The sequence below is a fragment of the Streptomyces sp. NBC_01622 genome, assembly GCF_045209635.1.
In the GTDB taxonomy this organism is placed as follows: Bacteria; Actinomycetota; Actinomycetes; order Streptomycetales; family Streptomycetaceae; genus Streptomyces.
On the sequence record NZ_CP109293.1, the window covers coordinates 3,261,383 to 3,492,068 of the forward strand.

Here is a 230,686-nt window from a genome sequence, read left to right on the forward strand (position 1 = left end):
GGTCCGGGGCCTCGAAGCTGCGGTACAGGCTCTCCAGGAAGCCGCCGACCCGGTCGTAGACGTCGGCGCCGGACTCGCCCTGGGCGAAGCGGTAGAAGAAGTGCCCGTAGGCGTCCCGGTACGCCTTCTGGAGGCGTACGTCGTCCCGGTCCTGCCAGTTCCCCCAGTCCTGTTCGCGGAGCCGGGGTTCCTCGCGTACGCGTACGAGGTCGGGGTCGAGATGGAAGGCACGGAAGGTCTCGTGGGTGCGGCGGTACGGGGAGACGTACACGCTGACGCGCTCGCGGCCGAACACCTCCCGCAGCCGCTTGCCGGTCTCCTCGGCCTGACGCCATCCCTGGTCGGTCAGCGCCAGGGCATGGTCGGGTTCACGCTCGTACACGGTGTCATCAACATTGCCCGTTGACTCGCCGTGCCGGACAAGGACGATGCGCCGTGGTCGTGCCATGCCAAAACCCTAGATCCAGTGGTGGCATATCGAGCACTCGTACGGGCTCCATACGGCGTAGGTCACACGAATTGGGCCCGATGAGCCACATAGGGGCGCACGATTCACCCACCGGGACGTCAGTGACGGCACTCCCGTCAGTTCGGAATTCAAACCGTCCAGCTCGGTTCCAGCTGCACGATGTCCCCCGTGAGGGACGCCACGTCCGCCTCGATCTGGGCCCTCAGGGCGAGCCGTTCCACTCGCTCTGTGCGGTATTTGCCGTGTTCGGCGGCCGAGTGCCACATCGAGAGCACCATGAACTCGTGTCCCGGGGCCTCGCCGAACAGCCCGCGGAGCATGCCCGGGGAGCCGGCCATCGCGGGGTTCCACACCTTCTCCTGCATCAGCGTGAAGTGCTCGGCGCGCTCCTCGTGGACACGGCACAGGGCCACCCTCACCAGATCGGCGTCGGTGAAGCGCGGCTCGAAGCCGGTCTTCACATCGAAACGATGGTCGAACAGCTTGACCTGCGAGTCCTTGAAGGTGCCCACCTGAGCCGACGCCAGCCGGTCGTGGGATCGAGCCATGAAGGAGTCGTAGAAGGCACGGCTTTCCCAGAACGCGAAAATGTGTGCCACTCCTGGCCGCGCTCTGCTCCAGCCTCCCCCCTGTCCCCGAAATCCCGGCTCCCCCAGAAGCCCCGCCCACTTTCGCTGCCCGCGCTCGAAGCCGCGACGGTCCATCACGGTGCAGCGAATCCACTTGACCAGCACCGCGCCATCGTAAGGCCACGGAGCGTGGCGCCGGTCACGCTCCGGCGGAGATCGTCCGCGCATACGCCCCCGCGCGCGTGGCACGATGGACAACGAACGCTGATCGCCCGGCAGTTGGGGCGCGCGATCGAGGCGCACGGGGAAGGGGAACTGTGGTGAACGGCCTCAACAAGGGGATCCGCAAGGCGGAAGTCGGTCTCCAGTGGGATCCGAGTCCCACCGGGCAACCGCCTGTCGATCTGGACATCGTCGCCACCACGTATGTGGCGAGTGATCTCTACGGCACTCCCGCGTACGCGGTGCACTTCGACAGCCGGTCCCCCGACGGCACCATCTATCTCAACCGGGACAGCAAGGACGGCAAGGGCTTCGGCTGGGACGAGGTCATGACGCTGGAGCTCGACCGGCTCGCTGACCGGTACGCGCGCGTGGTGGTCGGTGTCGTCATCCAGCAGCGGGTGGCCCACCGCACGTTCGTGAACGTCCTCAACCCGAAGCTTCGTATCCGCGAGGGGTACAGCGTCCTCACCGAGGAGGACTTCGGTGACGTCCTCGGTGCGACGGCGGCGACGGTCGGGGAGTTCACCCGGGACGAGTCCGGAAGCTGGGACTTCCATCCCGGCATCCAGGGCTTCGAGGACGACCCGGCGACCTTCACCAGGACGATGGGCAGAGCACAGCAGTCCTGAGCCCTGCCCCCTGGCGGCTCGTCAGCCGGCGGTCCAGCCCGGGACCGTCGGCAGCACCTCCTCGGCGATGCGGAACAGCGCCTCGTCGTCGGGCGGCACGTCGTCCTGGCGCCAGATGGATATCTCCAAGGAGTCGCCGCCGTCCTTGGCGCTCGTGGAGACCAGCAGGCTGCGGGCGATGCCTCCGGGGCCCGTACTGGCCTTGCCGCCGCCGAGGTTGAAGCTGATGGCGACGGTCCGGTCCGAGTAGAGGACGGCCGGGTGCCCCAGGACCTTCTTCACCTGCGAGGTGGAGTCCACGTAGCGGGCCGCCTGGGCGACGGGGATATCGTCGTAGGACGCCGACAGCCGCACGGAGTACGTCCTCAGGTCGACGTCCGCCTCAGGGCTGGCGATCTTGGTTCCTCCTGCCAGGGTCATCCAGCCCGCGCTGCCCGAGGCGGTCTCCGCGTGTTCGTCCGGAGTCCCCAGGAGCACCGGAAGGTCCGTACGGTTCAGCGCCGTGCAGAGCGCTGTCGGTGAGACGTACTTCGCCGGCAGGGTGTCGTCCGTACTCGCCGAGCAGATCGCCGGCTTGGTGTCCTGCGTCGTCTTCGGCAGGACTCCCCCGAGCCCCCACAGACCACCCACGACACCGCCGACCACCACTACCGCCGCGACTGCCTGGGCCCCCGCCCGCATACCCTTTTCGGGCTCGACGAAATCGTCGGCCATGTCCCCCCACCCTCCCCTGTGCGCACGCTATGCGCGCTGGGGGAGATTAACTGCTGATCGTTCTGCTGGGAAACCGGATTCTCCCCGGGGCGGAAAACGCCGAGGGCGGCGAAGCCGGAATACCGACTCCACCGCCCTGACCGGCTAGTTCACTTCAAGCAGATGCCCTGGCTCAGCTGCACCCGCTGGTCGAACCGCACCCCTCGCAGATGTAGCAGGAACCGGCCCGCTGCATCTTCGTGCCGCAGGAGAAGCAGAGCGGGGCGTCGGCCTGGATGCCCAGCTGCATTTCCACCAGTTCGGCGCTGGTGTGGGCCTGCTGCGGGGCGGGCTTGGCCGCCTCGACGACGGCCTTCGGCGTGGCCACGGCCTTCAACTCCTGGGCGCGCGGCGCCGACTGGGCCAGGCCCTCCACGTCGACCTCGTCCTCCGTCGGCTCGTACGAACCGGTCTCCAGGTGACGCTGGCGCTCCTCGGCGGAGTGGATGCCGAGCGCGGACCGCGTCTCGAAGGGGAGGAAGTCGAGCGCCAGGCGGCGGAAGATGTAGTCGACGATCGACTGCGCCATCCGCACGTCCGGGTCGTCCGTCATGCCGGCCGGCTCGAAGCGCATGTTGGTGAACTTCGAGACGTACGTCTCCAGGGGGACGCCGTACTGCAGGCCCACGGAGACGGCGATCGAGAAGGCGTCCATCATGCCCGCGAGGGTCGAGCCCTGCTTGGACATCTTCAGGAAGACCTCGCCGAGACCGTCGTCCGGGTAGGAGTTGGCGGTCATGTAGCCCTCGGCGCCGCCCACTGTGAAGGACGTCGTGATGCCGGGACGGCCCTTGGGGAGGCGCTTGCGGACGGGGCGGTACTCGACGACCTTCTCGACCGCGGTGCGGATGGTCTCCTCGGCCTTGGCGGTGACCTCGGCCTTCTCCTTGTCCTTGGTCTTGGCGGACAGGGGCTGGCCGACCTTGCAGTTGTCGCGGTAGATCGCGAGCGCCTTGACGCCCAGCTTCCAGGCCTCGAAGTAGACCTCCTCGACGTCCTCGACGGTCGCCGTCTCCGGCAGGTTGACCGTCTTGGAGAGCGCGCCGGAGATCCAGGGCTGGATGGCGGCCATCATGCGGACGTGGCCCATCGCGGAGATGGAGCGCTCGCCCATGGCGCAGTCGAACACCTCGTAGTGCTCGTGCTTGAGGCCCGGGGCGTCGATCACATTGCCGTTGTCGGCGATGTGGGCGACGATCGCCTCGATCTGCTCCTCCTGGTAGCCCATGCGACGCAGGGCCTGCGGGACGGTGCCGTTGACGATCTGCATCGAGCCGCCGCCGACCAGCTTCTTGAACTTGACCAGGGCGAGGTCGGGCTCAAGTCCGGTGGTGTCGCAGGACATCGCGAGACCGATGGTGCCGGTCGGGGCGATGACGGACGCCTGCGAGTTACGGAAACCGTTCTTCTCGCCGAGGCGCAGCACGTCCTGCCAGGACTCCGTGGCCGCGGCCCAGATGGGCGTGTCCAGGTCGTCCGCACGCGGGGCCACGGCGTTGGCGTCGGCGTGCTGCTTCATGACGCGCAGGTGCGGCTGCTCGTTGCGAGCGTAGCCGTCGTACGGGCCGACGACCGCGGCGAGTTCGGCGGAACGCTTGTACGACGTGCCGGTCATCAGGGAGGTGATGGCACCGGCGAGGGCGCGGCCGCCGTCGGAGTCGTACGCGTGACCGGTCGCCATCAGCAGGGCGCCGAGGTTGGCGTAGCCGATGCCGAGCTGGCGGAACGCGCGCGTGTTCTCGCCGATCTTCTGCGTCGGGAAGTCCGCGAAGCAGATGGAGATGTCCATCGCGGTGATGACGAGCTCGACGACCTTGGCGAAGCGCTCGACCTCGAAGGACTGGCTGCCCTTGCCGTCGTCCTTGAGGAACTTCATCAGGTTCAGCGAGGCGAGGTTGCAGGACGTGTTGTCCAGGTGCATGTACTCGCTGCACGGGTTCGAGCCGTTGATACGGCCGGACTCCGGGCACGTGTGCCACTGGTTGATGGTGTCGTCGTACTGGATGCCCGGGTCGGCGCAGGCCCAGGCGGCCTCGGCCATCTTGCGGAACAGCTCCTTGGCGTCGACCTCCTCGATGACCTCGCCGGTCATGCGGGACGTCAGGCCGAACTTGTCGCCGTTCTCGACGGCCTTCATGAACGTGTCGTTCACGCGGACCGAGTTGTTGGCGTTCTGGTACTGCACCGACGTGATGTCGTCGCCGCCCAGGTCCATGTCGAAGCCCGCGTCACGCAGCGCGCGGATCTTCTCTTCTTCCTTGACCTTGGTCTGGATGAAGTCCTCGATGTCGGGGTGGTCGACGTCCAGGATGACCATCTTGGCCGCGCGGCGGGTGGCGCCACCGGACTTGATGGTGCCCGCAGAGGCGTCGGCACCGCGCATGAAGGAGACCGGTCCCGAGGCGTTGCCGCCCGAGGAGAGCAGTTCCTTGGAGGAGCGGATGCGGGACAGGTTCAGGCCGGCGCCGGAACCGCCCTTGAAGATCATGCCCTCTTCCTTGTACCAGTCGAGGATCGACTCCATGGAGTCGTCGACGGCCAGGATGAAGCAGGCCGAGACCTGCTGGGGCTGCGGGGTGCCCACGTTGAACCACACGGGGCTGTTGAAGCTGAAGACCTGGTGCAGGAGGGCGTACGCCAGCTCGTGCTCGAAGATCTCGGCGTCGGCGGGCGAGGCGAAGTACTTGTGGTCCTCGCCGGCCTTCCGGTACGTCTTCACGATGCGGTCGATGAGCTGCTTGAGGCTCACCTCGCGCTGCGGGGTGCCCACGGCACCGCGGAAGTACTTGCTGGTGACGATGTTGACCGCGTTCACCGCCCATTCGGCGGGGAACTCGACGCCACGCTGCTCGAAATTGACCGAGCCGTCGCGCCAGTTGGTCATGACGACGTCACGACGCTCCCACTCCACCTCGTCGTACGGATGCACGCCGGGGGTGGTGTGAATACGCTCGATGCGCAGTCCCTTGGTGACCTTGGTGCCCTTCGTGCGGGAACCTCGTGCCGGACCGCTCGCCGTCTCTGTCATGCCGCCTCCCTGTACAGGCAAAAACGCCCTGAAATGCCACGATGTTCCCGTGGCAGAGTGTTTGTCTGGTGTCACGGCAGCCCACACGCTCATGGCTCCGCGACAAGTCCTGGTCCGCCGCCGTCCGGCCGGATCCGGGGTCTCCGCCCGGTTCCGGCCCGCCGGTCAGTCGGCGGAGTGGGCGGGCACCGGGACCTGAACAGTCCCTCCTGGCCCGCCGTCGTCTTCCTGGCTTCCCGATCCCGCGTCTTCGTCGTCCGCGGCGGGGCCTGGCGTCGCTTCCCGGAGTTCCACGATCGCGGCCTCGAAATCGTCCAACGAGTCGAACGCCCGGTAGACGGAGGCGAATCGCAGATAGGCGACGAGGTCGAGTTCCTGCAATGGGCCGAGTATGGCCAGCCCGACGTCATGGGTGGTCAGTTCGGCACTTCCGGTGGCCCGCACCGCTTCTTCGACCCGCTGGCCGAGCTGGGCGAGTGCGTCCTCGGTGACAGGCCGTCCCTGGCATGCCTTGCGCACACCGTTGATGACCTTGGTACGGCTGAAAGGCTCGGTGACTCCGGACCGCTTGACCACCATGAGCGAGCACGTCTCCACGGTCGTGAAACGACGGGAGCAGTCAGGGCACTGGCGGCGCCGGCGGATCGACGTGCCGTCGTCCGTTGTACGGCTGTCGACGACACGGCTGTCGGGGTGCCTGCAGAAGGGGCAGTGCATGATCTCCAACCCTCCCTCACAGCAGACTCAATAGCCTCGCAAGACCCCTTGGGCCTCTCGAAGCAGCCCCAAGCATAGGCGATGGCCGAGACGATGGAGACCCGGGGGACCACAACTTCTGGGCTGCTGCCGCAATCCAACCACTAGATGTGGTGATTGGCTCACACAAGCACGCCGTTCGCGCGTGTCGCGCCCGTATTGGCATGTGCCACACGGCCATACCGTCGCCCCGAACACGCGGGCGCACACCCGTACCGCCAGGGCACTTACGGAGATACCGTGAACGCGGCACGGAGAAGACGTGGGGCTCCGGCACAGACCCGGACCGGCCCCCGGCCGCCGGGGCACCGGGTGGCAGACTGGGGCGACAACCCGCAAGGTCACCACCCGTGCGGCGAAGAGCCCGACAATGGGCCCCTTTGTCCGCCAGGTGATATATCGGCCATACACCCAGACACGTGATCGCGGCAGGCTATCCACGTTTTTTCACTCGAACGTGTGTTTGGCGCAACCTTTCGAAAGCAACTACCGTTGTCCAGCAGGGAGAACATCGAGAGGGGCCGACGTGACCACCACCGCAGACAGTGCCACCATCACTGCCCAGGATCGCTCCCAGGGCCGACTCGAGCCGGTGCATGCAATGAACGAAGCCGCGAATCCCGAGGGACACAAGCGCTCCCTGCCGGGCCGACCTCCCGGCATCCGGGCGGACAGCTCGGGGCTCACGGACCGGCAGCGCCGGGTGATCGAGGTCATCAGGGACTCGGTGCAGCGACGGGGCTACCCGCCGTCGATGCGCGAGATCGGGCAGGCAGTCGGCCTGTCCAGCACATCCTCGGTCGCACACCAGCTGATGGCACTGGAGCGCAAGGGCTTCCTGCGCCGCGACCCGCACCGCCCGCGCGCGTACGAGGTCCGCGGCTCCGACCAGTCCTCGTCGGTGCAGCCCACGGACACCGCGGGCAAGCCGGCCGCGTCGTACGTCCCGCTGGTGGGCCGGATCGCCGCCGGTGGCCCGATCCTCGCCGAGGAGTCGGTCGAGGACGTCTTCCCGCTCCCCCGCCAACTGGTCGGTGACGGGGAGCTGTTCGTCCTCAAGGTTGTCGGTGACTCGATGATCGAGGCCGCGATCTGCGACGGCGACTGGGTCACCGTACGCCGCCAGCCGGTCGCGGAGAACGGCGACATCGTCGCCGCCATGCTGGAGGGCGAGGCCACCGTCAAGCGCTTCAAGCGCGAGGACGGCCATGTCTGGCTGCTCCCGCACAACTCCGCGTACGAGCCGATCCCCGGCGACGACGCGACGATCCTCGGCAAGGTGGTGGCGGTGCTGCGGCGCGTGTGACGGCCGCGGCGGGCGGGGCCATACCGGCCCGACCCCCTGACCGGACCCCGGGACCCCTGCGCCGGTTCCGGGGTCCTGTGCTGCGCGGACCCCGGAGAGGACCGGTCGGCCGCGCGGACCCCGGTGGCGGCCGGTCGTCGATCCGGTGTCGGCCCGGCGCTCCGGACCGACACCGCCCCGGATCAGTCCGATTCGGCCTCGGCTTCCTCCTGCTTCGCCTTCGCGTCGATCGCGGCCAGCGACTTCCGGGTCTGGTTACGGTCCGTTGTGTACCAGAAGTCGGGCAGTGACGCCTTGAGATAGCTGCCGTAGCGAGCGGTGGCCAGCCGCTGGTCCAGTACGGCGACCACGCCCCGGTCCCCCGACGCCCGGACGAGACGGCCGGCGCCCTGGGCCATGAGCAGCGCGGCGTGCGTCGCGGCCACCGCCATGAAGCCGTTGCCCCCCGCATCCTCGACCGCCTTCTGGCGGGCGCTCATCAGTGGGTCGTCGGGACGCGGGAACGGGATCTTGTCCATGACGACCAACTGGCAGCTGGGGCCGGGGACATCGACGCCCTGCCAGAGCGACAGCGTGCCGAAGAGACAGGTCTTCGGGTCGGCCGCGAAGTTCTTGATCAGCTCGCCGAGCGTCTCCTCGCCCTGGAGCAGGATCGGGTACTCGGGGATGCGGGAGCGCAGCTCCTCGGCGGCGAGTTGGGCACCCCGCATCGAGGAGAAGAGGCCCAGGGTGCGACCGCCCGCGGCCTGGATCAACTCGGTCAACTCGTCCAGCATGTCGGCGCGATCGCCGTCCCGCGCGGGGCGCGCGAGATGTTTGGCGACGTACAGGATGCCCTGCTTCGGGTAGTCGAAGGGCGAGCCCACGTCGATGCCCTTCCACTGCGGGAGGTCCTCGCCCGCCGTGCCTTCGGGGGGAAGGCCCAGGGAGGCTCCTACGCCGTTGAAGTCGCCGCCGAGCTTCAGCGTCGCGGAGGTCAGGGTGACCGAGCGGTCCGCGAAGAGCTTCTCCCGCAGCAGGCCCGACACGGACATGGGGGCGACGCGCAGGGAGGCACCGAAGCGGTCGTGGCGTTCGTACCAGACGACGTCCCACTCGGAGCCGTTGCTGATGCGCTCCGACACGTCGTGCACGGACTCCACGGAGGCCAGCGCCTGCTTGCGGACCGCGTCCTCGTCCTGCACGGACTTGTCGCGGGTGGCGCCGATCGCGGAGATCACCGCACGGCAGGCGTCGCGCAGCGCCATGAGGGCGTAGCCGAGGTCTTCCGGGATCTCTTCCAGGCGGCCCGGCAGGGCGAGCTCCATGAGCCGCTCAAAGCCCTCGGCGGCGGTCTGGAGCTGGTCGGCGACCTTCTCGTTGACCAGCTTCGCGGCCCGGCGCACAGCGCGGTTGACCTGGCCCGGGGTGAGCTCGCCGGTGGCCACTCCGGTGACCCGCGAGACCAGTTCATGGGCCTCGTCGACGATCACCACCTCGTGCTGCGGGAGGACGGGGGCGCCTTCGATCGCGTCGATCGCGAGCAGCGCGTGGTTGGTGACGACGACGTCGGCGAGCTTGGCGCGCTCGCGGGCCGCTTCGGCGAAACACTCCGCTCCGTAGGCGCACTTCTGGGCGCCCAGGCACTCGCGGGAGGACACCGACACCTGCGCCCACGCGCGGTCGGAGACTCCGGGCGTGAGGTCGTCGCGGTCGCCGGTCTCGGTCCCGTCCGTCCAGTCGCGCAGCCGCAGCAGGTCCTGGCCCAGCTTGCTGGTGGGCGCCGCGGCCTCGAACTGGTCGAAGAGGCCCTCCTCCTCGTCCTGCGGCACACCCTCGTGGAGTCGGTGCAGGCACAGGTAGTTCGACCTGCCCTTGAGCATCGCGAACTGGGGGCGGCGGCGCAGCAGGGGATGCAGTGCGTCGACCGTGCGCGGCAGGTCGCGCTCCACCAGCTGGCGCTGGAGCGCGAGGGTGGCGGTCGCCACGACCACGCGCTCCCCGTGCGCGAGCGCCGGCACCAGGTAGCCGAGCGACTTTCCGGTACCGGTGCCGGCCTGGACCAGCAGATGGGAGCCGTCGTCGATCGCCTCCGCGACGGCTTCGGCCATGGTCACCTGGCCGGGGCGCTCCGAACCGCCGACGGCAGTGACGGCAGCATGCAGGAGTTCGGGGAGTGAGGGCTTCGTCATAGCGCGACCACCCTACGGGGCGCGACTGACAACCGGGCGATCACGGCTGAGGGAAGGGCTGGGTCAGGACTGGTGGGCTTTCGGATGGGGACGGATTTCGTTCGCGTGGAGATCGGGTCGGATCGCACGGGGATTGTTTCGGTCGAGGTGGAACCGGATCGGTCCGGGCGGTGTACCGAAAGTGATGGCGCTGCCATGCGGCGCTACAGCAGATCGCGCACGGCACGGTCCCGGACCATGACGGCGGCCCGCTTGGTCGGCAGGTCGACCTCCGCGGAGAACCGGAAACCGGCGCTCAGGAAAGCGGCTACGGAGGGGGTGTTGCGAAGGTCCGGTTCGGCGACGACGCGGGCGCAGGCGGGGCGCTTGTCGAGTACGAGGTCGGCGACGGCCCGGACGAGAGTGCTGCCCACCCCTCGTCCTCGGACGGCGGCGTCACCGATGAGCAGATGGATGCCGGTGTCGTGCGGTCGGACAGGGTAGTGGCGGGCCAGGGGGTCGAGGTCCGCCCGGTAGATCTCCCAGTAGCTCATCGGGGTGCCGTCCAGTACGCCGAGACACGGGACGCTGCGTCCGTCGCCGGCGAGCTGGGCGCACAGGTGGTCCTCGGTCAGCGTCAGAGGGCCGGCCAGTTCCCAGAATTCCGCGACCGCAGGGTCGTTCATCCAGCCGCTGATGAGGGGGAGGTCGCGCTCGCAGCGGACCGGAATGAGGTGGAAGGCGCCTGCGGAGGTACGGGTCCGCCCCCAGTCGCCGACACGGTCGAGGAGATCGTCGCGGTCGGCCGCGTCCGCCTCGGCGCAGAGTGCGAGGAACTCCTCGGGCAGGCGGAGGTCGAGGGTGTCCTCGGCGTCCGGGCCGGAACTCCGGCCGATACCGGTGCCCGGGGTGGAACCGGGGACTGTCGCGGTGTCGGCGCTCGCATGGGTGGGACGCACGGTGACGCTCCTCTCAGGAGACGGGGTGGGTCATGTTCCTCAAGGGACGAAGGGAGTTGACGGCGATCAGGAGTGAAGGGGGTTGGCGATGGTGACGTAGACGGACTGGGTGTCGACCGGGCCGACGAGTTCATCGAGGCACTGCAGTCGGGTCAGGAGGTTGGCCTTGCAGCGCAGGACGGGTGAGTCGAGCAGGCGGGCCGGCAGGGAGGTGCGCAGCCGGGCGGGAGCGGAGGCCACGTCGCGGAGGAAGCGGCGGAAGGCGGAGAGCAAGAGCCGTTCGTCGGCGAGACCTTGCGAGCCGAACGCTCCGATGAGACCGAGCACGTTGTTGATCGCGAGGTAGTACGCGAAGCGTTCGTCGGTGACCTCGTCGGAGACGAAGGTGTCGCTGTGTTCGCCGATGCCGGGCAGGCGGGCCTCGAGTTCCGCGCGCCGGGACGCGCGGAAGTAGTAGCCCTGGTTGTCGCGGTAGCGGCCACCTGCGGGCCAGCCCGCTCCGTCCAGCAGGAGCAGCGTGTTCTGTTGGTGTGCCTCCAGGGCGATGCCTGCCTCGCCGTCCAGCCACAGCACGGGACGGACGACCTGCTCCAGGTAGCGCAGGAACCACTCGGCGGCGACTGCTTCACGGGGCCGGCCGGTCCGCTCGGCGAGGCCGGTGACGACCTCGGCCAGCCGGGACCGCAGCGGAGGCGCACCGGACGCGGAGTGGCCGGAGTGCGAAGTCGCCTGCGGTCCGCCGGCGGTGACGTTCCGCCCGGCGTACGGCCGGGGTGAGACGAGCCCGGCGACACAGGAGACGTCGTCGGACGGGCTGAACGGGTTGTGCCGGATCACCACGTCAATTCCGGCCAAGGGCGCACGGATACCCCCCGTGCCCTCATGGCCGCGGTCGGCACCGCACCCGTCCGCCGGCGCGTCGACGGCCAGCCACGCCGGGTCGCGGACGATGTCGAAGCCCGGGTGGACGGCCTGCCACTGCTGGGCCAGGCCGCCGCGCAGCAGGCGGTGCACTTCTACGCCGCGGTGGAGCTCTTTGCGCAGGTTCTCACGACGGGAGTTGGTGATGCGGAGGCCCAGGGAGAGCTTGAGCATGGCGGGGGCGCCGGACTGGTGGACGGTCCGGACGGAGGACGTGGGGTGCCACGGGGTGCCGTAAGGGCCGAGGTCCTGGATCAACCCGGCGTCGAGCAGGGCCGCGATGTCGGCACGCTGTCGGATCTCGCGCCACTGCCAGGGGTGCAGGGGCAGTGCCGCGTGTCCGTCCGGCAACGGCAGCCCGGTTCCGGCGAGTCGGGCCGTGAGCCGGGCGGCGGAGACAGGCCGGCCGCGTTCCGTCCAGGCCGAGTCGGTGGCGAGCACGGAGGGGGCGACAGCGAGCCAGTGCAGTGCGAAGGAGCCCCGCAACTCCGGTGAGTACAGGCAGACTTCGGCCTCGGAGAGACCCTCGCGACTCTTCGGGGTCGGGTGGAGCGGGTGTCCGAGGAGCAGTGCCTGTTCGGCCGAGAGGAAGAGATCGGGGCCGTCGGCCGGGTGTGCGCGACGGTCGGTGATGAAGGTGACGGTACGTCGGAGGGAGTCGGCGACGCGGGCCACCAGATCAGTGCCGGTGTCGGGTGTGGTCGCAGCTGCCGCCGCCGCTTCCCGTGCGGAGTCGCCGTCGCGCGCGGCCGTCTCCCTGGCGAGCAGCGCCGCGACCGTCACCGCGTCCGCCGGTGGCGCGCTGTGGGGAGCGTTGGACAAGTACGGAAGGCCGAAGCGGTGCCAGCCCGTCGGGGACCAGTAGTGGACCTGGGCGTGCAGGGCCGTGCCGCTGGCGGGGAGGGGGATGCGGAGGGTGCCGTCATCGGGGGCGGGGAGGTTCGTTTCGCGCACCCAGCAGCGCAGCAGGTTCTCAACGGCCGTGGCCTGGGCGGCAGTTCCGGGGTCCGGATGCTCCAGGAGGTCGGTGCCCGTGCCCCGGCGCCGGCTCGCTTCCGGGCCGCGCGGCTGCTGCCGGGGAACGGACTCGGTCGACGCCGTGGCCAGGGTGTGCTCGTGGGAGTGGCTGTCAGGGGTGGATGTGGGGTTCAAGGCTCGTTCCTCGGGAGGTGTTTCGGAGCGGGCGTCGGGTGGCGACGAACCCGGTGGCTTCGGCAGGCGTTGGTCCTGGGCCGTCCGCAACTGGTGCTGCGAGTCAGGCGAGTTGAGATCTCGCGTCGCCACGGGCACAACGGACCACGCACCGACGGCAGACCCCCTCCGCCCCCGTCGCTGCCAACCCCGGTACCGCCCAACGGGTTACGGGTTGCTTCAAGATCCTTGCCGTAGCGAAACCGTTGCCGTTCCGTCGGAAGTCCCCCACAGCGAGCGCATAGTGTGTGATGCCGTTCCCGAAGGTCGTGAGTTCGGCGTGAACTCACCATGAGTTCCGGCTGAGATCACAACCGTGGCGCACCATCCGTTCACTCCAGGGGGAGTCAAGACCATGCGATCGATACGGCCGTCCTTCACCGCCCGGCGTGGGAGGGGTGCGCGTCGCGGAACCGCCCCCGTGCTGGCCGCCGTTGCCCTCGCCTCGGCGCTCGCGCTCACCGCGACGGCCTGCGGCTCCGGTGACACCAAGGCGGACGGCCAGTCCACCGCGTCGGCGACCAGCGGTGACACCGGCGACGGCAAGATCAAGATCCCGGACGACATCAAGAACAAGCTCAAAGAGCACGGGATCGACATCGACAAGTGGAAGAGCGGCGCCTGGAAGAACTGGGACAAGGACGACTGGCTGCGCGAGGCCAACGACTACATCAACCCGATCATCGACGGGCTGTGGAGTTCTGGCCGGATGCGGGACGCCAACGACCCGGACAAGGGTGTCGACACCAAGGACATCTCCGGTGACCAGGGCGTGACCGACCCGACGCCCGCGGTGGTGGACGCGAAGGCCGTGTCGCCTGCGTACCACGCCAACGCGGCGACGGCGGGCAAGGTGTTCTTCGACTCCCCCGAAGGCACGATGGTCTGCTCGGCGACGGTCGTGGAGGACCCGGCGCACCCGGGCAAGTCCAACCTGGTGTGGACGGCGGGCCATTGCGTGCACGCCGGCAAGAAGGGCGGCTGGTACCGCAACCTCGCGTTCGTGCCGTCGTACAACAACTCGGGTATGACGACAGCCCAGTTGGAGACGGCCACCCGGGACCAGGTCGCTCCGTACGGTGTCTGGTGGGCCGACTGGGCGCAGACCTCGCAGCAGTGGATCGACCAGGGCGGCGAGACGGGCGGGCAGGGTTCGTCGTACGACTACGCCGTGATCCATGTGACGCCCGAGAAGGGCAGCGGGGGCAAGTCCCTTGAGGAGACGGTCGGTTCGGCGCTGCCGGTGAACTTCAACGCGCCCGCCGTGCCGAAGGTGTCCAGCATCACGGCGACCGGCTACCCCGCGGCGAAGCCGTACGACGGTTCGACGCTGTACCAGTGCGCGGACAAGCCGGGGCGGCTGTCGATCAGCGCCTCGGACCCGACGATGTACCGCATCGGCTGCAGCATGACCGGTGGTTCGTCCGGCGGCGGCTGGGTGGAGACGGGCTCCGACGGCAAGCCGGCGCTGGTGTCCAACACCTCGATCGGCCCGGTGACTTCGGGCTGGCTGGCGGGTCCGCGGCTGGGCGATGTGGCCAAGGGCGTGTACGACTCGGTCAGCAAGAAGTTCGCCGGGCAGTAGACACGGCCGAGGCTCGCCCCAGGTGATCCGGGGCGAGCCTCAGGACGTGCTGTGCTACGGCCGTCAGGCCAGCGGTGCCGGGACGTACGGCGCGAGCTCCGCCGCCAGTTCCTCGTGCACCCGCACCTTGAGCTGGGTGCCCTCCGGGGTGTGCTCCTCGGAGATCACCTCGCCCTCGGAGTGGGCGCGGGCGACCAGCTTGCCGTGCGTGTACGGCACGAGCGCCTCGATCTCGACCGAGGGGCGCGGCAGTTCGGCGTCGATGAGCGCGAGCAGTTCGTCGATGCCCTGGCCGGTGCGGGCCGAGACGGCGATGGACCGCTTCTCGTTCCGCATCAGTCGCTGGAGCGTCAGCGGGTCCGCCGCGTCCGCCTTGTTGATCACGACGATCTCGGGCACCTTGGTGGCGCCGACATCCCGGATCACCTCGCGTACGGCGGCCAGCTGCTCCTCCGGGACCGGGTGCGAACCGTCCACCACGTGCAGGATCAGATCGGCGTCGCCGACCTCCTCCATCGTGGAACGGAAGGCCTCGACCAGGTGGTGCGGCAGGTGCCGGACGAATCCGACGGTGTCGACGAGCGTGTAGAGCCGTCCGCCCGGTGTCTCGGCCCGGCGCACGGTCGGGTCGAGGGTCGCGAACAGGGCGTTCTCGACAAGGACGCCCGCGCCGGTCAGCCGGTTCAGCAGCGACGACTTGCCGGCGTTGGTGTAACCGGCGATCGCGACCGAGGGCACCTTGTGGCGACGGCGCTCCTGGCGCTTGATGTCACGGCCGGTCTTCATGTCCGCGATCTCCCGGCGCATCTTCGCCATCTTCTCGCGGATACGACGCCGGTCCGTCTCGATCTTGGTCTCACCGGGACCACGGGTGGCGAGGCCGCCGCCCGAGCCGCCGCCCATCTGGCGGGACAGCGACTGACCCCAGCCGCGGAGCCTCGGCAGCATGTACTGCATCTGCGCGAGCGCGACCTGCGCCTTGCCCTCCCGGGACTTGGCGTGCTGGGCGAAGATGTCGAGGATCAGGGCCGTACGGTCGATGACCTTGACCTTGACGACGTCTTCGAGGTGGATCAGCTGGCCGGGGCTCAGCTCACCGTCGCAGATGACGGTGTCGGCGCCGGTCTCCAGGACGATGTCCCGCAGTTCGTTGGCCTTGCCGGAACCGATGTACGTGGCCGCGTCCGGCTTGTCGCGGCGCTGCACGACACCGTCGAGCACGAGCGCGCCCGCGGTCTCCGCGAGGGCGGCCAGCTCGGCGAGGGAGTTGTCCGCGTCCTGTGCCGTTCCCGTGGTCCAGACGCCGACGAGTACGACGCGCTCCAGGCGGAGCTGTCGGTACTCGACCTCGGTGACGTCCTCGAGCTCGGTGGAGAGGCCCGCGACGCGGCGCAGGGCCGCGCGCTCGGAGCGGTCGAACTGGTCGCCGTCCCGGTCTCCGTCGATCTCGTGGCTCCAGGTGACGTCCTCTTCCATCAGGGCATCGGCCCGAAGACCTTCGGGGTAGGTGTGCGCGAAGCGCTCAGTGTCCTGGGAAGGGGAAGAAGAGGAGGTCATTGGGTCCTTACGTCGATGGGAGTGCTTCAAAGGTTCCAACGTGCGAGTGCTCCCGGAGATTCCCGGTGACCGGAGATTCCGGGCGATCCGCGCCGCCGACCCGACGATGGTCGCACGGCGCGGATCGCCCCGTCACGGCCTTATTTCACAGGTGCCTGCGACGTCCAGTCCGGGTGACCGGGCATCGGCGGGGTCTTCGCGCCGTAGAGCCAGGCCTTGAAGAAGTCGCTCAGGTCGCGGCCGGAGATCGCGGAGGCGAGGTCCTTGAAGTCGGCGGTGGTGGCCGTGCCGTCCCGGTGGACGCGCACCCAGGTGCGCTCCAGGCGCTCGAAGGCGGGGCGGCCGATCTCCTGGCGCAGGGCGTAGAGGACCAGGGCGGCGCCGTCGTAGACGTTGGGGCGGAAGATGCTGATCTTCTGGCCGGGCGCGGGCGCCTTGGGCAGTGCGGGCGGTCCGCCGGCGGCGCGCCAGCCGTCGGAGGCGCCGTAGGCGGCCTTCATCCGCGTCTCCATGGGCCTGTCGGCCTTCTCCTCCGCGTACAACTCCTCGTACCAGGTGGCGTGCCCCTCGTTGAGCCACAGGTCGGACCAGGTGCGGGGGCTGACGCTGTCGCCGAACCACTGGTGGGACAGCTCGTGCACCATGACCGACTCGACGTACCACTTGGGGTAGGCGGGCTCGGTGAAGAGATCTCTCTCGAAGAGAGAGATCGTCTGGGTCTCGAGTTCGAAGCCGGTGGATGCCTGAGCCATGAGCAGGCCGTACGTCTCGAAGGGGTACCGGCCGACCTTGCTCTCCATCCAGGCGATCTGGTCGGGGGTCTTCTTGAGCCACGGTTCGAGTTGCTTGACGTCCGCGGCGGGCACGACGTCGCGCATCGGCAGGTCGTGCGGTCCGGTGCGGTGCAGTACGGCGGAACGGCCGATGGACACCTGGGCGAGTTCGGTGGCCATGGGGTGCTGGGTGCGGTACGTCCAGGTGGTGTTCGCGCCGGCCTTGTCGACGCCGGCCGGCAGTCCGTTGGCGACAGCCGTGTAGGCGTTGGGCGCGGTGACCCGGATGGTGAACATCGCCTTGTCGGAGGGATGGTCGTTGCACGGGAACACCAGATGCGCGGCATCGGCCTGGTTGGCCATCGCGAGCCCGTCCTTGGTGCGCACCCAGCCGCCGTCCTGGCCCTTGGCGGAGACGGGGTCGCTGGTGTGCCGCACGGTGATCCGCGTCCAACTGCCCTGGGACAGCGGCTCCTCGGGCGTCACCACCAGGTCCTCGCCGACACTGGCGAAGGCGGCCGGCCGCCCGTCGACCTCGACCGAGTCCACGGTGCCGTGCGCGAAGTCGAGGTTGATCCGGTCCAGGGACTCCGTGGTCCACGCGTCGATGGTGGTGACGGTCTTGAGGGGCTTGCTGTTGGTGCCGGGATAGGTGAAGGAGAGGTCGTACGACGCCACGTGGTAGCCCGGGTTGCCCAGGTCCGGGAAGAGGCGGTCGCCGACGCCCAGGGGCGTGGGCGGGGCGCTCGCGGCGACGAGGCAGACGGACACGGCGGATGCGAGCAGGACCGCCTTCAACCGTCGGGGAGCCCTGGTACCGGCCCCAGGGGTGGCGGTGCGGGGGGTGAGCAGCATGGACCACCGCTACCAGCGCGCGCGTACCGCACGCCGACGACTCGCGCCCGGCCCACTCGAACGAGGTCTTCCGGGGGCCCACTGGGCTCCCGACCCGCCGGAGCGCGCAAGCGGGCGTGTGCCCCGAGGGGACGCGGGCGCGCAGCCCTGAGCCGGGCTCAGAAGGCCGTCGTGTGGTGCTGCGCCCGGCTCACGTCGTAGACGCCCGGCACATTGCGCATCGCCCGCATGAGGGCCGGGAGGTGGGCCGCGTCCGGGAGTTGGAGCGTGTAGGTGTGCCGCACGCGCTGCTGGCTCGGGGGTTCGACCGTCGCCGAGACGATCTCGGCGCCCTCCAGGGCCATGGCCTCGGTGAGGTCGGCCAGCAGATGGGGGCGGCCGAACGATTCGGCTACCAGCGTGACCCGGCACTCGGTTGTGTCGCCCCAGCGCACACCGACCTCCGCGCGCCCCACGCTCTTCATGTGCGCCACCGCGGTGCACTCGACGCGGTGGACCGTCACGACCCCGCCGCGCACCGAGAATCCGGTGACCTCGTCGGGCGGTACGGGCGTGCAGCAGCCGGCGAGCCGTACGGTCGCGCCGGGCTGGTCGACGACGGGCGTGGCGGGGTTGCTGGTGGGGGCGTCCTCGGCGGCGGGGGGCGCCGATCGCACGGTCTGCGTGCCCTGGTCCGCCGCGTCCGCCTCGGCGCCCTCTCCGTCCCCGCTGCCCGGGTGCGCCGCGAGCCAACGCTGGATGGCGATCCGGGCGGCGGGCGTGTGCGCGTGCTCCAGCCACTCCCTGGAGGGCTCGGAGGCCGGGTCCTGGCCCATGAGGGGCTGGACTGTGTCGCCGTCCCTCAGAACCGTGCTGAGGGTCGCCAGGCGGCCGTTGACGCGGGCGCCGATGCAGGCGTGGGCGTCCTCGCCGTACTGCGCGTACGCGGCGTCCACACAGGTCGCGCCGTCGGGCAGGCCCAGCGTGCCGCCGTCGGGCCGGAACACGGTGATCTCGCGGTCCTGGGCGAGGTCTTCGCGCAGCGTCGACCAGAAGGTGTCGGGGTCGGGCGCGCCCTCCTGCCAGTCGAGGAGGCGGGAGAGCCAGCCGGGCCGGGTGGGGTCGGCGCGCTCCCCGTCGCCCGTGGCCTGCTGCTCCTCCGAAGGAGGAGCGTAGGGATTGCCGAGCGCGATGACGCCGGCCTCGGCGACCTTGTGCATCTGGTGGGTGCGGATGAGGACTTCGACGACCTGGCCGTCCGTGTGGGCGACGGCGGTGTGCAGCGACTGGTACAGGTTGAACTTCGGTACGGCGATGAAGTCCTTGAACTCCGAGACGACGGGCTTCAGGCAGGTGTGCAGTTCGCCGAGGACGCCGTAACAGTCCGCGTCCTCGTTGACGAGCACCAGGAGGCGGCCGAAGTCGGCGCCGCGCAGCCTGCCGCGCTTGCGGGCCACGCGGTGCACGGAGACGAAGTGCCGTGGCCGGATGAGGACTTCGGCCTGGATGTCGGCGTCGCGCAGGACGGTGCGCACCTCGTCGGTGACCTCGGCGAGCGGGTCGTCCGCGCGGGAGGCGTTGTCGACGATCAACTCGCGTGTGTGGTCGTACTCCTCGGGGTGCAGGATCGCGAAGACGAGGTCTTCCAGTTCGGTCTTGAGCGCCTGGACGCCGAGCCGTTCGGCGAGCGGGATGAGGACGTCCCGGGTGACCTTGGCGATACGGGCCTGCTTCTCGGGGCGCATCACGCCCAGGGTGCGCATGTTGTGCAGCCGGTCGGCGAGTTTGATCGACATCACGCGGACGTCGCTGCCGGTGGCGACGAGCATCTTGCGGAAGGTCTCGGGCTCGGCCGCGGCGCCGTAGTCGACCTTCTCCAACTTCGTCACGCCGTCGACGAGATAGCGCACCTCGGCGCCGAACTCCTCACCGACCTGATCGAGTGTCACCTCCGTGTCCTCGACGGTGTCGTGGAGCAGAGAGGCCGTCAACGTCGTGGTCTCGGCGCCGAGTTCGGCGAGGATCAGGGTCACGGCGAGGGGGTGTGTGATGTACGGCTCGCCGCTCTTGCGCATCTGGCCGCGGTGCGAGGACTCGGCCAGGACCCAGGCGCGGCGCAGCGGTTCGAGGTCGGCGTCGGGGTGGTGGGCGCGATGCGCCTCGGCGACATGGCCGATGGCGTCGGGCAGCCGGTCGCGGGCGGCGGGACCGAGCAGGGCGGCCCGGCCGAGCCTGCGCAGGTCGATCCGGGGGCGGGCCTTCCTGCGGGGCGCTGTGTTGGTCACAGGGCCTGGGCTCGCAGGGTTCGTGGCCTCCGCACTCATGGGCACCTCCGGCTGCTTGACCGGCGGACGGGTGCCCCATGGCGTACTCGGCTCAGGGGATCTTCGATCCCCCGTCCGGGCCGGTGCTTGATGCTACCGAGCCCACCACGTGCGACTGACCGCCTCTCGCCGAGCGTGAAACGGATCACCCATTCGAGCGAAGGTCGGGAGGTTTACGGTTTTGCGCCACACTCTCTCGGGTCGGCCGTGCTTTCCGGCCGACCCGACTGCCGGAGACTTGGGATCAGGGTCTCCGGGGCGGCCGGGACTGCGAATCATCCGTTCAGCGGATGGCGTTTTCCAGCCACTCGGCATCGATCTCGCCCTCGGCGACGATCACCGCGGGACCGGTCATCTCGATCCGGCCGTCGGGCCACTCGGTGATCACCAGCGTTCCCCCGGGTACGTCGACGGTGTAAGTCGCCCGCGTTCCGGTGACGGCGGGGTCGGCGCCGTCGCGCCGGACGGCGGCCACGGCGACCGCGCACGCGCCCGTGCCGCACGAACGGGTCTCGCCCGCACCGCGCTCATGCACGCGCATGGCCACATGGCGGGGGCCCCGGTCGACCACGAACTCGACGTTCACACCCTGCGGGTAGGCGCCGGCCGGACTGAAGGGCGGCGGGGAGTACAGGTCGCCGGCGTGCGCTAGGTCGTCGACGAAGGCGACCGCGTGCGGGTTGCCCATGTTCACGTTCCGCGCGGGCCAGCTGCGCTCGCCGACGCTCACCGTGACGTCCCCTTCGGGGAGGAGCGCCTTGCCCATGCCGACCGTGACGTCACCGTCCTTGGCGAGGTGGACGGTCTTGACTCCCCCGCGCGTGGCTACCGCGATGTCCCCTGCGGCCACATGTCCGGCGCGCTGGAGATAGCGCGCGAACACACGCACTCCGTTGCCGCACATCTCGGAGACCGAGCCGTCCCCGTTGCGGTAGTCCATGAACCACTCCGCCTCGGCCGCCATGTCCCGCGCCTCGGGGTGCGCGGCGGACCGCACGACATGCAGCAGTCCGTCGCCGCCGATGCCCGCGCGGCGGTCGCACAGGGCGGCCACGGCGGCCGGGGGGAGGTCGATGACGTTCTCGGGGTCCGGGACGATCACGAAGTCGTTCTCGGTGCCGTGCCCCTTGAGAAAGGCGATCCGCGTGCTCATGCGTCGATCGTACGGGGTGGCTACGACATCCCAGCGGTCAGTTGCGACCGGCTTCTACGACCGCTGCGACCGATCTGGGCAGCTAGCGGAGCCTGGCGACACGCCAGACGGCGAGCACCACGACCACGGCCACCACCAGGGCGTAGGCGATGACGACCCGCCAGTCCGGGCGGCGCCCGGAGCCGCGCTGCGGGAAGCCGGGCCAGGTGTGGCCGACGCGGCGGGCCGCGGTCATGCCCCAGCCGGCCGCACAGGAGCAGATGAGCAGGCCCAGCATGGCGACCACGGCCCCGCTGTCGCCGAAGTCGAAGGCGAGCGGGAAGGCGAACATCAGGGAGCCGACGGCGGCCAGGGCCACGATGGGGGCGAGCTGCCAAATGCGCAGGCGACGCTGCGGGCGCAGCTCGACCTCGACCTCGGGGCCCACGAACATCTCGTCGGGCCCGGGGCCGTCGGCGGTCACACCGCCCTGGATCTCGTCCGGGCCGTCAGGGCTCAGTCGGCCGTCGGCCTCTTCCGGTTCACCACGGTCCGCGGTGACCTGCTCAGCGCCTTCTGCGGTGTCGCGAGGGCCGGCCTCCATCGCCACGCGCCCTCCCAACTCGGACTCCACTTGGTCGATCGAAGCTCGATGATGGCACGCCCCCGGAGGCCGCAACGGCGGCCGGAGCGTCCCGATGCCATGACGTGATCAGGCTGTGACCGGTCGTTCGACCAACGCCAGTGCCAGGTGCGGAAGTTCTGTGAGATCGGCCGCAGCCCCACTCAACCAGTGCACCCGGGGATCGCGTCTGAACCACGAATCCTGGCGGCGCGCGAAGCGCTTGGTGGCCCGCACGGTCTCCGCGCGCGCCTCCTGTTCCGTGCACTCCCCCGCGAGCGCCGCGAGCACCTGCTGATAGCCGAGCGCACGGGACGCGGTGACGCCCTCGCGCAGGCCCCGCGCCTCCAGCTCCCGCACCTCGTCGACGAGCCCCGCGCTCCACATCCGGTCGACCCGGCGCGCGATGCGCTCGTCGAGTTCGGGGCGGGCCACGTCGACGCCGATCTGGACGGTGTCGTAGACCGAGTCGTGGCCGGGAAGGTTGGCGGTGAAGGGCTTGCCGGTGATCTCGATGACCTCCAGGGCGCGGACGATACGGCGGCCGTTGCTGGGCAGGATCGCGTGCGCGGCCTCGGGGTCGGCGGCGGCCAGGCGGGCGTGCAGGGCGCCGGAGCCGCGCAGTGCCAGCTCCTCCTCCAGGCGGGCCCGGACCTCGGGGTCGGTGCCGGGGAACTCCAGGTTGTCGACGGCCCCGCGCACGTACAGCCCGGAGCCGCCGACCAGGATCGGCCAGCGGCCTTCGGCGAGCAGGGCGTCGATGTGCTCGCGGGCGAGGCGCTGGTACTCGGCGACGGACGCCGTGACGGTCACGTCCCAGATGTCCAGGAGGTGGTGCGGGATGCCGCCGCGCTCCTCGGGCGTCAGCTTGGCGGTGCCGATGTCCATCCCTCGGTAGAGCTGCATGGAGTCGGCGTTGACGACCTCGCCGCCTAGACGCTGGGCCAGGAAGACGCCCAGATCGGACTTTCCGGCCGCGGTCGGTCCGACGACGGCGATGACTCGGGGGGCGGGGGGTGCGCTGCTCACGTTCACAGTCTCCCAAACGCCGGACCCCGCCTCGAACGAGTTACGTGACGGCACACCTGTGGGGTCGTTGCCCGTTGCGAGATGTCCCGCCGCCGGTTTTGGAGGCGGCGCCCCGGGTGACGCAAACGGACGCACCGGGCTACGCGGGATTTCGCCCGCACGAGTAACGTATGGAGTGGATATGGGCGTTTTTGACCGACTTCTTCGGAGGTCGAAGGCTACGGAGGAGGCGTCTACCGCCGAAGCGCAGGCCGACACGGAGACTGCCGAGAACCTCACGGCCGAAGCGGCGGACGAGGTGTCGGAGACGGAGACCGAAGCGGGGGCAGGCGCTCAGGAAGCGGCGGAGACGACGGCGACGGAGGCCGTCGAGGCCGCGGACGGCGTCGAGATCCCCAAGCAGCAGTCCGCCGAAGAAGCCGCCGACAACGGGGCCGGCGAAGGCGCCCGCACGTAAGCACCCCGCGTGGAAGGTGAACCATGGGTCTGATGGACAGTTTGAAGGCCAAACTCGCCCCGGCGAAGGACAAGGTCTCGGGCCTCGCTCAGCAGCACGGAGGCAAGATCGAGAGCGGCCTCGACAAGGCCGCGAAGATGGTCGACGAGAAGACCAAGGGCAAGTACAGCGACAAGATCCAGACGGGCACGGGCAAGGCCAAGGACGCCATGGACCGACTCGCGCACAAGGACGACACGGGGAGCGCGCGAAGCACGGGGACGGAGCGCGGCGGCACGACCACACCGCCGGACTCGCCCCCGCCTGCCACCTGACGGGCACCCGAACATCGATCGGCGGACAGCCGCGGAGCACTCGGCTCCCCGGCCGTCCGCCGTTTCGCGGCTACATCACGTTCACGGCCGCACCGCGCCTACGACCAGGTCGCGACCACGTATCCGACGCCGTACGGCGCGTCCTCGTACAGCAGCGCGCCGCCGAGGTCCGCGCCTTCCGCCGCGCCCGCGAGGACCTGCCAGGGGGCCCGGCCGGAGGCCTTCAGCTCGTACGCCAGCTCGGCGTCCAGCGCCTTGAGGGCGGCCACGTCCACCGCCCCCAGCGCACGCGCGACCTCAGCGTCGAAGGGTGCCGCGCGCTCGTCGAGATAGCCCGGTGCCTTCAGCGTCCGGCACGCGCTGGCGTCGCCCATCACCAGCAGGGCCACCCGCTCCGCCTGCGCGACGATGTCCCTCCCGACTTCGATGCACCGCTCGGACGCGAGAGGTTCCCCCACACCGAGTCCCTCGATCGGGGCGTCGGACCAGCCGGTCCGCTCCAGCAGCCACGCGGCGACGGCGAGCGAGAGGGGAAGCGACCGCTCCGACACGGCGGCCCTGTCCCTCCCGAGCCGTACGTCGAGTTCCACTCCGAAGCCGCGGAACGAACCGCGGGTGCCTTCGGGATGCGGCCCGCGCCCGCTCTGCTCGGCGGGCCCGACGACCACCAGACGGTCGGGCCGGGCGGCGGCGAGCACCCCGAGCGCGTCGGTGCACGCGGCACGCGCGGCGTCCATCTCGGAGGCGGCACCGGCGGCGACGTCGGGGACGAGAAGCGGAGGGCAGGGGCAGACGGCGGCGGCTACGAGCATGGCCGGAACACTAACAAGGAGCGCCGACAACGCACCTGGCCATGCCCTCGGGCACGGGGACGCGAGTTCCACCCGCACGTCTCAGCCCTCCCTGGCCCGGCACCGCCGACACGCAGCCGCACCCCGTCAGTCGCAGCCGCAGCCGCTCCCCATGGCGACCGGCAGCGGTGCGGGGGCGCCGATCTTCGGGAGGCCCAGCATCACGCCGGCCGGCTTGGCGGCCTCGGTCGCGTTCCGCTTCTCCCAGGCGTCGCCCGCGCGCGTGGGGCGCACGTTCAGGGTGGGGCCCTCGGCGAGGAGGTGGTGCGGGGCGGCGTAGGTGATCTCGACCGTCACCACGTCACCGGGGCGGACCTCCTGGTCCGGCTTGGTGAAGTGGACGAGGCGGTTGTCGGGGGCGCGTCCGGAGAGGCGGTGGGTGGCGCCGTCCTTGCGGCCCTCGCCCTCGGCGACCATCAGCTCCAGGGTGCGGCCGACCTGCTTCTTGTTCTCGTCCCAGGAGATCTCCTCCTGGAGGGCGACGAGACGCATGTAGCGCTCCTGGACGACCTCCTTGGGGATCTGGTTCTCCATGGTCGCGGCCGGAGTGCCGGGCCGCTTGGAGTACTGGAACGTAAACGCTTGCGCGAAGCGTGCCTCGCGGACCGCGTGCATCGTCTGCTCGAAGTCCTCCTCCGTCTCCCCGGGGAAACCCACGATGATGTCAGTGGTGATGGCGGCGTGCGGGATGGCCGCGCGGACCTTCTCGATGATCCCGAGGTACCGCTCCTGGCGGTAGGACCGGCGCATGGCCTTCAGGATCGGGTCGGAACCGGACTGCATCGGCATGTGCAGCTGCGGCATCACGTTCGGCGTCTCGGCCATCGCGGCGATGACGTCGTCGGTGAAGTCACGCGGGTGCGGGGACGTGAAGCGGACCCGCTCCAGGCCGTCGACGGTCCCGCAGGCACGCAGCAGCTTGCTGAAGGCCTCGCGGTCGCCGATGTCGGAGCCGTACGCGTTGACGTTCTGGCCGAGCAGGGTGATCTCGGAGACGCCCTCGCCGACCAGGGCCTCGATCTCGGCGAGGATGTCGCCGGTGCGGCGGTCCTTCTCCTTGCCGCGCAGCGCCGGGACGATGCAGAAGGTGCAGGTGTTGTTGCAGCCGACGGAGATCGACACCCAGGCCGCGTAGGCGCTCTCGCGCCGGGTCGGCAGCGTCGAGGGGAAGGCCTCCAGGGACTCCGCGATCTCGACCTGCGCCTCTTCCTGGACGCGCGCGCGTTCCAGCAGGACGGGCAGCTTGCCGATGTTGTGCGTGCCGAAGACGACGTCCACCCAGGGCGCCTTCTTCACGATGGTGTCGCGGTCCTTCTGGGCGAGGCAGCCGCCGACGGCGATCTGCATCCCGGGGCGCTTGGTCTTCATCGGGGCGAGGCGGCCGAGGTTGCCGTAGAGCCGGTTGTCGGCGTTCTCGCGCACGGCGCAGGTGTTGAAGACGACGACGTCCGCGTCACCGTCCGACCCTTCGGGCGCGCGCACGTAACCGGCGCCCTCCAAGAGCCCCGAGAGCCGCTCGGAATCGTGGACGTTCATCTGGCACCCGTAGGTGCGCACTTCGTACGTTTTGACGTCCACTGCCTCGCTCCGGTCACCGCTGCTCATGCGACAAGGGTAGGCGGTGCCGGGAGTGACTCCTTCTGCGGCTGAGAACCGCAGTGGCTCACGTCACTCGGAGCTACGGCCGGAATCCGGAGTTCCGGCGCGCCGACCACCGCTCCACCCCTGCTTGCGCAGCACCCCATGCACATCCGGCGTCTCGTAGTGCTCGCCCTTGAGGACCTTGCCGTCGGTCCGGCGGGCGATCTCGCCGTCCGGGCCGATCTTGGTCATGTTGGAGCGGTGGACCTCGGCGATCACCGCGTCGAGGTCTATGCCGTGGACGAGGGCCGTGCCGTACGCGACGTAGACGACGTCGGCCAGCTCGTGCGCCAGTCGGTCGAGGGGGCCGCTCACCGATACCTCGGCGACCTCCGCGGCCTCCTCGGCGAGCAGCTCGCCGCGGTGGGCGGCGAGGCCGGGGGCGACCTCGGTGGGTGTGCTGCGGGCGTCGAGCCCGAAGGCGAGGTGGAATTCGCGGACCAGGTCGGCGGGCGAAGAACTCATGCCACGACCTTAACGGCCGCCACTGACACCACCGGCCCGGAAGCCCGACCCTGGTCAGCACCGCTCAAGGGCTGGCAGGATCGCGCGCATGCTCAAGGTGTTCTCCCGTATCAGCAGGCGCCGGGCGCTGCAGGGCGCGGCGGCCGGCTTCGTCGTGTTCGGACTGCTGCTGTGGTGGCTGCTGCCCCTGGGCGACGAGCCGCCGACCGGAACGATCACCTTCAGCACCGGGACACCGCTCGGGGTCTACCAGGAGTACGGCAAGCTGCTGCAGGCCGAGCTCGACAAGGACATGCCGGGCCTCAAGGTGAAGCTGGTGAACAGCGCCGGGTCGCAGGAGAACGTCGCGCGCGTGGCGACCGGCCACGCCGACTTCACCATCGCCGCGGCCGACGCGGTGGAGACGTACGAGGCGGACGGCAAGCCCGGTGCGGCCGGGCTGCGCGGGATCGCGCGGCTGTACGACGACTACGTCCAGCTCATCGTCCCGCGCGACTCGGACATCAACTCGGTCGCCGATCTGCGGAACAAGCGGGTGGCCATAGGGCCGGACCGCTCGGGTGTGCGACTGATCGCGAACCGGGTGCTCACGGCGGCCGGCATCGACCCGAAGAAGGGCGTCAAGCCGGTGGCGGCCGGCATCGACACCGGACCGGACCTGCTCAAGCGGGGCAAGCTCGACGCCTTCTTCTGGTCCGGCGGGCTGCCGACGGACGGCCTGAAGGACCTGGCCGCCCACTACGCGTTCCGGTTCGTGCCGATAGAGGCCACCCTCGTGGCGAAGATGCACGAGCAGGGCGAGGCCACCCGCTACTACCGCGCCACCAACATGCCGGAGTCGGCCTACCCCGACATCCAGCGGGGGTCCACGGTGCCCACCATCGCCGTCTCCAACCTGCTGATGACGCGTAAGGACCTGAACCCCAGGCTCACCGAGTGGATCACCAGGACCGTGATCAAGAGCCGGGACGGCATCGGCGCGCATGTCCACTCCGCGCAGCTCGTGGACCTGCGCACGGCGATCTACACCGACCCCCTGGTCCTGCACGAGGGCGCCCGGCGCTACTACCGCTCCGTCAAACCGTAGGCGCACAGGGGCCGTTGGCGCCCGCTCAGGCCGTCGGCCCGCTCCTGGGCACCGACACGGTCACCTTGAGCCCGTGCGGCTCGTGGTGGTCGTACGTCAGGGAGCCGCCGCCCGCGGCCAGCAGGACCTGGGAGATGGACAGGCCGAGACCGGAGCCCTGGATGTTCTGGTGCCGGCCGCTGCGCCAGAAGCGGTCGCCCACGCGGACGAGTTCCTCCTCGGTGAGGCCCGGGCCGCGGTCCGTGACGACGACCGTGGAGGTCTCGCCGTTCGACGCGACCGTCACCTCGACGCACTGGTCCTCCGGCGTGAACTTCACCGCGTTGTCGATCACCGCGTCCAGGGCGCTGGAGAGCGTGACCGGGTCGGCCCAGGCGGTGGTGGGCGGACAACTGCCCACCAGGCGCACGCCCTTGGCCTCGGCGGTCGGAGACCAGGCGGCGACGCGCTCGGCGGTCAGCGCCCCGATGTCGGTGATCCTGAGGTCCGCTTCCGCGTGTTCGGCCAGGGCCAGGTCGAGCAGGTCGTCCAGGACCTGGGTCAGGCGTTTGCCCTCGGTGCGGACCGAGGCGATCTCGTCATTGTCCTCCGGCAGTTCGAGCGCGAGCAGATCGATGCGCAGCAGCAGCGCCGAGAGCGGGTTGCGCAACTGGTGCGAGGCGTCGGCGACGAAGGCGCGCTGCTGCTCCAGCACGTCCTCGACGTTGTCCGCCATCTCGTTGAACGAACGGGCCAGGCGCTGGAGTTCCGGCGGCCCGCCGGCCGCGGCGACCCGGGACTTGAGGCGTCCGGTGGCGATGTCGTGGGTGGTGGCGTCGAGCACGCGTACGGGTCGCAGGACCCAGCCGGTCAGCCGTAGGGCGGCACCGACGGCCAGCAGCATGGCTCCGATCTCGCCCGCGCCGATCGTCAGCCAGCCGCGCAGGGTCCGTGAACGCATCGGCCCGGTGGGCGAGTCGGTGACCACGACCGCGATGACGTCGCCGTCCCGGATGACCGGCGAGGCGACGACCAGGCGGTGGCGCTGCCAGGGCCAGACCTGTTCCGGGTCGTGGCTGCGGCGGCTGAGGAGGGCCTCGTCGAAGGCGTCGCGGACCTCGCCGGTCTTGGGGAGCAGGAAGTCGTCCGGCGCGTTCGCCATGGAGGTGTCGGTGCGGTAGAAGACGCCCGCGCGGATGCCGTAGACCTCGTAGTAGCTGGCGAGTTCGCGGTCGAGGGTCTGCTGGCGTTCGTCCGGGACCGTGTCGGCGGGACGCGTGCCCGTGGGCGCGTCGGTGACGAACTGGGCGAGCGCCGCGAACCGCGCGGTGTCGTCGATGCGGTCGACGATCACCTTCTGCTGCTGGGCCGCGGCGACGCTGATGGCGAGCGGGACGCCGAGGGCAAGCAGAACGGCCGCCATCAGGACGATGAGCAGCGGGAGGAGACGTGTGCGCACCCGTGCCCGCTACGCGGCCGGGGCGACGAGCCGGTAGCCGACGCCTCGTACGGTCTCGATCAGCGCGGGCATCCGCAGTTTGGCGCGCAGGGACGCGACATGCACCTCCAGGGTGCGTCCCGTGCCCTCCCAACTGGTGCGCCACACCTCGCTGATGATCTGCTCCCGCCGGAAGACCACCCCGGGACGCTGTGCCAGCAGCGCCAGCAGGTCGAACTCCTTGCGGGTCAGTTGGACGACCGAACCGTCCACGCTGACCTGGCGGGTGGGCAGTTCGATGCGCACCGGGCCGAGCCGCAGCGCGGTGTCGCCGCCCCCGGTCGCGTCCTCGTGGACGCTGCGCCGGCTGACGGCGTGGATGCGGGCCAGCAGCTCCCCGGTGTCGTACGGCTTCACCACGTAGTCGTCGGCTCCGAGGTTGAGGCCGTGGATGCGGGAGCGCACGTCGGAGCGCGCGGTCACCATGATCACCGGGGTGCTGGTGCGCTTGCGGATCTTGCCGCAGACCTCGTAGCCGTCCTGGTCGGGCAGGCCGAGGTCGAGGAGGACGACTCCGAAGACATCGCCCTCGGGGACGAGCGCCTGGAGGGCCTCCTCGCCGCTGCGGGCATGGGTGACGTCGAAGCCGTGCCGCGCCAGGACCGCGGACAGAGCGGCGGCGACATGGTTGTCGTCCTCGACGAGGAGCAGTCTCATCCCGGCCCCCTCCGGTTCATCGTTCGTATGGTCTCGGCCTGTACGAAAGCACGTCTCACGCGCGCGTGCACCCAGGCAGTCACGCTGATGGACGAAGACGCCGTCAAGGGGGTTCCGGTTGCGGGCGGTTTCCGTTACGCAGCCGGTACGCGTGATCGCGACAAGTGCTACGACACGTGTCCGATTGCTATCCGATCGTGATGCTCAGATCTCGCTCAGATGTGATGACGCTGGTCGTAAGGCCTCACTACTGTCCTCCGCAACCGACGAGGACGGAGCCAGCAAGCGATGACCAAGGTATCGGTGGCCAAGGAAGACGCGGTCCCGACGGGCGAACTGGTCGTCCTGAAGAGCGTCAACAAACACTTCGGCGCGTTGCACGTACTCCAGGACATCGATCTGTCGATCGCCCGCGGTGAGGTCGTCGTGGTGATCGGCCCCTCCGGGTCCGGAAAGTCCACGCTGTGCCGCACCATCAACCGCCTGGAGACGATCGATTCGGGTGCCATCGCAATCGACGGCAAGCCCTTGCCCCAGGAGGGCAGGGAGCTGGCCCGGCTGCGTGCCGACGTCGGGATGGTCTTCCAGTCCTTCAACCTCTTCGCGCACAAGACAGTGCTCGAGAACGTGATGCTGGGCCAGGTCAAGGTCCGCAGGGCCGACAAGAAGCAGGCCGAGGAGAAGGCCCGGGCCCTCCTCGACAGGGTCGGCGTCGCCACCCAGGCGGACAAGTACCCGGCGCAGCTGTCCGGCGGTCAGCAACAGCGTGTCGCCATCGCGCGGGCGCTGGCCATGGACCCCAAGGTGATGCTCTTCGACGAGCCCACCTCGGCGCTCGACCCGGAGATGATCAACGAGGTCCTCGAGGTCATGCAGCAGCTGGCCCGGGACGGGATGACGATGATCGTCGTCACCCATGAGATGGGCTTCGCGCGTTCGGCGGCCAACCGCGTGGTGTTCATGGCCGACGGCCGCATAGTCGAAGAGGCCGTGCCCGACCAGTTCTTCAGCAACCCGCGCAGCGACCGGGCCAAGGACTTCCTGTCGAAGATCCTGCACCACTGACGATCACCCGAGAACGCCCAAGAGCCCCGAAGAACAACGGCAGAACCCAAGAGCATCGAAGAACGGCGACAGCCGGCCGCTGACGGCCCGTCGACGACGGGCGGCCGCCGACTGCCGCTGTGGATCCCGCACGCCGTCAGAGCCGCCGCCACGCGCCCCTGACGGGCCCTCATCTCCCTACCATCCAAAGGATGTTCATCATGAAGCTTCGCAAGGTCACCGCCGTCGCAGCCACCGCGCTCGTCCTCTCGCTCGCCGCGACGGCCTGCGGGAGCAGCGACAAGGACGGCTCCGGTTCGGGTTCCGGGGGCGGCAAGATCAAGGTCGGCATCAAGTTCGATCAGCCGGGCCTCGGACTGAAGCAGCCGGACGGGAGCTTCGCCGGCTTCGACGTGGACGTGGCGACCTATGTGGCCGGGCAGCTCGGCTACAAGCCCGCCCAGATCGAGTGGGTCGAGACCAAGAGCGCCGACCGCGAGAACGCGCTGGCGCGCGGTGACGTCAAGTTCATCGCGGCCTCGTACTCCATCAACGACGAGCGCAAGCAGAAGGTCGACTTCGCCGGCCCCTACCTGCTGGCCCACCAGGACCTGCTGGTCAAGAAGGCCTCGACGATCGCCAAGGGCACGGACCTCAACGGCAAGAAGCTGTGTTCCGTGACCGGCTCGACCTCGGCGCAGAACATCCACGACTCGATCGCCCCGAAGGCCAACCTCCGTGAGTACAGCGGCTACTCGGAGTGCATCGCGGGCCTGCAGAGCGGCGCCGTGGACGCGGTGACCACCGACGACTCGATCCTCGCGGGCTTCGCCTCGCAGGACAAGTACAAGGGTCAGTTCAAGCTCGCCGGCCTCAAGCTCAGCAACGAGAACTACGGCATCGGCGTCAAGAAGGGCGACTCCGCGACCGTCACCAAGATCAACACCGCGCTGGAGAAGATGGTCAGCAGCGGTGCCTGGCAGACGGCGGTCACCAAGAACTTCGGCCCGGCCGGGTACAAGAACGAGCCCGCCCCGAAGATCGGCGACATCGTCAAGTAACCCCGGAAATCGCCCGTAAGGCAGGCCCCATACCCGGAAGCGCGGGAGATCGTGTTCGACTTTCTTCAAGGTTATGACGTCCTAGGGGCGTTCTGGATGACGGTGAAACTCACCGTCATCTCCGCCCTCGGCTCCCTGGTCTGGGGCACCCTGCTGGCCGGAATGCGGGTCAGCCCCGTCCCCCTGATGCGTGGCTTCGCCACCTTCTACGTCAACACCGTCCGGAACATCCCCCTGACGGTCATCATCGTCTTCACCTCGCTCGGCCTCGCCGACATCTTCGGCGTGACGATGGGCGCGTCCGACGACTTCAAGGTGCAGGGTTTCCGACTCGCACTGCTGGGTCTCACCGCCTACCACGCGGCCTTCGTCTGCGAGGCGGTGCGCTCCGGCATCAACACCGTGCCCGTCGGACAGGCCGAGGCGGCCCGCGCCGTCGGACTGAGCTTCAGTCAGGTACTGCGGATCATCATCCTTCCGCAGGCGTTCCGCGCGGTCATCACACCACTGGCCAACGTACTGATCGCCCTCACCAAGAACACGACCGTGGCGGCGGCGATCGGTGTCGCCGAGGCGGCCGCCCTGATGAAGACGATGATCGAGAACGAGGCCCAGACGGTCGCCATCGGTGCGGTCTTCGCGTTCGGCTTCGTGGTACTGACCCTGCCCACCGGCCTCTTCCTCGGCTGGCTGGGCAAGCGAATGGCGGTGAAGCGATGACCTCCGTCCTCTACGACGCGCCCGGCCCCCGCGCCAAGCGGCGCAATGTCCTCCTGACCGTCGTCTTCGTTGTCCTGCTCGCCGCGTTCTTGTGGTGGATCTGGCGGACGATGGACGACAAGGGGCAGCTGAAGTGGGCCCTGTGGCAGCCGTTCACCACGTCGGACGCCTGGACGACGTATCTGCTGCCCGGCCTGGGCACCACCCTGAAGGCCGCCGCGCTCTCCATGCTGATCGCCCTCCCCCTGGGCGCGCTGTTCGGCATCGCCCGGATGTCCGACCACCGGTGGGTTCGCATCCCGGCCGGCGTGGTGGTCGAGTTCTTCCGGTCGATCCCGGTCCTGCTGATGATGCTGTTCGCGAACGAGTTCTATGTCCGCTCCACGAACATCGGCAGCGAGGATCGGCCCCTGTACGCCGTCGTCACCGGCCTGGTGCTCTACAACGCCTCGGTGCTCGCCGAGATCGTCCGGGCGGGCATCCTGTCCCTCCCCAAGGGGCAGACGGAGGCCGCGTACGCGGTCGGGCTGCGCAAGGGCCAGACGATGACGAGCATCCTGCTCCCGCAGTCCGTCACCGTCATGCTGCCGGCGATCGTCAGCCAGCTCGTGGTGATCGTGAAGGACACCGCTCTGGGCGGCGTGATGCTGGGCCTCACCGAGCTGCTCAACTCGCGCAGCACCCTCGCGGCCAACTACGCCAACGTGGTGGCGAGTTTCATCGTCGTCGGGATCATCTACATCCTGCTGAACCTCGTTCTCACCACCTTCGCGAGCTGGCTGGAGCGCAGGCTGCGGCGCAGCAAGAAGAGCACGGGCGCGACCGTCGCCCTCGAAGACGCCACCGGGCTCAACCCGGCGCAGGTGCTGGGCGGCTTCGGGACCGGCGCAGGCGGCACGATCTGATGATCGGTCATATGGCATGAACCACGGAGGCAGTGGCGTGATCGCCACTGCCTCCGTCACTTGACGCAAGCACCGGCAATGGGTTGCATACGTTCTGTGATCGTGCACCCTGCTCCAACTTCCTGTTCACATGCGTCCCTGAGGACACCGTCACGGGCAGGGGGCGCCGCACCGTGGACCCGGTGATCATCGTCGGAGCGGGGCCCGTGGGGCTCACGCTCGCCCTGGCTCTGGCGCGGCAGGAGGTGCCCTCCGTCGTCCTCGACGAGGGCCCGGGCAAGGACGAACCGCGCCCCGCGCGGACCGTCGTCCTGCGCGAGGACACCGCGGCGCTGCTGGAGCGGCTGGCCGGTGTTCCGCTCACCAAGGCCGGTTCGCACTGGGCCGGATGGCGGTCGATGCGACGCAAGCAGGTGATGCGCGAGATCACGTTCGACGACACCGAGCCCGCCCCCCTGCACATCGCCCAGCATGTGCTGACCGGCGCCCTGCGCCAGGCCCTCGCGGGCGAACGGCTGGTGAAGCTCGCCGTGGACAACCGCCTCGACGCGGTCGAACAGGAACCCTCGGGCGTCACCGCCCACACCCGCGGGCCCAAGGGCACCTGGTGGCGCGGCAGTTACCTGGTCGGCTGCGACGGCCCGCGCTCCACCGTGCGCAAACTCCTGGACATCCGCTTCCCCGGCCGTACGGCGGTGGAGCGACACGCCGTGGCCGCGCTGCGCACGGAACTTCCGTGGCCCGACCAGGCGTTGTTGCACCGGGCGCCGCCGTGGCGGACGTCCGGACCCTCGGCCGGGGAGGTCACCGGACGCCCCCTCCCGGACGGCGTGTGGCGCCTGGACTGGCTGCTGCCGCCGGGCAAGGACCTGGTCACGCCCGAGCTGCTGCTCACCCGTATCCGGGAGACCCTCGCGGGCTGGACCGAGGGGCCGACACCGCCGTACGAACTGCTCGACACCGGTGTGCACACCGTGCACCACCGGCTCGCGCGCCGGTGGCGGGTGGGGCGGGTGTTCCTCGCCGGGGACGCGGCGCATCTGCTGGGGGCGCTCGGTACGCAGGGGCTGGACGAGGGGCTGCGGGACGCCGACAACCTCGCCTGGAAGCTGGCGTCGGCCTGGCACCACGGGCCGCACGAGGCGCTGCTCGACAGCTATCAGGCGGAGCGGCGGGCGGTCGTCGCGGCCCGGCTGCGCGCCGCCGACCAGGCGCTGCCCTTGGTGCGCGGCGGCGCCGGGCTGCGCGCGGTCGTGCCCGGCTCGGCCCGCGGTCACGACTCGCTGCTCACGGACGGTCACTTGGGGCGCGGCGTGCTCGGTGCGCCGGGGGCGTACGCCGACTCGCCGCTCGCGCCCCGGCACATCGAGAGCGAGGTCGACGTCGACACCTCGCCCGGTGCGCCCGTCACCGATGTCCGGGTCACCGCGGAGGACGGCTCCTCCGTACGGCTGCGGGACCGCCTCGGGCGCGGTGCCCTGCTGGTCGTACTGGTCGCACCGGGCACGGGCGTCTGGGAGCGCAAACACTGGGTGACCGCCGGGGTCATGCCACGCCTGGCAGCGGCGGTGACCGCGCTGCCGCACCCGGCCGAGCTGCTGGTCGCCGAGAGCTACCCGGGCGCCGCCGCCCACACAGTCCTGCTCGTACGGCCCGACGGACACCTGGTCACCGCGCTGAGCGGGGTGCGGCCGGCTGATCTGTACGCGGCGGCCGAGGCGACCCTGGGCGGCCCGGCGAAGACGGAGGCCACGGCCGGCTCACGCTGAGGCCTCCATACGCTAACTGTCCACATAGTGACGCTGAGTTGACCCGCAGGCACCCTCGTGCTCTACTCCGGATCATGACCGACACCTCTGTCCACCTCTGGCGGAAGGTCCATCTGGACCTCGTCCGCTACGTGGGCTGCGTCTGTCACGTCTCCTGCTGAATTCGCATCTCTCACTCGCGCGCGCCCTTTCTGTGGGCCCGCGCGCCCTCGCGAACACTCATCAGGACGGTGCACGTGTCTGTATCCCCCTCTGCCTCGGTGTCCCCCGCCGCGCCCGCCCAGGCTCCGACGCAGGCGGACCTGCTCGACTTCGTACGGCGTACGGCCGCCGACGCCGAACTCATCGCCTCGCTCCCCCTCGACCCCGAGGGCCGTACCTGGGTGCGGCTCGAAGGGCCCGGCGGCAGCGAGGCCTGGCTGATCGGCTGGCCGCCCGGCAGCGGCACGGGCTGGCACGACCACGCCGACTCGGTGGGCGCCTTCCTCACCGCCGCCGGCGAACTCAAGGAGAACTCGCTCGCCGCCCGGCTCCCGAGCCACGGCTGGAAGACCCTCGAGCTGGAGGAGGGCGTGGACCGCGAGCGGCGGCTGCCGACCGGCAAGGGCCGCGCCTTCGGTCACCACCACGTCCACGAGGTGCTCAACGAGTCCACCGAAGAGCACGCGATCTCCGTCCACGCCTACTACCCGCCGCTGCCGCAGATCCGCCGCTACAGCCGCACCGGCCCGGTGCTGCGCCTGGAGCAGGTAGAGCGCCCGGAGGACTGGCAGTGAGTGCCGTACGCGAACAGCCGCCCGGCATAGACGAGTTGCTGGAGCGGGTCCGCGCGGACTACCGGCGGATCGAGGCCAGGGAGGCATACGACGCCGCCCGCGACGGTACGGCCCTCCTGGTCGACATCCGCTACGCGGCCCTGCGTGACCGCGACGGTCTCATCCCCGGCGCCCTGGTCGTCGAGCGCAACGAACTGGAGTGGCGCCTCGACCCCCGGGGCAGCCACCGCGTCCCCGAGGCCACCGGCCACGACCTGCGCGTCGTGGTGATCTGCAACGAGGGCTACGCCTCCAGCCTGGCAGCCGCGTCCCTGCACCGACTGGGCCTGCACCGCGCGACGGACCTGGTCGGCGGCTTCCAGGCCTGGAAGGCGGCGGGACTTCCTGTCACGTCGTAGACACCGTGTCTACGACGTGACAGTCCGGCCCCGTCTCCGCTCACCCTCCGTCGGAGGGGCAGTAGAGCGGGGCGGTGTCCGCGTTGGCCTTCGTGACCAGACGGGCCGGGGTCGTGGCGATCTTCTCCACCTTCTCCTTACGGAGAAGGCTGATGGCGTTGGTGACGGCCAGTTCGCCGGTGTCCTTGGCCGAGTTGGAGACGGTGGCGGCGAAGCGGCCGTCCTTGAGGGCGGCGAGGGCCGCGTCGGTGCCGTTGACCGTCACGATCTTGACGTCCTTGCCGTCGGCCGCGTCGAACGCCTTGCGGACGGCGAACGCCATCTCCTCGTTGGCGACGAAGGCGTAGTCCAGACCGGGATGCGCCTTGATCATGCCCTCAGCGACGATCTTCGCCTTCGCAGCGACGAACATGGCGGGCTGGTTCGCGACCACCTTCGCGTTCGCCGGCAGTCCCTTGGTGAATCCGCCGACCAGCAGGTCGGAGGCGGCGCCCGGCGCACCCGCGATGACGGCCACCTGCACCTCGCGACCGGCGGCGTCGTCCTCGATCCAGTCGGCGTCGAGCTTGCCCACCGCCTTCAGGTCGACGACGACGGCTCCGAGGATGTCGGACGGGTCGGCACTGACCGAGGTCAGGAAGATCGGAATGTGCGCCTTCTTGGCCTTGGCGATGTCGCTCTTGAGCGCGTCGGTGTTGACGGTCTGCACGATGATCGCGTCGACATGGCGCGCGATCATGGACTGGATGTTGGAGAGTTCCTGCGCGGCGTCCTGATGCGAGTTGGCCGTGCCCAGTCTCGCGAAGTTGCTCTTGGCCGTGTTCGCGATCGACTCCTGCAGGCAGGTGTGGAACTCGGTACTGCCGCCGTTGACGAACCCGAGCGTGATCGGCCCGTCGTCTGCGGGCGCGGCGCTCGATTCGAGTCCGCAGCCACCCAGTAAGAGGCCGACACCGACCAGGGAGGCCACCAGCGATCTTCGGTGGTGCGCGGGCGGGAACAAGGGGGCCGCCTTTCATGACATGCGAAGGATCGGCCGATGGAACGGCCTGAAGACGCTCAGGCGGGCCTGACTGCGGCTCAGCAGGCGGGAGGGCCGGGGAGTGACGGCAGCAGAAGCTACTCCCGCACCAAACATGCGAACCCTTCACGGAACGCACACTAAGCGTGCGGATTGCGCACCCTCGGCGAATCGGGAAGCGGTGCGTCACTCCCCATTGGCTACTCCCTCGCCGTCACCACCGTCACCGCCCGCACTCGGAGCGCCGCCCGTCCCGGCAGGGCCGTGGCGACGAGCGCGAGCGCCGCGCCTACCGCCACCACCGTGACGTACACGAGAGGGGTGACCGACGGTGCGGCCCGGCCGGTCATCCCGATGCTGAACGCGGTCAGGACGGCGAGGGCGATACCGCTGCCGAGCGCCGTGGCGAGCAGCACCACCGACAGCGCCTCGATCCGCAGCATCCGCAGCACCTGACGGCGGGTGGCCCCCGCGAACCGCAGCAGCGCGAACTCCCGGACCCGCTCGGCGACCGACATGGCGAGCGTGTTGACCACGGCGATGGCCGTGAAGGCCAGGCCGAGTCCCATGGCCAGGTAGTTGACCTCGGCGTTCGCCTGCTGCCACCGCGCCTGGAGCGAGTCGGCGGCGGTCGGCGCGAGAACACGGACGCCCGGGAACTCACGGAGGGTAGTCGCGAGTTGTGTCTGTGTACGGGGCGTGCTGACGAGGACGGAGGAGGCGAGCGGGTTGTCGACATGCCGGGCGACGAGATCATGCGCGAGGGTGAGATCGCCGAAGCCGAGACCTTTGGCGTAGACGGCGACGACGGTGAGCGTGGCGGGCGTGCCGTCGCCGAGCGTGAGTTTCAGGGTGCCACCGGGTTTCAAGTGCAGCTGGTCCGCGGCCAGTTCGCTCACCGCCGCGGTGTGCTCGGTGAGCCCGTCGAGCGATCCGGCGGTGACGTCGGGGTCCCAGGTACGGGTGAGTCCGGCGAGTGTGACGCCTTGCGCCGCGTACTTGTCGAGGCCCACACGGACGGTCGTACGGACGACCTCGGTGACGGTGTCGTGCCGCGCGCGGAGTTGCCGTGCCGCCTCGGCCGGGACACCGGGTCCCTGGGAGGCGACGACCCAGTCGGCACGGACACCTTCACGGGCCTGGGCACGGGCGGCGTCGCCGAGGGTGGGTTGGACGAACAGGACGGTGCAGGTCATGCCGATCAGCAGGGTGAGGGGGGTGACGACGGAGGCCATACGAACGGCGTTGCCCCGGAGGTTGGCGGTGGCCAGCCGACCGGTCGGGCCGCTGCGCCGGAGCGGACCACGCAGGGCGAGGACGGCTGCCTTCACGAGGAGCGGCCCGAGGAGGGCGACGGAGGTGGACAGGACCACAACGGCCAGGAAGGTCACGGGTGTTGAGGCGGGTTCGGTGCGCAGCTTGCTGAGCACGGCGACCAGCACGACACCGCCGGCGAGGAGGACGAGCCCGGCGAGGAGACGGCCTCTTCCGAGTCCGGCACGTGTGGTGAGGCGGGTGCGCGTGGACTTGGGCTCGGTTTCGGTTCCTGCTTCGGCTCCTGCTCCCGCTTCGGCCTCGGCGAGTGCCTGGGCCGGGCGGATCCGGGAGATACGGCGGGAGGCGACCCTGGCGGCGGTCCAGGCACCGAGGGCGGTCGCTACGAGGGCGGCCAGCGGCGGGACGACACCGGTGGTGTGCTGGAGGGTTGCCGGGACGGCGCCCAGGGCGACGAACCTGTCGTAGAGCCAACCGCCCAGCGGAAGCCCGAGCAGAGCGCCCGCGACGCCGGCGACCGTGCCGACGATCAGGGCCTCGCGGCCGAGGAGCCGGCGGATCTGGCCGGAGGTGGCGGCCACGGCACGGAGCAGGGCGAGTTCGCGGTGCCGCTGCTGGACGGAGAGCACGAAGGTGCCGACAACCACGAGAACTGCCACCAGCAGTGAAGTACCGCCCATCGCACCGCCGATGCTGACCAGCCTGGTCCTGGCCGTGGCGGCGTCCAGGAACTCGACGGGGCCGCGGGCGTCGCCGGTGGTGACCTGAGCGGTGGAGCCGAGTGGGCTGGTGGGGCTGAGCGAGGTGGCGGTGCCGGGGCGCGCTGTGCTGCTCTGCTCAGGGAGCGCGGTGGGCTGGTGGAGGGCTGCGGTGATGGCCTGCCGTAGCCGATCCGTGCTTGTGCCCTTGGCCGGGAGCACTCCGAACGCGGTGACCTGCCCAGGGTGCGCGGCCAGACGGCGGGCCTCGCCTGCGGAGAAGAACAGCGACGTCTGATGGCGTACAGGCGTGGCGGGAGCGGCGATTCCGGTGATCCGGTAGACGCGCGGGGCTTGCGTGGACTGGACGGTGAGCCGGTCGCCGGGCCGGAGTTGGGCCCGCAAGGCGAAGTCGCGGTCTATGACGAGATCGGTGGCGGCTCGCGGAGCGCTGCCGGTGACGAGCCGGTACGGCGTCAACGCGGCGGAGTCCCAGGAGTGCCCGTAGGCGGTCCGGCCGCCAGTGCCGAGGGGGGTCAACGGCTGGGCGAGGAAGGTCAGTTCGGGGATGACACGGGCGACGCCCGGGGTCCGTGCGAGCGTGGTTTCCAGGCTCTCGGGGAGCCAGGCGCGCTCGGCGATCGGTTTCGCCTTGTGCTTGACCTTGGTCTTGCCCTTCTTGTGTTTGACGGTGGTCCGGTGGACGTACTGGTCGGCGGAGACCACGACAGGGCTCGCCGCGTAGCGCTCGGTGCGGATGGTGCCGCGCAGACCGGTGCCGAGGAGAGTGCCGCAGGCCGTGATGAGGGCAGCCGCGCACATCAGGGAGAGAAAGGCGCCGAGGAAACCGGCCTTGCGGGCGCGGACGGACCGGAGGGCGTAGCGCAGCATCATGAGGACTCGGTCTCTTTTCCGCTGCACGCCGGGTCGGCTTCGGCCTCGGGCTCGGCGAGGGGTGTCGGGAAGGCGAGGAATCGGGTGAGTACGGTGCGGGCGCCGTCCGGCGTCTTGGCTTCGGGGCGCTTGTAGCGGTTGAGGAGGGCGATGTACTCCTCGAAGAACGCGCCGAGTTCGGGCTGCGTCAGCCGGATGGTGCCGCGCGAGTACAGGAAGGCGTCCGCCCACGGCCCGGTCTCGGCGGCGTCCCGCTGGAACTGCTCGAAGAGCTCCAGATCGGCGGCGTACGCATGGTGGTTGAGCTCGTCCATGACGTGCCGCATCTCGGCGCTCTGGCGACTGCGCGGCGGGAAGCGACGGTCACCGGGAACGGCCCGCCACCAGCGCTCGCGACCGTGGCCGTGGTCGGGTGCACTCCCCGCCTCCGTCTCCTCGACGAAGCCGTAGCGGGCGAGTTCACGCAGGTGGTAGCTGGTGGAGCCGGTGTTCAGGCCCAGTGCGCGGGCGAGTGTGGCCGAGGTCGCCGGGCCGTGCAGGGTGAGGTGCTGGAGCATGCGCTGTCGGCGGGGCTGTGCGAGCACCTTCAGCGTGGCGAGGTCGGAGAGTTCGACCGGCGCGGGTGTCGCCGAGGTGTGTTGGGTGGGCGTCTCCGCCCCGGGTGGGCAGGGTTCCTGTGCCATGCGTACACAGTGGTTTGTGCACAGGTGTCTGTGCAGTGTGGCAATCCGGCGTCTTCAACAGGGGGTTAGCCCTACCTGAAGGATCGGCCGGTGCTCGCCTGAACGCGGTCGGCGCCCCCGCGCGTCCACCGTGTTCAGGCCGTGTGCACCACCGAGAAGCCGGGACCGGACAGGAACCGGGTGAGACCCCGGACAGGAACCCGGATCAGTACCCCTCGTCCCCGAGGAACTCCGTGTCCTCGCCCTCTTCTTCCAGTGCCTGCCGGACCACTCTGAGGGCCATGCCCTGGGAGTAGCCCTTGCGGGCCAGCATGCCCGCGAGGCGCCGTAGCCTCTTGTCGCGGTCGAGGCCCTGAGTGGACCGCAGCTTACGGTTCACCAGTTCGCGTGCCGTCGCCTCTTCCTGCTCGGAGTCGAGCTGGGAGACGGCCTCGTCGATCAGCGTGGAGTCGACGCCCTTGGTGCGCAGTTCCTGGGCGAGCGCGCGTCGCGCCAGTCCCCGGCCGTGGTGCCGGGACTCCACCCAGGCGTCCGCGAACGCACCGTCGTTGATCAGCCCGACCTCCTCGAACCGCGACAGCACCTCGTCCGCCACCTCGTCCGGGATCTCCCGCTTGCGCAGGGCGTCCGCGAGTTGCTTGCGGGTGCGCGGGTTCCCGGTGAGCAGGCGCAGACAGATGCCCCGCGCCCGCTCAGCCGGGTCCGCCGGCGGCTCCTCCTTCTCGGCCCTCGACGAGGAGAAGTCACCCCCGTCCTCTCCGGACGACTCTCCGAAGCCGCGACCACGGCGCCCACGCCTACCGCGTGCGCCGTCACCACGCGCCGTACCCCCGCGTGAGCCACCCTCCCGTGAGCCGCCTTCCCATGAACCGCCCCCGCCACGCGCTCCGCGGCTGCGGCGCGAGCCGCGGCCGGGTGCGTCGTCGGTCGATCCCCCGTCGGGCGAAGTGCCGTCTGGCGCCGAGCTCCTGAAAGGCCGTCCGCTGCCCGCCGAACCATCGCCGGGCTCCGGACCGCCGAACGGCGGACCGGACTCACCGGCGAAGCCGAAGCCACCGGGCGACCACTCGCCGCCGTACGGCCCGTCCATGCCGTACGGCTCCCCGGGTACGCCGTCCGCACCGTAGGCCAGGCCGTCGCCGCCTCCCCCGCGCCCCTGCGGGGCGCCGGGATACGCGTACTCGGCCCAGTCCGTTCGTCGTGTCACGGGTCAGCTCTTGGCTGCCGTGGCCTTGGCCTTGGTGGTCTTGGCCGCAGTTGCCGGAGCGGGCACCGCCTTGGCGGCGTCGTCCGTGGCGGTGGTGACCGCCGCGTCCGCGGCCGGTTCGGCGGTGGGCTTCTCCTTCTCCGGACGGACGCCCACGCCCAGCTTCTCCAGGATCTTCTTCTCGATCTCGTTGGCCAGGTCGGGGTTGTCCTTCAGGAAGTTGCGCGCGTTCTCCTTGCCCTGGCCGAGTTGGTCGCCCTCGTACGTGTACCAGGCGCCGGCCTTGCGGACGAAGCCGTTCTCCACGCCCATGTCGATCAGGCCGCCCTCGCGGCTGATGCCGTGGCCGTACAGGATGTCGAACTCGGCCTGCTTGAAGGGCGGCGCGACCTTGTTCTTGACGACCTTGACGCGGGTGCGGTTGCCGACCGCGTCGGTGCCGTCCTTCAGGGTCTCGATACGGCGGATGTCGAGTCGCACCGAGGCGTAGAACTTCAGCGCGCGGCCACCGGTCGTGGTCTCCGGGGAGCCGAACATCACGCCGATCTTCTCGCGGAGCTGGTTGATGAAGATGGCGGTGGTCTTGGACTGGTTGAGCGCGCTGGTGATCTTCCGCAGGGCCTGGCTCATCAGACGGGCCTGCAGACCGACGTGGCTGTCACCCATCTCGCCCTCGATCTCCGCGCGCGGGACGAGCGCCGCGACGGAGTCGATGACGATGAGGTCGAGGGCGCCGGAGCGGACCAGCATGTCCACGATCTCCAGGGCCTGCTCTCCGTTGTCCGGCTGGGACAGGATCAGGTTGTCGATGTCGACGCCGAGCTTCTTCGCGTACTCGGGGTCGAGGGCGTGCTCCGCGTCCACGAACGCGACCTGGCCGCCGGCCCGCTGGGCGTTCGCCACCGCGTGCAGGGTCAAGGTCGTCTTTCCGGAGGACTCCGGGCCGTAGACCTCCACCACTCGGCCGCGCGGCAGGCCGCCGACACCGAGGGCGACGTCCAGTGCGGTCGACCCGGTGGGGATGACCTCGATGGGCTCGTTCGGCCGCTCGCCCAAGCGCATCACCGCGCCCTTGCCGAATTGCCGTTCAATCTGTGCGAGCGCGGCGTCCAACGCCTTCTCGCGGTCGGTTCCTGCCATGGGTTCCACCCGATTTGCTTGAGTCGATCGCTTCACGTCAAAGACGCTAACGCCTGCCACTGACAATGCGTCCCGACGCCCGTCCGGCCTGTGGATAACTCGGGCACTTCACCATCAAAAGCCTGCCGAAATACCCGCCATGGCCTCGCCAGAGCTTCCATAAGAATGGATGTTCGATTTTCGTGTCAAGCGCACCACTCGGCACTCACGTCATCTACGCCGTCCGGTGACACCGAGCCTCGGGACCGCCGGCAGTCGGGGTTGACCTTGCCTCAGGGGCAGGCCCGACCCTTCCGGCCATGAGCAGTGATGACGATGTCCTCCTCACGGAGCAGCTGGCCTACTACCGCGCGGCGGCGGCCGAGTACGACCGCCCCTATGCGGAACGGGAGGAGCTACGGCGGCTGCCTGCCGTGGTCGACGATCTTCCGGTCGGCGAAGACGTGCTGGAGCTGGCCTGCGGAACGGGGCAATGGACCGTGGGACTCGCCGCCCGCGCCCGGTCGGTGACGGCCGTCGACGCGGCGGCCGAGGTGCTGGCCATCGCTCGTGCGCGCGTTCCCTTCCCCAACGTCCGGTTCCTTCAGGCCGACCTGTTCACGTGGCGGCCGTCGCGGCGCTACGACACGGTGTTCTTCGCCTTCTGGCTCTCCCACGTTCCGCCGACGCGGTTGTCCGAGTTCTGGAGCACCGTCGCCGCGATGCTCGCACCGGGCGGCAAAGCGATCTTCGTCGACGACGGACCGGCCGCTGCCGCCGGTGAGGACGGCGTCACGGACGGGCCAGTCCCCACGGTGCTGCGCCGACTCGACGACGGCCGTCAGTACCGCGTCGTGAAGGTGTTCCATGACGCCCGGACCCTCGCGGAAGACCTCACAGCCCTGGGCTGGACGGTCCGCGTCCGGTCCCTGGAGGGAAGCATCGTCGGCATCGCGGAACCACCGGCCGACCCCATCTGACCCGGCGTATTCCTCAGGGAACCCTACTTCCGTCGGCGTACGGCTGGTGTCTTCGGTCGTACGACGACTGCGCGGCGAGTTACCGCGAGGCTCGGGCCATGACTCGGGCCCTGAAGAACCACGTTCGCCCCGCCGAGCGTCTCTGCCATGCGACCGGTGCCTTGCTGATCCTCTCCGGATTGGTGCACCTGGTGGTGTTCGCGGTGGACGGCGGCCCCTGGTACGGGCCCGTCTCCTGGCGCAAGCCCGTCACGTTCGGGCTCTCTTTCGGGGCGACGCTGATCGCGGTCACCTGGGTGACGTCGTATCTGCGTGTCGGTGCCCGGCTGCGCACCGTCCTGCTCGTCGTGTTCGCCGCCGACTGTGTGGTGGAGGTCGGCGGCATCACCCTTCAGGCGTGGCGCCGGGTGCCGTCGCACCTGGACATGGAGACGCCCTTCGACACGGCGGTGTCCATGACGCTCGCGGTGGGCGGCGGTGTCCTCGTGGTGCTGCTCACCGTGTTCGCGGTGGCGTCCTTCCGGCACCGGCCGACGGGTCCCACGGGGATGGCGCTCGCGGTGCGTTCCGGGTTCGCGATCCTGCTCGTCGCGCTGGCCTCGGGCGCCGCGATGATCGCGCGCGGGGTGGTCCTCGCCCGGACCGGTCACCAGGAGGCGGCGTACCACTCGACGGCCCCGCTCAAGCCGTTGCACGGGGTGAGCCTGCATGCCGTCCTGGTTCTGCCGGCCCTGGCCTGGCTGCTGTCCCGCACGTCCTGGAGCGAGGCAGCGCGGCTGCGGACCGTGGCGGTGGCCGTCGGCTGCTACGCCGTCGCGGTGGCCGGGGCGGGAGTATGGGCGGTGTTCACGTACTGACCGCGACGCCCCGGTGTTCTCGCCGGATCATCCCTCAGGAGGAGCCGTCTCCGGAGTCTCTCGGTTCGGAATCGGTAGACCTGGAGTTCCTTCGGCCGAGTCGGTCGACCCGGAATCAGTCGGTCCGGAGTCGGTGGCCTCGGAATCGGCTGCCCCGGCAGAGCCGGCAACCGTGTGCTCCGTGGTCCCCGACCGCCGCTCCCACAATCCCCGCGCGCGAGTCAGCAGACCGGGCCCATCGGACCCTCGGGTGGTCCGGTGCCCGTGCACCCGTGGGTCGTCCGTGACGGCGTACCGCTTCACGTACGCCCCGAGGAACGCCTGCAGCGTGGCCACGGCCGGAATGGAGATCAGCGCGCCCACGGCACCCAGGAGCGCGGTGCCCGCGATGACCGAGCCGAAGGCGACCGCGGGGTGGATGTCGACGGTCTTCGCGGTCAGCTTGGGCTGCAGCATGTAGTTCTCGAACTGCTGGTAGACCACGACGAAGATCAGTACCCACAGGGCGTACCAGGGGTCCACGGTGAAGGCGATCAGCATGGGGAGGGCGCCCGCGAGATACGTGCCGATGGTCGGGATGAACTGGGAGACCAGGCCCACCCAGACAGCGAGCACGGGCGCGTACGGGATGCCCAGCGCCTGCAGCAGGATGTAGTGCGCCACTCCGGAGACCAGCGCCATCAGACCGCGGGAGTATATGTAGCCGCCGGTCTTGTCGACGGCGATCTCCCACGCGCGCAGCACCTCGACCTGCCGGGCGGGCGGCAGCACAGAGCACAGCGCGCGTCGCAGGCGCGGTCCGTCGGCGGCGAAGTAGAACGAGAACAGGCCGATCGTCAGCAGCTGGAAGAGACCGCCGAGGACCTGGGTGGACACGTCCAGCACGCCGGTGGCGCTGTTCTGCACGTACTTGCGCAGCCAGTCGGAGTGGAGCAGCCCCTCCTGGATGTCGACCCGTCTCAGGTCGGTGTGGAAGTGCCCGTTGACCCAGTTGATGACGGAGTCGAGGTAGTCAGGGAAGTCCTCGATCATCTTGATGATCTGGCCGGCGAGCATCGAGCCGAGCAGGGTGACGAACCCGGCACTCACGATCAGCAGACCGAGGAAGACCAGGAAGGTGGCCAGCCCCCGGCGCATGCCGTACGCGGCCATCCGGCTCACCGCGGGCTCGATGGCGAGGGCCAGGAAGAACGCGATGAGGATGTTGATCAGCAGCCCGATGAGCTGGTGGAAGGCCCAACTGCCCAACTGGAACACGGCGATGAGGGCGAGCGCCAGCACCATGGCGCGCGGCAGCCAGCGCGGCATGCCGGTGCCCGGCGCGGCGCCGTCGGCCGGGGGCCCGGTCGGCGGCGTCGTACCGAACGGGGATGCCTCCGGGGCGTCGTGCCCGGTCTCGTCAGTGGATGCCACGGAGCAAGTCTCGCCTACGCCACCGACAACCGGTCACCGCCGTCGATCTTCGTGACCGATCAGCGACTTTCCTGCGGAACGTTCATGACCGCGCAGACCACGCGCCACACGTCCTTGGCCTCCCAGCCCGCGCCCAGCGCCTCGTGCACCGTCCGCCCGCCGAGCTCCGTCATCACATGATCGCGCGCGAAGCTCTCGGCGTATCCCGCCCCGAAGTGCTCCGTCATCCGCTGCCAGAAGACCGTCAACCGCATGACACCAGTATCCCGCCCCTGAGAGTGGGCCCGGTCCGGGACCGCCTGCCGAGACCGCTTTCCGTCCTACGGTCTGACGCATGGCCGAAACAGGAGCATCCCCACTCCCCCCGACGCCGCCGGCGCACTCCCCGCTCTTCCGCGCCGAGGGCTTCGTCTGGCTCACCGCGCGCGTGCTGGAGCAGCGCCTCTTCGCGTACCACTTCCTCAACGGCGAAGCCGATCCCGTGGAAACAGCGCTGGACGCGTACCGCAACGAGGACGGCGGGTACGGGCACGCGCTGGAGCCCGATCTGCGCGGCCCGGTGAGCCAGCCGCTGCACACCGGTCACGCTCTTCGCGTCCTGGACTCCATCGGGCGCTGCGGCGGGCAGCGGGTGGAACGCGTGTGCCGCTATCTGACCTCGGTCTCCGCGGCCGACGGCGCCCTGCCGGCGATCCTTCCCGGCCAGCGCGGCTATCCGACGGCGCCGTTCGTGCCGATCGTGGACGACCCGCCCAGTGAACTCCTCGCCACCGGGCCGGTGGTGGGCCTCCTGCACCGCAACGAGGTGTGGCACGCCTGGCTGTTCCGGGCCACCGACTTCTGCTGGCAGTCCGTCGACTCCCTGGAGAAGTCGCACCCCTACGAGATCGAGGCCGCCGTCGCCTTCCTGGACTCGGCGCCCGACCGCCCGCGCGCGGAGGCCGCCGCCGACCGGCTCGGCCGCCTGGTGCGCGAACACCGGCTCGCCGCCCTGGACCCGGAGCACCTGGAGGCCTACCCGGTCGCCCCCGGGTACGCGCCGGGCGAACACCACTTCCCGTACGACTACGCAAAGACGCCGAGTTCCCTAGCGCGCGCGTGGTTCACGGACGACGAGATGGCCCGCTCCCTGGACCATCTGTCGGCCGGCCAGCGGGAGGACGGCGGCTGGCCGATCCGCTGGCGCCAGTGGGCGCCGGGCATCGCCCTGGAGGCACGCCCCATGGTGACGATCCAGGCACTGCGCACCCTGAAGGCGTACGGCCGCTCCATCGGCTGACTCCGGGGCCGCCTCAGCCGCCCATGGCCCGCACACCCGCCGTCACCAGCACGGCCGCCGCGACGACGAGCAGGAAGGGTGCCCGCAGCACCAGCGCCACGCCGGCCGCCGCGAGCCCCGCGGCCCGCGCGTCGAGCACGAGCGCGTGCCCGTCGGCGAAGGTCTGCTGCGCCGTGAGCGCGGCGAGAAGGGCGACCGGCAGCAGGGCGGCGAGCCGCCTCACCAGCGGTCGCTCGAGCGCGCCCGCGGGCACGAGCAGACCGGCGAGCTTGACGACGTAACAGCCGAGCGCGGTCGCCGCGATCGCGATCCAGACGGTCAACGGTCTTCCTCCTGTGCGTCGTTACGTGTGCCGGTCTGCCGACGGCCCGCTATGTAGAGGGCGATCGGCGCCGCGAGAGCAGCCGCAAGGACCGGCACACCGGCCGGCAGCACGGGCAGCAGACCCAGTCCCAGCAGAACCGCGAGCGCGCCGACGGCCCGCTCGATGGTGGTCCTGAGCATGGGCGCGAGCAGCGCCAGGAAGACGGCGGGCCCGGCCGCGTCGAGACCCCAGGCGTCCGTGTCCCCGATGGCCTTGGCGCCGAGCGCGCCGAGCAGCGTGGTGAGGTTCCACAGCAGGTACAGGGTGAGCCCGGTGACGGTGAACCCGATCCGCGCGGCACGGCGCGTGGGCTGCGCGAGGGTGACGGCCGTCGTCTCGTCGATGACCCACTGGGCGGCGAAAGGACGCACCGCGCGCGGGAGGGCCAGCAACTGCGAGAGGCGTAGCCCGTAGAAGGTGTTGCGCACCCCCAGGAAGAAGGCTCCCGCCGCCGCGGTGAGCGGATTGCCGCCGGCCGCGAGTGCTCCCACGAGCGCGAACTGGGAGGCACCGGTGAACACCAGGAGGCTGAGGGCGCAGGTCTGCAGCAGGGTGAGCCCGCCACCGGCCGAGGTCACCCCGAAGGCGAACCCCGACAGCCCTACGGCGACCCCGACTCCGAGGGCGTCCCGTACGACGGCGGAGTCCGGTTTTCCCCCGGCGTCGGAGTGCGGTTCTCCTCCCGTTCCGGCGCGTATGTCTTCTGAAGCGATCTGTTCTGCCACGTGTCGGACGGTAGGAGCAGTCGCGGCCCCGCGTCTTGTACGTTCTTGCGCTCCCGCTGGTACGCGCCCGGGGGCACGCCGACGATCCGGGCGAAGTGCCGGTTGAGGTGCGGCTGGTCCGTGAACCCGACGGCGACGGCGGCCTCCGCGGGCGCCGTGCCCGCGTCCAGGAGCCGCCGTGCCCGGCGTACCCGGGCGTCGGTCAGCCAGGTGTGGGGCGGCATCCCATAGGCATTCCGGAACGCGCGCAGCAGCGCGAACGGACTGGTTTCCAGATCCCCGGCGAGCTGATCCAGGGTGGGCGGATCCACCATCCGGTCCTCCAGCACGGCACGCGCGCGTGCGGCCACCCGGCCGCTCGCCGTGGGCACGACGCGCTGGGGCAGCGATCCGCCGTTCAGCCGGAGCAGCCTGGTGACGGCGACCCGCAGCAGGGTGTCGGCGGCGAGGGCGTTGCCCTCGTCGGCCGCGCGCAGCACCTGGTGGACGAGCCCGACGGTGTAGGGGTCGTCGAGCACGGGACTGACGAACCCGGGCGTGCCGCGGATCGAGGTGGTCTCGGCGGCTATCGCGGCCACCACCTCGGGCGAGGGGTAGACCGCGCCGTACCGCCAGCCCTCGGGAACGCCCGCCCTGCCGGTGTGCGGGGTGTCCGGGTTCACCAGCGCGAGCGCTCCGGCCCCGGCGTAGACATCGCTCCCACCGTGATGGAAAACCTCGGCGCCGTCCGCGATGGCGGCGATGACGAAGTTCTCGTGCGTGTGCCGTACGAACGTCTTGCGGATGTACCGGGCCCGAAGCAGGTCGACCCCGGGCAGCTCCGTGTACCGCCAGTGCCTCGCCCGCTCGCCCGAACCCGCCATACGGCCATTCTCCGCCACAGCGGCCCGTGGGCGCGGAACCGGTCATCCGGGCCATCGCCGGAGAATTCCCGCAGGTCAGACCCATTGTCAGTGGTCGGGTGCAGGATGGACGCATGGTCAGCTCCGCACATCGAGCCCTCGACGGCTTCTCCCCCGCGACCCGCGGCTGGTTCACGGGGGCGTTCTCCGCACCCACCGCGGCCCAGGCGGGCGCGTGGCGAGCCATCGGCGAGGGCGCGGACGTGCTGGTGGTCGCCCCGACCGGTTCCGGCAAGACCCTGGCCGCCTTCCTCGCCGCCCTGGACCAGCTCGCCGCGACACCCCCGCCCGCCGACCCGAAGAAGCGCTGCCGCGTCCTGTACGTGTCTCCGCTCAAGGCCCTCGCGGTCGACGTGGAGCGCAACCTCCGCAGCCCGCTCACCGGCATCCGCCAGGAATCCGTCCGCCTGGGGCTGCCGGAGCCCGAGATCAAGGTCGGCATCCGCTCCGGCGACACCCCGCCCGCCGAGCGCCGCGCCCTGTCCACGCGCCCGCCGGACATCCTGATCACCACCCCGGAGTCCCTGTTCCTGATGCTGACGTCGGCCACGCGCGACGCGCTGACCGGCATCGAGACGGTGATCCTGGACGAGGTGCACGCGGTCGCGGGCACCAAGCGGGGCGCACATCTTGCACTGTCCCTGGAGCGGCTGGACGAGCTGCTGCCGAGGCCGGCCCGCCGGATCGGCCTGTCGGCGACGGTCCGTCCGGTCGACGAGGTCGCCCGCTATCTCTCCCCGCGCCGCAAGGTGGAGATCGTCCAGCCGAAGTCGGGCAAGGAGTTCGACCTCTCCGTGGTCGTCCCGGTCGAGGATCTGGGCGAGTTGGGCGGCTCCCCGGTGGCCGACGGCAGCGAGGGCGCGGAGAAGCCGTCGATCTGGCCGCACGTCGAGGAGCGCATCACCGACCTCGTCCAGGCCCATCGTTCAACGATCGTGTTCGCCAACTCCCGCCGCCTGGCGGAGCGTCTGTGCAATCGGCTCAACGAGATCGCCTACGAGCGGGCGACTGGCGAGCCCCTGGACGAACACCACGCACCGGCCGAGCTGATGGGCGGCTCCGGCGCGGCCCAGGGTGCGCCCCCGGTCATCGCGCGCGCCCACCACGGCTCGGTCTCCAAGGAGCAACGCGCCCAGGTCGAGGAGGACCTCAAGGCGGGCCGACTGCCTGCCGTGGTCGCCACGTCCAGTCTGGAGCTGGGCATCGACATGGGCGCCGTCGATCTCGTCATCCAGGTGGAGTCCCCGCCGTCCGTGGCCTCGGGCCTCCAGCGCGTGGGCCGCGCGGGACACCAGGTCGGCGCGGTCTCCACGGGCGTGGTCTTCCCGAAGTACCGGGGCGACCTCGTCCAGGCCGCCGTGGTCACCGAGCGGATGCGCACCGGATCCATCGAGTCCCTGAGGGTCCCCGCCAATCCCCTGGACGTCCTCGCCCAGCAGCTCGTGGCGATGACGGCGCTGGACACCTGGCAGGTAGACGACCTGCTCGCCACGGTCCGCCGCGCCGCGCCCTTCGCCTCGCTCCCGGAGTCGGCGTTCACGGCCGTGCTGGACATGCTCGCGGGCCGCTATCCGTCCGACGCCTTCGCGGAGTTGCGCCCGCGCGTGGTGTGGGACCGCATCGCCGGCACGATCACCGGCCGCCCCGGCGCGCAGCGCCTCGCCGTCACCTCCGGGGGCACGATCCCCGATCGCGGTCTCTTCGGAGTCTTCCTCGCGGGCGCCGACCCCAAGAAGGGCGGCGGCCGGGTCGGCGAACTGGACGAGGAGATGGTCTACGAATCCCGGGTGGGGGACGTCTTCACCCTCGGCACCAGCTCCTGGCGGATCGAGGACATCACCCGCGACCGCGTCCTGGTCTCCCCCGCGCCGGGCGTCCCGGGCCGGCTCCCCTTCTGGAAGGGCGACCAGCTGGGCCGCCCGCTCGAACTGGGCCGCGCGGTGGGCGCGTTCCTCCGCGAGGTCGGCTCCCAGCGCAAGGAGGACGCGCGTCTGCGCCTCCTCGCCGCGGGCCTCGACGCCTGGGCCGCGGAGAACGTGCTGTCGTACCTGGCGGAACAGCGCGAGGCCTGCGGCCACATCCCGGACGACCGCACGATCGTCGTGGAGCGCTTCCGCGACGAGCTCGGCGACTGGCGCGTGGTCATCCACTCCCCCTTCGGCGCCCAGGTCCACGCCCCCTGGGCCCTCGCCCTCGGCGCCCGCCTCTCCGAGCGCTACGGCATGGACGCCCAGGTGATGCACGCCGACGACGGCATCGTCCTGAGGCTGCCCGACGCCGACCTGATGGGCCTGGACCTGCTCGACCAGGAACCCATGAAGGCCGGCACGGAGTATGACGCCGATCAGGCCCCCGTGGGCGCGGCGGACGTCGCCTTCGACAAGGGCGAGGTCGATCAGATCGTCACCGACCAGGTCGGCGGCTCGGCCCTGTTCGCGGCCCGCTTCCGCGAGTGCGCCGCCCGCGCGCTGCTACTGCCGCGCCGGAACCCCGGCAAGCGCACCCCGTTGTGGCAGCAGCGCCAGCGGGCGGCCCAACTGCTCCAGGTGGCAAGCGAGTTCGGCTCGTTCCCGATCGTCCTGGAGGCGGTCCGCGAATGCCTCCAGGACGTCTTCGACGTCCCTGGCCTCACCGAGCTGATGGGCGACCTGGAGTCCCGCAAGGTGCGCCTCGTCGAGGTCACCACCCCCGAGCCGTCCCCCTTCGCCCGCTCCCTCCTCTTCGGATACGTCGCCCAGTTCCTGTACGAGGGGGACTCACCGCTCGCCGAGCGCCGCGCCGCCGCCCTGTCCCTGGACTCCCGGCTGCTGGCCGAACTGCTCGGCCAGGCGGAGCTGCGCGAACTCCTCGACGCCGAAGTACTCACCGAGCTGGAGCACGAGCTCCAGTGGCTCACCGAGGACCGCCGCATCAAGGACGCCGAGGGCGTCGCCGACCTACTGCGGATGCTCGGCCCGCTCACCGACGCCGAGTTGGCCGAGCGGGGCGCCGAACCGCAGTGGGCCCACGATCTCGCCTCCGCGCGGCGCGCGATCCGGGTCCGTATCGGCGGCGCCGACCACTGGGCGGCGATCGAGGACGCGGGCCGACTCCGCGACGCGCTCGGCACGGCGTTGCCGGTCGGCGTCCCGGAGGCCTTCACCGAACCGGTCAAGGACCCGCTCGGCGACCTCCTCGCGCGCCACGCCCGTACCCACGGCCCGTTCACGTCGGCCACGGCCGCCGCCCGCTTCGGGCTCGGCGTGGCCGTCACCGAGGGCGCCTTGCAGCGGCTCGCGGCCAACGGCCGTGTCGTACAAGGGGAGTTCCACCCTGCCGGCATCGGTCAGGAGTGGTGCGACGCGACGGTGTTGCGGCGCCTGCGCCGCCGCTCCCTGGCCGCGCTGCGGCACGAGTTGGAGCCGGTGCCGCCGGCCGCGCTCGCGCAGTTCCTCCCGCAGTGGCAGCACATCGGCAAGGGCCATGGACTGCGCGGCATCGACGGACTGGTGCGCGCCGTAGAGCAGTTGCAGGGCGCCTCCGTGCCCGCGTCCGCCCTGGAGAAGCTCGTCCTGCCGTCCCGCGTGGCGAACTACGCGCCAGCCATGCTCGACGAACTCACCGCATCCGGCGAGTTGGTGTGGGCAGGCGCAGGCTCCCTCCCCGGCAAGGACGGCTGGATCTCCCTCTACCTGGCGGACGCGGCCCCCCTACTCCTCCCGCCCCCGCACCCGCTCGAACTCACTGCACTGCACCAGTCCGCCCTGGACACCCTCTCCGGCGGCTACGGCCTCTTCTTCCGCCAGATCGCCGACCAGGTCCGCGCGACGACCCATCCCGACGTCACCGATCCCCAACTGGCCGACGCCCTCTGGGACCTGGCCTGGTCCGGCCGGCTCACGAACGACACACTCACCCCCATGCGCTCCCTGCTGGGCTCCGGCCGTACGGCGGGTTCCACGGCCCACCGCGCGAAACGCACGGTCCCGCGCGGGCGCTACGGCTCACTCACCGCCGCCGCCCGCACCGCCTCCCGCACCGGTCCGCCGACCGTCGCCGGCCGCTGGTCCCTGCTCCCCGCCCATGAACCGGACCCCACCGTGCGCGCCCACGCCCTGGCCCGCACCCTGCTCGACCGGCACGGCGTGGTCACCCGGGGCGCGGTCGCCGCCGAGGGCGTGGAGGGCGGGTTCTCGGCGACGTACCGCATCCTGTCCGTCTTCGAGGAGAGCGGTCAGGCGCGGCGCGGCTATGTCGTGGAGGGGCTCGGCGCCGCCCAGTTCGCGATGGACGGCGCGGTGGACCGCCTCCGCGCGGTCGCCAACGCCCGCGACCGGGGCGACGACCTGCCCACACCGGATGCCACGGACACCGACCCTTACGGCTTCGGGACCCTCAGTGGCTCCAGCGCATCGCCCTCCCGTTCCGTCGACCGCTTCGCGACCCCGACCACCTACGACTCCCCCGACCTCCAGGACCGACACGACACATCTGGCTCCCCCGGAGTCCACGACTTCGCCGACGCCTTCGGCCCGTTCACCGACTTCGACGACCTCGACGACACGGACACACCGGCCGGACCCGCCTCACGACTCCACGGCTCCCCCGCCTCCCACCCCTCGTCCCCGGGCGACTACATCTCGCCCCGCGACTTCCCCGCCCCGGCACCCCGGACCAACAGCACGTCCTCCTACCGCCGCCCCTCCCTCGCCACCCGAGCCGTGGTCCTGGCCGCCGCCGACCCGGCGAACGCGTACGGCGCCGCCCTCCCCTGGCCCGAGCCGCCGACCGGCGCCGGGCACAAGCCGGGGCGGAAGGCCGGCTCGCTCGTCGTACTCGTCGACGGTGAGCTGACGCTGTACATGGAGCGCGGCGGCAAAACCCTGCTCGCCTGGCCCTCCGCACCGGACACCACGGCCATCGAGGACCCGCGTCTCCAAGGGGCCGCCGAAGCCCTCGCGGCAGCGGCCCGAGCCGGTTCGCTCGGCACGGTCACGGTGGAGCGCGTCAACGGCGCCTCGGCCCTGACCTCCCCCATCGGCACTCTTCTGGAAGGAGCGGGCTTCATCGCGACACCGCGCGGCCTGCGTCTGCGCGCATGAACCGAACCGACCCCCGCCACCGCATGCCACCCTTGACCCATGCCTGAAGGCGACACCGTCTGGCAGACCGCGAAGCGCCTCCACGCGGCCCTCGCGGGCAAGGTGCTGACCCGCAGCGACCTCAGGGTGCCCAAGTACGCCACGGCGGACCTCACCGGCCGCACCGTCCTGGACGTCACGCCCCGGGGCAAGCACCTGCTGACCCGTATCGAGGGCAACCTCACCCTCCACTCGCACCTGCGCATGGACGGCACCTGGCGGGTGTACGCCAACGGTCAGCGCTGGAGCGGTGGCGGCCCCGCCCACCAGATCCGCGCGATCCTCGGCACCGCCGACCGTACGGCCGTCGGCTACCGCCTCCCCGTCCTGGAACTCCTCCGCACCACCGACGAACACCGCGCCGTCGGCCACCTCGGCCCCGACCTCCTCGGCCCCGACTGGAACCCCGAGCAGGCGTTGGCCAACCTCCTCACGGACCCCACCCGCCCTCTCGGCGAGGCCCTGCTCGACCAGCGGAACCTGGCCGGCATCGGCAACATCTACAAAAGCGAACTCTGCTTCCTCCTGGGCGCCACCCCCTGGCTCCCCATCGGCGCCCTCCCGGCCGACCGCGCCGCGAAACTCCCCGCCATCGCCAAGCGCCTCCTGGAAACCAACCGCGACCGCCCGGTCCGCAACACCACAAGCAACATCACGAACGGTTCCGCGAACCGCACCTCAGGCGGCCCCCACACCCCCGACCTGTTCGTCTACGGCCGCGCACCCCGCCCCTGTCTGCGCTGCGGCACCCCGATCCGCACGGCCGACCAGGGCGACGGCTCGCGCGAGCGCCCCGCCTACTGGTGCCCGACCTGCCAGGTGGGACCGGCGCCGGGCACCTCCCCACCTCGCGGAACTCAGCACCGTACGACTAATTGACGACCCGTCAGAAACCCTCGTACCGTCGCTCCATGCCCGTCAAGGCGTACGACCTCACCGGACGCACCGCTTTCGTCACCGGCGCCGCCAGCGGTATCGGCCGCGCGTCGGCCGCGCTGCTTGCCGAGGCTGGAGCCACCGTGCACTGCGCCGACCGTGACACGCAGGGCCTGCACGAGACGGCGACCCTGATCAAGGACAAGGGCGGCACCGCCCGCACCCACCACCTCGACGTCACCGATCGCACGCAGGTCAGGCAGGCCGTCGCGTCCTGCGAGGAACTGCATGTGATGGCCGCGGTCGCCGGGATCATGCACAGCAGCACGGTGCTGGAGACCCGGGACGAGGATCTCGACCGGGTGCTCAACGTCAACTTCAAGGGGGTGCTGTACGCCTGCCAGGAGGCGGCCCGGCTGATGCTCGACCGCGGCACCAGGGGCAGCATCGTCACCATGGCCTCGGGCGCGATCGACACCGGAGGTTCCGGGCTGCTCTGCTACAGCGCCGCGAAGGCGGCCGTCGTCCAGCTGACGAAGACGCTGGCGACGGAGGTCGGGCGGCACGACATCCGCGTCAACGCCGTCGCACCGGGCTGGATACGCACACCCATGACCGATCACCACGAGGGCGAGGCGCAGGCCCGTACCGAGGCGCTGATGGCCCGGCTGTCGCCGCTGGGCCGGGTAGGTGAGCCGGAGGACATCGCCCACGCCGTGCTGTATCTGGCGTCCGACGCGTCGTCGTTCACGACGGGTCAGATCCTCCGTCCGAACGGGGGCGTGACGATGCCGTGGTGACGGACACCGTCCCGGCGGCCGGCGTCCGCCATGCTTCTCTCCACCGCCCCGTGGCCACGGCTCCCGCCGCCCGCGCCTTGGGCATGCAATGCACCGGGAGCAGACTCAGCCCCCACCCCCAGGCCGCGACCGCCCCCTCCAGCGCATCCGCGTGCGGCGTCAGGGCGAGCCGCAGCACGGCCCACCACCACAGCGCCCCGAGTCCCAGCGCAGCCCCCCGGCGCGCTATCCGCCCCGCCATGGCCACCACCTCCAGCCGGACGCTAGACCGCCGCGGTCATCCGCGAGAGGGCGCATCGACGGCACACGGACGCACCACCCGCCTCAACCATGACCGCAGCGGACCACACCGGCAAACGGACCGCTCCGGCCGCAGAAGGCGCCGTAACGCGAAAAACCCCGACCGTTCCTCCCCAGGTCTCCCCGGAGAAGCCCCGGTCGGGGCTCGCACACATTCTCGACGCCGGTCGGCGTCCCATCGGTCTACACCAGCGTGAGCCTCACGCGGCGACCACGTCCACCGCCTCGGCGGGGGCCTTGATGGTCACCCGTTCCGGTGGCACACCGGTCACCGACACGGAACCCAGCATCGGGCGTACCGACGTGGGCACGGAATCGGTGGCCGCAGCAGACTGGGCCAACTCGGCGAGAGCGAGCTCGTCGCTCACTTCCCGCATGAGCTCGGACATCCGTACGTCCAACGCGTCGCAGATGGCGGAGAGCAGTTCAGAGGAAGCCTCCTTCTGCCCCCGCTCCACCTCGGAGAGATAGCCGAGTGAGACTCGGGCGGACGAGGAGACTTCGCGCAGAGTACGGCCCTGGCGCTGGCGCTGCCGACGCAGCACGTCACCCAGCAGGCGACGGAGCAGAATCATCGGTGGCTCCCTCCTCGGACCGCGTAGCCGCATCCTTCTCGCCCCACCGTACCGCCTTGCGCCGCGGCCGTGCGGGGAGCGATGTCGTGTTCACTCAGGGCTGCAAACATCAAAACCCCCCGTTCTGTTCCGTATCCTGTGCCCGCTCATTCCCGGTCTGTTCGCTCACGAGCCGCTCCAGAAGCAGCGCGAGTACGCTCCGTACACTCTCCATACGAATTTCCGCCCGGCCGCCGTTCAACCGCAGTGCGGCCACTTTCCCGCCACCGGCGGCATCCGAATCCGGACCAAAGGGCCCGTCCACGGCCACGAAAACGGTGCCCACGGGCTGCCCGTCCTGCGGCTCCGGGCCCGCCACGCCGGTCGTCGCAATGCCCCAGTCGGCGCCCAACGCCTTCCGTACGCCGACCGCCATCTGGGCCGCGACCTGCGCGTCTACGGCCCCGTGCTCGGCCAGCAGGGCGGCGTCGACACCGAGCAGTTGGTGCTTCAGCTCGGTGGCGTAGGCGGTGACCGAACCGCGGAAGGCCTTGGAGGCTCCGGGCACCGATGTGATCTCCGCCGCAACCAGACCACCGGTGAGCGACTCGGCGACAGCGAGCGTCGCACCGCTCACGTTCAGTAGTCGCACCACTTCAGTGGCCGTGGAACTCACGCTTCCGTCTCCTCCGACGCCGCCATGCGCTCGGCGATTCCCTGCCTGCGCAGCACAATGGCCTGTCTCACATAGTCGAGTCCGGTCAGCACGGTCAGAACGACCGCCGCGGCCATCACCCAGAACCTCAGGGTGGCCAGCCATCCCGTGAGCGCCAGCACATACATGCCTACGGCCACGCCCTGCGTAAGCGTCTTCAGCTTGCCGCCGCGCGACGCGGGGATGACGCCATACCGGATGACAAGAAAACGCAGCAGCGTGATCCCGAGTTCCCTGCCGAGGATGACGACGGTCACCCACCACGGCAGATCACCGAGCGAGGACAGACAGATCAGCGCCGCGCCCATGATCGCCTTGTCGGCGATGGGGTCGGCGATCTTCCCGAAGTCGGTGACGAGGTCGTACGTGCGCGCCAGATGGCCGTCGAACAGGTCGGTGATCATGGCGATCGCGAACGCCGCCCAGGCGAACGACCGCATCGCCGGGTCATATCCGCCGTCGGCCAGCATCAGCGCGACGAAGCCGGGGACGAGCAGCAGCCGGAGCATGGTCAGGAAGTTGGCGATGTTCCAGACGCTCGCCTGGTTGACGGCGGCGGCGACGACCTTCGCGCCACGCGCCGGCTTGGGGCCACCGGGCACACCGGAGGCGCTGGACGCGGTATCAGCAGAATCACTGCCCGACATCGCGCCGGAAGGGGCGCCACCGGAGGCCGCACCGGAACCCGCGCTCGCGGGCGCGCCGTTCGCGCTGGAGGTGCCGCCCGCCGCCGATGCCGGGACTCCGGTCATCTGCCCGCCTCCTCACTACACGCGAGCGAGCCCAGGAGCGGCTCGGCCACCAGGTCGACACCTTCCGTACCGACCACCTTCGCCTCGACCATACGGCCGACGCTCAGGCCTTCGCCGCTCGTGAGGAGCACCTGGCCGTCCGTCTCCGGCGCCTGGTGCTCGCCGCGGCCGTAGGCGCCGTCCTCGGAGTCCACCGACTCCACCAGCACGTGCACGGTCTCGCCGACACGCTCCTCGGCGCGCTGCGAGACGAGTTCCTCGGCCAGCCGCGAGATGTGCGCGAGCCGCGCGTCCACGACGTCCTGGTCGAGCTTCTTGTCGTACGTCGCCGCCTCCGTGCCCTCCTCGTCGGAGTAGCCGAAGACGCCGATGGCGTCCAGGCGGGCGCCGTTCAGGAAGCGCTCCAGCTCGGCGAGGTCGGCCTCGGTCTCGCCGGGGAAGCCGACGATGAAGTTCGAGCGCACGCCGGCCTGGGGGGCCTTGGAGCGGATGGTGTCGAGCAGTTCGAGGAAGCGGTCGGTGTCGCCGAAGCGGCGCATGGCGCGCAGCACGTCGGGCGCGGAGTGCTGGAAGGACAGGTCGAAGTAGGGCGCGATCTTCGGTGTCGAGGTCAGCACGTCGATGAGCCCGGGGCGCATCTCGGCCGGCTGGAGGTAGCTGACGCGCACTCGCTCCAGGCCCTCGATGTCCGCCAGTTCGGGCAGCAGCGACTCCAGGAGGCGGATGTCGCCCAGGTCCTTGCCGTAGGACGTGTTGTTCTCGGAGACCAGCATGATCTCCTTGACGCCCTGCTCGGCCAGCCAGCGCGTCTCGTTGAGCACGTCGCTGGGGCGGCGGGAGATGAAGGAGCCGCGGAAGGACGGGATGGCGCAGAAGGAGCAGCGCCGGTCGCAGCCGGAGGCCAGCTTCACGGAGGCGACCGGGGAGCCGTCCAGGCGGCGGCGCAGGGGCGCGCGCGGGCCCGAGGCGGGCGCGAGGCCGTCCGGGAGGTCGACCGGGCCGTGGCCGGGCAGCGCGACGTCGGCGGCGGACTCCTGCCGCTCGGCGGGGCTGATCGGCAGCAGCTTGCGGCGGTCGCGCGGGGTGTGCGAGGCGTGGATGCCGCCGTTCAGGATGGTCTGCAGGCGGTCGGAGATGTCGGCGTAGTCGTCGAAGCCGAGCACTCCATCGGCTTCGGGGAGCACCTCGGCGAGTTCCTTGCCGTACCGCTCGGCCATGCAGCCCACCGCCACGACGGCCTGCGTTCTGCCATGCCCCTTGAGGTCGTTGGCTTCCAGGAGGGCGTCGACGGAGTCCTTCTTGGCGGCCTCGACGAAGCCACAGGTGTTGACGACGGCGACGTCCGCGTCCTCGGCGTCCTCCACGAGTTGCCAGCCGTCCGCCTCCAAGCGGCCTGCGAGCTCCTCCGAGTCCACCTCGTTACGGGCGCAGCCAAGAGTGACGAGTGCGACGGTACGGCGTTCAGGCATGGGCTCAAGACTACTTCGTCCCACTGACACCCCACGTCGAAGGGGTTGGCCGATCTTGGCCAACCCCTTGAACAGTCACCCCGTGGGACCGATTGCCGGTCCGCTCATCCGACCTCGGGGTCGCCCTTCGTGTAGGTGAGGCGCTCCACCGCTCCGGGCTGGAAGTCGTCCTCGATCTTCTTGCCGTTGACGTAGAGCTGGATCGCACCGGCGTCGCCGAGGATCAGGTTGACCTTCGAGCTGTCCTGGAAGGTCTTGGACTCGCCCTTCTTGAGGAGTCCGTCGAAGAGCATCCGGCCGTTGTGGTCCTTGGCGGAGATCCAGCTGCGGCCGTCGACCGCGGTCACCTGGACCGTCACCTTGTCCTGCGGAGCGGCGGCGATAGCGCTGTCGGAGGGGTCGGACTTGGGGGTGGCGGAGTCGGTGTTCGAGGGTGTCGGCTTGGCGGGTTTGCTGGCGCTGGGCGAGGCTCCCTGGGCGACCTGCGACTTGGCGTCGCTGTCGCTGTCGCCGCCCTTGAAGGCGGTGAATCCGACGAAGCCGACCACCGCGACGATCGCGGCGACCATGGCGGCGGTCCAGTTGGGCCCGCGCCGCTCCGGACGGATACGTTCCGCCTCGAAGAGAGGTGCCGCCGGCGTCGGGGCCGGACGTCCGCCGTGATCGTCGTCGTAGCGCGCGAGGAGCGGGGCGGGATCGATGTGGACGGCCTTGGCGAGGGTCCGGATGTGCCCGCGCGCGTAGACGTCACCGCCGCAGGGCGTGAAGTCGTCGGCCTCGATGGCGTGCACGATGGCGATGCGGACCCGGGTGACACTGCTGACGTCGTCGACGGTCAGCCCGGCGGCGATACGTGCCTGTTGCAGGGCTCGGCCGACGGAAGGGCGGGCTGCTTCCTCATGACCGTCTTCGGAGCGACCGTCTTCGAACGGAGGCTCGTCTTGAGGGGAGTTGCCGATGGACACGGGGGCGCCTTTCGAGCGTGTAGCCGCCTGTGCTGGAGGTTCAGTCTAGGGGGGGTATGAAAGGGTGGGGCAACCGGGCGGTGGGACTTTGTACGCCATCGGTATGGCCGGACAGGCCGATGGCGGGCCAGACACGGACCCCATGGTGGGAACCCCATCTGTCCTCTCGCTCAGCTTGACGTACGGCAAAGGGAAACGGTTGCCCGACCATCTCTAACGGGTGAGTCACGGCCGGTCGCACCCCTTCGGGAACCGCCTACCCGCTCCTAGCCTTCAGACTCCCCGCGGATCACCGCGAGCACGCCGTCCAGCTCGTCACCCTTCACAAGAACGTCACGCGCCTTGGACCCCTCGCTGGGCCCGACTATGCCCCGGGACTCCATGAGGTCCATGAGCCGCCCGGCCTTGGCGAAGCCGACGCGCAGCTTGCGCTGGAGCATCGAGGTGGACCCGAACTGCGTGGACACGACCAGCTCGGCCGCCTGGCACAGCAGGTCGAGGTCGTCGCCGATGTCCTCGTCGATCTCCTTCTTCTGCTTGGTGCCGACGGTGACGTCCTCCCGGAAGACGGGGGTCATCTGGTCCTTGCAGTGCTGCACGACGGCGTGGATCTCGTCCTCGGTGACGAAGGCGCCCTGCATACGGGTGGGCTTGTTCTGACCCATCGGCAGGTAAAGCCCGTCGCCCTTGCCGATCAGCTTCTCCGCGCCGGGCTGGTCGAGGATGACCCGGGAGTCGGCGAGCGAGGAGGTGGCGAACGCGAGCCTGGAGGGCACGTTCGCCTTGATCAGACCGGTGACGACGTCCACGGAGGGGCGCTGCGTCGCGAGCACCAGGTGGATGCCGGCCGCGCGCGCGAGCTGCGTGATGCGCACGATCGAGTCCTCGACGTCCCTCGGGGCGACCATCATCAGGTCGGCCAGCTCGTCGACGATCACTAGGAGGTACGGATAGGTCTTGAGCTCCCGCTCGCTGCCCTCCGGGGTCTTCAGTTTGCCGTCGCGGATCGCCTGGTTGAAGTCGTCGATGTGCCGGTACCCGAAGGCCGCGAGGTCGTCATACCTGAGGTCCATCTCGCGTACGACCCACTGGAGCGCCTCGGCGGCCCGCTTCGGGTTGGTGATGATAGGCGTGATCAGGTGCGGGATGCCCTCGTAGGCGGTCAGTTCGACGCGCTTGGGGTCGACGAGGACCATGCGGACGTCCTCGGGGGTCGCGCGGCACATGATCGACGTGATCAGACAGTTGATGCAGGACGACTTGCCGGAGCCGGTGGCGCCGGCCACCAGGATGTGCGGCATCTTCGCCATGTTGGCCATGACGTAGCCGCCCTCGACGTCCTTGCCGAGCGCCACGAGCATCGGGTGATCGTCCTCGGCCGCGTCCGCGAGGCGCAGGACGTCTCCTACGTTGACCATCTCCCGGTCCGTGTTCGGGATCTCGATGCCGACCGCGGACTTGCCGGGGATCGGGCTGATGATCCGCACATCGGGGCTGGCGACGGCGTAGGCGATGTTCTTGGTGAGGGCGGTGATCCGCTCGACCTTGACGGCGGGGCCGAGCTCCACCTCGTAGCGGGTGACCGTGGGCCCGCGCGTGAAGCCGGTGACCGCGGCGTCGACCTTGAACTCGGAGAAGACGTTCGTCAGGGAGGCGACCACGGCGTCGTTCGCGGCGCTGCGCGCCTTGCCGGGGCCCCCGCGTGTGAGGAGGTCGAGCGAGGGCAGCGAGTACGTGATGTCGCCGGAGAGCTGGAGCTGCTCGGCGCGCGGCGGGAGGTCCCGGACCTCCTCCGGGGCCGCCTTCGTGAGGTCCATGACCTCGGCCTTGAGCTTCTCCTGCTTGGGGCGCGCGGCGGGGGCCGGGACGGGCGTCGGGGTGGTGTCCTCGCGGTCGCCTCCCACCCGTACGCCCTGGGTGAGGTCGGCGACGATCGGCGAGGGCGGCATACCGTGCAGGACAGCCCCGTCGAGGGCCGCTGCGGCGGCCGCTGCGACGTCCACGGCGTCCATGGGGCGGTGCATCTCGGGCTGGGGCACCGCGGAGCGCCTGGGGCGGCTCCGGCGCCTGGTGAGGGCCTCCTGCTCTGCGCTGTCGGGGTCGTACACCTCGGGGTCGCTCCCGCGCTTGCGGGAGCGCGCGGGCAGCGCCTCGCGCCACTGCTCGTCGTAGCGCTCGTCGTCCTCGCCGAACTCCTCCTCGTCCTCCGGATCGTGGACGATGCCCAGCTTCACCCCGAGCAGCCGCAGGCGCTGCGGGATGGCGTTGACGGGTGTGGCCGTGACGACCAGCAGCCCGAAGATCGTGAGCAGCACGAGCAGGGGTACGGCGAGCACCTCGCCCATGGTGTAGGTCAGCGGGGTCGCCACACCCCAGCCGATGAGGCCGCCGGCGTCCCTTATCGCCTGCATGCCGTCGCTACGGGCGGGCGCGCCGCAGGCGATGTGGACCTGGCCGAGGACGCCGATGACGAGCGCTGACAGACCGATCACGATCCGGCCGTTGGCCTCGGGCTTCTCCGGGTGCCGGATGAAGCGCACGGCGATCACCGCGAGCAGTATCGGCACGAGCAGGTCGAGGCGGCCGAAGGCGCCCGTCACCAGGATCTCGACGAGGTCGCCGACCGGGCCGCGCAGGTCGGCCCAGGTGCCTGCAGCGACGATCAGGGCGAAGCCGAACAGGAGCAGCGCGACGCCGTCCTTGCGATGCGCGGGGTCGAGGTTCTTCGCGCCCTGCCCTATGCCGCGGAACACGGCGCCGACGGCGTGCGCGGTGCCGAGCCAGATGGCGCGCACGAGTTTGACGATGCCACCGGTGGGGCTGGGCGCGGGCTTGGGCGCCGGACGGGCGGTCTTCTTGGCGACCGCCTTCTTCGCCGGCGCCCTTTTCGCGGCGGCCTTCTTCGCCGGAGCCTTCGCCGGAGCAGCCCTCTTGGCGGGCTGCTTCTTGGCTGCGGAGGGACGTGAGGCCATAGGTGTGAGGTTACCTGTGGAGAGCGCAGGGGACACGTGTGCCCACTGCTTCACCCGTTCGTGTCGCCCGTACGGGACGGGGAACTGACGCGCGCTCACGCACAACTGCGCCCGCGGCGGACGTCAGTTCTGTGACGGGAGCGAAGGCGCTCCGGTGCCGGTGCCCGGCTCCAGGGCGTCGAGTGCCCTGCGCAGCCCGGTGAGTTTGCGTTCGAGATGGGCCGCGGTGGCCACGGCCGCCGCGTCCGCCGACTCGTCGTCGAGCTGCTTGGACAGCGCCTCGGCCTGCTCCTCGACGGCCGCGAGCCGCGCCGACAGCTCGGCGAGCAGTCCGGCCGGTTCCTTGGCCGCGCCGACCGCGGGCTTGCCGCCGCCCTCCAGCTGGAGCCGCAACAGGGCCGCCTGCTCCCGCAGTTGGCAGTTCTTCATGTACAGCTCGACGAAGACCGAGACCTTCGCGCGCAGCACCCACGGGTCGAACGGCTTGGAGATGTAGTCGACCGCGCCCGCCGCGTAACCCCGGAAGGTGTGGTGCGGGCCGTGGTTGATCGCGGTGAGGAAGATGATCGGGATGTCCCGGGTCCGCTCCCGTCGCTTGATGTGCGCGGCGGTTTCGAAACCGTCCATGCCCGGCATCTGGACGTCCAGCAGAATGACCGCGAAGTCGTCCGTGAGCAGTGCTTTGAGCGCTTCCTCCCCGGACGATGCCCGAACCAGTGTCTGATCGAGCGCAGAGAGGATGGCCTCCAGCGCAAGCAGATTCTCCGGCCGGTCATCGACCAGAAGGATCTTGGCCTTCTGCACCATGGCCCGCCCTCCTCGCCCCGGATGTGCACCGGGCGCCGCCCCAGAGGACGGCTCTCTTGCGCCGCCCGTCCTTGTGCCGGTCATGGTAGCCGCACCCCGCCTGTCGCCACACCCTGTCACCGCGATGTCACTGTGCACGAAGCAGAAACGTAGCGGGAGACCAGAAGGTTCCCCGAATCCCGTGCTTCTACACGGCTGCGGACACACTGAGTCAGCAACTCCGCGCGCACACCGGACGTTCCCCGCACCGTTCCCACCGCTTTCCCGTCAGGCTCGGTCGTTTCCCTCACTCCGGACGCATCCACTGCTCCATCACCGACAGCAGGTGATCGGGATCGACCGGCTTGGTGACGTAGTCCGAGGCGCCGGACTCGATCGCCTTCTCCCGGTCGCCCTTCATCGCCTTCGCGGTCAGCGCGATGATCGGAAGCCCGGCGAACTGCGGCATCCTGCGGATCGCGGTCGTCGTCGCGTATCCGTCCATCTCGGGCATCATGATGTCCATCAGAACGACCGTCACATCGTCGTGCTGCTCCAGGACTTCGATGCCCTCACGGCCGTTCTCCGCGTACAGCACGGACAGCCCGTGCTGCTCCAGGACGCTCGTCAGCGCGAAGACGTTGCGGATGTCGTCGTCGACGATCAGCACCTTCTCCCCGTTGAACCGGATGCCCCGGCGTGACGCCGACGCCGCCTCCTCGGCGGCCCACTGGTCACGCACCGTCTGCCCCAGCTGCGGCGCGGACCGCTCAATCGCCCTACGACGCCTCCTGAAGAGCGCGGCGGCACCGTTCTGCGTCTCGTGGTACGACTTCACCTCGGCCGGCGTCTCGATGTCCACCTCGCTCCGCTCCGACAGCTCGGCGAGCTCCGCGGCGGAGGACGCCACGAGGTCACCCGCCTCCAGCGCGGGCAGCTGCTGGTAGCCCTGCGGGGGCAGTTCACTCGGGTGCAGCGGCAAATACAGCGTGAACGTCGAACCGCGACCCGGTTCGCTCTGCGCGAAGATCTCACCGCCGAGCAGCTGCGCGATCTCGCGGGAGATGGACAGCCCGAGGCCCGTACCGCCGTACTTGCGGCTGGTCGTGCCGTCCGCCTGCTTGAACGCCTCGAAGATGACCCGCATCTTGCTGCCTGCGATCCCGATGCCGGTGTCGGTCACCGAGAACGCGATCAGGTCGGCGTCCGCGTCCCGCAGCGAACCGGCCTCCAGGAGCTGCTCCCTGATGGCCACCGGCACATCCGCGCCGGCCGGCCGGATGACCAGTTCGACCGCCCCGGAGTCGGTGAACTTCACCGCGTTGGACAGCAGGTTGCGCAGCACCTGGAGCAGCCGCTGCTCGTCGGTGTGGAGCGTGGCGGGCAGTTCCGGCGACACCCGGACGGACAGGTCGAGGCCCTTCTCCGCGGTCAGCGGGCGGAAAGTGGCCTCTACGTAGTCGACGAGTTGGACGAGCGCGATGCGCGTCGGGGAGACGTCCATCTTGCCCGCCTCGACCTTCGACAGGTCCAGGATGTCGTTGATCAGCTGAAGCAGGTCGGACCCCGCGCCGTGGATCGTCTCGGCGAACTCGACCTGCTTCGGGGAGAGGTTCCCCTCCGCGTTGTCGGCGAGCAACTTGGCCAGGATGAGGAGCGAGTTGAGCGGTGTGCGCAGCTCATGCGACATGTTGGCGAGGAACTCGCTCTTGTAGCGCATCGACACGGCGAGCTGCTCGGCGCGCTCCTCCAGGACCTGCCGGGCCTCTTCGATCTCGGTGTTCTTCACCTCGATGTCCCGGTTCTGCTGGGCCAGCAGCTCGGCCTTTTCCTCCAGTTCGGCGTTGGACGACTGGAGTGCCTTCTGCCGGTTCTCCAACTCGGCCGACCGCTCCTGGAGTTGCTCGGTCAGCTCCTGGGACTGCTTCAGCAGCAGCTCCGTCTTGGTGTTGACGGAGATGGTGTTGACGCTGGTCGCGATCATCTCGGCGATCTGGTTGAGGAAGTCCTTCTGGATCTGCGTGAAGGGCGTGAAGGAGGCCAGTTCGATGACGCCGAGCACCTTTCCCTCGAACAGCACCGGCAGCACGATCACCTGTGCGGGCGGCGCCTCCCCGAGCCCCGAGGAGATCTTCAGATAGCCGCTGGGCGCGTTCTCCACGAGGATCGTGCGCCGCTCCTGGGCTGCCGTCCCGATCAGCGCCTCACCGGGCCTGAACGACGTCGGCATGGAGCCCATCGAGTAGCCGTAGGACCCGAGCATGCGCAGTTCGTACGCCTCCTCGCCCTCGGCGTCCGCCAGGGGCAGCGCGAGGAAGAACGCCCCGTGCTGCGCGGAGACCACCGGCGTCAGCTCGCTCATGATCAGCGAGGCGACGTCGTCCAGGTCGCGGCGGCCCTGCATCAGTGCGGAGATGCGGGCGAGGTTGCCCTTGAGCCAGTCCTGCTCCTTGTTGGCGATCGTGGTGTCGCGCAGGTTGGCGATCATCTTGTTGATGTAGTCCTGGAGTTCCTGGATCTCGCCGGACGCGTCCACGTCGATCTTCAGGTTCAGGTCGCCCCGGGTCACCGCGGTCGCCACGCGCGCGATGGCACGCACCTGCCGGGTCAGGTTCCCGGCCATCTCGTTCACCGACTCGGTGAGGTCGCGCCAGGTGCCGTCGACGTCACGCACGCGTGCCTGACCGCCGAGCTGGCCCTCGGTGCCCACCTCGCGGGCCACCCGGGTCACCTCCTCGGCGAAACTGGACAGCTGATCAACCATGGTGTTGATCGTCGTCTTGAGTTCCAGGATCTCGCCGCGGGCGTCAATGTCGATCTTCTTGGTCAAGTCGCCCTTGGCGATGGCCGTGGTGACCATCGCGATGTTGCGCACCTGACCGGTCAGGTTGGACGCCATGCCGTTCACCGAGTCGGTGAGGTCCTTCCAGGTGCCCGCCACACCCGGGACATGCGCCTGGCCGCCCAGGATGCCGTCGGTGCCCACCTCACGGGCCACCTTGGTGACCTGGTCGGCGAACGAACTCAGCGTCTTCACCATGGTGTTGAAGGTGTCGGCGAGCTGCTGGACCTCGCCGCGCGCCTCGATCGTCACCGTCCGGGTCAGGTCGCCGTTGGCGACGGCCGCCGCGACCTGGGAGATGTTCCGCACCTGCATGGTCAGGTTGTTGGCCATCAGGTTGACGTTGCCGCTGAGGTCCTTCCAGATGCCCGTGATGCCCGGCACATGCGCCTGGCCGCCCAGAATCCCTTCGGTGCCCACCTCGCGGGCCACGCGGGTCACCTGCTCGGCGAACGACGAGAGTTGATCAACCATGGTGTTGACCGTCGTGACGAGCTCAAGGATCTCGCCCTTCGCGTCAACAGTGATCTTCTTGGACAGGTCGCCCTTGGCGACGGCGGTCGTGACCTCGGCGATCTGGCGCACCTGAATGGTCAGGTTGTTCGCCATGAAGTTCACCGACTGCGTGAGGTCCTTCCAGGTGCCGGAGACGCCCTGCACCTCGGCCTGACCGCCCAACTGGCCCTCGGTGCCCACCTCGCGGGCCACTCGCGTGACCTCCTCGGCGAACGAGGACAGCTGGTCGACCATCGTGTTCAGGGTGTTCTTCAGCTCCAGGATCTCGCCGCGCGCGTCCACGGTGATCTTCTGGGACAGGTCACCCCGGGCCACCGCCGTCGCGACCTGCGCGATGTTGCGCACCTGAGCGGTGAGGTTGCCGGCCATGCCGTTCACGGAGTCGGTCAGGTCGCGCCACACACCGGCGACACCCGGCACCTGCGCCTGCCCGCCGAGCCGGCCCTCCGTACCCACCTCGCGGGCCACCCGGGTCACCTGGTCGGCGAACGCGGACAGTTGATCGACCATCGTGTTGATGGTGTTCTTCAGCTCCAGGATCTCGCCGCGCGCGTCCACGTCGATCTTCTGAGACAGGTCGCCCTGGGCCACCGCCGTCGTCACCTGGGCGATGTTGCGCACCTGGGAGGTCAGGTTCCCGGCCATCGAGTTGACGGAGTCGGTGAGTTCCTTCCAGGTGCCCGAGACGCCGTCCACGCGCGCCTGCCCGCCGAGCCGGCCCTCGGTGCCCACGTCCCGGGCCATCCGGGTCACCTGGTCGGCGAACGACGACAGTTGGTCGACCATCGTGTTGACGGTGTTCTTCAACTGAAGCATCTCGCCGGACACATCGACGGTGACCTTCTGGGAGAGGTCTCCGTTGGCCACGGCCGTCGTCACCTGGGCGATGTTGCGCACCTGGCCGGTGAGGTTGCGGAATGCAGTGTTGACCGAGTCGGTCAAGTCCTTCCATGTACCCGCCGCGCCCGGCACCTGCGCCTGGCCGCCCAGTTCACCCTCGACACCGATCTCGCGCGCCACGCGCGTGACCTCGGCGCCGAACGAGGACAGTTGATCGACCATCCCGTTGACGGTGTTCTTCAGCTCCAGCATCTCGCCGGCGACGTTCACGGTGACCTTCTGGGACAGGTCACCGCTGGCCACCGCGGTCGTCACGGCGGCGATGTCCCGCACCTGGATCGTCAGGTTCCGGAACACCGTGTTCACCGAATCGGTGAGGTCCTTCCACGTCCCCGCCGCACCCGGCACGTTCGCCTGCCCGCCGAGCTGCCCCTCGGCACCGACCTCGTTGGCCACACGCGTGACCTCGTCGGCGAAGGTGCGCAGCGTCTCGGTCATCTGGTTGATCGTCTCGGCGAGCTGGGCGACCTCGCCCCGCGCCGACACGGTCACCTTCTGCGACAGGTCACCGTTGGCGACAGCCGTCGTCACCTGGGCGATCCCGCGGACCTGGGCCGTCAGGTTGCCGGCCATGATGTTCACCGAGTCGGTGAGGTCTTTCCACACCCCGGCCACACCCGGCACCTGCGCCTGGCCGCCGAGTTCGCCCTCGGTGCCCACCTCGCGGGCGACTCGGGTCACCTCGGAGGAGAACGACGACAGCTGGTCCACCATCGTGTTGACGGTGTTCTTCAGTTCCAGCATCTCGCCGGCGACATGAACGGTGACCTTCCGCGACAGGTCGCCCTTCGCGACCGCCGTGGTCACCAGCGCGATGTCCCGCACCTGGGCCGTCAGCCGGTACGCCATCGTGTTGACGGACTCCGTGAGGTCCTTCCAGGAGCCGGACATGCCACGCACGCGTGCCTGCCCGCCGAGCTTGCCCTCGGTGCCCACCTCGCTGGCCACGCGTGTGACCTCGTCGGTGAACGTCGACAGCTGGTCGACCAGATTGTTGACGGTCCGCCCGACCTTCAGGAACTCACCGCGCAGCGGATGCCCGTTCCCGTCGTCCTGCGCCTGTGTCCGCAGCTCCATGCGTGGCGACAGATCACCCTCCGCCACCGCGGAGAGCACCCGTCCGACCTCGGAGACGGGCCGTACGAGGTCGTCAACGAGGGCGTTGGAGGCATCGATGGCCGAGGCCCAGGAACCCTCGCAGGCGCCCGTCTCCAGCCGCTCCGTGAGCTTTCCCTCACGGCCGACCATGCGCCGTACCCGCGACAGCTCACCCGTGAGGTGCAGATTGCGGTCGGCCACCTCGTTGAACACGGCGGCGATCTCCGACATCACGCCGTCGCCGGACACCGTGAGCCGCTTGCGGAAGTTCCCGTCCCGCATGGCGACCAGAGCGGTCAGCAGCCGGTCCAAGGAGGCCGCGTCCACTTCCGTGGTCCCATTGCGCGGTTTGCGCTGGTTCTTCAGGGACTGTCCGCCTTTCGCGCGCGTCTTGGTGGCCCGCGTCGCTGCGCCAGACTCCACTGTGTCCCTCCCGCAGGGGTCGACCGTTACTGCTAGTGCTGTGCTGGGTACTGCTGCTCGGCGTATCAGTCACTGCCGCGTATCTCTGCCCTGTTTACCGGCCTTCAACAAGGCCTGCTGCCCGCAGTACACAGAAGACACCCGGCCTGCCCGGACCTTCACCAGAATCCTGCCCAGTGTTTCACCCTGCCTGAACCAGGCCATAACAGTTCGGCAGCTTCGCACACGGTCCGCACACCCTGAGGACGGAAACACGGCGGACCGGCATCCGTATGGACGGTGAAGGTAAGTAACCTTGCATGCGGCTGTCCAGCCGCGCCGGTTCCGTCCGGCCTGGGCGGTGGCACGAGCACGAGCGGGCAGGCATCGGAGGGGCACCGCACCATGACCACCGGACTGCATCCTGGAGGAACGCCCCAGGATCCCCCGCCGACCGGGAACCAGCCGTTGCCCCGGCAGGCGCCGATCGGCCATGGGCCCCTGCCCGCCGACAACAGGCCGAGGAGTTCTGTGATCACCGCGCGCGCGGCAGCCAGCTTCGAGCCCGTCGGACGATCGGTCGCCACCGCGCGGTCCTTCGTCCGCGACACCCTGCAGGGCTGGGGCTTCGCCGACATCGTCGACGACGCCGTGGTCCTCACCAGCGAACTGGTGACCAACGCCGTGGTCCACGCGGGCACGGCTGCGGATGTTCTGTGCCTACGGAGTGACGACGGTGTGCGGATCGAGGTCGCCGACCACTATCCGGAACGCGAAATCCCCCTCCAGGGGGCCGCGATCACCATGAGCAGCCCCGACCGCGAGGGCGGACGCGGCCTCCAGCTGTGCGCGGCCCTCGCCAGCCGCTGGGGCGTCGACTACACCCCCACACAGAAGCTGGTCTGGTTCCAACTCGACCTCCCCGCCCGCCCGGTGGGCACCCGCGCGGCCGGCCCGTCCCTGCCGGCCGCCCTGCTCCCGCTCGCCGACGGCAGGGTCCGCGTCGCGGTCGTCCAGATCGACCGTACGGGCTCCATCGCGTCCTGGAACGAGGACGCCGAGGAACTCTTCGGCTACGCCGCCGAGCAGGTCACCGGCAAGCCCCTGACCGACCTCGCGGCCTGGCCGCACACCCCGGGCACCAGCACCGGCATCGCCGAGGCACTGCGTCTCTCCCGCTGGGAGGGCAGTTACGGCATCCGCGGCGCCGACGGCCGCGTGAACCCGGTGTACGCCTCCCACCTCCGCGTCCGCGACACCGGCGGCGAGCCGTCAACCGTGTGCCTCCTGGTAAGGGACCACGAACGCGCGGTTCTGCAGACCCCGTTGCGGGGCCCCGCCCCCGACGCGGCGTCCACCCCGGACGGCCAGAACACCGACCCCTTCGAAGTGTTCATCGGCTCCCCCGCGCCGGACGACCTCGACGGCCTCCTCCAGCGCACGGTCGAACGCGCCCGCGACATGCTCGACGGGGACTCCGCCTTCCTCCTCCTCGCGACGGACGACGAAACGGAGTTGGAGGTCCGCGCCTCCACCGGCCTGCCCTCCGCCCGCCAACGCTTCGCGCGCGTGCCTGTCGAGGCGGGCCCCGGCCGCTACGGCTCCGCCCGCATGCCGGCCGTCCACGAGGACCTCCAGGCCGTCCCGGGCGCCGTACCGCTCCTCAGCGGCACCGGAATGCGCTCGGTCGTCACCGTCCCCCTCAAGGTCGAGGGCCGCCTCACCGGCTCCCTGGGAGTCGCCGCCGAAGGCCCCAACAAATACTCGAACGAAGAAGCCCTTCGCCTCCAATTCGCCGCCGACCGCATCGCGTTGGCGGTCGAGTCGGCCCGCCTGGGCGAACTCGAACGCCTGCGCCGCGGCTCACTCAGCTTCCTGGTCGAGGCCTCCGACCTCCTCGCCGGCACCCTGGACCGCGATCAAACCCTCGCCCTCATGGCCCAGATGACCGTCCCGACCCTCGCCACCTGGTGCGCGGTCTACACGATCGCCGACCAGGCCTCCGACCCGTACCTCTCGTACGTCCTGCACGAGGACGAGGAACTCATCGACGGCATCAAGTCCTTGCTCTCGAAGATCGCCCCTCCGGACCCGGTACCCACCCCCGGCGCCCGCGTCTGGGCCGCCCCCGCCGAGGCCGCCCACCAGGCGGCCCTACGCACCTCCATGCGCAGCCTCGGCCTAGGCGAACCGACCCGCCGCGTCAGCTCGGGCATCGGCCCAACTCTCGCTACGGCCTCGGCAGTCGGCGGCGAGACGGTGGTCCTCCCCCTGGTCGCCCGCAACCGCGTCATCGGCATGCTGACCCTGGGCAAGCCCACGGACGAACACTTCCGCCAGGAAATTCTGGAACTGGCCGAGGACTTGAGCCGCCGTGCCGCCCTCGCCCTCGACAACGCCCGCCTGTACTCGGAGCGCACGGCCATCAGCCAGTCCCTCCAGCGCAGCCTCCTGCCCCCCGACCTCCCCCACATCGAGGGCGTCGAGGTCGAGGTCATCTATCGCGCGGCAGGCGAGGGCAACGAAGTGGGCGGCGACTTCTACGACCTCTTCCCCATCCGCGACGGCGTCTACGGCTTCGCTATCGGCGACGTCTGCGGCACAGGACCCGAGGCAGCCGCGGTCACCGGCCTGGCCCGCCACGCCCTCCGCCTGCTCGCCAGAGAGGGCTTCGGCGGCCCCGCGGTCCTGGAGCGCCTCAACTCCGCGATCCTCGACGAGGGCGCCCGCAGCCGATTCCTGACACTCCTCTACGGCGAGTTGTGGCCCCAGGAGGACGGCAGCGCCAAGCTGAAGGTGGTCTGCGCCGGCCACCCCCTCCCGCTCCGCCTGCGCCAGGACGGCACGGTCGAACCGGCCGCCGAACCGCAGCCCCTCCTCGGCGTCATGGACGACCTGGAGCTCTACGAGCAGACGGTCACCCTCGACCCGGGCGACGTCCTCCTGTGCGTCACGGACGGCGTCACCGAACGCCGCGAAGGCACCCGCATGCTGGGCGACGACGGCCTCACTGACGTCCTCACAACCTGTACGGGCCTCACGGCCGGAGCAGTCGCGGCCCGCATCATGCGCGCGGTCGAACGCTTCGCGTCGGACGCCCCGTCCGACGACATGGCCATCCTCGCCATGCGGGTCCCGGGCCTCCAGAAGGACTGACACCCGAACACGCAAAAGGCCCCGCCCAATTGGGCGGGGCCTTTCAGTTAATGGAGCCCTCTAACGGAATCGAACCGTTGACCTTCTCCTTACCATGGAGACGCTCTACCGACTGAGCTAAGAGGGCCTGTCGCTTTCCCGAGGCTTCCCTCGCGGCGACGAAAAGAATCATACCCCGAACAGGCCCGTGCGCCCAACCACCGCCACCCGACCCCGACTCGGTCAGAAAGCGGGCTGCAGCAGTCCCCCGAGCGCGTTGCACGCAGAAACGATCCGCTGCATCTCCCGCTTCGTCAACGACGCGTCGACCGGCAGCGCGAGCGTCTCGTCCGCGGCCCGCTCGGTCTCCGGCAGCGCCACACACCGCCGGAACTCCGGCAGCCGGTGCACAGGTGTCTTCACCGGCACCCGGCACTCAACTCCCCTGCCCCGCACGGCGCGAGCGAAGGCATCGCGATCCGGCCGCCCGTTCCCCGGCACCCGCACGATGTACTGCTGGTAGGTGTGCCCGTCCCCACCATCGGGCGTCCGCACCCCACGCAACTTCGCATCAAGGTAGGAGGCCCGCTCCCGCCGCTGAGCCACCTCGTCGTACGGCGCCTCGGACTCCCCCTGCTGCAACACCAGCAGCCCATGCCGCTGCCCAACCCCGAGCAGCCGCGCCATATCAGCCGACCGACCGAATCGATGTACGACAACTATCGCCGCCGTACGCGGAGTTACGGCCGCTTCGACAGCGGACGCATCGAGGCAGTAGGTCACCGGATCTATGTCGGCGAACACCGGCAGGCCACCCGCGAGAGTGACGGCCTCGGCGACTTCCACGTTCCCGAACGCCGGCACGACGACCTCGTCACCGAGTCCGACGCCTGCGGCCCTGAGCATTGCAGCAGTACCCATGCTCGGATGGTGATTGCGCAATGTGAACTTCAAGTGACGCCCAACAAAAAAAGGTTGGACCCCGAACCGAAGTTCAGGATCCAACCCTCTCAATATTTGTTCGGCGGCGTCCTACTCTCCCACAGGGTCCCCCCTGCAGTACCATCGGCGCTGTAAGGCTTAGCTTCCGGGTTCGGAATGTAACCGGGCGTTTCCCTCACGCTATGACCACCGAAACACTATGAAACACATCAACCGCACCACACCCGTGACCATGGGCATGGGGTTGTTCGTGGTTTCAGAACCAACACAGTGGACGCGAGCAACTGAGGACAAGCCCTCGGCCTATTAGTACCGGTCACCTCCAGCGGTTACCCGCCTTCCAGATCCGGCCTATCAACCCAGTCGTCTACTGGGAGCCTTAACCCATCTAGTGGGTGGGAACACTCATCTCGAAGCAGGCTTCCCGCTTAGATGCTTTCAGCGGTTATCCCTCCCGAACGTAGCCAACCAGCCATGCCCTTGGCAGAACAACTGGCACACCAGAGGTTCGTCCGTCCCGGTCCTCTCGTACTAGGGACAGCCCTTCTCAATGTTCCTGCGCGCGCAGCGGATAGGGACCGAACTGTCTCACGACGTTCTAAACCCAGCTCGCGTACCGCTTTAATGGGCGAACAGCCCAACCCTTGGGACCGACTCCAGCCCCAGGATGCGACGAGCCGACATCGAGGTGCCAAACCATCCCGTCGATATGGACTCTTGGGGAAGATCAGCCTGTTATCCCCGGGGTACCTTTTATCCGTTGAGCGACGGCGCTTCCACAAGCCACCGCCGGATCACTAGTCCCGACTTTCGTCCCTGCTCGACCCGTCGGTCTCACAGTCAAGCTCCCTTGTGCACTTACACTCAACACCTGATTGCCAACCAGGCTGAGGGAACCTTTGGGCGCCTCCGTTACTCTTTAGGAGGCAACCGCCCCAGTTAAACTACCCATCAGACACTGTCCCTGATCCGGATCACGGACCCAGGTTAGACATCCAGCACGACCAGACTGGTATTTCAACGACGACTCCACCTGAACTGGCGTCCAAGCTTCACAGTCTCCCAGCTATCCTACACAAGCCGAACCGAACACCAATATCAAACTGTAGTAAAGGTCCCGGGGTCTTTCCGTCCTGCTGCGCGAAACGAGCATCTTTACTCGTAGTGCAATTTCACCGGGCCTATGGTTGAGACAGTCGAGAAGTCGTTACGCCATTCGTGCAGGTCGGAACTTACCCGACAAGGAATTTCGCTACCTTAGGATGGTTATAGTTACCACCGCCGTTTACTGGCGCTTAAGTTCTCAGCTTCGCCCAACCGAAGTCGGACTAACCGGTCCCCTTAACGTTCCAGCACCGGGCAGGCGTCAGTCCGTATACATCGCCTTACGGCTTCGCACGGACCTGTGTTTTTAGTAAACAGTCGCTTCTCGCTGGTCTCTGCGGCCACCCCCAGCTCAAGGAGCACGTCCTCTCACCGGTGATGGCCCCCCTTCTCCCGAAGTTACGGGGGCATTTTGCCGAGTTCCTTAACCATAGTTCACCCGAACGCCTCGGTATTCTCTACCTGACCACCTGAGTCGGTTTAGGGTACGGGCCGCCATGAAACTCGCTAGAGGCTTTTCTCGACAGCATAGGATCATCCACTTCACCACAATCGGCTCGGCATCAGGTCTCAGACTATGTGAACGGCGGATTTGCCTGCCGTTCGTCCTACACCCTTACCCCGGGACAACCACCGCCCGGGCTGGACTACCTTCCTGCGTCACCCCATCACTCACCTACTACCGTCTTGGGCCGGCGGCTCCACCACTTTCCCTTCCCCGAAGGGTCCGGAACGGCTTCACGGCCTTAGCATCAACGGGCTCGATGTTTGACGCTTCACAGCGGGTACCGGAATATCAACCGGTTATCCATCGACTACGCCTGTCGGCCTCGCCTTAGGTCCCGACTTACCCTGGGCAGATCAGCTTGACCCAGGAACCCTTAGTCAATCGGCGCACACGTTTCTCACGTGTGTATCGCTACTCATGCCTGCATTCTCACTCGTGAACCGTCCACCACTAGCTTCCGCTGCGGCTTCACCCGGCACACGACGCTCCCCTACCCATCCCAGCACCCGTTGGGGCTATTGCTGGAATGACACGACTTCGGCGGTACGCTTGAGCCCCGCTACATTGTCGGCGCGGAATCACTAGACCAGTGAGCTATTACGCACTCTTTCAAGGGTGGCTGCTTCTAAGCCAACCTCCTGGTTGTCTCTGCGACTCCACATCCTTTCCCACTTAGCGTACGCTTAGGGGCCTTAGTCGATGCTCTGGGCTGTTTCCCTCTCGACCATGGAGCTTATCCCCCACAGTCTCACTGCCGCGCTCTCACTTACCGGCATTCGGAGTTTGGCTAAGGTCAGTAACCCGGTAGGGCCCATCGCCTATCCAGTGCTCTACCTCCGGCAAGAAACACACGACGCTGCACCTAAATGCATTTCGGGGAGAACCAGCTATCACGGAGTTTGATTGGCCTTTCACCCCTAACCACAGGTCATCCCCCAGGTTTTCAACCCTGGTGGGTTCGGTCCTCCACGACCTCTTACAGCCGCTTCAACCTGCCCATGGCTAGATCACTCCGCTTCGGGTCTTGAGCGCGCTACTATACCGCCCTGTTCGGACTCGCTTTCGCTACGGCTTCCCCACACGGGTTAACCTCGCAACACACCGCAAACTCGCAGGCTCATTCTTCAAAAGGCACGCAGTCACGACGCACCGAGTAAACTCGATGCGCGACGCTCCCACGGCTTGTAGGCACACGGTTTCAGGTACTATTTCACTCCGCTCCCGCGGTACTTTTCACCATTCCCTCACGGTACTATCCGCTATCGGTCACCAGGGAATATTTAGGCTTAGCGGGTGGTCCCGCCAGATTCACACGGGATTTCTCGGGCCCCGTGCTACTTGGGTGTCTCTCAAACGAGCCGTTGACGTTTCGGCTACGGGGGTCTTACCCTCTACGCCGGACCTTTCGCATGTCCTTCGCCTACATCAACGGTTTCTGACTCGTCCTGTCGCCGGCAGACGACAGAAGAGAGATCCCACAACCCCGTATACGCAACCCCTGCCGGGTCTCACACGCATACGGTTTGGCCTCATCCGGTTTCGCTCGCCACTACTCCCGGAATCACGGTTGTTTTCTCTTCCTGCGGGTACTGAGATGTTTCACTTCCCCGCGTTCCCTCCACACTGCCTATGTGTTCAGCAGTGGGTGACAGCCCATGACGACTGCCGGGTTTCCCCATTCGGAAACCCCCGGATCAAAGCCTGGTTGACGACTCCCCGGGGACTATCGTGGCCTCCCACGTCCTTCATCGGTTCCTGGTGCCAAGGCATCCACCGTGCGCCCTTAAAAACTTGGCCACAGATGCTCGCGTCCACTGTGCAGTTCTCAAACAACGACCAACCACCCATCACCCCGCCCTCACGGACAAGTTCACTGGGGTCGGCACTGAAGGCGGCCTCACGGCCGTACCTTCAGACACCCAACAGCGTGCCCGGCACTCCTGCTGCTTCCCTCGACGTTCCACGCCCCGAAGAGCAGTACTGGAAGGAGAAGACAGTCACGAGTGCCGAATAATCAACGTTCCACCCTTGAGCAACCACCGTCGGACATGCGCCGACGTAATGGCCCTGGACCACCAGACCATGTCTGGCGGCCTAGATGCTCCTTAGAAAGGAGGTGATCCAGCCGCACCTTCCGGTACGGCTACCTTGTTACGACTTCGTCCCAATCGCCAGTCCCACCTTCGACAGCTCCCTCCCCACAAGGGGGTTGGGCCACCGGCTTCGGGTGTTACCGACTTTCGTGACGTGACGGGCGGTGTGTACAAGGCCCGGGAACGTATTCACCGCAGCAATGCTGATCTGCGATTACTAGCAACTCCGACTTCATGGGGTCGAGTTGCAGACCCCAATCCGAACTGAGACCGGCTTTTTGAGATTCGCTCCACCTCACGGTATCGCAGCTCATTGTACCGGCCATTGTAGCACGTGTGCAGCCCAAGACATAAGGGGCATGATGACTTGACGTCGTCCCCACCTTCCTCCGAGTTGACCCCGGCGGTCTCCTGTGAGTCCCCGTCACCCCGAAGGGCACGCTGGCAACACAGGACAAGGGTTGCGCTCGTTGCGGGACTTAACCCAACATCTCACGACACGAGCTGACGACAGCCATGCACCACCTGTACACCGACCACAAGGGGGGCACTATCTCTAATGCTTTCCGGTGTATGTCAAGCCTTGGTAAGGTTCTTCGCGTTGCGTCGAATTAAGCCACATGCTCCGCTGCTTGTGCGGGCCCCCGTCAATTCCTTTGAGTTTTAGCCTTGCGGCCGTACTCCCCAGGCGGGGAACTTAATGCGTTAGCTGCGGCACCGACGACGTGGAATGTCGCCAACACCTAGTTCCCACCGTTTACGGCGTGGACTACCAGGGTATCTAATCCTGTTCGCTCCCCACGCTTTCGCTCCTCAGCGTCAGTAATGGCCCAGAGATCCGCCTTCGCCACCGGTGTTCCTCCTGATATCTGCGCATTTCACCGCTACACCAGGAATTCCGATCTCCCCTACCACACTCTAGCTAGCCCGTATCGAATGCAGACCCGGGGTTAAGCCCCGGGCTTTCACACCCGACGTGACAAGCCGCCTACGAGCTCTTTACGCCCAATAATTCCGGACAACGCTTGCGCCCTACGTATTACCGCGGCTGCTGGCACGTAGTTAGCCGGCGCTTCTTCTGCAGGTACCGTCACTTGCGCTTCTTCCCTGCTGAAAGAGGTTTACAACCCGAAGGCCGTCATCCCTCACGCGGCGTCGCTGCATCAGGCTTTCGCCCATTGTGCAATATTCCCCACTGCTGCCTCCCGTAGGAGTCTGGGCCGTGTCTCAGTCCCAGTGTGGCCGGTCGCCCTCTCAGGCCGGCTACCCGTCGTCGCCTTGGTGAGCCATTACCTCACCAACAAGCTGATAGGCCGCGGGCTCATCCTGCACCGCCGGAGCTTTCAACACCCACACATGAGTGCGGGAGTATCATCCGGTATTAGACCCCGTTTCCAGGGCTTGTCCCAGAGTGCAGGGCAGATTGCCCACGTGTTACTCACCCGTTCGCCACTAATCCCCACCGAAGTGGTTCATCGTTCGACTTGCATGTGTTAAGCACGCCGCCAGCGTTCGTCCTGAGCCAGGATCAAACTCTCCGTGAATGTTTACCCGTAATCGGGTGCACACACACGAGAGCGGAACAACCACCGGAATAAGATGATCGTTCACAGCGTCCTCGCTGTATGTTTTCTTCAAAGGAACCTCGCCCCAACCGTGACGGCTGGAGACGGGGTATCAACATATCTGGCGTTGATTTTTGGCACGCTGTTGAGTTCTCAAGGAACGGACGCTTCCTTTGTACTCACCCTCTCGGGCTTTCCTCCGGGCTTCCCTTCGGTCTTGCGTTTCCGACTCTATCAGACCGTTTCCGGTTCCGATTTCCTCGGTGCTTTCCAGGTTCCCGCTTCCGCGTTTCCCTTTCCGGCGACTCCGACTTTATCAGAGGTTCTGAGTCGGAATTTCCGGCCCTCCGGGAGTGGCTCCCGCACACGCGAAGTGTCCGGGTTCCCCCTCAGGCGGAGCCGTAAACGTACTGGAGCGGGCCGCCTCGATGCAAATCGAGGCGGCCCGCTCCAGGTTCACGCGTACGAGGGGGTCGTACGACGGTCAGACCTCCACCACGACCGGGAGGATCATCGGCCTGCGCCGGTAGTTGTCCGAGACCCACTTGCCCAGCGTGCGGCGGACCAGTTGCTGCAGCTGGTGGGGCTCGACCACGCCGTCCTGGGCCGAGCGTTCCAGGACTTCTGTAATCCTCGGGACCACGTCCACGAAGGCGGAGTCTTCGATGCCGGAGCCGCGGGCCTGGATGTGCGGGCCGCCCGTGATCTTGCCGGTGGAGGAGTCCACGACGACGAAGACGGAGATGATGCCCTCGTCTCCCAGGATCCTGCGGTCCTTGAGAGCGGGCTCGCCGACATCGCCGACCGAGAGGCCGTCGACGTACACATAACCGGCCTGGACCTTGCCCGAGATCTTGGCCTTGCCCTCGATGAGGTCGACGACCACGCCGTCCTCGGCGATGACGATGCGGTCGTGCGGGACGCCGGTCAGGGCGCCCAGTTCGGCGTTGGCCCGTAGGTGGCGCCATTCGCCGTGGACCGGCATCAGGTTCTTCGGCTTGCAGATGTTGTAGAAGTACAGCAGCTCGCCGGCCGAGGCGTGTCCGGAGACGTGGACCTTGGCGTTGCCCTTGTGGATGACGTTGGCGCCCCAGCGGGTGAGGCCGTTGATCACCCGGTAGACGGCGTTCTCGTTGCCCGGGATGAGCGACGACGCCAGGATCACCGTGTCGCCCGCGACGATGCGGATCTGGTGGTCGCGGTTGGCCATCCGGGACAGGGCAGCCATCGGTTCGCCCTGTGAGCCCGTGCAGACCAGGACGACCTCGCTGTCCGGGAGGTCGTCGAGCGTCTTGACGTCGACCACCAGGCCCGGCGGGACCCTGAGATACCCGAGGTCCCGTGCGATGCCCATGTTCCGGACCATCGAGCGGCCGACGAAGGCGACCCGGCGGCCGTACTCGTGTGCCGTGTCCAGGATCTGCTGGATGCGGTGCACGTGGCTGGCGAAGCTCGCCACGATGATGCGCTTGCGTGCGCCTGCGAAGACCTGCCGCAGGACGTTGGAGATGTCCCGCTCGGGCGGGACGAATCCCGGCACCTCGGCGTTCGTCGAGTCGGCGAGGAGCAGGTCGATGCCCTCCTCGCTGAGCCGTGCGAACGCGTGTAGATCTGTCAGACGACCGTCCAGCGGCAACTGGTCCATCTTGAAGTCGCCGGTGTGGACGACCATGCCCGCGGGGGTGCGGATGGCGACCGCGAGGGCGTCCGGGATCGAGTGGTTGACCGCGACGAACTCGCAGTCGAACGGGCCGATGCGCTCGCGGTGCCCTTCGGCGACCTCGAGCGTGTACGGGCGGATGCGGTGCTCCTGGAGCTTCGCCTCGATGAGGGCGAGGGTCAGCTTGGAGCCGATCAGCGGGATGTCCGCCTTCTCGCGAAGGAGGTACGGGACTCCGCCGATGTGGTCCTCGTGGCCGTGCGTGAGGACGATGCCGTCGATGTCGTCGAGACGGTCCCTGATGGACGTGAAGTCCGGCAGGATCAGGTCGATTCCGGGCTGCTCCTCCTCGGGGAAGAGCACGCCGCAGTCGACGATCAGCAGACGGCCGCCGTATTCGAAGACCGTCATGTTTCGGCCGATTTCCCCGAGGCCGCCGAGTGGGGTGACCCGCAGGCCGCCTTCGGGGAGCTTCGACGGAGGGGCGAGTTCAGGATGCGGATGGCTCAAAAGACTCTCCTACCCATGCGCGCCACGTACCGGTGGGCACGTGGCGCGCATGACGTTCGTGCAAATGCAGTTATTGGTGGGATGCAGGCACCGAAGTCCTGCGTATTCAGTTGTGAAGTCTGTTGTCAGAGCTGTACCCCGCCGGCGGCAAGATCGATCTTGAGCTGGGCGATCTCCTCGGGCGAGCACTCGACCATCGGTGAGCGCAGCGGTCCGGCGGGCAGTCCCTGGAGGGTGAGCGCGGCCTTGGTGGTCATGACGCCCTGGGTGCGGAACATGCCGGTGTAGACGGGGAGCAGCTTCTGGTGGATCTCGGTGGCCTTCTGGACGTCACCGGAGACGTAGGCCTCCACCAGGGTGCGCAGTTCGGGTGTGACCACATGGCCGACGACCGAGACGAAGCCGACCGCGCCCACGGAGAGCAGCGGCAGGTTGAGCATGTCGTCGCCCGAGTACCAGGCCAGGCCGGTCCGGGCGATGGCCCAGCTGGCGCGGCCGAGGTCGCCCTTGGCGTCCTTGTTGGCGACGATCCTGGGGTGCTCGGCGAGTCTGACCAGGGTCTCGGTGCCGATCGGGACGCCGCTGCGGCCGGGGATGTCGTAGAGCATCACCGGCAGTTCGGTGGCGTCGGCGACCGTCGTGAAGTGGCGGTACAGGCCCTCCTGCGGGGGCTTGTTGTAATACGGCGTGACGACGAGCAGGCCGTGTGCGCCGGTCCGTTCGGCCGTGCGGGCGAGTTCGACGCTGTGGTGGGTGTCGTTGGTGCCGACGCCGGCGATGACGTGGGCGCGGTCGCCGACCGCTTCCAGTACGGCTCGTACGAGATCCGCTTTCTCCGCGTCGCCGGTGGTCGGGGACTCACCGGTGGTGCCGTTGACGACCAGGCCGTCGTTGCCTGCGTCCACCAGGTGGGTGGCGAGCCGCTGCGCGCCGTCGAGGTCGAGCGCGCCGTCCGCCGTGAAGGGCGTGACCATGGCGGTGAGGACCCGCCCGAAGGGGGTCTGCGGAGTGGAGGTCGGAGCCATGGGTAACACGCTACTCGCTGCTCAATGCGGGGTCTGCCCTCGGGGCAGGCGACAAGTCGTGACAAGTATGGAGCCCGGCACTGCCTGCTCGGGGGTTCAAGCAGTGCCGGGTCCGTTTGATCAGGCTAGATGAACTTCTCCAAATGCCGCAATACGGACACCTCGCGCCACTGATCCGCACATGTGTGCCCGGTCGGCAAACAGAGGTGCGCTACGGAGCGACGCGACCGTTGGTATTGAAGGCGGAGTACGTGAGCGGCATGAGCTTGGCCCACTGCTCCTCCATCTTCTCGCCGACCATCTCGATCTCCCGCTGCGGGAAGGACGGCACCTTCGCCAGCTCGTGCTGGGTACGCAGGCCGAGGAAGTGCATCAGCGAACGGGCGTTGCACGTGGCGTACATCGAGGAGAAGAGGCCCACAGGGAGGACGGCTCGGGCGACTTCCCGAGCCACGCCGGCGGCGAGCATCTCCTGGTACGCCTCGTACGCCTGGCGGTACGAGTGCTCCATGGTGCGGCCGACCAGCTCCTGCTGGGCCTGGGTGCCCTCCACGAAGACGTACTTGCCCGGGCGGCCCTCCTGCACCAGCTTGCGGGACTCGCCGGGGACGTAGAAGACCGGCTGGAGCTCCCTGTACCTTCCCGATTCCTCGTTGTACGACCAGCCCACCCGATGCCGCATGAACTCGCGGAAGACGAAGATCGGGGCGCTGATGAAGAAGGTCATCGAGTTGTGCTCGAAGGGGCTGCCGTGCCGGTCCCGCATCAGGTAGTTGATCAGGCCCTTGGAGCGCTCGGGGTCCTTGCCCATCTCTTCCAGGGACTGTTCGCCGATCGTCGAGACGCGGGCGGCGAAGAGCACGTCCGCGTCGGACGCGGTGTGCTTGACCAGCTCGACGGTGACATCGCTGCGGAAACTGGGCTTGAGGTCGTCGGCGGGAGTGTCGGTCACGGCTCGGAGGGTCCTTCCATCACGTCTCTCGGGCGGCGCCCACTCTACGGCCCGGCACTGACATCGGGGCGTTCGCGGCCGTGCCGCGACATTCGTTGGCGAACTTCTGCGAATTCGGCGAAACGGGGCACCTTTTGAGGCGTTCGCTCGTCTGTCTTGGTGAGAGCCACCCGTTCGATCCCGATTCGATCCCGTAGGGGAGATGCACCACCGATGCTCCGTCGGCGCGAACCCGTCCCGTTCGCCTTCATCGCCGAGACCGACCGCTTCCGCAGCAACGTCACCCCGCCACCCCATGAGCGCGCGTCCGCCGGTCAGATAGCCGGGCGTTGGCTTCTGGGGCTCACCATCATCGCCGGAATCGTGGGCTCCCTGGTCCTCGGTATGCCGGCGCTGTCCCAGCACAACCTCTCGACACAGAACCAGCAGTCGCAGGCCGCCGACAAGCGCTGACCTGCAGCGCAGCTGACACTGACTCATCCGGACCCCCAATGGTGGTGAGCCGGAACACGGCCGGATAGCCTCACCGGGCACAGCCCACGCATGGATTCAGTGAGGACACCAGCCGTGCCCCTGCCCTTCCTTACGGCCGACCGCGCATTCGAGGCCGCGGACGAGCTCGCGCTGCCGTTCGACGACCGCGACCGCTGGCGGCGCCCCTACCGGCCCGGACCGTGGCGCGTGGCGGCGTCGGCGCTCGTGCTGCTGCTCGCGTCGTACGTGCTCTTCGCCGCCGTCATCATCGCGTTGACCGGCTCGCGGTCAGAGGCCGAGGTGATCCTCGGTATCGCGGTGGCCGTCATCCTGTGCGCCCTGCGGCTGCTGCGCATGGGCGTGTGGGTGAGCGCACGCGGGCTGCGCCGGGTGCGGTTCCTCTTCACGCGTACGGTGCCGTGGGACCGGGTCGCCGCCGTGCGGACGGTGCAGCAGCCGGTGCGCTGGCTCGGGCTGCCGCGGACTGTGCAGGGGCAGGCCCTGATCCTCGTACGGAAGGACCGTTCTCCGGAGGATGTGCCCGCGCTGCTGACCACGCACGACATCGACTTCGTGGCGCGTGCCTCCTCCTTCGACCGGGCCGCGGATTCGGTCGAGGTGTGGTCCGACGAGTACCGGCGGAGCTGACCGGCCAAGAGCGACGCGAAGGGGCCGGTCCGCAGCGAGTGCGGCCGGCCCCTTCGGCGTACGGGCGTTCAGGCCTGGACGGGGCGACCCGCGTGCAGGGCGATCGCGCGTTGCATCGCCTTGCGGGCACGCGGGGTGTCGTGGGCGTCGTGGTAGGCGACGGCGAGGCGGAACCAGCTGCGCCAGTCGTCGGGGGCCGCCTCTGTCTCGGCCTTGCGCTTGGCGAAGACCTCGTCGGCGGAGTCGCGGTCGATACGGCCGCCGGGCGTGCGCCTCAACTCGTCGACGGGCAGGCCGCCTTCGGCGTCGAGGAGGGCGGCGAGGCGGTTGGCGTCGCGGACGAACTGGGTGTTCTTCCAGAGGAACCACACGCCGATCACCGGCAGAATCAGGACCGCGATCCCGAAGGTGACGGTGATGACCGTGCCCGACTGTATGAGCATGACGCCGCGGCTGCCGACCAGGACGAAGTAGAAGACCAGGACGGCGGCCGTGACGGCGTAGGTGAGTTTGGCACGCATGTCGTGAGCCTCAGCCCAGGTCCAGGAAGTGTTCCAGGCCGAAGGTGAGGCCCGGGGTGGTCACCACGCGGCGGGCGCCGAGCAGGATGCCCGGCATGAAGCTGCTGTGGTGCAGGGAGTCGTGCCGCACGGTCAGCGTCTCGCCCTCGCCGCCGAGCAGGACCTCCTGGTGGGCCAGCAGACCGCGCAGCCGGACGGAGTGGACGGGGATCCCCTCGACGTCCGCACCCCGCGCGCCGTCCAAGGCCGTCTCCGTGGCGTCCGGCGCCGGAGCCGTGCCCGCCTTGGCGCGCGCCTCGGCGATGAGCTGGGCCGTGCGCGTGGCCGTACCGCTCGGGGCGTCGACCTTCTTCGGGTGGTGCAGTTCGATGACCTCGACCGACTCGAAGTAGGGCGCGGCGATCTGCGCGAACTTCATGGTCAGTACGGCCCCGATGGAGAAGTTGGGCGCGATGAGGACGCCCGTCTCCGGGGAGGCGTCCAGCCAGCCGTTCAGTTGCGCGAGGCGTTCCTCGGTCCAGCCGGTGGTGCCGACGACCGCGTGGATGCCGTGCCGCACGCAGTAGTCGAGGTTGTCCATCACCGAGGCGGGGGTGGTCAGTTCGACCGCCACCTGGGCGCCGCTCGCCTTGAGCGTCTCCAGGGTGTCACCGCGGCCCAGGGCGGCCACCAGTTCCATGTCCTCGGCGGCCTCGACGGCTCGGACCGCCTCGGCGCCGATCCGGCCCTTGGCACCGAGGACCGCCACGCGCAGCTTGCTCATCGTTCTTGCTTCCTTACGACGGGTGTTAGGCGACGGCGTCGTTCAGTCGGGCCGCCTGCTTGTCCTTGAGCGGGCCGATGACCGCCAGCGAGGGTCGCTGTCCCAGGATCTCGCGGGCGACCTCGCGGACCTCGTCCGGGGTGACCGAAGCGATCCTGGCCAGCAGGTCGTCGACGGACATCTGCTCGCCCCAGCACAGCTCGCTCTTGCCGATGCGGTTCATCAGTGCGCCCGTGTCCTCGAGGCCGAGGACCGTGGAGCCCTGGAGCTGGCCCACGGCGCGGCCGATCTCGTCGTCGGACAGGCCGTGTTCGGCGACCTGGTCGAGTTCGTCGCGGCAGATCTTCAGCACGTCGTGGACCTGCGAGGGCCGGCAGCCGGCGTAGACCCCGAAGAGACCGCAGTCGGCGAAGCCGGACGTGTACGAGTACACGCTGTAGGCCAGTCCGCGCTTCTCCCGGACCTCCTGGAAGAGGCGGGAGGACATGCCGCCGCCGAGGGCCGTGTTGAGGACCCCGAGCGCCCAGCGACGCTCGTCGGTACGGGCCAGGCCCGGCATGCCGAGGACGACGTGGGCCTGCTCGGTCTTGCGGCCGATCAGCTCGACGCGGCCCGCGGTGCGCAGGGTGCGGCGGCCGTCGCGCGGGGCGATGGGCGCGGCCTGGGCGTTCTTGAAGGCGCCGGCCTTGTCGAAGGCGGCACGGACCTGTCGTACGACCTTGTCGTGGTCGATGTTGCCGGCCGCCGCGACCACGAGGTGGGTCGGGTCGTAGTGCCTCTTGTAGAAGCGGCGGATGCGGTCCGCGGTGAGGGCGTTGACGGTGTCGACCGTGCCGAGGACCGGGCGGCCGAGGGGGTTGTCGCCGAACATCGTGCGCGCGAACAGGTCGTGCACGCAGTCGCCCGGGTCGTCCTCCGTCATGGCGATCTCTTCGAGGATGGCGCCGCGCTCGACGTTGACGTCCTCCTCGCGGATCAGGGAGCCCGTCAGCATGTCGCAGACCACGTCGATGGCGAGCGGCAGGTCGGTGTCGAGCACGCGCGCGTAGTAGCACGTGTACTCCTTCGCCGTGAACGCGTTCATCTCGCCGCCGACCGCGTCGATCGCGGAGGAGATGTCCAGCGCGCTGCGCTTGTGCGTGCCCTTGAAGAGGAGGTGCTCCAGGTAGTGCGTGGCGCCGTTCAGCGACGGCGTCTCGTCGCGGGAGCCCACGTGTGCCCAGATGCCGAAGGTCGCGGAGCGGACCGAGGGCAGCGTCTCGGTGACGATGCGCAGGCCGCCCGGGAGGGTGGTCTTGCGGACCGTGCCGATGCCGTTGGTGCCCTGGATGAGGGTTTGCGTACGGGCGACGGCCCGCGCCTCCGAGGAGGTGCGGGCCGTCGTCGTGGTGCTGGTCGACGTCACTTGTCGCCGTCGTCCTTCTTGTCGTCCTCGGCGTTCTCTTCACCCTCGATGACCGGGATCAGGGAGAGCTTGCCGCGGGAGTCGATCTCGGCGATCTCGACCTGGACCTTCTGGCCCACGCCGACGACGTCCTCGACGTTCTCCACGCGCTTGCCGCCGGCGAGCTTGCGGATCTGCGAGATGTGCAGCAGACCGTCCTTGCCCGGGAGCAGCGACACGAACGCGCCGAAGGTGGTGGTCTTGACGACCGTACCCAGGTAGCGCTCGCCGACCTCCGGCATGGTCGGGTTGGCGATGCCGTTGATCGTGGCGCGGGCGGCCTCGGCCTGCGAGCCGACCTGGGCACCGATGTAGATGGTGCCGTCGTCCTCGATCGTGATCTCGGCGCCGGTGTCCTCCTGGATCTGGTTGATCATCTTGCCCTTCGGGCCGATGACCTCGCCGATCTTGTCCACGGGGATCTTGACGGTGATGATCCGCGGGGCGTTCGGGGACATCTCGTCCGGCGTGTCGATCGCTTCCATCATCACGTCGAGGATGTGGAGGCGGGCGTCACGGGCCTGCTTGAGTGCGGCGGCCAGGACGGAGGCGGGGATGCCGTCCAGCTTGGTGTCGAGCTGGAGGGCGGTGACGAACTCCTTGGTGCCGGCGACCTTGAAGTCCATGTCGCCGAAGGCGTCCTCCGCACCGAGGATGTCGGTGAGGGCGACGTAGTGCGTCTCGCCGTTGATCTCCTGGGAGATCAGGCCCATGGCGATACCGGCGACGGGGGCCTTGAGGGGCACACCGGCGTTCAGCAGCGACATGGTGGAGGCGCAGACCGAGCCCATGGACGTCGAGCCGTTCGACCCGAGGGCCTCGGAGACCTGACGGATCGCGTAGGGGAACTCCTCGCGCGTCGGCAGGACCGGGACCAGGGCGCGCTCGGCGAGCGCTCCGTGGCCGATCTCGCGGCGCTTCGGGGAGCCGACGCGGCCGGTCTCGCCGACGGAGTACGGCGGGAAGTTGTAGTTGTGCATGTAGCGCTTGCGGGTCACCGGGGAGAGGGTGTCCAGCTGCTGCTCCATGCGGAGCATGTTGAGGGTGGTGACGCCCAGGATCTGGGTCTCGCCACGCTCGAACAGCGCCGAGCCGTGTACGCGCGGGATGGCCTCGACCTCGGCGGCCAGGGTGCGGATGTCGGTGACACCGCGGCCGTCGATGCGCTTCTTCTCCTTGATGACGCGCTCACGGACCAGGGACTTGGTCAGCGAGCGGTACGCGGCGGAGATCTCCTTCTCGCGGCCCTCGAACTCCGGGAGGAGCTTCTCGGCGGCGAGACCCTTGACGCGGTCGAGCTCGGCCTCCCGGTCCTGCTTGCCGGCGATGGTCAGCGCGGAGGCGAGCTCCGGGCGGACGGCGGCGGTGAGGGCCTCCAGGACGTCGTCCTGGTAGTCGAGGAAGATCGGGAACTCGCCGGTCGGCTTGGCGGCCTTGGCAGCGAGGTCGGCCTGCGCACGGCAGAGCACCTTGATGAAGGGCTTCGCGGCGTCCAGACCGGAGGCGACGACCTCCTCGGTCGGCGCCTCGGCGCCGCCCGCGACCAGGTGGATGGTCTTCTCGGTGGCCTCGGCCTCGACCATCATGATCGCGACGTCGCCGTCCTCCAGGACGCGACCGGCGACGACCATGTCGAAGACGGCGTCCTCGAGCTCGGTGTGCGTCGGGAACGCGACCCACTGGCCGTTGATCAGCGCGACGCGGACGCCGCCGACCGGGCCGGAGAAGGGCAGGCCGGCCAGCTGTGTGGACGCGGAGGCCGCGTTGATCGCGACGACGTCGTACAGGTGGTCGGGGTTGAGCGCCATGATCGTGGCGACGACCTGGATCTCGTTGCGCAGGCCCTTCTTGAAGGACGGGCGCAGCGGGCGGTCGATCAGGCGGCAGGTGAGGATCGCGTCCTCGGACGGCCGGCCCTCACGGCGGAAGAAGCTGCCGGGGATCTTGCCGGCGGCGTACATCCGCTCCTCGACGTCCACCGTGAGGGGGAAGAAGTCGAGCTGGTCCTTGGGGTTCTTGGAGGCGGTGGTGGCCGACAGCACCATGGTGTCGTCGTCCAGGTACGCCACGGCGGAGCCGGCGGCCTGCTTGGCCAGGCGGCCCGTCTCGAAGCGGATGGTGCGGGTGCCGAAGGAGCCGTTGTCAATGACGGCCTCGGCGTAGTGGGTCTCGTTCTCCACTAGCGTTTTCTCCGTTACTTGTCGTCTTTCGTCCCTCCCCGCCCGTGTGGCGGGGGGACGGTGGCGGAGAAGCGCTGTCTGGTGCGGGCCGGTCTTCGATCGAAGCACCCGGGGTTTCCTGCCCGGGGGCCACTACCGAGGACCGGCGGCTGCGAGGCGCGCTTCTCCTCGTTCGTTTCGTACGTTGTCGTGCTGTCGTGCGTTGCCGTGTCGTGCGTATTGCGTTGTGCTACCACACTACAAAGCGGCAGTGACACTCCGCACGTTTCCGCACGTACGGGCAATCCACACATACGGCAAAGGGAGCGGCTCCCGATCGTTTCGGGACCCGCTCCCCTCACGGCGTCTTACTTGGCGCCCGCCGCACCGCGACGGATGCCCAGGCGGTCGACCAGCGCACGGAAGCGCTGGATGTCCTTCTTGGCCAGGTACTGCAGCAGCCGGCGGCGCTGACCGACCAGGATCAGCAGACCACGACGGGAGTGGTGGTCGTGCTTGTGGGTCTTGAGGTGCTCGGTCAGGTCCGAGATGCGGCGCGAGAGCATGGCGACCTGGACCTCGGGGGAGCCGGTGTCGCCCTCCTTCTGACCGAACTCGGTGATGAGCTGCTTCTTCGTAGCGGCGTCGAGCGACACGCGTACTCCTCGTAGTCTTTGATGTGCCACCGAGTGCCCCTGGTCCACTTCTCAGGGGAGCTTCCGTTACTCGGGAGGCGGGATCCGCTGGGCGCGGCCTCCGGAGCGTGAGCTCCAGGGGTGCGTACACAAACGGCCGCTACACAGCGTACCAGCCTGGGGGGACACCTCGGTCCAGCTCTGTGATGGGCCCTGACCGGGGCGGATACGGCCACTAGGGTGATCTGCATCTACGTGTAGACGTAGATCACGTCGGTTCGTCGGGAAGGGGTCGCTTCGCCATGGCGGAGACGGAGCAGGAGATCAAGGCACGCAAGGAGCGGGAGCGGGACGAGCTGTACGCCCTCGACATCTCGGGCGTGGAGTGGCGCAGCGCGCCGGGCACGGAGGAGCACGAGGAGCGCGTCGAGATCGCCGACCTGCCCGACGGCGCGGTGGCCATGCGCTCGTCGCTCGACCCGGACACCGTGCTGCGCTACACGGAGGCGGAGTGGACGGCCTTCGTACTGGGCGCCCGGGACGGCGAGTTCGACCTGGAGCCGGCTCCGGAGGAGCAGCAGTAGCCGTGGGCATGCGAAAGGGGCGGCACGCGTGTGTGCCGCCCCTTTCGCATGCCTACGGTTCCTAGCTGGTCATCGCCCGTGCCTGCGCGTACACGTCGAAGACGGCCAGGGACAGCGGGATCAGGGTGAGCAGGACGAAGCTCTCGGCGATCTCCAGGAACCGGCCCCAGAAGGGGGTGACTCCGCGCTTCGGGGTGATCAGGCCGACGGCAGTGACCAGAGCGGTGGACGCGGCTACGGCCGCCGCGAGCCAGACACTGCGGATGTCGAGGGAGTTCGGGTCACCCAGGAACGCGTCCCGCACGTACGCGTGCGGCGGGTTCAGAGCGAGGCCGAGGCCCAGGAAGACCAGGGCGGCCAGGCCCGCGGCCAGGGTGGCGCCGACCTGGGCGGTGTAGCGGAACAGGTGGGCGCGCATCAGCATCGCGACGCCGGTGGCGAGGGCGAGGAGCTGGGCCCACACGTTGCTGGAGAAGCCGAGGACGATCGAGGCGCCCACGGAGACGAGCGCGCAGCCGCCCACCAGGCCGACGAGGAGTTCGTGGCCGCGGCGGGCGCGGGCGGCGATGCGCTCGGCGTCGACGGGCTCCTGGGCCACGGGTTCGCCGTCGCCGTAACCGCGGTTGGGGTTGGGCGGTTCGAAGCCGATGGGGAGGCGGGCGAAGCGCATGGACAGGCCCGGCAGGAAGGCGAGCGCGCACACGGAGAGCGGGGCGCAGACGGCGGCCGTCTCGATGGGCTTCAGGTGGGCGAGCATCGCGACGAACGTCGTCAACAGGCCGATGGCGGAGGCGAAGACGAAGGCCACGAAGGGGCCGTCGCCGCCGGGTGACACCAAGGTGAGGACGACGGCCGCGACGAGGACGGCGGCGCAGGCCAGCAGGAACTGGAGCCGCCCAATGCCTTCTCCTTCGGAGAAGGGGAGCAGTCCGGAGCCCGCCACGGCGATGTTCGGGAGCGCGCCCAGGCCCAGGGCGACCGCCGAGCCCCGGTCGTCGTACACCCGCGCGCGTACGCAGGCGATGGTGACGAGGAGGATGCCGGCGAGGCCGGCGACGATGCCCTGGAGGCCGTTCATGTCGTGGTGGATCTGGGAGCTCCAGGCCACGAACGCGAGCAGTGCGGGCAGGATGCCGCCCGCGACGAGACCGGCGGCGCGCGTCAACTCACCGTTCCACAGGGCACGGTCACGGGTGACGGCGGCGGCGACCGCCTCGGAGACGTCGTCGTAGACGGCCGGCGGCAGGGAGTCGGCGAAGGGGCGCAGGGTGAGCAGTTCGCCGTCGAGGATGCGCTGTGCGGCGAAGGAGCGGGCGCCGTCGAGGACGGTGCCGTCGCGGCGTACGAGGTGGTAGCCGACGGGGGCGCCCTCGGCGAGGCTCTGCTGGGACAGCCTCAGGATCTCGGGGTACAGGTCGGCGACCGGTACGTCGTCGGGCAGGGCCACGTCGATCCGGCTGTCGGGCGCCACGATGGTGACCCGGCAGAAGCCGAAGCCCATGCCCGCCCCGGAAGAGGCTCCGGTGCCCGTTCCGCCGGTCGCGCCGGCCGGCGCGGAGGCCGTGATGCTCACCTGCTGTTCCCCCTTGTCAGTGACGGACGGTCCGCGAAGGTGCCGCGCGCGTCCGCCGTGAAGTTCCGCCGTAAAGATCCTGTGCAGGTCGCGCCGTGCCACCCGTCCCGTCGGCCGGCCGCGCCGTCGCGCCCGGCACTCAACGGGATCCGACGGGATCCGCCCGCCGCGAACACTGCGGTTTTGCCCGGTTTTCCCGGAACGATTCGCAACTGCTCACACGTCTCACGGGCACCCTACCGCCCGCCGTTGTCAGTGGTTGTCAGTAGGATCGCGCAGTGCGGATCGGCGTCCGCCCGACACGGGGCGGCGGACGAAACAACTCGGTCCGGCAAGGGAATTGGTGCGTAGTGAGCCAGATCGTCGTCAAGCGCCCGCCGAGGTCGCTGCCGAAGGAAGTGCCCACGGACGAGGTCATGCTGCAGGCTCCGCCGGAGCTGCCGCGCGGCCAGCAGGAGGGCGCCATGATGCAGCTCCTGCCCATGCTCGGTATGGGCGGGTCGGTGGTGTTCTTCTTCAACCCCAGTGCCCAGCCGTTCATGAAGATCATGGGCATGGTGATGATCGCGTCCACGGTCGCGATGGGCGTCTCGATGCTGGTCCGCTACCGCCGGGGCAACCAGGGGCAGATGGCCGACATGCGCCGTGACTATCTGCGCTATCTGTCGCAGACCCGGCGTACGGCCCTGGAGACCGCGCGGGCCCAGCGCGACGCCCAGTACTACCTGCACCCTTCGCCGGAGCAACTGTGGGCGCTGGTCGCCGAGGGCAGCCGCGTATGGGAACGCCGCACGAACGACGAGGACTTCGGACAGGTGCGGGTCGGCCTCGGCCCCCAGGGTCTCGCCACTCCCCTGGTCCCGCCGGAGACTGCCCCGGTCGACGAGCTGGAGCCGCTGACGGCGGGCGCCATGCAGCGTTTCCTGGCCACGCACAGCACCCTTGAGGACCTGCCGATGGCGGTCTCGCTGCGCGCCTTCTACCACGTGACGATCAGCGGTGAACCGGCGACCGTGCGCGGCACCGCGCGCGCGGTCGCCGCCTCCCTCGCCTCGATGCACTCCCCCGAGGACCTGGTCATCGCCGTCGCCACCGGGCGCGAGTCGGTGCCCGAGTGGGAGTGGGCCAAGTGGCTCCCCCACGCGCAGGCGCCGGGTCTCGCGGACGGCGCGGGCAGCGTGCGTCTGATCACGACCGATCCGATGGAGTTGGAGGAGATGCTGGCCGACCGCCTCCAGGGCCGGCCGCGTTTCCACCCCGTCGGAGCACCGGTGCCCGAACAGCCGCACCTGGTGGTCGTCTTGGACGGCGTCTCCCTGCCGCCGACCTCCTTCCTGGCCAGCCCCGAGGGCCTCCAGGGGGTGACGATCGTCGAGGTCGTGCCCGGCGACCTCAGCAGCGGACGCGGTGACCTCTCGGTCGTCGTACACCCGAAGGAACTCCGCCTGGAGTCCGGCCACGGCATGGTCTACGAAGGCACACCGGACGTCCTGTCGTACGAGGCTGCCGAGGCGCTGGCCCGTCAACTGGCGCCGCTGCGCATGGTGTCGGGCGGTGACGACGACGAACCACTCCTCGCCAACCTGGAGTTCACGGATCTGCTGAACCTGGGCGACGCGGCCTCCGTGGACCCGAAGCGGACCTGGCGTCCGCGTTCGACGGCGGAGCGGCTGCGGGTGCCGATCGGGCTCGGTGAGGACGGCCGGCCCGTGATGCTCGACCTCAAGGAGGCGGCCCAGGAGGGCATGGGCCCGCACGGCCTGTGTGTCGGCGCGACCGGTTCCGGCAAGTCGGAGCTGCTGCGCACCCTGGTCCTCGGTCTCGCGGTGACGCATTCCTCGGAGACGCTGAACTTCGTCCTCGCGGACTTCAAGGGCGGTGCGACCTTCGCCGGTATGGCGCAGATGCCGCATGTGGCGGCCGTGATCACCAACCTGGCGGACGACCTGACGCTCGTCGACCGTATGGGTGACTCGATCCGCGGTGAGTTGAACCGCCGCCAGGAGATGCTGCGCGACGCGGGCAACTACGCGAACATCCACGACTACGAGAAGGCGCGCGCCGCGGGTGCCCCCCTGCAGCCCGTCCCTTCACTCGTCCTGGTGATCGACGAGTTCAGCGAACTCCTCACCGCCAAGCCGGACTTCATCGAGATGTTCGTGCAGATCGGCCGCATCGGCCGTTCGCTGGGCGTGCATCTGCTGCTGGCCTCGCAGCGCCTGGAGGAGGGCCGGCTGCGCGGCCTGGAGACGTACCTGTCGTACCGGATCGGTCTGCGCACGTTCTCGGCGGCCGAGTCGCGGGCCGCGCTCGGGGTGCCGGACGCGTACGAGCTGCCGAACGTGCCGGGTTCCGGCTTCCTGAAGTACGGCACCGACGAGATGGTCCGCTTCAAAGCGGCGTACGTCTCCGGGGTGTACCGCACCGGTTCGCAGCAGGCGGCCGCGCTCGGCGGGCCGCTCCCGGTGGACCGCAGGCCCGTGCTGTTCACGGCGGCGCAGGTGCCGGTGCAGTACGCGCCCGTGCCGCGTCAGCGCCAGGCGGAGACGCCGGACGAGAAGGACGACGCGCTCGCCGACACCGTGCTCGACGTGATCGTGCGGCGGCTCGAGGCGCAGGGTCCGGCCGCCCACCAGGTGTGGCTGCCCCCGCTGGACAGCCCGCCGTCGCTCGACTCCCTGCTGCCCGGACTCGCCGCGGTGCCGGGGCGGGGCATGACGCAGCCCGGCTACGAGGGCGCGGGCCGGCTCGTCGTCCCGGTCGGCCTGGTCGACAAGCCGTACGAGCAGCGGCGCGACCCGCTCTGGACCGACTTCGGCGGCGCGGCCGGCCATATGCAGATCCTCGGCGGTCCGCAGTCCGGCAAGTCGACGCTGCTGCGCTCGCTCATCGCGTCGTTCGCGCTCACCCACACCCCGCGCGAAGTGCAGTTCTACGCACTGGACTTCGGCGGTGGCGGCCTGTCGGCGGTGGCCGGTCTGCCGCATGTGGGCGGGGTGGCCTCCCGTCTCGACCCGGAGAAGGTGCGGCGTACTGCGGCCGAGGTCTACGGCGTGATGACCCGCCGCGAGGAGTACTTCCGTACGGCCGGGATCTCGTCGATCGCGGAGTTCCGCGCCCGCCGCGCGCGGGGCGACATCTCCGTGACGGACCAGCCCTGGGGCGACGTCTTCCTCGTCATCGACGGCTGGGGCAACTTCCGTACGGACTACGAGGCGTTGGAGCCGCTGGTGCTGGACATCGCGGCACGCGGCCTCGGTTACGGCATCCATGTGATCCTCACCGCTTCGCGCTCCATGGAGGTCCGCGCGAACATGAAGGACCACCTGATGAACCGGCTGGAGCTGCGGCTGGGCGACCCGATGGACTCGGAGTTCGACCGCAAGGTCGCCGCCAACGTGCCCACGGGTGTGCCCGGGCGCGGCCAGACCCCGCAGAAGCAGCACTTCATGGCGGCGGTCCCGCGTATCGACGGTCTGTCCTCGGACACGGACCTCGCGGAGGCGACGACGGCACTCACGGCCGAGGTCGCCCGGCACTGGCAGGAGCCAGGGGCGCCCGAAGTCCGGCTGCTGCCAAGGGAGTTCGCGGCGGCCCAGCTGCCGTCCGGCGACCGTTTCCCGAACCGGGGCATCTCCTTCGCCCTCGACGAGGACAACCTGGAGCCGGTGTTCGTCGACTTCGACCAGGACCCGTTCTTCCTGGTCTTCGGCGAGAGCGAGTCCGGCAAGTCGAACCTGCTCAAGCTGCTGATCAAGCGCCTCAGCGAGCGCTACGACGGCAACGCGTGCAAGCTGTTCGTGGTCGACAACCGGCGTTCCCTGCTGGGCGTGACCCCGACCTCGCACCTGGCCGAGTACATCCCGATGTCGAACCAGATGCAGCACCACATGGACGCGCTGGCCGACCTGATGCAGCGCCGGACGCCGACGTCGGACGTCACTCCGCAGCAGCTTCGGGACCGGAGTTGGTGGCGGGGCCCGCAGGTCTTCGTGATCATCGACGACTACGACCTTGTGTCCACGTCGAGCGGCAACCCGCTGTCGGGGCTGACGGAACTGCTGCCGTTCGCCCGGGACGTGGGCGTGCGCTTCATCATCGCCCGCTCCACGGCTGGTGCGGGGCGTGCCGGTTACGAGTCGTTCATGCAGCGCATGAAGGAACTCGGCGCCCAGGGCGTGGTGCTGGCGGGCGACCCGGCCGAGGGCGACCTGCTGGGCGGGGTCAGACCGCGGCCGATGCCCGCCGGGCGGGGCGTGTTCGTGTCCCGGAAGCGGGGGAAGCCGCTGGTCCAGATCGGACGGGTCCCGGACGGCGACGAGTAAGGCCCGGTGAACCGACCGGTTCCTCAGAACGTGGTGAGGGCGACGACCTTGCTGTCATGCATGAGGAAGACGCGGTTTCCGTCGGCGGCTAGGCGGGTGTAGTCGGTACGGGGGAACTCGTACCGCCACAGCCTCCCCCCGTCGACCGCCTTCGCGGTGTCGAGTTCCATGGGCTCGGTCTGCACCACGCTTTTGTCGATCGTCCAGACCGCGTGCCCCTGCGGCAGCGCGCGACCCGCGTAGAGAGCCGTGCCCGCGGATTCGGAGTAGCCGGACCACAACTGGCTGCCGTCGCGCGGGTCCAGGCGTCTGGGATAGATGCCCTCCGTGGCGTAGAGCCTGCTCCCGGAGACCGTCACGGGTCCCCACCGCTCCCGGTAGAGGTCGCCGTGGGGCTTGACGCTCCAGATCCGTTCCCCGTCAGCGATCCGCACCGCGTCCAGGGTGTAGCCGCCGAGGTACACGGTGTCGCCCCGGACAGCCGGCCGGAGCCCGATGGGGACATGGTCGAGGCGCTTCCACGCCATACGGCCGTTGCTCGTGTCGACCGCCAGGAAGTTGCCGTCGGTCGTGCCCATGACCAGCCGGCCCGGGCCGACGGCGGCGGGGGCGAACACCTTCTTGCGGAAGTCGGCCGGGACCGTCGTCGTCCACCCGACCTTCGCGTCCGCGCGGCGCACGCTGCGCAGCCGGTCGTCCTTGGTGATGACGTACACCGACTCCGCGTCGGCGCCGAGGAGTTGAGCCGCCTCTGCCGCCGGGCAGGTCCACTTGGCCTCTCCGGTGGACGGGACGTATGTCCGCAGCGCGCCCTGGCTGTCCGTGCCCACCACGAGCCGGTCGGAGAGCGACAGATAGCCGCTCTTCGTCACGGTGCGGGGCGCGCTCCAGCGGCGTTTACCGTCCTTGACTCCGTAGGCCACGATCCCGCCGCTCGCTGCGCCGAAGACGAGGACGTCCCGCACCGGCAGCAGATACGGCGAGTAGACGTCGGCGGCGTTCTCCAGCGTCCAGAGGCAGGTGGGCCGGCCCAGGGAGCCGGAGACCTTGTCGGCGACGACGGTCATCCTCGCCGTGGGGGTGGGCACCGCCGGCGGAACGGTGAAGGGGCTGCTCGCCAGACGGGCGCTCGTACCGCCGCCTCCCGAGCCCAGCAGCCAGGCCGTCGTACCGCCCCCGGCGGCGACCACCACACCCGTGGTGGACAGTCCGGTGAGCAGCCGCCTCCGTGTCAACGCCCGTCTCTCGCCCGGCAGTTGGGCGGTCACGTCGGTGGTCATGCGGGCGGCACCGGTCTCGCGGTCCTTGATGGCATCGGCGAGCCGTCCCCGCTTCCAGGCCCGGCCGGCGCGCCTGGGCACGTCCATCGCCCGTACGATCTCGGCGGGTTCGGGACGCTGCGCCGGGTTCTTGGCGAGGCAGGGTTCGACGAGTGCCCTCAACTGCGGCTCCACGCCGTCGAGTCGGGGCTCCCCGTGGACGACCGCGTACTGCACGACGGCTACATGGGAGCCCTCGAAGGCGCGCTGTCCGGTGAGCGCGTATGCGAGCACCGCGCCCAGTGAGAACACATCGGCGGCTGGGGTCACGCGCCGGCCGAGCACCTGCTCGGGGGCGCCGTAGCCCGGGGTGACGGGGGCCTGGCCGGTGGTGGTGAGGGTCAGTCCGTGTTCGGGGCGGGCGATGCCGAAGTCGATGACGCGTGGTCCGTCCGAGGTGAGCACGATGTTCGGCGGCTTGAGGTCACGGTGGATGAATCCCGCCGCGTGGATGTCGGCGAGGGTGTCCGCGAGGGAGGCGCCCAGGGCGCGCAGCGCGGGCTCGGTGAGCGGGCCGTGCGCCTCGACCGCCTCGGCCAGGGTGGGTCCGGCGAGGAACTCGCTGGCGATCCACGGCCGCGTCCCCTCGGTGCGTGCCTCCAGTACGGCGGCAACTCCCTTGCCGCGCACGGCCTGTGCGGCCTGCGCCTCGCGCACGAAACGCCGGGCGAGCTCGCTGTCGTAGGCGAGTTCGGGGCGTAGCACCTTGACGGCGGCGAGAGTGCCGGGGCCGTCCTGGCCGAGGTAGACCTTGCCCATGCCGCCTTCGCCGATGACGCCGAGCAGCCGGTAGGGACCGAGGCGGAGCGGGTCACCGGTGCCGAGAGGGTTCATCGTGGGTGTCCTTCTGCGGGTGGAGCGCGGCGGTCACCTGAGCGGGTAGGCGGACAACCGGTCGTCGTCCACGGCGAGGACCAACCGGGCCTCCGGGTACGCGTGGAAGTGTTTTCCGGCCGTCCGGTACGTAAGTACGGTTCTGTGCCCCGTGAGGTTCACCGCCCTCAGTTGCAGCCCGTTCCGGTAGTACGCATAGCGGGTGCCGACGACCGGCGGCCAGACGGTGTAGGCCTCCGCCGCCTCGGTGGTCGCCTCGGTCCACAGGACCTTGCCGGTCGCGGCGTCGACCGCCGTGAGCCCGATGCCCGAACCGACGGTGTACACCACGCCCTTCGCCGGCGTCGGCGGGCCGTAGATCTGCCCGGCCGCGGTGGCCCACCCCAGTGCCCCGTCGCTCAGCCGCAGCGCCCGCAACTGGGAACCACCGAGGTAGAGATACGTCTCGTCCACGGCCAACTCGCCGCGGATCGCGTCGGGTTCACTGACGTTGTACGGCATGTCCCACAGGACCGCGCCGCTGCGGATGTCCCGTACGACGACATGCGTCTGTGTCTCCGCCGTCGCCTGGAGGGTCACCAGGCGCTCGCCGACGACCTTCGCGGCGACGAAGTGCAGCCGCCGGCTCCCGCTCGACCGCTGCGGCAGGTTCTGCGTCCAGAGCGTCCGGCCGGTTCCGAGGTCGGCGGCGCGCAGCGTCCAGGTCTGTGCGGGCAGGAAGCCCTTGTCCGTCGGGACCTGCCCGTGGCCCACCGCCACGTACGCGATGTCGCCGAGGACGCACAGGAGTTGGTTCGGTACGATGGTGGGCGTGGCGTTCGTGAGGGCGGCCGAGGTCGGCCGCACGGCGTCCGTGCCGCCGTTCCAGGAGTCGATCGACACCGACTCCCCTGGCCGGGCGGGATCGTCACCGAGCAGGTACAACTGCCCGTCCTGTACGGCCATTTGCCACCAGTTGGCGGTGACGCGCACCTGCCCCTGCGACCGCCCGGTGGTCGGCGTGAGGCGTTCGGCGGTCGCGTTCAGCGGCAGCCAGATCGACCCGTCGGCCTGATACGGCACGACCAGGCCCCAGCCCAGCACGTCGAGGTCCTGGCCGCCGTACTGCCACAGCGGATCGAGGTTGCGCGTCTGCGGCGGCGCCTTCGCGGCGGGCGTGGTGGCACGCCCACGCCCCCGGTACCACCAGACGCCACCCGCGGCGGCGGACGCCGCGAGCGCCCCGCTCACGGCGAGGAGCCCGCGGCGCGAGGGACCGGACACCGACGTGACCTCGGTGGCACCCTCCTCGGCCGCCGGGGCGGGCAGCCGCTGCGGCACGGTCCGCCATACGTCGGCGGCCCGCCGCCCGATCTCCGCGAGCACGGCATCGGGCAACTGCTCGGCGAACTCGCCGCTCCCGTCATGCAGTTGGGCCGCGAGCTCGGCCAAGCAGGGCCGTTTCTCCGGCTCCTTGGCCAGGCACCGGTCGAACAACGGCACGAGCGCGGCCGGTACGCCGCGCAGATCGGCCTCCGCGTACCGCACCCGGTACAGCAGATCCGCGGGCTGCCCGCTGCCGAACGGGGCCCGTCCGGTGGCCGCGAACACCAGCACACCGGCCAGCGCGAAGACGTCACCGGCCGCGCCGTGCTCCTGCCCGGACGCCTGCTCCGGGGACATGAACGCGGGGGTGCCGACCGAGGCACCGGTACGGGTCAGGCGGTCGTCGCCGATGGCGCGCGCGATCCCGAAGTCGATGACCTTCGGGCCGTAGGCGGTGAGGAGGATGTTCGACGGCTTCAGGTCGCGGTGCACGACGTCGGACCGGTGCAGCTGGTCCAGCGCCGAACACAGCGCGGCGCCCAGGGCCCGCACCGACCTCTCCGGCAGCGGTCCCGCGCCCAGGACGGCCTCGTCGAGGGCGGGCCCGAGCACGAACTCCGTTGCCAGCCAAGGCGTTTCGGCGAACGGATCGGCGTCCACCACCCGGGCTCCGAACCTGTCCCCGATGACCCGGGCCGCGTCCACTTCGAGCCGGAACCTGGTACGGATGCCCGGATCGGTCGCGATCCGGGCGTGCACCGTCTTGAGCGCGACCGTACGCCCACCGACGCCACGCGCCATGTACACCGTGCCCATGCCACCACTGCCGAGCCGGGCAACGAGCCGGTACGGGCCGAGAGTTACGGGGTCGTCGTGGGCGAGGGGAGTCGGCATGGGGCTTCGGGCCCTTGTCGTCAGGGGCTGTGGTGGGGACCGCGGCCGATACGACACTCGCTCCCGGCCGCGCCTACTGGGACAACTGCACCTCGGCGGCCAGCACGGAGGCCGACTGATGAGCGACGGCCGCGACGATCCGGGCGGGCAACCAGCCGACGCCGAGCCCACCACCCTCTGCGGGAAAGGCAGTTCGGGAGTCGGGCGCCAGCTCCCCGATAATGTCAGAGAGTTGAGGACGATGGGCCGGATCACGCGCCAGACACCGCGCCACCAGCGACCGCAGCCCGGTCGGCAACTCCCCCCGCTCCGGGGCCGTATGGCCCGTGGCAGCGTACGCGAGCGTCGCACCCAGCGCGTATACGTCACCCAGCGGACGCGGCTGCCCACCGGCCGCCTGCTCGGGCGGAAGACTCCCGGCGTCCAGCCCCGGCGCACCCCACCGCGGCACACCGTCCGGCGTGGCGGCCCGCACGGCCCCGAAACAGCCGAGCCGGGGCCCGTCGGCGGCGAGCAGCACGGCCGCCGGACACACCCCGGCGTGCGACAGGTCCTGCCCGTGCAGCACGGCGAGCGTCTCGGCCAGCGCTACGACGAGCGCGCACACGGTCCGCTCGGGCAGCGGACCGCCGTTCACGGCGAGGGCTGTGGGGAGCGGCAGCGCGGGCACATAGGGCCGGGCGTGCCACGCTTCACCGCCCGGGGCAGCGAGTTCGACGGCCGGCAGCACCCAGGGCCCGAGCAGATACCGCGAGGTGTCGGCCTCCGCCATGAACCGCCCCGGGTCGGCCTTCGGCAGGGGCGCGCTCAGCAGGACGGTGCGGTCACCGTCGGGGCTGCGGGCGATGAACCGGCGTTCGGGGGCGGGGGGTTGAGGGGCGGGGGTGTTGCTGTCGAGCCGGGTGACGACGGCGTAGGGGCCGATCCGCCGCAAATTAGCCGTAGCTCTCGTCATGTGTGGCGCGCTCCCCTCCCTCCGGCGTGGGCGCGTGTTCACCTTCTCTCGCCGGAGCTCGGTACGGCAACAGGGTGGGCGCCTCCCGCGCGCGCCCACCCTGTGTTGCTGTTGTTGCTGCGTGCCTCGTCCTACTGGAAGTAGCTGGCGGCCTTCTTGTCGCCTTCCATGTAGGTACCGCCCGACGTGTACACGACGTGACCGATGCCGGTCAGCGCGGTGTGGATGTCGTTGGCTTCCTTGTCCCACCGGTGCAGCTTCTCGTTGAAGGTGCCCTGGGCGTCACCCTCCCAGTACTGCTGGCTCTTCACGACCAGCGCGCGAAGCTCCTGGAGGTCCTGCTCCAGCTGCTTCGCCTCGTTGCCGATCTTGGTGGCCGCGAAGTCCAGCCCGTCATAAGTGACGGAAAGGCCGTCGGAGTTACGGCTCATGCGTGTGTACCTCGTCTCGTTCGTATGGGGCAGTGGGCGTCGTGACTCAGTAGGAGCTCAGCGGGGAGGTCACGGTCGGGGCGCCGTCCTGGAGGTCGATCTTGTTGACCGCCGCGCGGACCTCGTCTTCCTTGCTGTCCTTGATGTTGCGCGTCGCGGTCATCGCCTCGATGACGTCACCGAGAATGGTGCCGATCTTCTGCAGCGACTCGTTGATCTCGTACTGCTTCTTGTCGAACGCGGCACGCCCGATACCGTGCCACTGACCCTCAAGCCCGTCGATCACACCCTGAAGCCCGTGCACGCGCTTGGCGATGCCGTCGTACTTGTCGAGCATCTGCTTCTGAATATCGACTACTGCGGCATCTTCGAGCTTCTGCTTGTTGGACATGGTCAGCTCACCCTTCTTGTGTTGACTGATGCGCGTCGTCGACCGACCGACGCGCGTTGTGTGTTGGCTGACGCGCGTTGTCGGTCGACTGGCGCGCGCTGTACGTCGACTGACGCGCGGTCCGGCTGGACAGCGCAGTCACCTGGCACGCCGTGCGCGCATTACGGCTACGCCGGCACCGCCGATGACGATGACTGCGGCTGCGCCGCCGAGTGCGATCCAGAGCGTGTTGCTGTCGCTGGACGACTGTGCGCTTGATCCTGCGGCTGAGGTGCCGCCGGTTGAGGTCTTTTGCTGGGGTTGGGAGGTGGCTGAGTTGGACGGGGAGGATGAGGATGTCGTTGCCGACTTTGCCAACAGGTCCCCACCGTTGTCTTTCGCAAGGGGATCGACGTTCGCCGGGCCGGCATCGTAGTCGGGATTCTCAAGGACCACCCGGGGCCTGATGAATCCGTAGCCCGCGTACTTGCTCGGGTCGCCCTTCGCCCAAGTACGGCCCGCGGTGTCGATCAGGGAACGGGTGACCTGGTTCACCGTCCAGTCGGGGTGCGCGGACCAGATCAGGGCGGCGGCAGCAGAGGTGAGGGCGGCTGCCGGGCTCGTACCCTGGCTGTCGCAGTAGGCGCGGAAGGTGGCGTTGCACCACGCGGGGATCGCGGCACCTGGCGCCGCAAGGTCGACATAGTTTCCGTATGAGGAGAACTTCGACACCGTCAAAGTCTCGTCGGCCGCCGCGACACCGATTACATAGGGATAGCCAGCTGGGTAGTCGATGAAGTTGGTCTTCCCGTCATCGGCGTTGTTACCGACAGCGGCGATCAATAGCTTCCCCTTGGAGGCGGCGTAGTTGATAGCCGCTTTGTCCTCCTCGGTGGTCATGCCGCCGAAGGACATGCTGATGATCTTTGCATCGGTGTCGGCAGCCGCCCGCAGTGCCTCCGCAGGCTCGGGCGTCTTATCCTTCTCCGCCCCGCTCTTGAGACCCTCCAGCTGCACGCGATACGGGACGATCTTCGCGCCCGGCGCCAGTCCCTTCAAACCCCCGTCCGCTCCCGTACCCGCGATCAGCTCTGCCATGGACGTTCCATGCCCGTCATAGTCAACCGTGGCGCGGTAGGCGACAGCCATGGGAACGTCAGCGTCCAGGACCTGCCCCTTGAGCGAGGGTGTGTTCGCGTTCACCCCCGTATCGATGACAGCAACCTTGACTCCCTTCCCCGTGCTGACCTTCCACATCTGCTCGGCCTGCATCGTGTCCAGGTACCACTGCTTCGACTGCTCGTCGTAGGCGACAGCGCTCGGGGCAAATCCCACGCTGATAGCGGCCAGGGCACCGACGGCCGCACTCACGGCACGCACTCGCCTTCCATGGCGCGCCCTGAGGAGCGCGGCCCGCTCGGCTCGTCGGCCGGTCCCTGACTTCATGACGTTGTCTGTCCTCGCTCGTGCTCAGTTGACAGCCGGCGGCACGTCGCACCGCGGCTTGGCGGGCAGGTGTGTCTCTTCGTCTTCGACCAGGTAGTCAGGACGCGCTGCCCGCTCCGCGTCTCTCCTGTCATCAGGCTTGCTTTGGTTGCCAGGCCCGCGTACGAGGCCTGTGCCGCCACGCGTCATGCCGTTGCGTTCGGCCCCGGCCACGGAGTTGCGTGCGGTTGGCCTGCCCGTGACGGTCTCGGACGCGCCCGCTCCAGTGCGTGCGGTCGTCGCCCGGTTCGAGCGGGGCCCAGTAGCAGGATCGGGCGCTCCAAATACGCCGCGCTGCCCCGGTCGGCCAGTCGCAGGTCGTGAGTTGGCTGTTTCCTCAGCGCCAACGACCGTGCCGCGAGGAATCCTCGAACCACCCTTTGCCGAATTGCGGGCTTCGTTCGCAGGTCGTCCGCCTACCACGCCGTTTGCGCGGCCTGCGCCGGTGCTCGGCGCACCGTTGACACGTGGTGCTGCAGTGCCACCTGCCCGCGGCGTACCGCCGGTGACACCGCCGCGACCCATCGCGGACGGCTTCGCTCCCGAGACAGGCCCCTTACCCAGCGATCGACCGGTCTCCGTGGCACGGCCCATCTGGCTCGTGGGACCTCGGCCGTTGGAGCGCCCAGTGCTTGAGTTGCTCACACCGGGCGTACCAGCTCGCCCCTGTGCAGATGCGGGATACCGAGAGCCATCTGCGCCCCTTCCCTGGAGGCCGCTGGGAATCGGGGTCCCGAAGCCGGTCTCGAAAGCGTTGTTCGGGCCACCGCCTGCCGTAGGAGTGCCCATGGCGGGCGCGTTGTGACTGGTCGTGGGCACAACCGTGGACGGCGGCAGCGTACGGACACTGTCGATGTTCGTACCGACAGGAACATCGGGGTGTGTGACGTGCTCGACGACATGCTTCGGAGCTGTCGGTGTGCCGCTTGTGTCGCGCACGCCGGAATTGCCCGCCGGTTTCACTGTCGTGTGGTGACCCGCAACAGCCGTGGTTCCTGTACTGCCTGGGGCAGATTTTCCAGGGGCAACAACCTCGGAGCGCTTGGGCTTCGGGACTCCCACATTGGGCATGGTCTTGAACTCAGGAGCCGTCTTGTTCAGCTCCACCAGCTGGTCTCTGGAGACGGCGTAGTACGACGACAACCGATTCATCTGGTTGATCGCCTCTTGGCGATCCTTCTCCACGCGTACAGCAACCGCGTACGCGCCTTTGTTCGCGGCTTTTTCAGTCTCCGTGAACTTCTCCGGGCGCTTCCGGGCCGCTTGGGTGTCGGGAGCGGGCATGGCACTGCGTACAGAGGCCAGACCCACGGCAGCAGCAGTGATCTGATCGCCCGCGCCTCCGGCGAAAACACTCAGCGCATGCGTATTGAGGACGAGTTCACCGCCCCAGTCACGGAAGGCCTCGCCCGACTCTCCCGACCACTGGACCGTGCTGATGTGGCCACTGAGTTCCTCGGCCGCCGCCTTGATGGCGTCACGCGCATCCCACAGAGCCTTGCCAGAGGACTCAAGGTCTTCCGGGTTCGTCTGCTTGACTAGGTCCACCATCTCGTTGAGGTCGTAGTGCTCGAAGCTCGTACGGCCGTGCATGGCTTGCCCATACGAGGTGGCGTCGACCGCAGAGCGCATGATGCTGCTGAACAGCCCGCCCCCGCGCGGCCGTTCCTCGACGTCTCGAGCGAAGTCGGTGACGTGATTCAGATCGGATACCCGGTCAAGGTCTGCCTGGTGATGCTTGTCGGACATCGTCACCCCTTCAACTTGGTGCCGTCGCCGTCGCGCTTGGCGCCTGTGGGGCTCTCCGCAGCCTGGACATCCTCGATCTCCGACTGGATCACCCAGAACCGCCGACGCTGATCCTCTTCCAGGTTGTCGAAGCCGTGCATCGCACCCTGCACCGCGATGCCGATCGCCTCGATCTGCAGATGCAGGCTCTTGGAGAGGGAGGTGAGCTTGTCGTGAACCGCGTGGTACTGGTCATACAAGCCGTCTGCCTCATGGAAGGCACCTCGCCCCCCGCTGTGGAGCGACGTGAGATTGATCGTCTGGGCACCCACCCGCGACGGATTTCCCGCCGACCCCTCAAGATCACGCAGAACCTTGTCCACCCTGTTCACGAAGACTGACAGCACATCTCCGCTGACCTCCAGGTCCTTCGCCCTGGTAGCCGACACGCCCCCCACCATGTCTGCCGGAAGCACGACGTTCCTCCCCGTTTCCCCGTACATCCATCGGCCGCAGTCGAACCGAGGACGATCAACCGCTCACCCTACGATCGCAAAGCGAGCCACTCCTGACAACGCGTTTACCACTCTAGTCAACCTGTACATCGGGGCCAACCGGCATGTGTGTTAACTCAGTTACGGGGCCGGACCAGACGCCACAGTCTGCCGGTTTTGTCACTTTACGACTTATGGATCACGCGTCCGCAGTACCGGCGACCCGTCGGAGGTCCGAGCCTGCACGACCACGTCTGATGCCGCCGACCGGGCTCTCGTTGCGATCTTCATGGAATTCCCACACGCGACCGGTCGCCTGGATCACAACGGCTCCCACGCGCCACTCGGGGCGCATCGGTGTCGATAGGGGGCGCCCGGTCGAGTCACACGCCGGCAACGCCGGGTTTCGGCCGCCGCAGCCTTCCGGCGAGCAAGCGCGGATGCGGCCACCACCCGTCGACCAACCACGGGCTCAGCACCCGCTCGAACCTTCACGATCGACAATCCGCGCAGATCGGACACGACTCTAATTTTCCTCGGCACGGGTTGCTAACTTGACCACATCGTGAACAGGAGACAGCATCGCCTGCCGCCCGGTGCGCCGGAGGCAGAGCACGGGGGAAGGTGACCAAAGGTGGGCTGGGACGAATGGGAGCAGCTCAAAGGTGACGCGCTGGCGCGCCAACAGAGCTCCACGCACATGCAACTCAACTCGATCCCCGCCGATCCCGGCGGCAATCCGCAAGGTGACCTGCGTGTCAGCCAGAACGACCTCGCCGCCGTCGGCGACGCCGCGTACGAGTTGCACCAAGCCTTCCAACACGACAGCGACCTCGCCCGTATGAGTTCCATCAAGGCCGGCGACGGCCTCAAGAGCGAGGGTTACGAGATCGGTTCGGCGCTGGACCACGTCGCCGAGCACTGGGTGGACCAGGTCCAGTCGCTCCTCGACGCTACGGCCCACATCTCCAACCACCTCGACTACACCAAGGGCGCGCACGCGGGCGACGAGGCGTACATCGCGGGCACACTCAGCAGCATCGCCACGCTCGACAAGGGCTTCGACGAGCGGAAGGGCAGCTGAACCCGATGGATCTCGACGCGCTCCGCTACGGCAACTTCCACCAGCTCGACGAGGCGATCACCGACTGGCAAAACATGGCGAAGAAGCTCAAGACGCTCGCCACCGACGCCGACAAGAACCTCAAGGGCAAAGCCGACAAGGCGGATTGGGCCGGCCTCAACGCCACTGTCACCCGTGAGTTCATCGACAAGACGGCAGGCGAGTTCGCGGACGCCCACACCCAGGCGGACACCGTCGCCAACATCCTCAGTGACACTCGAGGCGAACTCGTCGGCTACCGCGACCAGGTGAACGAGGCCATCGCGGGCGGCCAGAAGAAGAACCTGACCGTACTGGACACCGGTCAAGGCACTTTCGTCGTCACCCGGACCACCCGCCCCGACTGGGCTTCCGATCCCAGCGGCCGGTCCGACGCCGTGGACCAGCAGGAAGTCGACGCCTTGCGTGACGAGATCCAGCGCATCCTCACCAAGGCCACCGAGAGCGACTCCACCGCGGCCAAGGCACTGCGCCTCATCGTCGACCAGGCCAAGTACGGCTTCTCCGACGCCAGTTACGAGAACCGGGACGCCGCGGCCAAGGCCATCGCCGACGCTGACGCGATGGCCAAGATCCTCGCCAAGAACCCGCACGACGTGACGAACACGGAACTCGCGAGCCTCAACGCCACCCTGGCCAAATACAAGAACGACCCTCTTTTCGCCGAGGAGTTCGCCGAGCAGGTGGGCCCAAAGAAGCTCCTCACCTTCTATGCCGGCATCGCCGACCCGTACCAAGGCGGCTACGACCCCGCACGCGGCGAGCAGGCCAAGCAGCTCCAGAAGAACCTCGGCATCACCATCGGCCGGGCCACGCTCTCCGACAGCGACAAGATGCAGAGCTGGGAGAGCCAGATGACCAAGCTCGGCCCGGACCAGCTCGGCATCGACGACGCGAGCAATCCGACCGGCTATGCCGTCATGAGCAATCTCATGCGCTTCGGCGACTACGACGACCAGTTCCTCAACGACTACGGCGACAAGCTCCTCGCCTACGACAAACAGGTCAACGGCGAGGGCATCAGCCTCTGGGTCAACAACGCCAACCAGGGAGACCTCAACTACTGGGGCTACAAGAACGACCGCGGCCGCGATCCGGTGACGGGCTTCCTGGAGGCTTTGGGACACAATCCGGGAGCGTCGGAGCAGTTCTTCGCGCGGCCTGACGTCACGGACTACACCGTCAACAGGGACGTGGTCAACGAGAATTCGGAAGTCAACGAGCACCTCAAGTACCTCACCCAAGAACGGGTCTGGGCTTCCGACGTAACGCTGGAGGGCAAGGACGGATACGTTGCCGGACGCGACTCTCTCGGCCACGCCCTGGAAGCCGCCACGACCGGGTACTCGTTCGACGCGAGCGCCGAGGACATCAAGGCCGGCGGTGATCACCGCACTCCCGCGACCGCAGCCGTGATGGAGGAGGTCGCGTACCTCTACGGCGGCGAGGACGGTCCCAAGCTGCTGCATGGTCAACCGGAGTTGGCGGACAGCCTGGGCAAGATGGCCGGTGCCTACATCGACGACATCGACTACAACTTGTCCGGCGTCGGGGAGCACCAGCTGGACAAGGGCTCCTTCCCCGGCGCCTACCAAGGCCGCGCGAATTTCACCAACGGCGGCGCGATCAATTTCCTGAGTGTGCTCGGCCAGGACGAGAACTCGCACCGTGCGGTCACCGCAGCACAGCACCTTTACACACTCAGCGCTCTCGACAAGTATCCGCCGACAACTGACGCCAACATCGGTCACGCTCATGACGCGCTGATGGCAGGGGCTCAGGCCCGGGGCATCCTCGACAACTCCCGTGTGGAGCAGGCCTCGACGGACTACGGAGAGGCCTCCACCGAGGCCAACAAGTCTCTGGGACGGTCTTCCGACTGGATCAAACTGGGGGTCGGGACCACTGTCGGGGTCGGTATCGGCGCCATCCCGCTCCCCGGGACAACCGCTGCGGCCGTGGTCATCGCACCCATCGCCGCCGACACCGTCGGCGAAGCGATCAACACCTTCATCGGCCAGCAAATCGACAAGGGGGTGGACGATGCCGAACAGGACCCTTCGGAACGGTCTCAGATGACAAGCAGCGAATTCTACACAAAGGGCATCAACGAACTGGGGAGCGCGTACGAATCGTACGTCGACGACAATCCCAAGGCCAGGGGTATAGCCGACGGCCAGAACTGGGACCAGGACATCAACAACGCATACTACGGGACCGGATCAGCCGAGAACGAATACCGTGGCCGAGCTCCATACAAGGACTGACCTGTGCGACGACAGACACGCGAACCGATGCAAGACAGGATGAGCGCACGCACCGTACCGCGTTCAGTGCTGGGCGCCATTGTGCTGGTCTTCGGAATCTCCGCCTGTAGCGGGGAGGGCAAAAGTACCGATGAGGCCGACCTGACCGCTTCCCAGGTCTGCGCTTCCACTTTCGACACGTCGGCAGCCAAAGCTCTGCAACGCATAGGTGACACAACGAAGTTCACAGAACTGCCCGGTAGCAACGAGTCCGGGAAGCCGAGCAAGTTCTCTCTGAAAAACGCCGCGAGCACGGTCCACAAGGACCAAACACAGCGCAATCAATGCGTCGTGTTCAAGGCTGGGGACAAGAGCGGTCACCCACTGATCGACATTGATTTCTCGGCGTCCAAGTACATTCCGAAAACGGAGACTTCTGAGTCGGGTGGGGACTCCGAGAAAACCTTCTACTCCATCGGCTCCTACGCTCAGACCGACGGCTCCAGCAGCGCCCTGCTCTACTTCAAATGCCCTACCCAGGATCCATCGAAAGCAAGCAGCACCACTCCTTACATCAGGGCAAGTCTCACCAGTGCGCCGGGCCAGATTTCCACAAAGGCAACAGGCCGAGACTTGATGACAGTGCTCAACTCCCTCTCAGGAGCCATGGCCAAGCAGCTCGACTGTGCTTCGCAGGCGGCGCTCCGCTCCGAGCTTCCGGCATCGACGCCCAGCGGAAATTCGGGGACTCCCCGGTGAAACCCACGTGACGTCCACGTCCGCAGGCGCTCCAGTCTTGAAGCGCGTGCCGCTCGAGAAGTTGTCGTGCTCGTCCGTTGCTTCGACAGGGACCGAGATGTTGGCGCACGGCACAGCAGCGGCATAGGCCGACGAAGTGTTCGAAACCGGGACGGCCAACGTGGTCGAGCCGTCTACGAGGACTGAATCATGGCGGAGGACGAAATCTCCAGAAATCGCGAGCGGCTTCCTTCCGTGCGGACAGGTGCGGTCATCCTGTTGGCCACAACCATCCTGTCGGGCTTGGCCGGTTGCTCGTCGAGCGGTAATAAGAGCCCCGCCGGAGTAGCCGCCGGCCGAGTCTGTGACTCTTCGCTCGACGCAAAAGCTGCCGCCTCCCTCGATCGCATATCGGGAGTCTCCACGTACGACGAACTGCCCGGGAAGAACGACTTCGGCGAACCGAACAAGTTCTCACTCGCGCGTGCGACGGCTCACCTGGGGACGACGCTCAGCCAGCGCACGAAGTGCACTGGCTACCGGGCATCGGACGACAGCGGGTACCCACTCCTGGATATCACCTTCAGGAGGACCTCGTATTACACCAATAAGAGCAACCTGTCGCGCTATGAACGCTCCTACCACACCTTCTACCCGATAGGGCTCTACGCCGACACCGGCAAACGGGACTCCGCGTCGCTCTACTTCTCCTGTCCCGCCAAACAGAAGAACGCACCGAAATACGTCACGGCTCGGATGTACACCGCATCCGACCAACTCGCGGTAAGCGACACGAGCAAGGCCCGGATGACCATCCTGAACTCCGCCGCCCGCAGCATGGCCAGGGCCTTGGGCTGTTCGTCGGAGTCCGGTCTGCCGGCCAATGTGCCCAGCGGCACGTTGGGTTGACCTTGGAGTGTCAGGGGGCAACTCCCGGCCCCACAAGGCGTCCGCAATAATCTGGGGCATGGAGACGGTCGTAGGGATTCTGCTGAAGGTGTTCCTCTTCGCTTTCGTGGTGGGGATGTTCGCCCTCGTCATCAGGGCGTTCGTGCGCAGCGGCAAGGAGGACAAGCGGATCAGGCAGGGGTGGGCGGACCTCTCGCGGGTCGCCGCGGAGCGCGGCTGGACGTACGAACAACGTGCGCGAGGGCGGGCCACCGAGTACTGCGGTGTGGGTCCCATGCCCGGCAGCGGTTCGAACCTGAGCGCCTGGCACTACATCACCGGGGAGTTCCGCGGCCGTTCGTTCAAGTGTTTCGAGTACCGCTACTCCAATCCCCTGTCGGGCAGCAGCGGCGTCGGGGAGTCCAAGAAACTGACGATCGAGTCGATCTTCCTGGTCTCGGCACCCGGTTCCGGGCCCTTCCTGCAGATCGGTCGGCCTAGCAAACTGGATGCGATGCTCGGCCGTCGGCCCAGAATGCACCTGGGTGTACCGGAATTCGATGAGAAGTTTCGGATTGTCACCGACAGCGAGGATTTCGCTCATGGCATCCTCAGCGATCCCCTGCAGGCCCTCCTGCTCTCGGACGCTCGCGCCCAGAAGTCCCCGCTTCGGCTTCGCGATGACGAACTGTTCACGTGGTACACGGGCACACTGTCCCCGCAGGACCTCGAAGAGAGGCTGGACTACCTGTGCGATGTGCTCGACCGAATTCCCGCGCAGGTGTGGGCAACCGCCTGAAAAATCCTAGGCCGGCGTCTCGTCCGCCGGGTGCACCGTCCTGAGGAATTCCTTGTAGTCACCGATGAGCTCGTCGAGTTGATTCGGCTTCGCCGTGAGGACGAGTTCGATCACGGCGCGCTGCGCCGGATTCCTGACGTCCTCCATGCCGAGGTACACCTGACTCTGGCACAGCTCGACGGGCTCTCCCCGCAGGGTGGTGGAGAGGACGAGGTTCTGGACGATTCCGGGAGAGTCCGTCAGGCCTGGAATGTCCGGTGTACCGATCTCGGCCTTCTTGAGGACGCGTACCGTCCCGGCCTGCTCCAGCCTCGGCACCGCCTCGTCGGCGATCTGCGACATGGTGGCGCTGTCGTTGCGCATCTCTCCGGAGATGGTGATGTTCGCGGTGAACCCGCCGTCGATGGAGGCGGGATGGAGCGCGACGAAGGCCACGTTCGGAGTTCCCACCTCCTCCGGTGGCGCCGCCTGCCACCCGTCCGGCAGTGAAAAGGAAATCTTGACCGGCAACGTGGCCGCCATGGTGGATCCCAACCTTCAGTGAACTTCGACGTGAACTTCAACGTGGACTTCGACTCGGGCTAGAACCAGCTGCCGACCGTGCTGTCCCAGGCGTCGCCGACGGCGTCGGCACCGTCGCCGAGCGCGTCGCCCAGCTTTCCGGCGTCGACGTTGACGCTGAAACCGACCTTGCCGCCGAGGCCCAGACCCAGGCCGACCTCTCCGCCGATGGTGAACTTGCCGTCCGTCCTGCCCAGATCGGCCTTGGCTTCAGCGCCCGCTCCCGCCCAGGCCTCGCCGTTCACACCGGCGCCCACACCGGCGACGTCCGCGGAGACGGACCCTGTGGCCTTGGCCCCGGCGAACGCCTCCGCGCCGCCGTGCAGTCCGTCCTTGCCTGCGGAGACTTTCGCCGAGGCATCGGCACCCGCGAAGGCTTTCGCCTCGCCCTGCGCTCCGAGGATGCCGTACTGCGCGCTGCCGGTCGCGGAGGCCTGACCAAGATACGCGGTCCCCGAAGCACCGGCCTGGAACTGCCCGTTCGCAACGCTCGCGCCGACGGAGCCGTCCACGCCCAGCAGTGAAACGCCCAGCGCGCCCTTGAGGTCGACACCGGCCACCTTCCCCTCTTTGGAGGCATCGGCCGACCACGCGCTGGCGTCCCCCGACCACTCAGCGAGCTTGATGCTCCATTCGACCTTCTTGCCGGGGGTCGTGTCGGCGTCGTCCTCCGACTCCGCCGGCTTGTCCCGGAAGAACCAATTGCCTTCGTCGTCCTTGCCCCAGGCCTTTTCCCGGTGGCGCGGGTTCTCTTCGGTGCCGAACCACTGCTGCTTCTCCTTGGCCCATGCCTCCGGCGCGATGGCGCTCTTGCCGACTCCGTGGTCCTCAGCCCACTTCTTCGCATCCAGCCCACTCCTGATCGCCACAAGCCAGTCCGGGCTGTCGGAGGCGCTCCCCGCAAGGTCGTTGAGATTCTTGGCCAGCTTCTCGGCCTCGGGCTTGAGCTGTGTGCGCGCGGCGCTCAGAACATGCTCCGCGCCCTCGTGGTCCCCGGTCTTCCATTTGTCGACCGCGATCGCGGCCTGGCCCTGTGCCCAGTGCAGTGTGGAGGCGTACGAGTGAACTGCCTTGGCGGCACCGGACATCGCGTCGCCGGCGAAGTACCAGTTGGTCTTCTCCTTGCCCAAGGTGGGCCAGAAGGCGTCGCTGGCCTTGCCCACCCAGCCTTTGACGCGCAGGTCGCGCAGACCGTCGCCGATTCCCTCGAACTTGGTCGACCATTTGGTGAGCGCGGTCTCCAGGTCACCGAGCTTGCCGGTGTCTCCCGGGATGAGTTCCTTCGGGTCACTCGTCGACCTGAGTGAAGCTGCCATGTTTGCGGATTCCCCGTTTCTTACCCCTGGACGTGGGTGTCTACTTCAGTGCCGTCTTTACGGAGTGCACCGCGTCGCGGATGGCCTCGTCCGTGTCCTCGTAATCGCCATTGGCCTTGTTCAGCCCTGCCGCCAAGGTCGCGGCACAGTCGGCGAGGAACTCGGCTCCCGACTCCCACGTGGCGCAGAACGTCACCAATGCTGCGGCGGTGTCGTCGTCACCGATGGCGGTGGCCAGCCCGGCGGGGTCACTCAGATCCACCTTCTTGACCGGGTCAAGGCACTCCAGAATATCCGCCCCGCCCTTTTTGAGGACCCCTGGCCCCACTCCGAGATCGCCAGCCACAGCGGATCCCCCTTCTTCCTGTTACACCTGTTCACACACGCAACTCACGCTGAGCGCAAGCACGTTACCACCAAGATCACCCTCGACATCCCGCCCCATCCCTCAGCACCCCAATGACCTCCATCAGACATTCACCATCGCGATGCAAGTGCAACTCGAATCGCGTTCGAGTCACGGAAACGGCATTGTTTGCACAGTTTGCCCAGGACTCACTGTCACTTGAGAACAACGAGAGAGCGTGCCCAGGGAGCCCGGTTGCGGAAGCGTCGACGGCTTCGACTCAGGCCGGACGGCTCCTCCGGCGGATCCAACGCAACTGCCAAGTATGCTTCGTGACTCCCCTGCCACAATCCCCCACTACGGAGTCCACCATGCCCGCAACTCGGTTGTCCGCAGCAGCATCGATCCTCTTGGCCGTGGCCGTCGGCACACTGCTCGTCGGCTGCTCCGCATCGGTCAGCACCGGGAAGTCCACGCCGAAACTGTCCGCGGACAAACTGGCCACCACGGTCTCCGAGAAGCTCGCCGCAACAACGGGCCAGCCGAAGCCGGACATCACCTGCCCGGAGGACCTCACCGGAAAGGTCGGCACGACCACCCGGTGCAAGCTCACAGCGAGCGACGGCAGCACCTTGGGCGTCACCGTCACGGTGTCCTCCGTCGACGGAGACAACATCAACTTCGGCATCGAGGCCGACACCACACCGTCCCCCGCCGCAAGCTGACCAGAGCATCAAAGGCCGACGATCTGAGGCGTGCCGTTCGCACGGCCGCAGGCGTCAGTCACTCGGACGGTGCTCTGTGGAACTCGGAGAGTGACGCGAAGTGAGGCACAAGACATACATCCTGCGGGGTGTCTCCATCGTCGTCGCCGCTGTCGCCGCGACCGGCTGCTCGACAGACAAGCCGAGTCGGGAGTTCACGGTTCCCAAAGCCCTGTGCGGGGTGTCCGTGCCGGTCGACGCGCTCTCTCGGCTCCTGCCCGCTTCCGGCAAGAAGCTCACCACTGAGGCGGAGGGCTCGACCGACGACGTGCTGCTGTGCACGGTCAAGGTCGACGACGTCATGGTGTTGACGTTGAGCAGGGAGCGCATCGACGCCGGTGACTCGGCGCGGCACATCCTGTTCAACCAACTCCGCATCGCACGGCCGAAGTTCGCGGAGGGCAGCGCCATCGCGTACGCCGACCACGCCGCTGTGTCACTGCTCAAGTGCCGTGGAGCCGGTGTCGTGGAGGAAGACATCAGCACCCTCGTCAACGTCTTGAAACCGGCACGGCCGAACGAGTCGGCCATGAAGAGCCTGATCTCCGACTACACGGCGACGGTCAAGAAACAGGGACCCTGCAAGCGGACCTCCTGAGCGGGTGTCGGGGCTCGCCGCGGGCACCGCGCTTCTCCGCGTCCGTCAACCACCCGCCCCGCCCGTAACCCGCCCCCGCCGCCGACGCGCATCCCGCACCGCCACCGCAGTCCCCCCAAGCCCCGCCACTGCCAGCAGCCCGCCCACGACCACGTACGTGCCCAGCCGGGTGTTCCGTTCGTCCGCTGTCTCGCCGAAGTGGAGGGGGGTCACCGAGGGGGCCTCGGCCTTGGAGACTCCGCCCTCGGGGGCGGGGGACTCGACGGGGTGTTCGGGGTCGACGTCCGTGAGGGCCTTGACCGGGTCGACGACGCCCCAGCCGACGAGGCGGTCGTGGCCGGAGATCGAGCGTTCCGCGGTCTGTTCGATCTGGGCGACGATCTGCCGCGCCGTCCAGTGCGGGTACTTGGCCTTCAACAGGGCTGCCACGCCCGCGACATAGGGCGCCGAGAAGCTCGTACCGTTGTCGGAGCAGTGGCCGCCGCCGGGCACCGTGGAGATCATGTCGACGCCGGGCGCGGCCACGCCGACGAACTCGCCGGACTGGGAGAAGGAGGCGCGTTCGTTGTTGCGGTCGGAGGCCGCGACGGCGAGGACGCCTTCGTAGGAGGCCGGGTAGGTGACCTTGACGTTGCCGCCGAGGCCGTCGTTGCCGGCCGAGGCGACGACCACGACGCCCTTGCCGAGGGCGTCGTCCACGGCCTGCCGGAGGCGGTCGTCGGGCGCCACGGCGTTCGCCGTGTCCTGGGAGATGTTGATGACGCCCGCGCCCTTGGCCACCGCGTCGCGGATCGCCGTCGCGAGGGTCGCGGCCGTGCCGTCGCCCTCCGCGTCGTTCTGTTTGATCGGGATGATCGTCGCGTCGGGGGCCAGGCCCACGAAGCCGGTGCCCTTGGCGGGGCGGGCCGCGATGATGCCGGCCACTCGCGTGCCGTGGCCGACCGTGTCGGTGGTGCCCTGGCTGTTGCCGCGGTCGATCGTCTCGCCCTTGGAGTTCTTGGGGGGCAACAGGTTCTCGCCCTTGGACGCGTCGACCGCCGACTTCAGTTGCTTGTTCTTTACGTCGACACCCGTGTCGATCACGGCCACCTTGACACCCTTGCCGGTGGACTCCGCCCACAACTCGTCGAGATTGACGCGCTGCAGGGCCCACGGGCGGCCCGTGTAGTCCTTCGACGGGAACGTGCACTGGCCGTCGTCCGCCCGCACCGGAGTCACCAGCAAGGGCGACATCGACAGGGGTACGGCCACCATCGAGGCCGTCACCGTGACCCTCAACATCCGCGCGATCAGCATGAGTTGAACCTTCCGATCCCTTCCCCCGTCGCGCCTACGAACCCTGCGGCTGCCGTGCCGCCGCCTCCGACAGGCGGGGGCCCATCGGCAGGAATGTCGACCACTCGGCGGGGACGGGGGTGGGGGTGACCTTCTCGTAGCCGAGGCGGGTCTGCGCGATCTCGGCCTCGCTCAGTTCCTGTTTGCGCTGCGCGGCGGTGGTGCCGATGCCGCTGTCGTCGGTGGCGCTGTCGCTGTTGGACTGCAGGGCGTAGCGCAGGCCGGTGTCGGTGACCAGGAAGACCGGGCCCGCCTTCGCCTCGGTGCCCTTGACCTGGCGGAAGAGCTGGCCGGAACCGGCGGTGACGTAGGCGCTGGAGGAGCCGGTGGGCAACTGCGCCGGGTAGTCGGTGCCGACCCAGGTGGAGAGCGTGGTCTTGTTGTCCGCGCCGACCGAACGCAGCACGTTGCAGACGGTGTTGGGACCGCTGGTGGCGCTGGTGCCGTCGTTGACCGTCTTCGGCTTGTACGTCGGCCAGTTCTTGTCGGCGTCGAAGGTGGTGCTGTCGGCGACCGCGCCGGGGCTGACCTGCTGGGCCTCGCCCGCCTGTCCGACGCCGACGAGGTCACCGCTGTTGAGCAGGAGCGTGGCGGTGAACTCGGAGATACGGGCCACCTTGCCGGGCAGCACCACGTAGTACTGCATGACCTGGCCGGCGTAGGCCTTGATGACCTCGCCGACCTTGTCGTAGTCCTCCAGGAGGGCGGAGGCGTCGGCCTTCGTGCCCGGGGTGCCGCCGGTGATCTTCGGGATGGAGATCTCGTCGCCCTTGTGGAGGGTGTCGAGCCATTCCTGGGAGACGCGTTGCGGGGCGCGGCCCTGGGTGTCGAGGGCCTTGAGCAGTTCGTTGTCCGAGGGGTCGGCGAACTCGTAGGCGGTGCCGTGGGCGTCGACCACGTACTGGGTCCTGCCGTCCGGGGCGACGACGTACATGAGGTCACCGCCGGAGAGCCTGCCGGTGCCCTCCGTCTTCGGCCACTCCTTCTTCGCGAGGACGAACGTCGCCTTCTGGATGGCGCGTCCGCCGGCGCTGGGGCGCTCGCACACGGCCCAGCGCTTGGCCGTCTCGGCCTCGCCGGAGGAGGGGAGTCGGTCAGGGGCGTAGGGGATGCCGATGGTGGCGCCGTGCGGGAGCTTGCCGTTGTCGAGGACGTTCTCGTCGACGGTGATGACGCTGGACTTGTTCGGATCCAGGAGGAGTTTCGCGGAGGCCATGTTGAGGACCGGGTGCAGCTGCTTCTGCTTGTTCTTGCCTGTGGTCAGCACCACGTACCGGGTGGTCGACTTGCTCGCGACGATGACGTGCGACTCGACGTCGGCCCAGCCCTGGGGCGCTGTCGGCTTGAACATGCCGATCCCGCCGAACACCGCGAGGATCACCACGCCGACGACGACTCCGGGGACCAGTGCGCCCAGCGGTTTCGGCGCTCCCTCTTCCGAGCCCGTCGGGGACGGCTGCAGGAAGGACGCGAGCGTGCGGCGCTTCGCGAAGGTGTAGGCGTTGAGTTCGTCGCGCCGTGATGCCATCTGTGTCCGCTCTCTCCCCGTGCGGAGCCGTGGAGGACCTGTGGAGATACGGTCCCTGCCCCCGATTGCCTCTGATACCTCTGGTGTCAGACCCGCCCCCTACTATGCCTGTTGCGTGGGTGTGCTTGTGTCACGGGTAGGGTGCTCTGGCCTTGAGGGGACCAGTGCGCAGGGAATTTCGGGAGAGTTCGGGGGTTTTGGAGTGATGGCTTCCGCAACGCGGAACCGGTCGCGATCGCAATCGGCAGCCGCCTCGGATCACGCGGGCGTTTCGGGTCCGTACCGCGGTTCCTTCACGCCTCATCTGAAGTCGCGTTCGGGGCGCGGGGGTTCGTTCACGACCCAGCGGCTGGTGCTGCTGGAGGTCGCGGCGGCGCTCGTGGTCTCCGGCTGGCTCGTCGGCCCGGTCGCACTCGTGCCCGCGCTCGTGGTCGCCGCCCTCCTCGTGGTCCTCGCTGTCGTACGACGCCGGGGCCGCTCCCTGCCGGAGTGGCTGGGCACGCTGCTGGCACTGCGGTCCCGGGTGCGGCGAGCCGCCAACACCCCGGTGCCGCCGGGGACGGACGCCGGTCTCGCGCCCGCCGTGGAGTGCGACCCGAGCCTGCGGACGTACAGCTACCACCGCGGTGACGACCGCGACCAGCGGCCGGTCGGGATGATCGGCGACGGCGACTTCCTCACCGCGGTGCTCCAAGTGGAGTCCGACGCGGGCGCGTTGCGTGCCGAGCGCGGGCGCAGACCGCTGCCCGTGGGGCTGGTCCGGGACACCCTCGAAGTCGACGGAATCCGCCTCGAATCGGCGCAGATCGTGGTGCACACCCAGCCCGCGCCCGCGCTGCATCTGCCGCAGCAGTCGGTCGTGGTGAGCAACTACGCGCCGCTGCAGGCCCAGACCGGCTCCCCCTCCGTCCGTATCACCTGGATCGCGCTGAAGCTCGACCCCGAGCTGTGCCCCGAGGCGGTGGCCGCGCGCGGCGGCGGACTGGTCGGGGCGCAGAAGTGCCTGGTGCGGTCGGCGGAGCATCTGTCGAGCCGGCTGTCCGGCGCGGGTCTGCGGGCCAACGTGCTCACGGAGGAGGAGCTGACGGCCGCGATCGCCACCTCCGCGTGCGCCAACCCGATGGTGACCGCGCAGGCCGGGCGGAGCGAGGCACCGCAGCGGCGGACCGAGGAGTCCAGCCGCAGTTGGCGCTGCGACAACCGCCGGCACACCACCTACTGGGTGCGCCGCTGGCCCCAACTGGGCGAGTCCGGCACCTCGTTGGCACAGCTCGTGGCCCGGCTGACGGCGGTGCCCGCGCTGGCGACGACCTTCAGTCTGACCCTGGCCCGCGGTGAGCAGCAGGACGTGGCCCTCACCGGACACCTGCGGATCACCGGCCGCAGCAACCAGGAACTGACCGACGCCCGGCGCGAGTTGGAGCAGGCGGCCCGGCAGGCGCGCACCGGCCTGGCCCGCCTCGACCGCGAACAACTCCCCGGCGTCCTCGCCACGTTGCCCCTCGGAGGTGCCCGCTGATGACCATGACGACCACAGAGCCCGCGGCCACCGGTATCGCCTCGCGACTGCGCAGCGGCTTCGGCCTGCTCGGCCCTCGCCATCCGCGCCACTCCCTGCCCGTCGACCAGGTGGAGGCGCTGTCGCTGCCCATCGGGGACGACGGCGTGGTGGTCGGCATCGACCCCGAAGGCCGGCCGGCCGTACTCGGGGTCAACCGCCCGACGCCGTACGACATCCTGCTCATCAGCGGCCTGTGGACGGCCCAGGTGCTGGCGCTGCGCGCGGCGGCCACCGGGGCGCGCGTCGCCGTCGAGACAGGACGGCCGCAGGCCTGGATGCAGATGGTGCACGCGATGGGCGGCGGACAGAACGGCCTCGCGGTGTACGACGTCGGCCGCGTCCCCCCGCAGGGCGCGTCCGCCGGTACGCCCGTGCTGGTGGTGCGGGACTGCGGGATGCGGCCCCCGCGCGGGCGGGTGACGTCGGCGCCCTGGCAGTCGGTACTGACCCTGTTGCCGTATCTCAGCCCGGTCGCACCCCGGTTGATGCGGCAGGCGGGGCTGGTGGGTGTGCAGCGGGTGTCGCCGGACGAGGCGGCCGAGATCGGGCGCGTGATCGGTCTGCCGCGCCCGGACCTGGAGTCACTGCCGACGCTGCCCGAAGGCGTCACGATGTGGTGCACGGAGCGGGACCGGCAGTATGTGATGACCCAGCCGACGGACGCCGAGGTGGGACTGCTGGGCGTGGCCCGCCGCATGGACTGACGGCGGACCGACGGACCGCCGGTGGGGTGGATCCGGCGGATTGAAGTGCCCGAGCTGTCGGGTTTGGTCGATTTCCAGGGGGATTTGGTCCGCTATCGCCGGTCTCGGTCGTGTGGGTGCGCACGAAGGGGTGGGCGGGCCTGCCGAGTCCACGGTTTTGGTGATTAGGCTGGGACAGGGCACGTCACGAGTATCCGCGAGCGGGTGGTGCGTCGCCCAGGACCAGGGGCTCAGGGGGACGACCCGGCGCATCGGACGTTCGGATGTCAAGAACGGTCGCCCCAGCACGGCATGAGGGTGCTCGACCACACCAGGAGGAATTGTGAGCAGCGATCGGGACGGGATCCGCGGGGGCTGGGCCACGCCCGGCGATGACCAGCCCGATGACGAGTCCGCCATCGAGATGACGGGCGAGTTCACGATCGACTACGCCCCGCCGGCCTGGTACACCCAGAACTCGCCGGGCGCGCCCGCACAGGCCCCGCCGACGCCCACACCGCCTACGGCGCCCACCCCGCCTCCGGCGCAGACTCCGGCGAACGGTACGGCCACACCGCCCCCGCCGCCGTCGCCGGGCGGCCTCCCGTTCTCGACACCGGCGCTGCCGAACAACCCCGGCTTCCCGTCCGCCTGGACAGCCTCGGCCCTGGTCTCCGACGAGGACGAGGACGACTCCGAGAACGGCGACCTCGTGAGCGGCGCGACCATGCGGATCTCGGCCGCCGCGCTGAAGCGGGAGATCACGGAACGGGGTGGGGTGACGAGCCCCGCGCCGGGACAGACCGACGCGGAGGCCCTGGTGACTCCGGTTCCGGCTCCGGCCGAGGGTTCTGTACGGGATGCCAGTGGTGCGGAATCGGGCTCCGGGGAAGGGGAGTTCGAGGGTTCCGAGGGTTCCGAGGGTTCCGAAGGCGAGGTGCCCGGTGGGGTGCTTCCGGCCGACGGTGAGCTGACGGAGACCCCGGAGAACGATGACGCCGCCGAGGTGAGCACACAGGACGAGGACGGCGCGGTCGCCGAGTCGGAGAGCGTGGACTCGGCTGAGGCCGAGGCTCAGGCCGAGGACGAGAGCGCCGACGACGCCTCCGCGATCGCTGCGCCCGCCGCGGACGCCGATACACCCCCCGCCACCGCCCCCGCGGCCGAACCGAGCGACACCGACACCCCGGCCTCCACACCCGAGGCCGACGCCCCGCAGCCCGCTGCCACCCCGGCCACCGGTGCCACCGGCGACATACCGCCCCTTCCGGCCGCCTGGTCTCGCCCACCGGCCCCGCAGAGCGGGGTCCCGCCCCTGCCACCCTCCTACCAACCCGCCGCCCCGGCCCCGGCCGACCAGTGGCCCACACAGCCGCAACCCCAGCCCCAGGCTCAGGCTCAGCAGCCCCCGGCCGTGAACCCCGCGCCGCCTCAGCCGCCGTCGCCACCCCAGCAGCAGCCCGCCTTCCAGCAGCCGCAGGCACCCCAGACCCCCCAGCCCGCACCGGCCGCATGGACCGCCCCCGCTCCACAGGGCCCGGCACCCACGCCCCCGGCCCCGCCGCAGAGCGGTTACGGCTTCCCCCAGCCACCCCCTCCGCCCGCGCCGCCGACTCCGAACGAACAAGGTGGCTACGGCTTCCCCCAGCCCCCGGCCCAGCAGAACCAGCAGGGCAGCTACGGCTTCCCGCCACCGGCACAACACGGCCGGCCGGGCACCCCCCAGGTACCGCCCCCCGCACCGCAGAACCAGCAAGGCGCCCCGCACTCCGGGCCCGCCCCCACCCCGCCGGACCAGCAGGGCGGCTACGGCTTCCCCCCGCCTCCCGCTCAGCAGGACGGCTACGGCTTCCCCCACGCCCCCGCGCCCGCCCAAGACGCACCCCGCCCCGGCTTCGCCCCTGAGTCCTGGTCCGACGCGGCGCAGCCGCCGCACGCACCCCAGATCCCACAGCAGGCCGGCGACCCACGGCACCCCGGTCCGCCCCCGCAGGCACCCCAACAACCGCAGGCGCAGCCGCAACCGCTGCCGCCGCAGTCCCACCCCCAGGCTCCCTCCGCGCCCCCGGTCGATCCCCGCACCGGTGCCGCCTGGCCGCAGCCCATGCAGCACGACCAGCGGCAGCCGGTGAACCCCGGTGCCGCGCCGCTGGGTTACACCGCGGCCGTGGAGCTGTCGTCGGACCGGCTGCTCAACAACAAGAAGCAGAAGGCGAAGAGCGGCCGGCCCGGTGCCTCGCCCTCACGGTTCAAGCTGGGCGGCAAGAAGGAAGAGGCCGAGCGGCAGCGGAAGTTGGAGCTGATCCGCACGCCCGTGCTGTCCTGCTACCGGATCGCGGTCATCAGCCTCAAGGGCGGTGTCGGCAAGACCACGACCACCACCGCGCTCGGCTCCACCCTCGCCACCGAACGCCAGGACAAGATCCTCGCGATCGACGCCAACCCGGACGCCGGCACGCTCGGCCGCCGGGTGCGCCGCGAGACCGGAGCCACCATCCGCGACCTGGTCCAGGCGATCCCGTACCTCAACTCGTACATGGACATCCGCCGGTTCACGTCCCAGGCGCCCTCCGGTCTGGAGATCATCGCCAACGACGTCGACCCGGCCGTCTCGACGACCTTCAACGACGAGGACTACCGGCGCGCGATCGACGTGCTGGGCAAGCAGTACCCGATCATCCTCACCGACTCCGGTACGGGTCTCCTCTACAGCGCCATGCGCGGTGTGCTGGACCTCGCCGACCAGCTCATCATCATCTCGACCCCGTCCGTGGACGGTGCCAGCAGCGCGAGTACGACGCTGGACTGGCTGTCGGCGCACGGGTACGCGGACCTCGTCTCACGCTCGCTCACCGTCATCTCGGGGGTGCGCGAGACCGGCAAGACGATCAAGGTGGAGGACATCGTCAGCCACTTCGAGACACGCTGCCGGGGTGTCGTGGTCGTGCCGTTCGACGAGCATCTCGCCGCCGGTGCGGAGGTCGACCTCGACATGATGCGGCCGAAGGTCCGGGAGTCGTACTTCAACCTCGCGGCCCTGGTCGCGGAGGACTTCGTCCGCCATCAGCAGATGCACGGCCTGTGGACGAGCGACGGCAACCCCCCGCCGGTGCTGGCCCCGCCGATGCCGGGCCAGCAGGGTTACCCGGGAGCGCAGGGCTACCCCGGCCAGCAGGGTTATCCGGCGCAACAGCAGCCGTACCCGGGCCAGCCCGCGCCCGGCCCGTACCCCCCGCAGCAGCCGCAGCAGCCGCAGCACCAACCGCCGCCGCAGCCTGGCCAGCAGTTGTACGGCCAGCAGCCCTACCCTCAGCACCCGGGCTACGCCCAGCCGCCGGAGGGCACCCCGCCCCCGCCGTCCGCACCCCCGCAGCAGTAACCCACCGCCGAACACGAAGGGCGGCCGGTGCCCAAAAGCACCGGCCGCCCTTCGGCGTCGTAGAAACGAGAACAGCTACTCGGCGTCGCCGGAGTCCGTGTCCGCCGAGATCAGTTCCCGGCAGCGCTTCACGTCCTGCGCGATCTGCTCCAGCAGACCCTCCAACGAGTCGAACTTCGCCTGGCCGCGCACGAAGGCGAGGAAGTCGACGGCGACATGCAGGCCGTAGAGGTCGAGGCCGACGCGGTCGATGGCGTACGCCTCCACCGTGCGCTCGGTGCCGTCGAACTGCGGGTTCGTGCCGACGGAGATCGCGGCCGGCATGGCCTCGCCCTCGACATGGAGGTATCCGGCGTAGACGCCGTCCGCCGGGATGGCTGTGTGGGGCAGGGTCTCGACGTTGGCCGTCGGGAAGCCCATTTCGCGACCGCGCTGTGCGCCGCGCACCACGACACCCTCGACCCGGTGCGGGCGGCCGAGAATCTCGCGGGCGCCCTCGACATCGCCCTCGGCGACCAGCCGCCTGGTCAGTGTGGAGGAGAAGGGCTCGCCGCCGCCCGCCGCACCGCTCACGTAAAGATCCACCACCTCTACCTCGAAGTCGTATGTCCTGCCCTGCTCGATCAGGAAGGCCACATTGCCCGCGGCCTTGTGGCCGAAGCGGAAGTTGGGGCCCTCGACGACCGCTTTCGCGTGCAGCTTGTCCACCAGGACCTTGACCACGAAGTCGGCCGGGGACAGCTTGGAGAACTCTTTGGTGAACGGCAGGATCAGCGCCGCGTCGACGCCCAGCTCGGCCATCAGTTCGGCACGGCGGTGGTGCGGGGCGAGCAGCGGGGGGTGGCTGCCGGGGCGCACGACCTCGCTGGGGTGCGGGTCGAAGGTGACGACGACCGAGGGAACACCCAGCTCACGGGCGCGTTCCACGGCATGCCGGATGATCAGCTGGTGCCCGCGGTGGACCCCGTCATAAGAACCGATGGTGACGACACTGCGCCCCCAGTCCTCAGGGATGTCCTCCAAGCCACGCCAGCGCTGCACTGTGACCGCTCCTCATCGAACCCGTGTCCGTATGTAGACCTGTGTCATTGACCTCTTACGCAGGTCTAAGGGTGCCATGCCGGGAACCTGCGACCCGCATCGGCATGGAGGCTGTGACCGGTCGCACGTACGGAACACGAGATGCGCGGCCTACGCGGGAACCCCCACCCCCGCCAGGTTCTCGATCATGCGCCGTGCGCTGGGTCCGACCACCGCGGCCCAGTCCTCCGGGGTGTCCGCCAGCCAGCGGGCCATCAGGGCGGCGAAGCCGGGCACATGGCGGCCGAGGTCGACGAGTCCGCGGTCGAAGCGGGTCGCTCCGGCGGGGGTGCGGACGAGCAGCCGGCCGGTCCGGTGGACGAGGTCGCGGAGTTCGTCGTCGTCGCGCCGGGCCGCCGCGTGCAGCAGGGCGTCCAGTACGGCGGGGTCGTGCTCGTGCGCGAGCAGGAACTCCAGGAGTTCGCGGCGCAGCGGGCGGGAGGCGGGGGTGCCCGAAGCGGCGAGCACGCCGGCGAGGGCCGTCCGCACCGGTTCCGGGCCACCGTCCAGGAGGCCGGTGACCAGAGGGAGGAGGACGGCCCGTGCGGTGGGGCCGTGGTCGAGGCACCGGTCGACGTAGACCCCGAGGTGGGCGGCCGTCTCCGGCCACCGTACGACGGTCTCGCGGACCAGGGCGGTGGCCCGGCGCACGAGGGCCGGGTCCGTGACATCGGCGAGGGTCCGCACCGCCTCGCTCGCGTGCGGTCCGTGCAGACGGGTCCGGAAGGCCTCCAGGACCGGTTCGGGGTGGGTGGTCAGGGCGGCGGCCAGCGCGCTCGGCGGGAACTGCGGGTCGCCGGACGCGAAGTGCCGCAGCGCCTGCGGGAGATGGCGGGCGCGGGTGTACGGATCGCGGACGAGGAGGGCGAGCGCCCCGCCGTGCAGGGAGCGGTCGGCCGGGCGGGCCAGCAGGAACTGGGCGGCGTAGCACAGGAGTTCACGGTCGGCCTCGGTCCGTACGTGCGGGGCGGCGCGCAGCCCGTACGCCACCGCCGCCACCCGCCGGCCCGGCCGCTCGTCGTGCGCCCATCGGTCCACCGCCCGGCACAAGGCCGACGGCTCCTCCTCGGCGAGTACGGCGAGGAGTTCGTCGGCCCGCCCGTGCGCACAGCCGACCAGCACCTCGGTGAGATCGTCCAGCGCCCGCCGCCGGTGCGTGTGCAGCAGGGCCTGCGCGGCCGTCGCCACGGTCGCGTGCGGGGTCGCGGGCAACGGCCGCTCGTCGTCGAACCAGCGGGTCAGCAGCGGCTGTACGGTGCCGGGGTCGGCGGCGAGCAACTCGGCGGCGGTGTCCAGGAATCGGGGCCCGCCGCCGTCCTGCGGAGCACCGTCCGCGAGCACCAGCCGCCGCAGCAGCTCGAACCGCTCGGCCTCCGGCAGCGCCAGCAAGGTCCAGAAGCCCGGCCCGAACTCCGTTGGTACGTCGTCCTGTTGCTGCCGTCGCGCCAGCAACTGGTCGACGAGCAGCCGCAGTACTCCGCTGTACGGCATCGCGTCGGGCACCCGTGCCAGTACCTCGGCGAGCAGCCGCGCGGCCCACCAGGAGTGCGGGTCGGCGTCCAGTGCCTGCGCCAACTCCTTCAGCCGTAGCGCGAGTTGACCGGTGCCGTGCTCGCGGGCGAGGAGCAGCAGGGCCTGTACGACGGGGCCGATGCGGTGGTGCGGGACGGGGAGGAGATACGCGGCCCGCTGGGTGCGGGGGCGGTGCACGAGAGCGTGCAGCGCCTCGTCGAGGTCGAGGTGCGTGCCCTGGATCCAGTCGGCCAACTCCTCGTGGGCGAAGCGGTATCCGGTACCGGCCGGCACGAGCAGGCCCTCGGTGAGGACGGCGGACGCCCACCCGGTGCCGCCGCCGAGCCGCGCCGGTGCGGGGCCCCACGGGAACACCGCCTCGAACGCCTCCCGGCCCAACTCCCCCTGCCCCGGCCCGAGACTGCGCCGCGCCGCTTCGTGCACCTGCCCGGACACCTTGGCGGCGAGCCGTCGTACGGCGGTGCCGCGCAGGCCGTTCTCGGCGGCGAGGCGGACGGCGATGCGGAGGCACATGAGGTCGAGGTAGGCCGAGAACACGTCGTCGCGGTGGAGTGGGGCGGCGGGGGCGGCGGGCAGCGCGGCGAGCACCTCGGAGAGGAGGCTGAGGGTGAGGGGGTGACGGGCGTCGGGGTCGGCGAGGACGTCCTCCGGAACGCCGTAGGCCGCGCGGGCCCGGCGGGCTTCGTCGTCCCGCAGGTCACCCAGGCGCACGCAACTCTCCGAGGTGTCCCCGGAGTACAGCAACTCCCTTGGAAACCCGGCCCCTTCCCAGTACTCCGCCCTGCACCCCACCACCAACCGCGCCCCGCTCCCCCGCAGCCACTCCCCCGTCCCCCGGGTCCACTCGTCCAGCCGGTGGGCCAGCACGGACGGCATCTCCTCGGGCCCGTCGAGGAGCAGCAGCAGAGGCCGGCCGGCGTCGTCCGCGACCCGCGCCAGCCTCTCCGGGCCGACGTCGCCGAGGCCGCCGGGCAGAGCCACGGACGCGGCCAGGATGCGGGACGCCCGCTCCACCGTCCGCCGTACCGCGTCCGCCACCGACGCGTCGCCGTCGTGCAGATCGGCGCCGCGCAGCCACAGCGTGGGTGCCGGTTCCGCACCGCCGCCGCGCCGGGCGGCGAACGCCGCGAGTTCCGTCGTACGGCCGCTGCCCGGGGGTCCGACGAGGCCGAGCACGGCGGCCGGACCCATGGTGAAGCGGGCGAACTCCCTTGCCAGCGAAGGGCGTTCGACCGGCCGGAGCATGGACGGGCCGTCGAGGCCGTGGCCGGGGCCGACGAAGCCCGCGAGCGTACCCGGCGGGCCGTCCGAGCCCACCGAGGTGGCCGTCAGTTCCAGCACACCTGCCAGATTGAGGTCGGCGCCGTACGCGGGCACGGTCGCCGCGTTGCGGGCGAGGAGTTCGGCCAGTGGGCCGTCGGGCGCACGCAGGGGTACCGCGAAGCCCGTGTCCTGCTGCCCGGACTGCAGCGCCGTGCCCAGGACGCCGATCACCGCGCCGGTCACCGTGTCGAGGACCGGTCCGCCGGCCGCTCCGCCGCCCAGCCGCAGCGCGTCCCGGCCGGACGTGCCGATCGCCAACTCCAGTGCGTCGTCCAGGAGATGGAAGCGGTCGGTGGCCGTGTACGTGACGGAGGTCGCGCCCAGGACGCGGGCCTCGCGCCAGCAGCCCGCGGCGATCCGTACGTAGGTGCCGGTCTCGATCCGGTCCCGGACGGTGACGGGGAGCGGGTCGACGCCGAGTCCCTCGGTGCGGACGAGGGCCAGGTCGAGGGCGGGCAGCGGGGTCACCGCGTCGGCGGTCACCAGGCAGCTGCGGTCGCCGGCGGCGTGCAGGACGAGCCGGGGCAGTCCGTCGACGGCCTCGTGGCTGGTGATCACCGTGCCGTGGTGGTCGGCGACGAATCCGGTGCCGCGCGGGCGTCCGGCCAGATCGCGGATCCGCACCAGAGCCTCGTCACCCGGCAGCTGCGCGTCATTCGGCGCCTGCGCGTCGGCCGCGGTGGCGCGCTCCTCCTGCATGTGACGGCCGCCGCCCGCCCGCGGGCCCCGTCCCACCATGGTCGAACCTCCCCGCTGTACCCCTGCCCTGTGTTCGACGGTAGGCGTGGCGTGATCAGCGGGACAGATCGCGTGGTGAACGCGCCCCCTTCCGCTCCCTCGGTTCACTCCGAGCGCCTGCCCAGGTGGGTGAATAGACGCGGAGGGTTGGATACACCCTAGGGGTGGGGGAACCGAGGGGGGACCGTGGAGCGGCGGGAACGTGGACCCCGTGACCGCCGCTCCACGGGGGGGGGAGTCGAGCCCCCGGAGAGGTCTCCGGGGGTATCGCTCAGGCGAAGACCGCGAGGCTCTTGGCCTTGCCCTTCTGTGCCTCCACGAGCGCCAGGAAGCGGCCCTCGGGGTCGAAGACGCCAACCGCGCCGACGCCCGCGTACTCCTCGGGGATGTCCAGGCGGACTCCGTTGAGCAGCAGCTTCGCCCGCCGGTCGTCCACCGACCAGCGCGGGAACGCGGCCTCTGCGGCCTCGGCGATCGGCATCACGGTCAGCTCCTGCTGGAGCTGGTCCAGGGTCCTGGCCGAGTCCAGCTTGTACGGGCCGACGCGGGTGCGGCGCAGGGCGGTCAGGTGGCCGCCCACGCCCAGGTCCGCGCCCAGGTCGCGGGCGAGCGCCCGGATGTAGGTGCCGGAGGAGCAGACCACGGAGACCACCAGGTCCAGGACGGGGGTGCCGTCCTCGGCGACGGCGTTCCGGACGTCGTAGACCGCGAAGGAGGAGATGGTGACGGGGCGGGCGGGGATCTCGAAGTCCTCGCCGTCGCGGGCCCGTTTGTACGAGCGCACGCCGTTGATCTTGATGGCGCTGACCTTGGACGGGACCTGCATGATCTCGCCGCTGAGCTTGGCGATCCCGGCGTCGACGGCCTCCCGGGTGACCTTCGAGGCGTCGACCGACTCCGTGATCTCGCCCTCGGCGTCGTCGGTCAGGGTGTTCTGGCCCAGGCGGATCGTGCCCAGGTACTCCTTCTCCGTCAGCGCGAGATGGCCGAGGAGCTTTGTCGCCTTCTCGACACCGAGGACGAGCACGCCCGTCGCCATGGGGTCGAGGGTGCCGGCGTGCCCGACGCGGCGGGTGCGGGCGATGCCGCGCATCTTGGCGACCACGTCGTGCGAGGTGAAGCCCGACGGCTTGTCGACGATGACAAGGCCGTCGGGCGTCTGGGTTTTCTGCGTCATTCGGCGGCGTCGTCCTCGTCGTCGTCCGGCTTCTTGTACGGGTCCGCGTCGCCCGCGTAGGCGGCGCCCGCCGAGACCTCCCGCACCTTCTGGTCGGACTGCCGTGCCTTGTCGAGGAGGTCCTCGATGGTCTTGGCGGTGTCCGGCAGGGCGTCCGCGACGAAGGTGAGGGTCGGCGTGAACTTCACGCCGGCCGCGGCACCCACGGCCGAGCGGAGCACGCCCTTGGCGCTCTCCAGCCCGGCGGCGGCTGCCGCGCGCTCCTCGTCGTCCCCGTACACGGTGTAGAAGACGGTCGCCTCCCTCAGGTCCCCGGTGACCCGGGTGTCCGTGATGGTGACGTGCGAGCCGAGCCGCGGGTCCTTGATCCCGCGCTGCAGCTTCTGGGCCACCACCTCTCGGATGAGGTCCGCCAGCCTCTTGGCACGCGCGTTGTCGGCCACTGGTCCGTCTCCTTAGTAACTACGTCTGCTTGCTTCAGTCTTCGTCGCTGTGGAGCCTGCGTCGAACCGAGAGCAGTTCCACCTCGGGCCGCCCGGCGACGAGTCGCTCGCAGCGGTCCAGTACGTCGGTGAGGTGTCCCGTGTCCCCGGAGACCACCGCGAGCCCGATCTCGGCCCTGCGGTGAAGGTCCTGACTGCCCGTCTCGGCCGCGCTCACCGCGTACCTGCGCTGGAGTTCGGCCACGATCGGACGGACGAGAGAGCGTTTCTCCTTCAGCGAGTGGACGTCGCCGAGGAGCAGATCGAAGGACAGAGTCCCCACATACATGTGTGTCCGGATGTCCCGCCGGTTCGGGGTATGGGCGCCGGTCTTGGACGCCGATACAGGAACCGTACACGCAACGGCCGGGGCCGATCGACGGAATTGTGCTCCCGCCGACCGGCCCCGATCGCGTGCTGTGACGATCAGCCGCGAGGCTTCTCGCGCATCTCGTACGTCGCGATGACGTCGTCGACCTTGATGTCGTTGAAGTTGCCGAGGTTGATACCGCCCTCGAACCCTTCGCGGATCTCGGTGACATCGTCCTTGAAGCGACGCAGACCGGAGATGGTGAGGCTCTCCGCGATGACCTTGCCGTCGCGGACGAGGCGCGCCTTGGTGTTGCGCTTGACCTCTCCGGAGCGGACCAGGACACCGGCGATGTTGCCCAGCTTGGACGACTTGAAGACCTCGCGGATCTCCGCCGTGCCGAGCTCGACCTCCTCGTACTCCGGCTTGAGCATGCCCTTCAGGGCCGCCTCGATCTCCTCGATGGCCTGGTAGATCACCGAGTAGTACCGGACGTCGACGCCCTCGCGCTCCGCCATCTGCGCCGCGCGGCCCGCAGCGCGGACGTTGAAGCCGATGACGATCGCGTCGGAGCCGGTCGCCAGGTCGATGTCCGACTCGGTGACCGCACCCACACCGCGGTGCAGGACGCGGATGTCGACCTCTTCACCGACGTCGAGCTGGAGCAGTGAGGACTCGAGAGCCTCCACCGAACCGGACGCGTCGCCCTTGATGATGAGGTTGAGTTCCTGCACCAGACCGGCCTTGAGGGCCTCGTCCAGGTTCTCCAGGGAGAACCGGACTCCGCGCCGGGCGAAGTTGGCGTTGCGCTCGCGCGCCGCGCGCTTCTCGGCGATCTGACGTGCCGTGCGGTCCTCGTCGACGACGAGGAAGTTGTCGCCGGCGCCCGGGACGTTGGTGAGACCCAGGACCAGGACGGGGGTCGACGGACCTGCTTCCTCAAGGTTGTTGCCGTTGTCGTCGAGCATCGCCCGGACCCGGCCGTACGCGTCGCCGACCACCATCGTGTCGCCGATGCGCAGCGTGCCGCGCTGGACCAGGACCGTCGAGACGGCGCCGCGACCGCGGTCGAGGTGGGACTCGATCGCGATGCCCTGCGCGTCCTGCTCCGGGTTGGCCCGCAGGTCGAGCGAGGCGTCCGCGGTCAGGACCACGGCCTCCAGCAGCTGGTCGATGTTCAGACCCTGCTTGGCGGAGATGTCGACGAACATGGTGTCGCCGCCGTACTCCTCGGCCACCAGACCGAACTCGGTGAGCTGACCGCGCACCTTGGTCGGGTCGGCGCCCTCGACGTCGATCTTGTTGACCGCGACCACGATCGGCACGTCGGCCGCCTTGGCGTGGTTCAAGGCCTCGATCGTCTGGGGCATCACACCGTCGTTGGCCGCCACCACGAGGATCGCGATGTCGGTCGACTTGGCACCACGGGCACGCATGGCGGTGAACGCCTCGTGACCCGGGGTGTCGATGAAGGTGATCCTGCGCTCTTCGCCGTTGACCTCGGTGGCGACCTGGTACGCGCCGATGTGCTGCGTGATGCCGCCGGCCTCGCCCGCGACGACGTTCGTCTTGCGGATGGTGTCGAGGAGGCGGGTCTTGCCGTGGTCGACGTGACCCATGACGGTCACGACCGGCGGACGCGCGACGAGGAACTCCTCGCCACCCTCGTCCTCGCCGAACTCGATGTCGAAGGACTCGAGCAGCTCGCGGTCCTCCTCCTCGGGGCTGACGATCTCGAGGACGAAGTTCATCTCGTCCGCGAGGAGCTTCAGCGTCTCGTCGGAGACGGACTGCGTGGCAGTGACCATCTCGCCGAGGTTCATCATCACGCCGACGAGCGACGCCGGGTTGGCGTTGATCTTCTCGGCGAAGTCGGTGAGCGAGGCACCGCGCGACAGACGGACGGACTGTCCGTTGCCACGAGGCAGCATCACACCGCCGACCGACGGGGCCTGCATGGCCTCGTACTCCTGGCGCCTCTGCCGCTTCGACTTGCGACCACGGCGCGCGGGACCACCGGGACGACCGAAGGCGCCCTGTGTGCCACCACGGCCACCCGGACCACCGGGACGACCGCCGAAGCCGGGACGGCCACCGCCGCCACCGGCGGGAGCACCCGGACGGCCGGCGAAACCGCCGCCACCGCCACCGGGACCCGCGGGACGACCGGCGAAACCGCCACCGCCGCCACCGGGACGACCGGCGAAGCCGCCGCCGCCACCAGGACGACCGCCGCCGCCGCCGGGACCGCCCGGACGACCGCCGCCGGCACCGGGACCACGGCCACCGGGGCCGCCACCGGGACGGGGGCTGCTACCCGCAGCGGGACGCTGCGGCATCATGCCGGGGTTCGGACGGTTGCCACCGGGGCCACCGCCCGGACGCGGAGCGCCGCCCTGCGGGCGGGGCATGCCGCCCGGGGTCGGACGCGCGCCGCCGGGAGCACCCGGACGGGCACCGCCCGAAGCACCCTGCGGACGGGGACCGCCCTGACCGGCACCCTGCGGACGCGGAGCGCCACCGGGAGCACCACCCGGGCGGTCCTGGCCGCCGGGACGCGGGGCACCGCCGGGACGGGGCGCCGAGGGGCGCGCCATGCCGGTGGAGCCGCCGGAGGTGAACGGGTTGTTGCCCGGACGGGGACCGGCCGGACGAGCACCGGGGCGTGCGCCCTGGCCACCCGGACGCGGAGCGCCGGGACGGTCGCCGCCACGCTCGGGGCGATCGCCACGACCCTGTCCGCCCTGGCCGGGACCGGCCGGACGGGCAGCGCCCGGACGGGGCGCCTGGCTCGCCGGACGCGGGGCGCCCGGACGAGGTGCGGAGCCGCCGGTGGAGGCAGGGGCGGCCGGAGCCGCGGGAGCCGCCGGAGGCGCGGTGAACTCGGGCGCTGTCGGCGCCGGCGAGACCGGGGCGGGCCGCGGCGCGGGCCTCGGGCCCGGACGGGGGCCACCGGTGGAGGCCGGGGCGGCGGGCGCGGCCGGGGCTGCGGGAGCCGCGGCGGCGCTCTCGGCGACGACCGGCTTCGGGGCCGGCGGACGCGGGGCGGCAGGACCCGGACGGGCACCCTGCGCCGGAGAGGGGGCTCCCGGACGGGCCGGGGCAGCCTTGCGCGCGGGGGCGGGCTTGCCGCCTCCGCTGCCCTGCTGGAGGGCGTCTGTCAGCTTGCGTACAACGGGCGCCTCGATCGTCGAGGACGCCGAACGGACAAATTCACCGAGTTCTTGGAGCTTGGCCATGACGACCTTGCTCTCCACCCCGAACTCCTTGGCGAGTTCGTATACCCGGACCTTAGCCACTTCGCTCCTTTTAGGTCCGGGTGCGTCCGGACCGTCGCTACTTCATGGGCGTACTCATCGCGTGCTCATCGAGTGCTCATCGCAATCTCGACCTACTTCCAACTCGCGGAATACCGGGCCGCACGGAGGTTCCGTACGACTCGCTCTTACGGTGTTGCCTGCTCGACGTAGAGACGCAACGCCTTTGTGTCGAGCGTCCCCTGGGCACGCAGCGCCCGTGGGAACGCCCGGCGGCGTACCGCCAGGTCGAGACAGACCAGGGCGGGGTGCAGATATGCGCCCCGGCCGGGCAGCGTACCGCGATGATCGGGGACGCATTCGCCCTCGACCGCCACGATGCGCAGCAAGTCCTTCTTGGCCGCTCGCTCCCGGCACCCCACACAGGTGCGTTCAGGGCATGCGCGGGCTCGCGTCCGGCCAGACACTGCTAAGTCTACCTCCCCGCACCGACCTCACCCCTTCGAGGCAAGAATCGAACGGCCGTTGTCGTGATCTAAGCCACTGGCGGCCGAGAACTATTCCCCTGGCTGGTCGGACGGCTGTTCGGTGTCCGGACGGATGTCGATCCGCCAGCCGGTGAGACGGGCCGCAAGCCGGGCATTCTGCCCTTCCTTGCCGATCGCCAGCGACAGCTGGTAGTCGGGCACCGTCACGCGCGCGGAGCGGGCCGCGAGGTCCACCACCTCGACCTTGGAGACCCGGGCCGGGGAGAGCGCGTGCGCCACCATCTCGGCCGGGTCGTCCGACCAGTCGACGATGTCGATCTTCTCACCGTTCAACTCGCTCATCACCGCGCGCACCCGGCCGCCCATGGGGCCGATGCAGGCGCCCTTGGCGTTCAGACCGCTGCGGGTGGAGCGGACGGCGATCTTCGTACGGTGGCCGGCCTCACGCGCGATGGCGGCGATCTCCACCGACCCGTCGGCGATCTCCGGCACCTCCATGGCGAACAGCTGCTTCACCAGGTTGGGGTGCGTACGGGACAGGGTCACGGACGGACCGCGCATGCCCTTCGCCACCCGGACGACGTATGACCGCAGGCGCAGCCCGTGCGGGTACTCCTCGCCCGGCACCTGCTCCTGCACCGGCAGGATGGCCTCCAGCTTGCCGATGTCGACGAGCACGTTCTTCGGGTCGCGGCCCTGCTGGACCACACCGGCGACGATGTCGCCCTCACGGCCGGCGAACTCGCCGAACGTCACCTCGTCCTCGGCGTCCCGCAGCCGCTGCAGGATGACCTGCTTGGCGGTGGTGGCGGCGATCCGCCCGAAGTCGGACGGGGTGTCGTCGAACTCGCGCGGCTCCTCCCCCTCCTCCAGGTCCTCGGGGTCCTCTTTCGCCCACACCGTCACATGGCCGTTCTCACGGTCGAGCACCACGCGCGCGTGGCGGCGGCTTCCCTCGGTGCGGTGGTAGGCGATGAGGAGGGCCGACTCGATCGCTCCGACCAGCAGGTCGAAGGAGATCTCCTTCTCCCGTACCAGGCCCCGCAGGGCACTCATGTCGATGTCCACGGCTACGCCTCCTCTGCGTTCTCTTCGTTGTCTTCGTTCTTGTTCTTACGGTTGAACTCGACCTGGACGCGGGCCTTGACGACCTCCGCGAAGGCGAGCCGCTTGGCGGTGGGCTTGCGCCCCTTCACGCCCGGCACTTCCACATCAAGTCCGTCGTCGTCCACGTCGAGGATCCGGGCGACCAGCTCACCGCTCTCGGCCAGCTGGAATTTGACCAGCCGGTCGGTGGCACGCACGTAGTGACGGTGCTCGGTGAGCTCACGCTCGGCACCAGGAGTCCCGACCTCGAGGGTGTACTCGCCCGCGCCCATCGCGTCGGTCTCGTCGAGCTTCGCGGAGAGCGCGCGGCTCACATCCGCGATCTGGTCCAGATCGGCACCCGTGTCGGAATCGACGACCACGCGCAGCACCCGCTTGCGTCCGACCGAGTCCACTTCGACCTCTTCGAGATCGAGTCCCTGGGAGCTGACGAGCGGTTCCAGCAGTACTCGCAGCCTCTCGCTCTGGGTCGTGCTCATCCGGGTGACTCCTCGGCCGCGTGTGCTGTTGTGGGTAGGGCGCGTGTCTGCTCAAAGGGTATCCGGTCCCGGAGCGTGTTGCCGCCCACCTGCTGGCCGCCCGGTGCCGGTGACTGCCACCGGGCGGGTGCGCGGGTACCGTGATCACGGGCGCGCAGCCCTTCCCGTGTTTTCGTTCGTACGAGCCCCCCGAGGACGATCCGCCGTGCCGTTCCCCCCACCTCCGCGCACCCTCACGGGACCGCGCAGAAGGAGCCTGCTCACCTTGGCCGCCGGAGCCGCGCTCCTGGTGGGCTGCTCGACCGACGCCGATGACATCGAGAACACCGCGGGCAGCCCCTCGGCCGCCGAACGCGCACGCGCGCGTGCGGCCACCGACAGCGAGACCCTGCTCCAGCAGTACGACGCGGTACTCGCCGCCCACCCGACGCTCGCGGAGCGCCTGAACCCGCTCCGCGCGGAGGTCGTCCGGCACGCGACCGCCTTCGGGGGCACCGGTTCCACACCATCTCCTACGGCCACTGCCGCGCCGTCGGCTTCGGCTTCGGCCGTACCCGCGACCGCGAGCGACGCCCTCGCCGGGCTGGCCGGTGCCGAGCGGGCCCTCGCCGACAAACGGGCCAAGGCCCTGCTCGACGTGCCGGGCGAACTGGCCCGGCTGCTGGCCTCGGTGGCGGCGGCCGGGGCCGGGCACGCGTATCTGCTGACGGAGGATGCCAAGTGAGCGAGGAGAAGGCCGCGGAACTGACCGCGCTGCAGGCGGCCCTGGCGGCCGAGCACGCGGCGGTATACGGCTACGGCGTGGTCGGCGGCCGTATCCGCGAGGGCCGGCGCACCGAGGCCAAGGCGGCCTACGACGGACACCGGGCCCGGCGGGACGCGCTGGTGCGGGAGGTGCGGGACCTGGGCGGAAGGCCGGTCGCCGCGTCGGCCGCGTACGCGCTGCCGTTCCCGGTACCGGACTCGGCCGCCGCCGTACGGCTCGCCGCGGAGCTGGAGGAACGGGTCGCCGGGGTCTACTCCGACCTGGTACGGGCGTCGGCCGGCGGGGTACGCGGTACGGCCGCGGAGGCGCTGCGGGAAGCGGCGGTCCGGGCAGTGCGCTGGCGCGGCGGGAGCGTACCCTTCCCTGGTCTCGCCGAGCGGGCCGCGACCCCCACGGCCTCGGCGACACCCACGGCGTAACACCGCACCGGGCCGCAGGACCATACGAAGGGAACTACTCGCGCATGGCTTTCGAACCGCCGCAGCGTCTGGTGAGGGCGCTCGGTGAGACGGCACCGAGCGGTGACGACTGGTTGGAGAAGCTGCCCGAGCTGGCCCAACAGGCCGTTGATCTACGCGAGTTGACCGCGGAACGGGTGCAGGTGCCCGGTGGGCGCAGCAGCCTGGTCGTGCTGGTACGGCGGGCCGACGGAACCCCTGCTGTGCTGAAGCTGGCCCCGCGCCGGGCCCGGCCGGAGAGCGAGCGGGCCGCGCTCGCGCACTGGGGTGGCCGGGGGGCCGTACAGCTGGTCGAGGCGGCTGCCGGTGAAGGGGTGCTGGTGCTGGAGCGGCTGCATCCGGATGTGTCGGTGCGGTCGTTGCCGGAGGCGAAGGCGTTGCTGGAGGCCGCGGGGGCGTTGCGGCGGCTGTGGGTGGAGCCGCCGGGCGATCACGCGTTCGAGACCGTGGCCGAGCGGACCGGGCGGCAGGCAGCGGCGATGAGGGGCGGCGGGGCGGAGGTTGCTTCGCTGGTCTCGGTGGCGCTGGATGCTCGGGACGAGTTGTTGGCCGCGCCGCCTGAGGTGCGGTTGCTGCACGGGACGTTTCGGCAGAGCAAGGTGCTGGCCGGGGATCGGGTGCCGTGGTTGGCCGTGGGGCCGGATCCGGTGGTGGGTGAGTGTGCGTTTGATCTGGCTCGGTTGGTGCGGGATCGGGTGGAGGACTTGATCGCGACGCCGTCCGGGGCGTCTACAACTCGGCGGCGGGTCAAGCGACTTGCCGAGTCCCTTGAGGTGGATCAGGAGCGGTTGCGGGGGTGGACGTTGTTCCGGGCCGTTGAGTCGGGAGTTCGGGCACTGCGCGTGGGGCGGCCTCGGGATGCCGAGTTGTTGCTGGAATTCGCTGGGTGGCTTTAGGGCGGTTCTTTGGCTGCGGATCCGTTGTGGCTGGTCGCGCAGCCGCGCAATCGCACGCGGCGCCCACAACGTGCGCAGTGAGCTGTGACACGACAGTTGGCGCTTTGTCACGAGGACTGGAACCGCCGTGGGTGACAGAAAGCTCGACAAGTCGGCGTGTTTGAGGCCGGTCGTCACGGCAGCGAGCGGTACCAGTTCAACCGCTCGATCACAGCCCCCTATGGCTGGGCGGGTCCGGCTGACGGGACGCGTTGTCGGCGCAGAAGCATGCCTGCCGGCTGCCACAGGGCGAAGGCCAGGCCGAGGCCGAGGGGGATCTGCAGGAACTGCTGGATCACCGGAGGCCCGGGCTTGTCTCCCCGCCCGAGCGGGGCACTGCCCTGCGGATCGACGGTCACCGTGTAAGTGCCGCCTACCGCCCACTTCCAGCCCATGAGCCCGTTCTCCTCGAACGGAGCCAGCGGTGGGCCGTCGAGGACGGTGACCGTGTAGCGGTGGACGCCCGGATCCATGCCGTCACCGGCGGACCATCGGATCTGTCGGACCCTGACGTGTTCGGTACGCCCGTGCTGGTGCAGCGCCTGCTGATCCAGCTCCAGGTTCTGCAGGATCAGCACCCCGAAAAGGCACACCGCACACAGCAGCCACCGGAGGTCCAGGTACCAGCACGTGCAAAGGAACACACAGCCGAGGACGATCGCCAGCGCGCACAGCGCGTCGATCCACTGGGCGTGCGTGACGAAGGCCGTGCGCACGATCAGACGCACGATCGCCCACAGCGCCAACGCTGCGCCGGTACTCGCGGCGCCCACCAGCACTCGCCAAGCCACGCCTGTCCGCCCTGTGCCTGCTTCCTCCGCGCTCACCCTCACCCCTGCTCTCGACGAAACCGCCGGCCTGGTGGTGCACACGCTCCAATGTATGGATTGTTCAACGATCCTTCAATAGGATGGTTCAACATCGAGTCGTCTGCTTCGCGGACGCGGAACGGCAACCAACCGGAGGGCTGAAGGAGATGAGCCGGCATCAGTTCGAACAGGTCGACGACCTCGGGCGGATCCTGTTCTGCGACGACCCCGCGCTGCAGCTCGAGTGCGTGCTGGGGGGCCTGGAGACCGCGGAAGGCACAGTCACCATCGATCCCGCACAGACACCCCGCCTGCCCACTGCCCTCTTCGAGTTCAGGCAAGCCCTGGGCGTGGGCTACTTCGGGTACGTCGTGCCGAAGGGAGCCTCGCTCGACGAGATACCCGAGGAACCGCAGCTCGAAGGCGCCATCCTGTTCGGCATGAAGCGCCTACCGCCCGAGGTCTTCTCCGACCTGCCCTTGATCCCCGGATGGGAGCTGCACGAGATACCCGATGAACAGCCAAAACTGGACCCGCACTACGGATACACCTACTCCCGGCTGGAACTGCGGACGCCCGACGGTGAGATCTACTCCCGGACCTGGGTCCCGCACGACCCCGAGTGGGCGGCCGCCGCCCTGCGTCACGGCTACGTCGTGTGCCTGTGCGGCGTGGAACTGGGAATCCGCGGACTGTACGGGATGACCGACGCCCAGCACACCCCGGGCATGCGCTACGAGTCCTTCCGCCGCGGATGCGCGCTGGGCCTGACCATCGGCGGGCTCGTCGCCTACGTCGACCACCGCTGACTCGAAACACCGAGCCGGCTCGCTTCGAGTACGAACTGGGCCGCGACGCGGCGTTCGAACGGGCCCTGCGGACGATGTGAGGTCGACGTGCTGAAATCCCGGCTGTGAGGCTGTGCGGGCTCAACTGCTACGAGTGCGTTCTGACGCAGCGAGCAGGCCGTCTCCTCACCGGCGGACCTTGTCCCGGTAGACCTCGTGGTCATAACCACGGTCGGCGTACAGGTGGCTTGGGGCGGCGCAGTGGCCGGCCGCGCTTGCCGCGGATCGGCGCGACGGCCTGGATCAGCGGGATCAGTCGGGTGACGTCGTTGCGATCGCCGCCGGTGGTGATCGTCGCGAGCGGGCTGGAGTCGACCGCAGCCCGGGAGAAGTCCAGCAGGTCTGCGGCCCGCAGCTCGCAGAGCAGCAGCTCGTGCAGGCGCTGCCGGACCCCGGCCTCATTCCAGTCCCGCAGCCGTCGCCAGCAGGTCATCCCCGAGCCGAAGCCCAGCTCCTGGGGCAGAAACTCCCAGCGGATCCCGGTGTACAGCGGCTCGATGCGCGCCCACAACTCGTCTGCGATCTCCCAGGGCCTGGCAGCGGTCTTCCTCGTCTCGACTGGCTCGCACCCCCTTCGGCCGCATCGACGAAAACTGACACACCGCCATTCCCGGAGATCCACAAGCCGCCTTTTGTCAGGAGTCGTAAGCAGCCGGCCTTAGCTTCAAGGCCAAGGCCGGGCAGTCTGACGCTGCTCTGCGGGCTCGTTTCAAAACTCGCGGTGAGATGGGAGAACCGTCCACCAGCGGATAGCCCCACTCGTCCAAGGTGATGTGGTCCGGCAGCAGCTCCGCGCACAGGCCGTGGCCCTGGCAGGACGTCCAGTCGATGTCGAGTTGTTGGTGGTCCATGTCAGCGGGCCTCGTTCGGGATCGGGAGCAGGGGGGTGGGGTCGGTCGCCGTGCACAAACCCCTTGCGTGGGCGTCCAGTTCAGTCGTGAACGTGGTCAACGCGCTGCGGACCAGGCGGACCGTGCCGTCGGGGTGGTGGCAGGCGCCTCGGCCCTCGATCAGGCCGGACCAACGGGCCACGTCCTGGCGGGTGTTGGGCTGGGGGCCGGGGGTGGCCAGGGTGCGGAACGCGGAGGCCATGCGCGGGAGGCCGTTGAGGCAGGGGCCGCACTGGCCGGCCGACTGGAGGGCCAAGTAGCGCAGGACTCGGGCGGTTTCGGCCACTCCGCAGCGGCTGGCGGGGAGTGCGGCCAGGACGCCCGCCCCCAAGTCCCCTGCGTCCAGAGTGCGTTGGGCCGCTTCGGTGGCTGGCATCCACGTGCCGTGGTAGCCGCCGACGAGTACCGCCGACATGCCTTGGAGGGGGAGCAAGCGGTCGAGGGGGAGTCCGAACGGGGCTTCCACCACCCGGACTTCGCGGCCCGGCACATGCAGGGTGCAGAGCGTGCTGCCGGGCTGGGTGGGGGTGCCCGCGCTGCGGAACCAGTCGGCGCCGTAGCGGGCGACCAGGGCGAGGTGGGCCAGGGTCTCCACGTTCTGGACGAGTGTGGGCGCCTTGCGCACCCCGCGTTCGCGGACCGGTGGGTGTTGATTGCGGGGAAGCGGGGCGTTCCCGGAGACGTACTGGGCGAGCGCCGAGGCCTGGCCGGAGAGGAAGCGTTTGGGGAGGCGGACCACCTTCACGCTCAGAGGGTCGTTCCGCTGGGCCAGGGCCGATTCCAGGTAGGACGCGCCGTCCTCCACCGCCAGGTGGGCCTCCCCCGCACCGACCGCCCTGGCCGCCAACTGCAGCCCGTCCAGGACCAGATGGGGTGAGAGGCGCAGGAGCGTCTTGTCTTTGCGGCTGGCCGGTTCGCCTTCCGCGCCGTTCGCCACGACCACGGGGGCGCGGCCCGTGCGGCGGCTCGCGTCGGCGACCGCGACCAGCTTGCGGTACGTCGGGAACGCGGCGCCTCCGCGTCCGGTGAGGCCGGATTCGGCGACTGTTCTCAGGAGGGCGTCCGGATCGCCGTACGACAGTGGGCCGTAGCGCTGTTCGTGGGTGGCGAGGTCGGCCGCGGTGCCGCCGGGGGCGAGGAGGCGGGGGGACATGTAGACGTCGGTGAAGGTCGTGGTCACGGTCGGGCTCCTTCGGCTGTGCGGAGCAGGGCTGCGGGGGTGCGGCGGGCGGCGCGGGCGGAGTGGGCCAGGCGGATGCCGAAGGCGGCGGTCACCGCGGCCACGCAGGACACGGTCAGCCAGGTCATCCAGTCGGTGCCGGTGTCCGTGCCGATGCCGATGCCGTGGATCAGGGCGATGGGCCAGGAGGCGTACGCCAGCCAGTGGACCGCCCGCCAGGTGCGGTGGCCGAGGCGTTCCCTGAGGAGGCTGGTGACGAGGACCGCGAGCAGCAGGTCGAGGGCGACCGTGCCGAGGCCGAGCCAGAGCGGCTGGTAGCCGGAGACGAAGGGGATCACTGCGTCGAGGGCGGTGATGTTCACATAGCCGTCGATCACCGCCACCGCTATGTGCAGGGCCAGGAAGGCGGTCGCGGAGAGGGAGAGGGTGCGGTGCAGGGCGACTGTGCCGAAGCGGGGCAGGCCGGGGAGCCGGGTGCTCAGGCGGACCGCGATGCCGAGCAGGACGACGACCGTGAACAGGACGAGGCAGACGGCTCCGGTGGCGCGGTTGGCGTACCAGAGGGTTTCGGAGGTCACGCGGCGGCCACCAGGGATATGGGCCAGCCCGGGGTCGTGACGACCGTGCCGTCCTGTGCGACCAGGCGGGCCGGCAGACCGAGGCGCGTCAGCCGGCGTTCCGCGCCCGCGCCCTTCACCATGGCCGCCGTGCTCGCCGCGTTGGCGTCGGCGCTCGTCGCCGCGGCGACGGAGACCGTGCGCCAGGGGCTGCGGACGGGGAGGCCGGTACGCGGGTCGACGATGTGGTGCAGTTCATGGCCGCCGCGGCGCCAGTTGCGGGCGGCGGTGCCCGAGGTGGCGAGGCCGCCGGAGCGCAGGCCGATCGTGGCGTACGTGCCTTCCGTGGGCGTCTCGTCGACGGAGCCGGTGACGTCCTGGACGCGGATGTTCCAGCCGCCGGCCGGGGGCTCCCCCGCTACGGCCGTGTCGCCGCCCAGGCTCACCAGGACTCCGCAGCCCGCCACTTCGGCCAGCATCGCCGCGGCCTTGTCGGCGGCCCAGGCCTTCGCCGTGGCGCCGAGGTCGAGGCGGACACCGGCCGGGACGGTGACCGTGCCCGTCGTACGGTCGAGGTCGATCAGGCGCCAGCCCGGAGCACGCTTCACGGTGAGCCGGACCGGGCGGTCGTCCTCGCGGACGAGGGTGAAGTCGCGGTCGTAGCCGATGGCGTTCATCGCCGAGCCGACGGTCGGATCGACCGCGCCGTCCGTCGCCTCGGCCGCGCGCAGGGCGACCGCGAGAGCTTCGGCGAGCAGTGGGCTCACGGTGACCGGGCGGCCGAACGAGGCGTCCAGGGCGGCCAGTTCGGAGTCGGTGCGGAACCGGCTGCAGGCCGCGTCGACCTCGGCGAGGTGCCGGGCGAGGAGCAGGTTGCAGGAGTCCAGCAGGGCCGGGTCGGTGACGACCAGCCGGACGCTGGTCCCCAGGGCGCGCCAGTCGGCGGCGGCCGTCCTGCGCAGGGTGGTTGTGGTCATCACGACGCTCCCGACGTGGAGTCGGTGGAGCCGCCGGAGGACGACGTCACGCCCGACGAGGACGACTGGAGGTCCGACGAGGACGAAGAAGATGAGGAGGACGAAGACGATGAAGAGGTCGAGCTGTCCGACGTGGACGAGGTGGAAGAAGAGGTCGACGGAGAGGGCGACGACGAAGTGCTCGTCCCGGTGTTGCTCGCCGTCGTGTCCGCTTCCGACTGCAACGTGCCGACCAGGGCGAACACCCCGGCGGTCGCCGCCAGCGTGACCGCTGCCGTGGCCGCCGCGATGCGCCGCTTGCCTCTGCGGACCGCCGCAGCGGCCCCACGCTCCTTGACTGTCATGACCGTTCCCCTCCGCAGTGACTCTCTGTCACGCACTACGGTCGGGGATCAGCCTGAGAGAAGTCTGTGAGGCGCCCATACGCCTCCCGAGAACTCTCTGAGAGGAATCTTAAATTGCTTGAGGCTTCAACAAGCCTGCCGGGCAGTGCTTACGCGGTGAGGCGCGCGATCGCCTCGTCGACGGTCAGTTCCTCGCGCTCGCCGGTCCTGCGGTCCTTGAGCTCCAGGACACCTTCGGCGGAGCGGCGGCCCGCGACCAGGATCTTCGGTACGCCGATCAGCTCCGAGTCGGTGAACTTCACGCCCGGGGAGACCCCGGCGCGGTCGTCGACCAGGACGCGCAGGCCGGCCGCTCGCAGCTTCTGAGAGACGTCCAGGGCGAGTTCGGTCTGCAGGGCCTTGCCGGCGGCGACCACGTGCACGTCGGCCGGGGCGACCTCGGCGGGCCAGCACAGGCCCTTGTCGTCGGCGGTCTGCTCGGCGAGGGCGGCCACCGCGCGGGAGACACCGATGCCGTAGGAGCCCATCGTCACGCGGACCGGCTTGCCGTGCCGGCCGAGGACGTCGAGCTTGAGGGCGTCGGCGTACTTGCGGCCGAGCTGGAAGATGTGGCCGATCTCGATGGCACGGTCGAGCTTGAGGCCGGTGCCGCACTTGGGGCAGGGGTCGCCCTCCTGCACGACCACGACGTCGACGTACTCGCCGACCTCGAAGTCACGGCCGGCGACGACGTTCTTCGCGTGCGTGCCCTCCTTGTTGGCGCCCGTGATCCAGGAGGTGCCGGGGGCCACGCGCGGGTCGGCGATGTACGTGACCTTGTCGCCCAGGCCCTGCGGACCGACGTAGCCGCGCACCAGGTCGGGACGGCCGGTGAAGTCCTCCGCAGTCACCAACTCCACTGCGGCGGGGGCGAAATGGGCCTCGACCTTGCCCATGTCGACCTCACGGTCACCGGGCACTCCTACGGCCACGATCTCGCCGTCGACCTTCACGAGGAGGTTCTTCAGCGTGGCGGAGGCCGCTACGCCGAGGTGGGCGGCGAGGGTCTCGATGGTGGGGGTGTCGGGGGTGGGGATCTCTTCGAGCACGGGCACGCCGGTGGCGTCCATGGGCTTCAACTCGTATGCGATCGCTTCGGTGTTGGCGGCGAAGTCGCAGTTCGGGCAGTCCGCGAAGGTGTCCTCGCCGGCCTCGGCGGGGGCGAGGAACTCCTCCGACTTGGAACCGCCCATCGCGCCGGCGGTGGCGGCGCAGATGCGGTAGTCGAGGCCCAGGCGCGCGAACACCTTCTGGTACGCCTGGCGGTGCAGGGCGTAGGAGTGGGCCAGGCCCTCGTCCTCGGTGTCGAAGGAGTACGAGTCCTTCATCAGGAACTCACGGCCGCGCAGGATGCCGGCCCGGGGGCGGGCCTCGTCGCGGTACTTGTGCTGGATCTGGTAGAGGATGACCGGCAGGTCCTTGTAGGAGGACGCCTGGTCCTTCACGATCAGCGTGAAGATCTCCTCGTGGGTGGGGCCGAGGAGGTAGTCGCCGCCCCTGCGGTCCTTGAGACGGAACAGCTCGGGGCCGTACTCGTCCCAGCGGCCCGTCGCCTCGTACGGCTCCCGGGGCAGGATCGCGGGAAGCAGCACCTCCTGGGCGCCGATCGCGTCCATCTCCTCGCGCACGATCCGCTCCACGTTCGAGAGGACCTTCTTGCCGAGGGGCAGCCAGCTCCAGATGCCGGCGGCGGTACGGCGGACGTAACCGGCGCGCACGAGCAGCTTGTGACTGAGGACCTCGGCGTCCGCCGGGTCGTCGCGCAGCGTCTTCGCCATCAACTGGGACATGCGCTGGACCGGTGCGTTCGCCATGGTTCCTGTACTCCTGCCGGGAAAGGGTGATGGCTAGGAGGTTAGCCGGGCTCGCTGTGCCGGTGGAAATCGGTTAGCGACGGCGGAGGGGCAGCGGGGCGCCCATCACCGCGTACGGCTTCGGGGCGCTGGGGAACAGGACCTGGCGGGCGAGGTCCTCGTAGCCGAGGGAGCGATAGAGGCCGCGGGCCGGGCTGTCGGTGTCGATCGCGGAGAGGATCGAGCGGGGTTCGTGGGCGGCGTCCGTGATCGTGGTGATCAGGGAACGGCCGACACCGCGGTTCTGGAAGTGCGGGTGGACGTGCAGCTCGGTGATCACGAAGGAGTCGTCGAGCCAGGTGTCGTGGCCGCCGGCGCGGAGGTACGGCTCTACGACCGTGGACCACCAGTGGGTGCGGTTGTTGGGCATGCCGTAGACAAAACCGACCAGTCGGCCCTGGGTGGTGGCGCCGAGGGCGTTGGCCCCGGGGTAAGTCATGTGACGCAGAACGATTTGCCTGCGTACGGCTACCTCGTCCGCGCCCAGGCCGAATGCGATGGCTTGTACGGCGAGGGCTTCGTCGACGTGGGCCGAGAGGTTCAGGGGGGCGATCACGACGTCTTCGGGGTGGCGGTGGCCGTGACCGGGAAATCGCATGTGGGGAGAGTACAGGGGGGTTCGGTTGTTCTTCGGGTGCGGGCCCGTCGTGGCTGGGCGCACCCACACGGCGGAGCCGCATATCGAATACAGCCCCGCGCCCCTTGGGTGTCGCCCCTCAGCGTGTCTCAGAAGAGAACGCTCATGAAGGCGCCGATCTCCTGGAAGCCCACCCTCAAGTACGCCCTTCTCGCCGGGGTGTTGAAGTCGTTGACGTAGAGGCTGGCCACGGGAGCCACGTCCGCGAGCGCGTAGCGCAGTACCGCTGCCATCGCGGGGGCCGCCACGCCCATCCCCCGGTACTCGGGGGCCACCCACACGCCCTGGATCTGGCAGGCCCGGGGGGTCGCCGCGCCGATCTCCGCCTTGAAGACGACCTTGCCGTACTCGTCGAGGCGGGCGAACGAGCGGCCGGAGCCCACGAGTTCGGCCACTCGGGCCTGGTAGAGGAGGCCGCCGTCGCCTGCCAGGGGGGAGACGCCCACCTCCTCGGTGAACATCGCCACGCACGCCGGCATGATCGTCTCCATCTCGTCCTTGCGGATGCGACGGACGTAGGGGTCGGGAGCGATGCCGGTGGGCAGGCGGTCGGCGACCATCAGGGGCTGGTGGGCGCGGACCTCTCGGGCCCGGCCCCAGCTCGGTTCGAGGAGGCGCCAGAGTTGGGCCGTCGCCTCGGCGGGGCCGACGATCGAGGAGCAGCGGCGGCCGGCCCTGCGGGCCCGGTCGGCGAACGCCCGGACCGCCCGAGGGGTCGCGCAGATCGGGACCAGGTTGGCGCCCGCGTAGCAGAGGGACGTCAGCATGCCGTCCTCGTACCAGCCCCACATCTCGCCGCCGAGCCGCCACGGGTCGAGGCCGGCGACCTGCACCCGCGAGGCTACGAAGGCGTTCGTGACCGGCTCGCGGTCGAGTACGGCGAGCGCGGCTTCCAGGTCGCTCGGTTCGAGCACCCGAGAGGTGGTCTGGGTCAACACGTACGGGACCTCACCCTGAGGGTCTGCTGATCTCCGCACTGTACCTGCGGAAGCTGAGCGGTGCCGCCTTGTGTTGGCGCTCGCTTCTCTTGTGGGGGGGTGGGGGAAGTGGGCGTCTGGGGGCTGCCGCCCCCAGGCCCCCGCTTCGGCCTGGACAGCCTCGTCCTCAAACGCCGGACGGGCTGACCATCACGCAGTCACGCCTGTCAGCCGGCCACCGCGACCGTCGGCTCCCCCGAAGCCACCCCGTCCGCCTCCATCTGCTCGGCGATCTTCATCGCCTCCTCGATCAGGGTCTCGACGATCTTCGACTCGGGGACCGTCTTGATGACCTCGCCCTTGACGAAGATCTGGCCCTTGCCGTTGCCGGAGGCGACGCCGAGGTCTGCCTCGCGGGCCTCGCCCGGACCGTTCACCACGCAGCCCATGACGGCCACGCGCAGCGGGACCTCCATGCCCTCCAGGCCCGCCGTGACCTCCTCGGCCAGCTTGTAGACGTCGACCTGGGCGCGGCCGCAGGAGGGGCAGGAGACGATCTCCAGGCGGCGGGGCTTGAGGTTCAGCGACTCCAGGATCTGGTTGCCGACCTTGACCTCCTCGACCGGGGGCGCGGAGAGGGAGACGCGGATGGTGTCGCCGATGCCCTGCGAGAGCAGCGCGCCGAAGGCCACGGCCGACTTGATCGTGCCCTGGAACGCCGGGCCCGCCTCGGTGACCCCGAGGTGCAACGGGTAGTCGCACTGAGCCGCGAGCTGGCGGTACGCCTCGACCATCACGACCGGGTCGTTGTGCTTGACCGAGATCTTGATGTCCCGGAAGTCGTGCTCCTCGAAGAGGGACGCCTCCCAGAGGGCGGACTCGGCCAGCGCCTCCGGGGTCGCCTTGCCGTACTTCTTCAGCAGTCGGCTGTCCAGCGAGCCCGCGTTCACGCCGATGCGGATCGGGGTGCCGTGGTCCTTCGCGGCCCGCGCGATCTCCTTGACCTTGTCGTCGAACTGCTTGATATTGCCCGGGTTCACGCGGACCGCGGCGCAGCCGGCCTCGATCGCGGCGAAGACGTACTTCGGCTGGAAGTGGATGTCCGCGATCACCGGGATCTGCGACTTGCGGGCGATGGTGGAGAGCGCGTCGGCGTCGTCCTGCGTGGGGCAGGCCACGCGGACGATCTGGCAGCCGGACGCGGTCAGCTCGGCGATCTGCTGGAGCGTGGCGCCGATGTCCGAAGTACGGGTGGTCGTCATGGACTGCACGGACACCGGCGCGTCGCCGCCGACCGCCACGGATCCGACCTGGATCTGCCGGCTCTTGCGGCGCTCGGCGAGCCTGGTCGGAACGGACGGAATGCCGAGAGAAATCGCAGTCATCTGCTGTGCAACCCCAAGTCGTGGATCAAGGCCCCGGTCCCGGAACAGCGGGCTCCAGGCTTCGAGATTACGTCAAGCGTGCGGGCCCGAGCACTCCCCCACCTCGAATGCACTCGGCGGGGGGACCCCCATCGGCCGTAAACCCACTCAATGGAGGGCGGCCTCGCATCAAGGACGTGAGGCCGCCGCAAACTACGAATGACTAGGAGATTTTCACCGGGTTGACCACGTCCGCCACCAGCACGAGCAGGGTGAAGCAGACGAAGATCCCCGCCACCACGTAGGCCACCGGCATCAGCTTCGCCACGTCGAACGGACCCGGGTCCGGGCGCTTGAGCACCTTCGCCAGGTTGCGGCGCAGCGCCTCCCACAGGGCGCCCGCGACATGCCCGCCGTCGAGCGGGAGCAGCGGGAGCATGTTGAAGAGGAACAGGGAGAGGTTGAAGCCGGCGACCAGCATCAGGGCCATGGCCAGCTGCTGGGTCGGCGGGATGTCGAGGGTGAAGATCTCGCCGCCGACGCGGGCCGCGCCGACCACTCCCATCGGGGAGTCGGCCTGGCGGGGGGCGCCGTCGAAGGCCGCGTTCCACAGGGCCGGGATCTTGCCGGGGAGGTCGGCGACGGAGTTGACGGCCTCGCCGAGGCGGTCGGTCATCCAGGTGACCGAGTCGCCGAAGTCCTGGCGGACGATGCCGGTGGCCGCGCTGAAGCCGAGGAAGCCGGCGGTGACGTACTGGCCCTGGACGATCTGGCCGCTGGAGTCCTTCCTGGCGACCTGGTTGCTCGCGATCTTCGCGTGCAGGGTGACGAGTTGGCCCTTGCGCTCGACGACTATCGCGACCGTCTTGCCGGGGGCGGCGCGGATCAGGTCGGAGAGTTTGTTCCAGTCCGTCGTCTTCACGCCGTTGAAGCTGAGGATCTTGTCGCCCGCCTTGAGGCCTGCCGCGGCGGCCGGGGAGGCCGGGTCGGTCGACCTGCAGGTGTCGCGGTTCTGGCTCTGCGCGATGACGCACTGGGAGACCGAGCTGACCGTGTTGGTCTGCTGCGAGATGCCGAAGCCCATCAGGACGGTGAGGAAGAGCGCCACCGCCAGGATGAGGTTCATGAAGGGGCCCGCGAACATCACGATGACCCGTTTCCAGGGTTTGCGGGTGTAGAAGAGGCGGGTCTCGTCGCCGGGCTGGAGTTCCTCGAAGGCCGCCGAGCGGGCGTCCTCGATCATGCTGCGCCAGGGCGAGGTGGACCGGGCGGTGATCCGGCCGTCGTCGCCGGGCGGGAACATGCCGATCATGCGGATGTAGCCGCCGAACGGGATGGCCTTGAACCCGTATTCGGTGTCGCCCTTCTTCCGGGACCAGATGGTCGGGCCGAAGCCGACCATGTACTGGGGCACCCGGATGCCGAAGAGCTTCGCCGTGGAGAGATGCCCCAGCTCGTGCCAGGCGATCGAGACCAGCAGGCCGACCGCGAAGACGACTATGCCGAGGATCATCATCAGGGCTGTCATGCACGCGCCTCCGCGTTCGCCGTGGTCGTCTGCGCTGTCAGTTCGCGGGCCCGGGCACGCGCCCAGGTCTCCGCTTCGAGGACGTCCGGCACGGTGAGCGAGGTTCCCGTGGCCGGTGTCCCGTGTTCTGCGACCACCCGTGTCACCGTCTCCATGATTCCGCTGAACGGCAGCGCGCCCGCGCGGAACGCCTCCACGCACTCCTCGTTCGCCGCGTTGAACACCGCCGGGGCCGTGCCCGCGAGCTGTCCCACGTGCCGGGCCAGGCCGACGGAGGGGAACGCCTCCGTGTCGAGCGGGAAGAACTCCCACGTCGAGGCCTTGCTCCAGTCGAACGCGGGCGCCGCGTCCGGGACCCGCTCGGGCCAGCCGAGCCCGATGGCGATCGGCCCGCGCATGTCGGGGGGCGTCGCCTGGGCCATCGTCGATCCGTCCGTGAATTCCACCATCGAGTGGACATACGACTGCGGGTGCACGACCACCTCAATGCGATCGAAAGGAATGTCGTACAGCAGGTGCGCCTCGATCACTTCGAGCCCCTTGTTCACCAGGGTCGCGGAGTTGATCGTGATCACCGGGCCCATGGCCCAGGTGGGGTGCGCGAGGGCGTCCTCGACCGTCACGTTCGCCAGTTCCGCCTTCGTACGGCCGCGGAAGGGGCCGCCGGACGCGGTGACGACGAGCTTGCGGACGTCGGCGCGGGTGCCGGCCGCGAGGGCCTGGAAGAGGGCCGCGTGCTCGGAGTCGACCGGGATGATCTGGCCGGGCTTGGCGAGCGCCTTCACCAGCGGGCCGCCGACGATGAGCGACTCCTTGTTGGCGAGCGCGAGGACGCGGCCCGCCTCCAGGGCGGCGAGGGTGGGCGCGAGACCGATGGACCCGGTGATGCCGTTCAGCACGGTGTGGCAGTCGGAGGCGGCGACCTGGGTGGCCGCGTCCGGTCCTGCCAGGATCTCGGGGAGCGGCTCCCCGGTGCCGTACTGCGCGGTGAGCGCTTCGCGCAGTGCCGGTACGGCGCCCTCGCGGGCGACCGCGACCGTCCGCACCCTGAGCCGGTACGCCTGCTCGGCGAGGAGCCCGACCCGGCCGCCGTTGGCGGAGAGTGCGGTGACCCGGAAGCGGTCCGGGTTGCGCAGCACGAGGTCGATGGCCTGGGTGCCGATGGACCCGGTGGAGCCGAGGATCACCAGGGCCTTGGGACCGTCGCCCACGACGGGGTCGTAGACGAGATGTGGGTCGGCGAGGGGTGCTGGACTGTCGCTCATCCCTCCATTGTTGCCGCAACGGGTGGCCAGGTGGACAGCGGTTCCCTCGGGCGGGTGGCTTATCGGCTCTCGTCGGTGATTGAAGGGAAATCCCCCTTTGTGAATATGACGTGAAGGTCATGTGATAACACTTCAGTCCTGCGCCGGTGGACGACCGGCCAGTGGACGACATCCTGGGGGGATTCTCCATGCGGATACGCGCTGCCCTGCCCGCGCTCGCGGGCGCCGCGATACTCACCGGCACACTCCTGAGCACCCCGGCCGAGGCCGCCGGCGGGGTCACGATCTACCACGTCTGGTTCGACAGCCCGGGCTCGGACAACCGGTCCAACACGAGCCTGAACGGCGAGTGGGTGCAGATCAAGAACACCAGCCGGTCGGCGATCTCGCTCAAGGGGTGGGTCCTCAAGGACGTCTCGAACCACCGCTACGTCTTCAAGAACATCAAGATCGGCGCCGGCAAGTACATCAAGGTGCACACCGGCAAGGGCTCGGACACCGCGTCGAACACGTACCAGGGTCGCGCCGCCTACGTCTGGAACAACACCAGTGACACGGCGACGCTGACCAGAGCGAGCGGCAGCAAGGTCGACACCTGCTCCTGGACGACGCGGGATCCGAGCGACAAGTACTGCTGATCCTGGGTCAGTTGACGGGTCGGTGCACATTCTCCGCCTTGGACGGGCCCGGGGTCGTGTCGGCGATCCAGGGTCCGTCGCCCGACGGGTCGACGATGCCCTCCTCCAGCCACGTGTACGCGCCGCGCATGACTCCCTTGACCACCTTGCGGTCGAGGTCGTCGGTGTTGGTCCACAGCCGGCCGAAGAGTTCCTCGATCCGGATGCGGGACTGTTCGCAGAAGGCGTCGGCGAGTTGGTAGGCCTCGCGGCCGTGATCGCCCTGGGTGCGCAGGAGTTCGGCCCGGACGCAGACCGCGCTCATCGCGAAGAGTTCCGCGCCGATGTCGACGATCCGGCCCAGGAAGCCCTGCTTGGTCTCCATGCGGCCCTGCCAGCGGGACATGGCGTAGAAGGTGGAGCGGGCCAGTTTGCGGGCGCCTCGCTCGACGTAGCGCAGATGCCGGGAGAGGTCGATGCCGTGGCGGAACTCGCCGTAGGTGCCGGGGAGTTGGCCGCTGCCCGCGACCAGCTTCGGGAGCCACTTGGCGTAGAAGACACCCGCGTTCGCGCCCGCCTTCGCCTTGTCCGAAAGGGACTTGTCCGGGTCGATGAGGTCGCCGGCGACCGTGAGGTGGGCGTCGACGGCCTCGCGGGCGATGAGCAGGTGCATGATCTCGGTCGAGCCCTCGAAGATGCGGTTGATGCGCAGGTCGCGCAGGACCTGTTCGGCGGGGACCGCCTTCTCGCCGCGGGCCGCGAGGGACTCCGCCGTCTCGAAGCCCCGGCCGCCGCGGATCTGGACCAGCTCGTCGGCCATGAGCCAGCCCATCTCGGAGGCGAAGAGCTTGGCGAGCGCGCCCTCGATGCGGATGTCGTTGCGGTCCTCGTCGGCCATCTGGCTGGACAGGTCGAGTACGGCCTCCAGGGCGAAGGTCGTCGCCGCGATGAACGAGATCTTCTTGCCCACGGCCTCGTGCTCGGCGATCGGCCTGCCCCACTGCTCACGGGCCGCCGACCACTCGCGGGCGATCTTCAGACACCACTTGCCGGCCGCGACGCAGGACGCGGGGAGGGAGAGGCGGCCGGTGTTGAGGGTGGTGAGGGCGATCTTCAGGCCCGCACCCTCGGGGCCGATGCGGTTCGCGGCCGGGACCCGGACCTGGTGGAAGCGGGTGACGCCGTTCTCGATGCCGCGCAGGCCCATGAAGGCGTTGCGGTTCTCGACGGTGATGCCGGGCGAGTCCGCCTCCACGACGAACGCCGTGATGCCGCCCTTGCCGTCCTCGGACCTGGGCACCCGGGCCATCACGACCAGCAGGTCGGCGACGACCCCGTTGGTGGTCCACAGCTTCACACCGTCGAGCACGTACGCGTCCCCGTCCCGCACCGCGCTGGTCGCGAGCCGTGCCGGGTCGGAGCCGACGTCCGGTTCGGTGAGCAGGAAGGCGCTGATGTCGGTGCGGGCACAGCGCGGCAGGAACTCCGCCTTCTGCTCGTCCGTGCCGAACAGTTTCAGCGGCTGCGGTACGCCGATCGACTGGTGTGCCGAGAGCAGCACGCCGACCGCCGGGCAGGCCGAGCCCGCCAGGGCCAGCGCCTTGTTGTAGTACACCTGGGTGAGGCCGAGGCCGCCGTACTTCGTGTCGATCTTCATGCCGAGGGCGCCGAGCTCCTTGAGGCCGGCGATGACCTCGTCGGGGATGCGGGCCTCGCGTTCGATGCGGGCGGCGTCGATCTCCGTCTCGCAGAAGACGCGCAGCTTGGCGAGGAACTCCTCGCCGCGCCGCACGTCCTCGTCGGGCGGGAGCGGGTGGGGGTGGATGAGGTCGAGCCGGAAGTGGCCGAGGAACAGCTCCTTGGCGAAGCTGGGCTTGCGCCAGTCCTGTTCCCGGGCGGCCTCGGCCACCTGCCGGGCTTCCCGCTCGGTGACGGTGGGTTTGCTGGGTGGAGCGAACATGAGGCTCACCTCGCCGCGAATCGGACCCTCGGCGCTCTGTGGTTACCGATGGGTGCTACCCGTTCGTATCTACCCGATCCGCCGCGAAGCGGCCACCCTTCGTGCGTCCGTTCAGCCGATGTCGACGGAGTACGCCTTGGTGTCAAGGCGCCCCGAGCCCTTGAAGACCTCGGTGCCGGACTCGATGCCGGAGAGGTACTTGTCGTTGCTCAGCAGCTTGCGGCGGACCAGGGCCTGGGTGAAGTCGTCGATGTCGAGCGTGGCCTTGGTGGTGTTGGCCCGACGCACGAAGGAGTACACGTTCCAGCCGATGTTTCCCTGGTAGATGTCCCACATGGCGCCGTCGAGGCTGACGCTGCCGTACTTGGTGCCGAGCGGGCCCGCGCCGCCCTGCCGGTTGAGCCAGATCATGATCTCGTCGGTGGGCTGATCCGCCCAGTCGGCGGTGTTCTTGGCGTGCAGCCACAGGTCGTAGGCGACGTCGAGCGTGCCCGGGTTGGAGTTGAGCGTGAAGTCCCAGGTCGTCTTCACCGGCTTGCGGTCGCCGACGCGGATCGGCAGACCGGTCGTCGCCTTTTCGACCTTCCAGCCCCAGTGCCAGCCGAGGACGGTGCTGGCGTAAGACTTCACGTCCGCGTCGGTGCCCTTGCCGTTGTTCGCCCAGCTGAAGGACGTGCCCCAGGAAATCGTGGACCCCGACTGGGAGTTGTCCCAGACGCACTGGCTGCCGGTGGCCTTGTCCTGGCCCCAGAGGTTGTTGTTCACGTAGTACTTGCCGAGCGTGACGGTGTCGAAGGCCCCGCACTTCTTGCTCGACTCGCCCGCCTGGGCGACGGTCACGCCGGCGAGGGCCGTGAGCGCGACCGAGGCGGCGGCCAGCACCTTCGCCTTCTTCGAGAGGCGGGGTCTGCGGTGTTGCATCGGGGGTCCTTCCGGGGGACGGTTCGTCTACGACCTCCCAGTGGCCGCCGACCCGGCCGGAGGTTGCCTTCCCCGAGCGGAGAATCCCGGGAGCCTCCCGCTGAGCCCGGCTTCCGGAGAAAGTGTCGAAGCGCTTCGACAACCTATGGACACCCACACCGCCTGAAGCTAGTGTCGAACCACCCTCACCCGCCCTTGTCAGCAACGCGCACTGTCGAAGCGCTTCACAAAGCTTGGAGAGCTGGATGGTCACCCTCGCCGAGGTCGCCCAGCACGCCGGAGTCTCGGCGAGCACGGTGAGCTATGTCCTCAGCGGCAAGCGGTCCATCTCCGGAGCCACCCGGCAGCGGGTCGAGCAGAGCATCCGCGAGCTGGGCTACCACCCGAACGCGGGCGCCCGCGCCCTGGCCAGCAGCCGGTCGAACATCATCGCGCTGATGGTGCCGCTGCGCACGGACATGTACGTCCCGGTGATGATGGAGATCGCCATCGCCGTGGCGACCACCGCCCGCCTGCACGGCTACGACGTGCTGCTGCTCACCGGCGAGGAGGGCCCCGACGCGGTACGCCGGGTCACCGGCAGCGGGCTCGCCGACGCGATGATCCTGATGGACGTCGAACTCGCCGACGAGCGGCTGCCGTTGCTGCGCGGCACCGACCAGCCGTCCGTGCTCATCGGCCTCCCCGCCGACACCACCGGACTGACCTGCGTCGACCTCGACTTCGGGGCGACCGGCGCGCTGTGCGTCGAGCATCTCGCGAAGCTCGGTCACCACGACATCGCTGTCATCGGCGAGGCGCCCGCGGTCTACGAGCGGCACACCGGTTTCGCCGAGCGCACCCTCGACGGACTCCGGTCCCGGGCACGGGAGTTGGACCTCCGGGTACTGCACCGGCCGTGCGAGGGCGGGTACGACGCGATGGCGGTGACACTGGCCCGGATCTTCGACGAGCGCCCCGGCACCACGGGGTTCGTCGTGCAGAACGAGTCGGCGGTCGAGCCGCTGCTCGCCCTGCTGCGCCAGCAGGGCCGGGCCGTGCCGGAGGACGTGTCGGTGGTCGCGGTCTGCCCCGACCAGGTCGCCACCCAGGCCTCGGTGCGGCTGACGTCCGTGGCCATCCCCGCGCAGGAGATGGGGCGTTACGCCGTGGAGCACCTGGTGGCCAAGCTGGACGGCCGCGGCAGCGACGAAGTCGTGCTGATCGCACCGGAGTTGACGGTGCGGGCGAGTACGGGGCCGGCGCCCGCCGCGTCCTGAGCCTTTTCCGTACCCGGAGTTCCACCCCTGCGCCGCCGCCAGGGCACCGCCATGTCTGCAACTCCTCCGTCTGCACTCCTCACAGGAGCCCTCTCGTGAATCAGCCTGCCGGAAACCAGCCCAAGGTCAGCCTCGCGCAGTCCTCCCCCACCCTCGGCACCTTCCGCGAGCGGGACGGCGCGCTGGAGTGGAGCGGGCGTCAGGAGACCGTTCGGATCGAGCCCTGGGGTCCGGACGCGGTCCGGGTCCGGGCCCGGCTCGGCGGCCCGCTGCTCGACGGGCTGCCGGGCGCGCTCCTGGACGAGGCGCCGACCACCGAGGCGAGCGTCAAGATCGAGGAGGGCCAAGGGACCCTGACCGTGGGCGGGTTGACCGTCCACGTCGACGCCGAGGGCCTGATCCGCTTCTTGCGCACCGAGGACTCCGCCGAGCTCCTCGCGGAGGCCCGCGCCCACTTCTGGTGGCCCGGCTCGCGGCTCTACACGGCGGTCGGCAACGGTCATCACCGCCTGGAACAGCGCTTCGCGGCCTACGAGGACGAGAAGCTGTACGGCCTCGGGCAGCACCAGCACGGGAAGCTGGACCAGAAGGGGCTGGTCCTCGACCTGGTCCAGCGCAACGCCGAGGTCGGTATCCCGGTGCTCGTCTCCAGCCGCGGCTACACCCTGCTGTGGAACAACCCGGCGATCGGCCGCGTCGAGCTGGCAGGCAACGGCACGCGCTGGGTGGCCGATTCGGCCCGGCAGATCGACTACTGGATCACCGCCGGCGACCCGGCCGACGGCCAGCGCCGCTACAGCGCGGTGACGGGCCGTACGCCGATGCTGCCCAAGTGGGCGGCGGGCTTCTGGCAGTGCAAGCTGCGCTATCGCACCCAGGCCGAACTCCTCGCCGTGGCACGGGAGTACAAGCGCCGCGAGCTGCCCTTGTCGGCGATCGTCTGCGATTTCTTCCACTGGACGCACCTGGGCGACTGGAAGTTCGACCCGGCGGAGTGGCCCGACCCGGCGGCCATGGTCCGCGAACTCGACGAGCTGGGCGTGAAGTTGGTGGTGAGCGTCTGGCCGTCCGTCTCCCCGCTCAGCGAGAACCACTCGGTGCTGGAGCAGCGCGGCCATCTGATCGGCACCCAGTACGGGCCGATGGCCCACGCCGACTGGCCGGACAAGGGGGTCGCGTCGACCGTCCAGGTCGCCTTCTACGACGCGACCAACCCCGAGGCCCGCGAGTTCCTGTGGTCGAAGATCAGGGACAACTACCTTGTGCCGTACGGCATCACGGCCTTCTGGCTGGACGCCTGCGAGCCCGAGCTGAAGCCGGGCTTCCAGGAGAACCTGCGCTACTGGGCGGGCCCGGGTCTGGAGGTCGGGAACCTCTATCCGGCCGAGAACTCCCGTACGTTCCATGAGGGGTTGCGGGCCTCCGGCTCGGGTGACGACGAGATCATCACCCTCAACCGCTCGGCGTGGGCGGGCAGTCAGCGTTACGGCGCCGCGCTGTGGTCGGGTGACATCGGCACCGACTTCCCGACTCTGCGCCGCCAGATAGCCGCCGGTCTCAACACCGCGCTGTCCGGCATCCCTTGGTGGAACACGGACATCGGCGGCTTCCACGGCGGCGACCCGGACGACCCGGCGTACCAGGAAGTCATGGTCCGCTGGTTCCAGTTCGGCGCGCTGTCCCCGCTGATGCGCCTGCACGGTTTCCGCGACCCGGGCATGCCGCTCGGCCCCGACATGACGGGCGGCCCCAACGAGGTCTGGTCGTACGGCGATCAGGCCCTCCCCATCCTGGAGAAGTACCTGCGGCTGCGCGAGCGCCTGCGGCCGTACGTCCTCGATGTGATGCGGGCCGCGCACGAGGAGGGGCTGCCGGTGATGCGGCCGTTGTTCCTGGAGTTCCCGCAGGACCCGGCGAGTTGGTCGGTCGACGACGCGTATCTCTTCGGCCCGGACCTGCTGGTCGCCCCCGTGCTGACGGCCGGTGCCACGGTCCGTACGGCGTATCTCCCGGCGGGCGCGTGGTGGACGGACGCGTGGACGGGCGAGACGTACGAGGGTGGCACGGCTGTCACGGTCGACGCCCCGCTGGACCGGATTCCGCTGTTCCTGCGGGACGGGACGACGCTGCCGGTGGCGGAGTAGCCGTGTGCGGAGGGGAGTTGGGCAGCCCTTCCGGGCCGTGACGGTTCCGTTGCGCGGAACTGTGGGCTCCGTCACAGCCGTGCCGATCTTGTTCTGGTGGACTCCTCCGATGGTCTTACGCAAGCTCGCCGGCGCGGCGGGCCTGGTCGCGTTCGCTCTGTATCTCTGGGGTCTGCTCCACATCATGGGCGCGCTGCTGGAGGTGGGGGACGGCGGCACCGGCTCGGCGCCGCTGCCGCCCTGCCGTACGGTCAACGGGCAGTACGACGAGCGGACTTCGAACGTCATCAGCTACTCGGTGGACTATGTCCCGCTGCGGTTCGTCTGCGAGACGAAGGGCGGCGGCGGCTTCGTGTCCGACACCGTTCCCGATTACGTCAACCCGGCGGTCGGCGCCCTCGTGCTCGCAGCTCTCGGCTGCTGGGTCGCGGGGCTCGTCGTCGCGGAGCCGCCCGGCCCCCGTGGTGTGCGGTGACCGGGCGGCTGAGCGGTACTGGAGTGGGTCAACTACTGGTGACACTCTCGCTGTTGGTGGTGAAGGCGAGCCCGCCTGACGAGGACGTGATCTCGAAGCCGAACTGCAGGTCCCCGATGGTCACGTTGCCGAACCAGCCCTTGGTGTCCTTGATCCACTTCAGGATCGGCAGGATGTCGATCGTCCCGGACGAGGAGTTGGAGCTGCGCACGAACGAGAACACGTCGTTGCTGCCGTTGTTGCCCTTGTAGACGGTCCAGGTGGAGCCGCCCAGCGTCAGGCTGCCCTGCGAGGTGCCGAGCGGGCCGACCGCGCCGGTCTTGTTGACCCAGAGCATGATCTCGTAGGCGTAGTTGGTGTCCCAGATGTCGTACGACGTGTTGTACGCGCCGGACGACGGCACCGTGACGTTGTAGCTGCTCTTGAGCGAACCGAGCGAGGTGATCGACTTGCCGATCACCTTCTTGGCGTTGGGGTAGGCCTTGATGCCGCCGGTGTTGGGGTGGTTGGCGGTGACTCCCCAGTTGGTACCGGAGTTGGCCCAGATGCACTGGGTGCCGGCGCCGGAGCCCCAGATGTCGTTGTAGAGCGTGTAGCCGTTCAGGGTCGTGCTGCCCCACTGGTCGCAGGAGCTCCAGACGGCGGCGGAGGCGGGGGCCGAGGCGAGGCCGACGGTGGCGCCGAGCGCAAGGGCGGGGGCCAGCAGGGCCATGACGAGCCTGCTGCGGGTGCGTGTTGCCATGGTGTCCCTTCCATGGGTGGGGGGAGTTGCGTGTGGCTACCGCGCCCCCAGGGTGAGGACGCGGTCTTCTCCGGCGACGAGTTCGAGCGGCTGGGTGCCGGAGGAAGTCCGCAGTTCGACGCGGTGGGTGCGGGAGGGGCGGAGGACCGCGACGGCCGTGTCCGGCGTCCAGGTGAGATCGAGCTCCGCCCCGAACCTCGTGCGTACGCCGGTGAGTTGCCCCTGCGGATACGCCGCGGGCAGCGCGGGCAGCAGGACCAGCCGGTCCGGGGTCGACTGCACCAGCGTCTCGATCAGCACACCGGGCAGGGTGTGCGCGGCGTCCGCGTTGTAGACGTCGCGGTTCGGGTAGTGCGCGCTCATCAGCGAGGCGTGGAAGAAGTCGCCGTCGAGGACCTGGCCGAGGGCGTGCGCGACCCGTTCGCCGTCGCGAAGCCGGGCGGCGACGAGCGCGTGGTGGAGGTGGCCGTGCGCCGAATCGTTCTCGGCGCCCCGGAGTTGGAGGGCGCGATGGGCGGCTTTCCCGAGCTCCGGGGTGTCGTAGGGGTTGATCTCGTCGAGGGGCCAGACGCCGTAGAGATGGCTGAGGTGGCGGTGGTCGTAGGTGTCCTCCAGGCCCGGCCAGGCCCATTCGGCCAGGGCGCCGTCGGCGTTGACGCGGTGCGGCGGCAGCCGGTCGGCGAGGGCGCGCCAGCGTTCGGCCTCCGGGGTGCCGGGGTGGTAGTCGGCGGCGGTGCGCAGCGCGTGCCGGGCCGCGGAGAGGTCCATCGCCGCGTTGATCGCGCCCCAACTGCCGTTCGCGGGACGGTTCTCCGGTGAGTAGGAGGGGACGACGACAAGGTGCCCGTCCGGGTCGGCGCGGGTCAGGAAGTCCTCGTAGAACAGGGCGACTTCGGCGAGCGCGGCGGCGGTGCGCGGGTCGCGTGCGCCGCGCGTCTCGTCGTGGTCGACGAGCGGCTTGAGCAACCAGTCCGCGCCCGCGGTCCACAGCTGGAGCGGGTACTCACGGCTGAAGTGGTACGACAGCCCGGACTCGCCGTCGGTGTGCGCGGGCGCGACGACGCCCCGGGCACCGAACACGGCACGGGCGTTCTCCCGCCAGTCATCGAGCTGACGATGGATCAGGGAGGCAAGGGCGTCGGTGACTTCGGGGAGTGCGGCGCTCGCGGCCGAGGCGGTCTGGAGGTTGAGGTTCGCGTCGTTGGTGAAGGCCCCGGACCAGGCCGTGTTCCAGTCGCCGGTCCACAGGCCGGTGAGGCGGGGCGGGAGCAGGCCGCCGGCGGAGAGGAGGTGGTAGCGGCCTGCGGCGAAGAGGCGTTCCAGGAGGGCGGGGCTACTGGGCCGCTTGAGCAACTCGGAGCCGGGAAGGGCGCGTTCGGTCGCTTCGGCCCGGAGATCGAGGGTGACGCGGCGGTAGGCCGTGCGGTGGAGGGCGAGGTGACGGTCGAGGAGGGTGTCGTAGAGGTGCCCGTGCCGCTCGTCGGGCAGCAGGGCACGCAGGGCTCGGGTCTCCGCCGCGACGTCCAGTTCGCCGGTGTGGCGTCGCACGCGGGTGAGGAGCAGGACCTCGGTGGCACCGGTGACGCGAACTCCGGTCGGCGCGAGTCGAGTTGTGCCGCCGGTGACCACGGCCAGGGTCACTCCGGTGTAGGCGCGGTCGCTGTCGGGGTAGCGGACACGGAGGTTGAGCAGGGCACCGTCGGGGGTGAGGAGTGTGCCGTGGCCGACGGTCAACCTTGCCGGTGCGCCCGGGAGTTGGTGCTCCTGGGCGAGGTCGAGGGTGAGGTCGGGGGCCGTGACGTGCTGGACGATCACGTCGTCGGCGCGGGAGACGAAGACGCGGCTGCGCCAGTCGCCGCGGTGGGCGGTGGTCTCGCCGGTGGTGAAGTCGACGGAGCGGTGGTAGTCGCGTTCCGCGTCGGCGGTCGACCGGCTGCGCAGTCGTGTCCGGAAGGCGGGGTGGAAGGGCTGGACCCACTGGATCGGGCGGCCGTCCGTGAAGTCTTCGGCGGCCGTCAGGTCACCGGCGAGCAACCGGTCCTGGAGTGCGGGGAGTCGGGCGGCGAGGCGTGGGGGCCGGGCGTGCTCGGAGCCGTTCGGGCGGACGAGGGTGTGATGGGTGACGATGACACGGTCGTCGCTCGGATCGCCGAACACGAGGGCGCCGTGGTGGCCGTTGCCGCTGAGGTAGGCGTCCTCCCAGCGGGTGGCGGGGAGGGGTTCCCAGGTGCCGTGGACGGGGCTCTCCTGTGCAGGGCGACCGGTCATGGCCGTAGCACCGCCACGCCGTAACGGCCGAGGGTGAGTTCGTCCTCGGCGGTCGTGCCGGTGAGCAAGTCGTCGTGGCGGCCCGGGACTTCGACGGTCACCGGTTCGCGTCCGTGGTTGAGCAGGAACAGCAGCTCGCCGCGTCGTACGGCCTCGACGCCCACCGGAAGCCCTTCGAGCACCGGGCGGACCCCCGCCTCGGCGGCGACCCGGGCGAGCAGGGCGCGGAGCGCGTACGGCTCGGGGAGCGTGGAGACGTACCAGGCCCGGCCCTTGCGCAGCACGGCCGGCAGCCCCTCCAACTCTCCGCCCTTGTACGGGATCGCCTCGTCGGCGGCCCCGTCCTCGGGTTCGATCTCCTCCGACCAGAGCGTCCCGCGGAAGCCCTCGCACTCGACGGTCTCCCCGGGGTCCAGCGGCCACCACTCGTGCAGGGTGCGGATGCCGAACAGTTCGCGGAGCCGGGCGTCCATGCCGCCGGGCCGTACCCGGTCGTCCTCGTCTGCGATCCCCGTGAGGAAGCCGCAGACGAGGGTGCCGCCGCCGCGGACGTACGCGAGGAGGTTGTCGATCGCGGTGTCGGTGAGGAGGTAGAGCTGCGGGACGACGACCAACTCGTAGGCGGACAGGTCGTGTTCGGGGTGGGCGAAGTCCGTGGTGAGGTGGGACTCCCACAGGGCGCGGTGCCAGGCGCGGACGACCTCGGGGTGGTCGACCTCGGTGGAGAGGCGGCCGTCCTGGGAACCGGCCCACCAGGCGTGCCAGTCGTGCAGGATCGCGATGTCGGCGGGGATGTGAGTACCCGTCACCTCGTTGCCGATACGGGCGAGTTCGGCGCCGAGCTGCTTGACCTCCTGGAAGGTGCGGCCCCGCTCCCCCGCGTGGCTGAGCATCCCGGAGTGGAACTTCTCGGCGCCCTGCCGGGATTGGCGCCACTGGAAGTAGCAGACGGCGTCGGCGCCTCGGGCCACGGCCTGGAGGGACCAGAGGCGGTTGAGGCCGCGCGGCTTCGGGTGGTTCACCCCGCGCCAGTTGACCGATCCGGCCGCCTGTTCCATGAGCATCCAGGGGCCGCGCGCCTGCGAGCGGGTCAAGTCCTGTACGAGAGCGGCACTTTGGGCGCCGAGCGGGTCGCGCGGATCGGGATAGAGGTCGACCGAGACGACGTCCTCCTCCTCGGCCCAGCGCCAGGCGTCCTGACCGACCCACAGCGGCATGAAGTTGGTGGTGACCGGGAGGTGCGGGGTGTGCCGGCGGACGATGTCGCGCTCGGCGGTGTAGCACTCCAGGAGCATGTCGGAGGTGAAGCGCCGGAAGTCGAGCACCTGGGTGGGGTTGTTGAGGTAGTGGGCGTGACGCGGGGGCAGAACGCCGTCCCAGGTGTCGTAGCCCTGGCTCCAGAACGCCGTGCCCCAGGCGGAGTTGAGGGCGTCGAGCGTGCCGTACTTCGCGCGCAGCCAGCGGCGGAAGGCGACGGCGGCCTCGTCGCCGTAGTCGAAGGTGCAGTACTCGTTGTTGATGTGCCACATCGTGAGGGCGGGGTGGCCGGCGTAACGGGCGGCCAGGGCCTCGGTGATGGCGGCGGCGTGCCGGCGGTAGACGGCGCTGGAGTGCGAGAAGTGCTGGCGTCCGCCCCACCACTCGATCCGGCCGTCGGCGTCCCGGGGCAGGGTCTCCGGGTGGAGGCGGCCCAGCCACGGCGGCGGGGAGGAGGTGGGCGTGGCGAGCACGACCCCGATCCCGCTGTCGTGCAGCAGATCCATCAGCCGGTCGAGCCAGCCGAACTCCCTTGCTCCCGGCTCGGGTTCGAGCTTCGCCCAGGAGAAGACGCCGAGGGTGACGGAGTTGACGCCTGCGTCCTTCATCAGCCGGACGTCCTCGGGCCAGGTCTCCTCGGGCCACTGCTCGGGGTTGTAGTCGCCGCCGAAGAGGACGCGGCCACGGGTGGCGTCACCGAGCTGAGGCATCAGATCCGCTCCCCGTACTGGATGCCGCGCCCGTTGGTGGCGAGGTAGACACGGCCGTACACGCGCGGGTCACCGGTGATGCACTGCCCGGTCCAACCCCACTGGTGCCGGTCGTCGTTGATCCGCACCCAGGTCTTCGCCTCGTCGTCGGAGCGGTAGACGGCGGTGATGGTCTCGGTCGAACCGACCTGATAGATCGCCGGGTAGTCGGCGCCGGGGGCGGGTCTGCCGAAGCCGAGGGTGTAGGAGGCCCAGCAGCCGGCGACCTTGCTGAAGCTCGCACCGCCGTCGACGGACCGGTAGAGCCCGTTCCACTTCACACTCAGCCACAGGTCACCGGACCTGCCCGGCGCCGCGACCAGCTGGAACTGACTGTCCCCGGCGGGCAGCCCATCCGCACGCGCAGTGAACGAAAGGCCACTGTCAGTGCTGGCGTATAGCGTTCCTGTGTCGGTGTCGTATGCGTAGAAGAGCGTCGGGTCGGCCGGGTCGGCGACCGGCGTGGCGCCCTTCGGGAAGGAGGAGACCTCGGACCAGGTCGCGCCGTTGTCCGCCGAGCGGTGAGCCGCGTACTTCGTGCCGTCCCAGTGCACGAAGGACCACAGCAGCGTACCGCCGTCGGCGCTGGTGGCGATCGGCCCCGGTGCGTCGTGGGCGAGGGAGGGCTGGGCAGCGAAGGGCGCCCAGGTCCGGCCGCCGTCGCCCGAGTAGGCACCGTTGCCGTTGTCGCCCCAGCCCGTGCGGACGACATACGCCGGCCTGCCCGCGGCCTGCGCGATTCCCGTCGCCGACCCGAACACGGGGTTCGTCGCCATGCCGCGCGACGGAGACGCCGTGAGCCGCTCGTGGTACATCACGCCGATGTCCCGCGAGGCGCTGATCAGGTGCGCCTCCCCGACCGGGGGCGAGATCAGCTGGATCACGGACGTCTCCTCCAGACCACGGATCCGCGGTGCCCAGTGCGTGAGGTCACGGGTGCCGTAGAGGGTGGCGCCGGTGCCGTAGACGACGTGCTTGGAGTCGTAGGGGTCGACGGCGACGGCCTGGATCCACCAGCCGAACTTCGGCTCATCCGCACCCCACTTGAGGAAAGGAGTCTCGGACACGTCGAAGACAGCCGAGTCCTTGAGGGACGTCCAGGTGAGGCCACCGTCGGTGGTCCGGTACAGGGTGTCCACGGCCGCCCAGCGGTTGTTGGTGGAGACGACGACGGTGCCCGCGCGACGGGCGTCGACGGCGACCCCGCCATAGCCGAAGGTGTCGCTGCCGCCGGGCTGGACGGGGGTGACGTCCGTCCAGCGCCCGGTGGCGGGCGCGAGCCTGTGCACACTGCCGGCGGACTGCCCGTTGGGCCCGGGAGCGTCGGCGTACGTCACATACAACTCGCGCGCGTGGCCGTCGTACGCGGCACGGATCGGGACCTTGGCGGAGGTGCCGGTGGGCTGCCCGGGGACGGCCTCCCAGGTGGTGCCGTCGGTGGTGCGGTAGAGGTTGACGGCGGTTGCGCTCCCATCGCCGTCACCCCACCCGGCGTAGACGGCACGGCCGACGGCGACGAGGAAGGTGACGCCCTGGCCGGTTGCGCTCACGGCAGCCGGGAACCCGCTGGCGGCTGTCCAAGTGGCGCCCCGGTCAGCGGACTTGAGCAACCCGTCGTGTCGGGTGCCGAGCCACAGGGTGTCGCTGTCACGCGGATCCACGAGCAGCCGCTCTCCGGTACCGCGCCCGTCCTCGTTGCCACCGAGCTTCACGGCGAGGTCGGTACGGGTCCAGGTGGCGCCCCGGTCCTCGGAGCGCAGGATGGCTCCGTTGCCCGCCCAGGACTGGGCGTAGGTGCCGACGGCGAGGTACAGCCGGTCCGGATGCGCCGGGTCGACGGCGAGGGCTTCCACACCGAGGAGATTCCAGTCGTCCCAGCCGAGTTGATCGGTGAGGGGTGTCCAGTGGGCGGTCCGGTCGTCCCAGCGGTAGGCACCGCCGATATCGGTACGGGCGTAGGCGAGGCCGCGGACGGAGGGGTGGAAGAGGACGCCGGTGACGAATCCGGTGCCGCCGATGGTGGCGTTGCGCCAGCGGTAGGAGGGGGTGGCTGCCGCTGCATGCGCCGTGGTGGTGACGCCCGGCACGGTGGCAAGCGCAGCGGCGGCTGCGGTGCCCGCGAGAACGGCACGCCTGCTTATTTCGGACGCGCGCATGACATACCTCGCTCTACGAAGAAACGGTCAGGGGAGATTCTTTGAGGGGCGCGGGGCTGTATCGATTTGCGGCTCCGCCGCGTGGGCGCGACCAGCCACAACGCACCCGCAGACAAACAGCAACGGATTCAGCCCTTGACGGCCCCCGTCAACATCCCCTTCTTGAAATGCCGCTGCACAAACGGCGAAAGCACAGCCACCGGCAACAAAGCCATCACCATGACCGCCATCTGCACGGCCAGCCCCGACAACTCCCCCGTCTTGATCGCCTGGCCCAGCCCCACCGGAGCCTCCTGTTTCTGCACCAGCTGGATCATGACGTTCTGCAGCGGCATCATGTCCTGGTCGTTGAGATACAGGGACGCATTGAACCAGGCGCTCCAATACCCCACGGCGTAGAACAGCGTGATGACGGCAAGCACCGCACGGGACAGCGGCATCACGATCTGCCAGAGAATCCGGAAATCACCGGCGCCGTCGATCCGCGCGCTGTCGACGAGTTCCTGCGAGATGCCCATGAAGAACCCGCGCAGCACAAGGATGTTGAAGACGCTGAGCGCACTCGGCAGGATCAGCGCGAGATAGCTGTCGGTGAGACCGAGCGACTGCACCAGCAGATACGTCGGAATGAGCCCGGCGCTGAAGAACATGGTGGCGAGCAGCAGCATCAGGATCCACCGGTGCCCGAGCGAGCCGATGCGCGAGAGGCCGTAGGCGCACAGGACGGACACCGTCATGGAGAACGCCGTGCCGACGACGGTGATGAGGACGCTGATGACCGCCGCGCGGGTGACCTGGCCGCCGCTGAGGAGTTCCTTGTAGGCGATGAAGGTGATGCCCTTGGGGACCATGACCAGGCCGCCCGCCTGGTCGATGGTCTTGCGCGAGGAGAGGCTGGTGACGAGGACGATCCAGAGCGGGAAGAGGATGCCGAGGCAGGCGAGGGTGAGGACGAGCCCCTTGCCGGCGAGGCCGGCCTTGCTGGGTTCCTCCTCCCAGGTCGGCCGGGGCGGCGCGGCCCAACGGCCGGGCTGTCGTACTGACTTGACAGGCTTGTCGATGACGGCGGTCATTTCTTGTACACCCCCTGCTCGCCCATGAGGTGGGCCACTTTGTTCGCGGCGAGGACCAGGCCGAGGCTGATCACGCCCTTGACGAGTCCGGCCGCGGCGGCGTAGCCGAAGTCCTGGTTGCGGACGCCGTTCCACCAGACGAAGGTGTCGAGGACCTCCGCCGCTCCTGGTCCCACGGCGTCGCGTTGGAGCAGGATCTGCTCGAAGCCGACCGTCAGCGCATCGCCCACGCGCAGTACCAGCAGCAGCGCGATCACCGGCCGGAGTGCGGGCAGCGTGACGTGCCACATGCGGCGCCAGCGGCCGGCGCCGTCCATCGCGGCGGCCTCGTAGAGGTCGGGGCTGACGGAGGACAGCGCGGCGAGGAAGACGATGATCCCCCAGCCGGCGTCCTTCCACACGCTCTGCGCGGTGATCAGAAACTTGAACGTGTTGGGGTCGGTCATGACGTCGAGGCCGTCGAAGCCGTGCTGCCGCAGAAGTTGCGAGAACAGCCCTGCCCCGCCGAGGAGTTGCTGGAAGACAGCGATGACCAGCACCCAGGAGAAGAAGTGCGGGAGGTAGAGGATCGCTTGTGAGAGTGCCCTGACCCGGGGCCTGACCACGCTGTTGATGAGCAGCGCGAGCAGGATCGGGATCGGGAAGAACAGGATCAGCTGGAGGAAGAACAGGACGAGCGTGTTCTGTACGGCGCTCCAGAAGGCGGAGTCCGCGAAGATCTGGTGGAAGTTCTCCAGGCCGACCCAGGGGCTGTGCAGCATCGAGACGATGCCGTTGTCGCTGACGTAGGGGTCGTAGTCCTCGAAGGCGACGATGTTGCCGAGGATCGGCAGGTAGTTGAAGACCAGGATGAGCAGGACGGCCGGCAGGGTCATCAGGAGCAGGACGCGGTCGCGTCTGAACCTGAGCCGCCAACTCACCTTCGCCTTGGGCTTGTTCTGCCGGGAGCCGGTGGCGCCGCCGGACGCCACCGGGGTCTTCCCTGTCGTGTCGGCCTCGGTCCTGCTCCGAGGCACCGTGCTGTGGGACACGGCCGTTCTCCTTGCCTCGGTACCCGGTCAGCTCGTCGCGGTGCCGTTGTCGTCGAGCAACTTCTGGTACCAGGCGCGGAGTTGGTCGCCGCCCTTGCTCTTCCAGTCCGACACGGCCTGCTGCATGTCGCTGATCTTCTTGCGGCCGCGGGTGATGTCGTCCTCCAACTGCTCGAAGTCGTTGGAGAGGTTGGTGTAGCGGCTCGGTTCGGTGATCTGCTGGCCGTAGAACGTCGACTTCTTTGTGAAGGCGCCCATCCGTTGCTGCCACTCGACCTGCGCCTTGGCGACATCGGGGAAGTCGGGGTGGGCGATCGTCGCGGCGGGGCTGGCGACCATGACGTAGGCGTTGATGACCTCGTTGTTGCCCTGGTCGGTCTTGGTGGGGACACCGTTCTTGACGGTGTAGTGGGTGCCTTCGACGCCGTAGTTGGTGAGCATGTACTCCTTGGTGCCGTACGGCGCGGCGGTGACGTTGGCGACGGCCAGCGCGTCACGGATCACGGACTCCGAGGCCTTCTTGCTGATGAAGGCGAAGATGCCGGCCGGTTCACCGGCCCAGAGGGTCGGGTCGCCGCCGTCGTGGCCGAAGATGTCCATGCCCCAGATCTTGTAGTCCGGGTTCTGGGTGGCCTGTTCGGCGGTGCGGCTCCACCACTGCGAGATGTCCTGGCTGTAGATGAGAAACTCGCCCGCGGCGAACTTGGGGCCCGGGTCGGTGGCCGCGCTCTTGCCCAACTTGGCGTCGGGGTGCACGTATCCGGCGGCGAACAGCTTGCGGGTCCACTCCAGCGCTTCGAGGTACTCCTGGGTCTCGATGCGGTTGACCAGCTTGCCGTCCACCAGGTTCCAGCCGAGCGACTTCTCGCTGCCGGAGAGCACACCGAAGGCGTTGAAGGCGGTCCACTTCATGTCCAGGCAGGCCCAGCGCTTGGCCTTGGCGTTGGTGATCTCCTTGGCCAGGGCCATGAACTCGTCGGCGGAGGTGGGGACTTGGTACCCCTCCTTGTCGAAGATGTCCTTGCGGTAGAGCGGCACGATGTTGGGGACGTACGAGGACGGCATGGGCAGGCCGCGCAGCTTGCCGCCGAAGATGCAGCGCTGCCAGGCGTCGGACGGGATCGCCGCGAGGTTCGGGTAGTCCTTGACCTTGTCGCCGGAGAGGTAGGGGCCGAGGTCGGCGAACTTGCCGATGATGGCGCTGGGTATCTTGCCGCCCATGTTCCAGCCGGGGACGACCACGATGTCCGGGATGTCGCTGGAGGCGAGCACCGCGCCGAGCTTCTGGTCGTAGGTGTTGCCGTCCTGGTTCTGCCAGGCCACGTCGACGCCGATCAGCGAGTTCATCGCCTTGTAGTAGGCGTTGTCGCTCTTCGGCGGGGAGCCCCAGAACGGCGACATGATGGAGACCTTGCCGCCCTTGCCGAGCTTCTTCGGGACCGAGGTCTTCAGCGTGGCGAGGTCGAGCTTGCTGGTGAAACCGATCGCCGAGCCGTTCTTGGAGGCGATGTCCGGGGTCACCACGTTGCCGGCGACGAACGCGGGCAGCAGCTTCTTGACGCCCTTGCCCTCCGAACTGCCCCCGCCCGAACCGCTGTCCGAGGCGCCGCAGGCGGAGAGCAGCGGTACCCCTCCCGCCACCGCTGCGGCGACGACCGCCGTGGAGGCGAGGAAGCTTCTCCGGCTGGGAGCGGAGGCGGCGGAGGCGTTCGGCGTCATTGCGTCAACCCTTCATGGCGCACCAGGACACCCGGCGGTGGAGCCGTCGGCTGCGGTGTCTTGAGTGGAACAGAGCACTTAGTCGAAGCGCTTCGATGTTGCTGCGAGGTTAAGTGAACACCCAAGGGTGCACAAGGGTCGCTTCCAAGATTCCTCCGAGGTGTGCGGGGTGACCTGTCCGTATGTGCTGCTTGAAATAACGGTGAAGGTCTCTTGACACCCGCTCCGCATCGAATCAGCATCGAAGCGCTTCGAAAGAGCCGCGCCGCTCCATCGCAAGGGGAACCCCACGTGACCGCACAAACGCCGCCTACGCCGCCTTTCCGCGACCCGCAGCTGCCGTTCGCGAAGCGCATCGACGATCTGCTGGCACGGCTCACCCTCGACGAAAAGATCGGATTTCTGCACCAGTACGCGCCCGCCGTGGAGCGCCTGGGCGTCGCCGCGTTCCGCACCGGCCAGGAGGCGCTGCACGGGGTGGCGTGGATGGGCCCGGCGACGGTCTTCCCGCAGGCGGTGGGCCTGGGCGCGACCTGGAACGAGGAACTCGTACGACGGGTCGGCGACGCGGTGTCCAAGGAGGTCCGCGCGATGCGCGCCCGCGACGACCGCGTCGGCCTCAACGTGTGGGCCCCCACGGTGAACCTGCTGCGCCACCCGCTGTGGGGCCGTAACGAGGAGGGCTACTCGGAGGACCCGAGGCTGACCTCGGCGATCGCCACCGCGTACACGCGCGGGCTGCGCGGCGACCACCCGACGTACTGGCGCACGGCCCCCGTCCTCAAGCACTGGCTGGCGCACAACAACGAGACGGGCCGCGACGTCACCTCGTCCTCCGTCCGCCCGCGCGTCCTGCACGAGTACGACCTGCGCGCGTTCCGCGAGACGGTCGAGGCGGGCGCGGTGGCCGGGGTGATGCCCGCGTACAACCTGGTCAACGGCCGCCCCAACCACGTCTCGCCGTATCTGCGCGAGCAGTTGCGCACCTGGACGGACGAGGACCTGCTGGTCTGCTCGGACGCGGGCGCGCCCTCCAACCTGGTCGACTCCGAGCACTACTTCGACACCCACGAGGAGGCGACGGCGGCCTCGCTCCTCGCCGGCGTGGACAGCTTCACCGACCACGGCACGGACGGCTCGACGATCGCGGCGCGGGTCCAAGGCGCCCTGGAGCAGGGCCTGTTGACCGAGGCGGACCTCGACGCGGCGGTGCGCCGTCAGCTCTCGGTGCGGTTCCGGCTCGGCGAGTTCGACCCGGCGCACGACCCGCACGCGGGCATCGAGGACTTCGACACCCCGGCGCACCGGGCCCTCGCCCAGGAGGCCGCCGAGCAAGCGGTCGTCCTCCTGAAGAACGAGGGCGACCTGCTGCCCCTCGCCCACGACACCCGCCTCGCCGTGGTCGGACTGCTCGCCGACGAGTGCAAACTCGACTGGTACAGCGGCACGTTGATCCACCGCTCCACTCCACTGGAGGGCCTGTACGAGCGGTTCGGCGCCGAGCGCGTCGAGTTCGCGGAGGGCGTGGACCGGGTCCGGCTGAAGACCTCCCAAGGCGCCTACCTGTACGTCCCGTTGGCGGACGTGCCCGACGAAGTACGCGGCGCCGAGGGCGCATTGGACCCCGCCCTCCTCGCGGGCCGCACCGATCTGCCCCCGCTCACCGCCGACCCCACCGGCACCGAACTCGCGCTCGTCGACTGGGGCGAGGGGGTCCTCACCCTCCGCGCCCCCGACGGCCGCTTCCTCTCGGTCGCCGAGGACGGCTACGTCCGCGCCTCCGCCGACCAGCCCGGCGGCTGGGTCGTCCAGGAGACATTCCGCCTGGAACCCCACGAGAACGGTCACCTCCTGCTGCACATCGGTACGGGTCGCCACGTCTCTGTCGCCGCCGACGGCGTGAAGGTTGCCGAAGAGGGCGGAGAAATCTTCGAGCTGGTGATCGCCGAGCGTGGCGAGGACGCGGTGGCCCGGGTCGCCGAGGCGGCCGACGTGGTGCTCGTCGTCGCGGGCAACGACCCGCACATCAACGGCCGCGAGACCGAGGACCGTACGACTCTCCAGCTCCCCGACCACCAGCAGCGCCTGCTGCGCGCGGCCCGCACCGCCAACCCGAACACGGTCCTGGCCCTGGTCTCCGCGTACCCCTACACGGTCGGCCCCTCCGACCTCCCCGCGATCCTGTGGACCGCCCACGGCGGCCAGGCAGCGGGCACCGCTCTCGCCCGCGTCCTCGCCGGAGACGTCTCCCCCGCCGGCCGTCTCCCCCAGACCTGGTACGCGGCCGACACCGACCTGCCCGACCTCCTCGACTACGACGTGATCGGCAGCGGTCAGACGTACCTCTACTTCGAGGGAGCGCCCCTGTTTCCGTTCGGCCACGGCCTGTCGTACGCGTCCTTCTCCTACGGCGACCTGAGAGCCCGGACCGAACTCGGCGCGGTGCACGTGTCGTTCACGGTCACCAACACCGGCGATGTGACGGCCGACGAGGTCGCGCAGCTGTACACCAGCGCGGTGAACCCGTCGGTCCCCCGCCCGCTCAGTGAACTGGCCGCGCACCGCCGCGTGACCCTCGCCCCGGGCGAGACGGCGGAACTCTCCTTCGAAGTCCCGTTGTCCGCCTTCGAGTTCTGGGATGTGAAGCGAGGCGGCCGACGTCTCGAATCCGGCCCGTACGACCTCTTCGTCGGCGCCTCCAGCGAGGACATCCGCCTGCGGACGACGGTGACGCTCACGGGCGAGCCCGCCGCACCCCGCGATCTCCTCCAACGGGGCCTGCCCGCGGCCGACTTCGACGAGCAGTCGGGCGGCGAGATCGTCGACCGGACGAGGGCGGCGGGCGACGCGGTGACACCGGTGGGCGGTGGTACGGCCGAACTGACCTACCGGCACTGCGACTTCGACGCCGGGGTCACGGAGGTGACCGTGGCGGTGGCGGGCGAGGGGGTCGTAGAACTGTCGCTGGACGGCGGCCCGGCGCTGGCCCGGCTCGCCCTGCCCGCGCCGACGTCGGGCCCGTACGACTACACCACGCTCGGCGCCGGAATCGTCGCCGAGGGCGTGCACGACGTGCACATCAGGCTGCGCGGCCCGTTGCGGCTCGCGCACGTCGGCTTCTCCGGCTGAGGGTCCGGAAGCAGGCCGACGGAAAGTAGGGGCCCGGCACCGGAAGGCATCGGTGCCGGGCCCCTACAGCGAGACTATATGAAAATGGTTACCGTTTACTAGAGCGCGAGCCCAGTCAGCACCAGCACCCGCTCATAGGTGTAGTCGTCCATCGCGAACTTCACGCCCTCGCGGCCGACGCCGGACTGCTTGGCGCCGCCGTAGGGCATCTGGTCGGCGCGGTAGGACGGGACGTCGCCGATCACGACACCGCCGACCTCGAGCGCGCGGTGGGCGCGGAAGGCGACCTGCACGTCATGGGTGAACACCCCTGCCTGGAGGCCGTACTTGGAGTCGTTGGCGGCGGCGAAGGCGGCGGCCTCGCCGTCCACCTTCGTCACGGTCAGCACCGGCCCGAAGACCTCCTCGCAGGAGATCGTCACATCGGCCGGTACGTCCGTGAGGACGGTCGGCGCGTACGAGGCGCCGTCGCGCTTGCCGCCGGTGAGGAGAGCGGCGCCGGCGTCGACGGCCTCCTGGACCCAGGACTCGACGCGCTGCGCGGCGGCCTCGCTGACCAGCGGCCCGACGTCGGTCTTGGCGTCGGAAGGGTCACCGGTGACCTGGGCCTCGACAGCGGCGACTATGCGCGGGAGGAGGCGGTCGTAGACGGAGGCGTCCACGATGACCCGCTGCACGGAGATGCAGGACTGGCCGCCCTGGTAGTTGGAGAAGGTCGCGATGCGGGTCGCGGCCCAGTCGAGGTCGGCTTCGGAGGAGTAGTCCCCGAGGACCACGGCCGCGCCGTTGCCGCCCAGCTCCAGGGTGCAGTGCTTGCGCGGCACCGAGTCCATGATCGCGTAGCCGACCTTCTCCGAACCGGTGAAGGAGATCACCGGCAGCCGCTCGTCCTGGACGAGGGCGGGCATGTGGTCGTTGGCGACCGGCAGGATGCTCCACGCGCCGGCGGGCAGTTCGGACTCGGCGAGCAGGTCGCCGATGATCAGGCCGGAGAGCGGGGTGGCCGGGGCCGGCTTGAGGATGATCGGCACGCCGGCCGCGATCGCGGGGGCGATCTTGTGGGCGCACAGGTTCAGCGGGAAGTTGAAGGGCGCGATGCCGAGGACGACGCCCTTCGGGAAGCGCCGGGTGAGGGCGAGCCGGCCCTGGCCGCCTGCGTCGGTGTCGAGGCGCTGGGCCTCGCCGCCGTTGAAACGCCGGGCCTCCTCGGCGGCGAACCGGAACACGGACACCGCCCGGCCGACCTCGCCGCGCGCCCACTTGATCGGCTTGCCGTTCTCGGCGGAGATGAGCTGCGCGATCTCCTCGGTGCGCTCGACGAGACGTCGGCTGACGTGGTCGAGGGCGGCGGCGCGGACGTGGGCGGGGGTCGCGGCGAACTCGTCCCGTACGGCGTACGCGGCGGCCACCGCCTCCTCGACCTGGGCGTCGGTCGGCACGCTGACCTTGCCGACGAGGCGTCCGTCCCACGGGGAGGTGACGTCGAAGGTGTCCTCGCCGTTGGCCTGACGGCCGGCGAGCCAGAAGGCGTGGGTGGAAGTCATGTCCCGGCCCTTCCGCGTTGGGGGTGGTCTTGGGGCTTCTCGGTCAACCGTAGGGGCGGGGAGGCTGCGGTGCGTTTAGCCGAGTCGTAGTGGTACCGGTCGGGAACACTACAATTCGGCAGGGCCCGTCACTCCGCCGCGGCCGTCGCCTTCAACGCCAGCCACAGCTCCATCCGTACGTCCGGATCGTCGAGCGACCGCCCGAGGATCTCCTCGACCCGCCGCATCCGGTACCGCAGCGTGTGCCGGTGCACCCCGAGATCGGCCGCCGCCGCGTCCCACTGTCCGTGCCGGGACAGCCAGGCCCGCAGCGAGGCGACCAGGTCCCCGCGCCCGGTCGCGTCGTGCTCGGAGAGCGGCCGCAGCAGACCGTCCGCGAACGCCCGTACCGCGTCGTCCGCGAGCAGCGGCAGCACCGACCCGGCGGCCAGCTGCTCGTGCTCGACGAACACCCGCCCGCGCCGCCGGGCCACCGACAGCGCCTGCTCGGCCTGCTTGTAGGCGGCAGCGGCGGCGATGGGCCCGGCCGGTGCGGAAAGCCCCACGACCGGTTCGTCGTCCCCGCCCTGCTCCTGTACGTCGGAGGAGGCGCGCTCGGCCTCCAGCGCCGCCGCGTACTCACGGCAGGCCTCGACGGCCGCGCCGCCGTCGACGGCGAGCACGACGAGCCTTTCCGACGGGTGCGGCCCTTGCGGACCTTCCGGTACGACGAGCACGGCCTCTCCGGAGCGGGCCGCCGCCGACTCCATGACCTCGGCGAGCCCAGCCAGCGGATCACGGTCCGCCGTTCCGCCCTCCCCCACGATCACCCGGAACGGCGCGTCGAGGAGCCTTCCGAACAGGTCCCCGGCGACCGCCCGCGCGTGGTCCGGCTGCCCGGCGAGCAGCATCCGCAGCACCGCCGCGCCGATCCGCTGCTCGGCGGCCTGCAGGGACCGTGAGCGTTCGGTGGTGAGGGTCAGGAGCGCGATCGCCGAGTGGACGGCGTACCGTTCCGCCGTCCCGAGCGCGGCGGCGGTCCCCACCGCGAGGGCTGCTTTCGGCCGTCGGCCGGTGCCGAGGGAGTGCAGTTCGACGCGGTCCTCGTTGTCCGGGCCGCCCACCACCGAGGAGGCCGGCGCGGGGCGCTCCCGCAGCCGTTCCACGTCCGCCGTGAGCCGGGCGGCCCGGCGGCCGGCCCACTCCGGTGCGGTGGCGACGACGGCGCCGGACGTGTCGTAGAGCGCGGCCCATCCGTCGACCTGCGAGGCGAGCGCGGCGAGCAGCCCCTCCGGGCCGTCGGTGAGGGCCTGCCTGGTCAGCTCGCGCTGCGCGGCGAACCCTGCGGTCACGGACCGGTACTGGTCGGCGGCGATGGCGGCGGAGACGGCCTTGCTGATCGCGAGGAACGGGGTCCGCCGGGGCACTTCGAGCAGCGGCAGCCCCTCCTCCGCCGCGGTGTCGACCAGCGCCTTCGGGATCTCGTCGTAGTTGACCCCGACGGCGAACCCGAGCCCCACGACCCCCGCCCCCACCAGCCGCTTCACATACCGCCGCATGGCCTTGGGGTCCTCCGCGTCCAGCTTCAGCGCGGTGATCAGCAGCAGTTCCCCGCCCTCCATGTACGGCACCGGGTCGGCCAGCTCGCTGGCATGGACCCAGCGCACGGGCACGTCCAGGCGGTCCTCGCCGGCGCGCACGGTGAGTTTGAGCGCGGAGTGGTGGACGAGCGAGGCGAGCGTGGGGGGCATGGGGCCTTCAGGTAGAGCAGCGGTTGGAGGGGAGTCGGAGGGGAGAACGAGTGATCACGCCGATCTTTTGGCCGCCGCGTATGAACGGCCTGCGCCAATTCTGCCTCACCGTACGGTCGTGACGCCCCCGTATGTCCGGTTCAGTGCCCCTGGCCGCGCAGATCCACCAGCAGCGGCGGCGCGTGTTCCCCCTTCACGCTGGTCAGCGACAGCACCGCGTGACCGGCCGGCACACCGTGCGCCAGTTCGGAAGCGGACCAGCGTTCCCGCTCTACCTGGCGGACGGTCACGGCCTCCGTGGTCACGGCCTTGCCGGTGATCAGTTTGCGGAGGGCGTGGATGGCGCGGGTCATGGGCTGGTCGGCGAAGACGGTGTGCTGGGCGACGTCCGTGGTCTCCACCCACTCGGTGCCCCAGGCCTGCGCGAAGCGGCTGCCGTCCCAGGTGGTGACGCCGGCCAGCGCCATTCGGCAGCCGACCGCGCCGTACAGCGGGCCGTGCAGGGCCTCGGGCACGTCGCCGACGGTCCGCAGGGCGAGGACGACACCCGCGTCCTCGGAGCGCAGCCGCTGGATCCGGCGCAGTGACTCGGTGCTCACGGTGCCGGTGGCGTCGTCGAGAACGAGGCAGGCGAAGTGCCCGCGCTCACGGCCGCGCACCACCGCGGTGAACTGCGCGAGGACGAGCCGGGTGAGCAGCCGGGCCGCCTCGTCGTGCCCGTGCTCGGGCAGGTCGATACGGACACGCAGCGGATGATGGGCGACGGCTCGCAGCGAGAACGGCCGTGCGGTCCCGCCCTCCGCTCCGAAGAACTCGGCGAACACCGGGCGGTCGAGCAGCGCGAGCCGGTCGGCGAGGGCCTGGCCGGGGTCGTTGCCACCGCCGGCATGGCGCATGCGGGAGTCGAGTTCGCGCCGCATCATGGCGTGTCCGTCGGCAGTGAGTGCCCCGCTCAGTTCCGCCAGCACCCTCGGCTCACCCTCAAGGAGTTCGCGCAGCACGGGCAGTGCGGGAAACCTCCCGTACGCGGCCCGGTAGGGCCCGAGGAGCTGGGCCAGGGCGCCGGCGGCACGCTGCGTGTCCACGGTGTCGAGGTCGCCGACCAGAGCCTCCGCGAGCAGGGCGGCGGCCTCGTCGGGGTCGCCGGACTCGGCGTACGGGTCGAGGTCGTGGACGGACGCCGGGTCCCCGGCCCGGACGATCACGTCGAACGCGTCGTCCGGGCCGAGCGGCGCACCGGCCGCGCAGACCGCGACGACGGCGCAACGGCCGGTGAGGGCCTGGAGGGTGAGATTCTCGACCAACGGCCGCACCACGTGCCGTGTCTTGCCCGAACCCGAGGGTCCGACGACGAGCAGCGAGGTCCCCAGCGTGTCCGGGCCGAGCGCGGTGCCGACGCCGCGGTAGGCGAGCGCGGTGCGCTCACCCGCCGCCCAGGTCCCGATCCGGACCTGACCGGCGAGCAGGTCGTGCCGCGCGACACGGCCGGGCAGGTCACGGGAGCCGGAGGGGTGGGTCCAGGCACCGCCGGCGGCCCGCAGCACGGTGCGGGTGAAGGAGGAGAGGTCGCCCGTCCGCCGGGCCCGCTTCCAGGCGTGCTCGACGCGCGCGCAGTCCACGTCGTTCATCCGCCCCGCCAGCACCTCGTGGGTGAGTACGTCCGCGGCCTCGAACTGCCCCGCCTCCCGCAGCTCGGGCCAGTGGGCCCGGGACCCGACGGCCGGCGCCTGCTCGGCGGCGGCCGTGACAGTGGCGGTGTCGCGCGGGGCGTACCGCTCGCGGAGAAGTGACAGCCAGCCGCCGATCCGGGCGAACGGCCAGAGGAGCAGCACGCCGATGACCACGTAGAGCAGGTTGCCCATCAGGGGCGTGGAAATGAAGTCGTAGCCGCCCGGGAAGAGGTTGATGAGGTGGTACACCGGACCGGCCACCGGAAGCGCGTTCCAGCCGACGTCGAAAACGCTCGGGATCACGACCAGGTTCTCCGCGACCACTGCACCCAGCAGCGCGAGCAGCGCCCGGGCCGGCTGCGGGCGGCGCGTGACGAGGTGCCGGATGATCTCCGGCCAGCTCCCCAGGCGCCCCATGCCGTAGACCAGGATGGCGAAGAACACGCCGTCGGCGACCGCCACGGCGTCGACACCCTTGCCCTTGGGTGCCGTGGTGCCGGCCCACCACCAGTCGTCCGGGGTGAACACCTTCAGCAGCGCCCATTGGTACGGGATGCTGCCGTGCCGCCACAGCGACCACAGCACCATGCCCACGACGAGCGGGACGACGACACCCACGATGGTGATCGGCGACAGCCGCTCGGTGCTCTTCTCCGGCTTGGGCACGCGGTACCCGAACCGCCAGATACCGGGTCCGGCGGCAGGCCGGGGCTCGTTGAGCCAGTCGGCCACGGCGGTGCCGGCCGCGCCCGGGGCGTGCGTCGGCCTCGGCGGTACGGCGCGCTGCCCCGACATGCCCGTCGGCCGCGCCGGACGCGGCACAGGATTCGCATGCGTACCCCGCGCGTCCCGCGTCCCGTCGCTGTCCATCGCCCTCGCCCCTTGACCAGCCGTTCCGTGCACCGTCAGCGAATCAATCTAACGCGCCAGGAAGGGGAGTTCACCGTTTACGCGGCCGGGCGGACGACAAGCGACGCGAACCCGACACTGTCCACGGCGGACAACCCGCGGCGCCGACACCGCCCACATGGAGCATGCCCACCCCTCGCCCTCGGTCCTAGCCTGCGAGAAAGGAAGAAATAGGAAAGCGCGCAAGCGTCCGCACCACCCCCAGGAGCCCCTCATGACCGCACTTCCGCAGGAGCGCCGCGTCGTCACCGCGATCCCCGGCCCGAAGTCCCAGGAGCTGCAGGCCCGCCGTACCGCGGCGGTCGCGGCCGGTGTGGGTTCCGTGCTGCCCGTGTTCACCGCGCGCGCGGGCGGCGGGATCGTCGAGGACGTCGACGGGAACCGGTTCATCGACTTCGGTTCCGGTATCGCGGTGACGAGCGTCGGCGCCTCCGCCGAGGCCGTCGTACGCCGTGCCGCCGCGCAGCTCGCCGACTTCACCCACACCTGTTTCATGGTCACGCCCTACGAGGGGTACGTCGAGGTCGCGGAGGCGCTCGCCGAGCTGACCCCGGGTGACCACGCCAAGAAGTCGGCGCTGTTCAACTCCGGCGCCGAGGCGGTCGAGAACGCGGTCAAGATCGCACGGGCGTACACCAAGCGCCAGGCCGTCGTCGTCTTCGATCACGGCTACCACGGCCGTACGAACCTCACGATGGCCCTCACCTCGAAGAACATGCCGTACAAGAACGGGTTCGGGCCGTTCGCGCCCGAGGTGTACCGCGTGCCCGTGGCCTACGGCTACCGCTGGCCGACCGGTGCGGAGAACGCCGGTGCCGAGGCGTCCGCGCAGGCCATCGACATGATCAACAAGCAGATCGGGGCCGACAACGTCGCCGCGATCATCATCGAGCCGGTCCTCGGCGAGGGCGGATTCATCGAGCCGGCGAAGGGCTTCCTGCCGGCGCTCAGCGCGTTCGCCAAGGCCAACGGCATCGTGTTCGTCGCCGACGAGATCCAGTCGGGCTTCTGCCGTACGGGTCAGTGGTTCGCGTGCGAGGACGAGGGTGTCGTCCCGGATCTCATCACGACCGCGAAGGGGATCGCCGGCGGTCTGCCGCTCGCCGCCGTCACCGGTCGCGCCGAGATCATGGATGCCGCGCACGCCGGTGGCCTGGGTGGTACGTACGGCGGCAACCCCGTCGCCTGCGCCGGTGCGCTCGGCGCGATCGAGACCATGAAGGAGCTCGACCTCAACGCCAAGGCGAAGAACATCGAGGCGATCATGAAGGTCCGGCTCGGTGCCATGGCGGAGAAGTTCGACATCATCGGCGATGTGCGGGGGCGCGGCGCGATGATCGCCATCGAGCTGGTCAAGGACCGTACGACCAAGGAGCCGAACCCGGAGGCGACCGCCGCGCTCGCCAAGGCGTGCCACCAGGAGGGGCTGCTGGTCCTGACCTGTGGCACCTACGGCAACGTCCTCCGCTTCCTGCCCCCGCTGGTCATCGGGGACGACCTGCTGAGCGAGGGCCTCGACATCATCGAGCAGGCGTTCGCACGTATCTGAGCCACCCTCTCCCGTACTTCCCGGCCACAGGGAACCCGCAGCTCCCGCACGGGAGCCGCACCCCACGCGTCCCACCCGCCCCAGCCCCTTCTTCCACGGAGATTCACAGGCTGGGGCGGCGGGCGTCAGGCCGTGTGAAGAAGGTGTGCGGGGTGCATGACGGGACGCGAATCCGCCTGTCTTCCCTCGAGTCACTGCCGTAGGTTCTACCCAGATGAGAGATACACCCCGCCCACAGGGGACTGTGGGCGACTTCAGGACGAGGCCTCCCCAGCTTCGCCCTGGTCGTGCCCTCGCGCACACAACAGGAGCTTCCGGCTCCGAATCTCCTCACCGATCGGACAGTCGCCCGCCCCAAACCCCCCGGGGCGGCCGACGATCCGATCCGGACGGCCGGCTCGGAACTACCCCCCCTGTTCCGGGCCGGCCGACCTCCTTTTTCTGGCTCCTTCTCGCCCTTCCCGCGCTGCTCTTCGCGGTGATCACCTGGCAGGTGGCCGACGACGGCCCGCTCCTCCGCTTGGACGAGCGCCTGAGCCGCGCACTCGTCCACCCGGACCGCTTCTCCGAACTCCTCGCCGACCTCGGCAACATCCAGGTCGCGGTACCTGTTCTCCTGGTAGTCCTTCTCTACGTCGCCCGGCGCGGCCGTGCCAGTGGTACGGACCGCTGGTGGCTGCCACCTCTCGCAGCGGCCGCGCTGATGGCCCTGGTCCCGGCGCTGATCGTCCCCGTCAAGGAACTGATCGCCCGCGGCGGCACCCCGGCCGTCCCGCCCGGCACCGGCTACTACCCCTCCGGCCACACGGCCACCGCGATGATCGCCTACGGTGCCTCGACCGTGGTTCTCCTCCCTTGGCTCCGGACGTCGTACGCCCGCCGCGGAGCCGTCGCGATCTGTGTCCTCCTCGTCGCCTGCGTCAGCTTCGGGCTGGTCAGGCGGGGCTACCACTGGCCACTGGACGTGGTGGCCAGCTGGTGCCTCGGGACCGTGCTGCTCGCGTTGCTGCGTCTGTTCCTCAGCCGAAGTAGCCGTCGAACGTCTTCTGGAACTCCCAGTTCGAGTAGCGGTCCCAGTTGATCGACCAGGTCATCAGGCCGCGCAGGGTCGGCCAGGTGCCGTGGGTCGTGTACGAGCCGCAACTCACCTTCTTCGTCAGGCAATCCAGAGTTTTCGTGACCTCGGCCGGGGCCACGTAACCGTTGCCCGCGTTGACCGACGCCGGCATGCCGATGGCGATCTGGTCGGGGCGCAGGGCCGGGAACATGTTGGTGGTGTCGCCCGCCACCGGGAAGCCGGTGAGCAGCATGTCGGTCATCGCGATGTGGAAGTCGGCGCCGCCCATGGTGTGGTACTGGTTGTCGAGACCCATGATCGGGCCCGAGTTGTAGTCCTGGACGTGCAGCAGGGTGAGGTCGTCGCGCAGGGCGTAGATGACGGGCAGATACGCGCCGCACCTCGGGTCCTGGCCGCCGAACTTGCCGGTGCCGTAGAACTGGTAGCCCATCTGCACGAAGAACGTCTCGGGCGCCATGCTCAGCACGAACTTCGAGCCGTACTTGGCCTTCAGGGTCTTCAGGGCCGAGATCAGGTTGACCACCACGGGAGTTGTGGGGCTCTTGAAGTTGGTGTCGCTCGCGTCCAGCGAGAGCGAGTGGCCCTCGAAGTCGATGTCCAGGCCGTCGAGGCCGTAGGTGTCGATGATGTTCGAGACCGAGCTGACGAAGGTGTCCCTGGCCGCGGTCGTGGTCAGTTGGACCTGGCCGTTGGCGCCGCCGATGGAGATCAACACCTTCTTCCCCGCCGCCTGTTTGGCCTTGACGGCCGCCTTGAAGTCGGCGTCGCTCTCCACGTTGGAGCACTCGCTGACCGGGCAGCGGTTGAAGCGGATGTCGCCCGAGGTGGCGGAGGTGGGTTCGCCGAAGGCCAGGTCGATGACGTCCCAGCTGTCGGGGACGTCGGCAAGGCGCGTGTAGCCGGAGCCGTTGGCGAAGCTCGCGTGGAGGTAGCCGACGAGGGCGTGGGTGGGGAGGCCGGTGCTGGGGCCCGAGCCGGTGGACGTGGTCGCGGTGACCGCCGTCGACTTCGCGGACTCGCCCGCGTCGTTGACCGCCGTGACCTGGAAGCTGTACGCCGTCGCGGCCGACAGTCCGCTCACGGTGGCCGAAGTGCCGCTCGCCGTCTGGACTTTCACGCCGTCTCGGTAGATCGCGTAGCTCGTCGCGCCGGTGACGGCGGACCAGGACAGGGCGACGGAGGAGGACGTGACCGAGCCAACGGCGAGGCCTGTGGGGGTGGTTGGCGGCTGCCCTACGTCGACTGCCGGGCCGGTGAGGGAGATGTCGTCGGCGTAGTAGGCGCCGGTGGCGTACCAGCCGTGGGTGTAGATCGTGACCTTGGTGGTGGACGGGCCGGTGGTGAAGCTGGTCGTCAACCGCTGCCAGTCGGGGGCCGATTGGGTCCAGGTGGAGACGTCTGTGGTGCCGGTGCCGCTCGCGCCGAGGTAGACGTAGCTGCCGCGGACATAACCGGCGAGCGAGTAGGAGGAGTTCGGTTTCACGGTCACCGTCTGGGCGCACTGGGCGTAGTCGTTGCCGGCCGGGGTCGCCTGCAACGCCGAACTGCCGCCGTGCACGGGCGACTTGACCGTCGTACCGCTGCTCGCGGAACAGGACCAGCCGTCGAGGCCGGACTCGAAGCCTCCGTTCTTCGCCAGGTCCGCGTCGGCCGCACGGGCGGCCGACGAGAGTGCGGTGATGCCGGATACGGCCAGCAGGGCGGCCGTGAGCATGGCGAGGACAGGTCTGGAGCGATCCACAAGTGCCTCCGGGCATGGGGGAATTGGAGGGGTGGAGCGCGCCCAATTTGGTCCAGACCAATTCGCTTGTCAAGACCTCCCGGTGCCGGGACCTCGGATGCCGGGGCTCCGGGAACCTCGTTCGGGACTTCTGTCGGCTACCCTTCCTACCCTTCCGTCGCCAGCCCCGCCGCCGCCTCGTGCATGGCGAGTTCGAGGAGTGCGGGATCGGTCAGGGTGCCGGAGCCGTCCGGCGGTACCAGCCGGCGGACTCCGCCGGTGGACCGGCGGGGGTACGGCACGACGATCCAGGCGCCGGGTCCGGCCGTACGGATCCCGGCGCCGGCAGGATGAGTACATCCCAGGCCTTGCCGGCGGGCAGCAGCGCGATCCCCTGGGGGTTGCGCTCCCATTCCCAGCGGCAGGCCTCCGGATCCGGAGCCACGGATGCCGGCCACTCGACGGCCGTCTTCGCCGCACCTCGAAGGAGTGAACCGGATCACATCCGCCGAAGCAGCAGGGGCTCAACTGTCGAAACCGAGGCCCAGCTTGTCCATCGTCTTCAGCCACAGGTTGCGCCGGCCGCCGTGGTCGTCGGCGCGGGCCAGCGACCACTTGGTGAGCGCGATGCCGGTCCAGGCGAAGGGCTCGGGCGGGAAGGGCAGCGGCTTCTTGCGGACCATCTCCAGTTCCGTGCGCTCGGTCCGCTCCCCCGCGAGCAGGTCCAGCATCACGTCCGCGCCGAAGCGGGTCGCGCCCACACCGAGTCCGGTGAAGCCGGCCGCGTAGGCCACCTTGCCCTGGTGGGCGGTGCCGAAGAACGCCGAGAAGCGCGAGCAGGTGTCGATCGCGCCGCCCCACGCATGGCTGAAGTTGAGGCCCTCCAGCTGCGGGAAGCAGGTGAAGAAGTGCTCGGCGAGCTTGGCGTAGGTCTCCGGCCGGTCGTCGTACTCGGCGCGGACCCGGCCGCCGTAGGGGTAGATCGCGTCGTAACCGCCCCACAGGATGCGGTTGTCGGCGGAGAGGCGGAAGTAGTGGAACTGGTTCGCCGAATCGCCCAGGCCCTGGCGGTTCTTCCAGCCGATCGACGCCAGCTGGTCGGCGGAGAGCGGTTCGGTCATCAGGGCGTAGTCGTAGACCGGGACGGTGTACGAGCGGACGCGCTTGAGCAGGTTCGGGAAGATGTTGGTGCCGAGCGCGACCCGGCGGGCGCGGACCGAGCCGTAGGGGGTGCGTACGGCCATGCCGGCGCCGTACGGCTTGAGGGCGAGAGCGGGGGTGTGTTCGTAGACGCGGACGCCGAGTTGGAGGCAGGCGCGCTTCAACCCCCAGGCCAGCTTCGCCGGGTTGAGCATCGCGACGCCCCGGCTGTCGTACAGACCCGCCAGGAAGGTCGGCGAGGCGACCTGTTCGCGGACCGCTTCCGCGTCGAGGAACTCGGTGCCGTCGGCGAGGCCCTTGCTCTCCAACTCGGCGTGCCAGTCGTGGAGTTCCTCGGCCTGGTGCGGCTCGGTGGCGACGTCGATCTCGCCGGTGCGCTCGAACTCGCAGTCCAGGGAGTAGCGGGCGACCGCCGCCTCGATCGCGTCGAGGTTGCGGGCGCCCAGCTCCTCCAGCTTGTGGATCTCGTCGGGCCAGCGGGTGAGGCCGTTGGACAGGCCGTGGGTGAGGGAGGCGGCGCAGAAGCCGCCGTTGCGGCCCGAGGCGGCCCAGCCCGCCTCGCGGCCTTCCAGCAGCACGACATCCCGCTGCGGGTCGCGCTCTTTGGCGATGAGCGCGGTCCACAGTCCGCTGTAGCCGCCGCCGACGACCAGCAGATCGCAGGTCTCGGCGCCGGTGAGCGCGGGCTCGGGGTGGGGCTTGCCGGGGTCGTCCAGCCAGTACGGGACCGGCCGGGCTTCGGAAAGGGACTTCGTCCAGTTGTTGCTACGGCTCATGGCGCTTGGGGCCATGATTTCAACTCCCTACAGGGCGCTAGCGGTTATGCCTTCACCTTGTTGCGGCGGTTGGTGATCGCCATGGAGGCGAGCACCAACAACACGGCGACGAGGAACATGGCCGTACCGATGACATTGATCTGAACGGGTGTCCCGCGCTGTGCCGACCCCCAGACGAACATGGGGAAGGTGACGGTCGAACCCGCGTTGAAATTGGTGATGATGAAATCGTCGAAGGAGAGCGCGAAGGAGAGCAGCGCGCCCGCCGCGATTCCGGGGGCCGCGATGGGGAGGGTGACCCGGACGAACGTCTGCAGCGGTCCGGCGTAGAGGTCCCGGGCCGCCTCCTCCAAGCGCGGGTCCATCGACATCACACGGGCCTTGACTGCGGTGACGACGAAGCTGAGGCAGAACATGATGTGGGCGATCAGGATGGTGTAGAAGCCCAGTTGGGCGCCCATGTTGAGGAACAGGGTGAGCAGCGAGGCGGCCATGACGACCTCGGGCATCGCCATCGGCAGGAAGATCAGCGAGTTGACGGCGCCGCGGGCGCGGAAGCGGTAGCGGACCAGCGCGAAGGCGATCATCGTGCCGAGGACGGTGGCGCCGATGGTCGCCCAGACGGCGATCTGGAGGCTGATGGAGAGCGAGCCGCACATGTCGGCGACACCGCACGGCTGCTTCCAGGCGTCCAGCGAGAACTGCTGCCACTCGTAATTGAAGCGCCCCTTCGGCTTGTTGAAGGAGAACACCGTGACGATGACGTTCGGAAGGAGCAGATATCCGAGGGTAATCAGTCCCGCGATGACGACGAGATGGCGCTTGAACCAGCGTACGAAGGCCATTTAAACCAGATCCTCCGTCCCGGACTTGCGAATGTAGATGGTCACCATGGCGAGAATGGCCGCCATGAGGACGAAGGAGAGTGCCGCCGCTGTCGGGTAGTCCAGAATGCGCAGGAACTGCGTCTGGATGACGTTGCCGATCATGCGGGTGTCGGTGGAGCCGAGGAGTTCGGCGTTGACGTAGTCGCCGGCCGCCGGGATGAAGGTCAGCAGGGTGCCGGAGACGACGCCGGGCATCGACAGCGGGAAGGTGACCTTGCGGAAGGTGATGAACGGCTTGGCGTACAGGTCACCGGCCGCCTCGTGCAGCCGTCCGTCGATGCGCTCCAGCGAGGTGTAGAGCGGCAGCACCATGAACGGCAGGAAGTTGTACGTCAGTCCGCAGACGACCGCGAGCGGAGTGGCCAGGACGCGGTCGCCCGAGGTCCAGCCGAGCCAGTTGGTGACGTCCAGGACGTGCAGCGTGTTGAGGACGCTCACCACCGGGCCGCTGTCCGCGAGGATCGTCTTCCAGGCGAGCGTGCGGATCAGGAAGCTGGTGAAGAACGGCGCGATCACCAGGATCATGATCAGGTTGCGCCAGCGCCCCGCGCGGAAGGCGATGAGGTACGCGAGCGGGTAGCCCAGCAGCAGACAGAGGATGGTCGCGGCGGCGGCGTAGAGGCCCGAGCGCAGGAACTGCGGCCAGTACTCGGAGACCGCGTCCCAGTAGGTCGCGAAGTGCCAGGTGACCTTGTAGCCGTCCTCCAGGGAGCCCGTCTGGATCGACGTGGAGCCCTGGTAGATCATCGGCAGCGCGAAGAAGATGACCAGCCAGAGAATGCCGGGCAGCAGCAGCCAGTACGGCGTGAAGCGGCCCCTCTTGCGCGGAGGCTTCTTCTCGGGCGCGGTGGGCGCCAGGGGCGGCGGCGCCTCGGTGAGGGTCGACATCAGGCGGCCTCTTCCTCGATGTCGACACCGGCGTCGATGTCCTGGGCCGCGTCCAGGCCGAAGGTGTGGGCCGGGTTCCAGTGCAGGACGACGTCGGCGCCGGGCCGCAGCCGGGAGTCGCGGTCGATGTTCTGGGCGTAGACCTCGAACTCGGGGCAGACCGGGCTGTCGATGACGTACTGGGTGGAGACGCCGATGAAGCTGGAGTCGGCGATCTTGCCGGTGATGCGGTTGCGGCCGGCCGGGATCTCACCCGCGTCGTCCGCGTGCGTGAGCGTGATCTTCTCGGGCCGTACTCCGACCAGGACCTTGCCGCCGGTCGTCGTGGGCGCGGAACACCGTGCCTCGGGGAGGACGAGCTTGCCGCCGCCCGCCTTGAGGACGATCTCGTCGCCGCTCTTGGAGTCGACCTCGGCCTCGATGAGGTTGGAGGTGCCGAGGAAGTTGGCGACGAAGGTGGTGTTGGGGTTCTCGTAGAGGTCGGCGGGTGAGCCGAGCTGCTCGACGCGGCCCGCGTTCATCACGGCGACCGTGTCGGCCATGGTCATGGCCTCCTCCTGGTCGTGCGTGACGTGGACGAAGGTGATGCCGACCTCGGTCTGGATGCGCTTGAGCTCCAGCTGCATCTGGCGGCGCAGCTTGAGGTCGAGGGCGCCGAGGGGCTCGTCGAGGAGCAGCACCTTGGGGTGGTTGATCAGCGCGCGGGCCACGGCGACACGTTGCTGCTGGCCACCCGACAGCTGGTGCGGCTTCTTGCGCGCCTGCTCGCCGAGTTGGACCAGGTCGAGCATGTCGACGACCTGCTGCTTCACCGACTTGATGCCGCGCCGGCGCAGGCCGAAGGCGACGTTCTCGAAGATGTCGAGGTGCGGGAAGAGGGCGTAGGACTGGAAGACGGTGTTCACCGGCCGCTTGTAGGGCGGGAGGTGGGTGACTTCCTGGTCGCCGAGGTGGACCGTGCCGGAGGAAGGTTCCTCCAGACCGGCGATCATGCGCAGGGTGGTGGTCTTGCCGCAGCCGGACGCACCGAGCAGGGCGAAGAAGGAGCCCTGGGGCACGGTCAGGTCCAGCGGTTGTACGGCGGTGAAGCCGTTGTCGTAGGTCTTGCTGATACCGGAGAGGCGGACGTCGCCGCTGTTGTCCTTGGTGTTCATCGTCGTCACGCCCCTGTGAGCTTTGCGAACTTCTGCTGGTAGGCCGTCTCTTCCTTCGAGCTCAGGGAGCGGAAGGCGTGGGACTTGGCCGCCATGGCCTTGTCGGGAAGGATCAGCGGATTGCTCGCCGCCGACTTGTCGATCTTCGCGAGATACGGCTTCACGTCCCCGACCGGGCTGACGTAGTTGACGTAGGCGGCGAGTTCGGCGGCCGGTTCGGGCTCGTAGTAGTAGTCGATCAGCCGCTCGGCGTTCGTCTTGTGCCGCGCCTTGTTGGGGATCAGCAGGTTGTCGGTCGACGTCATGTAGCCGGCCTCGGGGATGACGTAGCCGACGTCCGGGTTGTCCGACTGGAGCTGGACGATGTCGCCGCCCCAGGCGACACAGGCAGCGAAGTCGCCCTTGGTGAGGTCGGACGTGTAGTCGTTGCCGGTGAAGCGGCGGATCTGGCCCTTGTCGACGGCCTTCTGCAGGCGGGCGATGACCGCGTCGTAGTCGTCGGTGGTGAACTTCGCCGGGTCCTTGCCCATGTCGAGCATGGTCATGCCGACGCTGTCGCGCATCTCGGTGAGGAAGCCGACGCGGCCCTTGAGCTTGGGGTTGTCGAGCAGGTCCGAGATCGACTTCACCTCGACGCCCTCGAGCGCCTTCTTGTTGTAGGCGATGACGGTCGAGATGCCCTGCCAGACGTACGAGTACGCCCGGCCCGGGTCCCAGTCGGGGCTGCGGAACTGGTCCGACAGGTTGGCGTAGGCGTGCGGCAGGTTGGACGTGTCCAGCTTCTGGACGTAGCCCAGGCGGATCATGCGGGCGGCCAGCCAGTCGGTGAGGACGATCAGGTCGCGGCCGGCGGCCTGGCCGGCGGCGAGCTGCGGCTGGATCTTGCCGAAGAACTCGTCGTTGTCGTTGATGTCCTCGGTGTACTTGACCTTGATGCCGGTCCGCTTGGTGAACGCGTCCAGGGTGGGCCGGTGCTTGCCGCTGTCGTCCGTGTCGATGTACTCGGGCCAGTTCGAGAAGTCGATCTCCTTCTCGGTGGCCGAGTGGTCGTCGGCGGACACACCGCCCTGCGTCTTGCCTGCCGCGGGGATCCCGCAGCCGCTCAGGGCCCCGAGTCCGCCGACAGCGAGCGCGCCGCCGGCGGAGGCGCGCAGCACCGAACGGCGGGTCATCGCGGACCTGCTCTTGCGGAAGCTGCGCCGGACGGCGGCCAATTCGGCCGGGGTCAGGCGGTCGGGCTCGTACTGCTTCATGCGCGTGCTGCCCTTTCGGGAGGAGACGGCGGCGCCTTGGGCGGCCGTCAGTTCTGCTATCGGTCCCCGAAGATCGTGCGGTGCCAGTCCTTCCTTGCCACCGCGGTGTTGTCGAACATGACGTGCTTGATCTGGGTGTACTCCTCGAAGGAGTAGGCGGACATGTCCTTGCCGAAGCCGGACGCCTTGTAGCCGCCGTGGGGCATCTCGCTGATGATCGGGATGTGGTCGTTGATCCACACGCAGCCGGCCTTGATCTCGCGGGTCGCGCGGTTCGCCCGGTAGACGTCCCGGCTCCACGCGGAGGCGGCCAGTCCGTACGGGGTGTCGTTGGCGAGCGCGATGCCTTCGTCGTCGGTGTCGAAGGGGAGCACGACGAGCACCGGGCCGAAGAGTTCCGACTGCACGATCTCGCTGTCCTGGGCGGCGTCGGCGACCAGGGTGGGGCGATAGTACGCGCCGTTCTTGAGATCTCCCTGAGGAGCCTCGCCGCCGGTCACCACGCGCGCGTAGCCACGCGCCCGGTCGACGAATCCGGCGACGCGGTCGCGCTGGACGTGTGAGATCAGCGGCCCGAGGTCGGTGCCCGGGGCGAAGGGATCGCCGACCCGGACGCTCGCCATGAGGGCGGCGGTCTTCTGGACGAACGCTTCGTAGAGGGGCCTTTGCACGTACGCGCGCGTGGCGGCCGTGCAGTCCTGCCCGGTGTTGATGAGGGAACCGGCGACGGCTCCGTTGACGGCGGCTTCGAGGTCGGCGTCGTCGAAGACCACGAAGGGCGCCTTGCCGCCGAGCTCCAGGTGGATGCGCTTCACGGTGGCGGTCGCGATCTCGGCGACCCGCTTTCCTACGGCGGTGGAGCCGGTGAAGGACGTCATGGCCACGTCGGGATGCCCGACGAGATGCTCACCGGCCTCCTTCCCGGTGCCCGTGATGATGTTGATGACACCGTCCGGGATGCCGGCCTCGGTGGCGGCCTGCGCGAACATCAACGAGGTGAGCGGGGTCAGCTCGGCGGGCTTCAGGACGATCGTGTTGCCCGCGGCGATCGCCGGGAGGATCTTCCAGGCGGCCATCTGGAGGGGATAGTTCCAGGGCGCGATGGAGCCGACGACACCGATGGGTTCACGGCGTACGTACGACGTGTGGTCGCCCGAGTACTCACCGGCGGACTGTCCCTGCAGATGCCGTGCGGCACCGGCGAAGAAGGCCGTGTTGTCGATGGTCCCGGGGATGTCGAACTCGCGGGTGAGCTTGAGCGGCTTGCCGCACTGGAGGGACTCGGCGCGGGCGAAGTCGTCCGCGCGCTCGGCGAGCACGGCGGCGAAGCGGTGCAGCGCGTCGGAGCGCTCGCCGGGGGTGGCGCCCGACCAGCCCGGGAAGGCGGCGCGGGCGGCGGCCACGGCCGCGTCCACGTCCGCCGTGCCGGCCAGCTCGTAGGTGTACACGTCCTCGCCGGTGGCGGGGTCGACGACCGCGTGGGTACGGCCCGAGGTGCCCTTGGTCAGGCGGCCCGCGATGAACTGCGCGCCGTCCGCGAAGTACTCCTGAGCGGGGAATCGTTCCGGGGTGGCGTTGCCCGGGTTGTGCATGTCGCTCTCCTCCGCCTTCGCCCCGCTTCGTCCGCTGGCGGGTGGCGTAGCTCCAGCTCGATTTGAATGCCGATCCTGACAGAGCAAAGGGACTCCAACAAGTGATTCCGTTGTTGCCTTTTGGTTACGCGACGGAATCCTTCGACCAGGTGTCGAGTCCGTACGGAAAAAGGGGGGACGGAGTGTCAGTGGTGCCTGCAAGACTCGCGTGTATGGACGGGATCACGGGGAAGCTCGATTCGCAGGAAGCCCTGATCAGGGAAGTGCGCGCCGGGACCAGGGTCAAGTACCTGCACTTCTGGGGCCACCGGCCACGCCCGGACGGACACGTGAGCGCGAGCTGTCTGAGCCAGTGGTGGCCGTCGCCGTTCACGGTGGACGGGGTGACCTGTGCGACCGCCGAGCACTGGATGATGGCCGGTAAGGCACGGCTGTTCGGCGACGAGGACGCTCTCGCGCGGGTGCTGGCGGCGGGGCACCCCTCCCAGGCCAAGAAGGCGGGGCGCCTGGTGCGGGGCTTCGACGAGGAGACGTGGGCGCGGGAGCGGTTCGGGATCGTCGTCGAGGGGAGCGTCCACAAATTCGCCGCGGACGAGGAGCTGCGGGCGTTTCTGCTGGGCACGGGTGAGCGCGTGCTGGTGGAGGCGAGTCCGGTGGACCGGGTATGGGGCATCGGCCTGGCCGCGGACGACCCGGCGGCCGAGGATCCCGAGCGGTGGCGGGGGCCGAATCTGCTGGGGTTCGCGTTGATGGAGGCGCGGGGGCGGTTGGGGTAGGGGGTGGGACCCCTGCCGGGGGCGGGTCTGGGAGGGGGCGGCTGAGGTGAGGGGGCGGGGCAAGCCCGGGGGCTATCGGCGAGGGCACTTCGGCCGCGGCCGGGTTCGCGCTGATGGAGAGGGGGTGTCTGGGAGAGGGGGCTTCGGCCGGGGTCGGGGGCGCGCTGACGGGAGTCCGGGGGCAGCTGCGGTAGGAGGGCCGGGGCGAGCCCGGGGGACGTATCGGGGAGCCCGCTGCGGTTGCGATTTGGGCTCGCGCCGACGGAAGTCCGGGGCGGCTGAGGTTGGAGGTCGAGGCGAGCCCGGGGCTGCGGTTGCGGTGCGTGATGGTGGAAGGCCGGGGCGGCTGCGGCGGGGCGCGTCGGGGAAGGCGTTTCGACCACAGCTGGGTTCGCGCCGACGGAAGTCCCGGGGGCTGAGGTTAGAGGTCGAGACGAGCCCGGGGTTCGTTCGGGAAAGCGCTTCGGCTGCGGTTGGGGTTCGCGTTGGCCGAGGGCTGGGGGCGGCTTCGGCGGGCTCGCCTCGGGGGCCTGTCGGGGGAAGGCGCTGCGGCCGCGGCTGGGCTCGCCGTCGTCGAGGGCCGGGGGCTGCTTCGGTGAGGCGAGCCGCGGGGGCGTGTGGGAGGGGCGGCTGTTGTGGTCAGTGCTGGGTCAGGATCGGGGACCGCAGGCTGGGGGCGGAGTTGTAGGACGAGGTCGAGTCGGAGTCCTGGCGGTCCTGCTCGTGCTCGTAGGCCGCGAAGCTGATGCCCAGCAGGGCGATCACGGCGAGGCCGAGGATGATGCCGACGATGCCCGTGATCAGACCCGCCTGCGCCTGACCCCGGTTCGTGGCCTCGCCGCGGTCGGCCCGCTTCTTGCCCTTGACGCCGAGGACGACGGCGATGATGCCGAGGACCAGGGAGACGATGCCGTAGATGCAGAAGAGGCAGCAGGACAGGATGCCCAGCACCAGGGCCACGGTGCCCAGGTTGTTCTGCGGGGCCATCGGCATACCGGGCCAGCCGTAGCCCTGCGGGTAGCCGGGGTAGCCGGGGTAGCCGTAGCCGCCGGGCATTCCCGGGGCGCCTGGCATGCCGGGTCCGGCGGGGGTGTTGGGCGGGCCGTAACCGGGGGTGCCGTAGCTGGGGAGGCCGGGGGGTGTGCCGACATTGCCGGGGTGGCCTGGGGGTGTACTGGGCTGGCCGTAGCCGGGCGCGCCGGAAGGGTGCGGGACTCCGGGCGCGCCGGAAGCGGGCGGGGTCCCGGGTGCGCCGGAGGCAGGTGGGGCGAAGCCGTCGGACGGGAGGGCGGTCATGGTGGGCTGGTAGTGCAGGGACGGCGACTGCGGCGCAGGCTGCTGGGGCTGGGCAGCGGCGGGTGGCTGGTCCTGCGGGGGCGACTGCCGGCCGGGGGCGGGCGGGTAGGGCTGTGGTCCGGGGGCAGGCGGCTGTGCGCGCTTGTCCAGTGACGGCCTGCTCTCCGGGGGTGCCCACGGGTCGTCGTTCGCTCCCGCGCCGTCGTCCGGCTGTGTCTGGTCCCCCATGTCCCGTCCCCGTCCCCGTCGGTCGACCGTCAGGCGGACCATGCTAGAGCGTTCACGTGACAGTTCCGCCACGGGGGCGGCCACCGATACCCCCGGTCTCCACCTCACCAGCCCCACTCAAAACCGCCCCGCCTCCGCCCCCGCCCTCGCCTCCTCCCACCCCGGCCTACGATGATCCCGAGTCATCGATCAGCCGATCACCCGCGCCCCGTACGGCACTGCCCGGGGCGCCGTTCCGGGGAGGAACCTTGTCCGACCACAGCGCCGTACCCGCCGCCGGTCCGGCCCGCGAACTGCATGCCTTCATCGCCGGGCTGCCCAAGGCCGAGCTGCATGTTCATCACGTCGGCTCCGCCTCCCCGCGGATCGTCTCGGAGCTGGCCGCCCGGCACTCCGACTCCACAGTGCCCACCGACCCCGAGGCCCTGGTCGACTACTTCAGCTTCACGGACTTCGCGCACTTCATCGATGTCTATCTGTCCGTGGTCGACCTCATTCGCACGCCTGAAGACGTGCGGCTGCTGACGTACGAAGTCGCCCGGGACATGGCCCGGCAGCAGGTGCGGTACGCCGAGCTGACCATCACGCCGTTCTCTTCGACGCGGCGCGGAATCGACGAGCGGGCGTTCATGGACGCGATCGAGGACGCCCGCAAGGCGGCCGAGGCCGAGTTCGGGACCGTACTGCGGTGGTGCTTCGACATTCCCGGTGAGGCCGGGCTGGAGGCGGCGGCGGAGACCGTGCGGCTGGCCACCGACGACCGGCTGCGCCCGGAGGGGCTGGTGTCGTTCGGGCTCGGCGGGCCGGAGATCGGGGTGCCCCGGCCGCAGTTCAAGCCCTACTTCGACCAAGCCATCGCGGCCGGTCTGCGCTCCGTGCCGCACGCCGGTGAGACCACCGGACCCGAGACGGTGTGGGACGCGCTCAACGACCTGCGCGCCGAGCGCATCGGACACGGCACCAGTTCCGCGCAGGACACCAAGCTGCTCGCCCATCTCGCCGAGCACGGCATCGCGCTGGAGGTCTGCCCGACCTCCAACATCGCCACCCGCGCGGTCCGCACGCTCGACGAGCACCCCATCAAGGAGTTCACCCGGGCGGGGGTTCTCGTCACGATCAACTCCGACGACCCGCCGATGTTCGGCACCGACCTGAACAACGAGTACGCGGTCGCCGCCCGCCTCCTCGACCTCGACGAACGCGGTGTCGCCGACCTCGCGAGGAACGCCGTGGCGGCCTCCTTCCTGGACGCGGCCGGCAAGTCCCGCATCACCGAGGAGATCGACACCTACACCTCGGCGTGGCTCGCGCCCTGACGGTCGGCACTCCCGCGACAACCAGCACAATGAGCCCATGGAGAACGTGACCGCCGTGGGCCATCGCGGCGACCCCTACTGTGCCCGCGAGAACACCCTCGACTCACTGCGTTCCGCGCTCGAACAGGGCGCGGACGTCGTCGAGTTCGACGTACGAGTGACCCGTGACGGTGTGCCCGTGCTGCTGCACGACGAGACGCTGCAGCGGCTGTGGGAAGTGGACCGGCCGCTGAAGTCGCTGTCGGTGGACGAGGTGCGCGGGCTCACGGCCGGCGGGGTGCCGACGCTGGTGGAGGCGCTGGCCGCGACCGAGGGCAGCCGGGTGATGATCGACCTGCCCGGCGCGGCCGACTCGCGGGCCGCGCGCCGGATCGTGGACGTGATCCGCGAGCACGGGGCGGACGACCGGGCGTACTACTGCGCGGGCGCCGACACGATGCTCGCCGTGCGCGCGGCCGACCCGTCCGCCGAGATCGCCCTCACCTGGACCTCGCTCGCGCCGCCGCGCCCCGCGGTGCTGGAAGCGGTACGGCCGCGCTGGCTCAACTACCGCTTCACACTGGTGGACCGGGACCTCGTCGCCCATGTCCACCGCGACGGCTGCCTCCTGTCGGTCTGGACCCCCGACACCCGGCGCTCGATGCGCCGACTGCTCGACCTCGGCGTCGACTCGATCACCACCAACCGCGTCGGCGTCCTGTGCGGGCTCAGGAAGAAGGGGTGACGGCGGCTGGGCCCAGTGGTCCAGCCGACTCCCCCGGCGGGGCGACGGATTGAGCGTCCACTCCCTCCCCCACCCACAACCGGATGCGCAGCGCGGCGGTCGCCTCCAGTAGTGCCGCGCCCTGGTCCAACTCCCCCGCCGCGAAGGGTTCGCAGCCCACGTCCCGCACCAACTGCCGTACGACCGCGAGGGCTTGCTCGTTGTCGCCGCTCAGGGGGACGCCCAGGGGGCGGCCGTCGAACACCGGGCGGTGTCAGGCGCCAGACGTCCTCGTCGCAGAGGTTGAAAGCCTTGACGACGTGGGCGTCGGAGCCTGCGGCGGTGGCGAGTTGTTCGGCCGCGGAGGGGGTGCCGCCTGCGGTGAGCAGGCGGAAGCCTTCACCGACGGGGTTCGTGCAGTCGATCAACACGCGTCCGATGAACGGGAGTTGGCGGGCGACCTCGACCGCCGCCTGCCCCGGCAGTGCCATCAGTACGGCGTTGGCCCCGATGGCGGCGGCCTGGTGGAGGGTGCCGTGGTCGCCGTCCCAGCGGCGCGCGAGAGCTTCCGCTCGCGTCAAGTCCCGTCCGCCGAAAAGTACTTCGTGTCCGGACCGGAGCCACTGCGCGCCGAGCGCGTCTGCCATTCCGCCTATACCGAAGGATTCCTATCCGCATGGCACGGTGCTGTGGGCGCTGCGGCACGGTCCGCGGCGGCCGGGTGACCTGCGTGGGCGGATCGGCGGGATCAGTCAGAAGGTGCTGACCGAGACGCTGCGGCGGCTGGAGTTCAACGGGCTGGTGGCGCGACGGTCCTACGATGGTTCGCCGCTGCGTGTGGAGTACGAACTCACCGCGCTGAGGCGGAGGTTGCTCGAACCGATCGATGCGTTCGGGGCGTGGGCGTTCGAGCACGGGGACGAGGTCATGGCCGCGCAGGACGACTGCGCGCGGGACGGTCAGACCCGGGAGGCCTGAGCCACCGTCGCCGGGTCGGCCGGGGTGGTGCGGGTGACGTACTGGGGTACCGGGGCGTTGTCCTTTCCGGTGTCGCGGGTCAGGCCGTAGCGGGTCGCGCCCTGGGCGGGGCCGGTGGTGATGTCCTGCTCCACGGCATCCCAGGTGGTGGGGAAGACGCTCAGGCCGTAGTCGGCGCCGCGTTCGTTGACGGTGAGGGTGACGGTGCCGTCGACGTAGAAGTACTCGTTCTGCCACATCTGTTGGGTGCCGGTGGGCAGGACGTCGTAGCCGGTGGCCTTGTCGCCCATGCCGGTGGCGGTGGGGTCGGTGGTGCTGACCGGGTCGTCCATGCGGCGACCGCCGCCCGAGGCCACGTGGAAGAGCTTGCCCTTCAGGGCGGTCCAACTCGGCATGACCAGCGCGCCGGAGCGGTACTGCGGTGAGACCTGCCAGCGGACGAGGACGTAACCCTGGCCGCTGAGCGTCACCTTGTCCCCGCGGTGGTTCATGGTGGCGTGGGCGCCGCCGGTGCTGGTGAGGCCGGAGGCCGGGCGGTGCGGGAGGGACGCGGGTGGGGTGTGGGGGTTCGGGGCCCGGTCCACGGCGTCGACGACCGAGCCGTACGGTCCGGTCGTCGTCTTCGAGGAGGAAGGGGACGGGGAGGGGGATCCTGACGGGGAGGGCGGTGCGGTGGTCGCGGTGGCGGCCGGGGGTCGGAGGGTGCCGGCCGTCGCCGTGGGGGTCAGGGCCCTCGGGGGCGGGGTGTTCGGGGTGTGGGTGGCGACGTAGACGCCGCCCGCCGCGATCGTCGCGCCCGCCGTCACGGCGACGGCGGGCTTGGTCAGCAGCCCGAGCACCTTGGCCGACCACCCGGCGGACCCACCGGCCGCACCGGCGGCGGTTCCGGCGGAGCCTACGGCACCGGAGGCACCGGCCGCGCCCGCCGAACCCACGGCGCCTGCCCCGTGCACAGCGCCCGCAGCCCCGGCGGACCCTGCGGCACCCGAAACTCCCGCGCCCCCCGCCGAACCCACGGCACCTGCGGCCCCGGCAGCGTGCGCCGAACCCGCAGCACCGGCCGCACCTGCGGCACCCGCGGTGCCCGCCGCTCCCGCCGTCCCGGCCGCGCCCGCGACGCCCGAGGCCCCAGCCGAGCCGGCGAAACCGGCTGTACCCGCCGCCCCAGCCGGTCCCGCGAAACCAGCAGCTCCCGCCGCTCCCGCCGCCCCGCCTGCCCCACTCGCCCCCGCCGCGAAAGCCGCCCCCGCCAACCCCGTCGCGGCCGCCGCCGTCTTCGCTCCGAAGGCCAGTGACAGAGTGAAGCCGATCGGGAGGGGGACCAGGGCGATGCCGACGAGGAGGCGTTCCGCGGGTACGACGGACTCGCGGGGGTCGCCGCAGTAGGTGCAGCCTCGCAGGTGGCGGGCCACGCGTTTGCGCCAGACCGAGTCCTGGCGGCCGTCCCAGCGGGCGGTGACCTCGCGCAGGTCGGGGCAGGCGCCGTCGAGGGCGCGGACGATGGCCCGGGCGGTCTCCAGGCGTTCCTTCATGCGCTGGACGCGGACCGCCGCGTGCTGGCGGCTGATTCCCACCGCCGACGCCAGTTCACGGCGGGTGAGTTCGCCCCCGACCTCCAGCCACCACAGGGAGAGGAGTTGGCGGTCCTCGTCGTCGAGCCAGCGGACCGCCTCCGCGACCTCGCGCCGCTGGCCCTCCAACTGGAGCCGGAGGACAGTCAGTTCGGCGAAGTCGGCGGCGTCGCCCGGCAGCCCGTCCGGGAGTTGGTCGGGGGACTTGCGGCGGCGGGCCCGGTCCCGGATCTGGCGCATGGCGATCGCGACCAGCCAGGACCGGAAGCTGTCGGGGTCGCGGAGCGAGCCCAGGTGGTCGACGGCGCGGAGCATCGTCTCCTGGACCACGTCGTCCACGTCCGCATGGCCGTTGAGGGCGCGGCCGACCACGTTGTAGACCAACGGCAGCCAGCCCGCGACCAGTTCGTCCAGCGCCCGCCGGTCGCCGGCCTGCGCCGCCGCGATGGTGGAGTGCCACTGCCGTCCGTCCATGTCGCCTCTCACCCTCCCCGGTGTCACTCGGTGTCACTCGATGTCACTCGGTGTACGACGGTTTCACTTGCTGTACAGCAGCGTTCCGAAGCCGAGTTGGTCGTAGCCGCCGCTGTTGGGCCCGTAGTCGCCGCCACCGCCTTCCGCACGCACCTTCTCAGCCATGAGGGTGATGAACGGGGTGCTCAGGCGCCGTCGGCGGGCGTAGTGGTTGTGCAGAATCTCCCAAACCGGGCGAACGGCCCCCCGGGCTATGTCGGAGATCACAGGCTGCTCCATGTACCGTCCGGCGCCCTGTCCGCTGCGCCAGGCGTACGTCGTGAAGGGCACGGCCGCGCCGAGGTTGTACTTGGCGACGTACTCGGCGGCCTTCATGAACCGGTTGTCGAGGTAGCCGTAAAGGTCGACGTCCTGGTTCCAGGCCATCTCGCAGATCGCGCCCATGAGGCCCATGCCCATCATGGTGTGGCCCTGGTCGCGGCCGCTCTCCTGCCACTGGGCGAGGTTCTGGCCGCTGTAGACGAAGGGGATGGCGTGCTTGAACGAGCCATTGCCCGCACCGGACTTCATATAGGTCACCGCGAGTTCGAAGGTGGCGCGGTCGTCGCACAGGATGCCGGTCGCCATGAGGGAGGCGACGTTGCACAGGTCCCAATTCGCCCAGTAGTTGGTGATGTTGGCAGTGTTGTGGTTGATCAGGAAGCCGGTGTTCATCGGCGTGAAGACGGTGCGCAGCATCTTCTTGAAGCGGGCGAACTCGAAGTCCGGGTGGTCGCGGACGAGTTCGGCGGCGTTGGCGAACTGGTAGCCGTAGATGCCGGAGGCCAGGAAGCGGTCGGCGTTGCCGTTGACCGAAGTGAGGGTGGCCGACCAGGCGTTGAGGATGGCGACGGCCGTGTCGCCGTTGGCCTTGCTGCCGTCGATCTGCCAGCGCAGGGCGTTCTGGTAGGCGGCGTGGATGTCGTTGTAGAGGATGCCGTAGTTCTGGCCGGTGCCGCCGCGTACGACGACGGCCTGCGGGCGGGGCTGCCACGTGCTCGCGGAGTGCGGGTTGCCGGTGAGGCGGGTCCAGCCCTTCAGCCAGGGGTCCTTGTGGGCGGCGATCCGGACCTTGGCGCGGTGCAGGTCACCGGCGTTGTGCAGCATGCCCGGGTGGGTCAGGGCCTGCGGCCGGGCGGTGGCGGTGCCGATGGCCGTGCCGGGCTGCGCGGCATCCGCGCCGCCTCCGGAGAACGCGGCGATCCCACCGCCGACGACTCCCGCCGCCGCGACGCCGCCGCCGAGCGTGAACAGGCCCCGGCGGGTGAGACGGTGCTTGTTGGCGGGCTTGCGGGCGCCGGTCGGCTTGGCCGCGCTGGTCGGCTCGGGTGCGTTCGTTGCCATGTGGGTGGCTCCGGTGCGTGAGGAATCGGGGGACGCAGAGGGAGACGGGGTGAAGGCTTCGGCGATAACAGTTTTTGCGGCGCCGAGTTGGACCCCGTAGGGGGCAACCCTGGTAAACCCCTTGTTCTGCACGGGAGTTGGTCCGGATGACGCCAGGGGCGGGTGCCCTCCTCGCCGACGATCCGGGGAGGGCCGTATGCGATGAGGCTGATCACCGACAGCCACCGGAGAACTCAGGAGCAGCCGATGCGCACCCGCCGTCGCACCACCGTCCTCACCGCCTCGCTCGTCCTCGCCCTCTCGGCAGGACCCCTGGCCGCACCCGCGTTCGCCGCACCCTCCTCCCCCTCAACTGCCGTACAGGGAACAGCCGGTCCGGACGCCGAGGCGCTGCGGGCCGCGCTCGCCGGGCTGCCGGACGCGGATGCCACGGCGGCTCTCGTGCGGGTGCGAGGGACGGACGGGAGCTGGCGCGGGAGTGCCGGGGTGCACGATCTGGAGAGCGGTGCCGCCGCGGATCCGGACGCGCGTTTCCGGGCCGGTTCGACGACGAAGGTGGTGACGGCGGCAACCGTGCTGCGGCTTGCGGCGCAGGGGAAGGTCGACCTGGACACACCGGTCCAGCGCTATCTGCCGGGGCTGCTCACGCGGGCCTTCGAGCCCATATCCGTACGGCAGTTGCTGAATCACACGAGTGGCATCCAGGCCGGCGACGGCTTCGGGGACGCCTTCGAGGACCAGTACGCGCACCGCTTCGACACGCTCACACCCCGGCAGGTCGTCGCGTCGGCGGTGGCGAAGGGGCCCGAGTTCCGGCCGGGTGAGCAGCAGGACTACCTCAACATCAACTACACGATCCTCGGCCTGCTGATCGAGAAGGTGACGGGACACTCGTACGCCTCGGAGGCCAACCGGCTCGTGCTGCGCCCTGCGGGCATGCGGGACACGTACTTCCCCGGCACCGACCCGCGCATCCGGGGTCCGCACAACCACGGCTACCAGGTGGTCCAACAGGCCGACGGCACAACGAAGTTCGTAGACGTCACCGACTGGAACCAGGCGGACCGGTGGGCGGCCGGCGACATGATCTCGACGACCGCCGACCTGGAACGGCTGATCACGGCGCTGTTCCGGGGGCGGATCGTGCCGGGGCCGCAACTGCAGGAGATGTTCACGGTGCCGGCCGGTATCGAGGGCGCCGGCTACAGCGCCGGGCTCCAGCGTTTCGAGTACGGCGGGAAGGTCTACTGGCTCAAGTCCGGTGCCCGGTACGGCTACAGCACCGTGGTCCTCGCCACCCGCGACCTGTCCCGCACCCTCGTCTACTCCGTCGACTCGACGGACGCCAAGGGCGAGTCGATGAACGCGGTCGCGATGCGGATCGCACTGGCGGCGCTCAAGTAGCCAGCCCCGAGGCGGGAGTTGGCGCGAGTGACCGCGACTCCGCGAGGGCAAGCACGTTCTGCGGTACCGACAGGGACGACAGACAGGACCGACCGGATGCGGATGTCCTTCAGGAAGGTGGCTCTGTCCTTTCATGGCTGCGCGGCCCTCCCCTCCCTCACCACTCGTCCCAGTGCAGCACCTCCCCGCGAGGGATCCGGCGGGCCGGGCGGAAGTCCGTGCCGAGGGTGTGTGCGACGGGGATGAGGGCCGTCTGCATCACGTCGGTGTAGGGGATGCCGAGCAGGCGGGCCGTTTCCTTCTCGTGGACGAGGTTGCCCGTGGTCCAGCAGGTGCCGAGGCCGCGGGCGCGGGCGGCGAGCATGAAGCTCCAGACCGCCGGGAGGATGGATCCCCAGGTGCCCGCCTGGTGGAGTACGGGTGCGTCGTCGGTACGGCCCTCCACGCACGGGACGACGATCGCCGGGACCTCGTGGAGGTGCTCGTAGAGGTGCGCGGCGCCGGAGAAGACGCGGTCCATGTGCGCGACGTCGGCCCGGCGGATGTCGCGCTCCGGGACGGGGGCGGAGACCCCCGGTGTGCTCACCCCGGCCCGCCACAGCTCGGCGAGGGCGGCTCGTCGTTCCGGGTCGGTGACGATGACGAAGTGCCAGCGCTGGCGGTTGCGTCCGGTCGGCGCCTGGACCGCCAAGTCCACGCATTCTTCCAGGAGTTGACGGGGTACGGGGCGGGTGAGATCCAGGCGGCGGCGGACGGCCCGGGTGGTGGACAGGAGCTCGTCGGAAGAGAGGTCGAGAGTCATGCGTTGACCTTCGCGGGGCGTGCCCGGCGGCGGCAACGTCCAGCTTTCACTGGATGAAAACGTGGGGTGCGAAGTGGCCGAGAGTGTGGCCGGGCGGGTCTTCTCGGTGCTGGACGCCTTCGTGGGCGGACCGGACACCCTGCGGCTGACGGACATCGCACGGCGGACGGGACTTCCGGTGCCCACCGCGCTGCGGATGGTGCGGGAACTGGTGGCCTGGGGCGGGCTTGAGCGCGCGGCCGACGGCTCCTACCGCCTGGGCACCCGCATCCGGGCGCTCGGCGCGGCGGCGCCCTGTCCGCGCGGGCTGCTGGACGCGGCGCTGCCCGCGCTCCGTGCCCTGTCCGCGCGCACCGGCGGGCACGCCGACGTCGCCGTGCCGGCGGACGGTACGGCGCTGTGCCTGGTCAGCGGCGAGCGGCTGCCGCTGTACGCGACGGCGGCCGGCAAGGTCCTGCTGGCCCACGGCCACGGCCCGCCCGCCTCCGTCGCACGCCACACCCCGCACACGCTGACCGCGCCGGGCCCCCTCGGCGCCCAGCTGGCCCGGGTCCGCGCGACGGGCCTGGCCACCGCGCACGAGGAGTACCGGCTCGGCGAACTGTCGCTGGCGGCACCGGTGTTGAGGGCAGGTATCACGGTGGCAGCCGTCTCGGTCACGGCGGTCACCAGCACGCCGTACGACCGGCTGGGCGCCGCCGTACGGGAGGCCGCCGTCGCGGTGGGCCGCGTACTCGACGAGCCGCCGCGCACGGGGCGGCCGTGACGTGTCCCGTGCGCGGCGACGGGAACGGGTCCCGCGCCTGTCGGCCGTGACTCGTCAGGTGCTCGGCGCCCCCAGGCTCCCCCAGAAGTCCAGGTCGTGTTCCTGGGCGAAGCCGTGCGTGGCCTTGGAGCAGGCGGCCGGCGGGTCGTCGCTCGACGGGGCGGTGTCGCAGGCCTTCAGGGACATCAACTCCCCTGTCTGTGTCCGGTACTTCGGCCAGTTCGGGGTGCCGGGGCCGTTCGGGTCGCCGGTTGTGGTGAAGCGGTCCCAGAAGGTGATCATCTGGCGGGACAGCTCCAGTTGGTCGTCGTCGTAGGGCAGGGTCTGGCCGAGGTAGTCCCAGAGGTAGCCGAGGTCGTCGACGTGGATGGCGCCGCCGAAGGGGAAGTCGCGGGCCGTGGCGCTCTGTTGCTGGAGTCGGTAGATCGAGGTGAAGTGCGGGGTGTCGCTCTCGGCGAACTCGTAGGCGTACGTCGGCACCCGGCGCGACAGCCGTGCCATCAGCTGTTGGCGGTCGTAGGAGGTCGAGCCGTTCTGGACGGCGGTCCAGGCCTGGCCCGGGGTGGGGTAGGCGGTCGGCGGGTACTCGGCGAGGACCTTGTCCGCGTTCATGCCGTACGTCGACTTCACGGCCTGGGTGTACTGGTCGGCGGTCATCGGTGTGCCGAGGTAGTCGTAGTTCTGGAAGGTGAACAGGCCGCGTTCGCTGTTGGTCTGGCCCAGCATGACCGGGACCTTGGTGAAGGCGCCGGTCTGTACGGCCGTTGCCGGGTCGGTCGGGAAGGCGGTCCCGCCGAGGGACGGGCGGACGGGGGCCTTGAGCTGGGCGGCGACGATCGCGGTGGCGGGCTTGGCGCGCAGACAGGCGAGGACATCGGGGGCGGTGGCGCAGCCGATCTCCTGGACGAAGGCCCGGCTCTGGGTCTCACCGGCCGCCGCAGACTGGAGGCCGCAGCTGCCGCTCATGACGACCGCGCGGGCGAACAGGCCCTTGGCGGTGGGTGAGGCGAGCTGGTCGCAGACCGAACTGCCGCCCGCGGACTGGCCCGCGATGGTGACGTTCTTGGCGTCGCCGCCGAAGTGCCCGATGTTGGACCGCACCCAGCGCAGCGCCGCCTGTTGGTCCAACAGGCCGTAGTTTCCGGCCCCGTTGGCGTTCTCGGCCCGCAGTTCGGGGAGGTTGAGGTAACCGAGCGGGCCCAGGCGGTAGTTGACGGTGACCACGACCGCGCCGGTCTGCTGGACGAACTTGCGTGGGTTGGTGTCCTGGCCCGCGCCGCCGAAGAAGCCGCCGCCGTGGATCCAGACCACGACCGGGGCGTCGGCCCTACTCCCTTGCGGGGCATAGACGTTGAGGCCGAGGCAGTCCTCGGTGGTGATCGCCTTCTCGTAGCCGGGGTCCCAGCCGGAGGGCTGGGCGCAGCGGTCGGAGAAGCGGGTGGCGTCGCGGACGCCCGTCCAGGAAGCGGCCGGCCGAGGGGCCGTCCAGCGGTCGGCGGCGGTGGGGGCGGCGGCGTACGGGATGCCGAGCCAGGCGTCGTATCCGGTCTGCGCCTGTCCCTTCACCCTGCCGGAGGCGGTGGGGACCACCAGCGATGTGCGTTGCGAACTCCCTTGTGCGGGAGGGGACTTCAGTGCGTGTACGGCGATCGGGGACAGAAGCCCGAGGCCGAGCACGCTCACGGTTGCCAGGATGGTGCGGACTCTGCTGCGGAGTGTCGTCGTCCTTCCCATGACTCACTTGTGTAACCGCTTGGCAATATTGTCGGCAAGATGCGCGACACGATTGGCTGCAATTGCCCCTGTGAGCGCGGGAGTTACCGCGTGCGGGTCGGTACGGCCGAGGGGGCGACGGTACGGGACGTGGGTGAGGCCGAGGTCTGTGCCGAGGGGGCCGTGGACGGTTCCATGGTCGGGACGCTCGCGTGGCTCGGGTCCGCGCTGGGGGTGGGTGCCTTGGTGGCGGGCCGGGTGGGCGCAGTCGTAGGCCTGCCGGTCGTAGGACTGCTGCTCGCGGGGGGTGGGGCGAGGGGGACCGTGGGGGTCACGGGGGTGTCGTGGTGGGCCAGGCGGAACGGGAGGGCGGCGAGGACGAGGACCGCGCAGGTCGCGCCGGCCCCGGCCGCCGCGCGGAGCAGGCGGCGGCGGTGCGCGCCACGGCGGATCGACTCGTAGCGGCCGGGGGGCGGGCCCAGGTACTCGGCGGAGGAGGGCCGCAGGATGACCGTGAGGGGGTCGTCGAGGGCGAAGTCGGGCTCACGCCCCTCGTCCTCCTCGTCAAAGTGTGTGGTCAAGGCTTCTCCTCAGATGGGCTCGGAGCAGTTCGCGGGCCGCGTGGAGGTCGGCCTTGATGGTTCCTTCCTTGCGCCCGGTCAGCACGGACACCTCCCGGATCGGCATGTCGGCGTAGTAGTGCAGGAGGATCGGGACGCGCAGTCGTTCCGGCAGCGACTGGACGAGCAGCCGTACGGACGGGTCGGTCTGTTCGGTGGGCGGTCGTATCGCTTCCTCGGTGGTGGCGCGGCGCACGGCCCGGCGTTCGCGCTCCAGTTTGCGCCAGTGGTCCCGGACGAGGTTGGCCGCGGTGACGTAGAGGAAGCCGCGCGGTTCCGCGACCTTCGTCCAGCGGGCCCAGAGCCGGGTGAAGGCCTCGGAGGCGATCTCGTGGGCCGTCTCGTCGTCGTCGACGAGCCGGCGGCACCAGCCGGCGAGGCGCGGGTAGACGGCGGCGAACAGTTCGGACGCTGCCCTCTCGCTGGACCGTTTCAACATGCTCCGTAGGGGGTGGTGAGGTTCACGGAGGAAGACCCCGGACCGCCGGCGGGGGTTCCGGCGGTCCGGGATCCGGACCGGATCAGGGGCTCGCGGCGGTCAGTGCCGCGAAGACGATCACGTTGTCGAGGTAGCCCGTACCGGTACGGGTCCCGCCGCAGGTGATGAGCCGCAGTTCGGGGCGGTCCACGTTCCCGTACACCTTGTCCGACGGGAAGTCGGCCTTGGCGACCGTCCGTACGGCGGTGACCGCGAACACGGCCGTCGTGCCGTTCTCCAGGACCACGTCGATCCGGTTCCCCGCGCGCAGCCGCGCGAGGTGGCGGAAGACCCCGTCCCCGTACGCGCCGACCGTCACATGCCCGAGGATCACCGACGGCCCGGTCGCGCCGGGAGTCGGCGAGTACCGGTACCAGCCCGCCCGGTCGTGCGCCGTGATCGGCGGCACCTGGACGGTGCCGTCCGAGGCCAGCCCCAGCCGCATGACCGGGGTGTCGACCCCGATGGCCGGGACGCGCAGGGTGACCGGGACGGACCGCGCCAGGGCGTGCACCACCTTGGCGCCGGAACCCGCCGAAGGCGTCGGACTCCCCTGCTGCGAACTTCCCTGCCCCGAACTCCCTTGATTCGCAGAGGAGTTCGCGGAGGAGTTCGCGGCCGGGGCGGTCCCGTTTCCGCCGCCGCAGCCGGTGAGCAGGGCCGCCGTCGAGGCCGTGACGAAGGCGCGCCTGGAGAGCGAGGTCATGCCCCGGTCGCCCTCCGGCGCCGTACGACGACGAAGGCGCCGCCACCGACGACGGCCGCGGCGGCTCCCCCGCCGATCAGCGTGGTCGACAGGTCGGACGACTTCGACACCGGCGCGACACCGGTGTCCGGGGCGCCGCGGGGAACGGTGGCGACCTGGCTCGGCGCCACGGTCGGTTCGGCGGAGGGCGCGGTGCTCGGGCTGCGGGTGGGCTCGGCGGTGGCGCTGGGGACGGGGCTCGGCGCGGCGGTCGCGGCGCGGGTGGGCGACGCGGATGCCCCGTGGGCGAACGCGGGCACGGTGCTCGCCAGTACGGCGCCGCACGCGAGTGCCATGGCGCTGAGGACAGTTCGGCGCATGAATCGCTCTCTCTCGTCTGTCGGCCCGCCGGGTCCGCCGGTGGTGCACCGGCGGGGCGGGTCGCGGATCGAGCGGAGAGACGAGGCGGCGGGAGGGCGGGTTGTAAAGAGCGGGCAAAGTCCTGGAGGCGTACGGGACTTCACCCACCGCACCGCGCTGTCCTGCGGGGTTCAGGCGGAGAGCGGGGCGAGGTCGACGTAGACGCGGAAGTCGTCGATGAGGCCGGTCTCGTCGACGTGCCACATGGTGACGGCGGGGACGGTGACGGTGTCGCCGGTCAGCCGGAAGTAGTCGACCGTCTCCTCGACGATGGCGTCGGCGCCGGTGTACCACTCACGGACGACGTTGTGGCGCAGCCCCTTGATGGTGCTGAAGAAGCCGCCGATGCCGGCCGCTATCTCCTCGGGTCCGGTCATCGGTTCGGCGTTCCCGAAGCGCATCCGGCCCTGTAAGGCGAACAGGCGGCTGAGCCGACGGCGCCGGTCCCGTCGTTGACCGCTTCACGCGGGCACAGGGGCCCGTTCGGGGGACGGGGTGCCGCGGCGGTACACGTCCTTGAGGTAGAGGACGAGGGCGGCGCCGAGTATCCACACCGGGAGGATCACCAGGGCGCGGACGAGGCCGTCGTTCTGGAAGCGCGACAGGCCCTGCATCGCGCGGACGCCGACTCCGACCGGCAGGATCTCGGAGAGCGGGCGCAGCCAGCCGGGCAGATAGGCCGCGGGCATGATGCCGCCGCTGCTGCTGTTGCCGAGGATCAGCATGAGGATCGAGGCGAGGCTGACGCCGGCCGAGCCGAACAGCCGTAGCAGCACCATGGTCGTACCGCCGACCGCCGCGCCCATCAGCGCGATGACCGTGACGAGCGGCACGAAGGAGCCGGGCAGCGCGCCGAACCCGGTGCTCCCGGCGATGGTCGCGATCAGCAGTCCGCCGACGATGCCGAACAGGGCCAGGCTGGCCATCCGCCAGCGGTACTGGAGGCGGGGCGCGAGCTGGTAGGTGGTCATACCGAAGAGGTAGCCCGCGAGGACCAGACCGAAGGCCGCGTAGAAGACGGAGAGGCCGCGGGTGTCGCCGGCCGCGGCCGGGGCCACATCCTCGACGGCGAGTTCGTGGTGCTCGGCATGGGCGACGGAGCCGAAGGCGGTGGTCACGGTCGCGGTGACGGCGGCGCCGTTCGCGCTGCCGTAGAGGAGCTTGCCGTCGCCGAGGTAGGCGGCGTAGACCTTCCTGTCCTGTACGGCGTTCCGGGCGGCGGACTCGTCGGGGTAGGTCTCGACGGCGAAGCCGCCCGGGGCGAGGCGCTCCAGGTCCTGGTTCAGGTGGGCCTGTGCGGTGCCTATCTCCGTTGTGCCGACGCGGAGTTGGTGCGGGCGCGGGGCGTGGAAGGCGGCGAGGTAGACGCTGACGAACACGGTGCCGATGAGGAGCACGACCGCGACGGGGAGCAGGACGGCGCGTGTGTTTCCGGGGCCGGGGGGCGGGTGGGCCACGTCCAGGGCGTGCTTGTGCGGCGGTCGGGGGGTGCCTGTGGTGCCGGTGGCTCGGGGTGCGACTTGCTGGGACATCGGGAGCGGTCCTAGATTAGAAGGCAACTGATAATATTTGTACATCACAATCAGCTGCCTTACAAAAGAGGTCCACCCTGTGAACCATCCCGACCGCCGCACCGGCTACGTCACCTGGCAGATCGGTCAGATCATGGCGGCCCGGATGGAGCGCGCCCTGCGCCCGCTCCGGCTGACCCTCGCCCAGCACCGGGCCCTGATGCAGGCCGTGCTCGACCCGGGGGTCTCCAGCGCGACCGCGGCACGGCGGGCGGCGATCACCCCGCAGTCCATGGGGACCGCGGTCAACGGGCTGGTCGAGCGGGGGATGCTGGAGCGCCGGACCACGCCCGGCGACCGGCGCACCCAACGCCTGCACGCCACCGAGGCCGGTGTGCGGCTCGCGGCCCAGGCCGCCGAGACGGTGGACGCGGCCCACGCGGAGGCGCTCCAGGCCCTGACGCCGGCGGAGCAGGAACAGACGCACGCGCTGCTGCTCAAGCTGCTGGCGTCACTGAATCCGTCGGCACTGGAGGGCGGGGGCGCGGAGTAGCGGGGCCGCTACTCCCACACCACCACGTTGCGCCGCACCGGCACCGTCGACGGCCCGCTGGCGAACAGTTCCGGTGAATGGGCGTGGATGCGCTCGATGTCGCTGAAGACGGCCCGGAGGTGGGTGCGCATGGCGGCGCGGGCGAGTGGGACGTTGCCGGCGACGACCGCGTCGTAGATCTCGCGGTGCTGGAGCGCGAAGACGGCCGGGGAGACGTTCTCGTGCAGGCCGAGGCGTCGGGCGCGGTCCAGGTGCCCCTTGGCGGCGGCGACGTTGGTCCACACGTTGCCGTGGCCGCTCAGCCGCATCAGGCCGTGGTGGAAGGCCTCGTCCAGGGCGAAGAACTCCTCCAGGCCGAGGTCCGCGCGCTGCTGGCGGGCGAGGTTGTCGCGCAGTTCCCCGTCGACCTCGGGGTCGAGCTCGGCGGGCAGGTCGTCGAGCGAGGCGAGTTCCACGGCCTCCCGCAGGAACTGCGCGTCGGCGACCTGCGCCGGGTCCACCCGGGAGACGAAGGACCCGATCTTCGGGAAGACCTGTACCAGGCCCTCCTGCGACAGCAGGATCAGGCTCTCCCGCACCGGCGTCCGGCTCACGCCGAGGGACGCCGCGAGTTCGTTCTCCGACAGGGCGGCGCCCGGGGCGAGTTCGAGGGTCAGGACCATCTGACGCAGTTTCAGATAGATCGCGCGCCGACTGGTGCGGTCCCGATTCGAGTGAGCCATGCGGCCATCGTATCCGTGACGCGACCATTGCCACTTCGCGACACATGCTTGTATACAAGTACTGGCCGACCAATTGCGCACCCTTGAAGGAGGGCCACCCGTGAGCAAGATCGAGCGCGTCGACGTGTTCGTCGCCTCCCCCGGGCGCACGTTCGTCACGCTGCGCGTCACCACGGACGACGGTGTGACGGGCCTGGGCGACGCCACGCTCAACGGCCGTGAACTGGCCGTTGCGAGTTATCTGCGCGATCACGTGGCACCCCTGCTGATCGGCAAGGATCCGGCCCGCGTCGAGGACATGTGGCAGTACCTCTACCGGGGCGCGTACTGGCGGCGCGGGCCGGTCACCATGACGGCGATCGCCGCCGTCGACACCGCGCTGTGGGACATCAAGGGGAAGACCGCCGGACTGCCCGTCTACCAGCTGCTCGGCGGCCGGTCCCGGGACGGCGTCCTGGTCTACTCGCACGCCAGCGGCACCGACGTGCCCTCGCTCCTCGACGACGTCGAACGCTATCTGGGGCTGGGCTACAAGGCGGTCCGCGCGCAGGCCGCCGTGCCCGACGTCGGCGGCACCTACGGCGTCCGCAAGGGCAAGGTCTACGAACCGGCCGCGACCGAGCTGCCGGACGAGCAACCCTGGGACACCGAGGCCTACTTGGGGTTCGCGCCGACCTATCTGGCGGCCGTCCGGGAGCGGTTCGGGTTCGGCTTCCACCTGCTGCACGACGTGCACCACCGGCTCACGCCGATCGAGGCGGCCCGGTTCGGCAAGAGCGTCGAAGGGTGCCGGCTGTTCTGGATGGAGGACCCGACACCGGCCGAGAACCAGGAGGCGTTCCGGCTGATCCGGCAGCACACCACGACCCCGATCGCGGTCGGCGAGGTGATGAACTCGATCTGGGACGTCCAGCACCTGATCACCGAGCAGCTCATCGACTACGTCCGCACCACCGTCGTGCATGCCGGCGGCATCACGCATCTGCGGCGGATCTTCGACCTCGCCGCGCTCTACCAGGTGCGGACCGGTTCGCACGGCGCGACCGACCTCTCCCCCGTCAGCATGGCGGCGGCCGTGCACCTCGACATCGCCGTGCCGAACTTCGGGATCCAGGAGCACATGGGCCACCCCGACGAGGCCGCCGAGGTGTTCCGCACCGGCGTCACGTTCGCCGACGGCATGCTCCACCCCTCGGAGGAGCCGGGGCTCGGCGTCGAGTACGACGAGAAGGCGGCCGAGCGCTTCCCCTACCAGCAGCGCTATCTCCCGGTCGCGCGCCGCCTCGACGGGTCGGTGCACGACTGGTGAGCGCGCGCCTGAGTCGTACGACGCCCCTCGCCCCGCAGGCGCGGCCGGCCGTCGACCCCGACCGACTCCGCACCCGCGTGGTCCACTTCGGCCTCGGCGCCTTCCACCGCGCCCACCAGGCCGTCTACACCGAGAACGCCGCCGCGCTCTCCGGTGACCCCTGGGGCATCACCGCCGTGGCGCCCCGGTCGGCGGAGACCGTACGCGCCCTGCGGGACCAGGACTGCCTGTACTCGCTCACCGAGCGCCGTCCGGAGGGACCTCGCACCCGGGTCGTCGGCTCCGTGCTCGACGCGCTGGTCATGGGGCCCGAAGCGAAGGCCGTGGACGCCCTGTTGGCCGATCCTGAGGTGACGGTGGTGACGCTCACCGTGACCGAGAAGGGCTACCAACGGCTCGCGTCCACAGGCGCGTTGGACACGGCCGCCGTCGCCGCCGACCTGGCGGCGGACCCGGCCGGGCCGCTCACCACCGTGATCGGACGGCTGGCCGCCGGGCTCGCGGCCCGGATGCGGGCGGGTGCCGCGCCGATCACTGTCGTGTCCTGCGACAACATGGCGGGAAACGGCGCCGTGTTGAGCCGCATGGTGCGGGAGTTCGTCGGCGCGTCCGGCCTGCCCGACCGTGACCGGATCCTGGACCGGATCGCCGAGAGCGTCGCCTTCCCCTCGACGGTGGTCGACCGGATCGTGCCCGCGACGAGTGCGGCCGACCTGGCCGCCGCCGGGACCGCGCTCGGGGTGCGCGACGAGCTCGCGGTGACGGCCGAGCCGTACCGGCAGTGGATCCTGGAGGACTCCTTCGCGGCACCCCGGCCGCCCTGGGAGCTCGACGGCGCCCTGTTCGTCAGGGATGTGACGCCGTATCAGCTCACCAAGCTGCGGCTGCTGAACGGCTCCCACTCGGCGCTCGCGTACCTGGGCCTGGCCGCGGGTCACACCACGATCGCCGACACCATGGCGGCCGACTGGGGCGAGCGGCTGGTCCGCGCGCTGTGTGCGGAGGTCGCCCCCACCCTCCCGGCGGGCGGCCCCGATCCGGGTGCGTACGGCGACGATCTCGTCGTACGGTTCCGCAATCCCGCGATGCGGCACGCGCTGCGGCAGATCGGCTCCGACGGGTCGCTGAAGATCACGGAGCGCTGGCTGCCCGCCCTGCGCACCCTTCGGGCGGCCGGCACCGCCGCTCCCGTGCTCGAACTCGCCCTCGCCGCCTGGGTGTTCAGCACCCGCCCGCCCGCCGCCGGCACCGACCCGGCGGCCGACGCCCTCGCCGCCTGCTGGGACGGGAGCCGCCGTCCCGTGGAGACGGTCCGCGCGCTGCTGCGCGCCGTCGACGCGCCGGACCTGGCCGACGACACCACGCTCACCACCGCCGTCGCCGACCGGCTGCCCGCGCTCCGGGCCGACCGCGTCGAGATCTGACCCCGTCCCCCCGTCCCCGTCCCCGCGCTCAACTCGGCACACGAACAACGGAGTTCATGATGCAGGACAGCCCCACCATCCCGGAGACCGCTCACCCCGCCCGACGCACGACCCGCGATCTCACCAAGGCAGCCGTCTCCGGCTGGCTCGGTACGGCCATGGAGTTCATGGACTTCCAGCTGTACTCGCTGGCCGCCGCGATCGTCTTCAACAAGATCTTCTTCCCGGACGTCAGCCCCGCCATCGGCCTCATCGCCGCGATGGCGACCTACGGCGTCGGCTATGTCGCCCGGCTCGCCGGTGCCGTCTACTTCGGCCGGATGGGCGACCGGATCGGCCGCAAGAAGGTCCTCGTCATCACCATCCTGCTGATGGGCGCGTCCACCACCCTCATCGGCGCCCTGCCCACCTACGCCACGATCGGCATCCTCGCGCCGAGCCTGCTCGTCCTGCTGCGGCTGGTGCAGGGGTTCGGCGCCGGTGCCGAGATCGCCGGGGCGACCGTGCTGCTCGCCGAGTACGCCCCCGTGCGCAGGCGCGGCCTGATCGCCTCGCTGGTGTCGCTCGGCACCAACTCCGGGACGCTGGCCGCCTCCGGGCTGTGGGCCGTCCTGATCGGTGTACTCAGCGAAGACCAACTCCTGTCCTGGGGCTGGCGGTTGCCGTTCCTGCTGAGCTTCGCGCTGATGCTCTTCGCGGTCTGGCTGCGGCGCGGCCTCCGGGAGAGCCCGGTCTTCGAGAAGCGTCCCGACGTCGTCGACGGGGTGGGGATGGCCCGCAGCGAGATCGAGTCCACCGTCGCCGAGGCCCCCGAGACCGAGGGCGGCGTCCTCGCGGCCGGCATCCGGCAGCGCAAGGGCCGGGCGTTCTTCCTCGCCCTCGGCCTGCGCCTCGGCCAGGCGGGCAACTCCGGGCTGATCCAGACCTTCCTGGTCGGCTACATCGCCACCAACCTCGCGGTCGGCCGCTCCGTCCCCACCGACGCGATCGTCTACGGCTCCCTCCTCGGCTTCGCCACCGTGCCGGCCGTGGGCCTGATCGGCGACCGCTACGGACGCCGCCCCGTCTACATGGCGCTCTCCCTCCTGACCGTCGTCCTCGCCTTCCCGGTGATGTTCCTCATCGCGTCCGGCTCCCCGGCGGCGGTGCTGCTCGGCATGGTGCTCGGTCTCAACGTCGGTGTCCTCGGCCTCTTCTCCCTGGAGAGCGTGACGATGGCCGAACTCTTCGGCTCCCGCACCCGGTTCACCCAGCTCGCCCTCGCCAAGGAGATCGGCGGCATCCTCACCACCGCGATCGGCCCGGTGCTCGCGGCCTCCCTCACCGCCGTCACCGGCAGCTGGTGGCCCATCGCGGTGATGCTCGTCGTCTACTCCCTCATCACCTTCGTCAGCGCGTACCTCGCGCCCGAGACCCGCGGACGCGACCTGGTCCGGCTGGAGGACGCCGTATGAGCAACTGCCGTACTGACACCGGCCGGATGCGGGCGGTCGTGGTGCACGGGCCCGGCGACGTCCGTATCGACGAACGGACGCGGCCGACTCCTGCCGCCGGTGAGGTACTTCTGGCCCTGGAGTGGGGCGGCATCTGCGGATCCGACATCGCGTACTGGAAGAACGGCGCGTCCGGCACCGCCTCGCTCGCCCACCCGCTGGTCCTCGGCCACGAGGTCGCGGGCCGGATCGCGGCACTCGGCGACGGGGTCACCGGCCTGGCCGAGGGACAGCAAGTCACCGTCCACCCGGCGCAGTTGGTGGGCGACGGCATCCTCCCGGACCGGATCGCCGGCCGCACCAACCTCTACCCGCACATCCGCTACTTCGGCTCGGCGGCCTTCGACCCGCACACCGACGGCGCTTTCAGCGAATACCGTACGGTCCCCGCCGCCCAGATCCGCCCCCTGCCGGACGGCGTCGACACCCAACAGGGCGCCCTGGCCGAGCCGTTGGCCGTCGCCCTGCACGCGGTGGGCCGCGTCCCGGCGCTGCGCGGCCGGACGGTTCTGGTCAACGGGGCAGGTCCGATCGGTGCGTTGGTGGTCGCCGCCGCACGGCACGCCGGGGCCGGCACCGTCGTCGCCGCCGACCTGTCCGCCGCCTCCCTCGCCGTGGCCCGCGCGATGGGCGCCGACGAGACACGGGACATCTCACGCGGCGAGTCCCTGCCCGAGGGCGTGGAGGTGGTCTTCGAGGCGTCCGGCGCCCCCTCCGCCCTCGGCCCGGTACTGCGGTCCACCGCGCGCGGCGGCACCCTCGTCCAGGTCGGCAACCTGCCCGGTACGGCGGTCTCCGCAGCCCTCGGCGACCTGGTGACCCGCGAGATCACCTGGATCGGCTCCTACCGCTTCGTCGAGGAGATCGACGACGCGCTGCGCGCGCTGCGGGACGGGCTGGACGTGACGCCGGTGATCAGTCACCGCTTCCCGCTGGAACGGGCCGAGGAGGCGCTGGCCGTCGCGGCGGATCCGGGCAGCGGGAGCAGCAAGGTGATGCTGCGGCTGGCCGTCCCCTCCGCCTGAAGGTCTGAAGGTCTGAAGGTCGTCCCTCCGAAGAACACAGGAGATTCCCGTGCCCCTGCCGCCCCCGCCCGGTACGGCCGACGTCGTGTGCGTCGGCGAGACGATGGTCGTGCTCGCCCCGCCGGACGGCCGCCCGCTCGCCGAGCAGCCCTCGGTCACCATGACCGTCGGCGGAGCCGAGTCCAATGTCGCCTGCGGTCTGGCCGGCCTCGGCCACCGCGCCGCCTGGATCGGCCGCCTGGGCGACGATCCCTTCGCGCGCCGCGTCCGGGCCGAACTCACCGCGCGCGGCGTGGACGTGAGCGGGGTCGAGACCGACCCGGCCCGCCCAACCGGCGTCTACTTCAAGGACCCGGCCCCGACCGGCACCCGTACCCACTACTACCGCAGCGGATCGGCCGCGTCCGCGATGGGACCGGCGCTGACCCGGCTGCCCGCGCTGCGCCGGGCCCGCGTCGTGCATCTGTCGGGCGTCGCCGCGGCACTCTCCGACGACTGCGCCGCGCTTCTGGAGGCGATCCTCGTCGACCGCGCCCTCGGCCGGCGCGGAAGCGGCCCGCTCGTCTCCTTCGACGTCAACCACCGTCCCGCGCTGTGGCGTTACGGCTCCCCCGACGCGGCGAAGAGCCTGCTGACCCTCGCCCGCGCCGCCGACCTCGTGTTCGTCGGACGCGACGAGGCCGAAGCGCTGTGGGGCACCGCCCGCCCCGACGACGTGGCCGAACTCCTCGGCCCCGCACCACTGATCGTCGTCAAGGACGCCGAGCACGGGGCGACTTCGTACACCGACGGCTCCCGTACGTTCGTCCCCGCGCTGCCCACGGAGGTGGTCGAGCCGGTCGGCGCGGGCGACGCCTTCGCCGCCGGCTACCTGGCCGCGGTACTGGAACACCGCGACGAACGGTCCCGGCTGCGCCTCGGCCACCTGGCGGCGTCGGCGGCGCTACGGACGCGGGACGACGTACCCGTGATGCCTACGCGCACGGAGACCGACCGTCAGCTCGGCCTGGACGAAGCGGCATGGGTCAACCAACCCGAGCACCAACTCCTTTAGGGGCGCGGGGAACTGCGCGACCAGCCCCCACTAGGCCGCACCCGACCAACGACCAAAGGACCCCCGAACCCATGTCCACGGACTTCCTCACCCAACTGACCAAGGACCGCGTGATCGCCGTAGTCCGAGCACCGGAAATCCCCGACGCCGCAGCCCTCTGCGCGGCCCTCCACGCAGGCGGCATCCGCTGGATCGAGTTCACCCGCACCACCCCCTCCCTCCCCACGCATCTCCGCCGCGCAATCGCCGAAGGCCTGCGCGGTGTCGGCGCGGGCACGGTGATGACCGCCAAGCAGGCCGAGGAACTGATCGACGCGGGGGCCGAATACCTGGTCACCCCCGGCTGCCGCCCGGGCGTCGCGCAGGCGGCAACTGCGGCCGGGGTGCCGGTCGTCATGGGCGCCCTGACCCCCACGGAGGTCGGACAGGCTCTGGACCTCGGCGCGGACGCGGTGAAGATCTTCCCGGCACGCGCCTTCGGCCCCCGCCACTTCCGCGACCTGGCGGGCCCGTTCCCCGACGTACCGCTGGTGGCGTCGGGCGGCGTCAACGCCGAGAACGCGGCCGGCTTCCTCACGGCCGGGGCACGCGCGGTCTGCGCCGGCTCGGAGGTCGTACCGCCCGCCGCCGTGGCGTCCGGCGACTGGCCGGAAATCACCCGCAGGGCACGCGCGTTCACGGAGTCGTTGGTGAGGTGAGGAATGCCGCCGGCGTCATCCCTCAGAACCTCCTGCCCGTGTCCTTGTGCTCGTAGCAGCGCACCCGGTCCTGGCCGCAGTGGGCGCAGGCAGCCTTTTCCATCAGTTCCAACTCCTCGGAAAGGCCGCTCAGTTCGCTGCCGGTACGAGCGCCCACGAAGTTCGTCCGCGACCGTTCCGGAGCGCAATCCCCTGTGGTGGGTGCAGTTCGGTTCCGCGCCGAACCACCGCGCTGATCGTCCCCTTCATTGCCGTGTTCGGCGCCTTCCCGAGCGGCAGCGGTCTTGGTGCCAACCATCCCTCTCTTGTGCCGGCCAGAAATCCTCGTCACAACAAGCAGGACGCGCCCCTTACAACCCCACGATCTTGTTCCACTCCTTCGCGAACTCCACCCGTTCCGTCGACGTGATGTCCCGCGCGATGGCGAGGTGCTTGCGCATCGTGGTGTCCGGGAAGATCAGGGGGTTTTCGGCGAGGGCCGCGGTGTCCTTGTCCTTGGCGGACGCGAGGACGTCCTGGGCGGCGGGGACGGGGCAGACGTAGTTGACCCAGGCGGCGAGTTCGGCGGCGACCTCGGGGTCGTAGTAGTAGTCGATCAGTTTTGCGGCGTTGGTCTTGTGGCGGGCCAGGTCGGGGATCATCAGGGAGTCCGCCCAGAGCTCGGCGCCCTCCTCGGGGACGACGAAGCGGATGTCCGGGTTGTCGGCCTGGAGCTGGATCACGTCGCCGGAGTACGCCTGACAGGCCAGGACGTCACCGCTGACCAGGTCCTTGGTGTAGTCGTTGCCGGTGAAGCGGCGGATCTGCTTCCGGTTGATCTGCGTCTGCACCTGGTCGCACACCTTGTGGAAGTCCGCCGCGGTCCACTTGGTGATGTCGACGCCGTTGCCCTGCATCAGCAGCGCGAACGCCTCGTCGAGGCCGGAGAGCAGCGTGACCCGGCCCTTGAGGTCGCTCGCCCACAGGTCGGAGACGTGCCGGATCTCGCGGCCGAGCTTGCGGTGGTTGTACGCGATGCCGGTGATGCCCGACTGCCACGGCACGGTGTACCGGCGGCCCGGGTCGAAGGTCGGCGAGCTGAGCTGCGGGTCGAGGTACTTCGCCACGTTGGGCTGCGCGGCCCGGTCCATCCGCTGGACCCAGCCGAGGCGGACGAACCGGGCGCACATCCAGTCGCTCATGACGATCAGGTCGCGGCCGGTCTGCTGGTGGTTCATGAGGGCCGGGCTGATCTTGCCGAAGAACTCGTCGTTGTCGTTGATCTCCTCGATGTAGTCGACGGAGATCCCGGTGCGCTTCTCGAAGGCGTCGAGGGTGGGCCGCTTGGTCGCGTCGTTGTCATCGGTGTCGATGTACAGCGGCCAGTTCGCCCAGGTCAGCCGCTTGTCCGTGGCGGACAGATCGGCACCGGCGCGGTCCCCCGCCTGCACATAGGCGGCGGGCACACCGCACCCGGCGAGGGCGCCGAGCGCGGCGGCAGAGCCGACCGCGCGCAGCAGGGAGCGGCGGGAGGGCGAGTACGGCTTCGGAGTCTTGGGCACCCGCGCAGCATGACGCGCCGACCCCGGTCCGATCAATGGACGCCGCGTCCAGCGGCTACCCGCGGACCCGACACCTTGTCGATCGGTTGTCTGTGAAGTAACCGCCAGTTCACACGACAGGCGCGGAGTGCGGGATCCCGGCCGCCGCGGAGGCCGGGTCCCGGTGCTCCGCCGGGGCGTACGGCGGCAGGCTGACCTCCACCACAAGGCCGCCCTGCGGCCGGGTCCGCGCCCGCACCCGTCCGCCGTGCGCGGCGACGACCGCCGCCACGATGGACATGCCGAGGCCCAGACCGTCCCGTTTGCCCACCCGCTCCGCGCCCAGCCGCCGGAAGGGCTGGAACAGTCCGGCGGCCTGGTCGGCCGGGATCACCGGCCCGCTGTTCTCGATCCGCAGCCCGGGCCGCCCGCGCGCGTCGAGCCCGGTCCACACGCTGACCCAACTCCCCTCCCCCGCCGGGAGGTTGTGCCGCACGGCATTGTCGGTCAGGTTGACGACCAGCCGCTCGACCAGCTGCGGATCACCGAGGACGGGCGCGGATTCGAGCCGGGCCCGTACGGACGGCTCCACGCCTCGCAGCCGCTCCTCCACGACCGTCGCGAGGTCCACGAACTCCCGTGTCTCAAGGCCGCGTTGGCTGCGCGCGAGGGTCAACAGCGCGTCGATCAGCCGCTCCTGCTCCTGTCCGGCCGCCCGCACCCGGGCCAGCGCGGCGCGCAGGGCCGGTACGGAGGCGTCCGGGTCGGCGAGGGTGACGTCGACGATCGCCTGCTGGAGCGTGAGCGGGGTGCGCAGTTCGTGCGAGGCGTTGGCGACGAACTGCTTCTGCGCCTCGAACGCGCCCTCCAGCCGCGCCAGTACGGCGTCGAAGGTGTCCGCCACCGCCTTCAGCTCGTCGTCGGGACCGGGTACCGCGAGCCGTTCGTGCAGGTTGTCGGCGGAGATCCGGCGTGCCGAGGCCGTCATCGTGCGCAGCGGCGACAGCACCCGGCCGGCCATCAGCCAGCCCAGCGCAAGCGAGGCCAGCGCCATTACCGCGAGCGCGACACAGGCCTCGACGAGCAGCTGGTGCCGCTGGTCCGCACGCACGGCGGCGACCACGGCGGTGACGCTGGGCACCGCGTCGGGACCGGGCCCACCGGTCGTCAACTTCGGTCCCTCGACGGTACTGGCCGCCTGCCCGGCGCCGTTGTGCGCGTAAAGGAGATAGGTGAACGCCAGCAGCAGCGCCCCGGCCACCACGAACAGCGAGCTGTAGAGGAGGGTGAGCCGCCACCGAACGGTACGCGGGCCGCGCAGCCGCATCCGCCGTACGACCGCCCAGGCTCCCGCCGAACGCGACAACCGGCCGCCCGCCGGACCTCCCGGCAGCCGCTCCCCCGTCGCACGCGGCATCCAGCCACCCGCCGGCCCCGACACCCGCTCCCGCGTCCGGCGCGACAGCCGACCAACCGCCGAACCCGACACCCACTCTCCCCTCACACGCGACACCCAGCCACCCACCCGTCGCGCCGTCCGCCCCTCATCGGATGCGGTACCCCGCCCGGTCCACCGTCTCCACCAACGGCGGCTCCCCCAGCTTCCGGCGCAGTCTGCTGACGGTCACCTTCACGGTCTGGCTGAAGGGATCGGCGGCTTCGTCCCATGCCCGCTCCAGGAGTTCCTCGGTGGACACGACCGTCCCCTGCGCGCCGAGCAGGAGTTCCAGTACGGCGAACTCCTTGGGGCTGAGCGGCAGTTGACAGCCGGCCCGGGTGGCTTCCCGGCGGGCCGGGTCAAGCCGGAGTTCGCCGCGCACCAGGACCGGCGGCAGCGCGGGCTGCGCGCGGCGGGCCAACGCCCGTATGCGGGCCACGAGTTCGGTGAACGCGAACGGCTTGGGCAGATAGTCGTCGGCGCCGAGTCCGAGCCCCGTGACCCGGTCGGCGACGGTCCCGGACGCGGTGAGCATCAGCACCCGCGCCCGGCTGCTCCCCGCCGCGAGCGTCCGGCACACCTGGTCGCCGTGGACCCCGGGCAGATCGCGGTCGAGTACGACGACGTCGTAGCCGTTGATCTCCGCGCGCTCCAGGGCCGTAGGACCGTCGAAGGCGAGGTCGACCGCCATGCCCTCGCGGCGCAGGCCCGCCGCCACGGTCTCGGCGAGTTCTTCGTGGTCCTCGACCACCAGCACACGCATGGCCGTCAGTGTGGCGGGCGGGCGGTTACACGGAAATAAGGGCGGCCGTTCCCGTGGTGTAACCGCCGGGGCGGTTGTGTGGGTCACGTCCAGCGACACCCGCAAACCGCACATCAGCAGGAGGAAACCATGCGCGCTCTGGCGACCAGGTCGCAGCGGATCGCTCTCGGGATCGCCGTACTGTCGGCCGCCGCGCTCGGCACGACGGCGGCGCAGGCGTCCGGCACGACAACCACCGTGCCCCGTACGACCGTTGCCTCCGGATCCGGCTCCGGCGTGACCACCGCGACGGGCACGGGCGGCAAACACTTCACGTCTCCCCGGCCCGTGGCCTTCGCGGTCGCCTACCACCCGACCTCGAACGCGCCGGGCGATCTCAACACCGCGAACGGACGCTTCGCCCGCTGCATGCGCGGGCAGGGGCAGACCGTCTTCCCCGGCTTCCACGCGGCCAGGGACTCGGCGGGGCACGTCAGCCTTCAAGTGAAGGTCGCCAAGGGGGACTTCGACCCGACGACGGCCGGCTACAAGAAGGCCGTCGCCACCTGCGGACCCGTACTGGAGAAGGCCGGTATCGCCTTCCCGGACCCGGCCGACCTGCCGCCGCTGCCGACCCCCGGCAAGCCGGGCAAGCCCGGGAAGGTCACCTCCGAACTGCCCTCCCTCACCCGCGCCTTCGAGCACGCCTGACCATCCGGAGGGGGGAGCAGCGCGGCCCCGGACGGATCAACTCCCGTCCGGGGCCGCGCACTTGTGCCGGTGTCCGCTACTCGCCCAGCGATGTCATCACGTGCTTGACGCGCGTGTAGTCCTCGAAGCCGTACGCCGAAAGGTCCTTGCCGTAGCCGGACTTCTTGAAGCCGCCGTGCGGCATCTCCGCGACCAGCGGGATGTGGGTGTTGATCCACACGCAGCCGAAGTCGAGCGCCTTGGACAGGCGCATGGCGCGGGCGTGGTCCTTCGTCCAGACCGAGGAGGCGAGGGCGTAGTCGACGCCGTTGGCCCACTCGACGGCCTGGGCCTCGTCGGTGAAGGACTGGACGGTGATGACCGGTCCGAAGACCTCGTTCTGGATGATCTCGTCGTCCTGCTTGAGGCCGGAGACGACGGTCGGGGCGTAGAAGTAGCCCCTCTCGCCGACCTGGTGGCCGCCGGACTCCACCTTCGCGTGCGCGGGAAGCCGCTCGATGAAGCCCGAGACCTGCTTGAGCTGGTTGGGGTTGTTCAGGGGGCCGTAGAGCACGTCCTCGTCGTCCGGCTGCCCGGTCTTCGTCTCGGCCGCCGCCTTCGCGAGCGCGGCCACGAACTCGTCGTGGATGCCCTCCTGGACGAGGACGCGCGTGGCCGCCGTACAGTCCTGCCCGGCGTTGAAGAAGCCCGCGACCGAGATGTCCTCGACGGCCTTGACGATGTCGGTGTCCTCGAAGACCACGACGGGGGCCTTGCCGCCCAACTCCAGGTGCACCCGCTTGAGGTCCTTGGACGCCGACTCGGCGACCGACATGCCCGCGCGCACCGAACCGGTGATGGAGGCCATCGCCGGCGTGTGGTGCTCGACCATCGCGCGGCCGGTGTCCCGGTCGCCGCACACGACGTTGAAGACGCCCTTGGGCACGATCGAGCCGATGATCTCGGCGATCAGGACGGTGGAGGCGGGGGTGGTGTCCGAGGGCTTCAGCACGACCGTGTTACCGGCGGCCAGCGCGGGCGCGAACTTCCAAACTGCCATCATCATCGGGTAGTTCCAGGGGGCGACCTGCGCGCAGACGCCGATCGGCTCGCGGCGGACGATGGAGGTCATGCCCTCCATGTACTCGCCGGCCGAGCGGCCTTCGAGCATCCGGGCCGCGCCCGCGAAGAAGCGGATCTGGTCGACCATCGGCGGGATTTCCTCGGACCGGGTCAGCCCGATCGGCTTGCCGGTGTTCTCCACCTCGGCCGCGATCAGTTCCTCGGCCCGCTCCTCGAACGCGTCCGCGATCTTCAGCAGGGCCCGCTGGCGCGCCGCCGGAGTCTCGTCCCGCCAGGCCGGGAAGGCCGCCGCGGCGGCCGCCATCGCGGCGTCCACGTCCGCCGCCCCGGACAGCGGCGCGGTCGCGTACGCCTCCCCCGTCGCGGGATTGACCACCTCGGTGGTCCGTCCGTCGGCGGCGTCCCGGAACTCACCGTCGATGTAATTGCGCAGACGACGCAGCTCGGTGCTCACTGCCGGCCCTCCAAGTTCAGGTGTCCAATCACTGAGACACCCACCCTAATCGCCCGGCCCACGTTTTCAACACCCCCGATCGCATCAGGACTACGAAATCCGCAAGTCTTGACCACGTAAACAACGAATTTCATCGAAGCGGCCTTGCGGAACGGTCGAGACGTCGTGCACAGTGAAGCCGTGGCCAGTCGTAGCGCAGAACACAGGGACTCCCGCGAGTCCAGGAACGGGACTCCGCATCTGGATTCCGTCTCCCTCGCCATCATCGAGCAGCTCCAGGAGGACGGCCGCCGGCCGTACGCCGCGATCGGCAAGGCCGTGGGCCTCTCCGAGGCGGCCGTGCGCCAGCGCGTCCAGAAGCTGCTCGACCAGGGCGTCATGCAGATCGTCGCCGTCACGGACCCGCTCACCGTGGGCTTCCGCAGACAGGCGATGGTCGGTGTCAACGTCGAGGGCGATGCCGAGAACGTGGCGGACGCGCTGACGGCCATGCCGGAAGTGGAGTACGTGGTGATGACCGCGGGCTCGTACGACCTCCTCGCCGAGATCGTCTGCGAGGACGACGACCACCTGCTGGACGTCATCAACAAACGCATCCGGGCACTGCCCGGCGTGCGCTCCACCGAGAGCTTCGTCTATCTGAAGCTCAAGAAGCAGACCTACATGTGGGGAACCCGATAACCGTGAGCAAGGACCTCAGCCGCACCGCGTACGACCACCTGTGGATGCACTTCACCCGCATGTCCTCGTACGAGAACGCGCCCGTTCCCACGATCGTCCGTGGCGAGGGCACCTACATCTACGACGACAAGGGCAAGCGCTACCTCGACGGTCTCGCGGGTCTGTTCGTGGTCCAGGCCGGTCACGGCCGCGCCGAGCTGGCCGAGACCGCCGCCAAGCAGGCGCAGGAGCTGGCGTTCTTCCCCATCTGGTCATACGCCCACCCGAAGGCCGTGGAGCTGGCGGAACGTCTCGCCCACTACGCGCCCGGCGACCTGAACAAGGTCTTCTTCACCACCGGCGGCGGCGAGGCGGTGGAGACCGCCTGGAAGCTCGCCAAGCAGTACTTCAAGCTCCAGGGCAAGCCCACCAAGTACAAGGTCATCTCCCGCGCGGTCGCCTACCACGGCACCCCGCAGGGCGCCCTGTCCATCACCGGCCTGCCGGCGCTGAAGGCTCCCTTCGAGCCCCTCGTACCCGGCGCGCACAAGGTCCCGAACACCAACATCTACCGTGCCGCGCTGTTCGGCGACGACCCGGAGGCCTTCGGCCGCTGGGCCGCCGACCAGATCGAGCAGCAGATCCTCTTCGAGGGCCCGGAGACGGTCGCCGCGGTCTTCCTGGAGCCCGTGCAGAACGCGGGCGGCTGCTTCCCGCCGCCGCCCGGCTACTTCCGGCGGGTCCGCGAGATCTGCGACCAGTACGACGTACTCCTGGTCTCCGACGAGGTCATCTGCGCCTTCGGCCGCCTGGGCACGATGTTCGCCTGCGACAAGTTCGACTACGTGCCGGACATGATCACCTGCGCCAAGGGCATGACCTCGGGCTACTCCCCGATCGGCGCCTGCATCATCTCCGACCGCCTGGCCGAGCCGTTCTACAAGGGCGACAACACCTTCCTGCACGGCTACACCTTCGGCGGCCACCCGGTCTCCGCCGCGGTCGGCCTCGCCAACCTCGACATCTTCGAGCGCGAGGGCCTCAACCAGCACGTCCTCGACAACGAGGCCAACTTCCTGCAGACCCTGCAGAAGCTGCACGACCTCCCGATCGTCGGCGACGTCCGCGGCAACGGCTTCTTCTACGGCATCGAGCTGGTCAAGGACAAGGCCACCAAGGAGACCTTCACGGACGAGGAGTCGGAGCGCGTGCTCTACGGCTTCGTCTCCAAGAAGCTCTTCGAGTACGGCCTCTACTGCCGCGCCGACGACCGCGGTGACCCGGTCATCCAGCTGTCGCCGCCGCTGATCTCCGACCAGTCGACCTTCGACGAGATCGAGGGCATCGTCCGCCAGGTCCTCGCGGAGGCCTGGACGAAGCTCTGATCGTTCAGAGAGATCTTCCTTCTGGATGATCAACACCGGCCCCGGCGCCGCCGTTCGAGTGAGAAACGGCAGCCCGGGGCCGTGTGCTGTCCGGGCTCCCGCCGACCGCTCCCTAGCGTGCCAGTGACCGATCGGCCCCCTCTTCGTTCCCCCGGACGGGGGGATGCGATACGGGAAAACGGATCTGAACGAGGTGTACGCGCATGGTGGCCCCGCCGGACAACGACGTGCTCTGGGCACGTGCCCTGCACTTCCAGCACCACGACGGAACGCCCGCGCTCGGCGGGGTCTCGCTCGGTGTCAGGGAGGGCGAGATCCTCGCCGTCAGCGGCCCGCGCGGCAGCGGCAAGACGACCCTGCTGCGCTGCCTCTCCGGTCTGGAGCGTCCGAACCGCGGCGAGGTCTGGTTCAACAGCTTGCCCGTGCACACCATGGGCCCGATGACCCGCGAACGGCTGCGCCGCGACCGCTTCGCCTGGATCGACCCGGCCCCCGGGCTCGTCCCGGAGCTGAACGTCTGGGAGAACGCGGCCCTCCCCCTGATGCTGCGCGGCACCAGCCGCCGGCGCGCCAAGACCGCCGCCCTGGAGTGGCTGGACCGCCTCGACATCGGCGAGCACGCCCGCAAGCGCCCGCACGAGCTGCGCCAGGCGGATCGCCAGCGCGTCTCCGTCGCCCGCGCGCTGGTTTCGGCGCCGACGGTCCTGTTCGCCGACGAGCCGACGGCCCCGCTGCACCGCGCGGACCGCGCCCACGTCCTGCGCACGCTCACCACAGCCGCCCGCTCGCACGGCATCACGGTCGTCCTCGCGACCCACGAGGCGGAGACGGCGGCCCTCGCCGACCGCACGGTGTCGCTCCTCGACGGACGCCGCGTGAACACCGTCCACCTCCCCCCGGTCACCGAGACGGAAGGCCGGGCCGCGTGCTCGCTCTCCGTCTGACCCGCAGCTCGCACCCCGCCGTCCAACTCCGCCGCCTGCTGGTCGCGGTGGCCTCGGCGGGCACGGGCTTCCTCCTCCTCTGCACCCTCGGCTACGCGATGGGCCACCCCGACTCCCCCGCCGCCGCGGCCCTCCGCCTCGGCTGGTGCGCGACCCCGCTGGCCGCCACCGTCTACTTCGCGGTGGCCGTCGCCCGCACCGACCCGGCGACGAAACCCCGTCCCGGCCTCTCCGCGATCGGCCTCGGCCCCGGCCGCCTGATGGCGATCTCGGCGACCACGACCGCCCTCGCCTGCACCCTCGGCTCCATGCTGGCCCTCCTCTTCTTCCTCCACCTCCGCGGCGACCTCACCGGCATGCCCTTCGACGGAGCGGCGGCGGAGTTCCTGGCCTCGGACCAGCCCCTCCCGCTTCCGGCAGCGCTGACCCTCCTCGCCCTCGTACCGGTGATCGCATCCGTCTCCGTGGCACTCGTCCTACGCCCCCGAGACCTCCGCCCCGCCTCCGAGAAGGGCCCGGCGAGGTCGTACGGCCGCTTCGGCGTGCAGGGCCGCCCGGGTTCGCGCGAGACCTTCGGGGCGTACGGCCGTTTCGGCGCGCACCTGCGTGCGGGTGCGCGCGGCGGCGGGCCGGAGGCCGAGCCGGCCGAACAGCCCGCGCAGGCCGAGCAGTTGGAGGCCACGAGCGACACCGCACCCGGCGACCACCCCGACCCCTCGCGCCCCGCGGCCCCCCGAGAGGCTCCTCGCGGGCTCCCCTGGGGTATCGCGGTGCTGGCGGCCGGGCTCGCGGTGGAGGCGTACGCGAGCCGGGCGAAGGACGGCGGCGGGCTGTCGCTGCCCGGCGGGCTCGCCGACGGGCCCGCGAGTGTCCTGGCCGGCTGGGTACTGACCGCGATCGGGCTGGCGCTGGCCGGTCCCGGGCTCACGCACCTGTGCGGACGGCTGCTCCAGTCCGTCGGCCCCGGCGCGCTGCGGCTGCTGGCCGGGCGGGTGCTGATGGAGGAGGCGACCCGGATCGGGCGCCCGCTGGGCGTGGTGTGCGCGGTGGCGTCCGGCGGCTTCGCGATGACGGCGCTCTATGACACGGACGCCCCGGCCCTCGGCCCCTTGACCACCCTCGGTCTGCTCCTGGTCACCGGCTGCACGGTGGCGACCCTGCTCACCGCCGCGCTGGAGGCCAAGCACGCCCGCGCCGACACCACGGCCGCGCTGCTCCGCCTCGGTGCCCCCGCGACGAAGCTGCGCAGTGCGGCGGCCCTGCGCGCGGGCGCGCTGCTGGCCCTGTTCCTCCCGCTGACCCTGTTCGTGGCCGAGCTGGCGGCTCTGCCGCTGGCCGGCCGATGAGTTTCGCACAGACGGCCGGTCTACCCACCGAACAGCACGCACGCCCGATGGGAGAAACCTCGCATGTACCAGCAGATGATCTTCGTGAACCTGGCCGTGAACGACGTCGACGCGTCGAGGAAGTTCTTCACGGAGCTCGGCTACTCGATCAACCCCCAGTTCAGCACCGACGAATGCGCCTGTGTCGTGATCAGCGACACGATCATCGCGATGCTCCTCAGCAAGCAGCGGTACAGCGACTTCACCAAGAAGGAGATCGCCGACTCGACGAGGACCAGCGAGGTGCTGCTGTGTCTGAGCGCCGAAAGCCGCGAGAAGGTCGACGAACTCGTCGACAAGGCGTTCGCCGCCGGCGCCACCGGCAGCACTGACGCCATCGACCAGGGATTCATGTACGGCCGCTCCTTCGACGACCCCGACGGCCACTCCTGGGAGGTCGTGTGGATGGACCCGGCGGCGGTCCAGGGCTGACCAAGTCACTGCCTAGCATGGGCTCGTGCAGACGAGCCCGGCCCATGTGGCCCCCCACGACGAACGTGAGATCGAGACGGTCGAGGACTTCGACGCGACCGTCTCGGCCCGCGGCACCCTCGCCGGATACCGCGTCCAGGCCGTCGATCTGACGGACCGTACGAAGGAGTTGCTCACCACCGACACCTCGGGCGCCGTCTTCCTCGGCTGTCCGATGCGCGCCGAGGCCGAGGCGAAGCTCCGCGCCGACGGCGCCCTGGTCTTCCCGCCGGTCCCGCACCTCCCCTTCGCCCCCTACCGCGGCCATCTCTACACGCCCGCCGAGCTGTTCGCCTCGCTCGACAACGGGTACGAGCGGACTCCGGACGCGCTCGCGTACGCCTGGTTCCAGCGGACCAAGGCGGACGGCGACATATACGCGTCGATGCTGCGCGCCGTGCACGACGACTCGATCTCCGACGCCCTCGACGAACTCCTGCGCGGGGCGCGGGTGGTGGGCGTGATGGGCGGCCACGCGATGGCGCGCGGGACGGCGGCCTACGGCGGTGCCGCGCGCCTGGGCCGGGCGCTGAGCCGCTCCGGGTTCACCGTGGCGACCGGCGGCGGCCCCGGCGCGATGGAGGCGGCGAACCTGGGCGCCTACGCGGCGCCGTACGAGGACGCGATGCTGGAGGAGGCGTGCGAACTCCTCGCCGGATCACCCTCGTTCAGCCCTTCCATCACCGACTGGGCGCAGCGCGCCTTCGAGGTCCGCACCCGCTGGCCCAAGGGCAACCACTCGATCGGCATCCCGACCTGGTTCTACGGCCACGAGCCGCCGAACGCCTTCGCCTCGCACATCGCCAAGTACTTCGCCAACGCCACCCGCGAGGACGGTCTGTTGGCCCGCTCGAACGCGGGGGTGGTGTTCCTGCCGGGCGCGGCCGGGACGGTACAGGAGATCTTCGACAACGCGACGCCGAACTACTACGAGTCGCGCGGCGAGCCCACGCCGATGGTTCTGGTGGACCGGGAGCACTGGACGGAGCGGCTGCCGACCTGGCCGCTGCTGCGTGCACTTGCCCGGGAACGGTCGATGGAGAGCCGTATCGCCCTCGTTGACCGGATCGAGGAGGCTCCGGAGGCGCTGAAACGTCTCGCTCATTAAAGTGCAGGTAAAGCCAACTGCCGCACACCGCATATGCATTGACACTGCTTACGCAGCACTTATAGACCAGTGAGACTCCTGGGGGCGGTGGTGCCTCACCTCGAACGCTGCGTCATCTCCCCCTAAACCCCCCGCAGTTGCACATCCCGTGAAGGGCAAACGTGTCCATATCTCGACGTTCCGTACGCATCCTCGGTGTCGCGTCCGCCTCGGCCGCGCTCGCGCTCGGATTCGCTGGCAACGCGCTCGCCTGCAGCATCGGCGAGTTCTCCGCCGAAGCCACGTGTGACGGCACCAACGGTGTCATCACCGTCACCGACAAGGACGCCTCGGCCACCCAGGCGACCATCACGGTGTTCCTGGAGAACAACGGCTCCGACGCCAAGCAGGTCGGCGAGGCGCAGACCGTCAAGGGCTCGGCCAAGGGCGAAACCGTCACCTTCTCCGAGGACTGGCAGCCGAACGCGACGTACCGCGTCCACGTCAAGGCCAGCAACAAGGTCGACGAGGACATCTCGCCGAACCTGACCACGCCGTCCAAGGCCTGCCAGACCGAGGAGTCGCCCACCCCGACTCCGACCGAGGCGTCTCCGACCCCGTCGGAGACCCCCTCGACCCCGGCCGAGTCCGACACCCCGACCCCGTCGGCCTCGGAGAGCAGCAGCACCGCCCCCGCTACGACGACGGACAACGCGCCGTCTCCCGCGGCCGGCAGCTCGAACCTCGCCGAGACCGGTGCCAACTCCAACACCGGCATGATCGCCGGTATCGCGGGCGCGTTCGTCGTCGCGGGCGGCGGAGCCGTCTACTACGGCATGCGCCGCCGCGGTGCGGCCAACGGCCGCTGATCCACCCGCTGTTGCTGTTGTGGCCCGTCCGGTTCGTGGGGGCGGGCCACACGCATGTCTACGAGCCGTCGAGTACGACGATCTCGGCCGCGTCGAACTCCACCCCGACCGTGTCCCCGACCTCCGGCGCCTCCCGCAGCGCACACGCCGCGTCAAGCCGCGGCGCGCCCTCCGGCTGCAGTTGTACGGCGACATGGGTGCCCCTGAAAGTGCGGGCGGCGACCGTGCAGCGCAGGCCCTCGTCGGCGGGCACCAGGCGGACGCCCGCGGGGCGTACGAGGAGCGTGCGGGCGCCCTGGGGGGCGTCCTCGGGGACCGGCACCTTGCCCCAGGGCGTGTCGGCGGCCTCTCCGGCGACCATGGCACCGACCACGTTGTCGAAGCCGAGGAAACGGGCCACGAACTCGTCGGCGGGGCGCTGCCAGACCTCAAGTGGCGTACCGGACTGGGCGATCCGCCCGTCCCGCATCACGACGACCCGGTCGGCCAGTGCGAACGCCTCGCCCTGGTCGTGCGTGACCGCGAGCACGGTCGTGCCCAACGCGCCGAAGAGTTCCCGGAGTTCGACGACCAGCCGCTCCCGCAG

At 69.7% G+C, this 230,686-nt stretch carries 185 protein-coding genes, 1 tRNA gene, 3 rRNA genes and 4 pseudogenes (2 of these 193 cut by a window edge); 67 read left to right on the forward strand and 126 right to left on the reverse strand.

Annotated features, from left to right (window positions below; translation table 11 throughout):
• Window positions 1-448: the 5' portion of a histidine phosphatase family protein gene (locus tag OH768_RS14495; RefSeq protein WP_406453697.1), read on the reverse strand. The gene continues 212 nt to the left of window position 1, outside the view; only the first 448 of its 660 coding nucleotides appear in the window; its start codon is at window positions 446-448; the stop codon falls past the left edge of the window.
• A gap of 149 nt (window positions 449-597) precedes the next feature.
• A complete protein-coding gene (locus tag OH768_RS14500; protein ID WP_406453699.1) occupies window positions 598-1,203 on the reverse strand; it encodes a YdbC family protein in 606 nt (201 codons plus the stop codon).
• Between the two features lie 155 nt (window positions 1,204-1,358).
• Here OH768_RS14500 and OH768_RS14505 point away from each other — a divergent pair, with 155 nt between their 5' ends.
• Window positions 1,359-1,892, forward strand: a complete 534-nt coding sequence (locus OH768_RS14505) for a TerD family protein (protein WP_406453700.1) — start codon at window positions 1,359-1,361, stop codon at window positions 1,890-1,892.
• A 21-nt stretch (window positions 1,893-1,913) separates the two neighbouring features.
• Here OH768_RS14505 and OH768_RS14510 read toward each other — a convergent pair whose 3' ends face one another.
• The 3 genes from OH768_RS14510 to nrdR form a co-directional block, all read right to left on the reverse strand.
• Window positions 1,914-2,606: a DUF6215 domain-containing protein gene (locus OH768_RS14510; protein WP_406453702.1), complete on the reverse strand. Its 693-nt coding sequence runs from the start codon at window positions 2,604-2,606 to the stop codon at window positions 1,914-1,916.
• 172 nt (window positions 2,607-2,778) lie between these two features.
• A complete protein-coding gene (locus OH768_RS14515) occupies window positions 2,779-5,673 on the reverse strand; it encodes a vitamin B12-dependent ribonucleotide reductase (RefSeq protein WP_406453704.1) in 2,895 nt (964 codons plus the stop codon).
• A 165-nt stretch (window positions 5,674-5,838) separates the two neighbouring features.
• Complete coding sequence (nrdR, locus tag OH768_RS14520; protein WP_019072899.1) at window positions 5,839-6,390, reverse strand: transcriptional regulator NrdR; 552 nt, start codon at window positions 6,388-6,390, stop codon at window positions 5,839-5,841.
• A 565-nt stretch (window positions 6,391-6,955) separates the two neighbouring features.
• Between nrdR and lexA the strand changes: the two genes are divergently transcribed.
• Entirely contained in the window at window positions 6,956-7,735 is a 780-nt protein-coding gene (gene lexA / locus OH768_RS14525) for a transcriptional repressor LexA (protein WP_026151025.1), read from the forward strand.
• Between the two features lie 182 nt (window positions 7,736-7,917).
• Here lexA and OH768_RS14530 read toward each other — a convergent pair whose 3' ends face one another.
• The 3 genes from OH768_RS14530 to OH768_RS14540 all read right to left on the reverse strand — a co-directional run bounded on the left by OH768_RS14530 (window position 7,918) and on the right by OH768_RS14540 (window position 12,917).
• The gene (locus tag OH768_RS14530) at window positions 7,918-9,906 is read right to left on the reverse strand and encodes an ATP-dependent DNA helicase (RefSeq protein WP_406453706.1); all 1,989 of its coding nucleotides are present in this window, start codon (window positions 9,904-9,906) and stop codon (window positions 7,918-7,920) included.
• Between the two features lie 203 nt (window positions 9,907-10,109).
• Window positions 10,110-10,844, reverse strand: a complete 735-nt coding sequence (locus OH768_RS14535; RefSeq protein WP_406453707.1) for a GNAT family N-acetyltransferase — start codon at window positions 10,842-10,844, stop codon at window positions 10,110-10,112.
• Window positions 10,845-10,910: 66 nt separating this feature from the next.
• Window positions 10,911-12,917 (reverse strand): IucA/IucC family protein, encoded by a 2,007-nt coding sequence (locus tag OH768_RS14540; RefSeq protein ID WP_406453708.1) that lies wholly within the window; start codon window positions 12,915-12,917, stop codon window positions 10,911-10,913.
• 394 nt (window positions 12,918-13,311) lie between these two features.
• Here OH768_RS14540 and OH768_RS14545 point away from each other — a divergent pair, with 394 nt between their 5' ends.
• Complete coding sequence (locus OH768_RS14545) at window positions 13,312-14,541, forward strand: trypsin-like serine peptidase (RefSeq protein ID WP_406453709.1); 1,230 nt, start codon at window positions 13,312-13,314, stop codon at window positions 14,539-14,541.
• 63 nt (window positions 14,542-14,604) lie between these two features.
• Here the strand turns inward: OH768_RS14545 and hflX are convergent, their stop codons facing one another.
• The 6 genes from hflX to miaA form a co-directional block, all read right to left on the reverse strand.
• Window positions 14,605-16,098: a GTPase HflX gene (gene hflX, locus OH768_RS14550; protein ID WP_406453710.1), complete on the reverse strand. Its 1,494-nt coding sequence runs from the start codon at window positions 16,096-16,098 to the stop codon at window positions 14,605-14,607.
• 140 nt (window positions 16,099-16,238) lie between these two features.
• Window positions 16,239-17,726 carry a M1 family metallopeptidase gene (locus tag OH768_RS14555; RefSeq protein ID WP_406453712.1) on the reverse strand — a complete coding sequence of 496 codons (1,488 nt, stop codon included), beginning with the start codon at window positions 17,724-17,726 and terminating at the stop codon, window positions 16,239-16,241.
• A 158-nt stretch (window positions 17,727-17,884) separates the two neighbouring features.
• Window positions 17,885-20,029 carry a RelA/SpoT family protein gene (locus OH768_RS14560; protein ID WP_406453714.1) on the reverse strand — a complete coding sequence of 715 codons (2,145 nt, stop codon included), beginning with the start codon at window positions 20,027-20,029 and terminating at the stop codon, window positions 17,885-17,887.
• Between the two features lie 283 nt (window positions 20,030-20,312).
• Window positions 20,313-21,182, reverse strand: a complete 870-nt coding sequence (gene dapF / locus OH768_RS14565) for a diaminopimelate epimerase (RefSeq protein ID WP_406453716.1) — start codon at window positions 21,180-21,182, stop codon at window positions 20,313-20,315.
• Between the two features lie 82 nt (window positions 21,183-21,264).
• Entirely contained in the window at window positions 21,265-21,765 is a 501-nt protein-coding gene (locus tag OH768_RS14570; protein WP_406465264.1) for a hypothetical protein, read from the reverse strand.
• Between the two features lie 108 nt (window positions 21,766-21,873).
• Window positions 21,874-22,812, reverse strand: a complete 939-nt coding sequence (miaA, locus tag OH768_RS14575; protein ID WP_406453718.1) for a tRNA (adenosine(37)-N6)-dimethylallyltransferase MiaA — start codon at window positions 22,810-22,812, stop codon at window positions 21,874-21,876.
• 181 nt (window positions 22,813-22,993) lie between these two features.
• Here miaA and OH768_RS14580 point away from each other — a divergent pair, with 181 nt between their 5' ends.
• Together OH768_RS14580 and OH768_RS14585 are read left to right on the forward strand one after the other, a co-directional pair.
• Window positions 22,994-23,269, forward strand: a complete 276-nt coding sequence (locus tag OH768_RS14580) for a hypothetical protein (RefSeq protein WP_406453719.1) — start codon at window positions 22,994-22,996, stop codon at window positions 23,267-23,269.
• A gap of 23 nt (window positions 23,270-23,292) precedes the next feature.
• The gene (locus tag OH768_RS14585; protein ID WP_406453721.1) at window positions 23,293-23,583 is read left to right on the forward strand and encodes an antitoxin; all 291 of its coding nucleotides are present in this window, start codon (window positions 23,293-23,295) and stop codon (window positions 23,581-23,583) included.
• 98 nt (window positions 23,584-23,681) lie between these two features.
• Here OH768_RS14585 and OH768_RS14590 read toward each other — a convergent pair whose 3' ends face one another.
• The 3 genes from OH768_RS14590 to OH768_RS14600 all read right to left on the reverse strand — a co-directional run bounded on the left by OH768_RS14590 (window position 23,682) and on the right by OH768_RS14600 (window position 26,540).
• Entirely contained in the window at window positions 23,682-24,395 is a 714-nt protein-coding gene (locus OH768_RS14590; RefSeq protein WP_406453723.1) for a class III extradiol dioxygenase subunit B-like domain-containing protein, read from the reverse strand.
• A gap of 126 nt (window positions 24,396-24,521) precedes the next feature.
• Window positions 24,522-26,039, reverse strand: a complete 1,518-nt coding sequence (gene miaB, locus OH768_RS14595) for a tRNA (N6-isopentenyl adenosine(37)-C2)-methylthiotransferase MiaB (protein ID WP_406453725.1) — start codon at window positions 26,037-26,039, stop codon at window positions 24,522-24,524.
• 63 nt (window positions 26,040-26,102) lie between these two features.
• A complete protein-coding gene (locus tag OH768_RS14600; protein WP_406453727.1) occupies window positions 26,103-26,540 on the reverse strand; it encodes a MazG nucleotide pyrophosphohydrolase domain-containing protein in 438 nt (145 codons plus the stop codon).
• An 88-nt stretch (window positions 26,541-26,628) separates the two neighbouring features.
• Here OH768_RS14600 and OH768_RS14605 point away from each other — a divergent pair, with 88 nt between their 5' ends.
• Window positions 26,629-27,627, forward strand: coding sequence for a TAXI family TRAP transporter solute-binding subunit (locus tag OH768_RS14605; protein ID WP_406453729.1), 999 nt, complete (start codon window positions 26,629-26,631; stop codon window positions 27,625-27,627).
• A 25-nt stretch (window positions 27,628-27,652) separates the two neighbouring features.
• Here the strand turns inward: OH768_RS14605 and OH768_RS14610 are convergent, their stop codons facing one another.
• Window positions 27,653-29,065: a sensor histidine kinase gene (locus OH768_RS14610; RefSeq protein WP_406453731.1), complete on the reverse strand. Its 1,413-nt coding sequence runs from the start codon at window positions 29,063-29,065 to the stop codon at window positions 27,653-27,655.
• Between the two features lie 9 nt (window positions 29,066-29,074).
• Window positions 29,075-29,761 carry a response regulator transcription factor gene (locus OH768_RS14615; protein WP_406453733.1) on the reverse strand — a complete coding sequence of 229 codons (687 nt, stop codon included), beginning with the start codon at window positions 29,759-29,761 and terminating at the stop codon, window positions 29,075-29,077.
• A gap of 288 nt (window positions 29,762-30,049) precedes the next feature.
• Here OH768_RS14615 and OH768_RS14620 point away from each other — a divergent pair, with 288 nt between their 5' ends.
• The 7 genes from OH768_RS14620 (at window position 30,050) to OH768_RS14650 (ending at window position 36,434) form a co-directional block, all read left to right on the forward strand.
• Complete coding sequence (locus OH768_RS14620; RefSeq protein WP_362981190.1) at window positions 30,050-30,826, forward strand: amino acid ABC transporter ATP-binding protein; 777 nt, start codon at window positions 30,050-30,052, stop codon at window positions 30,824-30,826.
• Window positions 30,827-31,026: 200 nt separating this feature from the next.
• Window positions 31,027-31,866, forward strand: coding sequence for a glutamate ABC transporter substrate-binding protein (locus OH768_RS14625; protein WP_406453735.1), 840 nt, complete (start codon window positions 31,027-31,029; stop codon window positions 31,864-31,866).
• Between the two features lie 51 nt (window positions 31,867-31,917).
• The gene (locus tag OH768_RS14630; RefSeq protein WP_406453737.1) at window positions 31,918-32,586 is read left to right on the forward strand and encodes an amino acid ABC transporter permease; all 669 of its coding nucleotides are present in this window, start codon (window positions 31,918-31,920) and stop codon (window positions 32,584-32,586) included.
• Window positions 32,583-33,491, forward strand: coding sequence for an amino acid ABC transporter permease (locus tag OH768_RS14635; RefSeq protein ID WP_406453739.1), 909 nt, complete (start codon window positions 32,583-32,585; stop codon window positions 33,489-33,491). Before OH768_RS14630 ends, OH768_RS14635 begins: the two co-directional genes overlap by 4 nt.
• 173 nt (window positions 33,492-33,664) lie before the next feature.
• Window positions 33,665-35,260 carry an FAD-dependent monooxygenase gene (locus tag OH768_RS14640; RefSeq protein ID WP_406453741.1) on the forward strand — a complete coding sequence of 532 codons (1,596 nt, stop codon included), beginning with the start codon at window positions 33,665-33,667 and terminating at the stop codon, window positions 35,258-35,260.
• 236 nt (window positions 35,261-35,496) lie between these two features.
• Window positions 35,497-36,036 (forward strand): cysteine dioxygenase, encoded by a 540-nt coding sequence (locus tag OH768_RS14645; RefSeq protein ID WP_381251262.1) that lies wholly within the window; start codon window positions 35,497-35,499, stop codon window positions 36,034-36,036.
• Entirely contained in the window at window positions 36,033-36,434 is a 402-nt protein-coding gene (locus OH768_RS14650; protein WP_406453743.1) for a rhodanese-like domain-containing protein, read from the forward strand. The genes OH768_RS14645 and OH768_RS14650 overlap by 4 nt, the downstream gene beginning before the upstream one ends.
• Window positions 36,435-36,474: 40 nt before the next feature.
• Here OH768_RS14650 and OH768_RS14655 read toward each other — a convergent pair whose 3' ends face one another.
• The 5 genes from OH768_RS14655 to recA form a co-directional block, all read right to left on the reverse strand.
• Window positions 36,475-37,404 (reverse strand): sugar ABC transporter substrate-binding protein, encoded by a 930-nt coding sequence (locus OH768_RS14655; RefSeq protein WP_406465265.1) that lies wholly within the window; start codon window positions 37,402-37,404, stop codon window positions 36,475-36,477.
• Between the two features lie 251 nt (window positions 37,405-37,655).
• A complete protein-coding gene (locus OH768_RS14660; protein ID WP_406453745.1) occupies window positions 37,656-40,322 on the reverse strand; it encodes an ABC transporter permease in 2,667 nt (888 codons plus the stop codon).
• Window positions 40,319-41,005: an ArsR/SmtB family transcription factor gene (locus OH768_RS14665; RefSeq protein ID WP_406453747.1), complete on the reverse strand. Its 687-nt coding sequence runs from the start codon at window positions 41,003-41,005 to the stop codon at window positions 40,319-40,321. The genes OH768_RS14660 and OH768_RS14665 overlap by 4 nt, the downstream gene beginning before the upstream one ends.
• Before the next feature lie 205 nt (window positions 41,006-41,210).
• A complete protein-coding gene (recX, locus tag OH768_RS14670; RefSeq protein ID WP_406453749.1) occupies window positions 41,211-42,212 on the reverse strand; it encodes a recombination regulator RecX in 1,002 nt (333 codons plus the stop codon).
• 3 nt (window positions 42,213-42,215) lie between these two features.
• Window positions 42,216-43,352: a recombinase RecA gene (gene recA / locus OH768_RS14675; RefSeq protein ID WP_406453751.1), complete on the reverse strand. Its 1,137-nt coding sequence runs from the start codon at window positions 43,350-43,352 to the stop codon at window positions 42,216-42,218.
• Window positions 43,353-43,651: 299 nt separating this feature from the next.
• Here recA and OH768_RS14680 point away from each other — a divergent pair, with 299 nt between their 5' ends.
• Window positions 43,652-44,311, forward strand: coding sequence for a class I SAM-dependent methyltransferase (locus tag OH768_RS14680; RefSeq protein ID WP_406453753.1), 660 nt, complete (start codon window positions 43,652-43,654; stop codon window positions 44,309-44,311).
• A 98-nt stretch (window positions 44,312-44,409) separates the two neighbouring features.
• Window positions 44,410-45,168 (forward strand): hypothetical protein, encoded by a 759-nt coding sequence (locus tag OH768_RS14685; RefSeq protein ID WP_406453755.1) that lies wholly within the window; start codon window positions 44,410-44,412, stop codon window positions 45,166-45,168.
• Between the two features lie 27 nt (window positions 45,169-45,195).
• Here the strand turns inward: OH768_RS14685 and OH768_RS14690 are convergent, their stop codons facing one another.
• Together OH768_RS14690 and OH768_RS14695 are read right to left on the reverse strand one after the other, a co-directional pair.
• Window positions 45,196-46,476 carry an AI-2E family transporter gene (locus OH768_RS14690; RefSeq protein WP_406465267.1) on the reverse strand — a complete coding sequence of 427 codons (1,281 nt, stop codon included), beginning with the start codon at window positions 46,474-46,476 and terminating at the stop codon, window positions 45,196-45,198.
• A gap of 164 nt (window positions 46,477-46,640) precedes the next feature.
• Window positions 46,641-46,835: a DUF3046 domain-containing protein gene (locus tag OH768_RS14695; protein WP_406453757.1), complete on the reverse strand. Its 195-nt coding sequence runs from the start codon at window positions 46,833-46,835 to the stop codon at window positions 46,641-46,643.
• 80 nt (window positions 46,836-46,915) lie between these two features.
• On the opposite strand from OH768_RS14695, the gene OH768_RS14700 reads away from it, so the two are divergent.
• Window positions 46,916-47,860 carry a hypothetical protein gene (locus OH768_RS14700; RefSeq protein ID WP_406453759.1) on the forward strand — a complete coding sequence of 315 codons (945 nt, stop codon included), beginning with the start codon at window positions 46,916-46,918 and terminating at the stop codon, window positions 47,858-47,860.
• A gap of 13 nt (window positions 47,861-47,873) precedes the next feature.
• On the opposite strand, the gene OH768_RS14705 is transcribed toward OH768_RS14700, so the two are convergent.
• Genes OH768_RS14705 through OH768_RS14715 form a run of 3 tightly spaced genes read right to left on the reverse strand, consistent with a single transcriptional unit; the run spans window position 47,874 to window position 49,812 of the window.
• On the reverse strand, window positions 47,874-48,182 hold the full coding sequence (locus OH768_RS14705; RefSeq protein ID WP_406453761.1) for an AzlD domain-containing protein: 309 nt from the start codon (window positions 48,180-48,182) through the stop codon (window positions 47,874-47,876).
• Complete coding sequence (locus OH768_RS14710) at window positions 48,179-48,922, reverse strand: AzlC family ABC transporter permease (protein ID WP_406465269.1); 744 nt, start codon at window positions 48,920-48,922, stop codon at window positions 48,179-48,181. The genes OH768_RS14705 and OH768_RS14710 overlap by 4 nt, the downstream gene beginning before the upstream one ends.
• Window positions 48,826-49,812, reverse strand: coding sequence for an AraC family transcriptional regulator (locus tag OH768_RS14715; protein WP_406453763.1), 987 nt, complete (start codon window positions 49,810-49,812; stop codon window positions 48,826-48,828). Before OH768_RS14715 ends, OH768_RS14710 begins: the two co-directional genes overlap by 97 nt.
• Before the next feature lie 113 nt (window positions 49,813-49,925).
• On the opposite strand from OH768_RS14715, the gene OH768_RS14720 reads away from it, so the two are divergent.
• From OH768_RS14720 to OH768_RS14730, 3 genes are read left to right on the forward strand one after another with little or no spacing between them, the layout of a single operon-like run.
• Window positions 49,926-54,932, forward strand: a complete 5,007-nt coding sequence (locus OH768_RS14720) for an ATP-dependent helicase (protein ID WP_406453765.1) — start codon at window positions 49,926-49,928, stop codon at window positions 54,930-54,932.
• Window positions 54,933-54,971: 39 nt separating this feature from the next.
• A complete protein-coding gene (locus OH768_RS14725; protein WP_406453767.1) occupies window positions 54,972-55,850 on the forward strand; it encodes an Fpg/Nei family DNA glycosylase in 879 nt (292 codons plus the stop codon).
• Between the two features lie 32 nt (window positions 55,851-55,882).
• Window positions 55,883-56,647: an SDR family NAD(P)-dependent oxidoreductase gene (locus OH768_RS14730; protein ID WP_406453769.1), complete on the forward strand. Its 765-nt coding sequence runs from the start codon at window positions 55,883-55,885 to the stop codon at window positions 56,645-56,647.
• Here OH768_RS14730 and OH768_RS14735 read toward each other — a convergent pair.
• From OH768_RS14735 to OH768_RS14775, 9 genes are all read right to left on the reverse strand, one after another.
• Window positions 56,595-56,888 carry a hypothetical protein gene (locus OH768_RS14735; RefSeq protein ID WP_406453771.1) on the reverse strand — a complete coding sequence of 98 codons (294 nt, stop codon included), beginning with the start codon at window positions 56,886-56,888 and terminating at the stop codon, window positions 56,595-56,597. The genes OH768_RS14730 and OH768_RS14735 overlap by 53 nt on opposite strands.
• A gap of 259 nt (window positions 56,889-57,147) precedes the next feature.
• Window positions 57,148-57,522, reverse strand: a complete 375-nt coding sequence (locus OH768_RS14740) for a helix-turn-helix domain-containing protein (RefSeq protein WP_019075583.1) — start codon at window positions 57,520-57,522, stop codon at window positions 57,148-57,150.
• A 109-nt stretch (window positions 57,523-57,631) separates the two neighbouring features.
• Window positions 57,632-58,177 carry a CinA family protein gene (locus OH768_RS14745; RefSeq protein WP_406453773.1) on the reverse strand — a complete coding sequence of 182 codons (546 nt, stop codon included), beginning with the start codon at window positions 58,175-58,177 and terminating at the stop codon, window positions 57,632-57,634.
• The gene (gene pgsA, locus OH768_RS14750) at window positions 58,174-58,968 is read right to left on the reverse strand and encodes a CDP-diacylglycerol--glycerol-3-phosphate 3-phosphatidyltransferase (protein ID WP_406453775.1); all 795 of its coding nucleotides are present in this window, start codon (window positions 58,966-58,968) and stop codon (window positions 58,174-58,176) included. The genes OH768_RS14745 and pgsA overlap by 4 nt, the downstream gene beginning before the upstream one ends.
• On the reverse strand, window positions 58,965-60,437 hold the full coding sequence (gene rimO, locus OH768_RS14755; protein ID WP_406453777.1) for a 30S ribosomal protein S12 methylthiotransferase RimO: 1,473 nt from the start codon (window positions 60,435-60,437) through the stop codon (window positions 58,965-58,967). The genes pgsA and rimO overlap by 4 nt, the downstream gene beginning before the upstream one ends.
• A gap of 104 nt (window positions 60,438-60,541) precedes the next feature.
• Complete coding sequence (locus OH768_RS14760; RefSeq protein WP_406453779.1) at window positions 60,542-61,402, reverse strand: helix-turn-helix domain-containing protein; 861 nt, start codon at window positions 61,400-61,402, stop codon at window positions 60,542-60,544.
• Between the two features lie 266 nt (window positions 61,403-61,668).
• Window positions 61,669-64,374 (reverse strand): DNA translocase FtsK, encoded by a 2,706-nt coding sequence (locus tag OH768_RS14765; protein WP_406453781.1) that lies wholly within the window; start codon window positions 64,372-64,374, stop codon window positions 61,669-61,671.
• A 123-nt stretch (window positions 64,375-64,497) separates the two neighbouring features.
• Window positions 64,498-65,181 carry a two-component system response regulator gene (locus tag OH768_RS14770; protein WP_200714639.1) on the reverse strand — a complete coding sequence of 228 codons (684 nt, stop codon included), beginning with the start codon at window positions 65,179-65,181 and terminating at the stop codon, window positions 64,498-64,500.
• A gap of 286 nt (window positions 65,182-65,467) precedes the next feature.
• Window positions 65,468-70,939, reverse strand: a complete 5,472-nt coding sequence (locus OH768_RS14775) for a HAMP domain-containing protein (protein WP_406453783.1) — start codon at window positions 70,937-70,939, stop codon at window positions 65,468-65,470.
• A gap of 384 nt (window positions 70,940-71,323) precedes the next feature.
• On the opposite strand from OH768_RS14775, the gene OH768_RS14780 reads away from it, so the two are divergent.
• A complete protein-coding gene (locus OH768_RS14780; RefSeq protein ID WP_406453785.1) occupies window positions 71,324-74,074 on the forward strand; it encodes a SpoIIE family protein phosphatase in 2,751 nt (916 codons plus the stop codon).
• 51 nt (window positions 74,075-74,125) lie between these two features.
• Here OH768_RS14780 and OH768_RS14785 read toward each other — a convergent pair.
• From OH768_RS14785 to thyX, 8 genes are all read right to left on the reverse strand, one after another.
• A tRNA-Thr gene (locus OH768_RS14785) sits at window positions 74,126-74,201 on the reverse strand.
• A gap of 95 nt (window positions 74,202-74,296) precedes the next feature.
• Window positions 74,297-74,959, reverse strand: coding sequence for a DegT/DnrJ/EryC1/StrS family aminotransferase (locus OH768_RS14790; protein ID WP_406465271.1), 663 nt, complete (start codon window positions 74,957-74,959; stop codon window positions 74,297-74,299).
• 113 nt (window positions 74,960-75,072) lie between these two features.
• Window positions 75,073-75,189 (reverse strand): 5S ribosomal RNA (gene rrf / locus OH768_RS14795).
• A gap of 92 nt (window positions 75,190-75,281) precedes the next feature.
• A 23S ribosomal RNA gene (locus OH768_RS14800) occupies window positions 75,282-78,404 on the reverse strand.
• Between the two features lie 312 nt (window positions 78,405-78,716).
• Window positions 78,717-80,244 (reverse strand): 16S ribosomal RNA (locus OH768_RS14805).
• Together the 16S, 23S and 5S rRNA genes form the textbook arrangement of a ribosomal RNA operon.
• Before the next feature lie 505 nt (window positions 80,245-80,749).
• Window positions 80,750-82,435 (reverse strand): ribonuclease J, encoded by a 1,686-nt coding sequence (locus tag OH768_RS14810; RefSeq protein ID WP_406453787.1) that lies wholly within the window; start codon window positions 82,433-82,435, stop codon window positions 80,750-80,752.
• 125 nt (window positions 82,436-82,560) lie between these two features.
• Window positions 82,561-83,460 carry a 4-hydroxy-tetrahydrodipicolinate synthase gene (gene dapA, locus OH768_RS14815; protein ID WP_406453789.1) on the reverse strand — a complete coding sequence of 300 codons (900 nt, stop codon included), beginning with the start codon at window positions 83,458-83,460 and terminating at the stop codon, window positions 82,561-82,563.
• A gap of 211 nt (window positions 83,461-83,671) precedes the next feature.
• Window positions 83,672-84,412: an FAD-dependent thymidylate synthase gene (thyX, locus tag OH768_RS14820; RefSeq protein ID WP_406453791.1), complete on the reverse strand. Its 741-nt coding sequence runs from the start codon at window positions 84,410-84,412 to the stop codon at window positions 83,672-83,674.
• A 213-nt stretch (window positions 84,413-84,625) separates the two neighbouring features.
• On the opposite strand from thyX, the gene OH768_RS14825 reads away from it, so the two are divergent.
• Both OH768_RS14825 and OH768_RS14830 read left to right on the forward strand, forming a co-directional pair.
• Window positions 84,626-84,865: a hypothetical protein gene (locus OH768_RS14825; protein WP_406453793.1), complete on the forward strand. Its 240-nt coding sequence runs from the start codon at window positions 84,626-84,628 to the stop codon at window positions 84,863-84,865.
• A gap of 114 nt (window positions 84,866-84,979) precedes the next feature.
• Entirely contained in the window at window positions 84,980-85,534 is a 555-nt protein-coding gene (locus OH768_RS14830) for a hypothetical protein (RefSeq protein ID WP_406453795.1), read from the forward strand.
• A 68-nt stretch (window positions 85,535-85,602) separates the two neighbouring features.
• Here OH768_RS14830 and OH768_RS14835 read toward each other — a convergent pair whose 3' ends face one another.
• From OH768_RS14835 to rpsO, 5 genes are all read right to left on the reverse strand, one after another.
• Entirely contained in the window at window positions 85,603-86,055 is a 453-nt protein-coding gene (locus OH768_RS14835; protein WP_406453797.1) for a hypothetical protein, read from the reverse strand.
• Between the two features lie 10 nt (window positions 86,056-86,065).
• Window positions 86,066-86,818, reverse strand: coding sequence for a 4-hydroxy-tetrahydrodipicolinate reductase (gene dapB / locus OH768_RS14840; RefSeq protein WP_406453799.1), 753 nt, complete (start codon window positions 86,816-86,818; stop codon window positions 86,066-86,068).
• A 25-nt stretch (window positions 86,819-86,843) separates the two neighbouring features.
• Window positions 86,844-88,223 (reverse strand): M16 family metallopeptidase, encoded by a 1,380-nt coding sequence (locus OH768_RS14845; protein WP_406453801.1) that lies wholly within the window; start codon window positions 88,221-88,223, stop codon window positions 86,844-86,846.
• Window positions 88,220-90,442, reverse strand: a complete 2,223-nt coding sequence (locus OH768_RS14850; protein ID WP_406453803.1) for a polyribonucleotide nucleotidyltransferase — start codon at window positions 90,440-90,442, stop codon at window positions 88,220-88,222. The genes OH768_RS14845 and OH768_RS14850 overlap by 4 nt, the downstream gene beginning before the upstream one ends.
• A 347-nt stretch (window positions 90,443-90,789) precedes the next feature.
• On the reverse strand, window positions 90,790-91,077 hold the full coding sequence (rpsO, locus tag OH768_RS14855) for a 30S ribosomal protein S15 (RefSeq protein WP_019075416.1): 288 nt from the start codon (window positions 91,075-91,077) through the stop codon (window positions 90,790-90,792).
• Between the two features lie 281 nt (window positions 91,078-91,358).
• Between rpsO and OH768_RS14860 the strand changes: the two genes are divergently transcribed.
• Window positions 91,359-91,640 carry a DUF397 domain-containing protein gene (locus OH768_RS14860; protein WP_093629502.1) on the forward strand — a complete coding sequence of 94 codons (282 nt, stop codon included), beginning with the start codon at window positions 91,359-91,361 and terminating at the stop codon, window positions 91,638-91,640.
• Window positions 91,641-91,701: 61 nt separating this feature from the next.
• Here OH768_RS14860 and eccD read toward each other — a convergent pair whose 3' ends face one another.
• A complete protein-coding gene (gene eccD, locus OH768_RS14865) occupies window positions 91,702-93,213 on the reverse strand; it encodes a type VII secretion integral membrane protein EccD (RefSeq protein ID WP_406453806.1) in 1,512 nt (503 codons plus the stop codon).
• Window positions 93,214-93,563: 350 nt separating this feature from the next.
• Here eccD and eccCa point away from each other — a divergent pair, with 350 nt between their 5' ends.
• On the forward strand, window positions 93,564-97,538 hold the full coding sequence (gene eccCa / locus OH768_RS14870; RefSeq protein ID WP_406453808.1) for a type VII secretion protein EccCa: 3,975 nt from the start codon (window positions 93,564-93,566) through the stop codon (window positions 97,536-97,538).
• Window positions 97,539-97,561: 23 nt separating this feature from the next.
• Here the strand turns inward: eccCa and OH768_RS14875 are convergent, their stop codons facing one another.
• The 8 genes from OH768_RS14875 to OH768_RS14910 form a co-directional block, all read right to left on the reverse strand.
• Window positions 97,562-99,691 (reverse strand): protein kinase domain-containing protein, encoded by a 2,130-nt coding sequence (locus OH768_RS14875; RefSeq protein ID WP_406453810.1) that lies wholly within the window; start codon window positions 99,689-99,691, stop codon window positions 97,562-97,564.
• A 33-nt stretch (window positions 99,692-99,724) separates the two neighbouring features.
• Window positions 99,725-101,890, reverse strand: coding sequence for a protein kinase domain-containing protein (locus OH768_RS14880; RefSeq protein WP_406453812.1), 2,166 nt, complete (start codon window positions 101,888-101,890; stop codon window positions 99,725-99,727).
• Between the two features lie 73 nt (window positions 101,891-101,963).
• A complete protein-coding gene (locus tag OH768_RS14885; RefSeq protein WP_406453813.1) occupies window positions 101,964-102,845 on the reverse strand; it encodes a serine/threonine protein kinase in 882 nt (293 codons plus the stop codon).
• A gap of 131 nt (window positions 102,846-102,976) precedes the next feature.
• Window positions 102,977-103,276 (reverse strand): WXG100 family type VII secretion target, encoded by a 300-nt coding sequence (locus tag OH768_RS14890; RefSeq protein ID WP_019075424.1) that lies wholly within the window; start codon window positions 103,274-103,276, stop codon window positions 102,977-102,979.
• A 46-nt stretch (window positions 103,277-103,322) separates the two neighbouring features.
• Complete coding sequence (locus OH768_RS14895; RefSeq protein ID WP_019075425.1) at window positions 103,323-103,667, reverse strand: WXG100 family type VII secretion target; 345 nt, start codon at window positions 103,665-103,667, stop codon at window positions 103,323-103,325.
• 138 nt (window positions 103,668-103,805) lie between these two features.
• A complete protein-coding gene (locus OH768_RS14900) occupies window positions 103,806-105,026 on the reverse strand; it encodes a S8 family serine peptidase (protein WP_406465273.1) in 1,221 nt (406 codons plus the stop codon).
• Between the two features lie 90 nt (window positions 105,027-105,116).
• Window positions 105,117-106,880, reverse strand: coding sequence for a hypothetical protein (locus tag OH768_RS14905; RefSeq protein ID WP_406453816.1), 1,764 nt, complete (start codon window positions 106,878-106,880; stop codon window positions 105,117-105,119).
• A gap of 2 nt (window positions 106,881-106,882) precedes the next feature.
• Window positions 106,883-107,335, reverse strand: a complete 453-nt coding sequence (locus OH768_RS14910; protein WP_406453818.1) for a hypothetical protein — start codon at window positions 107,333-107,335, stop codon at window positions 106,883-106,885.
• Window positions 107,336-107,987: 652 nt separating this feature from the next.
• Between OH768_RS14910 and OH768_RS14915 the strand changes: the two genes are divergently transcribed.
• From OH768_RS14915 to OH768_RS14935, 5 genes are all read left to right on the forward strand, one after another.
• The gene (locus tag OH768_RS14915) at window positions 107,988-108,437 is read left to right on the forward strand and encodes a hypothetical protein (RefSeq protein ID WP_406453820.1); all 450 of its coding nucleotides are present in this window, start codon (window positions 107,988-107,990) and stop codon (window positions 108,435-108,437) included.
• 5 nt (window positions 108,438-108,442) lie between these two features.
• The gene (locus OH768_RS14920; RefSeq protein WP_406453822.1) at window positions 108,443-110,743 is read left to right on the forward strand and encodes a hypothetical protein; all 2,301 of its coding nucleotides are present in this window, start codon (window positions 108,443-108,445) and stop codon (window positions 110,741-110,743) included.
• A gap of 39 nt (window positions 110,744-110,782) precedes the next feature.
• Window positions 110,783-111,481, forward strand: coding sequence for a hypothetical protein (locus tag OH768_RS14925; RefSeq protein WP_406453824.1), 699 nt, complete (start codon window positions 110,783-110,785; stop codon window positions 111,479-111,481).
• A 189-nt stretch (window positions 111,482-111,670) separates the two neighbouring features.
• A complete protein-coding gene (locus OH768_RS14930) occupies window positions 111,671-112,369 on the forward strand; it encodes a hypothetical protein (protein ID WP_406453826.1) in 699 nt (232 codons plus the stop codon).
• Window positions 112,370-112,484: 115 nt separating this feature from the next.
• Window positions 112,485-113,147, forward strand: coding sequence for a hypothetical protein (locus OH768_RS14935; protein WP_406453828.1), 663 nt, complete (start codon window positions 112,485-112,487; stop codon window positions 113,145-113,147).
• 6 nt (window positions 113,148-113,153) lie between these two features.
• On the opposite strand, the gene OH768_RS14940 is transcribed toward OH768_RS14935, so the two are convergent.
• The 3 genes from OH768_RS14940 to OH768_RS14950 form a co-directional block, all read right to left on the reverse strand.
• Window positions 113,154-113,597 (reverse strand): hypothetical protein, encoded by a 444-nt coding sequence (locus tag OH768_RS14940; RefSeq protein ID WP_406453830.1) that lies wholly within the window; start codon window positions 113,595-113,597, stop codon window positions 113,154-113,156.
• A 131-nt stretch (window positions 113,598-113,728) separates the two neighbouring features.
• A complete protein-coding gene (locus OH768_RS14945) occupies window positions 113,729-115,024 on the reverse strand; it encodes a putative T7SS-secreted protein (protein WP_406453832.1) in 1,296 nt (431 codons plus the stop codon).
• A gap of 40 nt (window positions 115,025-115,064) precedes the next feature.
• Window positions 115,065-115,370: a hypothetical protein gene (locus OH768_RS14950; RefSeq protein WP_406453834.1), complete on the reverse strand. Its 306-nt coding sequence runs from the start codon at window positions 115,368-115,370 to the stop codon at window positions 115,065-115,067.
• A 371-nt stretch (window positions 115,371-115,741) separates the two neighbouring features.
• On the opposite strand from OH768_RS14950, the gene OH768_RS14955 reads away from it, so the two are divergent.
• A complete protein-coding gene (locus OH768_RS14955) occupies window positions 115,742-116,095 on the forward strand; it encodes a DUF4333 domain-containing protein (protein WP_406453836.1) in 354 nt (117 codons plus the stop codon).
• 100 nt (window positions 116,096-116,195) lie between these two features.
• Entirely contained in the window at window positions 116,196-116,732 is a 537-nt protein-coding gene (locus tag OH768_RS14960) for a hypothetical protein (RefSeq protein WP_406453838.1), read from the forward strand.
• Between the two features lie 45 nt (window positions 116,733-116,777).
• Here OH768_RS14960 and mycP read toward each other — a convergent pair whose 3' ends face one another.
• Both mycP and eccB read right to left on the reverse strand, forming a co-directional pair.
• The gene (gene mycP, locus OH768_RS14965; protein WP_406453840.1) at window positions 116,778-118,028 is read right to left on the reverse strand and encodes a type VII secretion-associated serine protease mycosin; all 1,251 of its coding nucleotides are present in this window, start codon (window positions 118,026-118,028) and stop codon (window positions 116,778-116,780) included.
• Window positions 118,029-118,062: 34 nt separating this feature from the next.
• Window positions 118,063-119,595 carry a type VII secretion protein EccB gene (eccB, locus tag OH768_RS14970; RefSeq protein ID WP_406453842.1) on the reverse strand — a complete coding sequence of 511 codons (1,533 nt, stop codon included), beginning with the start codon at window positions 119,593-119,595 and terminating at the stop codon, window positions 118,063-118,065.
• A 205-nt stretch (window positions 119,596-119,800) separates the two neighbouring features.
• Between eccB and eccE the strand changes: the two genes are divergently transcribed.
• The 3 genes from eccE (at window position 119,801) to OH768_RS14985 (ending at window position 125,218) form a co-directional block, all read left to right on the forward strand.
• Window positions 119,801-121,114, forward strand: coding sequence for a type VII secretion protein EccE (eccE, locus tag OH768_RS14975; RefSeq protein WP_406453844.1), 1,314 nt, complete (start codon window positions 119,801-119,803; stop codon window positions 121,112-121,114).
• Window positions 121,114-121,860, forward strand: a complete 747-nt coding sequence (locus tag OH768_RS14980) for a hypothetical protein (RefSeq protein WP_406453846.1) — start codon at window positions 121,114-121,116, stop codon at window positions 121,858-121,860. Before eccE ends, OH768_RS14980 begins: the two co-directional genes overlap by 1 nt.
• 322 nt (window positions 121,861-122,182) lie before the next feature.
• On the forward strand, window positions 122,183-125,218 hold the full coding sequence (locus OH768_RS14985) for an SCO5717 family growth-regulating ATPase (protein ID WP_406453848.1): 3,036 nt from the start codon (window positions 122,183-122,185) through the stop codon (window positions 125,216-125,218).
• A 75-nt stretch (window positions 125,219-125,293) separates the two neighbouring features.
• On the opposite strand, the gene OH768_RS14990 is transcribed toward OH768_RS14985, so the two are convergent.
• From OH768_RS14990 to rimP, 9 genes are all read right to left on the reverse strand, one after another.
• Window positions 125,294-126,259: a bifunctional riboflavin kinase/FAD synthetase gene (locus tag OH768_RS14990; RefSeq protein ID WP_406453850.1), complete on the reverse strand. Its 966-nt coding sequence runs from the start codon at window positions 126,257-126,259 to the stop codon at window positions 125,294-125,296.
• Between the two features lie 150 nt (window positions 126,260-126,409).
• Entirely contained in the window at window positions 126,410-129,892 is a 3,483-nt protein-coding gene (locus OH768_RS14995) for a trypsin-like peptidase domain-containing protein (protein ID WP_406453852.1), read from the reverse strand.
• A 271-nt stretch (window positions 129,893-130,163) separates the two neighbouring features.
• The gene (truB, locus tag OH768_RS15000) at window positions 130,164-131,069 is read right to left on the reverse strand and encodes a tRNA pseudouridine(55) synthase TruB (protein ID WP_406453854.1); all 906 of its coding nucleotides are present in this window, start codon (window positions 131,067-131,069) and stop codon (window positions 130,164-130,166) included.
• Window positions 131,066-131,512 (reverse strand): 30S ribosome-binding factor RbfA, encoded by a 447-nt coding sequence (gene rbfA / locus OH768_RS15005; RefSeq protein WP_359609158.1) that lies wholly within the window; start codon window positions 131,510-131,512, stop codon window positions 131,066-131,068. Before rbfA ends, truB begins: the two co-directional genes overlap by 4 nt.
• 34 nt (window positions 131,513-131,546) lie before the next feature.
• Window positions 131,547-131,840: a DUF503 domain-containing protein gene (locus OH768_RS15010; protein WP_406453856.1), complete on the reverse strand. Its 294-nt coding sequence runs from the start codon at window positions 131,838-131,840 to the stop codon at window positions 131,547-131,549.
• Between the two features lie 137 nt (window positions 131,841-131,977).
• A complete protein-coding gene (infB, locus tag OH768_RS15015) occupies window positions 131,978-135,160 on the reverse strand; it encodes a translation initiation factor IF-2 (RefSeq protein ID WP_406453858.1) in 3,183 nt (1,060 codons plus the stop codon).
• Window positions 135,161-135,306: 146 nt separating this feature from the next.
• Window positions 135,307-135,585, reverse strand: a complete 279-nt coding sequence (locus tag OH768_RS15020; RefSeq protein WP_406453860.1) for a YlxR family protein — start codon at window positions 135,583-135,585, stop codon at window positions 135,307-135,309.
• A gap of 90 nt (window positions 135,586-135,675) precedes the next feature.
• A complete protein-coding gene (gene nusA / locus OH768_RS15025; RefSeq protein WP_317888058.1) occupies window positions 135,676-136,674 on the reverse strand; it encodes a transcription termination factor NusA in 999 nt (332 codons plus the stop codon).
• A gap of 2 nt (window positions 136,675-136,676) precedes the next feature.
• The gene (gene rimP, locus OH768_RS15030) at window positions 136,677-137,192 is read right to left on the reverse strand and encodes a ribosome maturation factor RimP (protein WP_406453863.1); all 516 of its coding nucleotides are present in this window, start codon (window positions 137,190-137,192) and stop codon (window positions 136,677-136,679) included.
• 205 nt (window positions 137,193-137,397) lie between these two features.
• On the opposite strand from rimP, the gene OH768_RS15035 reads away from it, so the two are divergent.
• From OH768_RS15035 to OH768_RS15045, 3 genes are read left to right on the forward strand one after another with little or no spacing between them, the layout of a single operon-like run.
• The gene (locus tag OH768_RS15035; protein ID WP_406453865.1) at window positions 137,398-137,916 is read left to right on the forward strand and encodes a hypothetical protein; all 519 of its coding nucleotides are present in this window, start codon (window positions 137,398-137,400) and stop codon (window positions 137,914-137,916) included.
• Window positions 137,913-138,377, forward strand: coding sequence for a ferritin-like domain-containing protein (locus tag OH768_RS15040; protein WP_406453867.1), 465 nt, complete (start codon window positions 137,913-137,915; stop codon window positions 138,375-138,377). Before OH768_RS15035 ends, OH768_RS15040 begins: the two co-directional genes overlap by 4 nt.
• 44 nt (window positions 138,378-138,421) lie before the next feature.
• A complete protein-coding gene (locus tag OH768_RS15045; protein ID WP_406453869.1) occupies window positions 138,422-139,312 on the forward strand; it encodes an aminoglycoside phosphotransferase family protein in 891 nt (296 codons plus the stop codon).
• Window positions 139,313-139,530: 218 nt separating this feature from the next.
• Here the strand turns inward: OH768_RS15045 and OH768_RS15050 are convergent, their stop codons facing one another.
• Window positions 139,531-140,142 (reverse strand): hypothetical protein, encoded by a 612-nt coding sequence (locus tag OH768_RS15050; protein ID WP_406453871.1) that lies wholly within the window; start codon window positions 140,140-140,142, stop codon window positions 139,531-139,533.
• A gap of 185 nt (window positions 140,143-140,327) precedes the next feature.
• On the opposite strand from OH768_RS15050, the gene OH768_RS15055 reads away from it, so the two are divergent.
• Window positions 140,328-140,969 carry a hypothetical protein gene (locus OH768_RS15055; protein WP_406453873.1) on the forward strand — a complete coding sequence of 214 codons (642 nt, stop codon included), beginning with the start codon at window positions 140,328-140,330 and terminating at the stop codon, window positions 140,967-140,969.
• Window positions 140,970-141,140: 171 nt separating this feature from the next.
• Here OH768_RS15055 and OH768_RS15060 read toward each other — a convergent pair.
• The 5 genes and pseudogenes from OH768_RS15060 to OH768_RS15080 all read right to left on the reverse strand — a co-directional run.
• A pseudogene (locus OH768_RS15060) lies at window positions 141,141-141,531 on the reverse strand (transposase); the annotation flags it as partial.
• A gap of 112 nt (window positions 141,532-141,643) precedes the next feature.
• On the reverse strand, window positions 141,644-141,859 hold the full coding sequence (locus tag OH768_RS15065) for a ferredoxin (protein WP_406453875.1): 216 nt from the start codon (window positions 141,857-141,859) through the stop codon (window positions 141,644-141,646).
• 1 nt (window position 141,860) lies between these two features.
• Window positions 141,861-143,078, reverse strand: coding sequence for an NADH-ubiquinone oxidoreductase-F iron-sulfur binding region domain-containing protein (locus OH768_RS15070; protein WP_406453877.1), 1,218 nt, complete (start codon window positions 143,076-143,078; stop codon window positions 141,861-141,863).
• Entirely contained in the window at window positions 143,075-143,656 is a 582-nt protein-coding gene (locus OH768_RS15075) for a ferric reductase-like transmembrane domain-containing protein (protein ID WP_406453879.1), read from the reverse strand. The genes OH768_RS15070 and OH768_RS15075 overlap by 4 nt, the downstream gene beginning before the upstream one ends.
• The gene (locus tag OH768_RS15080; protein WP_406453881.1) at window positions 143,653-144,612 is read right to left on the reverse strand and encodes an FAD:protein FMN transferase; all 960 of its coding nucleotides are present in this window, start codon (window positions 144,610-144,612) and stop codon (window positions 143,653-143,655) included. The genes OH768_RS15075 and OH768_RS15080 overlap by 4 nt, the downstream gene beginning before the upstream one ends.
• Window positions 144,613-144,627: 15 nt before the next feature.
• Between OH768_RS15080 and OH768_RS15085 the strand changes: the two genes are divergently transcribed.
• Window positions 144,628-145,026, forward strand: coding sequence for a hypothetical protein (locus OH768_RS15085; protein WP_406453883.1), 399 nt, complete (start codon window positions 144,628-144,630; stop codon window positions 145,024-145,026).
• A 79-nt stretch (window positions 145,027-145,105) separates the two neighbouring features.
• On the opposite strand, the gene OH768_RS15090 is transcribed toward OH768_RS15085, so the two are convergent.
• From OH768_RS15090 to dxr, 6 genes are all read right to left on the reverse strand, one after another.
• The gene (locus OH768_RS15090; RefSeq protein WP_406453885.1) at window positions 145,106-146,809 is read right to left on the reverse strand and encodes a proline--tRNA ligase; all 1,704 of its coding nucleotides are present in this window, start codon (window positions 146,807-146,809) and stop codon (window positions 145,106-145,108) included.
• A gap of 73 nt (window positions 146,810-146,882) precedes the next feature.
• Complete coding sequence (locus tag OH768_RS15095; RefSeq protein WP_406453887.1) at window positions 146,883-147,446, reverse strand: GNAT family N-acetyltransferase; 564 nt, start codon at window positions 147,444-147,446, stop codon at window positions 146,883-146,885.
• Between the two features lie 128 nt (window positions 147,447-147,574).
• A complete protein-coding gene (locus OH768_RS15100) occupies window positions 147,575-148,423 on the reverse strand; it encodes a GNAT family N-acetyltransferase (protein WP_406453889.1) in 849 nt (282 codons plus the stop codon).
• Between the two features lie 206 nt (window positions 148,424-148,629).
• A complete protein-coding gene (gene ispG / locus OH768_RS15105; protein WP_406453891.1) occupies window positions 148,630-149,787 on the reverse strand; it encodes a flavodoxin-dependent (E)-4-hydroxy-3-methylbut-2-enyl-diphosphate synthase in 1,158 nt (385 codons plus the stop codon).
• 202 nt (window positions 149,788-149,989) lie between these two features.
• Window positions 149,990-151,282: a M50 family metallopeptidase gene (locus OH768_RS15110; protein WP_406465275.1), complete on the reverse strand. Its 1,293-nt coding sequence runs from the start codon at window positions 151,280-151,282 to the stop codon at window positions 149,990-149,992.
• 8 nt (window positions 151,283-151,290) lie between these two features.
• A complete protein-coding gene (gene dxr / locus OH768_RS15115; protein WP_406453893.1) occupies window positions 151,291-152,559 on the reverse strand; it encodes a 1-deoxy-D-xylulose-5-phosphate reductoisomerase in 1,269 nt (422 codons plus the stop codon).
• Window positions 152,560-152,747: 188 nt separating this feature from the next.
• Here dxr and OH768_RS15120 point away from each other — a divergent pair, with 188 nt between their 5' ends.
• Window positions 152,748-153,197: a lamin tail domain-containing protein gene (locus OH768_RS15120; RefSeq protein WP_406453895.1), complete on the forward strand. Its 450-nt coding sequence runs from the start codon at window positions 152,748-152,750 to the stop codon at window positions 153,195-153,197.
• Between the two features lie 7 nt (window positions 153,198-153,204).
• Here OH768_RS15120 and OH768_RS15125 read toward each other — a convergent pair whose 3' ends face one another.
• Together OH768_RS15125 and OH768_RS15130 are read right to left on the reverse strand one after the other, a co-directional pair.
• Window positions 153,205-155,136: an acyl-CoA dehydrogenase family protein gene (locus OH768_RS15125; RefSeq protein ID WP_406453897.1), complete on the reverse strand. Its 1,932-nt coding sequence runs from the start codon at window positions 155,134-155,136 to the stop codon at window positions 153,205-153,207.
• A 111-nt stretch (window positions 155,137-155,247) separates the two neighbouring features.
• On the reverse strand, window positions 155,248-156,057 hold the full coding sequence (locus OH768_RS15130) for a GH12 family glycosyl hydrolase domain-containing protein (RefSeq protein WP_406453899.1): 810 nt from the start codon (window positions 156,055-156,057) through the stop codon (window positions 155,248-155,250).
• A gap of 245 nt (window positions 156,058-156,302) precedes the next feature.
• Between OH768_RS15130 and OH768_RS15135 the strand changes: the two genes are divergently transcribed.
• From OH768_RS15135 to OH768_RS15145, 3 genes are all read left to right on the forward strand, one after another.
• The gene (locus OH768_RS15135; protein ID WP_262059187.1) at window positions 156,303-157,316 is read left to right on the forward strand and encodes a LacI family DNA-binding transcriptional regulator; all 1,014 of its coding nucleotides are present in this window, start codon (window positions 156,303-156,305) and stop codon (window positions 157,314-157,316) included.
• Between the two features lie 95 nt (window positions 157,317-157,411).
• Window positions 157,412-159,460, forward strand: coding sequence for a TIM-barrel domain-containing protein (locus OH768_RS15140; RefSeq protein WP_406453901.1), 2,049 nt, complete (start codon window positions 157,412-157,414; stop codon window positions 159,458-159,460).
• A 109-nt stretch (window positions 159,461-159,569) separates the two neighbouring features.
• Entirely contained in the window at window positions 159,570-159,935 is a 366-nt protein-coding gene (locus OH768_RS15145) for a hypothetical protein (protein ID WP_406453903.1), read from the forward strand.
• A 28-nt stretch (window positions 159,936-159,963) separates the two neighbouring features.
• On the opposite strand, the gene OH768_RS15150 is transcribed toward OH768_RS15145, so the two are convergent.
• The 7 genes from OH768_RS15150 to OH768_RS15180 form a co-directional block, all read right to left on the reverse strand.
• Window positions 159,964-160,677 carry a GH12 family glycosyl hydrolase domain-containing protein gene (locus tag OH768_RS15150; protein WP_019074788.1) on the reverse strand — a complete coding sequence of 238 codons (714 nt, stop codon included), beginning with the start codon at window positions 160,675-160,677 and terminating at the stop codon, window positions 159,964-159,966.
• A gap of 36 nt (window positions 160,678-160,713) precedes the next feature.
• Window positions 160,714-162,945, reverse strand: coding sequence for a glycosyl hydrolase family 95 catalytic domain-containing protein (locus tag OH768_RS15155; RefSeq protein ID WP_406453905.1), 2,232 nt, complete (start codon window positions 162,943-162,945; stop codon window positions 160,714-160,716).
• Window positions 162,942-164,912 (reverse strand): beta-galactosidase, encoded by a 1,971-nt coding sequence (locus OH768_RS15160; RefSeq protein WP_406453907.1) that lies wholly within the window; start codon window positions 164,910-164,912, stop codon window positions 162,942-162,944. The genes OH768_RS15155 and OH768_RS15160 overlap by 4 nt, the downstream gene beginning before the upstream one ends.
• The gene (locus OH768_RS15165; RefSeq protein WP_406453909.1) at window positions 164,912-167,107 is read right to left on the reverse strand and encodes a 1,4-beta-glucanase; all 2,196 of its coding nucleotides are present in this window, start codon (window positions 167,105-167,107) and stop codon (window positions 164,912-164,914) included. The genes OH768_RS15160 and OH768_RS15165 overlap by 1 nt, the downstream gene beginning before the upstream one ends.
• A gap of 128 nt (window positions 167,108-167,235) precedes the next feature.
• Window positions 167,236-168,180: a carbohydrate ABC transporter permease gene (locus OH768_RS15170; protein WP_406453911.1), complete on the reverse strand. Its 945-nt coding sequence runs from the start codon at window positions 168,178-168,180 to the stop codon at window positions 167,236-167,238.
• Window positions 168,177-169,211, reverse strand: coding sequence for an ABC transporter permease (locus OH768_RS15175; protein WP_406453913.1), 1,035 nt, complete (start codon window positions 169,209-169,211; stop codon window positions 168,177-168,179). Before OH768_RS15175 ends, OH768_RS15170 begins: the two co-directional genes overlap by 4 nt.
• Window positions 169,212-169,238: 27 nt before the next feature.
• Window positions 169,239-170,930, reverse strand: coding sequence for an extracellular solute-binding protein (locus OH768_RS15180; protein WP_406453915.1), 1,692 nt, complete (start codon window positions 170,928-170,930; stop codon window positions 169,239-169,241).
• 291 nt (window positions 170,931-171,221) lie between these two features.
• Here OH768_RS15180 and OH768_RS15185 point away from each other — a divergent pair, with 291 nt between their 5' ends.
• The gene (locus tag OH768_RS15185) at window positions 171,222-174,059 is read left to right on the forward strand and encodes a glycoside hydrolase family 3 C-terminal domain-containing protein (protein WP_406453917.1); all 2,838 of its coding nucleotides are present in this window, start codon (window positions 171,222-171,224) and stop codon (window positions 174,057-174,059) included.
• A gap of 98 nt (window positions 174,060-174,157) precedes the next feature.
• Here OH768_RS15185 and OH768_RS15190 read toward each other — a convergent pair whose 3' ends face one another.
• The 3 genes from OH768_RS15190 to OH768_RS15200 form a co-directional block, all read right to left on the reverse strand.
• Window positions 174,158-175,603, reverse strand: coding sequence for an aldehyde dehydrogenase family protein (locus tag OH768_RS15190; protein ID WP_406453919.1), 1,446 nt, complete (start codon window positions 175,601-175,603; stop codon window positions 174,158-174,160).
• Between the two features lie 128 nt (window positions 175,604-175,731).
• Window positions 175,732-177,333 carry a PucR family transcriptional regulator gene (locus OH768_RS15195; protein ID WP_406453921.1) on the reverse strand — a complete coding sequence of 534 codons (1,602 nt, stop codon included), beginning with the start codon at window positions 177,331-177,333 and terminating at the stop codon, window positions 175,732-175,734.
• Between the two features lie 140 nt (window positions 177,334-177,473).
• Window positions 177,474-179,873, reverse strand: coding sequence for an ATP/GTP-binding protein (locus OH768_RS15200; protein ID WP_406453923.1), 2,400 nt, complete (start codon window positions 179,871-179,873; stop codon window positions 177,474-177,476).
• Window positions 179,874-180,126: 253 nt separating this feature from the next.
• On the opposite strand from OH768_RS15200, the gene gabT reads away from it, so the two are divergent.
• Window positions 180,127-181,461, forward strand: a complete 1,335-nt coding sequence (gene gabT / locus OH768_RS15205; RefSeq protein ID WP_406453925.1) for a 4-aminobutyrate--2-oxoglutarate transaminase — start codon at window positions 180,127-180,129, stop codon at window positions 181,459-181,461.
• A gap of 478 nt (window positions 181,462-181,939) precedes the next feature.
• On the forward strand, window positions 181,940-182,542 hold the full coding sequence (locus tag OH768_RS15210; RefSeq protein WP_406453927.1) for a phosphatase PAP2 family protein: 603 nt from the start codon (window positions 181,940-181,942) through the stop codon (window positions 182,540-182,542).
• Here the strand turns inward: OH768_RS15210 and OH768_RS15215 are convergent.
• The 8 genes and pseudogenes from OH768_RS15215 to OH768_RS15250 form a co-directional block, all read right to left on the reverse strand.
• Window positions 182,481-184,253 carry a chitinase gene (locus OH768_RS15215; protein ID WP_406465277.1) on the reverse strand — a complete coding sequence of 591 codons (1,773 nt, stop codon included), beginning with the start codon at window positions 184,251-184,253 and terminating at the stop codon, window positions 182,481-182,483. The genes OH768_RS15210 and OH768_RS15215 overlap by 62 nt on opposite strands.
• Before the next feature lie 173 nt (window positions 184,254-184,426).
• Window positions 184,427-184,704 (reverse strand): annotated as a pseudogene (locus OH768_RS15220) (hypothetical protein).
• Window positions 184,705-184,783: 79 nt separating this feature from the next.
• On the reverse strand, window positions 184,784-186,211 hold the full coding sequence (locus OH768_RS15225) for an NAD(P)/FAD-dependent oxidoreductase (RefSeq protein WP_406453929.1): 1,428 nt from the start codon (window positions 186,209-186,211) through the stop codon (window positions 184,784-184,786).
• A 29-nt stretch (window positions 186,212-186,240) separates the two neighbouring features.
• Window positions 186,241-187,041, reverse strand: a complete 801-nt coding sequence (locus tag OH768_RS15230) for an ABC transporter permease (RefSeq protein ID WP_406453931.1) — start codon at window positions 187,039-187,041, stop codon at window positions 186,241-186,243.
• A complete protein-coding gene (locus tag OH768_RS15235) occupies window positions 187,042-187,971 on the reverse strand; it encodes an ABC transporter permease (protein WP_406453933.1) in 930 nt (309 codons plus the stop codon). It lies immediately after the preceding gene.
• The gene (locus tag OH768_RS15240) at window positions 187,971-189,125 is read right to left on the reverse strand and encodes an ABC transporter ATP-binding protein (RefSeq protein WP_406453935.1); all 1,155 of its coding nucleotides are present in this window, start codon (window positions 189,123-189,125) and stop codon (window positions 187,971-187,973) included. The genes OH768_RS15235 and OH768_RS15240 overlap by 1 nt, the downstream gene beginning before the upstream one ends.
• A 5-nt stretch (window positions 189,126-189,130) precedes the next feature.
• A complete protein-coding gene (locus OH768_RS15245; protein ID WP_406453937.1) occupies window positions 189,131-190,378 on the reverse strand; it encodes a PotD/PotF family extracellular solute-binding protein in 1,248 nt (415 codons plus the stop codon).
• A gap of 56 nt (window positions 190,379-190,434) precedes the next feature.
• Window positions 190,435-191,970 (reverse strand): gamma-aminobutyraldehyde dehydrogenase, encoded by a 1,536-nt coding sequence (locus OH768_RS15250; RefSeq protein ID WP_406453939.1) that lies wholly within the window; start codon window positions 191,968-191,970, stop codon window positions 190,435-190,437.
• A gap of 212 nt (window positions 191,971-192,182) precedes the next feature.
• Between OH768_RS15250 and OH768_RS15255 the strand changes: the two genes are divergently transcribed.
• A complete protein-coding gene (locus tag OH768_RS15255; protein WP_406453941.1) occupies window positions 192,183-192,746 on the forward strand; it encodes an NADAR family protein in 564 nt (187 codons plus the stop codon).
• Window positions 192,747-193,385: 639 nt separating this feature from the next.
• Here the strand turns inward: OH768_RS15255 and OH768_RS15260 are convergent.
• Window positions 193,386-194,270, reverse strand: a complete 885-nt coding sequence (locus tag OH768_RS15260; RefSeq protein WP_406453943.1) for a DUF4190 domain-containing protein — start codon at window positions 194,268-194,270, stop codon at window positions 193,386-193,388.
• 248 nt (window positions 194,271-194,518) lie between these two features.
• Here OH768_RS15260 and OH768_RS15265 point away from each other — a divergent pair, with 248 nt between their 5' ends.
• Together OH768_RS15265 and OH768_RS15270 are read left to right on the forward strand one after the other, a co-directional pair.
• Window positions 194,519-195,586: an adenosine deaminase gene (locus OH768_RS15265; protein WP_406453945.1), complete on the forward strand. Its 1,068-nt coding sequence runs from the start codon at window positions 194,519-194,521 to the stop codon at window positions 195,584-195,586.
• 37 nt (window positions 195,587-195,623) lie between these two features.
• Window positions 195,624-196,310: a glycerophosphodiester phosphodiesterase gene (locus tag OH768_RS15270; RefSeq protein WP_406453947.1), complete on the forward strand. Its 687-nt coding sequence runs from the start codon at window positions 195,624-195,626 to the stop codon at window positions 196,308-196,310.
• Here the strand turns inward: OH768_RS15270 and OH768_RS15275 are convergent.
• Together OH768_RS15275 and OH768_RS15280 are read right to left on the reverse strand one after the other, a co-directional pair.
• Entirely contained in the window at window positions 196,294-196,554 is a 261-nt protein-coding gene (locus tag OH768_RS15275; RefSeq protein ID WP_406453949.1) for a hypothetical protein, read from the reverse strand. The two genes, OH768_RS15270 and OH768_RS15275, sit on opposite strands and share 17 nt — an antisense overlap.
• A 202-nt stretch (window positions 196,555-196,756) precedes the next feature.
• Window positions 196,757-196,936: pseudogene (locus OH768_RS15280) on the reverse strand (NADP oxidoreductase); the annotation flags it as partial.
• Here OH768_RS15280 and OH768_RS15285 point away from each other — a divergent pair.
• Window positions 196,935-197,267: a winged helix-turn-helix transcriptional regulator gene (locus OH768_RS15285; protein WP_406465279.1), complete on the forward strand. Its 333-nt coding sequence runs from the start codon at window positions 196,935-196,937 to the stop codon at window positions 197,265-197,267. The pseudogene OH768_RS15280 and the gene OH768_RS15285 sit on opposite strands and share 2 nt — an antisense overlap.
• On the opposite strand, the gene OH768_RS15290 is transcribed toward OH768_RS15285, so the two are convergent.
• Both OH768_RS15290 and OH768_RS15295 read right to left on the reverse strand, forming a co-directional pair.
• Entirely contained in the window at window positions 197,249-199,312 is a 2,064-nt protein-coding gene (locus tag OH768_RS15290) for an RNA polymerase sigma factor (RefSeq protein ID WP_406453951.1), read from the reverse strand. The genes OH768_RS15285 and OH768_RS15290 overlap by 19 nt on opposite strands.
• 63 nt (window positions 199,313-199,375) lie before the next feature.
• The gene (locus OH768_RS15295) at window positions 199,376-200,695 is read right to left on the reverse strand and encodes an alginate lyase family protein (RefSeq protein ID WP_406453953.1); all 1,320 of its coding nucleotides are present in this window, start codon (window positions 200,693-200,695) and stop codon (window positions 199,376-199,378) included.
• A gap of 246 nt (window positions 200,696-200,941) precedes the next feature.
• On the opposite strand from OH768_RS15295, the gene OH768_RS15300 reads away from it, so the two are divergent.
• Complete coding sequence (locus OH768_RS15300) at window positions 200,942-202,099, forward strand: serine hydrolase domain-containing protein (protein WP_406453955.1); 1,158 nt, start codon at window positions 200,942-200,944, stop codon at window positions 202,097-202,099.
• A gap of 157 nt (window positions 202,100-202,256) precedes the next feature.
• Here the strand turns inward: OH768_RS15300 and OH768_RS15305 are convergent, their stop codons facing one another.
• Window positions 202,257-202,901, reverse strand: coding sequence for a nitroreductase family protein (locus OH768_RS15305; protein WP_406453957.1), 645 nt, complete (start codon window positions 202,899-202,901; stop codon window positions 202,257-202,259).
• A gap of 73 nt (window positions 202,902-202,974) precedes the next feature.
• Between OH768_RS15305 and OH768_RS15310 the strand changes: the two genes are divergently transcribed.
• The gene (locus OH768_RS15310) at window positions 202,975-203,667 is read left to right on the forward strand and encodes an IclR family transcriptional regulator (RefSeq protein ID WP_406453959.1); all 693 of its coding nucleotides are present in this window, start codon (window positions 202,975-202,977) and stop codon (window positions 203,665-203,667) included.
• Between the two features lie 54 nt (window positions 203,668-203,721).
• Here the strand turns inward: OH768_RS15310 and OH768_RS15315 are convergent, their stop codons facing one another.
• From OH768_RS15315 to OH768_RS15345, 7 genes and pseudogenes are all read right to left on the reverse strand, one after another.
• Window positions 203,722-205,350: a carboxylesterase/lipase family protein gene (locus OH768_RS15315; RefSeq protein ID WP_406453961.1), complete on the reverse strand. Its 1,629-nt coding sequence runs from the start codon at window positions 205,348-205,350 to the stop codon at window positions 203,722-203,724.
• A 134-nt stretch (window positions 205,351-205,484) separates the two neighbouring features.
• The gene (locus OH768_RS15320) at window positions 205,485-205,961 is read right to left on the reverse strand and encodes a hypothetical protein (protein ID WP_406453963.1); all 477 of its coding nucleotides are present in this window, start codon (window positions 205,959-205,961) and stop codon (window positions 205,485-205,487) included.
• Entirely contained in the window at window positions 205,945-206,436 is a 492-nt protein-coding gene (locus OH768_RS15325; protein WP_406465281.1) for an RNA polymerase sigma factor, read from the reverse strand. Before OH768_RS15325 ends, OH768_RS15320 begins: the two co-directional genes overlap by 17 nt.
• Window positions 206,437-206,521: 85 nt before the next feature.
• The gene (locus tag OH768_RS15330) at window positions 206,522-207,184 is read right to left on the reverse strand and encodes a class F sortase (RefSeq protein WP_406453965.1); all 663 of its coding nucleotides are present in this window, start codon (window positions 207,182-207,184) and stop codon (window positions 206,522-206,524) included.
• Window positions 207,181-207,543: a sortase-dependent protein gene (locus OH768_RS15335; protein ID WP_406453967.1), complete on the reverse strand. Its 363-nt coding sequence runs from the start codon at window positions 207,541-207,543 to the stop codon at window positions 207,181-207,183. The genes OH768_RS15330 and OH768_RS15335 overlap by 4 nt, the downstream gene beginning before the upstream one ends.
• Before the next feature lie 171 nt (window positions 207,544-207,714).
• Window positions 207,715-208,008, reverse strand: a pseudogene (locus tag OH768_RS15340) (nuclear transport factor 2 family protein); the annotation flags it as partial.
• A 36-nt stretch (window positions 208,009-208,044) separates the two neighbouring features.
• Complete coding sequence (locus OH768_RS15345) at window positions 208,045-209,115, reverse strand: ABC transporter permease (protein ID WP_406453969.1); 1,071 nt, start codon at window positions 209,113-209,115, stop codon at window positions 208,045-208,047.
• A 79-nt stretch (window positions 209,116-209,194) separates the two neighbouring features.
• Here OH768_RS15345 and OH768_RS15350 point away from each other — a divergent pair, with 79 nt between their 5' ends.
• Window positions 209,195-209,647 carry a MarR family winged helix-turn-helix transcriptional regulator gene (locus OH768_RS15350; protein WP_406453971.1) on the forward strand — a complete coding sequence of 151 codons (453 nt, stop codon included), beginning with the start codon at window positions 209,195-209,197 and terminating at the stop codon, window positions 209,645-209,647.
• Window positions 209,648-209,655: 8 nt separating this feature from the next.
• On the opposite strand, the gene OH768_RS15355 is transcribed toward OH768_RS15350, so the two are convergent.
• Window positions 209,656-210,369, reverse strand: coding sequence for a GntR family transcriptional regulator (locus OH768_RS15355; protein ID WP_406453973.1), 714 nt, complete (start codon window positions 210,367-210,369; stop codon window positions 209,656-209,658).
• A gap of 100 nt (window positions 210,370-210,469) precedes the next feature.
• Between OH768_RS15355 and manD the strand changes: the two genes are divergently transcribed.
• The 6 genes from manD (at window position 210,470) to OH768_RS15385 (ending at window position 217,372) form a co-directional block, all read left to right on the forward strand.
• Entirely contained in the window at window positions 210,470-211,678 is a 1,209-nt protein-coding gene (manD, locus tag OH768_RS15360) for a D-mannonate dehydratase ManD (protein ID WP_406453975.1), read from the forward strand.
• The gene (locus OH768_RS15365) at window positions 211,675-213,102 is read left to right on the forward strand and encodes a mannitol dehydrogenase family protein (RefSeq protein WP_406453977.1); all 1,428 of its coding nucleotides are present in this window, start codon (window positions 211,675-211,677) and stop codon (window positions 213,100-213,102) included. Before manD ends, OH768_RS15365 begins: the two co-directional genes overlap by 4 nt.
• Window positions 213,103-213,158: 56 nt before the next feature.
• The gene (locus OH768_RS15370) at window positions 213,159-214,556 is read left to right on the forward strand and encodes an MFS transporter (protein ID WP_406453979.1); all 1,398 of its coding nucleotides are present in this window, start codon (window positions 213,159-213,161) and stop codon (window positions 214,554-214,556) included.
• Entirely contained in the window at window positions 214,553-215,620 is a 1,068-nt protein-coding gene (locus OH768_RS15375) for an L-idonate 5-dehydrogenase (RefSeq protein ID WP_406453981.1), read from the forward strand. The genes OH768_RS15370 and OH768_RS15375 overlap by 4 nt, the downstream gene beginning before the upstream one ends.
• Before the next feature lie 49 nt (window positions 215,621-215,669).
• On the forward strand, window positions 215,670-216,674 hold the full coding sequence (locus OH768_RS15380) for a sugar kinase (RefSeq protein WP_406453983.1): 1,005 nt from the start codon (window positions 215,670-215,672) through the stop codon (window positions 216,672-216,674).
• Window positions 216,675-216,745: 71 nt separating this feature from the next.
• A complete protein-coding gene (locus OH768_RS15385) occupies window positions 216,746-217,372 on the forward strand; it encodes a bifunctional 4-hydroxy-2-oxoglutarate aldolase/2-dehydro-3-deoxy-phosphogluconate aldolase (protein WP_406453985.1) in 627 nt (208 codons plus the stop codon).
• Window positions 217,373-217,394: 22 nt separating this feature from the next.
• On the opposite strand, the gene OH768_RS15390 is transcribed toward OH768_RS15385, so the two are convergent.
• The 4 genes from OH768_RS15390 to OH768_RS15405 all read right to left on the reverse strand — a co-directional run bounded on the left by OH768_RS15390 (window position 217,395) and on the right by OH768_RS15405 (window position 221,093).
• Entirely contained in the window at window positions 217,395-217,529 is a 135-nt protein-coding gene (locus OH768_RS15390) for a hypothetical protein (RefSeq protein WP_406453987.1), read from the reverse strand.
• 193 nt (window positions 217,530-217,722) lie between these two features.
• Window positions 217,723-218,913, reverse strand: coding sequence for a spermidine/putrescine ABC transporter substrate-binding protein (locus OH768_RS15395; protein ID WP_406453989.1), 1,191 nt, complete (start codon window positions 218,911-218,913; stop codon window positions 217,723-217,725).
• Between the two features lie 109 nt (window positions 218,914-219,022).
• Window positions 219,023-220,309, reverse strand: a complete 1,287-nt coding sequence (locus OH768_RS15400; RefSeq protein WP_406453991.1) for a sensor histidine kinase — start codon at window positions 220,307-220,309, stop codon at window positions 219,023-219,025.
• Window positions 220,310-220,436: 127 nt separating this feature from the next.
• The gene (locus OH768_RS15405; protein ID WP_406453993.1) at window positions 220,437-221,093 is read right to left on the reverse strand and encodes a response regulator transcription factor; all 657 of its coding nucleotides are present in this window, start codon (window positions 221,091-221,093) and stop codon (window positions 220,437-220,439) included.
• A 129-nt stretch (window positions 221,094-221,222) separates the two neighbouring features.
• On the opposite strand from OH768_RS15405, the gene OH768_RS15410 reads away from it, so the two are divergent.
• Window positions 221,223-221,783: a hypothetical protein gene (locus tag OH768_RS15410; RefSeq protein WP_406453995.1), complete on the forward strand. Its 561-nt coding sequence runs from the start codon at window positions 221,223-221,225 to the stop codon at window positions 221,781-221,783.
• A 76-nt stretch (window positions 221,784-221,859) separates the two neighbouring features.
• Here the strand turns inward: OH768_RS15410 and OH768_RS15415 are convergent, their stop codons facing one another.
• Window positions 221,860-223,299, reverse strand: coding sequence for a gamma-aminobutyraldehyde dehydrogenase (locus OH768_RS15415; RefSeq protein ID WP_406453997.1), 1,440 nt, complete (start codon window positions 223,297-223,299; stop codon window positions 221,860-221,862).
• Window positions 223,300-223,464: 165 nt separating this feature from the next.
• Between OH768_RS15415 and OH768_RS15420 the strand changes: the two genes are divergently transcribed.
• The 7 genes from OH768_RS15420 to OH768_RS15450 all read left to right on the forward strand — a co-directional run bounded on the left by OH768_RS15420 (window position 223,465) and on the right by OH768_RS15450 (window position 230,100).
• Window positions 223,465-223,980: an Lrp/AsnC family transcriptional regulator gene (locus OH768_RS15420; protein ID WP_317886988.1), complete on the forward strand. Its 516-nt coding sequence runs from the start codon at window positions 223,465-223,467 to the stop codon at window positions 223,978-223,980.
• On the forward strand, window positions 223,965-225,344 hold the full coding sequence (locus tag OH768_RS15425) for an aspartate aminotransferase family protein (protein WP_406453999.1): 1,380 nt from the start codon (window positions 223,965-223,967) through the stop codon (window positions 225,342-225,344). Before OH768_RS15420 ends, OH768_RS15425 begins: the two co-directional genes overlap by 16 nt.
• Before the next feature lie 203 nt (window positions 225,345-225,547).
• Window positions 225,548-226,288: an ABC transporter ATP-binding protein gene (locus tag OH768_RS15430; protein WP_406454001.1), complete on the forward strand. Its 741-nt coding sequence runs from the start codon at window positions 225,548-225,550 to the stop codon at window positions 226,286-226,288.
• Entirely contained in the window at window positions 226,270-227,634 is a 1,365-nt protein-coding gene (locus OH768_RS15435) for a hypothetical protein (RefSeq protein WP_406454003.1), read from the forward strand. Before OH768_RS15430 ends, OH768_RS15435 begins: the two co-directional genes overlap by 19 nt.
• Before the next feature lie 63 nt (window positions 227,635-227,697).
• Window positions 227,698-228,105: a VOC family protein gene (locus OH768_RS15440; RefSeq protein ID WP_362973342.1), complete on the forward strand. Its 408-nt coding sequence runs from the start codon at window positions 227,698-227,700 to the stop codon at window positions 228,103-228,105.
• Between the two features lie 25 nt (window positions 228,106-228,130).
• A complete protein-coding gene (locus tag OH768_RS15445) occupies window positions 228,131-229,252 on the forward strand; it encodes an LOG family protein (protein ID WP_406454005.1) in 1,122 nt (373 codons plus the stop codon).
• A 161-nt stretch (window positions 229,253-229,413) separates the two neighbouring features.
• Window positions 229,414-230,100 (forward strand): LAETG motif-containing sortase-dependent surface protein, encoded by a 687-nt coding sequence (locus tag OH768_RS15450; protein ID WP_406454007.1) that lies wholly within the window; start codon window positions 229,414-229,416, stop codon window positions 230,098-230,100.
• Window positions 230,101-230,158: 58 nt separating this feature from the next.
• Here OH768_RS15450 and OH768_RS15455 read toward each other — a convergent pair whose 3' ends face one another.
• Window positions 230,159-230,686, reverse strand: the 3' portion of a protein-coding gene (locus tag OH768_RS15455) for an ABC transporter ATP-binding protein (RefSeq protein WP_406454009.1). Its footprint extends 498 nt past the window's final position; 528 of the gene's 1,026 nt are visible here — the last part of the coding sequence; its start codon lies off the right edge, out of view; it ends in the stop codon at window positions 230,159-230,161.

Bases quoted from the DNA above. Each gene is read 5' to 3' on its own strand.
- OH768_RS15255 (WP_406453941.1), top strand. From the start codon at position 192,183: ATGGACGGGATCACGGGGAAGCTCGATTCGCAGGAAGCCCTGATCAGG.
- OH768_RS14625 (WP_406453735.1), top strand. From the start codon at position 31,027: ATGAAGCTTCGCAAGGTCACCGCCGTCGCAGCCACCGCGCTCGTCCTC.
- truB (WP_406453854.1), bottom strand. From the start codon at position 131,069: ATGACGCAGAAAACCCAGACGCCCGACGGCCTTGTCATCGTCGACAAG.
- OH768_RS15235 (WP_406453933.1), bottom strand. From the start codon at position 187,971: ATGTCGACCCTCACCGAGGCGCCGCCGCCCCTGGCGCCCACCGCGCCC.
- OH768_RS15400 (WP_406453991.1), bottom strand. From the start codon at position 220,309: ATGCCGCGTGCGACGGGGGAGCGGCTGCCGGGAGGTCCGGCGGGCGGC.
- OH768_RS15155 (WP_406453905.1), bottom strand. From the start codon at position 162,945: ATGACCGGTCGCCCTGCACAGGAGAGCCCCGTCCACGGCACCTGGGAA.
- OH768_RS15270 (WP_406453947.1), top strand. From the start codon at position 195,624: ATGGAGAACGTGACCGCCGTGGGCCATCGCGGCGACCCCTACTGTGCC.
- OH768_RS14995 (WP_406453852.1), bottom strand. From the start codon at position 129,892: ATGGTGGGACGGGGCCCGCGGGCGGGCGGCGGCCGTCACATGCAGGAG.
- dxr (WP_406453893.1), bottom strand. From the start codon at position 152,559: ATGAGCGACAGTCCAGCACCCCTCGCCGACCCACATCTCGTCTACGAC.
- OH768_RS14665 (WP_406453747.1), bottom strand. From the start codon at position 41,005: ATGGCACAGGAACCCTGCCCACCCGGGGCGGAGACGCCCACCCAACAC.
- OH768_RS15120 (WP_406453895.1), top strand. From the start codon at position 152,748: ATGCGGATACGCGCTGCCCTGCCCGCGCTCGCGGGCGCCGCGATACTC.
- OH768_RS14905 (WP_406453816.1), bottom strand. From the start codon at position 106,880: ATGTCCGACAAGCATCACCAGGCAGACCTTGACCGGGTATCCGATCTG.
- OH768_RS14690 (WP_406465267.1), bottom strand. From the start codon at position 46,476: ATGCCGCGCTGGCTGCCGCGCGCCATGGTGCTGGCGCTCGCCCTCATC.
- OH768_RS14570 (WP_406465264.1), bottom strand. From the start codon at position 21,765: ATGGAGGCCGGCCCTCGCGACACCGCAGAAGGCGCTGAGCAGGTCACC.
- OH768_RS14545 (WP_406453709.1), top strand. From the start codon at position 13,312: ATGCGATCGATACGGCCGTCCTTCACCGCCCGGCGTGGGAGGGGTGCG.
- OH768_RS15225 (WP_406453929.1), bottom strand. From the start codon at position 186,211: ATGGCCCCAAGCGCCATGAGCCGTAGCAACAACTGGACGAAGTCCCTT.
- OH768_RS14860 (WP_093629502.1), top strand. From the start codon at position 91,359: ATGGCGGAGACGGAGCAGGAGATCAAGGCACGCAAGGAGCGGGAGCGG.
- recA (WP_406453751.1), bottom strand. From the start codon at position 43,352: ATGGCAGGAACCGACCGCGAGAAGGCGTTGGACGCCGCGCTCGCACAG.
- OH768_RS15370 (WP_406453979.1), top strand. From the start codon at position 213,159: ATGATGCAGGACAGCCCCACCATCCCGGAGACCGCTCACCCCGCCCGA.
- OH768_RS15145 (WP_406453903.1), top strand. From the start codon at position 159,570: ATGGTCTTACGCAAGCTCGCCGGCGCGGCGGGCCTGGTCGCGTTCGCT.
- OH768_RS15300 (WP_406453955.1), top strand. From the start codon at position 200,942: ATGCGCACCCGCCGTCGCACCACCGTCCTCACCGCCTCGCTCGTCCTC.
- OH768_RS15165 (WP_406453909.1), bottom strand. From the start codon at position 167,107: ATGCGCGCGTCCGAAATAAGCAGGCGTGCCGTTCTCGCGGGCACCGCA.
- OH768_RS15385 (WP_406453985.1), top strand. From the start codon at position 216,746: ATGTCCACGGACTTCCTCACCCAACTGACCAAGGACCGCGTGATCGCC.
- OH768_RS14685 (WP_406453755.1), top strand. From the start codon at position 44,410: ATGACTCGGGCCCTGAAGAACCACGTTCGCCCCGCCGAGCGTCTCTGC.
- OH768_RS14585 (WP_406453721.1), top strand. From the start codon at position 23,293: ATGGGTCTGATGGACAGTTTGAAGGCCAAACTCGCCCCGGCGAAGGAC.
- OH768_RS14885 (WP_406453813.1), bottom strand. From the start codon at position 102,845: ATGACGAGAGCTACGGCTAATTTGCGGCGGATCGGCCCCTACGCCGTC.
- OH768_RS14980 (WP_406453846.1), top strand. From the start codon at position 121,114: ATGACCATGACGACCACAGAGCCCGCGGCCACCGGTATCGCCTCGCGA.
- OH768_RS14825 (WP_406453793.1), top strand. From the start codon at position 84,626: ATGCTCCGTCGGCGCGAACCCGTCCCGTTCGCCTTCATCGCCGAGACC.
- rimP (WP_406453863.1), bottom strand. From the start codon at position 137,192: ATGAGCACGACCCAGAGCGAGAGGCTGCGAGTACTGCTGGAACCGCTC.
- OH768_RS14605 (WP_406453729.1), top strand. From the start codon at position 26,629: ATGCTCAAGGTGTTCTCCCGTATCAGCAGGCGCCGGGCGCTGCAGGGC.
- OH768_RS15335 (WP_406453967.1), bottom strand. From the start codon at position 207,543: ATGCGCCGAACTGTCCTCAGCGCCATGGCACTCGCGTGCGGCGCCGTA.
- OH768_RS15240 (WP_406453935.1), bottom strand. From the start codon at position 189,125: ATGAACACCAAGGACAACAGCGGCGACGTCCGCCTCTCCGGTATCAGC.
- OH768_RS14735 (WP_406453771.1), bottom strand. From the start codon at position 56,888: ATGGCGGGGCGGATAGCGCGCCGGGGGGCTGCGCTGGGACTCGGGGCG.
- OH768_RS15180 (WP_406453915.1), bottom strand. From the start codon at position 170,930: ATGACGCCGAACGCCTCCGCCGCCTCCGCTCCCAGCCGGAGAAGCTTC.
- OH768_RS14835 (WP_406453797.1), bottom strand. From the start codon at position 86,055: ATGCGTGCCAAACTCACCTACGCCGTCACGGCCGCCGTCCTGGTCTTC.
- OH768_RS14725 (WP_406453767.1), top strand. From the start codon at position 54,972: ATGCCTGAAGGCGACACCGTCTGGCAGACCGCGAAGCGCCTCCACGCG.
- OH768_RS14935 (WP_406453828.1), top strand. From the start codon at position 112,485: ATGTTCGCCCTCGTCATCAGGGCGTTCGTGCGCAGCGGCAAGGAGGAC.
- OH768_RS15090 (WP_406453885.1), bottom strand. From the start codon at position 146,809: ATGGCGAACGCACCGGTCCAGCGCATGTCCCAGTTGATGGCGAAGACG.
- OH768_RS14720 (WP_406453765.1), top strand. From the start codon at position 49,926: ATGGTCAGCTCCGCACATCGAGCCCTCGACGGCTTCTCCCCCGCGACC.
- OH768_RS15410 (WP_406453995.1), top strand. From the start codon at position 221,223: ATGCGCGCTCTGGCGACCAGGTCGCAGCGGATCGCTCTCGGGATCGCC.
- OH768_RS15190 (WP_406453919.1), bottom strand. From the start codon at position 175,603: ATGACTTCCACCCACGCCTTCTGGCTCGCCGGCCGTCAGGCCAACGGC.
- OH768_RS15130 (WP_406453899.1), bottom strand. From the start codon at position 156,057: ATGCAACACCGCAGACCCCGCCTCTCGAAGAAGGCGAAGGTGCTGGCC.
- OH768_RS15110 (WP_406465275.1), bottom strand. From the start codon at position 151,282: ATGATGATCCTCGGCATAGTCGTCTTCGCGGTCGGCCTGCTGGTCTCG.
- OH768_RS15095 (WP_406453887.1), bottom strand. From the start codon at position 147,446: ATGCGATTTCCCGGTCACGGCCACCGCCACCCCGAAGACGTCGTGATC.
- OH768_RS14660 (WP_406453745.1), bottom strand. From the start codon at position 40,322: ATGATGCTGCGCTACGCCCTCCGGTCCGTCCGCGCCCGCAAGGCCGGT.
- OH768_RS15055 (WP_406453873.1), top strand. From the start codon at position 140,328: ATGAGCCGGCATCAGTTCGAACAGGTCGACGACCTCGGGCGGATCCTG.
- OH768_RS15295 (WP_406453953.1), bottom strand. From the start codon at position 200,695: ATGGCAACGAACGCACCCGAGCCGACCAGCGCGGCCAAGCCGACCGGC.
- OH768_RS14600 (WP_406453727.1), bottom strand. From the start codon at position 26,540: ATGAGTTCTTCGCCCGCCGACCTGGTCCGCGAATTCCACCTCGCCTTC.
- OH768_RS15200 (WP_406453923.1), bottom strand. From the start codon at position 179,873: ATGGACAGCGACGGGACGCGGGACGCGCGGGGTACGCATGCGAATCCT.
- OH768_RS14700 (WP_406453759.1), top strand. From the start codon at position 46,916: ATGGCCGAAACAGGAGCATCCCCACTCCCCCCGACGCCGCCGGCGCAC.
- OH768_RS15290 (WP_406453951.1), bottom strand. From the start codon at position 199,312: ATGGACGGACGGCAGTGGCACTCCACCATCGCGGCGGCGCAGGCCGGC.
- OH768_RS14680 (WP_406453753.1), top strand. From the start codon at position 43,652: ATGAGCAGTGATGACGATGTCCTCCTCACGGAGCAGCTGGCCTACTAC.
- OH768_RS15405 (WP_406453993.1), bottom strand. From the start codon at position 221,093: ATGCGTGTGCTGGTGGTCGAGGACCACGAAGAACTCGCCGAGACCGTG.
- OH768_RS15065 (WP_406453875.1), bottom strand. From the start codon at position 141,859: ATGGACCACCAACAACTCGACATCGACTGGACGTCCTGCCAGGGCCAC.
- OH768_RS15375 (WP_406453981.1), top strand. From the start codon at position 214,553: ATGAGCAACTGCCGTACTGACACCGGCCGGATGCGGGCGGTCGTGGTG.
- OH768_RS15440 (WP_362973342.1), top strand. From the start codon at position 227,698: ATGTACCAGCAGATGATCTTCGTGAACCTGGCCGTGAACGACGTCGAC.
- OH768_RS14875 (WP_406453810.1), bottom strand. From the start codon at position 99,691: ATGAACCCTCTCGGCACCGGTGACCCGCTCCGCCTCGGTCCCTACCGG.
- OH768_RS14925 (WP_406453824.1), top strand. From the start codon at position 110,783: ATGAGCGCACGCACCGTACCGCGTTCAGTGCTGGGCGCCATTGTGCTG.
- OH768_RS14615 (WP_406453733.1), bottom strand. From the start codon at position 29,761: ATGAGACTGCTCCTCGTCGAGGACGACAACCATGTCGCCGCCGCTCTG.
- nrdR (WP_019072899.1), bottom strand. From the start codon at position 6,390: ATGCACTGCCCCTTCTGCAGGCACCCCGACAGCCGTGTCGTCGACAGC.
- OH768_RS14890 (WP_019075424.1), bottom strand. From the start codon at position 103,276: ATGAGCCGTAACTCCGACGGCCTTTCCGTCACTTATGACGGGCTGGAC.
- OH768_RS15250 (WP_406453939.1), bottom strand. From the start codon at position 191,970: ATGCACAACCCGGGCAACGCCACCCCGGAACGATTCCCCGCTCAGGAG.
- OH768_RS15125 (WP_406453897.1), bottom strand. From the start codon at position 155,136: ATGTTCGCTCCACCCAGCAAACCCACCGTCACCGAGCGGGAAGCCCGG.
- OH768_RS15010 (WP_406453856.1), bottom strand. From the start codon at position 131,840: ATGTATGTGGGGACTCTGTCCTTCGATCTGCTCCTCGGCGACGTCCAC.
- OH768_RS14510 (WP_406453702.1), bottom strand. From the start codon at position 2,606: ATGGCCGACGATTTCGTCGAGCCCGAAAAGGGTATGCGGGCGGGGGCC.
- miaB (WP_406453725.1), bottom strand. From the start codon at position 26,039: ATGAGCAGCGGTGACCGGAGCGAGGCAGTGGACGTCAAAACGTACGAA.
- OH768_RS14530 (WP_406453706.1), bottom strand. From the start codon at position 9,906: ATGACGAAGCCCTCACTCCCCGAACTCCTGCATGCTGCCGTCACTGCC.
- OH768_RS15135 (WP_262059187.1), top strand. From the start codon at position 156,303: ATGGTCACCCTCGCCGAGGTCGCCCAGCACGCCGGAGTCTCGGCGAGC.
- dapF (WP_406453716.1), bottom strand. From the start codon at position 21,182: ATGAGCACGCGGATCGCCTTTCTCAAGGGGCACGGCACCGAGAACGAC.
- OH768_RS14880 (WP_406453812.1), bottom strand. From the start codon at position 101,890: ATGCCGACTCCCCTCGCCCACGACGACCCCGTAACTCTCGGCCCGTAC.
- OH768_RS15355 (WP_406453973.1), bottom strand. From the start codon at position 210,369: ATGGCTCACTCGAATCGGGACCGCACCAGTCGGCGCGCGATCTATCTG.
- hflX (WP_406453710.1), bottom strand. From the start codon at position 16,098: ATGACCTCCTCTTCTTCCCCTTCCCAGGACACTGAGCGCTTCGCGCAC.
- OH768_RS15230 (WP_406453931.1), bottom strand. From the start codon at position 187,041: ATGGCCTTCGTACGCTGGTTCAAGCGCCATCTCGTCGTCATCGCGGGA.
- OH768_RS14715 (WP_406453763.1), bottom strand. From the start codon at position 49,812: ATGGCGGGTTCGGGCGAGCGGGCGAGGCACTGGCGGTACACGGAGCTG.
- OH768_RS14635 (WP_406453739.1), top strand. From the start codon at position 32,583: ATGACCTCCGTCCTCTACGACGCGCCCGGCCCCCGCGCCAAGCGGCGC.
- gabT (WP_406453925.1), top strand. From the start codon at position 180,127: ATGACCGCACTTCCGCAGGAGCGCCGCGTCGTCACCGCGATCCCCGGC.
- OH768_RS14770 (WP_200714639.1), bottom strand. From the start codon at position 65,181: ATGGTGCAGAAGGCCAAGATCCTTCTGGTCGATGACCGGCCGGAGAAT.
- OH768_RS15305 (WP_406453957.1), bottom strand. From the start codon at position 202,901: ATGACTCTCGACCTCTCTTCCGACGAGCTCCTGTCCACCACCCGGGCC.
- eccE (WP_406453844.1), top strand. From the start codon at position 119,801: ATGGCTTCCGCAACGCGGAACCGGTCGCGATCGCAATCGGCAGCCGCC.
- OH768_RS14695 (WP_406453757.1), bottom strand. From the start codon at position 46,835: ATGCGGTTGACGGTCTTCTGGCAGCGGATGACGGAGCACTTCGGGGCG.
- OH768_RS14920 (WP_406453822.1), top strand. From the start codon at position 108,443: ATGGATCTCGACGCGCTCCGCTACGGCAACTTCCACCAGCTCGACGAG.
- OH768_RS15170 (WP_406453911.1), bottom strand. From the start codon at position 168,180: ATGACCGCCGTCATCGACAAGCCTGTCAAGTCAGTACGACAGCCCGGC.
- eccB (WP_406453842.1), bottom strand. From the start codon at position 119,595: ATGGCATCACGGCGCGACGAACTCAACGCCTACACCTTCGCGAAGCGC.
- OH768_RS15260 (WP_406453943.1), bottom strand. From the start codon at position 194,270: ATGGGGGACCAGACACAGCCGGACGACGGCGCGGGAGCGAACGACGAC.
- OH768_RS14580 (WP_406453719.1), top strand. From the start codon at position 22,994: ATGGGCGTTTTTGACCGACTTCTTCGGAGGTCGAAGGCTACGGAGGAG.
- OH768_RS15345 (WP_406453969.1), bottom strand. From the start codon at position 209,115: ATGTCCCAGCAAGTCGCACCCCGAGCCACCGGCACCACAGGCACCCCC.
- mycP (WP_406453840.1), bottom strand. From the start codon at position 118,028: ATGCTGATCGCGCGGATGTTGAGGGTCACGGTGACGGCCTCGATGGTG.
- OH768_RS14790 (WP_406465271.1), bottom strand. From the start codon at position 74,959: ATGCTCAGGGCCGCAGGCGTCGGACTCGGTGACGAGGTCGTCGTGCCG.
- OH768_RS15160 (WP_406453907.1), bottom strand. From the start codon at position 164,912: ATGCCTCAGCTCGGTGACGCCACCCGTGGCCGCGTCCTCTTCGGCGGC.
- OH768_RS14765 (WP_406453781.1), bottom strand. From the start codon at position 64,374: ATGGCCTCACGTCCCTCCGCAGCCAAGAAGCAGCCCGCCAAGAGGGCT.
- OH768_RS14945 (WP_406453832.1), bottom strand. From the start codon at position 115,024: ATGGCAGCTTCACTCAGGTCGACGAGTGACCCGAAGGAACTCATCCCG.
- OH768_RS15150 (WP_019074788.1), bottom strand. From the start codon at position 160,677: ATGGCAACACGCACCCGCAGCAGGCTCGTCATGGCCCTGCTGGCCCCC.
- OH768_RS14740 (WP_019075583.1), bottom strand. From the start codon at position 57,522: ATGATTCTGCTCCGTCGCCTGCTGGGTGACGTGCTGCGTCGGCAGCGC.
- OH768_RS15195 (WP_406453921.1), bottom strand. From the start codon at position 177,333: ATGCCCCCCACGCTCGCCTCGCTCGTCCACCACTCCGCGCTCAAACTC.
- ispG (WP_406453891.1), bottom strand. From the start codon at position 149,787: ATGACTGCGATTTCTCTCGGCATTCCGTCCGTTCCGACCAGGCTCGCC.
- OH768_RS15330 (WP_406453965.1), bottom strand. From the start codon at position 207,184: ATGACCTCGCTCTCCAGGCGCGCCTTCGTCACGGCCTCGACGGCGGCC.
- OH768_RS14620 (WP_362981190.1), top strand. From the start codon at position 30,050: ATGACCAAGGTATCGGTGGCCAAGGAAGACGCGGTCCCGACGGGCGAA.
- OH768_RS15215 (WP_406465277.1), bottom strand. From the start codon at position 184,253: ATGCTCACGGCCGCCCTGCTGGCCGTATCCGGCATCACCGCACTCTCG.
- OH768_RS14555 (WP_406453712.1), bottom strand. From the start codon at position 17,726: ATGCTGCTCACCCCCCGCACCGCCACCCCTGGGGCCGGTACCAGGGCT.
- OH768_RS15245 (WP_406453937.1), bottom strand. From the start codon at position 190,378: ATGAAGCAGTACGAGCCCGACCGCCTGACCCCGGCCGAATTGGCCGCC.
- OH768_RS14730 (WP_406453769.1), top strand. From the start codon at position 55,883: ATGCCCGTCAAGGCGTACGACCTCACCGGACGCACCGCTTTCGTCACC.
- dapA (WP_406453789.1), bottom strand. From the start codon at position 83,460: ATGGCTCCGACCTCCACTCCGCAGACCCCCTTCGGGCGGGTCCTCACC.
- OH768_RS15045 (WP_406453869.1), top strand. From the start codon at position 138,422: ATGGCTTTCGAACCGCCGCAGCGTCTGGTGAGGGCGCTCGGTGAGACG.
- OH768_RS14515 (WP_406453704.1), bottom strand. From the start codon at position 5,673: ATGACAGAGACGGCGAGCGGTCCGGCACGAGGTTCCCGCACGAAGGGC.
- rimO (WP_406453777.1), bottom strand. From the start codon at position 60,437: ATGCCTGAACGCCGTACCGTCGCACTCGTCACTCTTGGCTGCGCCCGT.
- OH768_RS15430 (WP_406454001.1), top strand. From the start codon at position 225,548: ATGGTGGCCCCGCCGGACAACGACGTGCTCTGGGCACGTGCCCTGCAC.
- pgsA (WP_406453775.1), bottom strand. From the start codon at position 58,968: ATGACCGGAGTCCCGGCATCGGCGGCGGGCGGCACCTCCAGCGCGAAC.
- dapB (WP_406453799.1), bottom strand. From the start codon at position 86,818: ATGAGCAAGCTGCGCGTGGCGGTCCTCGGTGCCAAGGGCCGGATCGGC.
- OH768_RS15080 (WP_406453881.1), bottom strand. From the start codon at position 144,612: ATGACCACAACCACCCTGCGCAGGACGGCCGCCGCCGACTGGCGCGCC.
- OH768_RS14930 (WP_406453826.1), top strand. From the start codon at position 111,671: ATGGCGGAGGACGAAATCTCCAGAAATCGCGAGCGGCTTCCTTCCGTG.
- OH768_RS14590 (WP_406453723.1), bottom strand. From the start codon at position 24,395: ATGCTCGTAGCCGCCGCCGTCTGCCCCTGCCCTCCGCTTCTCGTCCCC.
- OH768_RS14895 (WP_019075425.1), bottom strand. From the start codon at position 103,667: ATGTCCAACAAGCAGAAGCTCGAAGATGCCGCAGTAGTCGATATTCAG.
- OH768_RS14955 (WP_406453836.1), top strand. From the start codon at position 115,742: ATGCCCGCAACTCGGTTGTCCGCAGCAGCATCGATCCTCTTGGCCGTG.
- OH768_RS14560 (WP_406453714.1), bottom strand. From the start codon at position 20,029: ATGAGTGCGGAGGCCACGAACCCTGCGAGCCCAGGCCCTGTGACCAAC.
- OH768_RS14780 (WP_406453785.1), top strand. From the start codon at position 71,324: ATGACCACCGGACTGCATCCTGGAGGAACGCCCCAGGATCCCCCGCCG.